The following is a 228,747-nucleotide window of genomic DNA, read 5'->3' as shown; positions in this document are numbered from 1 at the left end:
GCCACGGCCGGCAGCACGCCATGGACGCGATAGCCAACGGCAAGGTCCTGCGAGCGGGCGAAGGCGTCGTAATGCTCGACATCGAAGAACGAGAAGAGCTGCTTCTCGTAGATCCGGCGCATCGCGGCATCGTCCGCTCCGCTCCACCAGCCGGTGCGGGTGAACTCCGCGACGGCTTTCTCCTTGGCGGCGGGGTCGCGCAGGAAGAAGGCCTTCTCCTCCTGCTCGCCATGCGAGGACATCACCATCTCGCTCTGGGCATCGACCTTGAGCAGCGCGGCCTTCTGATTGCGCAGATAGGCTTCCGGGTCGGCGGTGTAGCTCTTGTCGGCCTCGCGGCGCAGGCTGAACGCGACCTTGCGGATCTCGCGCTGATCGGGAACGCGGATCTTGAGGTCGCGGTTGCGGGTGCGGAAGATCGAGGGGCAGCCGACCACCTCGACATTGCGGATGCCGTTCTGCCGGAGCGTCTCGGCGCTGAAGGCGCCGCGCACGCCGATGGCGGCCGAGCGCTCGGCCACGATCGACCAGAAGCGCTTCGAGGCGTCCGGGAGTTCGATCCTGCGATTCTGGCTCGCCTGCGCGCCGACGCCGATGGCGTAGACCGGCAGCTTGACCTTCTCCAGTACCTCGACGGCGCGGAACCACTCCATGCTCTCATGGATGAAGTTCGAGCCGCGCACGAAGACGAAATCGAAATCGCTGGCATAGCGCGCGATATCGGCATCCGTCGGCGACATGATCTTCATCGGCTCCAGATGGGCGTAATCGAGGAGCTTCAGCGTCGAGTCGTAGACGATCATGTCGCCGATATTGAAGTAATCGCTGAGCAGCTTCTCCATCGGCGCGCGATACCAGCGCACCTTGTCATGGTCGTAGACCTCGCCGGCCGGGTAGATCACCAACGCTCGCAGGGCCTTGGTCTTCGAAACCGGGCGCAACTCCGAGCCGGGGGCAAGCGCCCCGGTACGGGCATCCGCAACCGCGATGGAACGCAATCGCGTCTCCGGCAAGGCCGGCAGCGGAATCGCGATCTCGGCCACGGCCGCATCACCGGTGACGAGCGCGCCCGGGTTGATCGTGGCGTAGTCCTGACCGTCGAGAATGAGGCGCAGCGACGGCCAGCTTCCGCCGGGCTCACGCGCGACGAGGACGACGACCTCCTGCGTGGTCGCGCGCAGGATTTTCATGGTCTGCACGGCCTGGCTGGCCGGAAGCGGATGAGCGGGCGCATTCATGGCGTGTCCTTCACGATGCGGATTTTGATGCGGACGAGATCGCGCTGCGGGCCGATCTTGCAGTCGGCGACACGCATCTTGGTCATGAACAGAAAGGGCTGATCGCCCGTGGTCTCGAAATTGCGCGAGGGCGAGGCCGGGTCGGCGACGGCGCCGTAGGCATAGCGGTCGCGGTCACTGCAATCCTTGCTCCACATCGTCGGATGCGTGACGAGCGTCTGCAGCGGAGACCAGGTCAACAGGTCCTTCGACCAGCTATAGGCGACGCGCCCGCCGACGATGCCCTGCCCGGGATCGGGGCCGAGATGGAAGATCGCGAGCCATTGCCCGCTCGCCTCATGCCGGGTGACCGAGCCGACCGTGGTCGGCAGGTACCTGAGCGGCTGGCATGGGCGCGCCTGGCTCACATCGTCGCGATAGGGATCGACCGCCGGAATCGTGAAATCCTGCCCGTCGAAGGCGCGCCACGCCGTCGCGTCCTTGATATCCGTGGAGCGAAACAGGCAGACGCCGTTCTTCTGGCCCTCGCCGCCGGTGGTCGCGATCAGCGCATACCAGGCGCCGTCCTTCTGGACGATGTTCGAGGGGTTGAAGAAGCCGCGATGTCGCCCCTGCCCGACATCCTGCTTGTAGGGCGGCGCCGCCACGAGGGGGCGCGGCTCGCTGGTCCTGAAGCTGCGCCCGCCATCATCGGACTGGGCGGCGGTGACGACATTGTACCAGCAGCTCATCGCCTCCTTGAAGCGGCAGGCACCGGGATGCTTGTCGGCATGGTACTCGGCATGGATCAGCGCCTGGACATGGCGCCCGTCATCGGTCCAGGTGGCAGCGATCCAGCTCTTGTCGCTGAACTGGCTCGGGTCGGCGCTGTTCTTCGCCTGGAAAGAGACCGCGCAGCTCTTGCGGATCGAGGTGAGGTCGCGGCCGATCAGCGGGCGGCTGCGGTAATGGCTGGCAAAGGCGACGACCTCGCCCTTGTCGTCGCGGAAGGCGCGCAAAGGCGCGTCCGGCAGATCCCATTCCTCGCAGCGCTCGCGCGCCCAGGAAACCACCGTCTCCTCCTGCGCGCCGGGCGCGAGTTCGAGCCGGTAGCCCTGCGCGATCGCGGGCAATGCCAGCAGCAAGCATGCAGCCGACAGCGCCCCGCGCAGGGCAAGGGCGCGCCTCATGCCACCTTCCGTTCCTGCGCGGGCACCTCCTGCGCAGCCGCAGCCGGCTTGACCATCTTGTGGTCGATCCTGTTCTCGCTGAGGAAGCCGCTCATCGCGCGGTAGACCTGCCCGTAGGCTGCGTTGAAGCGATCGAAGCGCGCCTGGTCCCAATGCTCTTCCAGCTTGAAGTCCTGGCCGGCGAAGACGTCGATGCTCGGGATCTTGAACGTATCCGCAAACTCGACCGTGCGGCTGTCATAGGTGAAGTAGATCGAGGGCGTGCCGTTCGCGAGCGCCATCAGGTTGCCGTGCAGGCGATAGCCGAGCACGAGGTCAAGCCCGCGCACCAGCCGCTCGTACTCCGCGACGATGTCGGAATAGAACATCCGGCTCTGGTAGAGCCCGGTGACCTGCTCATCGAGATACCAGTTATTGGCCCACTCGTTCTCTTTCAGCGCGGCGAGCGCCTGCGCCTTCTGCTCGGGCGTGCCGAGCGCGAGCTTCTTCTCCTCGACCTCGCCCTGCGCCATCAGCGTGACCTCGAAGCGATCGGCCATCGCCTTCACCAGCGAGCGGTGGAAGGTGAGGTAGCGCTTGATGTCCTGCGCATAGGTCTTCGAGACCTCGCGCCGCAGCGTGACGCCGACCGTCTTGATCTGTTCGAGCGGCGGCAGACGGATGGCGAGGTTGGGATCGTTGTTCCGGAACGCCGTCGGACAGCCGATGATGCGGACATTCCTGATGCCGAGATCGTTCAGCACCTCCGCGGAGTAGGTGCCGCGCACGCCGAGCGAGGCGGTCGAATCCGAAATGAGCTTGAGCACCGTCTTGGTGTCCTCGCTCAATTCCAGCTTGCCGCTGACCGGGGCCTGGGCGCCGATGCCGAAGGCGATCACCGGCAGCTTGAGCCGGCGCAGCACCTCGGCGGCCTTGGCCCAGTTCATCTGCGCATGGACATAGTTGGAGCCGCGCAGGAAGACGTAATCGTATTCGGCGTTGAGCCGGTCGATCATCGCGGCATCGACGCGGTCGATCGGCAGTTCGTCGAGCTTCTCGAAATTGAGCAGCTTCAGCGAGGAATCGAAGACGAAGGCGTCGCCGATATTGTGGTAGTGCTCGATATGGCTCTGCAGATCGGCATGGCGATACCAGCGGACATTGTCGTGGTCATAGACCTCCCCGGAGGGACTGATGACGAGGATGCGGGCCATGGACAGGTCTCCCCTGTTGTCTCGTTATGGTTTCAGGCGATCATCGCGGCGGCGTCCTGCCGCGCGGGAACGGGCTTGCTGCGCTCGGCGAGGAGGCGGCGATAGAGGTCGAGATGCGTGCCGGCGCATTCGCGATGGCTCATCGGCCGCTTGATGCCGCCGCGCAGGCGATCCCACAGGCCGGGCTCGGTCAGCGCGCGCGTCATGCAGTCGACGAGATCCTCCGGGCTGCCGGGCCGGAAATGCAGGCCGTCGACCTCGTCGGTGATCTTCTCGGCCATGCCGCCGAGATTGCTCGCCAGGATCGGCCGGCCGTGGAAAAACGCCTCCTGGATCACGATCGGCGAGTTTTCCCACCAGACCGAAGGCATCACCATCCAGTCGACCGAGCGCATCAGGTTCGGCATCTCGCGGTTCTGGAAGGCACCGCAGAAGCGCACGCGCCGCCCGGCGGCCTCGACCAGCTTGGCGAACTTGTCCTGATAGGCTTGCGGCTGGCGCTCCAGATTGCCGCCATAGACCAGCAGGATCGAATCCTCGCCCCAGACGTCCTCGGGGATGCGCGTTACCGCGTCGATCAGCACGTCGGCCCCCTTGTAGGGCGTGAGCTGCCCGAAATAGGCGAAGCGCGAGCGCCGCCCCTTGCCCTCGGGCAGAGGCCGCGGCGGCGCGACACCGGCCACGTCGATGCCGTTCTCGATCACCGAGAAACGCTCCTCGGCGAGGCCCCAGTCGAGATAGCGGTCGACGAGGAAACGGCTCGGCGAGACGAAATGATCGGCGAGCCCCAGCATGCCCTTGATGAAGGTCTCGCGGGCGAGGAAGCGGGCCGGCGAGATGTCAGGGAAGCAGGCGTTGCAATCGGTCGGCGAGGACCGGTAGCAGAGCTTGAAGGCGCCGGTCTTCACCATCTGGCCGTGATGGTGGCAGATCGAGAGATATTCGTGGAAGGTCACCACGATCAGCGCGTCCGGCAGCGCATCGCGCACCGCGAACAGACATTCGAGCCCGAGCCCGATGAAATGGTGGAAATGCACCACGTCGGGCTTCAGGTCGTTCAGCACGCGCACGAAATCGCGCTCGATCTCCTCCGTCGCCCGGTTCGAGATCAGGAAGTGGTCGTAATCCTCGGCGTAGTAGAGCAGTTCGCCGCCGCGCTGGCGCAGGCTCATCAAGGCCGTGCCGGCATGGCGCGGCGTCGGCGCGCCGACACGGGCGAGGAAATGGGAATCGACGCCCTCGCCGGCCTGCAAGCCCTTGTGCAGGTTGTAGGACGCCACCTCAGCGCCCCCCAGGGACATCGAGGGATGGCCGTGCGATATCACGAGAACCCGCATCCTCAGCCTTTCATGTTGGAGATGGCGAGCGCCCAGCGCCGGTCGAAGCTGGTGCGGTCGGCGAGCTGCGCGAGCGCGCCGGCATGGGGCGCAGCCGTTTCGCCGTCATCGACCGCATAGACCTCGACATCGGGCACCCAGAGCGAGGGCGAGCCCGCCATCCGGAGCTTGAGGCAGAGATCGAGCCCCTTCTCCGCCGTGGTGAAATAGTTGCGCGCGAAGCCGCCGACCTCGATGAAGGCGGCGCGCGACAGGACGCAGCATTCGCTGGCGCCGGCCGCGACCTCCATCGGGCCGAGATTGCCGACCGCCTCCAAGGGATAACCGACGAAACGGTTGGCGATCCGCCGGCTCGTCCCCTCGCCTTCCAGCCAGGCGCCGGCCCAGCGGATGGAATCGTCCTCGAAGAGCAGGGTCGGGCTCGCGACGCATTGGCCGCCCCGCGCCCGATAGGCCCGTTCCAATCGCCCGAGCCAGCCGGGCATGCGGATTTGCGCGGCGCCGGAAAGCAGGGCGACCGTGTTGAAGCGGCAGGCACGCACGCCCGCCTCCAGCGCATCGCAGGCATCTTCGACACCCTCCACCGCGACGAGGCGCATGGAGAGCCCATAGAAGCGGGCCAGCCGCCATGCTTCCGCGCCGACGCGGTCGAAGCTTTCTGAGGGTGCCGCGAGCACGATCGGCAGGGGCCGCGCTTCCGGGTCCATCGCGAGCAATGCGAACAGCGCCGACAATTCGCGATGGCGGTGATCGAGCCCGATCACGAGGCCGAGTGGTGCCTCGGGATCGAAAGTACCGACATCGAGCGTCTCCGCGGCACGCGGCGGCGCGATCTCGGCCGCCTGCAAGGCCGGCGCGATCTGGCGCTCGACCACTGCACTGGCGGTCGAGGACCGCGCGTCGAGCAGGCCGAGCACGCGCTCCAGCGCCCGCCGCGCCGGAGCCCGGTTCGGTTCGAGCGGCAGGAAGGCGGGGCCGGTCCCCTGAACCTCGAAGGCGAGATGCAGCGGCTGGCCGGCTTCCGGCAGAAGCTTCGGCGCGAAGACGATGAAGCCGTGATTGTTGCGGCGCGAGGCAAGCGCCGGCCCGAAACGCGGATCTTCCATGAAGGCCGCCGTCACGTCGGCGCGCTGCACGCGGGTCCAAAGGCGATCGACGGCGCAGGACTGGCTGCCGCTGCGCAGCGTGACGCCGCCGACCCGGCGCTCGGGATCGAACAGCCAGCCGATGATCAGCACGCCGGTGCCCTCGACCACCGTCACCGAGTCGATGCCGGCGCGCACCGGCTCCTCCAGCAGGCAGACCGTGTCGCGCCCGTCGAAGCGCTGCGAGGCGCGCTTGAGCTTGTCGGCTGTCGCCTGCGGAGCGGTGCCGCGCTGCAGGCCGTCGCGCAGATGGCCGGGCACGGTTATCGGCTCGATCAGGACGTAGCGCTCATAGACCTCAAGCGCGCGCCAGCCATCGTTGCCGCGGAAATAGAGCCGCTCGATCTCGCCGGGATGCTGGGCGTGGCAATCCTCCAGCAGGCCGAAGAAGCCGCGCGCGCCCTCGCCGAGATCGTCGCGCTCGAAGGTCCCGGTTTCGAGATGGGCCGGCGACAGTCCGCCATGCGAGATCAGGAGCTTCACGCGGCCGGCCGCGAAATGGGAAGTCCAGCCCTGCAGGAAGATGCCGTCGCCCGCACCCGTCGTTTCGCCGAGCTTGCCCATCACCTCGACGAAGCCGCCCGGCCGCGCGACCGTCTGAAGCAGCATCGCCACCGCCCGCAGGCGGCGCGGATTCGGCGCCCCGGTCAGCAGCACTTCGAGCAGGCCATCGACCACGCTCGGGAAGGCCTGGCCGGCATCGTCGGCGAGCTCGGAGAGGAAGGTCTGCAGGGGCTGCGGCTTCGGCGCCAGGATCAGCCGCAGCGGCCGGCCGGGGCGGCCGATCAGCAAGGCGCCGGTACCGCTATTGTCGACGCTGGGCGCCGGTGCCAGGCAGAGGAAGCCGGTAGCCGACGCGGGCTCGGCGCCGGGCCGGCGCCAGCTCAGCACCATCGTCTGGGCGCGGTTGCGCGGATTGCCGTCGACCGCGACCGGCACCTTCGCCGGAATCGCGTCGCAGGTGCTGCGGACGAGGATCGCGTTCTCGCCGAGCGGCGTCCAGGCGACAGTCGGCGCCTGCGCGATCGCTGTCCTCTCGGGAACGATGACCTCGCTCATCGGTCAGCCTCCCCACAAGGTGACGGCGAGCGTGACGAAGGACATCACCGCGGCGAGCGTCGAGAGAAAACCGAGAATGACGGTGACCTGCCGGAGTGGCGCTTGCGCCTCCTTGCGGATGGCGGCCAGCCGATCATCGAAGGCGCGCAGCGTGCCGTCGAAGCGAAGCTGGAAGACGTCGAGTTCGCCGAGCCGGCGGACGATCTCGCTCTGGCTCTCGGTCTCGGCCTTGGTCGCCTCGGCCAGCGCGTGGTTCTCTTCGAGCCGCGCCGCGATGCGGTCGAGCTTCTCGTTGAGTTCCTTCTGGGCGAGCTGCGCGCGCCGGTTGAGCACGATCAGCATCTCGACCTTGTCGAAGAAGCGCGCCAGCGGCACCGCGATCGCCGCCTCCGCCGCGAGTTCGTCCGCTGCCGGCAGGCGCAGTTCCAGCTCCACGCCGGTCGCCGCGGAGACACCGACGACCGTCAGGCGGGCGCGGGCCGCGACCAGCGCCTCGTCGAGATCGATCGAGAAGGCATGCTTGCCGTCGCCGATGCCGTTGCGGCGCAGGTCGATCCGGCTCTGGTCGGCCTTGGTCTCGGCGACGACCTTGCCATCCAGGGAAATCCTGACCGTGATCGCCTCGTCGGGACGGGCCTCATCCCAGATCCAGCCATGCAGGCGGCTGCCGTCGAGGGCGTCGACCCGTCCGTTCAGGCGAGCGGGATTGACGTTGGGAAGGCGGACCTCGTTGTCCTGATCGGGGCGACGGACCTCCTGGTCCTGATACTGAGCCGTTGTCATGCGGCCTCCGCGAGCTTGAGATCATCGAAGAGGGCGAGGTGGCGGCCGGCGCAGCCGGCGAGCGTCGGCTGCTCGGCGATGCCGTGGACGAGGCGCTGCCAGAGGCCGGCCTCCTCCATCGCCCGGCGAAGGGTGCGGGCCAGTGCGGCCGGGTCGCCCGGCCGGACATGCAGCCCGTCGATCTCGTCGCGCACCATCTCGGCCATGCCGCCGATCGAGCTGACGATCGGCGGGCGGCGATGCTGGAACGCTTCCTGGATGACGAGCGGCGCGTTCTCCCACCAGATCGAGGGCATCACCACCCAGTCGACCTCGGCCATCAGGCCCGGCACCTCGTCGCGGGAATAAGGTCCGCAAGGGGTCACGACCCCCTCGGTGCCGGCGAGCGCGGTGTCGAGCGCGGTCGTGAAGGCCTCGCTCTGGAACGGCGCGCCGCCATGGATGCGCAAGGAGAATTCGGTTTCGCCGGAAGCGCGCAGCAATTGCGCCGCCTGCAATAGCGGCAACACGCCCTTCCAGGGATTGAGATTGCCGAAATAGCCGAAGCTGGTGCGCCGGCCCTGGCCAGGCCGGTGCGGCGCGGCCTCCTGGGCCGGGCGGGCATTGGCGATGACCTCGATCCGCTCGCCGGCTAAGCCCCAGTCGACATAGCGCTGGCGCAGGAAGCGGCTCGGCGCGACGAAGCGGTCGACAGCCGCCAGATGCGTCTTGATGAAGCGCTCGCGCAGCAAGAAGCGGTCGGAGCCGATCTCGGGGAAGCAGCCATGGCAGGCCGAGGGCGAAGAGCCCTTGCAGCGCTGGCGGTCGCCGGGCCGTACCATCAGCCCGTCATGATGGCAGATCGGATAATAGTCGTGCAGCGTCATCACGATCGCCGCCTGCGGCAGGAGACGGCGCGCCAGCGTCAGGAACTCGGCGCCGATCAGCACGAGATGATGGACGTGGATCACGTCCGGCCGGAACTCCTCCAGCAGCGTCGCAAGGTCCTGCAACGTACCGTAATGGTCGATCTGGCTCATGTGGAAGCGGTCGTAATGCTGGCTCCACAGCACCACGTCCTCGCCGATCGCCTGCAGCGCCGTGCCGGGATGCGGCCCGCGATGCATCGCGTTGGTCGCGCCGAGGAACAGCACCTCGCAGCCCTGCTCGCGATAGGCCTGCGACAGGTCATGCGCGAAGATCTCGGTCCCACCCGGATGAAGCGAGGGATGGTTATGCGCGACGACGAGGATGCGCCGGCTCATGCCACGCCTCCCGGACCTTTGCTCCCCGGTTTCGTCGCGATCAGCAGGTCCTGGTAATGCGCCGCGCTGATGCCGCGCCAATGCCCGGGCCTGAGCGCCTCGACAGTCAGCCCCGCCTGCGTCGCCTGTTCCAGCAGGAAACGGCTGTCGATACCGGCGGCCGCGAGCGGCGCCTCGTCGATCGCGTACCAGCCCGGCCCGTCCTGCCAGCGCTTGAACGAGAGGCGCTCCTGCCCCGTCGAGGTGCCGTCGATCGCGAAGGCGGTGAGGAAGAGGCGCCCGCCCGGCGCCAGCAGGCGCGCGGCCTCCTGCAGGTAAACCACCAGTTCGTCGGGCGGCAGATGCGTCGCGACCGAGGTCATCGTCACGAAATCGAAGCTGCCATTGGCGAAGCCGAAGCGGACCTCGATGCCCGGCAGCGAACCGGCCGGATTATAGAGCGGATGGGCGATGTCGAGCCGCTGGAAGCGGAAGCGCGGATAGGCCGGCGTGATCGTCTGGGCGCACCACAGGATACCCTCCATCACCGGATCGACACCGTCATAGCTGCCACGCTCGGGGTCGAGATATTGCGTCAAAGGCACAGCCATGCGCCCGATGCCGCAGCCGATATCGAAGACGCGCTCATGCGGCTTGAGCCGGCCGATGCGGATGAAATGGCCGAGGAACTCGGCACCGATGGCGCGATAATCGCCATCGCCGACGAAGATTGAATCCGGCGGCGGATGCGGCATGAAGCGGTTGCTCTGCAGCGAGGCCTGAAGCCAGTCGAGCTCCGGCCCGGCGGAAACCTCCGTCGAAACGGGCTCCGATGCGATCTGTCTCAGGGCGGTCATGCTGCGGTCGCTCTCCTGAAGCCGAAGCGGGGAACAAGGTCGGGTTCGCTGGGAACGGCGGGCGCCGGCAGGGCAAGCTCCGGCGCGGAGGTCGCGAAAGCCTGCATCAGCGCCTCGATCTGGGCGCCCCACCGCTGGCTTTGCAGCCAGGCATTGTGCTGGGAGGCGGCGCCGCGCGTGTAGTCGACGCTGCGCGCGATCGACTGCCGTTCGAGATGGTAGAGCGCGACATCCGGGACATAGAGGATGCCGAAGCCGGCGCGCCTGATCTTGAGGCAGAGATCGCTGTCCTCGTAATCGCCGATGACATAGCTCTCGTCGAAGCCGCCGAGCTCCTCGTAGAGCCCCCGCGCCATCACGATGCAGGCGCCGGTGACGCCCGGCACCGGCCGTTCGATATTGGCCGGCGCATAGCTTCCGGGCATGCCCTTGAAGTAATGATGGTTGAGCCAGGTGCCTCTGCTGTCGCGCTTGAAGAAGAGGCCTGCGTGTTGCAGCGAGCCGTCATCGTAGAGCAGCTTCGGACCGACGGCGCCGACCCGCGCGCCACGGTCGAGCCTGGCGATCAGCGCCGGGAGCCAGCCATTGCCCGACGGGATCACGTCGGAATTGACGAGGGCGAGTACCTCGCCACGCGCCTGCGCGGCGCCGGCATTGCAGGCGGCCGAGAAGCCGCCATTGCGCCGCATCGCCACGAGCCGCATCGGCAGGCCATAGGCGAGATGAAGGCCACCGAGCAGATGCGCGACCTCGGCCTCGTGCTCGGGTGAATCGAGCACATAGATCAGCTCGGCATGTTCCGCGAACCACCGGTCGCCGGCGAAGGCTGCGACCTGCACGCGCAGGAAATCATAGACCCGGTAGAGCGGAATCACGACCGAGGCCTTCGGCCGCCCCGGTGGCTGGCCGAACGTTTTGACCACGGGTTCCGGCCGGCCGTCGCGCAAATCCTCCTGACAGGCGGCGAGCACCGGCGCGAGCGTCGTCTCCAGCATCTCGGCGGTCAGGTATTGCGGCGGGATCGCCGCCAGCGCCCGCGCCCGGATCGTCACGGCGTCGGCCGGCTGTACCGGAGGGCGCAGCGTCAGCGTCGTCCCGGATTTCAGCTTGATTTCGCAGCGGGGCTGCAGCACCGGCGCTCCGCCGGCATAATCGGCCGCGAAACCGGCAAAGCCCGTGGCGGCGCGCGTCTCGCCATCGGCCCCGGTCGGCAGGCGCACGGGAAAGCGCTGCAAGCGCGGCAGCATCGCGATCGGCTCGCCATTGCCGCGATGGAGCAGCATCTCTTCCAAGAGATCGTCGGGATCGCGCAACCAGCCGCCGATCAGCAGCCCGGCCCGATTGCAGATGGCGAGATCGAGTTCGGCGGCGGGCAGGTCATCGCTGCGGCGGACATGCTGCACGGCGAGCGGCACGCGCCGCTGCATCTCGATGGCGAGCAGGCGGCCCTGCTCGGACAATCCGGCAAGCTGCTCGACCACCCAGTTGCGCAGGCCGTCGCGGCTCGCGGCCTTCCCCGCCCACCAGCGGCCGAGAGAGGGCGCGGATTGCCGGCCGGGCAGCGCACGCAGGACGAGCGAGCGCTCGCCCTGCAGGACGAGCAGCCCGCCGCCACGGCTCAGCGGCGCATCGAGCACGAGATGAACCTCGCGCTTGCCACTGCGGTCGGCCGCGCCAAGGCGGGATTTGAGATCGAGGCGCGTCAGACCCGCGCCGTCGAGGCGCACGACGCCCTGCATGGCGCCGAAATCGGCCGGCACGGCCGTCTCGAACAGCCACTGGCCGTCGACCAGCGCTGCGGTCGGCTGCATCGCCACCGGCTTGGGGAAGAGCGTCAGCAGGAACTGGCGCAGAAAGGACAGGTAGTTCGGGATCGCGGTGAGGCCGAACAGCGGTGGCCAGGCGCGAACCAGCGCATTGGCGAGCGTCAGGCGCGCCTGCGGAGCAAGCTCCTTGAGCAGCTCGGCCGGGTCGGCAAGGCCATGGACGAGCGTCGGATCGAAGCCGGCCGTCACCTCGCCCTGCAGGCCGTGATCGCTGAGGGTCGCGACGACATTATCATGCCCGGAGGAGCGGAAGGCTACGGCAAGCCGCTCGCGCCCGTCGCGCAGGCCAAGCGAGATCGAAGCCGCGGGCAGGCGCCGGCCGCCACCTGCGAGCGCGATCGCAGGCTTGCCGAAGGGCGAGGCCTCGAGCGTCCAGCAGAGCAGGAAGACCGAGCCGCCGAGGCGGTGGAGTTCGAGCTGGGCAGGCGGTGTGGTCGCCATCGCGACGGGCGCGAGAGAAAGCATTGGGGCGTTCCTGCGGCATGGAGAATCCCGGAGCGCTTGCGGAAAGCGGGGGGACACTTTCCGGGGGCGTATGCGCTCCGGGAGCTGCAAGCCCCTCGTCCGGCCGCTGCGGCCGGACGAGGGGCAGCATCAGGATCAGGCGACCGTGAAGTAGGAGTTCGGATCGGCCTGAACGTCGTCGGCGTTGACGCCGACCAGGGTCAGCGTGTCGCCATTGCCGAGGTCGACAACGGTGTTGCCGTTGACCGTGGTGGCACGCGCGGCCACGTCTTCCGCCGAGCCGATGCCCGTGCCGTTGATGTCGGACGCGATCTGCAGCATGTCCGTGCCGGCATTGAAGTCGAGCACGACGTCGTTGCCGCCGCCACCGGCGAACACGAAGGTATCGGCGCCGCCGCCGCCATGCAGCATGTCGTTGCCGGCACCGCCGAACAGCATGTCGTCGCCAGCGCCACCTTGCAGGATGTCGTTGCCTTCGCCACCGTTGAGGATGTCGGCACCTTCGCCGCCCTGCAGGATGTCATTGCCGGCGCCGCCCTGGAGGATGTCGTCGCCTGGACCACCTTGCAGGATGTCGTTGCCTTCGCCGCCGACCAGGACGTCGTCGCCGTTATTGCCGCGCAGGATGTCGTCGCCGGCGCCGCCGGAGAGGATGTCGTTGCCCTCGCCGCCGAACAGGGCGTCATTGCCCTCGTCGCCGGACAGGACATCGTCGTCGAGCCCGCCGAACAGGGTGTCGTTACCCTCGCCGCCGAACAGGGCATCGTTGCCGCGCTCGCCGAACAGGGTGTCGTCGCCCTCCTCGCCGAACAGCGAATCGACCTGGTCTCCGCCCTTGACGATGTCGTCGCCGGCTCCGGCGAGAATCACGTCACTGAACCGACTCCCAATCAAAAAGTCGTCGAATGCACTTCCTTCGATCGTCGCCATACGGCACCTCCTTAGCGATCTGATGGGCCTGGACTGTTCGCAACACGCCGCGAAGCAAAGAGCCAGGAACGTTTCCGACAGCTATCGATAGATCACGCTGCCGCTCGACAGCGGGAAGATTGCTCAATGATCGCGACGCAGCAAGAGATTTATTATGATCATTTTGCGACGCAACATGATTTGACCTTTATTTTACAATCAATAATTTATCTGTATTCTGGAAAATATACTTCCAAATTTGAAGTATTACCCAAACGCGCGAGCCATGCGGCTGACACGCAGCCGACGACCGCTCAATCCTCGCGGAACGCCCGGTTGAAGCTGTCGGTGATCGGCGAGAGCAGATAGTCGACCGCCCGGCGCGCGCCGTTGACGATCATGACCTCCGCGGTCATGCCGGCATGCAGCGTGACCTTGTAGTCCTTGAGGCTCTCCGGATCGATCTCCGCCCGCACCACGAAATAGGGAGCGCCCGTCTTCTCGTCGACGAGCTGATCCGGCGCGACATAGTTCACCTTGGCCTGCAAAGGCGGCAGCAGGCGCGAGTTGAACGCCGTCAGGCGCACGCGGGTGCCAGCCCCGATCTTCACCGCATCGATATCGCGCGGGTCGACCTTGGCCTCGACGATCAACGGCTCGTTCTCCGGCACGATATCGAGGATCGCCTCGCCCGCCGCGATCACGCTGCCGGCGGTCCGCATCCGGATATTGGCGACGATGCCTTCCTGCGGCGCGGTCACCACCAGCCGGCGCAAAACATCCTCGGCCTGCACGATGCGCTCGGTCACTTCCGAGAGCATGAGCTGGGATTCCTGTATCTCCCCGCCGATGTCGTTCTGCCGTTCGAGGCTGATCGAGAGGATTTCGAGATTGGCGCCCGCCATCGCCTGCTCGGCCTTGGCCTTGCGCGCCGCGAGCTCGCCGGCTTTGCCCGACAATTCGCTTTGCTTGGTCTGGAGCTCGACGAGCTGGCTGCGCTTGGCGTAGCGCTTCTCGTAGAGGTCGGCCATGATCTTGACCTCCTCGTCGATCAGCGAACGCTGCTGCGTGGTGGCATCGATCTGGGCCTTCAGCGCATCCGATTCGGCCTGGTGCTGCTCGATGACACGCTGCTGGATATGGACCTTGCCGTCATGGACCTGGGCACGGGACTTGAACAGGCCCTGCTCGGCCCGCAGCACCTCGCGCGCGATCGGCGACTCCATCTGTACGATATCGGCGGGAAAGACGATGGAAGCGGCGCCGGTCTGTTCCGCCCGCAGGCGTGCGAGCTTGGCTTCCAGGCCGATGCGCTTGGCCTGCAATTGCTGCAGCTCCGCACGCTGGCGCGCATCTTCCAATCGCAAGAGCGGCTCTCCCTTGGCGACCCGCTCGCCTTCGGCCTTGAGCAGGGTCTTGAGGATGCCACCTTCGAGATGGCTCACGGTCTTGCGCTTGCTGTCGACCGCAACGAGGCCCGGCGCCACGGCGGCATTGTCGAGCCGGGCCGTCACCGCCCAGGCGCCGAAGCCGCCGAAGCCGACGCCGATCGCGGCGACACCGGCCAGCACAAGATTGCGCAGGCTCGGCGTGCGCTCTTCATGGACATCGGTGACGTCGGCCTGAATCGTGAGCGAATGCTCGGGGCGCTTGATCAGGGACCGTCCGGTCATGCCTTCACCTCGCGAACCTGTGGGGGCGCGGCCGGAGCCTTGGCCGCCGGATCGATCTCGACCCGCCCGCCGGGCGTGATCATGCCGGCGATCTCGCCGCGCGGGCCGAATTGCTGGACGCGGCCTTCACGCAGCACGAGCAGCTTGTCGACGACCTGCATCACCGAGGGGCGATGCGCGATCAGCACGACGATCGCGCCGCTCTCGCGCGCCGCCGCGATGGCCCGGATCAGACTCTGCTCGCCTTCGGCGTCGAGATTGGCGTTGGGTTCGTCGAGCACGATGAGCCGCGGCGCGCCGTAGAGCGCCCGGGCCAGGCCGATGCGCTGGCGCTGGCCGCCGGAGAGGTTGAAATCGCTGTCGGCGACATTGGTGTCGTAGCCGAGCGGCAGGCGGCCGATCAATTCGTGTACGCCGGCGACACGCGCCGCTTCCAGGATGGCATGAGGATCGGGCTCGCGCATGCGGGCAATGTTCTCGGCGATCGTGCCGTTGAGCAGCGAGACCGATTGCGGGAGATAGCCGACCATCGCGCCGAAGGAGCCGCGCTCCCACAGATAGGTGCTGTGCCCGTCGAGATAGACGCCTCCGACATTCGGCCGGAGCACGCCGACGAGCAGGCGCGCCAGCGTCGATTTACCCGCGCCGGACGGACCGACGACGCCGAGCACCTCGCCGGGCTGCAGCGAGAACGAGATGCCCTTGATCACCGTCTGCTCCTGGCCGGAGGGCGCATAGATCACGCGGTCGACCACGAGCTCGCCCTCGCAGGGCGGCGTCGGCACGGTCTGGCGCTGCGAGCTGCGGCCGAGCATGAGCTCGCGCACGCGCTTCCAGGCGGCGGCGGCGAGCACCCATTGCCGCCAGTCGGTGATCATCGAATCGAACGGCGCCAGCAATCGGCCGAGCAGGATGCTCGCCGCCATCAGCGTGCCCGCCGTGACCTCGTTGCGGATGATCAGGATGGCGCCGGTCGCATAGACCGCGAGCTGCATCGTCATCCGCGACGAGCGCGTCACGGCGGCGATGAACTTGCCGCGCCGCGTTCCCATGTCGAGCTGCTCGATCATCGCGAGCTGCTGCCCGCGCCAGCGCTTGGCCAGAGCCGGCAGCATGCCCATCGCCTCGATCGTCTCGGCATGGCGCAGGCTGGCGCCGACCTCGTTGATGCTGGCGACCCCGGCCTCGTTCGCCTCCTTCATGACCCGGCGGGTCAGCATGTCCGAGAGCGCGCCGAGCAGGAGCAGGATGATCAGCGAGGCGAGGCCGACCAGCCCGTAGACCGGGTGAAGGGCGAAGAGCACGGCGAGGAAGATCGGCGACCAGGCCGCCTCCAGCGGCGTCGCGATCGCCGAACTCGCGATGAAGAAGCGGATATCGTTGAGATCGCGGATCGCCTGTGTCGCCTGGCCCGAGCCCTTTTCCAGCGATGAGCTCACCGCCGCCTGCAAGGCCGGCAGATTGAGCTTGCGCGCGAAAATGCTCGCCATCGCCTGGAAGGTCAGGGAGCGGATGAACTCGATCGTGCCGTAGAGCACCAGCGCTCCGACTGCGATCACCAGGAGCATCGTCAGCGTGTCATGGCTGCGGCTGACGATCACGCGGTCCTGCACCTGCATCATGAACAGCGGGACGGTCAGCAGCAGCAGGTTCACGCACAGGCTGAGGAAGCCCGCGTAGCTGAGGCCGCCGACGAACGAGCGTTGGAGATTCCGGATCAGGGCGTCGGGCGCCGGCGTCACAGCCTTCATGCAAGGCTCCGAGAATGAGGGTGCGTTGAGTCCGAGAAGGCTGGGGGTGAAAACCCGTCGTCGGCCCGGCAACGAGACATGGAAGGAGTGTCAAGATTATGACAGATTAGAAGCGTAGCTCATCGACTCAGAGCGAAGCAAATAAGGCCGTAATATGAGAAACTTTGAATTTCGAAACAGTTTATGCCTATCACAAGAATACTACAATCTTATCTATTGGCTCACGTAGATGGCATGTGCTTTGCCTATAGGCTTTTTGAAAACAAATGGAGGCTAACCGAATGGATTGTTTAATTTTCAATCAGGTGGGGTAAGGAATGCACTTCAAATTGCACGGCGGCGAGCAATTCACAGGCAGTTCCATGAACGGCCACCATCCGGCGAATGGTTCCGCGGCCCTCCACGAGGTCCCCGATCGCCGAATTTCCCCTTTTGACCTGGCGCGGGTGATCGAACGGGTCAGCCGGCGCTTCCTCGACTATCTCCGGCTCGAACTGGCCAAGCTCGGCATCGACGACATCTCGCCTTCGCAGGTGATGGTGCTGATGACGATCGGACAGGGCGAGATCGCGGTCCGCGATCTGCTTGACCGCGGGCATTACGGCGGCTCGAACGCATCCTATAATCTCAAGCAACTGGTCGAGAACGGCTATCTCGACCGTGGGGCATCACCGCGTGATCGCCGGCAGGCCCGTATCTCGCTCTCGCTCAAGGGCCAGATGCTGTGCGAGCGGCTGCGCCTGCTCGACGAGGCCAGCCAGTTCGGCCAGCGGCTCGAAAGCAACCGCGAGACCGACCTGAACACCACGCACGAAACCCTGCGCCAACTCGAACAGTGGTGGAACGACGCGCTCCGCTACGGCGGAGTCCTGCTCGCATCATGCATGTCCTATTCGTTCATCGCGCAGGATCTGGTCAATTCGCTGCTCTGATCGGCAGCCTCGTCGCCGAGGGCGTCGAGGTCACGCTGATCACCGAACGCCCGGCGCAGGAGGCGCCGGGCGTGCACCAGCTCGTCTATTCCGTCGACGAGACCGCGACCCAGCATCCAGCCCTGGCGGCCACCGAATATCACCTGCGCACCGGCGAGGCGGTGGCGCGCCTGATGGAGCGCCTGAAGCGCAGCGACCCGCCGGATGTCGTCCTCGGTCATATCGGCTGGGGCGGTATGCTCTTCGCCCGTGACGCGCTGCCCGATGCGGCGCTGATCGGCTATTGCGAATATTATTACCGCAGCAGCGGCTCGGACCTCGATTTCGGCGTCGACGAGCCGGTTCCCGCGGCCGACCGGCAGCGTGTGCGCATGCGCAACGCCGCCCAGCATCTGGCGCTCGATACGCTCGATGCCGCCTATGCGCCGACGCAATGGCAGCGGCGGCAATATCCCGCCGCCTATCGCCAGCGCATCGCCGTTTGCCATGACGGCATCGACACCAGCTTCTGCCGGCCCGATCCGGGGGCTCCCTTCATCCTCCCCGATGGTCGCGCTCTGATGCCGGGCATGCCAGTGGTGACCTTCGTCGCGCGCGATCTCGACCCCTATCGCGGCTATCCCGAGTTCATGCGGGCGGCGGCGCTTGTTGCGGAACGCGTTCCCAACGCTCTCTTCGTCGTGGTCGGCGGCGACGGCTCTGGCTATGGCCGCCCCCGTTCCGACGGCAATAGCTGGCGCGAGGCGATGTGCGCGGAGACCGGGCTCGGCGATCGGATCGTCCATATCCCCTGGCTGCCCTATGAGAACCTGATCCGGCTGTTCCAGGTCTCGGCCGTCCATGTCTATCTCACCGTGCCCTTCGTGCTGTCCTGGTCGCTGCTGGAAGCCATGGCCTGCGGCTGCCTCGTCATCGGCTCCGATACCGAGCCGGTGAAGGAGGTGATCCGCGACGGAAGCAACGGCCTGCTCGTCCCCTTCCATGACGGCGAAGTGCTGGCGGAACGCATCGCGGAAGCGCTGGCGAACACGCGACTGATGCGGCCTCTTCGCCGCGCCGCGCGGGAAACCGTGATCGCCGGTTACGAGCGCGAGCGCTGCATCGCCCGCCAGACCGGCTGGATCCATCAGTTCGGAGATTAGACCCGGTCTCTGCGCAGCCCTGTCACGCAACCGCGGTGCCGGCGAAATCGAGCGCCGCCGTCCGGACCGTCTCCGCGAAATCCTGCGCGACGGCGGAGCGGAATCGACCAGCACCCCAGATAATGGCGATGTCGTAGGTGACAGACGGCCTGAGCGGGCGCACCTCGACGCCCTTGCCGCGATACTCCTCGGCCGTGAACGGATCGACCACCGAAAGCCCTGCCCCGGCCGCCACGAGCCCGCAGGCGATCATCGACAGCGGCGTCTCGACGCGAGTCTGACGCGCAACCCGATGAGCCGAGAACAGGGCGTCGATGCGGTAGCGCAATTGCGTCGATTGCTCGAGCGAGATGAAGGGCTCGTCGACGAAATCCTCCGGCGCCAGCACGGCCTTGGCCGCGAGCCGATGCCCGGTCGGCAGCACGGCGACCGGCGCCATCGCCGGCAGGATCTCGATGTCGATGCCGGGGAAATCCAGCGGCAATTGCGCAAAGCCCAGTTCACAGAAGCCTGACGTCACCCAGTCCACCACCTGCGACGAGATGCTGCCGTAGATCGCGATCTCCAGGTCAGGCTTCTGCTTGAGATAGCTGCCGACGACCCGCGGGAGAAAGCCGACATTGAAGGCCGGCAGCGCCGCGACGCGCAATGAACCCGCCCGTCCGTCGCGCAGGTTGCGCGCGGCATTCTCGATGCGCTCCAGCCCGACGAACTGGCGCTCGACCTCACGATAGAGCGACAGCGCCTCGCTCGTGGGCACCAGCCGCGCCCCGCGCTTCACGAAAAGCGGCAGGCCGAGCGCATATTGCAGGTCCTGGATCAGGCGTGTCACGGCCGGCTGCGTGACGTTGAGCGCCTGCGCGGCCGCAGTGATGCCGCCGGTGACGATCACCGTCCGGAAAGCCTCGATCTGGCGTGGATTCAGCATGATCGGCCCCCTCAAGCCGGACATAACATTTCGGCATGGCTCGCACGAAACATTCGATTTGACCAGTTCCAGATCAGCCCCGAACCTAACGGCATCACTCGAAAACGAGGAGGGGATCCCATGAAACTCGCCATCACATTTGCTCTTGTCGCCGGAACTGCGCTCGCCGGCTCCACCGCCTTCGCCCAGCAGAAGACAATCTACGTCGCCGGTTACGGCGGCTCCTACGAGCAGACCATGCGCAAGGAGGTCATTCCGGCCTTCGAGAAGCAGGCCAACGTCAAGATCGAATACGTCGCCGGCAATTCGACCGACACGCTCGCCAAGCTGCAGGCGCAGAAAGGCAACCAGCAGATCGACGTTGCGATCGTCGATGACGGCCCGGCCTATCAGGCCGTGGCGCTCGGCTTCTGCGGCACGCTGACCGACGGGCCCGTCTACAAGGACGTCGCGCCGGTGATGAAGTTCAAGTCGAACAAGGGCGTGGGACTCGGCCTCGTCGGCACCGGCCTGTTCTACAACAAGAAGGTCTTCGACGAGAACAAATGGCCGGCCCCGACCTCGTGGAACGACCTGAAATCGAAGACCTACGGCAAGAAGATCGTCAGCCCGCCGATCAACAACACCTATGGCCTGCACGCGCTGATCGCCTTCGCCCAGATCGGCGGCGGCGGGGAGAACAATATCGAGCCGGGCTTCGAGGCCTTCAAGAAGGACATCAATCCGAACATCGTCGCGTATGAGCCCTCGCCGGCGAAGATGACCGAGCTTTTCCAGAGCGGTCAGGCCGTGCTCGGCGTCTGGGGTTCGGGCCGCGTCAAGGCCTTCGCCGATACCGGCTTCCCGGTCGAGTTCGTCTATCCGAAGGAGGGCGGTTTCGCGCTCGGCTCGGCTGCCTGCCCCGTCGAGGGCTCGAAGAATGCGGCCGAGGCCAATGCCTTCATCCAGTTCATGCTCTCGCCCGCCATCCAGAAGATCATGGCGACCGGCGCCGGCTTCGGCCCCGCCAACATGACCGTGACGCTCACCCCGGAAGAGCGGAAGGGCCTGCCCTATGGCGACGAGGTCAAGGCGCTCAAGGCGGTCGATTGGGACATCGCCAACGCCAAGCGCGAGGAATGGACCCGCCGCTGGAATCGCGAGGTCGAGCGGTAAGGCATTCCGCCTTCCGCAAGAACCTTCTCGTCATCCCGGCCGCAGCGCCGGGATCCATCGTAGAGTGCAACGCCCTTCGATGGATCCCGGGTCAAGCCCGGGATTACGGAGGCGTCTCCGCGCCCTCAAACGAGACCAGCAAACAACCCATGTCCCATCTCGTTCTCGAAGGCCTCGGCAAGTCCTACGGCACGGCGGTTGCCGTCGAGGGGCTCGACCTCTCGGTCGCGCGCGGCGAGTTCATCTCGCTGCTCGGCCCGTCCGGCTGCGGCAAGACCACGACATTGCAGATGATCGCCGGCTTCGTGCCGGTCGATCGCGGCCGCATCCTGCTCGATGGCGGCGATCTCGGCGGCGTCGCCCCCAACAAGCGCGGCCTCGGCATCGTCTTCCAGAGCTATGCGCTCTTTCCGCATATGACCGTGGCGCAGAACATCGCCTTCGGCCTCGAAATGCGCGGCATCGAGAAGGCCGAGCGCGAAAAGCGCACGCTGGAGGCCATGGCGCTGGTCGGGCTCAAGGGCTTCGAGGAGCGCTATCCCCGCCGCATGTCGGGCGGGCAGCAGCAGCGTGTCGCGCTGGCTCGTGCGTTGGTGATCAGGCCGTCCCTGCTCCTGCTCGACGAGCCCCTCTCCAATCTCGACGCCAAATTGCGCGAGGAGATGCAGGGCGAGTTGCGCCAGATCCAGCGCTCGATCGGCACGACCACGATCCTCGTCACCCATGACCAGCACGAGGCGATGGCGCTGTCCGACCGGATCGTCGTGATGAACAAGGGCCGCGTCGAGCAGATCGGCGCGCCCGATGCTGTCTATGGCGCGCCCGATACCGCCTTCGTCGCGAATTTCCTCGGCAAGACCAATGTCCTCAACGCGACCGGCGACGGAAGCGGTCAGGTCAAGATCGAGACCCTGTCCGTGCCGCTCGCCGGCGCCCCCTCGGGCGCGTTGCGCATCGCGGTCCGTCCCGAACGCCTCGGCTTCGCGACGGAAGGCGCACCGGGCTTCGCCGCGCTCATCACCTCGCGCGTCTTCCAGGGCGCGCATTGGCTGCTGACGGCCGAAAGCGCCGCCGGCCCGGTCACCCTGATCCGACACAATGACGGCAGGCCTGTTCCCGGCGAAGGTGAAAGCGTGATGCTGAGCTTCGGCGCCGGCGACGCCGCGCTTTTGGCAGAAGGTTCGGGCTCATGAATCCGGACGCCTCCGCCCGCGCGACGCCCTACTGGCTGACCGGCCCGGCGCTCGCCGTCTTCCTCGCCCTCGTCATCATCCCGCTCGGCATGACCGTGCTTCTCGCCTTCTACGATTGGGGCCAGTACAAGGGCATCGTCGCCGAGTTCACGCTGAAGAATTTCCGCGAAATCTTCAGTGACAGCTATTTTCTCGAAGTCTTCCTGCGTACGCTCCGCATCTCCGTGCTGGTGACGCTTTTCGCCATCCTGATCGGCGTGCCCGAGGCCTATATCCTGAACCGCATGTCTCCGGCCTGGCGCGGCATTTGCCTGCTCGCGATCCTCGGGCCGCTGCTGGTCTCGGTTGTCGCCCGCACGCTCGGTTGGGCGCTACTCCTGGGCTCGAACGGCCTCGTCAACCGGGGGCTGATGGCGCTCGGCCTGATCGGCCAACCGCTCGAATTCATGTTCACCGAGACCGGCGTGGTGATCGCGCTCGTCCATGTGCTGATCCCCTTCATGATCCTCGCGGTCTGGGCCTCGCTGCAGCGGCTCGATCCGCAGATCGAGAATGCCGCGCTCTCGCTCGGCGCCTCGCGCCTGACCATCTGGCGCCGCGTGATCCTGCCGCAGATCGTGCCGGGCATCCTCTCGGGCTCGATCATCGTCTTCGCGCTGGCGGCGAGCGCCTTCGCCTCCCCCGCGATCATCGGCGGCCGGCGGCTCAAGGTCGCGGCGACGCTCGCCTATGACGAGTTCCTGAATACGCTGAACTGGCCGCTCGGCGCCGCCGTCGCCGTGCTCCTGCTCGCCGCCCTGGTCATCCTCACCGTCGGCACAAACCGGCTGGTCGAGCGCCGCTATTCGCAGGTGTTCGAATGAGCCGCAACGGTCCCTTCGCCATCCTGTTCCACACGCTCTTCGTCGTCTTCATGCTGGCGCCGCTGGTCGTGGTCTGCCTCGTCGCCTTCACGCCGGAAGGCTATCTCTCCTTGCCGGGACGGGTCTGGAGCCTGCGCTGGTTCAAGGCGATTCTGGATTATCCCGAGTTCCTGCGCGCCTTCCGCGACTCGCTCTGGCTCGCAGCACTCTCCTCCACCGTCGCGATCGGGCTCGCCGTTCCCGCCGCACTCGCCATCGCCCGCTACCGCTTCCCCGGGCGCGAGGCGATGACCGCCTTGTTCATGTCGCCGCTGATGGTCCCCCATGTCGTGCTAGGCATCGCCTTCCTGCGCTTCTTCACGCAGATCGGCCTCTCCGGGACCTTCCTCGGGCTGGTGCTGAGCCATATCATCGTGATCTTTCCCTTCGCGCTCCGGCTCGTGCTCGCCGCCTCCTACGGCATCGACCGGCGCATCGAGCACGCCGCGATCTCGCTCGGCGCAAGCCCGGCCGTCGTCTTCCGGCGCGTGACGCTGCCGCTGATCCTGCCCGGCGTCGTCTCGGGCTGGCTGCTCGCCGCGATCAACTCCTTCGACGAAGTGACGATGACCGTCTTCATCGCCTCGCCCGCCACCACCACGCTCCCGGTCCGGATGTTCCTCTACATCCAGGACAATATCGACCCGCTCATCGCAGCCGTCTCCGCCTGCCTGATTGCCCTGACCGCCATCCTGCTGATGGCGCTGGACAGGCTGTTCGGGCTCGACCGGCTGTTCGTCGGAACCGGAAAAGGCTGACGCCAGTGTCCACCACCATCAGAGAACCCGATGTCGCCGTGATCGGCGGCGGCGTGGTCGGCGGCGCCATCGCGCTCGGCCTCGCCCGCAACGGCGCCAAGGTCGCGATCCTCGACGAGGGCGACACCGCGTTGCGGGCCTCGCGCGGCAATTTCGCGCTGGTCTGGGTGCAGTCCAAGGGCTTCGGCATGCCCGACTACGCGCTCTGGTCGCGCCGCTCCGCCGATGCCTGGCACGAGTTGGCCGCGTCGCTGGCAGGCGAGACCGGCATCGACGTCGCCCATAGCCAGCCCGGCGGCTTCATGCTCTGCCTCTCGCAGGACGAGCTCGACAAGCGCGTCGACGCGATGCGCCGCCTCCATAACAGCCGGCCGCTCACCGATTTCCCCTATGAGGTGCTCGACCATGCCGAAACGAAGCGGCGCCTGCCCGCGATCGGCAAGGACGTGGTCGGCTCGCTCTATTCCCCGCTCGACGGCCATGTGAATTCGTTGAAGCTGTTCCGGGCTTTGCGCGAGGCGACGGTACGGCGCGGCGTCGACTACCGCCCGAACAGCCCGGTCGAGAGCATCGTCCCCCGGGATGGCGGCTTCGCCATCACCGGCCCCTGGGGCGAGATGCGCGCCGGCAAAATCGTGCTCTGCGCCGGTCTCGGCAATGCGCGGCTCGCGCCCATGGTCGGGCTCGACGCGCCGGTGAAGCCCAGCAAGGGCCAGATCATCGTCACCGAGAAGACCGAGCCTTTCCTGCACAACCCGATGGTCACGGTCCGCCAGACCGACGAGGGCGGCGTGATGATCGGCGACAGCCAGGAGGATCGGGGCTTCGACACCGTCGTTGGCCAGCCAATCCTCACGACCATGGCGGAACGGGCGGTGAGGATGTTCCCGCGCCTCGCCGGCCTCAACGTCGTCCGCACCTGGTCGGCCTTGCGCGTGATGAGCCCCGACGGCTTCCCGATCTACGACCAGTCCGTGACCCATCCCGGCGCCTTCGTCGTCACCTGCCATTCCGGTGTGACGCTCGCCGCCAATCATGCCCTGACGCTCGCTCCGGCGATCCTTGCCGGCGTCTTGCCCGACAGCGTCGCCAGCTTCACCGCGCGGAGGTTCCATGTTCCGGCCCATAGCTGACCTTGCTGCGAGCGGGGAGCTGAGCTTCACCTTCGACGGCCGGCCGATGACGGCGCGGGCGGGCGACACGGTCGCCGCCGCCCTGCTGACCAACGGCATCACCGCCTGCCGCGAGACCCCGGTCTCGGATACGCCGCGCGCGCCCTATTGCCTGATGGGCGTCTGCTTCGACTGCCTCGTCGTCATCGACGGCATCGGCAACCGGCAGGGCTGCCTCGTTCCGCTCGCGGAGGGCATGCGCATCGAGACCCAGCATGGCCGCCGCCATCTGACGGAGGCCGCGGAATGACTCCGATCGCCAGCATCGAACAACTCGCCGAGAGCTATGACCTCGTTATCGTTGGCGCCGGCCCGGCCGGCCTCTCGGCCGCTGCTCGCGCCGCCGAGCTCGGCCTCTCCGTCCTGCTCGCCGACGAGAACCCGGCACCGGGCGGCCAGATCTACCGCGCGGTGACCACGACGCCGGTGAGGAACCGCGCCATCCTCGGCGATGACTACTGGCGTGGCGCCGACATCGTCGGACGCTTCGAGCGCTCGCAAGCCACTTACGCGCCGCGTTGCACCGTCTGGTCGATCGGTCCGGACGAGACCGCGCCCGGCACATTCGAACTCGGCCTCTCGCTCGACGGCAAGGCCCGCATTATCAGCGCGCGACAGGTCATCCTCGCCACCGGCGCGCAGGAGCGTCCCTTCCCCATTCCGGGCTGGACGCTGCCCGGCGTGATGACGGCGGGCGCCGCCCAGATCGCGCTGAAATCCGCCGGCGCGATTCCCTCGGGGCGCACCGTTATCGCCGGCTGCGGCCCCCTGCTCTACCTGCTCGCAGGTCAGCTCGCGGCCGCCGGCTGCCAGATCGCTGCCGTGCTCGACACGACCCAGAAAGGCAACTGGTCGAAGGCGCTCGGCGCCATCCCCGATTTCCTGCGCTCGCCCTATTTCGCCAAGGGCCTCAAGCTGATGCTGGCCGCGCGGCGCAAGCTGCGCTTCGTCGCCGGCGTGACAAGCCTGACCGCGACCGGCGGCGGAAAGCTGGCGACGGTGCAATTCGAGCAGAACGGCCGCACCGGCACCATCGCCTGCGACACCCTCCTGCTGCATCAAGGCGTGATACCCAGCGTCAACTTCTCCAACGCGGCCGGCTGCGCCCATGATTTCGATGCTGAGCAACACGCCTGGGTGCCACGCGTCGATGCCTGGTTCGCCTCGACCGTACCGGGCATCGCGATCGCCGGCGACGGCGCCGGCATCGGCGGCGCGGAAAGCGCGGCTCTGCGCGGCGAGATCGCAGCCTTCGGCGCGGCATCGCGGCTCGGCAAGCTGAACGAAGCCGAGCGCGACCGGCAGGCGGGGCCGGTCCGCGCCGAACTGGAGAAGAAGCTGCGCGGCCGGCGCTTCCTCGACCTGCTCTACAAGCCGGCACCGCAGTTCCTGGCGCCACCGAAGGACGAGACCATCGTCTGCCGCTGCGAGGAGGTCACCGCCGGCCAGATCCGCGATGCCGCCAAGCGCCTCGGCGTCACCGGCCCCAACCAGATGAAGGCCTTCCTGCGCTGCGGGATGGGGCCATGCCAGGGCCGCCTCTGCGGCCCGACCGTGGTCGAGCTGATCGCCGAGACACGCGGCGCGACCCCGGCTGAGACCGGCTATTACCGCCTGCGCCCGCCGATCAAGCCGGTGACGCTCGCCGAACTCGCCGCGCTGCCACAGACCGAAGCCTCGGTGACGGCGGTCGTGCGATGACGAGGGACCGTCGCAATGCCGATGTCATCGTCATCGGCGGCGGCATCCATGGCTGTTCGACCGCCCTGCATTGTGCGATGCGCGGGCTCTCGGTCATCCTGATCGAGAAGGATCATGCCGGCCGCCACGCTTCCGGCGTCAATGCCGGCGGCGTGCGCCAGCTTGCCCGTCATGTTGCGGAGATCCCGCTGTCCAACGCCTCGATGGCGCTCTGGCACGATATCGCCGAACTTGTCGACGACGATTGCGGCTTCACCAGCGACGGGCAGGTGCTGGTCGCCGAGGACGAGGCCGATCTGGAAGGCTGCCGCGCCCGCGTCGCCGACCTGACGCTCCGCGGCTTCCATCATGAGGAAATGATCGACGCGAGGGAACTGCGCGCGATCGTCCCGGCCGTCTCCGAGACCTGCCCAGGCGGCGTGATCTCGCGCCGCGACGGCGCCGCGATTCCCTTGCGCGCGACGCAGGCCTTCAAGCGCAAGGCCGAGAGCCTCGGTGCGACCATCCGCGAAGGCGTTCGCGTCACGAAGGTCGAGAAGGACGGCTCGAACTGGCGCGTCACCACCGATGCCGGCGCCTTCCTCGCACCCCGCATCGTCAATGCCGCCGGCGCCTGGGCCGACCGCATCGCCAGCGATCTCGGCGAGCCCGTGCCGCTGGAGGTCATCGCCCCGATGCTGATGATCACAGCGCCATTGCCGGCCTTCATCAAGCCGGTGGTAATCCTGCGCGGGCGAAAGCTCTCGTTCAAGCAGTTCGACAACGGCACGGTGCTGATCGGCGGCGGCCATCTCGGCACCCCCCTGCGCGACGAGAACGTCACCCTGCTCGACTGGCGCAAGCTCGCGATCAGCGCGGGCACGGTCTGGGACCTCTTCCCGATCATGCGCGGCGCGCCCGTCGTACGCGCCTGGGCGGGCATCGAGGCCCGCATGCCGGACGACCTGCCCGTCTTCGGCAAAAGCGCCAGACATGAGGGCGCCTACCACCAGTTCGGGTTCTCGGCGCATGGCTTCCAGCTCGGCCCCGGCGCCGGCGCCGTGATGGCCGAGATCATTGCGACCGGCCGCTCGAACGTGCCGATCGACGGCCTCGACATCGCCCGCTTCACCACCACCCACTGACTTTCAACCGAAGGAGAAGACCCATGGCCATCAAGCGCTCCATCCGCACGCCGATCCAGAACCGCGTCGTCGAGACCGGAAACCTCGCCTTCGTCGGCGGCGTCGTCGCCGACGACACCACGCAGGGCATGGGCCCGCAGACCCAGAACATCCTCGGCAAGATCGAGGGCTATCTCGGCGAGGTCGGGCTCGACCGCAAGGCGATCGTCGCAGCCCAGATCTTCGTGACCGACCTCAAGCTGAAGAAGGAGATGGATGCCGTCTGGACCAGCTTCTTCGGCGAGGATATGCCGACCCGTGCCACGGTCGGCGTCGCCGATCTCGGCGGCCCCCTGATCGAGATCGTGGTCACCGCCTCGCGCTAATCTGTTTCAGCGCACGACAGGGCCGCAGGCGCATAGTCGCGCCTGCGGCCATCCGGGAAGGCGGGAACATGGGTGCCCAACCTCCCAACGCTGGCATAGGGTCATCGCCTGACGACAGCCTTGAGACCAGCATGCAGCACGCTTCCGACCACTCCGAAATCCGCGACGCCGTCGCCAGGCTCTGCGCGGATTTTCCCGGCGAGTACTGGCGCAAGCTCGACCGCGAGATGACCTACCCCGCCGAATTCGTGGCGGCGCTGACCGAAAGCGGCTTCCTCTCGGCGCTGATCCCCGAGGACTATGGCGGGGCCGGCCTCGCGCTCTCGGCGGCGGCCGTCATCATGGAGGAGATCCAGCGTCAGGGCTGCAACGGCGCGGCCTGCCACGCCCAGATGTATGTGATGGGCACCGTACTGCGCCACGGCACCGAGGACCAGAAGCAACGCTACCTGCCGAAGATCGCCTCCGGCGAACTACGCCTTCAGGCCTTCGGCGTCACCGAGCCGACCAGCGGCACCGATACCACCGCGCTCAGGACCACCGCCCGCCGCGAGGGCGACCATTACGTCGTCAATGGCCAGAAGATCTGGACGAGCCGCGCCGCCCAGTCGGACCTGATGCTGCTGCTCGCGCGCACCACGCCGCGCGATCAGGTCGCCAAGCGCACCGACGGGCTTTCGGTCTTCATCCTCGACATGCGCGATGCACTGAAGGACGGCCTGACCATCCGGCCGATCCGCACGATGATGAACCACGCCACCACCGAGGTCTTCTTCGACAATGTGAAGGTCCCTGCCGAAAACCTCGTCGGCGAGGAGGGCAAGGGCTTCCGCTACATCCTCTCCGGCATGAATGCCGAGCGCATCCTGATCGCCGCCGAATGCGTCGGCGACGCCAAGTGGTTCATCGACAAGGCCTCGACCTACGCGAAGGAACGCCATGTCTTCGGTCGCCCGATCGGCCAGAACCAGGGCATCCAGTTCCCGATCGCCAAGGCCTACGCCAACATGCGCGCAGCCGAACTGATGGTGCGCGAGGCGATCCGCCTATACGAGGCCGGCGCCAATCCCGGCGCCGAGGCCAACATGGCCAAGATGCTGGCGGCGGATGCCTCCTTCGAGGCGGCCAATGCCTGCGTGCAGACCCATGGCGGCTTCGGCTTTGCCGAGGAATACGATGTCGAGCGCAAGTTCAGGGAGACGCGGCTCTATCAGGTCGCACCGATCTCCACGAACCTGATCCTGTCCTATCTCGCCGAGCATGTACTGGGCATGCCGCGCTCGTACTGACGGCGGCCCGACGCGCTTACTCGGAGATTGACGCTTCCGGCGTGAGGCTCACGCGATCGAGCTTCGGCGTCATCGTGTCGAGCAGTGGCAGCGCCGCGGCGCCGAGTGCCGCCGTCAGGCGCCCGGTCCCGCCGCGCTGGACGCGCGGGATCGCCCGCCCCGGCCGGTTCGCCACCGAAATCGGCAGCGGCGCCATCGCCGCGATCAGCGCGTCGATCACCGTATCCGGCATCTCACCGCCGAGGATGACGGTTTCGGGATCGAACAGGTTCTCCAGCATCGTCACGACCGGCGCCAGCAGTCCGGCCGCCTCCGCGATCCAGCCGGAAAGGGCGGGATGGCCCTGCGCGTGCAGGCTCGCGATCTCCTCGGGCTCGGCGCCTCCGATCCCGGCCTCGCGCAACGTCTCCGCCAGCGCATGGAAGGAAGCGTAGCGTTCGAGGCAACCATGCCCGCCGCAGGCGCAGGCGCGGCCGTCGCGCACGACCGGAATATGGCCGATCTCACCGGCATTTCCGAAGGCGCCGCGATAAGGCTGGCCGGCGACAATGACGCCGAGGCCCAGGCCCGCGCCGAAATAGATCTGGCAGAAATGGCGCAGGTTGCGGCCGAGCCCGTGGAGATGCTCGCCCACCGCCGCCGCATTGGCGTCGTTCTCGATCACCACAGGCGTGTTCAGGGCGTCCTGCAGCAACTGCGCCGCATCCTGCCCGGCCCAGCCCGGCAAGGGTGAGTTGCCGACCGAATTCATGCCCTCGATCTCGAACGGGCCGGGCATTACCACGCCGCAGCCGAGCAGGCGCTTGGGCAGGCCGGCCTCGCGCCTGACCGCTGCCAGCTCAGCCGCGGCTGTCTTCTGCACGCCCGCGACAGTCGTATCCGCAAGAGGCGCGATGCGCTGCGCCCTGATCCGCCCGGCGAGGTCGACGAGGACGGTGGTGACGTGATCGGCCGCGATTTCCATGCCCGCCGTCATCCCGCCCTCGGGATTGACGGCGAATTCGACCGGCGGCTGGCCCCGCGCCGTCCGGCGCCGGCCGAGTTCGATGAGGAAGCCCTCCTCGACCAGTTCGGCGACGATGTTGGAGACCGCCTGCGCCGTAAGCTTGGTCAACACCGCGATGTCGGAGCGGCCCAACCTCCCATGCTGGCGCACGGTTTCCAGCACCACCCGGCGGTTATGGCTGCGCGTCCGCTCGGGATTGGTGCCGACGGCGACGCTGCGGGACGGGGGGATGGGACGGTTCGGCATAGGCTGTCGCGAAGGAACGGGCGGACAGCCTGCTCCGGCAATTAATCCAACTCAAGTGAATTAATAGATTGACAGTTGCGGGCCGGCGAGATGACGATGCGTGCAAGCCTCCCGAATGCCGTTCACCGACAGGGATGGGGGACAACGAAATCAGGGGAGAGGGTCATGCGCGGCTTACGCGGGATGCTGTTGGGTCTGATGGTCTCGGTCGGCGCGGTCGCCGGCGCGAAGGCGCAGACCGTCGAAATCGAATACTGGCAGTATGTCTTCGACGCGCGCGTCAAGGCGATGACCGAGTTGATCAAGCGCTTCGAGGCCGCCAACCCGAACATCAAGGTCAAGCAGACGACCTTCCCCTATGCCGACTACCAGACCAAGATCGCCGCGGCGATGCCGGCCGGCCAGGGCCCGGATGTCGTGCAGCTCTTCTATGGCTGGCTCGACAATTTTGTCGGCGCCAAGTTCATCCAGCCGCTGCCGCGCGACGCCTTCCCACCCGCCATGATCGAGAAGGAATTCTACCCGATCGTCTCGGCGATGAAGCGCGACGGCGAGTATTACGCGCTGCCGACGGCGGTGCGCTCGCTCGCGCTGTTCTACAACAAGAAGCTCTTCCAGGAGGCCGGGCTCGACCCGAACAAGCCGCCGAAGACCGTGGACGAACTGCTCGACTTCGCCAAGAAGACGACCAAGCGCGACGGCGCCGGCAACATGCTCTCCGCCGGTATCACGCTCGACTTCCCCGGCCAGGACTATCACTGGTGGCGCGAGACGCTTCTGCGCCAGAACGGCGGCGCGCCCTATAGCGACGACAACAAGACCGTGACCTATAACAGCGAGGCGGGCGCCAAGTCGCTGAACTGGTATGCCGATCTCCAGCGGACCCACAAGGTCGGCCAGGTCGGCTTCATGGACGAGGGCCAGGCAGCCTTCCGCGCCGGCCGCGCCGCGATGACGATCGACGGCTCCTTCCGCCTCGGCGCCTTCGGCGGCATCAAGGCCTTCGAATGGGGCGTTGCCGAGCTCCCCGCCTCGGCCGATGGCAAGACGGCGAATTTCGCCAGCTACTGGGTCAACGCCATCACCACCAAGCCGACCGGCCCGAAGCTGGAGGCGGCCAAGAAGTTCCTCGCCTTCGTCACCACGCCCGAGGCGATGCAGCTCTGGCTCGAGACTGTCGGCGAATTGCCGGCGCGCAAGGAAGCGGCCGAGACCGAGAAGAACCTGAACCACCCGGTCTACGGGCCCTTCCTCAAGGCGCTGAACTATTCGCACGCCACGGTCTTCGTCGACGAGTTGGCCCAGCGCCAGGTCTCGCTCGACATGATCAACCGCGTGCTGCTGCAGAACCAGGACGCCAAGGCCGCGCTCGACGAGGCCGCCAAGGCCGAGCAGCCCATCCTCGACCGCTTCTACAAGAAGTGATGTGGACCGGGCGCCGGATCGGATTGTCGCGATGAACGCCTCTTCGTCTCGTGTCGATGCACGGTCCGGCGCCCACCTCCCGTCGGGCCTCGGCATGCGCCAGAAGCAGGTCCTCTGGGCCTGGTCCTTCCTGGCCGTGCCGGTGCTGTTCTATGCGGTGGTGCGCTTCTATCCGACGCTGGAAGCCTTCTGGATCGCCACAACCAACTGGAACCTGCTGACCAAGCCCTCCTTCATCGGACTGGCCAATTTCAAACGACTGATGGCAGATCCCGTGTTCTGGCAGGTCTTCCGCAACACCGCACTCTACCTGCTGCTGGGCACGCCGATCAGCCTGCTGCTCGCCTTCACCATCGCCTATCATCTCGACCGGGTGCGCTTCCTGCACGGCTTGATCCGGGCGCTGTATTTCCTGCCCTTCCTGACGACCGCCGCGGCGATGGCCTGGGTCTGGCGCTGGTTCTACCAGCCGGTCCCGATCGGCCTGTTCAACAACCTGCTCGCCGGGCTCGGCATCGCCCAGCAGCCTTTCCTGCGCTCGACCACGCAATCGCTGCCCGCCGTGCTCGCGCCGGCGATCTGGGCCGGGCTCGGCTTCCAGGTCGTGATCTTCATGGCGGGTCTGCGCGCGATTCCGACGACCTATTACGAGGCGGCCCGTATCGACGGCGTCTCGAACGGGACGATCCTGCGGCGCATCACCCTGCCGCTGCTCAAGCCGACGATCGTCTTCCTCGTCGTCTTCTCCTCGATCGGGTTCCTGCGGATCTTCGATCAGGTCTACAACATGACCAGCCAGACGAGCAGCGACCCCGGCGGGCCACTGAACGCGACCAAGCCGCTCGTGCTGATGATCTACCAGACGGCGTTCTCCTCCTTCGACATGGGCTATGCCGCGGCCCAGACCGTCGTGCTCTTCCTCGTGCTGCTCGTGGTCTCGCTGCTGCAGCTCCGGCTGCTGAAGGACCGCTGATGAGCGCCGTCGCCTCCCCTCTGGCCCTGCGTATCGAGCCCGGCCGCATCATCGCCTGGCTGCTGCTCTTCGGCGGCGGCCTGCTGATGGTGACGCCGCTCGCCTTCATGTTCGCGACCTCATTGAAGGATTCCTCCGAGATCTACGATCTCGCCTTCTTCCCGGCCCATCCGACGCTCGCCAACTACGTGACCGTGCTTTCGGACGGCCGCTTCCTGCGCTGGTTCGCCAATTCCTTCGGCATCGCGGTCGCAGTCACGCTCTCGAACGTCTTCTTCGACAGCCTCGTCGGCTACACCCTGGCGAAATTCCAGTTCCGCGGCCGCTACCTCGTCTTTATCGCCATCCTCTCGACGCTGATGATCCCGACCGAGATGCTGGTCATCCCCTGGTATGTCATGGCCAAGAACTTCGGTTGGCTCGACAGCTACTGGGGCATCATGTTCCCCGGCATGATGACGGCCTTCGGCACCTTCCTCATGAAGCAGTTCTTCGAGACCGTGCCGAACGACTTTCTCGAAGCCGCACGCATCGACGGCCTCAACGAGTTCGCGATCTTCTGGCGCATCGCCATGCCGCTGGTGACGCCGGCCCTCTCGGCGCTGGCGATCTTCACCTTCCTCAGCAACTGGACTGCCTTCATCTGGCCGCTGATCGTGACGACATCGAAGGAGCTCTACACCTTGCCGGTCGGCCTCACGAGCTTCGCGGTGGAATCGCAGGTCCAGTGGGAATTGATCATGACGGGCGCGGCGCTCGCGACCCTGCCGACGCTGACCGTCTTCCTGCTGCTCCAGCGCTATATCGTGCGCGGCGTGGTCCTCGCCGGCCTCAAGGGCTGATTGCCATGACGAAAACCGATCCCCGCGCGAACGACACGTCCGTTTTCCCCGATCCCGTCTACAAGGAGACCGTGCTGCGCCCGCTCTTCGACGGGGCGAAGACGCATCACGTCCAGAGCTTCCGCGCCATCGACCGCGCCCATCTCGTCATGCTCGCGGAGACCGGAATCCTGCCCCGCGCGACTGCCGGCCGCATCGCCCGGGCGCTCGACGCGATCGATGCCGAGATCGACCCGGCCAAGCTGAGCTATGACGGCACGGTCGAGGACTATTTCTTCCTGATCGAGGCCGAGCTGAAGAAGCGCCTGCCGGCCGACGATGCCGGGCGCCTCCATACCGGCCGCTCGCGCAACGATATCGACCACACCCTGTTCAAGCTCGCGCTCAAGCCGCGGCTCGACCATATGGCCGGCCTGCTGCGAGCACTGATCACCGCGACCCTTGACCTCGCCGAGCACGAGAAGGCAACGCTGATCGTCGCCTATACCCATGGGCAGCCGGCCCAGCCGACCACCTTCGGCCATTACCTCTCTGCCGCGGTCGAGGTGATGCTGCGCGACCATGAGCGCCTGGTGCAGGCCCGTGCCCTGCTCGACCTGTCGCCGATGGGTGCCGCCGCGATCACCACCTCGGGCTTCCCGCTGGACCGTACTCGCGTCGCGCATCTGCTCGGCTTCGCGGCGCCCCTCCAGAATTCCTATGGCTGCATCGCCGCCATCGACTACCTCACCGCGACCTATAGCGCGGTCGAGCTCGTCTTCCTGCATCTCGGCCGTCTGATCCAGGATCTGCAGGTCTGGACCGCTTTCGAGGTCGGCCAGCTCTATGTGCCCAATGCCTTCGTGCAGATCTCTTCGATCATGCCGCAGAAGCGCAATCCGGTGCCGATCGAGCATCTGCGCCACCTGTCATCGCAGGCGATGGCACGCGCGCGGATGGTCAGGGACATCGTCCACAACACGCCCTTCACAGACATGAACGACGCCGAGAGTGAAACCAACGAAGCCGGCTATCAGGCCTTCGCGACGGGCGAGCGCGTGCTGAGCCTGCTCGCCGCCCTGCTGCCGGCATTGCAGGTCGACGGGCGCCGCGTCGCCGAGAACATCCGCCGCTCCTGCATCACCATCACCGAGCTGGCCGATACGCTGGTCCGTTCGGAAGGCCTCTCCTTCCGCACCGCCCATGAGATCGCGGCCGATGTCGCGCGCGCCGTGGTCGCCGCCGATGGCGACCTGCCGCGCGACGGCTACGCCCCCTTCCGCAAGGCATTCCGCCAGCATGCCGGCCGCGAACCGCAATTGAACGAAGCCGCCTTTGCCGAGGCCGTCTCGCCCGAGCATTTCGTCGCGGTGCGCGAGCGCTTCGGCGGTCCGGGGCCGCAGGCCCTTGCCGCCGCCTTCGCCGGTTACCGCGGCGTACTGGTGGCCGCCGGCCTCGCCGCGACTGCCACCGCTGCCCGCGAGGCTTCCGCGCGCCATGAACTCGACGCCGCCTTCGCGGATCTGATGGGAGCGGCCTGATGGCGGGTATCGAGCTTCAGGGGCTGGTCAAGCGCTACGGCAAGACGCAGGTCGTCCATGGCATCGACCTCGCGATCGCAGACGGCGAATTCGTCGTCTTCGTCGGCCCTTCCGGCTGCGGCAAGTCGACGACGCTACGCATGATCGCGGGGCTGGAGGAGATCGACGGCGGCACCATCACCATCGCCGACCGGCCGGTGAACCGGCTGGAGCCGAAGGAGCGGAACATCGCGATGGTGTTCCAGAACTACGCAATCTACCCGCATATGAGCGTCGCGGAGAATATCGGCTTCGGCCTCTATACGGCGAAGCTCGACAAGGCCGAGAAGCGCCGCCGGATCGAGGAGACCGCTCGCATCCTCGGCTTGGAACCGCTGCTCGAACGCAAGCCCTCGGCATTGTCGGGTGGCCAGCGCCAGCGCGTCGCCATCGGCCGCGCCATGGTGCGCGACCCCGCCGCCTTCCTGTTCGACGAGCCGCTCTCCAATCTCGACGCGCAATTGCGCGCCCAGATGCGCCTGGAAATCAAGCGCCTGCACCAGCGCCTCCGCCGCACGATCGTCTTCGTCACGCATGACCAGGTCGAGGCGATGACGCTGGCCGACCGCATCGTGGTGATGCGCGACGGCCGCATCCTCCAGGTCGGCGCGCCGATGGAGCTCTACGAGAAGCCGGCCGACGTCTTCACCGCCCGCTTCATCGGCTCTCCGACGATGAACATCCTGCCGGCCAAGACGAGCATTGTCGATGGAAAGCCGACGCTGGAGCTGGCAGGCAATGCCATCGCCCTGCCGTCCCGCCCGGCCCCGCTTCCCATGGAGGTTCTGGTCGGCGTCCGCCCGCAGGAGCTGCGCGTGCTCGCGTCCGGCGAAAACGCCGATCTCGTCCTCACCGGCAAGGTCGCGGTTGTCGAGCCGCTGGGGTCCGAAACCTTCGTCCATGTCGAGCATGGCGATGGATTGATCCTCGCCTCGGCCTCGGCCAAGGCGCCGCCGGTCGTTAGCCACGAGGTCCGCCTTGGCGCCGGCATCGACGCTCTTCGCCTGTTCGATGCGGCGACCGAGCGCGCCCTATGAGCGCCGGGCGCGACCTCGTCCTCAGCATCGGCCGGCTCTACTGCGACATCGTCTTCCGAGGGCTCGACGCGATGCCATGCCTCGGCGAGGAACGTTTCGCCGAAACCGTCGCGATCGTGCCGGGTGGCGGCGGCTTCATCACGGCCGCCCATCTCGCTGCGCTCGGCACGCGAGCCGGCCTGCTCGCCCGCATCGGCACGGACCCGCTTTCCGGCACGCTGGCGTCTGCGCTGGCGGAAAGCGGCGTCGATCTTCGCTGGCTCGAACATGCGCCTGAGGCCGGCCCGCAGCCAACCGTCGTCATGGTGCAGGACGGCGAGCGCGCCTTCCTGTCGCGGCGCGCCGGCAGCGCCCGCCCGGCCACGCTCGACGCGGCCCTCGCCGACCCCGCCGCGCGCCATCTCCACATCGCCGAATTCGCGACGCTTGCCGAGGTTCCTGACCTGATCGGCAGGGCAAAGCGCGCCGGCCTCACCGTCTCGCTCGATCCGAGTTGGGACGACGACTGGATCCGCCGGCCAGACCTGATCGAGCGTGCTGCCGGTGCCGATATCTTCCTGCCCAACGCCGCCGAGGCGATCGCCATAGCGCGTAGCGACGATCTCGATGAAGCCGGCAGCCGCCTCGCCGGCCACTTCCCTGTCGTGGTGGTCAAGGACGGCGGCAACGGCGCGCGCCTGTTCCGGCGCAACACCGCCTTTTCCATACCGGCGCCCGAAGGCGGACCGGTGATCGATACGACCGGAGCCGGCGATGCCTTCAATGCCGGATTCCTCGCCGCCTGGCTTGCAGCGCGCTCGCCCGAACAGGCCTTGGCGGAAGGCGTCGTCTGCGGCACTCTCTCCGTGCGTTCGGTCGGCGGAGCCGGAACGCGGCTCGACCGTGCCGATGTCGATGCCATGAGCCGGGACCTGCTGTGCAGCCATGACCGGATCGATGCCTGAAGCCCTTCTCACCCGCGAGGCGGCGGAAGCTGCCGACGTCGCCGCCCGCCAGATCTCGGCCAATGCCGGCGCGATGGTCGAGCTCGGCGAACGCTTGCGCCGGCGCAGGCCCGCCTTCATCGCGACCTGTGCCCGCGGCTCCTCCGACCACGCCATGACCTATGGCAAATATCTGCTGGAGCGGACGCTCGGCCTGCCAGTCGCCTCGCTCGGCCCCAGCCTCGCCTCGGTCTATCGCGAGGAGCTCGACCTCTCCGGAGCCGTCTTCATCGCTGCCTCGCAATCCGGCCTCAGCCCCGATGCGCTGCAACTGACCGAAACGGCCAAGCGCGGCGGCGCGCTGACAATCGGCCTGATCAACGACATGCAATCGCCGCTGGCCGAACTGGTGGATGTTGCCTTGCCGCTCGGTGCCGGTCCCGAGACCAGCGTCGCCGCGACCAAGAGCTTCCTCGCCACCGGCATCGCGCTCCTCCATCTCGCCGCGGTCTGGAGCAGCGAGCGAGGCCTTGCGGATACGCTGGTGAGGTCGCCCGAGCTCCTCAGGCAGGCCGGGCTCTGCGACTGGTCGCCCTTCCTGCTGCGCCTCAAGGACGCGACGAGCCTCTATGTCATCGGCCGTGGGCTGGGCCTCGGCATCGCCCAGGAGATGGCGCTGAAGTTCAAGGAGACCTGCCGCATCCATGCCGAAGCCTTCAGCGCCGCCGAGGTGCTGCATGGGCCCATGGCACTGGTCGGGCCGGGCTTTCCGGCGCTGGTGCTCGATCCGGCCGATGAAGGCAGCGAGAGCACGCTCTCGGTTGCGCGCAGCTTCGCCGCGCTCGGCGTGGAGGTCGCCTATGCCGGTTCCGGCGCTGCTCCCGGTATCGCCCTGCCTGTGCCGGCCGAGAGCCCGGCCGCACTGATGCCCCTGCTGCAGGCCCGCGCCTTCTACGGTGGCATCGCTGCGCTCGCGGCCGCACGTGGGCTCGACCCCGACCGCCCACCGCATCTGCGCAAGGTCACGCAGACGCTCTGAAGCGCTGCGCCGCTCCCGCCCGAAGCAGAGCGCCCCCGGCGCCTGCATGGCTTCCGCAGGGCCGTGGCGGACGCTAGGTTCCGCCTGGGCTTGCCGGCCCGGAAGGAACGCCCCCGATGTATCAGGGCCTTGATCCGAATATCGATGTCCGCCTGCTGCGCGCGACCTATCTCCTGCTGAAGGAGCGCAACGTCTCGCGGGTGGCGGCGCTGCTCGGCCACAGCCAGCCGGCGGTGAGCCTCAACCTCAAGCGGGCGCGCGCCGTGTTCAGCGACCCGCTCCTCGTCCGCTCCGGCCAGCGCTGGGTCACGACCGAGCGCGGCCGCGAAATCCAGGCATTGCTGGAAGCCGTGCTCGGCCAGCTCACCGAAGCCACGGAAGCCGGCCGGGATTTCGACCCCGCGAGCGCGGAACTGCGCCTGCGCGTCGCCACCATGAATTGTTTCGGCGCCTTCCTGATTCCGGCGGTGGTTGCCAGCATCCGTGCCGAGGCGCCCGGCATCTCGGTCGACTTCTTCGCACCGACCGAGCGCACGGACCTTGCCGGCGAACTCGGCGAACGGACCGACCTCGTCATCGGGAGCTGGCTCGCCCCACCCGGCAATCTGCGCTCCAGCACTCTGCTCCATTGCAGCATCGCCTGCGTGATGCGGAAGGACCATCCGCTCGCCCGCCTGTCCCGGATCGATCTCGGCGAATACATGAAGCACGACCATGTCTCGCCGACACCTATCGCCAATGCCGCCTACAGCCCGATCGACGCGCCGCTGGCGCAACTGGGCCTGCGCCGGCGCGTCGGCGTCACCGTGCCCGAATACGCCCAGATTCCACAATTGCTGCGCCGGACCGATCTCGTCTTCAGCACCGCCAAGCCCTATGCCGACTACATCGCCGAGACAGCGGGTTTCGGCGAACTCACGGTCGTGCCTGCACCACGCGAGTTCGGCGAGATGCAGCTCTACATGCAATGGCACGAGCGCGCTCACGCCAGCCGGCCCAACCAATGGCTGCGCAACCTGATCCGGCAGGAGGCGAGGCGCTTCGACCACGCCTTGCACGGCATCGCCTATGAGGTGCCGCGCCGCGAGGCGATGCCCGCAGGATAAGCCTGGCGATATACCGACCATAATCCGCCATAAGCTTCCTGTTGTGCCGGCTACGCTCCATAGTGGCTGGATCTGGACATCCAGATGGCCACGGACGGGACGGGGACCATGCCGAGCCAACTGCTGATCGAAACCGGCCGTGACGAGGCAGGCCGATGACGGCCGCTTCCGGCTACCTCACACTCGATTCCCTCAGCGCCAGCTATGGCGGCGCGCTCGCGGTCGACCGGCTCTCGCTTGAGATCGGCAAGGGCGAGCTTCTCTCCCTGCTCGGCCCCTCCGGCTGCGGCAAGTCGACGACACTGCGCATGATCGCCGGCTTCGTGCCGACGACGGGCGGTCGCGTGCTGCTGGCCGGCCGCGACATCACGCATCGCAAGCCCTACCAGCGCAATATCGGCGTGGTCTTCCAGTCCTATGCGCTGTTCCCTCACCTGACCGTGCTCGACAATATCGGCTTCGGCCTCAGGATGCGCCGCCTGCCGAAGCAGGTTTGGCGCGAGCGGGCACGGGCTGCGATGGAGACGGTCGGGCTCGGTGGCTTCGCCGAGCGCTATCCCTCCCAGCTCTCCGGCGGCCAGCAGCAGCGCGTCGCGCTCGCCCGCGCACTCGTGGTAGAGCCCGAGGTATTGCTGCTCGACGAACCTCTCTCCAATCTCGACGCCAACCTGCGCGCCGACATGCGCAACGAGATCCGCTCGCTGCAGCAGCGCCTGGGTATCACCACCATCTTCGTCACCCATGACCAGCAGGAGGCGCTGGCCATGTCGGACCGCGTCGCGGTAATGGAGAAAGGCGTCATCCGCGAGCTCGGCACGCCGCGCCAGCTCTGCGACGCACCGACCTCGGAATTCTCGGCCAGCTTCCTCGGTGCCCGCACCGTGATTGCGGGAAGCACGAAGAACGGCCTGTTCCATGCGCCGGGGCTGACCTGCGAGCTCGCCCCGAACGGCGTCGGGCGCCTCGTCCTGCGCGCCTCGCGCCTGCGCCTCTCGGACAAGCCGCAAGGCCCCTTGCGCGTCTCCGGCACGATCGCGTCGGTCGCCTATCTCGGCGAGAGCTTCGAGGTCGACCTCGCGAGCGAGGCCGGCACCATCCGCCTGATCCTGCCTTCCGATATCCCGCCCCCGCCCGTGGGCGCTCCCGGCAGCGTCATCGCGCTGCCCGGCGGCGCCACCTTCATCTGACAGGAGTGCCAGCCGTGACGCCTTCCCGCAGGACCTTCAACAAGCTGGTGCTCGGCGCCGGCCTCGCCGCGCCCGTGCATTTCATTACGCCGGTCCGCGCCCAGCCCAAGAAGGGCGACGAGCTCGTCGTCGGCATCTGGGGCGGCGCGCAGGAGCGCATCGTGCGCGAGCATGTCGAGAAGCCGCTTGTCGAAAAATACGGCTGCAAGGTCAGCTATGTCCTCGGCAACACGCTGGAGCGGCGCGCCCGTGCCTATGCCGAACGCGGCCGGCCGAGCTTCGACGTGATCTATCTCAACATCTACGAAAGCCGCGAGGCGCTGCAGGCCAAGGTCACGCAGGCCCCGAGCAAGGCCGTGCCGCAATACGAGCATCTCTACGAACCCGCCAAGATCGGCGGCTACGGCGTGGCCTTCAATCCCTGCACCATCGTCTATGACGGCCGCAAGGCGAAGAAGCCGGTCACCTCCTGGAAGGATATCTGGAACGACGAGTGGAAAGGCCGCGTGAGCTGGCCCGAAGGTCTCGGCACCGAAGGCATCGCCGCGCTGATGATGACGGCGCGGACCTTCGGCGGCACCGAGAAGGATTTCGACATGGTGATCCAGAAGGTGAAGCAGCTCAAACCTTTCGCCGCGATCCATTCGAGCCAAGTCCAGCTCTACGACATGTTCGACCAGGGTATCTGCGATATCGGCGTCGAATTCGCGTCCTTCACCCGCAAATATGCCGAGACCAAGAACCCCAACATCGTCATCGCCGACCCCGTCGAGGGCCAGGCCATCTCGATGAATGTCGGCTGCATCACCGAGGGCACCCGCAACCAGGTCCTGGCCGAGGAGTGGATCAACCTCCACCTGTCCGAGCCCTGCATGCTCGCCTTCGCCCGCGAGATCTACTACTCGCCGACCGTGCGAAACATCACCATTCCCGCCGACCTCAAGGGCAAGGTGCTCGCCGGCGACGACATCGCCAAGATGGTCGATTTCGACTGGGCCTATATCAACGCCAATCGCGCGGCCTGGCAGCGCAAGATCGACCGCGAGATCGCCGGATGACCGGCTGGAAAGGACCGGCGCTCTCCGCGCCGGTCACGCTCTGGTTGCTGCTCGCCTTCGCCGCTCCGCTGGCGGTGGTGATCCTGCTCTCGCTCCAGGCCGGTGGCGACCCGTTCGCGCCGTTGATCCAGCCGCTGTCGCTGGCGCAGTTCACCGAGATCGCCGGGGACGGCTTCTACTTCCAGGTTCTCAGCGAAACCATCCTGATCGGCCTCGCCACCACGGCGATCTCGGCAGTGCTCGGCTATCCCCTCGCCTACTGGCTGGCGCGGATGCCGGTGCAGTGGCGCGCCCTCGCCTTCGCCGTCATCCTCATTCCGCTCCTGACCAATGTCGTGGTGCGCTCGCTCGGCGTCATGCTGCTGCTCTCGCCGGACGGGCTGATCAACAGCGCGCTCCGGCTCGTCGGCCTGCCGACCGCCACCCGGATGCTGTTCACCCATGGCGCGGTCGTCGTCGGACTGGCACAGGTCTTCATGCCCTTCATGGTGATTGCGCTCTACGACACCATGCAGAGTACCTCGCCGCGCGTCCACGAGGCCGCCGAGAGCCTCGGCGCCGGTCCAGCCATACGCTTCCTCACCGTCGACCTGCCGCTCTCCCTGCCCGGCCTGCGTTCGGGCACCGTCATCGTCTTCCTGATGTCGACCACGGCCTATGTCTCGGCGACGCTGCTCGGCGGCAAGAAGGTCATGACCATCGGCATGCTGGTGATGCAGGAGGCAGTCGCCAATCTCAATGCTCCGCTCGCCTCGGCGCTGGCGATCGTCGTCACCCTGACCGGCCTGATCTTCGCCGGGCTCTGCACATGGGGACTCAACCGTGCAATGCCCTGGCGCGCTGGCAAGCCGGGCGAGCCCGTCTCCCTGCCCGGCTGGTTCGTCACGCTGGCCGAAACGCTCGGCCCCACCCTGTCGCGGCTGCTGCTGACGGCGAGCATCGGTCTGCTGCTGCTGCCGCTCGGCCTCGTCGTCGTCCAAAGCGTCAACGACGTGCCCCTGGCGACAGCCGCCGGCTTCCGCGGCTTCACCTGGAAATGGTACGAGCAGGTTCTGTTCGGCGGCTCCTATACCGCCTCCTTCCTGGTCTCGCTCCAGCTCGCCGTGGTCTCGGTGCTGGTCGCGCTGGCGCTGGCGACGCCGGCCGCCTTCGCGCTTGCCCGTTATCCTTTCGCGGGGCGCAGCGCGCTGCTCGCCTTCTGGCTCCTGCCGCTTTCGCTGCCGCAGATCGTCATCGGCGTCGGCATGCTCAAGCTGCTGCAGGTCTATGTCGCGATCCCCGCCTTCCTCGGCCTCGTCGGCATCCATGTCGTCATCGTCCTGCCCTTCGTCATCGCGCTGCTCACCACCTCGGTGCAGGCGCTCGACCGGGCGCAGGAGGAGGCGGCGGACAGCCTCGGTGCCGGCCCGGTCCGGCGCTTCCTGATGGTGACGCTGCCCGCGCTGGCGCCCGGCCTGTTCGCGGCCGGCGTCATCGGCTTCCTGATGAGCTTCGGCGAGGTCACCGTCACGAGCTTCCTGACCACCGCGCGCATGACCACGCTGCCGGTCCGGATCTATTCGGAAGCGACCACGCTCGAACCCACCGCCCATGCCATCTCGGCCCTGCTGATCGTCGCGACCGTCGTGACGCTCTGGCTGGTCGGGCGCGTGGTGCGGCTCGACAAGCTCTACGCCCGCTGAGGAGAAAGCCGTGAAACGCTACTGGTCCGACTATACCAGCGAGGCCTTCTCGCAGCTCGACCACGGCAAGCTGATCGCCGTCCTGCCGGTCGGCGCCACCGAGCAGCACGGTCCGCATCTGCCGCTCTCGGTCGATGCCGCCGTGGTCGGCGGCGTCGTCGAGCGCCTCGCCCGCAAGCTGCCGGAGGAGAGCCCGGTTCTGTTCCTGCCGCGCCAGTCGATCGGCAAGAGCAACGAGCATGCGCGCTATCCGGGCACGCTGACCCATTCGGCCGCGACGCTGATTACCATGTGGTGCGAGATCGGCGCCTGCGTTGCGGCATCCGGCGTGCGCAAGATGGTGCTGCTCAACAGCCATGGCGGCAATATCAGCACGATGGACATCGTCGCCCGCGAACTGCGCGTGCGGCACAACATGCTGGTCTTCAGCGTGAGCTGGTTCGGTCTCGGCATGCCAGAGGGGCTCTATTCCGACCATGAGATGCGTCATGGCATCCATGCCGGTGACATGGAGACCTCGGTCATGCTGGCGCTGGACGCTCCCAATGTCGTGATGGAGAAGGCCCAGGATTTCCGCCCGGCAACCACGGAATGGGACGATCGGTTCCGCCATATCGCTCTCGGCGGCGGCGCCAAGCCGGGCTGGCAGGCGCAGGATCTCAACCCAGCCGGTGCCTGCGGCGACGCCACGCTTGCAACCGCGGCGAAGGGCGAGGCGACGCTGGATTTCGCCGTCGACCGGCTGGTCGAGCTTCTCGGCGAGGTCGAGCGCTTCCCGCTCACCTCGCTTAATACCCGGCCCGCATGGTAACTAGCCGCCCGATATGCCTCTGGATCAACAGCTCATGAAACAGCCGCTCACGCCCGCTTCGCTCGCCCCGCCCTTCGGGCAGTATTCCCACGGCATGAAGGCGGCGGCGCAGGGCGTTCTCGTCACCTCCGGCCAGCTCGGCGTGGCCGCGGACGGCAGCGTCCCCGAGGATGCTGGCGAGCAGGCTCGCATCTGCTTCGAGAGCATCGCCGCGATCCTGCGCGAGGGCGGCTTGTCGATGGCGAATGTCGTGCGCCTCAACGCCTTCGTCACCGACCGCCGGTACATGCCGGCTTACATGAAGGCACGCGACGAGGCTCTGGCCGATTGCCCGGTCAAGCCCGCCTCGACGCTGCTCGTCGTCGCCGGTTTCAGCCGGCCGGAATTCGTGGTCGAGGTCGAGGCGACGGCCGTCTACTGACCGGGCGAGCCGTGTCAGTAACGGGCGCTCAGTGAGCGCCCGCCTTGACGAAATTGGCGAGCTCCGGCGTCTGCGGATTGGCGAAGAGCTCCTTGGACGGTCCGCTCTCCCAGATCAGCCCCTGATGCATGAAGACGGTGGTGTCCGCCACGGTACGTGCGAAATTCATCTCGTGCGTCACCAGCAGCATGGTCATGCCGCCCTTGGCGAGCTTCTCCATCACCAGCAGCACTTCGCCGGTCAGTTCCGGATCGAGCGCCGAGGTCACCTCGTCGAACAGCATCACCTTGGGCTGCATCGCCAGTGAACGGGCGATCGCGACGCGCTGCTGCTGGCCGCCGGAGAGGTTGTCCGGGTAGCTGTCGAACTTCTCGGAGAGGCCGACCTGCGCCAGCACCTCCTTGGCGAGCGTCAGGGCCTGCGCCTGCGGCACGTTCTTGGTGATGCGCGGCGAGAGCATGATGTTCTGCCCCACCGTCAGATGCGGGAACAGGTTGTAGCTCTGGAAGACGATGCCGACATCCTTGCGCAATTCGCGCAGCTTCGTCGGGTCCTGGGTCATCGTGTGGCCGGCGACCTCGATCTTCCCGGCATGGAAGCTCTCGAGACCGTTGATGCAGCGCAGGAGCGTCGATTTGCCCGAGCCCGAGCGACCGATGATCGCCACGACCTGCCCGGCATCCACGCTGAGCGAGACGCCTTTCAGCACCTCCAGCGAGCCGAAGCGCTTGTGGATGCCTTCAATGAGAACGGCTGGCATTCATCACCTTTTCGAGATGGCGGCTGAGCCGGGAGAGCGGGAAGCAGATCGCGAAATAGATCGCCCCGACCAGCGTGAAGATCTGGAAGGCCTGGTAGGTCGCGTTGTTGACCAGCATGCCGGCGCGCATCAGGTCGACGAAGCCCACGACCTGCACGATCGAGGTATTCTTCACGAGCTGGACGAGGAAGCCGACCGTCGGCGGCAGCGAGATGCGCACCGCCTGCGGCAGGATGACATGGCGATAGGTCTGCGCCGTCGTATGCGCCAGCGAGGCCGAGCCCTCCCATTGCTGGCGCGGCACGGATTCGATCGAACCGCGCCAGATCTCGGCGAGATAGGCCGAGACATAGATCGAGAGCGAGGCCGAAGCCGCGAGGAAGGGCGGCAGTTCAATGCCGAGCGCCGAGAGCCCGTAATAGCTCATGAACAGCACCATGAGCACCGGGATCGACTGGATCACCAGAATGTAGCCGGATGCGAAGCGGCGCAACCAGCGCAGCCGCGACAGGCGCATGATCGCGAAGGCGCCCCCGATGATGCTCCCGATGAAGAAGGCGATCGCAGTCAGCGCCAGCGTCCAGCCGGCGGAGCGCAGGATGAAGAGGGCCTCTGGCCAACCGAAGGTCTGCATCAGGCGGCCTCCCCATGCGCTTCGGTGAGGCGGGCGAGGCCCGAGACCTGCGGGAAGAGCTTCCGGCCGAGCCAGTTCAGGAAGAGTTTGAACGAGAGCGCCATCACCAGATAGAGCACGGTGACGACGATGTAGGTCTCGAACGAGCGGAACGTATCCTGCTCGATGATCGCCGCCGTGCCCGACAATTCTTGCACCGAGACGAAGGAGCAGATGCTGGAAGCCAGCATCATCAGCACGAACTGGCTCGACAGCGCCGGCCAGACCCGGGCGAAGGCCGGCTGCAGCACGACGTGCTTCAGTACCTGCCACCGGGTCATGGCGAGCGCGAGCCCGGCCTCGATCTGCGATTTATGGATGGAGTCGACGCCGGCGCGGATGATCTCGGTGGCATAGGCCGCGAGATTGAGCGTCATCGCCAGCAGGGAGGCTTCGAGCCCGTTGAGGCGGATGCCGATCTGGGGAAGCCCGAAGAAGATCATGAAGAGCTGCACCAGGAACGGCGTGTTGCGCATCAGCTCGACATAGGCGTCGACGATATAGCCAGCCCATGCGCCCGCGAGGCTGCGTAGCGCGGTCAGCGCGGTCGCCAGCACGAGGCCGAGCGCGATCGCGACGAAGGACAGCACGATCGTGAGCCAGACCCCGTTCAGGATCATCGGCCATTTGGAAAAGACGTCTTGGAAGAGCAAAGGCGCGCTCCTTCGTCCGGGAAGGTCGACGAGGGGTCTCCGGCGCGCTCAGCTTGCGCGCCGGGACATCAGCGGATCCGATCGGAAAATCCGATCGCGACGTCGGATCAGAAGGTCGGGAGCGGCGGCAGCGGGCTGCCGACCCACTTCTGGGCGATGGCGTCGAGCTCGCCGTTCTGCTTGACGTAGTAGATGAAGTTGTTGAGCCACTGGCGCAGCTCATAGGCGTCCTTGCGCATGGTCATCGAGTTCGGCTGCACGCCGAAGACGAACTTGAGCTCGGTCTCGGTCTCGCCGCGCGCCTTCATGGCAGCGTTGGCCTGCGCGTCCGGGCCGGCGATGGCCTCGACCTGGCCGGAGAACAGCGCCTGCATCGTGGTGGCGTCGTCCTCGAAGCGCAGGATCGTGAGGTTCAGTTCCTTCTCGCGATTGGTGAACTCGCGCTCGACGCTGGAGCCGCGGTTGACGCCGACCTTCTTGCCCTTGAGATCGGCCCAGGTCTTGATGGCGACGCCCTTCTTGGCATAGACGCCGGTCTGGAAGGCGCTGTACGGGATCGAGAACATCACCGCCTTGGCGCGTTCCGGGGTCGGCGCCAGCGTGGCGACGAGGAAGTCGACCTTGTTGGCTTCCAGCGCCGGGATGCGGGCCGGCGGGGTGAGCTGAACCATCTCGACCTTGACGCCGAGATACTTGCCGATGAGCGCGATGACGTCTGCATCGTAGCCGATGGCATTGCCCTGAGAATCGACCGAGCCGTAGGGCGGCGCGCCGATCAGCACGCCGATCTTCACCGAGCCGCGCTTGATGATGTCGGTCACCGACTGGGCCGAGGCCTGGCCGGCGGCGAGCATGCCGGCGCCGAGCGCGAGAGCCATGCCGGCAATCTTGAGATGCTTGAGCAGTTTCACCTGATGTCTCCTCTGATGCGGCGGCGCCGCTTGTCTTGGCCCGGCTTCTTGTGGCCGGTTGTTGAAGAACCTGATTGCCCCGGGCGCGTCAGGCGCTGGCGCGCACGACGTTGACGAGCGGTTCGCCGGCGAAGCGGCGCTTGATGTTCTCGGCAATGACCCCCTGCCGGCGGCTGATCGTGCCGCTGGTCCACCCGGACATGTGCGGCGTCATTAAAACGTTTGAAAGCTCATGGAAAGGCAGATTTGCGGGCAGCGGATTGCTGTCCCCAACGCTGGGGTAGCGGTACCAGGTGTCGATGATCGCCCCGCCGATCCGGCCGGCCTTCAGGGCGTCGAACAGGGCCTGCTCGTCGATGGTCGGGCCGCGCCCGACATTGATCACCACGGCGCCCGGCCGCATCGCGGCGAAGGCGGCGGTGCCGACAATCCCCTTGGTCTCCGCGGTGAACGGCACGGAAACGACCACGGCATCGACCGAAGCGCAGAATTCCGCGAGCGCATCGAGCGTGAAGGCGCGGTCGACCAGCGCAGAAGACGGCACCGCGCTGCGATTGGCGACATGAACCTTCATCTCGAAGGCCTTGGCCCGCGCCGCGATCGCCTTGCCGATATGGCCGAAGCCGAGGAGGCCGATAGTCTGGCCGGCGATCTCGCCATGAACGCGTTCCGGCGCACCGGCCCAATAAGCCCAGTCGCCCTGCCGCAGGCGCCGGTCGGCATCGGCGAGCGGGATGTTGCGCGTCAGCAGCGCCGCCATCACGTATTCGGCGATCGCCTGCTCGTGCCCGAAGCAGTTGCAGACGGCGGCCGATGCCGGGAGCGCCACAAGATCGACCATGTCGTAGCCGGCGCCGGGCACATGGAACAGCTTGAGCCCGGCGGGCTGCGGCAGATCGGCACCGAACTTCACGCCGACGATCACTTCGGCCTCGGCATAGGCTTGCTGATCCGCCCCGGCTTCGAGATGGTCGGGCAGGAGGCTGATCTCGGCCTTGTCGCCGACCAGCTCAGCGAAACCGTGGCTGAAAGAAGCGGCGTTCTCGCCGTGGAAGACAATGCGCATGGTCCGGTGGTTCCTTCCGTCAGGTCTTCAGCAGCGGCTCGACCCGGCAATCCAGCAGGGACGGGTCGATCGCCGCTTCCAGTTCGTCGAACATGCCGTCCACGAAGCCGATCAGCGCGTCCGAGGCCGCGACGGCCTCATCCGCGCGCCGCGCCGCAATGGCGTTCAGGACCGCGATATGATGGTCGATCGACACCGCCAGGCTCACCCGCTGCGGCATCGCGCTGTGATAGATGAAGCCGATGCGCCGGAAGATCGTGTGCAGCGGGCGCAGCGTATGCTGGAGGAAGGGCTCTGCCGCGGCCGCCAGGACCGTTTCATCGATCCGGCGATCCAGCGTGTTGAAATCGGCGAGGCTCAGGCTGTCCCGGCGCTCGCGCAACAGGCGCTCGATATGCAGGAGCTGGTTACGATGGGAAGGCCCGGCCCTCTCCGCCGCGAGCCCGATGACGAAGCGCTCGAGATCGCGCCGCAGGCGCAGCAACACACGCTCCCGCGCCAGATCGATCGGCGCGATCTGAAGGCCATGGCGCGGACGGACGACGATCAGGGTGTCCGTCGCCAGCCGGTTGACGGCGTGATGGACCGGCGTGCGGCCATAGCCGGTCATATCCTGCAGGTCCTGAAGCGACAGCAGGCGGCCTGGCGGAAGCTCGCAGGTGATCAGCAGCGCCTCGATGCGCTCATAGGCGAGTTCGAACAGGTTGACGCGATTGCGCCGCTTCGGCGCCGGCGCCTCGCCCGTCTCGGCCTGTTGGGGCTGGGCCGCGTTGCGCGCCATTCCCGGTTTCCTCCACGAAGGCGCTCTTGATCGGCGCCCGTTGAGGGGAAGCGTAGACATGTTGTGAAATTTTACAAGAGGATGGTTTCTCTGACTGACGTGGAGAATTTGCGATGCGGAAGCAGCGCGCGCCACGCGCTTTCATGCGAACGGCGTCAACCCGATCGACGTCCGCGTGTTCGGATCAGCCCCAGGCGAACCAGGACAGGCCGTAGCGCGGCTGCAGGCCCTCGCGCGTGAACAGCCGGCGGCAGCTCTCGGGATCAACCTCGCCGTCTCCGCTCCAGTCGAGATCGCCGCGATGGATGCCGCCTGCGATGAAGGCCACATCGATACCAGCCCCCGCCGCGCCCGCGACATCATGCTCCAGCGAATCCCCTATGGCGAGCAGGCGCTCGGCCGGGAGATCGAGATAGCGCAGGCAGCTCCGGTAGATCCGCGGATGCGGCTTGCCGTGGTAATGCACCGTGCCGCCCATCTCCTCGTAGATCAGCGCGGCCAGCCCCGGCGCTTCGTGAAGCGTGCCGTCGGCATGGACACGGTAGCGGTCGGGATTGCCGCAGACCATCGGCAGGCCGCGCCGCAAGGCCTGCTCCAGCACCGGTTTCCATCCTGCGACCGACTGTGTGTCGGGGTCCATGCTCATCACGAACAGGAAATCGGCCGCCTCCGGCGCCTCCACCAGCGTCAGGCCGAGCCCGGCCGCCAGACGATCCTCGCCCGGCCGCGCCAGCAGCAGGCAGCGCGAGCCGAGAGCGCGATAGGCCGACTCGGAACGCTCCAGCAGCGCCTCGCGCGCATCGTCACCCGCCGAAGCGACGCGATCATAGAGATCGCGGGGAAAGCCCATGCTGGCGAGCACGGCCTCGTTGTCGCGGCCGCTCCGGCCGGAATTGGACAGGATGATCACGGCCTTGCCCGCAGCCCGCAGGCGTTCGAGGCAGGCGACCGCATCGGGATAGGGCCGCGTGCCGTCATGCAGCACGCCCCATTGGTCGAGCAGGAAGCCGTCATAGCGGTCGACGAGCGCGGAGAGGCCGCCGGGAAAGGCGGTCTCGCCCCGCGGTTCAGACAATGCGGGAGCGGACATAGGCCGAGAGCGCCTCGCTGATGATGACGATGCCGAGGATGGCGATCAGGATCACGATCGCCTGCGACCAGGCGAACTGGTTGATCGAGGCGTAGAGCAGGAGCCCGATGCCGCCCGCGCCGACGAAGCCGAGCACGCTCGACTCGCGCACGTTGATGTCCCAGCGATAGATCGAGGTGCCGATCAGCACAGGCAGGATCTGCGGGAGGATGGCGACACCATAGACCTGCAAGGTGCTGGCTCCGGTCGATTCCACCGCCTCGATCTGGCCGGCATCGACCTCCTCGATCGCCTCGGCGACGAGCTTGGCGATGAAGCCGATGGAACGGGCGGCAACCGCGCAGATGCCGGCGACCGGTCCCGGCCCGAAGATCGCGACGAAGAGCAGCCCCCAGATCACCGTATTGATCGAGCGCGACAAGACCAGCATGGCCCGGCCGATCAGCCAAGTCGCCTGGTTGTAGGTGGTGTTGCGCGCGGCGAGGAAGGCGACCGGCAGCGCGAAGACGATGGCGATCATCGTGCCGAGCGTCGCGATATGCAGCGTCTCGATCAGCGGCTGGACGATGCGCGGCAGATAGGACCAGCGCGGTGGCCACATCCGCGAGATCAGGTCGGCCGCCTGCTCATGCGCGTCGGCGAAGAAGGCCCATTCGATGTCGAGCGCCGAGACCGACCAGGCCGCAGCGATGGCGATACCGCCGAGCCAGATCCACTGCACGATGCGCTCGCGCAGCGAATAGCGTTCCCACTGGTCGGGATAGCGGCGCATCGGCGCGCGGTCCTGCGGGAGCGGGTGCGCGGTCATCTCAGCCTCCGCCGGGCCCAGTCGCTGAACCATTCGCCGAAGGCGACCATCACCGCGATCGTCAGCAGGATCGCGCTGGCGAAGTCGAAATCATAGCGCGAGAACGAGGCTGAGAGCGTCTGTCCGATGCCGCCGGCACCGACGATGCCGATCACGGTCGAGTGCCGGAGATTGGAATCGAGCCGGTAGATCAGCACGCCCAGCGTCTTGACCAAGACCTGCGGCACGACCGCGTAGAAGAAGGTCTGGCCGAAGCTCGCGCCGGTGGCACGGATCGCCTCGACCGGGCCGGGTTTCATGTTCTCGATATCCTCGGCCAGCATCTTGCCGAGGAAGATCGCCGAGGAGAAGGCGAGCGTCAGCAGCCCGGCGACCGGGCCGAAACCGAACAGTTTCACGAAGAAGATCGCAATGATGACCTCGTGGAAGGTCCGGCCGGTGACGATGAAGCCGCGCGCCAGCAGATAGAGCGGGCGCGGCGAGAGGTTTGCCGAAGCCGCGATGCCGATCGGGATCGACAGCACCGCGCCGATGATCGTCGCGGCAATGGCGATCTGCACGCTCTCGACCATGCCGGTCAGCAGCAGCTCCCAGCGGCCGAAATCCGGCGGGACCATCCGCGCCAGGATCGTCCAGGCGCGCGGCAGGCCGGCGAGGATGCGGGCCGTGTCGACATTGAGCGTCGAGAGCGACCAGACCAGATAGGCGGCAACAAGAGCCCAGAAGGCGAGCCGCCGGCCGGGGCTGCCGAAGATGCTCGGCGCCCGCCAGCGAGTGGGATAAGCTGCGGCAGCCGTCGTCATGACAGCGCGCCGACCTGTGCTGTCGCGGCGGCCGGCACGGCGGGAGCCTCGTCGTCATCGTCCTGCGGGGTCGACCAGTCTTCCTCGCCATAGATCCGGGTCAGCGCCGCATCGGTCAGGGCCGCGGCCTCGGCGTCGAACACGATCAGCCCGTCCTTCATGCCGATGATGCGGTCGGCATGGGCGCGGGCGAGCGCGACGTCGTGGATATTGATGATTGCCGGAGTCTGGCGCTCCGCCACGAGCTCGCGCACGAGGCGCATGATCTGGCGCGAGGTCTTGGGGTCGAGGCTCGCTGTCGGCTCGTCGAGCAGCAAGAGGTCCGGCCGCTGCATCAGGGCGCGCGCGATGCCGACGCGCTGGCGCTGGCCGCCGGAGAGCGCATCCGCGCGCTGGTTGTGATAGCCGTCGAGCCCGACACGGTCGAGGAGCGCGAAGGCGGCCTGGATATCCTCGGGCGGGAAGCGGTAGCGCAACGAGGCGAAGAGCCCAGTATAGCCGAGCCGCCCCGAGAGCACGTTCTGCATGACGCTGAGCCGCTCGACCAGGTTGTATTCCTGGAAGATCATGCCGATCCGGCGCCGCGCCGCGCGCAGGCCCTTGCGGTCGAGCGCGACGATATCCTCACCGTTGAGCCTGACGCTGCCAGCCGTCGGCTCGACCAGCCGGTTGATGCAGCGGATGAAAGTGCTCTTGCCGGCGCCGGACGAGCCGATCACCGCGACGAGCTGCGGCCGGTCGATCACGACATCGACGCCGCCCAATGCCTTCTTGCCGGTCGGATAGACCTTGGTCAGCCCCGCGACGGCCAGCAGCGGAGCGCCACCGGCCGCAGCCCCAGAAACAGCCGACATCAATCGCCCTTCAGCTTCGAGAGGCCGTCCTGGGTATAGGTGATGCCGCTATCCCTCTGGATCAGGATGATGTCGCCCCAGGCGTCCTTGTAGCTCAGTTCCTTGAAGCCCTTGGTGTCCTTGAACTCCTTGGCGAGCGCCGAATTCAGGAAGTCGAAGCTCAGGAAGGCCTGCTTGATCTTGGCCTGCAGCTCGGGCTTGAGGTCATGGGCGAGGCCGAAAGCCGTGCGCGGGAACGGGCTGGATTCATAGACGATACGGATGTCATCACGCTTGAACATGCCGCGATCGGCCATGCGCTCGACCACGCTGGAGGCGACCGGCGCGGCGTCATAATCCTTGTTGACCACGCCCATGATCGAGTTGTCGTGCTTGCCGGAATAGAGGACCTCGTAGTCCTTGCCGGGCACGACACCCTTCTCCTTGAACAGGATGCGTGGCGCGGTGTCGCCCGAATTCGAGGACGGCGCGACGTGGGCGACGCGCTTGCCCTTGAGATCGGCGATGCTCTTGATCGGCGAATCCTTAGGCACGATCAATTGCAGCGTATAGCCGATCGAATCGTCCTTCTTGGCCATCGCGACGATCGGCACGAAGCCGGCGAGATTGACCGCGAAGGGCGTCGGCCCGCTGGCGACACCGGCGATATGGAGGCGGCCGGAGCGCATCGCCTCGACCTGCGCGGCATAGGATTCAGCGCCGAACCATTTGATCTTCTTGCCCGTCGCCTTGCTGAGATGGGCGAGGAAATCGGCGAAGACGTTCTCGTAGACCGACGGGTCCTCCACCGGCGTGTAGGAGAAGATCAGCGTGTCCGGGTCCTTCTGCTTCGCCGCATCGGCAGGCGTATCGGCGAGCAGGTCGCGATTGGCGTCGCAATAGCGGGCATCGAGCGTCCCGCGATTGGCGCAATCCTGCGCCTGGACGGGACCGGCAAGCCCGACCCCGAAAGCAAGCAGGCAAAGGGACGCGATCTTGGCGCGCAGCATGGCAACCTCCCTGGAAGCGGCGGCGCCCTGACGGCGCTCGTGTAAGATTTCTTCCATCCTGATCAAAAGCGATCACGGGCGCAAGGGTGCCGGCTAAAGATTTGGCGGGCGAACGGCAGTGTCAGGCGACAAGCCAGCGCGTGCCGCTGCGCTCCCAGCTTTCGCGCAGGCGCAAGCCGGGCTCGGCGTCGACGACGACGAGGCTGAGCGCCTCGGGCGGCGCGACGCGGGCCGTGCCGGTCTGGTCGAACTTGGTATGGTCGGCGAGCGCCAGGCTCTGCCGCGCGCGGCTCATCGCGGCCTGCCGGACGGCGATCTTCTCGAGATCGAAATCCATCGGCGCGCCGTCATCGTCGAAGCCGCCGAGGCCGATGATCGCGTAGTCGAAGCGGAAGCCCGTGATACTGGCGATCGCCGCCTGCCCGACCAGCGAACCGTTGGCGCCGCGCGTCGTGCCGCCGGTCACCACCACGTCGAAGACGCCATGGCTGCAGAAGATCTGGGCGACGGAGACGCTCGCCGTCACCACCCTGAGGCCTGGCTTGTTGATCAGCGCCCGCGCGGCGGCCTCGACCGTGGTGCCGACATCGAGGAAGACCGAGGCTCCGGGTGGCACGATCCGCGCCACCGCTGCGCCGATCCGCTCCTTGCCGCGCGGCGAGACGGTGAGTTTCTGGGCATAGGCCGAGCGGATGCCCCCGGAGGCGAGCCCCGCCCCGCCATGGAAGCGCTGCAGGAAATTGCCGGCCTGGAGGCGGATGATCTCGCGCCGGACCGTCTGGGCCGACACCCCGAAGCGCTCCGCCAATGTCTCGATCGTGGTGAAGCCGAGATCCTGCACGAGGTCGAGGATCTGCCGCTGGCGCGGGGTCAGGGTCTCGGTATCGGGAGCGGAAGAGCTCATCGCATGTCCGTGCCAGACTGCCGGGCGCAGGAAGGCCGCCCGGCCACGCGCGTATGATAGCCGCCCGGCCTGAAATGCAAGCGGCCGGCACGCGCCCTAGCTGGCGCTTCCCCACAACGCATGGACCGATTGCACGATGGCGAAGCCGCTGACCGCGAGCAGGATCACGATCGCAACGATGCGGTAATGGCGCTGCAACGCCGAGTGGAACAGCCGCGTCCCGATCACCTGTCCGACGAAGAGCGCGGGGATGGTCACCGCCGCCAGCAGCGCCGTCGAGGCGCCCAGCAACCCGGATGCACCCGCAAAGCCGATCGCAACCGTGTCCGACAGCAGGAAATACAGGACGATCGAGGCGCGTCCGACATGCATCGCCGTCTGGGCGTTGAGATAGAACAGCACGACGGGCGGGCCGCTCATCGCGGCGGCGCCGTTGAGCAGGCCGGAAAGGATGCCGACGCCGAAGGTCGCGGGCACGCCCGGCTCGTGGTTCGCCTTCAGCCCGGCGGCAAGCGCGCAGGTCGTCGCCAGCACGACGAGCGCGATGACGAGGCGCATCACGTCGGCCGGCAGCGCGGCGAGGCCATAAAGCCCGATCGGCGTCGCCAGCAGCGCTCCGGCGACGAGCAGCAGGACGGAGCGCAGATGCGCCGAGCGCCACAGGCCCGGCAGCAATTGCAGGCTGCCGGCCACTTCGAGCAGCAGCACCATCGGCACGGCCGTGACGGGATCCGCGATCAGGGCGAGCAGCGGCACGGCCACGAGCGCGAAGCCGAAGCCGGTATAGCCGCGCATGATCGCCGTCAGGAAGACGACGAGGATGCAGGCCGAAACCTGGTCCGTGCTGAACGGCTGCAGCAGCCCGGCGATCGTCATGAAGCCCCCGCGAATGGACCAGCGTCGTATGGGCGCGACCGAACCGCCTGCCTAGAGCAATTCCGGCAAAACTATTTGGCCGCTTTGCATGGGGTCGAAACGGTCCGGCAGCAGGTTCCACGCACGAGCCATGGAGGCTGGTTTCAGCGAGGAGCGCCGGCCTCCAACAACGCCACCATGGCGGCGTATCCGCGCGAACGGGCGTGCTGCAATGGCGTGGCGCCCTGCCTGTCGGCGAGATTACGATCGGCGCCGGCCGCGAGCAGGGCCCGCACGGTCTCGACATGGCGCTTGCCGCCATCGCCGAGGATCACCGCCTCGATCAGGGCGGTCCAGCCGAGATTGTTGACATGGTCGAGCGGCGCGCCGGCCTTGATCAATTCGCGGACGATGCCGTCATGGCCGAGATGCGCAGCGGCGATCAGCGCCGTGCCATCATAGCGGCTGGTGGTGAGCTTCGCCGAGGCGCCCGAGGCCAGCAGGGCCTTCAGCGCCGGAACGTCATCGGTTACGGAGACGATGGTCACCGCGTCATAGCGCTGGTTGTCGAACAGGCCGGAATCGGCTCCGGCCACGATCAGCGCGCGGATCGCCTCCGCCTGGCCGCGGAAGGCGGCGACATGCAGCGGCGTGCGGCCGTTGCTGTCGCGCTGATCGAGCTTTTCGCCGGCGTCCGCAAGGCGCCGGATCGTTGCGATATCGCCAACGGCGGCGGCGGCATGCAAGCCGCGATAGGCGGCGAGCTCGGTCGCGTCGGGCGGCGTCTGCGCAACGGCCCGGCCGAACAGGGCGGCCGCGACCAGGGCCACGGCGATCAGCAGCATCCTCGCCATCACGGCGCTCCTTCCTGTGAATAGGCGAAAGGCAGGCGGCCGCTTCCGCAACCGCCTGCCTCATTTCAGATCAGGCCCAGGCTCAGCGCAGCTTGGCCTTCACCTTCTCGATGCCGACATTGGCGCATTCCTCGTCGAGATGGCCGCCCGGCGCGCCGCCGACGCCGACGGCGCCGATCACCTCGTCGCCGACCTTGACCGGGACACCGCCGCCGAGCAGCAGGAAGCCCTCGATCGCGGCCATGTTGCGCGCGGCCGGGTTCTTCTCGACGCCCTCGGCGATCGCGCCGGTGGCGTTGCGGGCCGAGGCCGCGGTGAAGGCCTTGTCACGGCTGGCCGCGACGGTGTGCGGGCCGGCCTTGTCGGTGCGGAGGACGGCGCGGGTGACGCCGGCACGATCGACGACCGTCGCGGTGACGTTGAAGTTCTTGGCGGCGCAGGCCTCGACGGTCGCCTGGGCGATTTCCTGGGCGATGGCGAGCGGCATGTTGCGCTCCTGCAGGACCTGGGCGCCGGCAGCGGCCGGAACGAGCGCGAGCCCGAGGGCGGCGGCGGCGAAACGGATCTTGGTCATGATCTCTCCGGGACTTGAGCGGGGCGAGCCATAAGCTCGATGGCCGCAAGTTAGCCGGTCCCGTCAGGCGTTTTGATCGGTGCGGCGCCGGAGCCGCCTCCGTAGTCCTACGGAGAGACCCGCGCCTATCCCTCCAGCGCGAAGCGCACCATCTCGGCGACGGAGCCCGCCCCGAGCTTCCCGGCGATATTGGCACGGTGGGTCTCGACGGTGCGCGGCGAAACGTCGAGCGCCCGCGCGATCTCCTTGGTCGACAGGCCCTCGGCCACGAGATCGAGGATTTCACGCTCGCGCTGCGTCAGCTTCGCCTTGAGTGCGTCGCGGCCGGCGCGGGCGGTCTCGGCCCGGTTGCGCTGATCGAGCGCCGCGAAAGCCGCCTCGACCGCCTCCAGAAGCACCTGCTCGTCGATCGGTTTGGTCAGGAAATCGACCGCACCGGCCTTGAAGGCGCGCCGGCAGGCGGCGACGTCGCCATGGCCGGTGATCATCACCGTCGGCATGCCGCCGACCTCCTTGGCCATGCGCTCCAGCAATTGCAGGCCGGAGGTGCCGGGCATGCGGATATCCACGACGAGGCAGCCGTCCTGGCGCGGGTCGGGCCTGTCGAGGAACGGCTGCACGCCGGAGAAGGGCCGCGGCGCGAAGCCCATGGTGCGCAGCAGCAGGACGAGCGCGTCGCGCACATCGGCATCGTCGTCGATCAGATAGACGATCCGCGCTGCCGGCCTCATTCCGCCGCCATCCCGAGTTCGTTCGCCAGCGCCGTAAAGCGCACGCTGAAGACCGCCCCGCGTTCAGGCCCGTTGCGCGCAGCGATCCGCCCGCCGGCCGCCTCCACCAGTCGCTCGCAAAGCGGCAGGCCGAGCCCCATGCCGCTGCTCTTGGTGGTGAAGAACGGCTCGAACACGCGAGCCATATCGGTCTCGGCGATGCCCGGCCCGTCATCGGTCACGGCGATCTCCGCCTCGCCGTCGACGAGACGCGTGGCCAAGACGATCTCGCGCCGTCCGGCCGGCATGGCCTCGACCGCCTCGGCGGCATTGCGGACGAGATTATGCACGACCTGCTCAATCGAGACCCGGTCGAGCAGCGCCTGCGGCCCGGGCTCGCTCAGCTCCAGCCGGAGCGTGACCTCCCGCTCCTGCAGGTCGCGCTGGCTGAGCTCGACCACATTGCGGACGATCCGGTTGAGGTCATGCGGCTGCCGCTGCGGCTCGCGCCGCGTCACATAGGTCCGCAATCGTTCGAGAATCTCGCCGGCTCGGCGTGCGTGCCGGACATTCGCCTCAAGCACCCCGACAAGATCGCCGGGTGCCGCATCGCCTGATCGTGCGAGCCGCAGGCCGGCCTGGCTCTGGCTCAGGATCGCAGTCAGTGGCTGCGTGATCTCATGGGCGATGCCGGAGGCCATCTCGCCGACCGTGTTGACCCGCATCGCATGGGCGAGCCGGGCATCGTGCTCGTGCAGGCGCACCGCCTCGCGTGCCCGCCGGCTGGCGCGCCGCTCACGCAGCACCGCCAGCAGCAGGAACAGGCCGAGGCCCGCAGCGACCGGCCAGCCGAACAGCAGACCCGGCGGCAGCAGTTCGGCCAGGGCCGGCCGCCGCGTCAATTCCAGCAGCAGCGGCTGCGACCGGCTGCCCAGGGCCTTCGTGAAGGAGAGTTCCGGGATCGGCGTGGCTTGCGCCAGTGGCGAGCCATGCTGGACGATCGCCGTCCCGGAGGCATCGCTCAGCTTCAACGCGGCATTGTCGCTCAAGCCGCCTTCCGGCTCGGTCAGAAGCCGGGCATCGATGACGAGGACCAGCGCCCGTGGCCCATGGCCGATATCGGGCACGCGCTTCACCAGGGCGTAGAACGGGCTCCCCGAGCGACTGGCGAGCGTGACGGCCTGGCCCGGCGCCAGCGCGGCGACACGGGCGGACAGCGCCGCCGGATCGAAATCGCCCAGGCTCGGAGGCACGCCGCCCACGGAGACGGTCTCGATCAATTCGACGGCGACGATGCGCGGATAGAAGCGCCGCATCGCCTCGATCACCGCGCGGAAGCTCGCCGATTCCGCGTTCGAGCTGGCGAGCACGGCCGCCAGGCTGGTCAGATGCGCGTCATGCTGCTCGACGCGCTGCGAGACGACGCGGTGCAGCGTCGTCCCCTCGCGCTGGAGCGCATCGCCCGCGCGCACGAACTCGACGGCAGCGCCAAGCCCCAGCCCGGCCAGTGCCAGCGGAACCCACAACAGCAGGAAAGGGGCGAGGCGCGGTGTCAAGGATTTCATCCGGTTTCAAGCCAAGCCTAGCGCGAAGGGCGCAAGCCGTCACTGCCGGACGAAGCGCAGGTGTTGTGACGCGAGGAATGGAAAATCCCGCGTGGCGGACGCGCGCAACGCTCTTGCGGACGCCATCACGCCCCAATAGGCTCGCTTTCGACGCGCCGATGACAGGCGCGCACAAGGGGAAACGCCTATGTCCAAGATGTTCAGTAAACTGGTCGCATTCGGCCTCGCCGCTGCGGCCTTGTCCGTCTATGCCGCGCCGGCCTCGGCGCAGGCCACGCTCGAAGCCGTCAGGAAGCGCGGCAAGGTGCTCTGCGGCGTCTCCCCGACGGCCCCGGGCTTCTCCTATGCCGACGACAAGGGCGTCCGCCAGGGCTTCGACGCCGACGTTTGCCGCGCCGTCTCCTCCGCCGTCTTCGGCGCGCCGGACAAGGTCGATTTCGTCCCGCTCAACACCAATGTCCGCTTCCAGGGCCTGCAGTCGGGCGAGGTCGACCTGCTCTCGCGCCAGACCACGGCGACCTTCTCGCGCGATACCTCGCTCGGCCTCGATTTCGCGCCGGTCGTCTTTTATGACGGTCAGGGCCTGATGGTCTCGACCAAGCTCGGCGTGAAGAGCGCGTCGGAGCTCTCGCAATCGGCCGTCTGCATCCTGCCGGGCACGACGACGCTGCAGAACCTCGAGGACTACTTCAAGCCGCGCAACATCAAGTACGAGGCAGTCGTCTTCGAGAACCCGGACGAGTGGCGCAACGCCTTCTTCTCCGGCCGCTGCGACGTCATCACCACCGACCGCTCGGATCTGGCCTCGGTGCGCGCCATCGCCAACGATCCCAAGCAATACGTCATCCTGCCCGAGACCATCTCGAAGGAGCCGCTCGCTCCCGTCGTCCGCCAGAACGACAGCAACTGGCGCGACATCGTCTCCTGGACGGTCAACGCCCTGATCGCGGCCGAGGAGTACGGGGTCACCAAGGGCAATATCGACGAGCAGCTCAAGAGCAAGGACCCCGAGGTCCAGCGCCTGCTCGGCGTCAACGGCGACCTCGGCAAGATGCTGAATCTCGACAACAAATGGGCCTATAACGCGATCAAGCAGCTCGGCAATTACGGCGAACTCTTCGAGCGTCATCTCGGCGAGAAGACCCCGCTTGGCCTGACCCGCGGCCCCAACCAGCTCTGGAACAAGGGCGGCCTGATCTACTCCCCGCCTTTCCGGTGATCCCGGCCTTCGCCTCGGGCGGGAAGGCGGCCTCCGCTTTCCCGCTCCGATGCGACAATAACCACATGGATCGCTGTTGCCGCGTCCGGCGGGACGTGAGGGCGATCTGCCATGCGTTCCCTCGATTGACCTGAGACCATCGGCCGCCCCTGTGCGGCCGGTGCGTCCCCAGCCCGGAACAGCCCGATGGCCACCTCCGATTCCAGCCCGGTGCGGCTGCTCTACGACGTGCGCGTCCGCGCCGTGCTCTATCAGGTCGTCGCGGTCGCGCTCGTCGTCGGCATCGGCCTCTATCTCTTCGGCACCGTCTCGCGGAAGCTGGCGGCGCAGAACATCGCGACCGGCTTCGATTATCTCTCCCGGCCCGCCGGCTTCGTCATCAGCCAGTCCTTCATCTCCTACGATTCCGGCAACACCTATGGCCGCGCGATCCTGGTCGGTCTGCTCAACACGATCTGGGTCTCGGTCTTCGCCGTCATCCTCTCGAGCGTGCTCGGCCTCGCCGTCGGCATCGCCCGGCTGTCGCGCAATCCGCTGCTCTCGACGCTCGCGCTGGTCTATGTCGAGGCGCTGCGCAACGTGCCGCTGCTGCTCTATCTCTTCCTCTGGTACGCGCTGATCGTCGCGGTCTTCCCGCCGGTGCGCGAGGCCTGGCAGATCCTGCCCGATGTCTTCCTCAGCAATGGCGGCCTGATCGTGCCCTCGCTGCGCTGGTCATCAGCCCATACCGGCGTGCTGGCCGGCGTCGTGCTCGGCATCGTGCTGGCCTGCCTCGTCGCCTCGTCCTTCCGCCGCAAGCGCGTCGCCACCGGCCAGAGCCGCATGGCCTGGCCCTATGTCCTTGCCGCGCTCGTCGTCCCGGTCCTCCTCGCCATGCTGATCTTTCAGCCCGAGATGGCGGTGAACTGGCCGGAGAAAGGTCGCTTCCGCATCACCGGAGGCCTGCAGGTCACGCCGGAATTCACGGCGCTTCTGGTCGGGCTCGGCCTTTCGGCTTCCGCCGGCATCGCCGAGATCGTGCGCGCCGGCATCCTCTCGGTCGGACGCGGCCAATGGGAGGCGGCGCGCGCGGTCGGGCTGCACGACCGCCAGACCATGCGGCTCGTCGTGCTGCCGCAGGCTTTGCGCGTGATCATCCCGCCGTTGACCAGCTCCTATCTCTCGACCTTCAAGAACTCGTCGCTCGCCATCGCCATCGGCTATCCCGACCTCGTCATGGTCTCGAACACGACGATGAACCAGACCGGGCAGGCGATCGAGGGCATCGCCATCTTCATGCTGGTCTATCTCGGCATGTCGATCACGATCTCCATGCTGATGAACTGGTACAACGCCCGCGTCGCGCTGGTGGAGCGTTGAGATGACCGACACCGCCCAGCTCAGCACCCTGGCATCCGTCGCCGACGAGCGGCCGAAACGGCCCGCGAGCAGTTGGTATGCACTGCTCAAGCCCTATATCGGTACGCCCTTCAACGCCGTCGTCACCTTCGCCTGCCTCTGGCTGATCTACCGCCTCGTCACCGGTGCCTGGGGCTGGCTCGTCACCCGCGCCATCGTCGAGGGCGGACCGCAGACCTGCAAGGCCGCCGCCGGCGCCGGCGCCTGCTGGCCGTTCCTGGCGGCGAAGCTGCGCTTCATGATCTTCGGCTTCTTCCCCTATGACGAGCACTGGCGGCCGGCTCTGGCGGTGCTGCTTTTCCTCGGCGCGATGATCTATTCGATGATTCCGCGCTTCTGGTCTCGCCGGCTGCTCTGGCTCTGGCTCGCCGTCGTCGTCATCTGCGGCGTGCTGATGTATGGCGGGGTCTTCGGTCTCAGCGTGGTCAGCACCACGAACTGGGGCGGCCTGCCGCTCTCCTTCATGCTCTCCTCGGTCGGGCTCGCCTTCGGCTTCGTCCTCGGCGTGCTGCTGGCGCTGGCGCGCTCCTCGAAGCTGCCGGCGATCCAGGTCATCGCCGTCGTCTTCATCGAGATGGTGCGCGGCGTGCCGCTGGTCTCGATCCTGTTCATGGCCTCGGTCATGCTGCCGCTGTTCATGCCGGATGGCGTGACCATCGACAAATTGTTGCGGGCGCAAGTCGCGATCATCATCTTCGCCGGCGCCTATATCGCCGAGACCGTCCGCGGCGGCCTGCAGGCGGTGCCGAAGGGCCAGCATGAGGCGGCGGCATCGCTCGGCCTCGGCTACTGGCTGTCGATGCGCAAGATCGTGCTGCCGCAGGCGCTGAAGATCGTGATCCCGCCGCTGGTCAACATCTTCATCGGCTTCTTCCAGGACACGACGCTGGTCACCATCATCGGCCTGCTCGACTTCCTCGACACGGTGCGCTCGGCGATGCGCGATCCGGTCTGGCAGGGCATCGCCGTGCTGGAGGGTTATATCTTCGCGGCGCTGGTCTATGCCGTGTTCAGCTACGGCATGGGCTCCTATAGCCGCTTCATCGAAAGGCGCCTGAAGACCGACCACAGCCACGGCCGGCACTGACAAGGGCGGCTTTCCGGGCCACTTCGTGGGCGCTGTCGCGCCCGCGCAATGTTCCAGCAAACCGCCGCGCCGACCACTCCCGATGATTCTCATCGCGGAGATCGGACGATGCTCTTCAGCCCAGACCGGTCGGCAGCGCTCGCCGGCCGCGCCCTGCATGCCTATCTCGACCTGGTCCGGCGGACGACGCGCTTCAAGCCGGTCATCCCCGGCGCCCGGCCCTGGGAGCGCAACTGCGAACCCTTCATCGCCCTGACCTGGCACGGCCAGCAGATGCTGAGCCTCGCAGCGCTGGAGGGCGCCTCGCGCGTTGCGGTCCTGACCTCGCTGCATTTCGACGGATCGGTCGTAAGCTCGGTCGTCGAACGCGCCGGCTTCCGCAGCATCCGTGGATCGGGCACGCAGACCCCGGCCAAGATCGCGGCGAAGCGCTCCGTCCCGGCCTTCTTCGAGATGCGCGACGCCCTGCGTCAGGGCACGAGCCTGATGCTCACGGCCGATGTCCCCAAGCTGTCGCGCATCGCCGGCAAAGGGGCTGTGCAGCTTGCCCGCGCAACCGGCCGCCCGATCTATCTCTTCGCTGCCGTCACCAGCGCGCGGGTCGATCTCGACAACTGGGACCATGCCAGCATCGCCCTGCCCTTCGGGCGCGGCTGTGTCCTCTGGTCCGAGCCTCTCTATGTGCGCAAGGCCGCCGACGACCGCGAGATCGGCCTGATCGCACTGGACATCTCGGCCCGCCTCGACGAGCTCCATGTCACTGCGCAGCGCAATATCGGCCGGGAGCGCTAGCCTGAGCCTTCCTTCAGCGCCGGCCGGGCGGGGCGCAGCCGCCGGGCGCGCCGCAGATATCGGCGGGCGGGCGCAGCGTCTCCGGCTCGCCGCCGGGCTCGATCCGAATCCGGCTAAGGTCTCCCGAGAGCCTGAGGCCCAGGCCGGACGAGATCAGCACGATCCGGGCCCGGCTGGAGGCGAGGATCGTCGCATTCGCTCCGGCGAGGAAATGGGCGCTGCCGCCGAGGCTGGCATAGGTGCCGAAAACATCCTCCTGCCGGTCGAGCCCGTAGACCAGCATGATCACCCGCCCGTAATCGGCGCCGAGCCCGATGCCGACCGAGAGCGCCGTCCAGATCACCGGCATCGGCACCCCGTCCGAGAACCGCAATTCGCCGCTGCCATGCCGCCCGCCGACCACGAAGGAGCCGCTGAGCTCGCCGCCGACGATATAGGCGTTCGGCTCGCCGAAGAGCGCGAGCGAGCGCTCGATCGGCACGCTGACCGTTTTGGAAGCGGCATTGAACACGCCATCGACCAGCCGGGCGATGTCATGGCGCGAAGCGGTCGGCAACTGGCCGGGCCGGATATCGTCTCGCGACGGAACGCCCTGCGCGGCAGCCGGCTCTTGCGCCTGTCCAATCGCGAGCAGGACCGCCACCGCCAGATCGCGCAGCCGCAACCCTCCCGCCATGGCGCGCAGCGCTTGCATCAGGCCAGGCGATCCATGAGGGGATTGAACGACAAGGGTGATACGGTCCATGCGGAGCCCGGCAGGGCGACGCCCCCGGCCCGAGAAGCCATACCCGCACAGAGGCTCCGTGACGACCCGCAACGTTGAAACCGTTTCGATATCCCCTGCGTCGAAACGCTCATGGCCGCGGACGGATGCCCGGCGATGACCTCGCTCTCGCGTGCCCTGACCATCCGGCTGACGCTGCTCGGCACCGTCCTGTTCGTCGCCTTCATCGCGGCCGTGCTCGCCTTCACCTTCATCACCGAGGACCCGGGCGTCCTGCGCAACGATGTCACCTCCCAGATCATTCGGCAAAGCGTGCGCCCCGCCGGCACCGCCGCATTGCAGGTCCAGAAATCGCCTGGCCTCGCCAAGATCGAGCAGGCCAGCCCGCTGCTCTGGTATCTGGTCTCGGATGGACGTTCGGTCGTCGAGTATGCGCCAGAGTTGCGGCCGGGCCTGCCGATCGACATCCGGCTGGACGGCCCGACCATCGCCGCGCAGATGCGGGTCGGCGGCGATAATGCGCTCTCGGTCGAGGTTGCCGAGCAGGATGGCAGCCGCATCCTCGTCGCCACCGGCGGCGGGCGGCCGGGCTGGGGCGTGATCCTCGGCTATTTCCTGCGCGCCATCGCAGGTTCCGCGGCGGCGATCTCGGTCGTGTTCGGGATCATGATCGCAGCCGCCATCGCCATGTCGGTCTCCTATATCTCAAGCCGCCTGCGCAGCGCGGCCGAAGCCGCCGCCCGGATCGATCCCCGCGCGCCGCGCGGCCTGCTGCCGACGGAGGAGACGCCCGTCGAATTGATGCCGCTGACCACGGCCCTGAACTCGGCGCTCGACCAGATCGCGGGCAACATGGAGGTGCAGCGGCGCTTCATGAACAATGTCGCGCATGAATTGCGCACGCCGCTCGCGGTCATGCGCACAAAGGTGGATTCGCTGCCCGACGAGGCGGCGCGCCTTGCGCTGACGATCGATGTCACCCGCCTCACCACCATCGTTTCCTCGATGCTGCAGCTCGCCCGCCTGCACAATACCGAGCTGCCTTTCGAGCCGCTGCGCCTCAACGCCCTGGCCCGCGACGTACTCGCCGATCTCGCCCCGCTGGTGCTCAGCAACGGCATCGACATCGCGCTGGAGGAAGAAGGCTCGCAGGACGTCCTGATCGCGGCCAACGAAGCCACGGCCCGCGCCGCGCTCGCCAACCTCATCGACAATGCGCTGCGCCACGCGCAGGCGCGCTCCTCCATCCTGGTCAAGGTCATCGATGGGAGCGTGCTGGAGGTGAGCGACGACGGCATCGGGATCGCCGCCGCGAAGCGCGCGCAGGTGACCGAGCCGTTCAACCGGATGTCGCCGCACTCGACCGGGGCCGGGCTCGGCCTGACGATCGTGCGCGACATCATGGCCGCGCATGGCGGCGCGCTCGATCTCAGCGATACCGAAGGCGGCGGCACGACGATCCGCCTGACCTTTCGGACGGTGTAGCTGGCATAAGCAGGTCGCTTCGAACCACGCTTGTCATTCCGGGGCGCGCCGCGGGCGCGAACCCGGAACCCACGACCAGGTGAGAAGCCAAGAGTTCGGTTGCGAGCCACCAACCCAGTCGTGGGTTCCGGGTTCTTCGCTACGCGAAGCCCCGGAATGACAAGGGTGGGCAAACCCAGCGCTACAGCGCCGGCTCCGCCTTCTTCAGGATGTAGCCGATGCCGCGCAGCGAGGTGATCTCCACATCGGCGCCGGCATCGCGGAGCTTGCGCCGGAGCCGCGAGATCTGCGCTTCCAGCGTGTTCGACTCGATCAGGTCGTCGAAGCCGTAGACCGCCTCGATCAGCACGTCGCGGGTGACGACACGGCCGGTCCGCTGCACCAGCGCTTCCAGGATCAGCCCCTCGCGCCGGCGCAGATCGAGCATCTCCGCCCCGACCGAGGCATTGCGGCCTTCGAGGTCGAGCGAAAGATTGCCGGCGCTGAGAACGAGGGAGCGCTTCGGATGGCGGCGCCGCGCCAGAACGCGCACCCGCGCGATCAACTCGCCCGGCTCGAACGGCTTGACCAGATAATCGTCGGCACCGCCGTTCAGGCCCTCGATCACGTCGGGCTTGGCGTCGCGCGCCGTCAGCATCAGGAACGCCGGGCGATTCTCGGCCGTGGCCATGGCTTTCACGATCGACAGACCATCGCCATCAGGCAGGCGCCGGTCGACCACGGCGATGTCGAACGGCGCCGTCCGCAGGGCGGCGAGCGCGGTCTCCACGCTATCCGTGCGGTCCACGACCATCCCCGCATTGCCGAGCAGGAGCGAGAGATAGGACATGAGCTCCGGCTCGTCCTCGACAATCAAAGCGCGCATGTCACGTCCGTAGTGATGCATGGATGGAACGTCATGTCGGAGAAGGGGCGACAAATCCAGACATGACGCTCCACCCATGACCGGTTGCGGCCGGCGCGACAGCGACGCGCGCGCGAGACCGCAACCCGAACCGGGCCGGCTGACGGGCCGGCCCGAAACTTCACGATCAGAACCGGTAGTTCAGGCCGGCCTTGACCAGATGCTCGGTGACGCCGACCCGCGTGCGGCTGTTGCCGAGCTGGAAGTTGTCCTTGCCGAGTGAGACATAGTTGTACTCGACCTTGGCGGAGAGATTGTCGGTGATGCCGTATTCGGCGCCGGCGCCGACGACATAGCCGGTCTTGCCGCGCGTCTTGGAGACGAGGCCGTCGCTGGCCTTGACACTGCCATAGGCAAGACCGCCGGTGCCGTAGACCAGCAGGCGGTCGAAGGTGACGCCGGCGCGGGCCTTCAGCGTCCCGACATAGCGCATGTCGGCGCTGGTGCCGCCGCCACGCTTCGAGCCCTTGCCGAAGCCGTTCATCGAGAGGTCGCTTTCGACACCGAACAGCATCGTGCCCATCTGGACGTTGTAGCCGACCTGCCCGCCGAGCAGCATTTCGTTGCGGCTCTTCTTGCTGACGCCGTTGAAGCGGTCGAAGCCGCCGCCGGCATGCGCGCCGGCGTAGAAGCCGTTCCAGTTATAGGCGCGCGGCGCCGAATAGGCCGGCCATTCCTGGGACAGTGGCCGGGCGCGGTCGGCCGCCTGCGCCGGCAGCGCGAACAGGGCCATCAGGCCGAGGCCGGCCAGAGGAAGGATACGAGACATCGATTGCTCCTTGCGGGGGCTCCTCGCCGCCGACACATCTGCCAGCCGATTCGGCTCCGTGGATCGGAGCGGGCCGGCATGCGCAGATTGCGGGCGAAGATTACGGCAAGGTTGCCCATTCCAGCGGCAGAGACGGCCGGAGCGGAGCGACGTCGAAAAAGGCCCCGCCCCAGTTGGGCGAGGCCGGCTCGAGGCTTGTCAGAGAACCGGGGCGGCCTGCTTGCCGAGTTCCTCGGCCGGCGGAATCCGGCGGCCCTCGAACCAGTAGGATGCAGCGGCGCGCGACATCGCCGCGCCGTCATGGCCGATGCCGGCAACCGTGAGCAGTTGCCAGTTGCAGGGCGCGCCGAGGCGAGCCGCTTCCGCTTTGCCGAAATCGAGCATGAAATGCGCGCGGCCATAGCGATGTGGCCCTTGTGCCAAAGCTTCGGGCTGGGCCGGCAGGTTCGGGTCATCGGTGACGATATCGCGGTCACCCGCGAAAAGGATCATCGGATAGGCGAGCCAGCGCGTCAGCGCCGCCTTGTCGAGCCCGAGCCCACCGAGCCCTTCCGGAAAATTCCGCTCCGGTGTCGGCAGGGTGTACCAGCCGGGATTGGAAGCCATCGCCGCCTCGAACAGCGCGCCGCCTTCGGTCGCCAGCATGCGGTGGACGAACTGGCCGCCGGCCGAATGGCCGAAGATGCGGATGACCGGCTTGTCGATCACGCCGGCGGTACGGAGCGCATCGAGCACGCGCCCGGGCACGGCATAGAGCCACTCGGCGCGCGGTGCGATCGTGCCCTCACCGGAGATGACAAAGCCATTGTTGTAGCCCTCGGCCTTCGGGAAAGGCTCGTTCGGGAAGGTCGGTGCGACGATGAGCAGGTTGTGCTTCTCGGCCGCATCGATCCAGAAATCGCGGTAGTCGTCGCCGTTGCGCAGCATGCCATGCTGCACGACGATCACTGGATCATTCGGCTGGTGCCGCGCCGGGCGGTAGAAATTCACCTCCAGCGGCTTGTCCGGATGGCTGACGTCGATGAAGGGCAGCGCGCTGCGCCCGACCGGCGGGTTCAGGGTTTTCGTGATCATGCGGCCTCCGGAGCCTAGATCATCGCGCGTCCGATCGGACGCGACAACGATGGCCTATTCTATTGGAATCGCATCGGATTTTTCCGAAAAGTGGATTCCACTTTTCGGTCCGATGCTGGTGTGCAGATGGCAGGCGGCGCTGCGCCCCGGCGCGATCTCGGTGAGAACAGGCCGAACCTCGCGACAGACCGGCATCGCCTGCTCGCAGCGCGGATGGAACGGGCAGCCGGGCGGCGGCGCCAATGGCGAGGGCAATTCGCCCTTGAGCGGCTGGAAGGCGCGCTTGCGCCGTGCTGCCGAGGGAATCGCCGCGATCAGCGCCGCGCTATAGGGATGCGCCGGCTCGGCAAAAATCTCCGCCGCCGTGCCGACCTCGACGATACGGCCGAGATACATGATCGCGACGCGGTCGCTGATATGGCGGACGAGACCGAGATCGTGGCTGACGAAGAGATAGGTCAGGCCATGGCGCGCGCGCACATCCATGAACAGGTTGATGACCTGCGCCTGGATCGAGACGTCGAGCGCCGAGACCGGCTCGTCGCAGACCAGGAAGTCCGGCTTCACGGCAAGCGCCCGGGCAATGCCGATGCGCTGGCGCTGACCGCCCGAGAACTGGTGCGGATAGCGCTCGCGATAGGCGAGATCGAGCCCGACCTCGCTCAGCGCCTGGTCGACCGCACCATCGATCTCCGCCTTGGGCAGGAGCTTGTGGACGCTGAGCGCCTCACCGACGATACGGCTGACCTTCATGCGAGGGTCGAGTGAGGCGTAGGGGTCCTGGAAGATCATCTGGACCTTCAGCAGGAAATCGAGCCGTTCCTTGCCCTTCAGACCCGCGACCGGCCGCTGCTCGTAAACCACCTCGCCGGTCGTCGGCTTCAGGATGCCGGTGACGACGCGGGCGAGCGTGGACTTGCCGCAACCGGATTCGCCGACGAGGCCGAGCACTTCCCCGCGCTTGACGCTGAGATCGATGCCGTCGACGGCGCGCAGCACCGGCGGCGCCTTGCCCCGCCCGGTCGCCATCAGGATGCGTTCCGCCAGCGTCGGCTTGCGGCGGAAATGCTTGGTGATGCCCTTGAGCTCGATGATCGGGGCACCGGTATGGGCGGTCGTCGAAGCACTCATGCCGCTTCTCCCACCGGCACCGGATTATGGCAGCGGAAGCTGCGGGCGCCCTCGTCCACCGTCTCGGGGTCGCGCTCGGCGCAGACCGGCTGGACGCGCGGGCAGCGCGGGCGGAACGGGCAGCCGCTCGGGCGGGCGTCGATGCGCGGGGCGACGCCGTCGATCTGGTTCAGGCGTTCGCCAGGCAGAACATTGGCCGCCGAGGAATTGAGCAGGCCGAGCGTATAGGGATGGCGCGGTGCATCGAGCACGGCGTCGACCGGCCCGATCTCGACGACGCGGCCGGCATACATCACCGCCACCCGGTCGGCGAGCTCGGCCACGACAGCGAGATCATGCGTGATCCAGAGCACCGCGGTGCCGGTCTCGCGGGCGAGCTTCTGCACCTCGAACAGGATCTGGCTCTGGATGGTGACGTCGAGCGCCGTCGTCGGCTCGTCCGCGATGATCAGATCGGGTGCGTTGAGCAGCGCGGTCGCGATCGCGACGCGCTGGCGCATGCCGCCGGAGAACTCGTGCGGGAACTGCTTGAGCCGCGCTTCGGGGGAGGAAATGCCGACGCGGGCGAGCGCCTTGGCGGCTTCACTGAGCGCTTCCGCGCGGCTGCAGTCGCGATGCTCCAGGATCGCTTCGCTCATCTGCTCGCCGATGCTGAGCACCGGGTTCAGCGTCATCAGCGGGTCCTGAAAGATCATGGCGATGCGGTCGCCGCGCAGGTCGCGCAGGCGCTCCTCCGAAGCGGCGCGCAGGTCTTCGCCGCCGAAGCTGATCGTGCCCGCCACGATCTCGCCTGGCGGATCGATCAGGCGCACCAGCGAGAAGCCGGTCACGGACTTGCCGGAGCCGGACTCGCCGACCAGCCCCAGAACCTCGCCGCGCGAGACACTGAGATCGACGCCATCGACGGCAGGCCAGGCGCCGTCGAGCGCGTGGAAGACGGTCCGCAGACCGCGGACTTCAAGCAGGGGATCACTCATGAGCGCACGTTGAAGCTGCGGCGCAGCCGGTCGCCGACGAGGTTGAGCGAGCCGATCAGCAGCACCAGCGCGATGCCGGGGAAGACCGCGATCCAGTATTCGCCGGAAAGCAGGAACTCGAAGCCGTTGGCGATGAGCAGGCCGAGCGAGGGTTGCGTCACCGGCACGCCGACGCCGAGGAAGGACAGCGTCGCCTCCAGCGTGATCGCGCCGGCGATGCTGATCGAGGCCACGACCAGCACCGAACCAACCGAATTCGGCAGCAGATGCGCGATCATGATGTGCCGGGTCGGCAGGCCGAAATTCAGGGCCGCCTCGATATATTCCTTGCGCCGCTCGACCAGCGCGGAAGCACGCATCAGCCGGGCATATTGCGCCCATTGCACGAGGATGATGGCGAGGATGACCTTGTCGACGCCGCGCCCGATCGAAGCGAGCAGCACGAGCGCGATCAGGATCGAGGGAAAGCCGAGCATGAAGTCGACGACGCGCATGATCACCGCGTCAACAACGCCACCGAACTGCGCCGCCACTAGCCCGGCCGAGATGCCGATGAACAGCGCGCCCAGCGTCGCGGTGAGACCCACCATCAGGCTGGTGCGCAACCCGTAGAGGATCGCGCTCAACATGTCGCGGCCTTGCGAATCCGTGCCGAGCCAGTAGGTCAGGCCGTTCATGCCGGCCTCGCCCGGCGGCAGGCGGTTGTCCATTACGCTAAGCGCGGCGAGGTCATGCGGATTCTGCGGTGCGATGACGGGCGCAAGCAGGGCGAGCGCGACCATGATGCCGAGCAGGATCGCGGCCCCGCGTGTCGTCGGCCGGTTGCGGATGCGGCGCAGCACCTTTTCGCGCAGCGGTGTGTCGGCATAGGCCGGGACAGCCGGGGCTTTCGCGGGAGCGCTCATGCCATCTCTCCCGTCAGCTTCACGCGCGGGTCGAGCGCGGCATAGAGGATGTCGACGAGGAAATTGACGGTGACGAAGAGCAGCGTCGCCAACAGCACATAGGCGACGACCACCGGCCGATCGAGCTGGTAGACCGAGTCGATCAGGAGCTTGCCCATGCCCGGCCAGGCGAACACCGTCTCGGTAATTGTCGAGAAGGCGACGAGGCTGCCGAATTCGATGCCGACCACGGTGACGACCGGGATCAGGATGTTGCGCAGCACATGCCGGCCGACGACGCGGCGCGGCTTCACGCCCTTGGCGCGGGCGTATTTGACATAATCCTGCGTCATCGCCTCGCTCGTACCGGCCGCGACGAGGCGGATCATCAGCGCGATCTGGGGAATGGCGAGGTTGATCGCCGGCAGGGCGAGATGGGTGAGCCCGTCCCAGGTCAGCAGGCTGGTCTGGATGCCGAAGAGCGAAACGGTTTCACCGCGCCCCGCCGTCGGCAGCCAGCGCAGGACCACCGCGAAGAGCAGGATCAGCATCATGCCCTTCCAGAAGCTCGGCAGCGAAAAGCCGAGGATGGTTCCGCCCATGATGATGCGCGAAGGCCGGCTGTCCGGATCGAGCCCGGCATAGAGGCCAATCGGCACGCCGGTGACGATGGCGAGCGTCATCGAGAGCAGGACGAGCTCGAAGGTCGCCGGCAGGCGGCCGAGGATGAGCTCGATCGCCGGCACGCCATGGACGAAGGAGCGGCCGAGATCGCCCTTGAGCGCATTGCCCATGAAAACGAAATATTGCTGCCAGACAGGCAGGTCGAGGCCGAGCCTCCGGACCAGCGCCTCGCGCTCGGCCGCGCTGGCCGAGGGCGAGACGAGCAATTCGACGGGATCGCCGATGCCGTAGACGGCGAAGAACACCACGACCGAGACCGCGAGCAGCACGAGCACGCTCTGGATCAGTCGCTGCAGGACATAGGCGGTCATGATGCTCGACCGGCTCCGCTCGATGGTTCGCGGGCCGCCTTGCGAGAGGCGGCCCGGCTTGTCGATGGCCTGTCGGCCGGCGGCTTACTTGGCTTTCGGCTTCACCGACATCGCCAGCATGAACTGGTCGGCGCGGCCCTTGACGTCGAGCTCGGACTTGAAGGCCCAGATGCCGCTCTCGAAGTGCAGCGGGATGAAGGCGTAATCGTCGACGACGATCTTGCCGGCTTCCTGCAGGAGCTGCGAACGCTTGTTGTCGTCGAGCGTCGAGATCGCCTCGCGGATCACCTTGTCGAACTGGTCGTTCTTGTAGCCGCCATAGTTCGAGCCGCCGATCGTCTTGGCCTCGTTCGGGGTCGGCGGCCACTGGCGCAGGAAGGAAGCCGCCTCGCCGGTGCCGGAGCCCCAGCCGCCGATCGCGACGGAGAATTCCTTCTTGGCGCGGCGCGGGAAATAGATCGCGCGGGTCATCGCATCGACCTCGGCCTTGATGCCGACCTGGGTCAGGTACTGCGCGACGGCCTGGGTGATCTGGCTGTCGTTGATATAGCGGTCATTGGTGGTCGAGAGCGTGACCTGGAAGCCCTTGCCATAGCCGGCCTCGGCCAGCAGCTTCTTCGCCTGCGCCGGATCATAGGCCAGCTTCGGTGGATTGGGCTGCGTGCCGAACATGCCGGTCGGCAGGTACTGGTAGGCCGGCTCCGCCGCGCCGTCCATGATGCGCTTGACGATGGCATCGCGGTCGATGGCGAGCGACATCGCCTTGCGGACGCGCAGGTCCTTCAGCGGGTTCTTGCCATCCTCGGACTTGACGAAGGGGCTCTGGTCGCGGGCGACGTCGAGCTGGAAATAGACGACGCGGGTCGAGGGGGTGATGACATGGCCGAAGCGCTTGTCGTCCTTGATCCGGCCGAGATCGCGCGCGGCCGGGTTCTCGATCACGTCGTAATCGCCGGCGAGCAGCCCGGCGAGGCGCGGGCCGGCATTGGTCACCGGCAGGAAGCGCACGGTCGCCCAAGGCTCTGCCTTGCCCCAATAGGTCGGGTTGCGCTCGAGCTCGATCGCGGAGCCCCGCACATAGGACTTGAGCTTGTAGGGGCCGGTACCGACGGCGAGGGTGCCGTCATTGAAGCCGGTTACGGTCGGCCAGGGGCCGGTGACGCCGCAATTCTTGGCGATGTCGTAGCTGATCGGGCCATGCTCGACGACCGAGGCCGAGAGAATGCTGAGCCCCGAGAGCAGGTTCGGCAGCAGAGGCTCTGGCTCCTTCGTGTTGATCACCAGCGTCTGCGCATCCGGCGTCTCGACCGAGGCGAAATTGCCGGTGATGTCGGCGAAGGAATCCGAGACCTTGGTCTCGTTCTTCAGCGTGCGGCAGAAGGTGAAGACCACGTCCTCGGCGGTGAAGGGCTTGCCGTTGGTGAACTTCACGCCGTCGCGCAGCTTGAAGGTCCAGCGGTTCTTGCCGTCGTTCTCCCAGGACATGGCGAGGTTCGGATGCAGCTTCTGCTGCTCGTCCTGGCGCACCAGAGAGTCGAAGATATGCTGGGCCAGCGCATTGTTGGGGGTGAGGTCGTGGTAATGCGGATCGACGGCGGTCGGCTCGGATGACAGAGCGATGCGCAGCGTCTGCGCCGAGACGGCCGTGCCGGCAAGGCAGGCGGCCGCGAAAGCCGCGAGGAATAGGGGTTTACGCATGATCAGGTCCGCTCCCGGTTGAAACCGCTTTTGACAGTTTTATTTTCGTCTAGTAGCAAACATGAAAATTTTCGAACGTCAATCGGGTAGCCGCGCATGTCACAGGGCCTGAAGCCGACGACGGATCTTTCCAATCGGATCGCCCAGATCTACCCGTCGCTGAGCAACGGCCATCGCCGCGCCGCCGATTTCGTGCTGCAGCACCCGCTTGACGTGGCCACCATGACGATCGAGGGATTGGCGGAGGGTAGCGGTACCTCCAACGCGACGGTCACGCGCTTCGTCCGGGCACTCGGCTACGGCGGCTATGGCGAGTTCCGCGGAGCGCTTTCCGCCGCCCTGAAGTTCGCCCATGACCCGGTCGACAGCTTCGCCGGCGCCCGCTCCGCCGCCGGCTCGACCTTCGCGACCTTCACCGCCGCGCTCGCCGACCAGAACGCCAATCTCCAGGCTGCCCGCGACGGGCTCGACGAAGCCTCCGTGACCAAGGCCGTCGAATTGCTGCTGAAGGCACCGCGCGTCTTCATCGCCGCTTCCGGCGCGTGCCACCACGTCGCCTCCTTCCTGGAGGATGGGCTCGCGCTCTATCTCGATGCCGACGTGACCTTCGCCTCCTCGCGCACCGGTCCGGAGCGCGCCATCCGCCACATGATGTCGGCAAGGCCCGACGATCTCATCGTCGCGATCTCGGTGCCGCGCTATTCCCGCGCCACGCTCGACCTCGCGAGTTTCGCCAAAAAGCGGGGCGCCTCGCTGCTCGCCCTAACCGACAGCCCGACCTCGCCGCTCGCCCCCGTCGCCGATGTCACGTTGTTCGCCCCGGCCCGCAGCCGGCTGCTGCCAAACTCGCCGACCGCGGTCTTCGCGCTGGCGGATGCCCTGATCGCCGCCGTCGCGCGCGAGCGGCCGGACGCGGTGGAAGCCCTCAAGGAACTCAGCGAAAGCCTGCTCTGGACCTTCCACCAGTAGGCCGGCCCGACTGATTTGCGGAACAAGTCACCGCGGCCATGGACATTCCCCGGCGATCGTATTCTGATCGCGCCGGAACAACCGGGCTGCCTACCTCGTCCCGGCGAGAACGCATGTCGCGGCAGCGGGCCGCGCCCTGGAGGAATGATGACAGGAAAGATCTATGACGGCCCGGCGGCCGCGCTCGAAGGGCTGCTCTTCGACGGGATGACGATCATGTCCGGCGGCTTCGGCCTGTCGGGCAACCCCGAGAGCCTGATCCCGCAGATCCGCGATTCCGGCGTGAAGAACATCACGGTGATCTCGAACAATGCCGGCGCCGACGGCTTCGGCCTGTGGATGCTGCTGCAGAGCCGCCAGATCAAGAAGATGATCGCGTCCTATGTCGGCGAGAACAAGCTGTTCGAGCAGCAATACCTAGCCGGCGAGCTGGAGCTGGAACTGAACCCGCAGGGCACGCTGGCCGAGCGCATCCGCGCCGGCGGCGCGGGCATCCCGGCTTTCTACACCAAGACTGGCGTCGGCACGGTCGTCGCCGAGGGCAAGCCGGTCGAGGAATTCGAGGGCCAGCTTTATGTCCGCGAGACCTGGCTGCGCGCCGATGTCGCCATCGTCAAGGCCTGGAAGGCCGATACCGCCGGCAATCTCGTCTATCGGAAGACCGCGCGGAACTTCAATCCGAACATGGCGACCGCCGGCAAGGTGACCGTGGCCGAGGTCGAGGAGATCGTCCCGGTCGGCTCGCTCGATCCCGAGGCGATCCATACCCCCGGCATCTATGTCGACCGCATCATCAAGAGCACGATCAACGAGAAGAAGATCGAGAAGCTGACCGAGCGCAAGAGGGAGGCAGCCTGATGCCGCTCAGCGGCGGCGCCGTCTCGATGGCCGGTTTATAGGCGGGACCCCTTTCTCCTGTCAACGCGCTTTTTGAAAGTTTTTCGACAAAAATGAGTTCTGCAATAAATCCAGAGGCTTAAGACGAAAGGATAAGTCCGAGGCTTCGAATGGGCTGCTGTCGGAGCAATTTCCGGGGCCCTTTCACATGCTCCCCAAAACCACCCTGCTCCAAGGCCGGAAGAAAAGCCCCGAAACGCGGCCTCAGGGCAGAGGCACGGCGTCGCTCAAGGCTTCCGCCAGGAAGGTGCTCAGCGCCGCGACAGCAGCCGATGCACGCCCCGGCGCCAGATGCAGCGCGATCTCGGAGGACGGCAGCGCCGGCAAGCCATGCTCGGCGCCCAGCAACTGAAGGCCGGGGCGGGCCGTCCCAGCCTTCACCACCGTCAGCGCAACTCCGGATGCCGCCATCGCCTCGACGGCACCGATGCTCGACGACGAGAACAGGATGCGCCAGCGCAGGCCCGCTTCGTTCAATGACTCGAGTGCCCATTCGCGAAACATGTTGGGCGCCTTCAGCAATGCGAGCTGCAACGGCTCCTCCACAGAGAAGGCGGTGCGATCCGAGCAGGCCCAGGCTGTCTGCTCCTTGCGCAGGACCTCGCCGCGCCCGTCCCCGGCCTTCTGGGTCGCGAGCACGAGGTCGAACTCCTCGCCGAGGCTGTTCAGGAGATCGCGGGTGAAGCCGGTCGTCACTTCCAGCTCGACATCCGGGTGCGAGCGGGCGAAGCGCGCCAGCGTCTCCGGCAGGACGATGGTGGCATAGTCGTCCATCACCGCGAGCCGGACCCGGCCACTGACGCTTTGCGCATTGATGACGTCGAGCGCCTCGTCATGCAGCGCGACAATGCGGCGGGCATAGCCCAAGAATTGTTCGCCCGCGCGCGTGAGAAGAACCTCGTGGGGTGAGCGTTGCAGCAGGGTCTGGCCGGCCAGTTCCTCCAGTCGGCGGATCTGGGTGCTGACCGTCGACTGGCTGCGGAACAGCGCGGCGGCCGCGCGCGTGAAGCTCCTGAGCTCCGCGACCGTGACGAAGCTGCGCAGCAGATCCACGTCGATATTGCGCAGCATGGCGCGGCGTCCTCACCTCATAACCATCGAGCAGGAGCCGTTATGGCAATTCGGAAACCATCTGTCCTCTAGGCAGGGCCAGGAGCCGCCATGCGTGGCGCCGATCATGGAAATCGAAGAATTCAATTTTGTCGCAGGGCGCGTGGGCGATAGCGTATCGCCAACGGGACATTTCGAGCCCGAGACCGGAGACGCTTAGCAATGCCTCGCTTGAGATCCGCCACCTCCACCCATGGCCGCAACATGGCCGGCGCCCGCGGCCTGTGGCGCGCCACCGGCATGAAGGACAGCGATTTCGGCAAGCCGATCATCGCGGTGGTGAACTCCTTCACCCAGTTCGTGCCGGGCCATGTCCATCTCCAGGATCTTGGCCAGCTCGTAGCGCGCGAGATCGAGAAGGCCGGCGGCGTCGCCAAGGAGTTCAACACGATCGCGGTCGATGACGGCATCGCGATGGGCCATGACGGCATGCTCTACAGCCTGCCCTCGCGCGAGCTTATCGCCGACAGCGTCGAATACATGGTCAACGCGCATTGCGCCGACGCGATGGTCTGCATCTCGAATTGCGACAAGATCACGCCGGGCATGCTGATGGCCTCGATGCGCCTGAACATCCCGACCGTCTTTGTCTCGGGTGGGCCGATGGAGGCCGGCAAGTACATCGCCGAAGGCGTGCTGAAGAAGGTCGACCTCGTCGACGCGATGATCGCCGCCGCCGACGACAAATATACGGATGAGCAGGTCGACGTGATCGAGCGCTCCGCCTGCCCGACCTGCGGCTCCTGCTCGGGCATGTTCACGGCAAATTCGATGAACTGCCTGACAGAGGCGCTCGGCCTCGCGCTGCCGGGCAACGGCTCGACGCTCGCCACCCATGCAGACCGCAAGCGCCTCTTCGTAGAGGCCGGCCACCTGATCGTCGATCTCGCCCGCCGCTATTACGAGCAGGACGACGAGAGCGTGCTCCCGCGCCAAGTCGGCTCGTTCAAGGCCTTCGAGAACGCGATGACGCTCGATATCGCCATGGGCGGCTCGACCAACACGGTGCTGCACCTGCTGGCGGCGGCGCATGAGGCCGAGATCGACTTCACCATGGCCGATATCGACCGGCTGTCGCGCCGCGTGCCGGTGCTGTGCAAGGTCGCGCCGGCCGTCGCCGACGTGCATATGGAGGACGTCCATCGCGCCGGCGGCATCATGGCGATCCTCGGCGAACTCGACCGCGCCGGGCTGATCGACACCTCATTGCCGACCGTTCACAGCGCGACGATGGCGGACGCCTTGGCGCGCTGGGACATCACCCAGACCCAGAGCGAGGCGGTGCGCTCCTTCTATAGCGCAGCGCCGGGCGGCGTGCCGACGCAGACCGCCTTCAGCCAGGACCGGCGCTTCGCCGAACTCGATGCCGATCGCGAGAAGGGCGTGATCCGCAGCGCCGAGCATGCTTACTCGAAAGACGGCGGCCTCGCCGTGCTGTTCGGCAACATCGCGCTCGACGGCTGCATCGTGAAGACGGCGGGCGTCGATGCCTCGATCCTCAAGTTCTCGGGTCCGGCCGTGATCTTCGAGAGCCAGGACGCGGCGGTCGAGGGCATCCTCAATCGCAAGGTCGCGCCAGGCGATATCGTGCTGATCCGGTATGAGGGGCCGCGCGGCGGGCCGGGCATGCAGGAAATGCTCTATCCGACGAGCTACCTGAAGTCGAAGGGCCTCGGCAAAGCCTGCGCGCTCATCACGGACGGGCGCTTCTCGGGCGGCTCGTCGGGCCTCTCGATCGGCCATGTCTCGCCGGAAGCGGCGGAAGGCGGCACGATCGGCCTGGTCGAAAGCGGCGACGTCATCGCGATCGACATCCCCAATCGCAGCATCACGCTCGAGGTTTCCGACGAGGAGCTGGCGCGTCGCCGCGCCGCGATGGAAGCGAAGGGCAAGGATGCGTGGAAGCCGGCCGCGCCGCGCAAGCGCAAGGTCACGACCGCGCTGAAGGCCTATGCCGCGACGACGACGAGCGCCGCCAAGGGCGCCGTGCGCGTCGTCGATTGATTTCACTCAAGGTCGCCCGGCCGTTCAGGCCGGGCGACTTCGCTAGATCGAAATTCCCCAATTGCACTGCTCGAAAAGACGTTTCTGCCTTCTGCAGAAAAGCGGCCGGTTTCCCAGCAGAATAGCGTTGCCCCGCCAAGTGCGATCCGCCTATTGAGCCTGCCATAGAGTTGAGCAGCCCAATCGGCCGTGATGAGTTCCGTTTCTCCTCCTTCTCCGGCAAGTCGCCGTTCGCGCTTCCGGCTCTTCGTGCCCATCCTGGCCGGCGCGACCTGGCGCGATCGTTTGGTTGCGTGCCTCGGCGCGCTCGTCTGCGTCGGCGCGACCGGGCTGATCTGCGGCCTGATGCTCGGCAACGATCCGCATCTGCCGCTTCTCGTGGCACCGATGGGTGCGTCAGCCCTGCTGCTCTTCGCGATCCCGTCGAGCCCGCTGGCGCAGCCCTGGCCGATCGTCGGCGGCAACACCGTCTCCGCCCTGATCGGCCTCCTCGTCAGCCGCTACGTGCCGGAGCCCGCGGTCGCGGCCGGATGCGCGGTCGCACTCGCGATCGCGGCGATGTCGCTCTTGCGCTGCCTGCATCCGCCGGGCGGGGCCGCGGCGCTGACCGCCGCGCTCGGCGGGCCGGCCGTCGCGACCTATGGGCTCGGCTTCGCCTTCGTTCCGGTCGGGCTCAATGCGCTGGTGCTGACCCTGCTCGGCATCGCCTTCCATCGTTTTTCCAGCCACAGCTATCCGCATCGCGCGCAGATCCCGGCGAACAGCCATGGCACGAAGGACCCGCCTTCGGCGCAGCGCGTCGGTTTCACCGAAGCCGATATCGACGCCGCGCTGCGCGATGTCGGCGAGGCCTTCGACATCGATCGCGAGGATCTCGACCGGCTGCTGCGGCGCGTCGAGTTGCACGCGCTCGCCCGCAAGCGATCTGCCGCGCTGCGCCGACATCATGTCGCGCGACCTCATCCGGGTCGATCAGCACGACGATATCGAGACCGCCCGCCGCCTGCTGCTGGACCATGGCGTGCGGACCCTGCCCGTGGTCGACCGCGAGAACCGGCTGCTCGGCACGGTCGGCCTGCGCGAACTGACCCTGCCCGGACTGCGTGTCCGCGACGTGATGTCTCCGGCTGTGATCGCGCGCCCCGAGGAGCCTGCGGTCGACCTCATCGCCGCCCTCACCGACGGTCGCCATCACGCCGTCATCGTAGTCGATGACAAGGAGCGGCTGGTCGGGCTCGTCAGCCAGAGCGACCTGCTCGCGATGCTGTTGCGCCCACTCCGGCCCGAGACGGCCTGAAAAAAGCGGGTTTCCCCCGGCTGCCATCCTGATCTAGCCTTGGGGTGGGATATCAACGGAGGAAATTGGATGCGGGCCGCGATCGTCGCCCTGAGCTGTCTTCTGTCGCTGCCGGCCGCTGCCGCCGGCCCTTTCGGCAAGATCGTCGTCGGCAACTGGTCGGGCGGAACCTTCACCAACGACCAGAGCGGCGCCTTCTCGCATTGCGCCGTCAGCGCCCGCTATAAAAGCGGCGTCACGATGCTGACCTCTGTCACCGCGCAATTCTCCTGGCTGCTCGGCTTCTCGAAGCCGGACTGGAAACTCAGGACCGGCGAGACGCTGAAGCTCCGGCTCGTGTTCGACCGCAGCTCGACCATCGACGTCACCGCCAACATCAAGTCGCCGACGCTCGTCACCATTGCCATGCCGGCGCAATCCACCTTGATCAACGCCTTCCGGCAAGGGCGCTATCTGGAGCTGGTCGCCAATGACGCGCGCTACACCTTCGCGCTGACCTCGACCGGCGAGATGCTGCCGGCGCTCGTCGAATGCGTGAAGCAGAGCGCCAATGTGCGCGGCCCCGTCACGCCCGGCGCACCCGCCCAGGCGCAGACTCCCCAGCCGACGGAGCAGGAGCGCGCGGCGCGGGCAGAGAAGAAGGCGCTGCTGGAGAAGACCCGCGACCTGATCCGAAACAAGATGCTGGCCTGCATCGGCCGCGAGGGCGCGCCGATGCTGCTGACCGACGAGAAGGCCGAGGTCGTCGCCAAGGCCGCGATGCTGTTCTGCAAGAGCGATGTCGACGCGCTGACCAATGCCACGATCGAGATCATCGAGACCGAGGACGGCCGGCCGGCCAACCGCAACGTCGTGCGCGACGCGGCGGAAAGGCGCGTTCAGGAGGTGGTGACCGCCCATGTCATCCGCACCCGCGGCGAGATGATCGGCAAGGGGCAAAGGCAGACGACGCCATCGCCGTCGCGGCCGGCGGACCCCGGATCGCGCCCGTCGCAGTCGCTATAGGTGGTGTTGACGGGTGGCCTTAGCCGTTTCGGGCCCCACGCTTGTCATTCCGGGGCTGCGCGTAGCGAAGAACCCGGAACCCACGACCGGGTGAGCCGTCGGCAACGCGGCATGGATGCCTCACCCAGTCGTGGGTTCCGGATCTGCGCCGCTACGCGGCTTGTCCGGAATGACAATGGGCTTTCAGCGAGCCTGAAACAGGCTCCCAAAACATGAAACGCCGCGCCTTTCAGCGCGGCGTTTCCAAAACAGAAACCTGCTGAAGATCAGCTCTTCAGCTTGGTGTTGCACTGGCTCCAGTAGCCGCCGCCCTTCTCGATCCACTTGAGCTCGCCATTGGCATTGGCCGCCTTGTTGGCATTGTACTGATCGGCGCAGGTTTTCAGGCGCGCCTTGCCGGCGCTCTCGTTCGAATATTTCTGCGAAACGGCCTTCGGGAAGACGGCGGCCTTGGCCTTGCCGGCCGGCTTGGCGGCAGGAGCGGCAGCGGTCGTCGTCGCGGGAGCGGCGGTCTCCGGCACTGCAGCCGCGGCATCGGCATCGTTGGCGTCGTCATCGCCGCACTGGGCCTTGCGGAAATCATTCCACTTCTGGCCCTTCAGCGTGTTGGCCTTCTTGGCGTCCTGATACTTGGCGCTGCATTCCTTCATCGTCAGCGCCGAGGCTGGCGCCACGGAGAAAGAGGCGAAAGCGAGGGCCGATGCGGATGCGAGAATGAAAGTCCTGAACATGGCGTTCTCCATGGCAAAGCGTGCTGCCGCCGGTCGGCATGCCACTCCGATTTGCGCTCCGAGGCAAGTCCCCTCCGGCGCGCGAAACAATGCTTCGGACGACAAGATGTCCCTTTTCGGGCGCGTTTTTTCTCCATCGCTGCGCGGCAACAGCGATGCGGTCCCTTGTGGAGCAGCCGCATTTCCCTGCTATATGACGGCCCGCCAGATCACCGGAGACGACATGGCACGGCCGTCCGACGCCGCGAAGGACCGCGAGCTCATCCGCATTCTCACAGAGAATGCCCGCCTGCCCCTGTCCGAGATCGCCAAGCAGCTCGGCGTCTCGCGGGCGACAGCGCAGGGGCGGCTGAGCCGGCTTGAACGCGACGGGGTGATCGCCGGCTACACCACGATCCTTGGCAAGGCGAGCCGGCCGGCGACCACGATCTCGGCGCTGATCATGATCGAGCTGGAGATGAAGCAGCAGGGTGGCGTGGTCGCAGCGCTGAAGAAGCGACCGGAAATCGTGCAATGCCACACGCTGAGCGGGCATTTCGACCTCTGCGTCAAGATCGAGTGCGAGACCTCCAGCGACCTCGACACGATCATCGACTGGATCGCCGAAATGGAAGGCGTGCGCCGAACCACCTCCTCGGTGATTCTGGCCCGCAAGTTCGAGCGCTGACGGCGGCGCTGCCGAGACCTTCGGCGTTCCCCATCGCCTTCATTCATTTCCCATCGAATTGAAGCGTCATACCGCGATCTCCCGACGATCTGCCCGTTAAAGCCCGCGCGGCTTGCGGCGATAATCCGCGTCGAGGGGGAGGCTCCTGGCCGACCCGACACCCACCAGGAGATCGCGACATGACCATCCAGAAGCGCATTGCCGTGCTCGGCGCCGGCCAGATCGGCGTCATCATCGCCGGCATGCTGGCCGAGCAGGGCCATCAGGTGACCCTGGCCGACGCCTCCGCCACCCAGCTCAAGCACGCGGCCGGTGGCCGTTTCGCCACCGAGACCGTCGATGCTTCCAATCTCGACGCGCTGCGCGTCTTCCTGAAGGACCGCGACATCGTCGTCAGCGCCTGCCCGTATTTCCTGAACAAGGGCATCGCCAAGGTCGCGGCCGAGACCAAGACCCATTATTTCGACCTCACCGAGGACGTCGCCACCACCGCCTATATCAAGGAGCTCGGCGAGACCTCCGACGTCGCGCTCGTCCCGCAATGCGGCCTGGCGCCCGGCTTCATCTGCATTCTCGGCGCCGACATGGCCGCGCGCTTCGAGAGCGTCCGCGCGATCAAGATGCGCGTCGGCGCGCTGCCGCTCTATCCGACCAATGCGCTACGCTACAACGTGACCTGGTCGGTCGACGGCCTGATCAACGAATACTGCAACCCCTGCGAGATCGTCTTCGACGGCCAGCCGACCCTGGTGCCGGCGCTGGAAGGCATTGAGAGCGTGATGATCGACGGCGTCGCCTACGAGGCCTTCAACACCTCGGGCGGGCTCGGCACCCTGACCGAGACGCTCGCCGGCAAGGTGCGCAACATGAGCTACAAGACGCTGCGCTATCCCGGCCATGCCGAGATCATGAAGCTGCTGCTGCGCGATCTCGACCTCGCCGACGACCGCGAGACGCTGCGCCGCATCCTGACGCATTCTGCGCCCTTCACCCGCAAGGACGTGGTCGTGATCTTCGTGACCGGTGTCGGCGAGCGAAACGGCCGCCTGGAGGAAGAGAGCGTCGTGCTGCGCTATGACGGCAATGACGATCTGGGCGCGATCCAGCTCACCACCGCCGCCGGCTGCGTCGCCATGGTCGAGCTCTTCCTTGCCGGCAAGCTGCCCGCGAAGGGCTTCGTGCGTCAGGAAGACGCCGTCCTCGCCGATTTCCTGGCGACCAAGGCGGGCGCCAGGCTGGTCGGCGAGGCCCGCGGCGTCGATGCCGCCGGTCTCGTGCCGAGCGTCGCGATCAAGAACGCAGCCTGAATCCAGGCGCGCTCGTCAGTCAGGCTCTGCCCGTCAGAGCCTGACGCCCAGGCCGCGCAGTTCGGCGCGCAGGTCGATGGGCTCGACGAAATGGACGGCCCGCATGCCAGCGGCGCGGGCCCCCACGACGTTCTTCTCGCTATCGTCGACGAAGATGCAATCGCCGGCCGTCAGACCGTAACGGTCCAGCAGCACCTCGTAGATCGCGCGCTCCGGCTTCAGCATCCGCTCATGGGCGGAGACGACGACGCCGTCAAAGCTCTGCAGGAACGGGAAGCGGATCAGGCATTCCGCCCATTTCTCGCGCGAGAAATTGGTGATGGCGTAGACTTGCTCGCCCTGCCCCTTCAGTTCCTCCAGCACCGCGACGCTGTCGGCGATGGCATGGGGCACGCTGTCGTGCCAGCTCTCGTCGAAGGCGCGGATTTCGCGCTCCCATTCCGGATGCTGCTTGACCAACAGCGCCACGCCCTCCTCCCAGGAGCGGCCGCGATCCTGCTCCAGGTTCCAGTCGCCTGTGCAGATGTTCTGCATGAACCAGTCGAGCCGCTCGGATTCTGGGATCAGCGAGCGGTAGATCAGCCGCGCATCCCAGCGCAGCAGGACGTTGCCGACGTCGAAGACGACGATGGGAGTGCTGGAAGCCATGATCGGACCCGGTTGAAAGGGCCGGCAGGACACCGCATTCACGCCCTTGTGTCCAGATGTGCAGGACAGCGGTGGACCCCATCGTTTATGCCGGGGTCATGAGCACCCGCCCCGCAAATACCGGCTTAAAAACCTGGCTGCCCTGGACAGACCGGCAGGGGCGGTTCTCGGCCCTGCGTGGGCTGGCCTTCGCGCTGCTGCTCGTGCCGGCACTCATGCTGCTCTACGCCGCCTGGATGCATCAGCTCGGCTCGAAGCCCTGGACGGAGGCGATCCACCAGACCGGGACCTGGGCAGTCAGGATCTTCATCGCCACGCTCGCGGTGTCGCCGTTCCGGCGCCTGTTCGACTGGGGCAAGCTGATCGGCATACGCCGCATGCTCGGCCTCGGCGTCATGGCCTATGCGCTCGGGCATCTGGCGCTCTACTGCATCGACATGGCCTTCGACTGGGGGCTGATCGTCTCGGAGATCGTCAAGCGCTTCTACCTGACGATCGGCTTCGTCGCGCTGATCGGCCTCGTCGCGCAGGGCGTGACCTCGACCGACGGCATGATCCGCCGCCTCGGCAAGAACTGGCAGCGCCTGCACAATCTCGTCTATCCGATCGCGATTTTGGCGCTGCTGCATTTCGCGCTGCAATCGAAGATCGACGTCACCGAACCCGTGCTGATGAGCGGTCTGTTCCTGCTATTGATGCTCTACCGCGGCCTGTATCGCTGGAAGCTGCCGGTTTCCTTAGCCGTGCTCGCGGGCTTGGCGCTTCTCGCAGGGCTGCTCACCGCCTGCCTGGAGGCCGGCTGGTATGCGGCGACCTCGGGCGTCTCGGCCTGGCTGGTCTTCCAGGCCAATGCCGACATCCTGATCTATCAGGATTATGCCTCGATCCGCCCGGCGCATTGGGTTGCACTCGCCGGTCTCGTGGTGGCACTCGGCCATGGCCTGCGCGCCCGCAAAGCCCGTCCGCCACGACAAGCGCGCGAGACGGCGACCGCTCGCGCGGCGTGAGAGAGTGTTCGGGGGCTCCAGCCCTCATCCTGAGGAGCCGCGGAACGCAGCGTCTCGAAGGATGCTCCAGATGGTTCCGGAGCCTCCTGAANGAGACGGCGACCGCTCGCGCGGCGTGAGAGAGTGTTCGGGGGCTCCAGCCCTCATCCTGAGGAGCCGCGGAACGCAGCGTCTCGAAGGATGCTCCAGATGGTTCCGGAGCCTCCTGAACATCCTTCGAGACGCGCCTGCGGCGCTCCTCAGGATGAGGGCTCAGGGAATGCCGAAACAGGCCGAGAGAAAAACTTTCCAAGTTTCGACATCTTCCAGATGGAAAGGGTTTCCCCCTCCAGCACTCATGCTCTAACCCTATGACATGCCTGACGACCAGCACGCCCAGCCCACGGCCGATGTCGTAGAAGCCGAGCTCGCCTCGGAGGGCATCAAGCCTACGCAGGCGCGGGTTTCGCCCTTCGTCCCGCTGCAACAGCCGATCTTCCGCGCCGTCTGGTTCGCCAGCCTCGTCTCGAATTTCGGCGGCCTCGTCCAGGCCGTCGGCGCCTCCTGGATGATGGCCTCGATCTCGCCCTCGGCCGAGATGGTGGCGCTGGTCCAGGCCTCGACGACCTTGCCGGTGATGCTGTTCTCGCTGGCGGCCGGGGCCATCGCCGACAATTATGACCGGCGCAAGATCCTGCTGATTGCGCAAGGCTTCATGCTGACGGTCTCGATCGGCCTCGCGGTCTTCGCCTGGTTCGGCCTGATCACGCCCTGGCTGCTTCTGACCTTCACCTTCCTGATCGGCTGCGGCACGGCGCTGAACAACCCGGCCTGGCAGTCCTCGGTCGGCGACATGGTCCCGCGCCGCGACGTGCCGGCGGCGGTGACGCTGAACAGCGTCGCCTTCAACATCGCCCGCAGCGTCGGCCCGGCGATCGGCGGCGCGATCGTCGCGGCGGCCGGCGCGGTCGCGGCCTTCATCATCAACGCCTTCAGCTATATCCCGCTGCTGATCGTGCTGGCGCGCTGGTCGCCGCCCAAGGTCGAGAGGCTGCTGCCGCGCGAGACCCTGTTCATCGCAATGAGCGCCGGCATCCGTTATGTCGCGATGTCCCCGAACATCCGCACGGTCACGCTACGCGCCTTCATCTACGGCTTCGGCGCCATCGTGGGCCTGGCGCTCTTGCCGCTTATCGCGCGCGACCTCGTGCGCGGCGGCCCGCTGACCTACGGCGTGCTGCTCGGCGCCTTCGGGGCAGGTGCGGTGGCCGGCGCCTTCATGAGCGCGCGCCTGCGCCGGGCGATGAGCACGGAAGCGCTCGTGCGCTCGACCTTCATCGCCTATGCCTGCGGTGTCACGCTGATCGCCTTCAGCAAGACGATCTGGCTGGCGATGGCGGGCCTGTGCGTCTGCGGCGCCTGCTGGGTCCTGGCGCTCTCGACCTTCAACGCCACGGTGCAGCTCTCAGCGCCGCGCTGGGTCGTCGGCCGGGCGCTGGCGATGTACCAGATGGCGACCTTCGGCGGCATGGCGATGGGAAGCTGGGCCTGGGGTCGCTCGGCGCTGCATTTCGGCGTCGAGAAAGCTCTGTTGATGTCTGCGGCCGTCCTTCTGGTCGGCGCCGCGCTCGGACTGCGCTACCGCCTGCCGCCGCTCGAGCAGCTCAATCTCGACCCGCTCAGCCGCTGGCGCGAGCCCAAGGTCGCGGTCGATATCGAGCCGCGCTCCGGCCCGGTCATCGTCACCATCGAATACATCATCAAACCCGAGGACGTCGTCGCCTTCCTGACGGTGATGGCGGAGCGCCGGCGCATCCGGCGCCGCGACGGCGCCCGGCACTGGACCCTGCTGCGCGACCTGACCGACCCGACGCTGTGGATCGAGCGCTATGACAGCCCGACCTGGGTCGAATACGTCCGGCAGAACCAGCGCGTCACCCAGGCCGATGCCGAGATCGGCGAGCAGGTCCGCGCGCTGCATAGCGGCCCGAACCCGCCGGTGGTCCATCGCATGATCGAGCGGCAGACGGCCTCGCTGCCGCAATTTGCGGCGAGCCGGACACCGACGCTCGCCGATTCGCTCAACGATCCGGCGCGGCCAGCGTAGGGATCAGACCCTCAGCCGACGATCCAGAGGCCGGCGAGACCGACCATGCCGACGATGATCCGCCACCAGGCGAAGAGCGCGAAGCCGCGCCTGGCGACGAAATCGAGGAAGCTGCGCACCACGATCAGGGCGGAAACGAAGGCAGCGACGAAGCCGACGCCGATCAGGACGCCGTCGTCGAAGGTGAGGAACTTGTAGCTCCTGAACAGGTCGTAGGCGAAAGCGCCGGCCATGGTCGGCATCGCCAGGAAGAAGGAGAACTCGGCCGCGGCGCGCTTGCTGGCGCCGAGCAGCATCGCGCCGACGATGGTCGAACCCGAGCGCGAGACGCCGGGAATCATCGCCACGCACTGGATCAGGCCGATCTTGAAATACATCGGCAGCGGAAAGGTGGTGGCGTCGGTGTGCTTCTCCTGCAGTTCCAGCTCGTCGACGACGAGCAGGATCAGGCCACCGGCGATCAGCGTGATGCAGACGATGAAGGGGTTGAACAGCACGGTCTTGATGAAGCTGTGCAGCAACGCACCGATCACTGCCGCCGGCAGGAAGGCGATGAGCACGCCGATGACGAAGCGGCGGGCCGAGGGGTCGCTGGGAATGCGCAGGACGATATCGAGCAGGCGGCGGAAATAGACCAGCGTGATCGCGAGGATCGCGCCGAGCTGAACCAGGACCTCAAAGGTCTTGCCGTTGGATTCGAAGCCGAGGAAATGGCCGAGGAGCAGAAGATGCCCGGTCGAGGAGACCGGCAGGAATTCGGTGAGCCCCTCGACGATCCCGAGGATGAAGGCTTCGATCAGGTTCTGCATGGAAGGCTATCCTCGTGCGAATCAGCCGGCCCGGTTGTCCGCCCGCTGCCGGCTTACGCCCAGCTCTTTGCAAATTGGTTACCACTTCGCGAAGCAGCATCGGCAAATTGCCGGCTTCGGCATCGCGGCGGGTTGTGGCGTTTTTCCGGCATGATTATAGCAAGCCACTGTCGCCTATCGGGTCGCTGCAAGCCCGGCGGCCCTGCTTCCGTCGCATTTTGCCTGCTTCACAGTCCTCATGAGTGCCATGGCGACCCTTTATCATTACCCGCTATGCCCGCATTCGCGTTTCATCCGCCTCGCGCTCAGCGAGTTCGGCATGGAGGCCGAACTGGTCGAGGAACGCGTCTGGGAGCGCCGGCGGGAGTTCATCGAGCTCAACACCGCGGGAACGACGCCGGTCTTTCAGGAGCAGAACGGGCTTGCCGTGCCCGGGGCCGGGCCGATCTCCGAGTATCTGGACGAGACGCGGGGCCTCGCGCTCGGCGATCGCCGCCTGCTGCCGGAAGGACCGGGCGAGCGCGTCGAGGTGCGCCGTCTGCTCGACTGGTTCAACCTCAAGTTCCATGAGGAAATCACCGGCCCGCTCGTGCTGGAGAAGGTGATGAAGCGCTTCATGAGCCGCGACGAGGGCGGCGGCTCGCCCGATATGAGCACGATCCGCGCGGCGCGCGCCAATGTGCGCTATCATCTGCGTTATATCTCCTGGCTGCTGGCCAAGAGGAACTGGCTCGCGGGCGCCGAGCTGAGCTATGCCGATCTCGCGGCGGCGGCGCATCTGTCCTGCGTCGACTATCTCGGCGACGTGCCCTGGGAAGAGGATGAGGCGGCCCGCGCATGGTATGCGAGGATCAAGTCGAGGCCGAGCTTCCGGCCGCTCCTGAGCGACCGCATACCCGGCATGGCTCCGAGCGCTCATTACGACAATCTGGATTTTTGAACGCCGGGAAGCTCAAGCGCGCCGTTGCTGAACGCGCGCTCACCGAGGGCTTCGCGGTGATGCGCGTCGCCGGGGCCGATGCGATCCCGCAGGCGCCGGAGCGGCTCGAAGCCTGGCTCGCCCATGGCTATCAGGGCGAGATGGGCTGGATGGCGGAGCGCCAGGCGCAGCGCGCCGATCCGCGCCAACTCTGGAGCGAGGTCCGCTCCGTCGTCATGCTCGGCATGAACTATGCCGGCGAGGGCGATCCGCTCGCCATGCTCGCCCAGCCCGACAAGGCGGCGATCTCGCTCTATGCGAGACGGCGCGACTACCACGACGTCATCAAGGGCAAGCTGAAGAGCGTCGCGGGGCTGCTTGCGGCGCGCGGCGGCGCCGACGTCAAGGTTTTCGTCGACACGGCGCCCGTCATGGAGAAGCCCCTGGCGCAGGCGGCCGGGCTCGGCTGGCAGGGCAAGCACACCGTCCTGGTCTCGCGCGAGCACGGCTCCTGGCTCTTGCTCGGCGCGATCTACACCACTGCCGAACTGCCGGCCGATGCGGCCGAGCGCGACCATTGCGGCTCCTGCCGGCGCTGCCTCGACATCTGCCCGACCGATGCCTTCCCGGCTCCCTATCAGCTCGATGCGCGCCGCTGCATCGCCTATCTCACCATCGAGCATGCCGGCCATATCGACGCCGCCTTGCGACCCGGCATCGGCAACCGCGTCTTCGGCTGCGACGATTGCCTGGCGGTCTGCCCCTGGAACAAGTTCGCCGCGACCGCGCAGGAAACGCGGCTGGCGCTCAAGGACGAGCTCGACGGGCTCGATCTCGCGGCGCTCGCCCGGCTCGACGATCCCGCCTTCCGCACACTCTTCGCGGGCACGCCGGTGAAACGCACCGGGCGCGACCGCTTCCTGCGCAACGTACTGATCGCAATCGGCAATAGCGGGCGGCCCGCGCTGATCGACAGCGCCCTGCCCCATCTCGCCGATCCCTCGACTCTCGTCCGCGCCATGGCGGTCTGGGCGCTGGGGCGGCTCGACGCCGAACGCGCGCGAGCGCTCGCCGCCGCGGCGCTCCGGGATGAACCCGACCCGCAAGTGCGCGCCGAGTGGCACGCGCTCATGCCCCAGACGGAAGACGCCGCATGAACATCCTGATCCTCGGCCTCGGCTATTCGGCCGGGTTCTTCGCGCGCGCCGCACTGGTGCGAGGCTGGGAGGTGACCGGCACCGTCCGTTCGGCCGAGAAGGCCGCCGAACTCAGCCGCGAGGGCATCCGGACGCTGGTCTTCGGCGGCTTCGCGGTCTCGTCGGCGCTCGCCAAGGTGGCGGCGGAGGCCGATGCCGTGCTGGTCTCGGTGCAACCCACGGAGGATGGCGACCCAGCGCTCGGGCCCTTGCGCGCGGCGCTGATGGCGGCGCCGAACCTGCGCTGGATCGGCTATCTCTCGACGATCGGCGTCTATGGCGACCAGGGCGGCACCTGGATCGACGAGGCCACGCCTGCGGCCCCGACCAATGCGCGGACCCGCCAGCGCGTCGAGATCGAGGAGGCCTGGCTTCAGCTCGGCCGCGACAGCGGCAAGCCCGTGCAGATCTTCCGCCTGTCCGGCATCTACGGCCCCGGCCGCAACGCCTTCACCAAGCTGCGCAGCGGCACGGCCAACCGGCTGATCAAGCCGGGACAGGTGTTCAACCGCATCCATGTCGACGATATCGCCGGCGTCCTGATGGCCTCGCTGGCAAAGCCGCGGCAGGGCGCGATCTACAACGTCACCGATGACGAGCCCGGCCCGCCGCAGGATGTGATCACCTTCGCGGCGGAACTGACCGGCCTCGAGCCGCCGCCGGAAATCCCGTTCGAGCAGGCCAGGCTCTCGCCGATGGCGGCGAGCTTCTATGGCGAGAGCAAGCGCGTCTCGAACGCGCTGGTGAAGCGTGAATTCGGCTATACCTTCCGCTATCCAACCTATCGCGAGGCGCTGCGCGCCCTGGCCGCAGCCGGCGAATAGTCAGGCGGCGTGGCGCGGGCCTTCGCCGCCATAATAATCGGCGTAGCGCTTGTCGATCGCGGAGACCGGCAGCACGACCAGAACATCGGTCGTGCCGAACTGCCTGTCGATGACCGCGCCGGTGCCGAAACGGGCGCCGAGCCGCAGATAGCCTTTGATCAGCGGCGGCAATTGCTTGAGCGCGAGCTTGGCATCAATCATCTCCGGCGGCAGCCGGTCCATGCCGACGAATTGCTGGGCATGGGCGGTCGCCGCCCATGCGCCTTCCGAGCGGGCGTGGTGATGCAGGAAGCTCAGGGGCAGCGCCAGCGCATCGGGATCGGTGCCATCGAAGGAGGCACAGCCGAACATCGCGTCGATGCGGTGATGCTGGAGATAGGCCCAGATGCCGGACCAGAGCAATTCGACCGTCCGCTTGGTGCGATAGGGCTTCAGCACGCAGGAGCGGCCGAGCTCGAGGAAGCGGCTGCCGGGATGAAGCGCCAGCATAGGGCCGAGATCGAACTCGCCCTGGGTGTAGAAGCCGCCGAGCCGCTCGGCCGCACTCTGGCGCATCAGGCGGTAGGTGCCGACGACCTTGGGCTTGATGCCGCCGAAACGGCCGCGCGCAGCGTGATCGATGACGAGGAGGTGGTCGCAGGCCTTGTCGAAGCGATCGGCATCGCGGCGGAACATGCGCGAGACCACGTCGGGCTTGGCCGACATTTCCTGGTAGAAGACGCGATAGCGCAGGCGCTGCGCCCGCCAGATCTCGCGCGGACCGCGCGCAAGGCGAACCTCCAGCGAGCCGATTCGGCCCAACGTACCCGATAGCGGGGGCGTTTCATCGATCTCGGCGCCCGGCCGGCGCATGGCTCCACCCTTCATCAATATCAACGGGGCGAAGCGCGAGAACGGATTGCCGGCTGAAAATCGGCTGGGCAGCGCGTTCTTGGTTCCAGAAACGTGCAGTGCCATCGCTTCTCTTATCTCCTGCCGCTACCGGCATGAGGTAGGCTTGCTCCGTTGATCTTACAACTTCGCGACGAAACTGCGTCGGAGCAATGACGGTCGTCAAGCCGTCAGGCTGCCGGCGGGGTCCTGCGACAGGCGCTCCAGCCAGCGCAGCAGGGCCTCGCGCTCCAGCGGCTTCGCCAGGCAATCGTCCATTCCGGCGGCGAAAGCCGCGGCCCGGTCGGCGGCGGAGACATTGGCGGTGACCGCCACCAGCGGCAGCGTGGCGGCACGGCCCAGCCGGCGCTCCAGCGCGCGAACCGCACGGGCGCAATCGAGCCCCGTCATCTTGGGCATGCGGACGTCGAGCAAAGCGAGTGCCAGCGGCGGCGCCGTGCCGGCAAAGCTGGCCTCGACCCGCTTCAGCGCCTCGCGCCCGTCACGCGCCCAGATCGCCGTGCAGCCGAAACGCTCCAGCGTCCGCGTCGCGAGCAGGGCGTTGATCTCGTTGTCTTCCGCGACCAGCACCGTCAGGCCGGCGCCGGGCTGACGCAGCGGCGTCGCGGCAAGCTCGCCAGGGCTGCCGACAGACGTTGGACCCGGCGGCAAACCGTTGCCCAGGCGCTCATAGAGCGAGCGCGTCCTCACCGGCTTGATCAGGAAACCGGAGAAGCCGGCCTCCTGTGGTGATCCGAACTGCCGACGAGCATGGGGCGACAGCAGGATGAGGCAATCGCGAATGCCGACCGCGCCCGCAGCCGCCGCCAATTCCTTTGCCGGCGCATCACCCAGCGCATGGTCGATCAGAACGGCCGTCACCGGATGATCCCCGACGAGCTTCGCCCGCGCCGCCTCGATCGTGCCGGCGATGGAGACCGAGGCCCCCGTCGCGCGGATCGTCTCCGCCAGGAAGCGCACCGCGAAGGGCGCCGGCGAAACGAGCAGCACATGGTGCTGTGGCCAATGCGGAATGCGGGCCGCTGGCGCATCGCGCGCGACCACGCGCGGCAAGGAGACGCGAAAGGTCGCGCCCTCGCCAAACCGGCTTTCGGCGCGTACTTCGCCGCCCATCAGGCGTGCGAGGCGGCGGACGATGGCAAGGCCGAGGCCGGTGCCCGCCTGCCCCGCGGCAGCGCTGTGATCGAGCTGCTCGAATTCGCCGAAGATGATGTCGAGCCGATCAACCGGGATGCCCGGACCGGTATCGGCAACCGTGATCTCAAGACGGTCGTCCACCTGTCCGAGACTGAGGCCGACGCCACCGGCTTCCGTGAATTTCACGGCATTACCAACCAGATTCAGCAGAATCTGGCGCAGGCGATCGCGGTCACCAAGCAGCCGCGCCGGCAGGTCGGGCGCGATATGGGCCGCAAGCTCGATGCCCTTGGCCTGCGCGCGCGGCGCCATCAGTTCCGCGACGGTTTCGAGGAGCTGAACCGGATCAAAAGGCTCCTCGACCAGCTCCAGCTTGCCGGCCTCGACCTTGGCAAAGTCGAGGATATCGTCGACCAAGGCCAGCAGAGCCTCGCCGGAGGTACGCAAGGCCGCGACATAGGTCGCCTGCTCGGCATCGGGGCCGGTATCGGTCAGGAGATCGGCCATGCCGAGGATGCCGTTGAGCGGCGTGCGGAACTCGTGGCTGACGGTCGCCAGGAAGCGCGATTTGGCCTCGTTGGCGGCCTCGGCACGCGCACGCGCCTCGACCAGCGCGTCTTCCCCGGCGATGCGCGCCGAGATATCGCGGCCGACGCGCTGGATCAGCGTGCGCCCGCCGGCGCCGGGGACGGCGGTCTCGACCCAGGAGATCCAGCGCTCGCCTTCATATGTGGCCAGGCATTCGTCGAAACTGCGGGCCCCGCCCTCCAGCAGAGCAACCGGCCGGCTCGCGAGCTGCGGCAGCAGCATCTCGCTGCCCACGAGGTCCTGCTCCCCGGCGCCGAACAACGCGGCATAGGCCCGGTTGGCATAGACGACGCGCGCTCCATCGCGCCGGACGATCAGGTCGCCCTGAGCCTCGATCAGACTGCGATAGCGCTCCTCGCTATCGGCGAGGTTCCAAAGCCGGTCGTTGAGCGCCTCGACCTCATGGGCCAGCCCGGCCACCTGCCCGCGCAAGCCGCTACGCTGACGCAGCAGCCACAGCAAAGCGCCTCCCGCCGGGAGAAGAAGCGCCGCAAAGCCAAGAGCGAACCATGACCAGATCGAAAAAGCCATGCCCTTCGATCTACGCAGACCGCCTTGAAAAACCGGCCGGAGAAAGCCGCAAATTCGACCAGTCCAACGCGAGGATCGGTTAACCCTGCAGCGCTCAGGCGGCCTGGACGAGGTCCTCCCCGCGCGCCCGATAGGACAGCGCTTCTGCGAGATGGCGCCGGCCGACCTTCGCCTCCCCGTCGAGATCGGCGAGGGTGCGCGCGACCTTGAGCACCCGGTGATAGGCGCGCGCCGTCAGGCGCAGGGCCTCTGCCGCATCGCGCAACAATGCCAGCCCGGCATTGTCCGGCCGCGCGACGTCCTCGATCACCGGGACCGGGCAGGCGGCATTGGTCATGACGTGGCCGAGGCCGAGACTCTCGAAGCGCGATGCCTGGATCTGGCGGGCCTCAGCGACACGGGCGGCGACCGTCGCCGAACTCTCGCCGGCAGCGGGCAGGATGAGGTCTGCCGCCGTCACCGCGGGCACGTCAATCGCGATGTCGATCCGGTCAAGCAGCGGGCCGGAAACGCGCGCCTGATATTGCGCCATGCAGCGATCGTTCGGCTGGCGACGGCAGGCATAGCCGGGCTCGGTCGCCCGGCCGCAGCGGCACGGGTTCATCGCGGCGACGAGCTGGAAGCGAGCGGGATAGACGACGCGGTGATTGGCCCGGGAGATCAGGACGTCGCCGGTCTCCATCGGCTGGCGTAGGGCATCGAGCGCCTGCGGCTGAAACTCCGGCATTTCATCGAGGAAGAGCACGCCGTGATGGGCGAGCGAGACTTCGCCCGGCCGCGCCTGCAAGCCGCCGCCGACCAGCGCGGCCATCGAGGCCGAATGATGCGGCGCACGGAAGGGCCGCCGGTCGGTCAGGGCGCCTTCGGCGAGCTGGCCGGCGACGGACAGCACCATCGAGACTTCGAGAAGTTCGCGCGGCGAGAGCGGCGGCAGGATCGAGGGCAACCGGCTCGCCAGCATCGATTTGCCGGCGCCGGGCGGGCCGTTCATCAGTATGTCGTGACCTATTTTGAGTCGCGCCACCGAAAACACCTAACTCACGGCTACAACAGAGCTTTTCGTTCGCGGCGGATCCGGCACTCTCTCTCGATGCAGCAATAGCCTTCGATCGGCTGCATCGCTCCAAGAGGCCGCACCATGAGCGCCTCCCGGCAGCGGGTCCCCGCCGCTGGGATACCGCTCGACCCGATCGTGAAGCAGGTAACGGATAACGGGTAGCGTTACCCGACTCGCGCTACCCGGCAATAGGAATCCTGTCAGATGAAGGCGCAGATCTAAGCCGCAGGCCGGAGCCGATACACCCCATCTTTCTTCGTGAAGAACTTCCCGCGCAGGACGCGTTCGTCCAGCCGCTTCGACAGGTTCGCCACCCCCAGATCCTCACCCGTGGCGGTCGCCTCTTCGCGCAGATCCCGCGACAGCTTCTTGAAGATCTGGTCCCGCGTCAGGCCGCCTCCGGCGGCGTGGATGCGGGCCAACGCCGCCTGCGCCTCGCCCATCACCTTCTCCCAGAACGCCCGGGAGCGGGCTCGCTCGGCCCGGCGCCTTTCCTCCGCGTCCGCTCCGGTCGGCCTCACCGCGCTCATCTTCCGCCGCAGGCCGCGCGCCTCCTCGCGCGCCGCGGCGAGCTCGGCGGCAAGCCGTTCGGCCTTGGCTTCTGCGGCGGCGATCCGGCCCTCCGCCGCGTCGGCGCCGGCCAGGGCCTCGTCGCGCAGCTTCTGGTCGTGAAGGCGAAGCCCCTCCAGCCGATCTCGATCCGCCTCGAACTGGCGGGTCGCCTCGCGCATGGACGCCTCCCAGACCCTTTTCCCGAAGCTGGCCAGTTCCTCCAGGAGCGCCTCCGGCAGTTGCGCGAGTTCGAGCCGCGGCTGGTAATGCCGCTCTGCCTTCCAAGCGGCCAGGTGCTCGCCGATGACGCGGTAGGAGCCGCCGCGGGGCAAGGCGTCGCGAACGCTGCGTATCGATACGCGCTCGGGCTTCGCCCGCAACCTGTCGGCGATCGCCCAGACTTCAGATCTCGTTGGCATTCCAGCACCCCGTTCCCGGGCGGAGGATGCCGCGGAATGGTGAATGGCGCCTTGATGGGCATGGCCGGCTCGAACACCTCCGATAAGGCCCATCTTCATATCGTCGGGCCATGCTTCGTCCATGGCCATGCCCCTCCCAGACCTCGCTGACGTCGCAGCCAACGCGGAAGCCCTCCGCGCGGCCTATCGCCCGGATCGGATCTCCGTCCTTTTCGTCGGGGAGTCGGCGCCCGCCGGCGGGAGGTTCTTCTACGCCGGCGACAGCCAGGTCCATCGGTATCTGTCGAAGGCGCTGTCGCCGTATCTGCCCGGGCCGCGCCCCTTCCTGGATCGCTTTCGGGACGCAGGCCTCTATCTCGACGACCTCGTCCTGACGCCTGTGAACCGATTGGCGCCGCGGGAGCGAGCGGAGCGGAACCTCGCCGCCGTCCCTTGCCTCTCCTCGCGGCTTGCAGCCTGCCGACCGCTTGCGATCGTCGGGATCGCGAAGACCATCGCCACTCCTCTGGCGCAGGCGCGAGCCCGGGCGGGCCTGACGTGCCCGCTGCACGTGGTCAGTTTCCCCGGCACTGGCCAGCAAGCCAATTTCCAACGCGAGATCGGCGAGATCCTGCCGACGATCCCGACGTTCGCTCGCTAGGTCACGCGCCGGCCGATGGCTGGGTGGCCGCCTCCAGCTGAACGGCCCGAACCGCCTCCAACGCCGTCAGGGCCGCCGCGACCTTGGCACGGGCCTCCTCGATGTCCGCCATGACGAGACAGTCGTTCCGGTGGATCGCCGCGAGGAATGCCGCGAGCACGCCGGGGCAGTTCGCGGCGAGGCCGAGGAAATGATCCCCGCTGGGGGCGCGGTCGCCGGCGAGCCAGTTCTTGACCGTGCGCTCGTTCGCGCCGGTCCACCTCGCGATTGTCTTGACCGCCGATGCTTGGCCGCGAAGCGACGCTCGCAGGGCGGTCGCCACCAGCTTGGCGAACGACGCCTCGGCGCCGGCGTTTCGCGTCCCGTTGGGAAAGACGTTGCCCGATTTCGGAAAGGACATTCCATCGCCTCCGCGCTGTAGTGCCGGCGACCGGTCGCCGGCTTCTCACGGCGAGGAGTAGGAGTTGCATCGTGTGAGGAGCGCTTACGGATCGTCTAGGATTGCCAGGATCGGCCCGGAGCGTTCGAAGCGCGCGGCTGCCTACGTCCGGATGTCCACGGACCACCAGCGCTATTCCACCGAGAACCAGCTCGACAGCATCAAACGCTTCGCCGAGGCCCGCGAGATCGAGATCGTCCGCGTCTACGAGGACGCCGGGAAGAGCGGCCTGAACCTGGAAGGGCGCGACGCCTTCCAGCGGCTGCTGTCCGACGTCGAGCGGGGCGAGGCCGACTTCGGGGCGATCCTGGTCTACGACGTCAGTCGCTGGGGCCGCTTCCAGAACGCCGACCACGGCGCGCACCTGGAGTTCCTGTGCTCGCGCGCCGACATCGTCGTCCACTACTGCGCCGAGCAGTTCGAGAACGACGGCAGCATCGGCTCCAACCTGCTGAAGACCGTGAAGCGGGTCATGGCGGGCGAATACAGCCGCGAGCTCTCGGTCAAGGTCTTCGCGGGCCAATGCCGGCTCGTCGAGAAGGGCTTTCGCCAAGGCGGCATGGCGGGCTACGGCCTGCGCAGGCTGCTTATCGACGAGAACGGGGACCCGAAGTCCGAACTCTCGATCGGCGAGCGCAAGAGCCTCCAGACCGATCGCGTGATCCTCATCCCCGGCCCGCCCGAAGAGGTCGAGGTCGTCAGGCGCATCTATCGCCTGTTCGTCGACCTCGGCGTCCAAGAGGCTCAGATCGCGGCACGCCTGAACCTCGAAGGAACCGTCACGGACGTCGGACGCCCCTGGACGCGGGGCACGGTCCACCAGGTCCTGACCAACCCGAAATACATCGGCGACAACGTCTTCAACCGGGTCTCTTTCAAGCTCAAGCAGAAGCGGGTCGTCAACACGCCGGACCGATGGGTGCGCGCGCGTGGCGCCTTCGTGCCGCTCGTCGACCTCGCGGACTTCGATCGCGCGGCCAGGATCATCGAGGAGCGCACGCGGCGTCTCTCCGACGAGGAACTCCTGGAGCTCCTCAGGGCGCTCCTGACCGAGCAGGGAGCCCTGTCGAGCCTGGTCATCGACGAGACCGAGGGGATGCCGTCGAGCAGCGTGTATCGGAACCGGTTCGGCAGCCTACTGCGGGCCTACCGCCGCGTCGGATACAGCCCCGAGCGCGACTACCGCTACATCGACGTCAACAGGCGGCTCCGCGCCCTCCACCCGGACGTCGTCGCCACCGTGGTCGACGGGTTGCGCGACGCGGGGGGAGAGGTGGTCGTCGACCACGACACCGGACTGCTGCGCGTGAACGGAGAGTTCACCGCCTCGGTGGTCATCGCCCGCTGCGCCGAGACCGCGGCGGGCAGGCCACGCTGGCGTATTCGGCTGGATGCCGGGCTCGCGCCGGACATTACGGTGGCCGTTCGCATGGACCGAAGCAACGTCGGCCCGCTGGACTACTACCTGCTCCCTCGCCTCGACATGACCGAGCCCAACCTGAGGCTCGCCGAGAGCAACGGCCTGTCGCTGGACGGCTATCGGTTCGAGACGCTGGATTTCCTTTTCTCGTTAGCGGCGCGAGCCAGGTTCGAGGAGGCGGCATGACCCAAGCGGCGAATTCCAGGGTGCGGATGATCCCGATCGACCGCATCGTCGTCCTGAACCCCCGCGTCCGGAATCGGCGCAAGTTCCTGGACGTCGTCGAGAGCATCCGTGCGGTCGGCCTGAAGCGACCGATCAAGGTCAACACGATGGTCGGCCCGGACGGGCAGCCATCCTACGGCCTCGCCTGCGGCCAAGGCCGCATCGAGGCCTTCCGGGAGTTGGGCCACACCGAGATCCCGGCGATCGTCACCGACGCCTCCGAGCAGGACTGCCTGGTCATGAGCCTGGTGGAGAACTGCGCCCGTCGCCAGCACCGCTCGATCGACATGCTCCAGGACGTCGCGACCCTGCGCAAACGCGGTTACTCGGATCGGGAGATCGCCGACAAGATCGGCACGACGGCCGAGTGGGTGCACATGATGGCCCATCTCATCGAGAAGGGTGAGCAGCGGCTCGTCGAGGCCGTCGATACCGGACTGATCCCGATCACCGTCGCGATGGAGATCGCCAAGGCCGACGACGAGAACATCCAGCAGCTGCTCGCCGAGGCCTACACCGAGGGCAAGCTGACCGGACCGAAACTGATCAAGATGCGCCGCCTGATCGAGCAGCGGACCCGGCGCGGCAAGCACCTGTCCGAGACGCCGTTCGGGCGCAAGCTCAGCCGCGTCCGAACCTCCGAGGCCCTCATCCACATGTTCCAGCAGGAGGCCGATCGACAGCGGCTGCTGGTCAAGAAGGCGGCGGTCACCCAAACCCGCCTCCTATTCGTCGTCGAGGCGCTGAAGTCCCTTCGGGCGGACGAAAACTTCTTGACGCTGCTGCGGGCCGAGCGGCTCGACACCTTGCCGAAGGATCTCGAAGCCCGCATCGGGGGAGGCGCACCGTGACCGACCAAGCAACTCCGCCCATCATCGCCTTCGAGACCGACTGCGTCTCAGTGCCGATCGAGGCGCTGCTGCCGGTCCGACCGCCTCGGGCGACGGTGAAGGCGAGCCATAAATACCAGCAGATCCGTGCGTCCGTCATGGAGATCGGCTTGGTCGAGCCGCCGGTCATCTCGCGGATCTCCGGCGATCCCGATCGCTACCTGCTGCTCGACGGACACCTTCGCGTCGAGATCCTGAAGGACATGGGGAACTCCCACGTCGAATGCCTGGTCTCGACCGACGACGAGGCCTTCACGTTCAACAAACGGATCAGCCGTCTTTCCGCCGTCCAGGAGCACGCGATGATCCTGAAGGCGATCGCGCGGGGCGTGCCCGACGAGAAGATCGCCCGTGCGTTGAGCCTGCACGTCAACAGCGTCCAGCGGAAGGTCCGGCTCCTCGACGGCATCTGCCAGGAGGCTGTCTCGCTGCTGAAGGACAGGACATGCCCGATGGCCGTCTTCGAGATCCTCAAGCGGATGAAGCCGATGCGTCAGATCGAGGCCGCCGAGCTGCTGGTCGCCGCAAACAACCTGACCGTTGCCTACGCCACGGCGATCCTCGCCGGTACCCCCGCCAACGAACTGGTCGGCGACACGAAGCCGAAGAAGGTCAAGGGCGTCACCCCCGAGGCGATGGCCAGGATGGAGAGGGAGCTCGCCCGGCTTCAGGAATCGATCTCCGAGGTCCAGGACGACTATGGCCGCGAACACCTCCAGCTGACCGTCGTAAAAGGCTATCTCGCGAAGCTTCTCGGCAACCCGCGAGTAGTCCGCTACCTTCTGCAACACCGTCCGGAATACCTTGAGGAGTTCCAGGCCATTGCCGAAGCCTCTTCCTTCACCGAGCAGGCCGCGTGACTCATTTTTCCCGCGGCTGACATGGTTCGCGGCATGGCGAAATCGGCGGCGCGAGGCGGCGGCGCTTGTCGAACGGGACGCCGCCGAGCTGATCGAGGAGCACGGCGTCCAAGCATATGGCGTCGCGAAGTGGCGAGCCCACCAGGTCGATCGCGGCAAGCTCGTCGACGATTGCCGACCCGCCGGGCATTGGCGGGCCGTCAGCCGCCGAGTGGCGAAGCTGGTCGGCTATGAGACTGGGCTCAATAGCGCCACGCGGCGCGAGCTCTAGGCAGCGTCCGGTTGGTGCTGTGACGTCTGCACTTTCTTGGCGTGCGCTCTCCGCTTCGCGAGCCTCGGTGCGGCCGCCTTGGCCAGCGCCACGGCATCGTCAATCTGGTCGAACCCATATTTCGACCTGAGCTCGCAAAGCTTCCGGTGGGGAGCGGGTACCTTCGCGATCCGCCTGTTCAGCTCGGACCTGAGGCTCCTCAACCATGCGTATTCGCGGTCTAGCTCAGCGTTCCTCCGATAACGTTCCCCCAAGGCCGACAAGAGATGATCGTTGAGCTTTCCGTCCACGAGGAGCAAATCGGCGAAATCCGAGATCTGGACATGATGCAATATCGGAAGGGCGCCGAAATGACCCGCGTCTCGGTCCCATTCGATCAGTGGCGCGGAATCCCGGGGGGCCGACCGCAGCCGCGACACCAGTATCCCGGCCTCCTGCGACATCTGGCGGTCTTGGGCGCGTAGGTTCGCCTTCTCGATCATCTCCTCCACCTTCGCGAAGGTCGGGTTGTCATGATCGTTGTAGACCAGTCCTCCGAACGATTTTCCCATTGGGCCGAAGAGGCCGATCGCCGGCTGCAGCGTGCCCTGCGCCTCGACGTCGCGGAGGTAGTTCCTGAAATATGCCAAGGGCGCTTGCGCCCCGAGCAGATCGTCCCCGAAGCGTCTCAGGCGGATGGTGATCCCGGCGGCGTGAAGTATCTCGCCCGGATGCGTCAGCTTCCTGCCTTGCAACTCGTTCGCGAGTTCGTCGCGGGCCGACTGGTATTCCGCATGGCCCAAGTCGAACCATCCCCACAGCCTTCTCCAAGCTGGTAGCTTCTCGGGGCCGACGATGGCGGGGTGTGCCAGGAGATGTTTCTCGATCGCTTCGACGTCCACCGAACCGCTTGCGAAAAGCTCGGCCATGTGGCGAGGGTGAATGACGGGATCGTTCCAGGATACGTGAACGTAGGACTCGCGCAGCCTTCGCGAAAGCTTTTCTCGCTCGCTGGTCGACGAGCTGACGTTGGGGATGGCGTAACGGATCTGCATGACGGACTGGAGTTCGGCCAGAGATGCACGATCGAGACCGCCGGCCCGGTATTCGATCCCGGTCGCCAACATGTAGAGAAGAACGGCAAGCCTCACATCGTCGCTCGTCGTTCGTAGCGAAGCAACGACGTCCAGCAGGCGCTGAAAGTCCATCAGGATCGCCCTGACGCTCCTGAAGTTCGGCTTGCCGTTGGCAGATACGGTCGACAGGATCTGCGGCCCGTGCTCCTCGACCAGCTTTGTCAGATGCGCGGATTTCAACGTTTCCGCGAACTTCGCGATGACGTCGGCCGGATCGGACCCCACGCGGATGGTCTTCCCGATCGCCTTTTCCTTGCGGCGGAAGTATTCTTCTCGCTGCGCCTCTGGGATGTCGTCCTCGCTCGCCACGACGATGACGCGGAGCTTCCGATGCTCGACGAACTGGTTGATGTAACCCATCACTTCGACCAGCGGCAGCGGACAGCGCTCCAAGTCGTCGAAGACGATCACTCGGCCTTCCAGGTTCAAGGCCCAATCTTGGAGGAGGCCGGCGCTTTCCTTCGTGTCAATGCTCGCGCCGATAAGGCCGAACGCTTTCGATGCAACGAAGGTCGCCCCCTTCGCCCACTTTCCACCCAGCTTGGGATGGGCTTTCTCGAACATCTGCGTGGTGATGTCCGCGAGCTCCCGGATGCCGAACAGGGTCACGTGGACGAGCGGATCCTTGGCCTCGTCGTTCTCGGCTTTCGCGACCTTCAAGCGATCGCTGAAGTAGCTTTCGACGAAGTAGCTTTTGCCCGATCCCCACGCGCCCTCCAGGAGCACTGCGTATTCTGGGTCGCCGTCGCGACCGAGGTAATAGTCGAGGAAATCTTTGGCATCGGCATTGTCGGGCACGGCGAGCTTTCCGCTTTTGCAGGGGTGTTATCGGTTAGGCGTCAGCGTTTTCGGACAGCACGGGTATGTGCCGCTTCGCGAATAACCATGACGACGGCAGCCAGGAATAGGCCTTTACGAATCCAGAATACCTGAAAGGATGAATCGACCTATCACCCTATCGGAACATCGATGCCACGGCCTGACGACAAACTGCGGACACAAGTCGCGCCCGACGATCGGCGTCAGATCCTGCTGCACCTCGATGGCAACCTTATCAAGGATCTGAAGAAGGCGGCCGTCGATCTGGAGACATCGGCTTCCGCAATCACCAACGAGGCCGTCGCTGATTGGCTCGCGAAGCGGGGTCTCCGCAAACCCGATGGGAATAACTGAGTCATGGATTTGACCATGGATCAGATCGAAGCGGCTACGCTGTTCAAGACCCGCGTCGTCGTCGCGCGTCACGGCGAGATGGATCGCGCGAAATGGTGGAACACCAACAAGGCGCTGTCCTCTACGGGCACCATGGTGTTCAAGCGCGGCTTTCCGCGCACCCATTCCTTCGCTCAGGCGCGTGCCGTCTTCGCTGTCGCCAAGCATCGCTGCGACGAGCACTTCAACCCGCCAAAGTCCGCGACCCTATGGCGGCTGCCTCAGGACGTCGAGGAGCGGCTGGAGGCGGCTCGGGAGGGCTGGCTCGACGACGCATCCTCCTGGTCCGAGTTCTTCGATGCCGTAGCGGCTCCGCAGGAGCGTGACCTCGCCTCCCTGATGCAGCGGCTCGGCCTGGCCGACGCCGGCGACGTGGCCGCCGCCAAGGACCTGCGTCGGTCGATCGAGGGCCGTTCCATTCCGTTGCCCGGCACGTTCGCCTCGACCCGCAGGGATCTTGCGCTGCTCGCCCTGGGTTTCGACAAGGGTGGCGATGGGCTCGTCGTGCCTTACGCGAGGCTTGCCGACCTATGAGGCCGCCGAGAGTTTGGTCCCAGCGATTGTTGAGGAAGGGCCCGTTCGTCGCGGAGACGTTCGCCTTGTTCTCGCAGTGGGACTTCGAGGACACCGTCGATCGCAATCTCGCACGCGGCCTGGGCGGACAGTTCCGGACGGCCGGCTGGGAGAAGGAGGTTCGCTCGACGATCCGGGCCCGACTGGCCGACGTCGACGCCATCCGCCCGCTCATCCAGCTGTCGAAGAGCGGCATGTCGTTCCATGACTGGCGCGACTGCTACCGCCTGTGGATCACCCTCACCGAACAGCCCTACGGCATGTTCGTGTTGGAATGGCTGCACGACGAGCGGGAGCGCGGTCGCTATCAGATCCGCGCCGAGGAGGTTCGTCCGTTCGTCACCGCTGTCTGGCGCGGCGAGCGCAAGGAGACGATCTCGGAATATGGCGTCGTCCGAACGGCGCGGGACCTTCTTAAGACCGCCCACGACCTGGGGCTACTAACGGGCGCCTCGTCTTTGAAGACGCTCGCCCATCCCGGCCTGGGCGACAGCGCGTTCGTGTTCCATCTGCTCTTGATCGCCGAGATCGAAGGCAGCGCCGCGAAGGCGATCGAGAGCCGCTACTGGCGCTCGGCGTTCATGGCGCCGTCCGAGGTCCACAACACCCTTCTGAGGCTGCACCAGTATCGCAAGGTCGACTACCAGGTCGCCGGCAGCCTGATCCAGCTTTCCTTGCCCTACGCCAATAGCCTGGCGTTCGCCGAAGCGGTGGCCGCATGATCGAGTTCCAATCGCGCCTCAACCGGCTCCAGCCCATCCTGGAGGACCGCGATCCGCGCAAGCAGATCAGCGCCTATCACGACATGCCCTATGCCATCTTCCGCTACGATCCCGAGGAAGAATTCGCCCTGCGCAAGGCCGTAACGCTGCTGGCGACGCGGCTGGAAAACGGCGGCAAGCGCGTGACCCGCATCTCCCTCGGGGACTGCCTGAAGGAGGCGCTGGAATCCCAGAGGCCGGCCGAGGACTGGTTCCAGGTCGAAAGGGAGATCGGCCTGCCGGAGACGATCCAGACGATCGCCAACGTGCTGGAGGAATACCGCCCCCTTGTAGACATGGTCGCCGAGCGCCTGCCGGAAACCGCCGATCCGTCGAAGGACGTGGTCTTCATCACGCGCACCGGCGCGCTTTTCCCGGTCTACCGGACCTTCTCCTTGCTCGAACAGCTCAAGGGGAAGGTCTTCGTCCCGACCGTCCTGTTCTACCCCGGCAACCTCGACGGCGCAGCCGGCCTCCGTTTCATGGGCGTGCTCCAGGCCGAGCACAACTATCGCCCCAAGATCTTCTGACCGGATCGATCATGAGCACCATCGGCACGCTTTTCGCGAACGACATCAATCGGAAGATCGAGGAGGTCATCAAGGTCGACCAGGTCGACGCCGATATCATTCGCTCGGAGATCGACGAATACGTCGTCACGAACGCGATCCAGACTCATTACGTGGACATCCTGGAGCAATACCAGGCGGCGCCGCAGAAACCGACCGACAGCATCGGCATCTGGATCTCGGGCTTCTTCGGGTCCGGCAAGTCGAGCTTCGCCAAGAACCTGGGCCTCGCGATAGGCAACAGGGAGCTCGGGAACGCCCGCGCCGCGGATCTCTTCTCCAAGCGAGTGACCGACAACCGCCTCAAGGTGGTCCTGAAGACGATCAACGAGAAGATCCCGACGCACTCGGTCATCTTCGACGTCTCGACCGACCGCGGCATCCGGACCGGCAACCAGATGCTGACCGAGATCATGTATCGGCTGTTCCTGGAGAGCCTCGGATACGCCAAGGACCTCGATCTCGCCGAACTGGAAATCGGGCTGGAGGAGCAAGGCCGCCTCGCCGATTTCGAGGCCGCCTATCGCGAGAAATACGGGAAGGAATGGGCGAAGGCGAAGGGCATGCTCGCCTTCGCGATCAACGAGGCGAGCGCCGTGCTCCATGTCCTGGAGCCTGCCACCTATCCCGTCCCGGACAGCTGGGCGAAGTCGCGCGCCAAGGCCGACATCAACGCCGGCCTGTTCGCCAAGCGTGTCGTGGAGCTCATGAATCGGCGCAAGCCGGGGCACTCCATGATCTTCGTCGTCGACGAAGTCGGCCAGTTCGTCGCTCGCGACGTCCAGAAGATGCTCGATCTCCAGGCCATCGTTCAACAGCTTGGCGTTCACGGGCGCGGGAAGCATTGGATCGCCGTCACGTCGCAGGAGAAGCTCAGCGAACTGGTCGGCGGCCTCGACGACAAGCGCATCGAGCTTGCCCGACTGATGGACCGCTTCCCCTCCCAGGTTCACCTGGAGCCATCCGATATCTCCGAGGTCACCAGTCGGCGCGTGCTGTCCAAGAACGCAAATGCCGAGCAGGTCCTCGGAAAGCTCTTCGATGACCATCGCGGCCGGTTCGCCCAGGCCACGAAGGTCACCGCAGACATCAGCCTCCCGGAACTGACGCGGCAGCGGTTCGTCGACCTCTATCCGCTGCTGCCCTACCAGATCGATCTGATCATCCAGATCGTGTCGGGTCTGCGCACCCAAGGCGGCGCGAGCAAGCATGTCGGCGGCGCCAACCGCACGATCATCAAGTTGGCGCAGCAGCTGCTGATCCACCAATCCATCGATATCGCCAGCCAGCCCATCGGCAACCTGGTGCGCCTGGACCAGGTCTACGACCTCGTGGAGGGCAACATCGCGTCCGACATCCGGGCGAAGATCACGGCCGTCCCCGACCGCGTTCCCGGCGTCAGGTTGGCGCAGGCCGTCGCCAAGGTGATCTGCCTGCTCCAGTTCGTGAAGAGCGTCCATCGCACCGCTGAGAACATCGCGGCCGCGCTCCATCCCTCGATCACCGGCGACGCGGAACTGGCTGCCGTCAAGGAAGCCCTGAAGGCGTTGGAGACGGCGCTGGTGATCCGCATGGGGGATGGCGGCTACCGCATCCCCACGCCCGCCGAGGACGATTGGGAGCAGCGGAGAACCGCCATCGCGGGAAGCCGGTCCAGCGACAACAAGTGGATAGCGGACACGCTCGCGGGGTTCTGGGCGCCGGCGCCGAGCTTCAGTCTGTATGACACGAAGCCCTTCAAGGCGGGCTTGATCGTCGCCGGCAACGAGCTTGCCAAGGGCGACATCGCCTTCAATCTCCAGATCGCCGGCGACGCCGAGGAGTCGGCGAAGATGTCCGCCGAGGCCCGCATCCGAAGCCAGGCCGAAGCCGGCACGGTGTTCTGGGTCGCGACGCTGACGGGAGAGATCCGCAGGGAACTGTTGGAGGCCCATCGATCCTCCCAGATGGTGACCAACCACGGACATGGGCCGACGACCGTCGACGAGAGCAACCTGATCTCCGAGGAGAAAGCTCGTCTGAGGCGCCATACGGACCAGCTCAAGGCCTATCTCAAGATCGCCTGTCTCTCCGGCGCCATCTTCTTCCGCGGCAACGACCGGAGCCCCGGAACCGCCAGCGACGTGGCCAAGGCCGCGGTCGAGGTCATGAAGGCCGTGCTCCCCGACGTCTACGACCGCTTCCGCGAGGCATCCGCGAAACGGGCGGATCTCCAGAAGGGGCTGGAGGTCCTGCTGGCCGCCGATAACCTCAACGGGCTTCCCGCGGTGTTCAACGACCTGAAGCTGATCAAGACGGAGAACGGGCGGACTGTCTTCGAGGCGGATCGCTCGCCCCTCTCCGAGCTCCTCGGGCAGATCGAGGAAAAGGCCGGTTACGGCGAAAATGCCCTCGGGCGGCTGCTTGAGGAAGCGTTCGGGCGCGCGCCGTTCGGCTGGGATTTCGATGCCGTTCGCCTCTTCGCTCTATCGCTGCTGAGGGCCGGCAAGATCGAGGCCCAACACAAGGGCCAGAGCATCGACGACGCGACGAGCGTGGCCGCGCGCGATGCGTTCCAGAACGCATCGCATTTCCGGGCGACGACGTTCCGGCCGAAGAAGGGCGTCGACTTCGTCGAGATCGCGCACGCCGCCGAGAACTTCAAGTCGACGTTCGGCGAGGTCATCAAGGAACTCTCCGAAACCGTCGTCGCCAAGGCGATCCAGGCGGCGATCACGCAATCCGAGGACAAGGTCGTGGGCGTCCTTGGACGTCTCCGGGAATCCAGCCTGCCCGGTCGCGAGAAGATCGAGCAGGCTGCCGACCAGATGAAGGCGATCCGGCGCGGAAGCGAGACCAACGCGATCCTGGACTTCAACGCATCGCACGCAGCCATACGCGAGGCGATCCAGCACGCCGGCGAGGTCGACAAGGTGCTCGACGACGCTCGCGTCTCGATGCTCGCGAGGGCTCGGGAAAGCTTGCGCGTGCGTTGGCCGCTTCTGGTGCACGAAGCCGATCTCGGCGAAGAGTTGGCCGGCAAGGGCGACACGCTCCAGGACCTGATGGAGCGCGAGACATTCTACAGGGAGCTCCATCGGATCGAGCAGATCTCGGCCGAGATCGATGGCGAATACCGCAAACGCTACGATCAGGCGCTCGATGGCCGCGTGAAGGCCTATGTCGCGGCCATCGAGCGACTCGCGCACCGGGCCGAATGGCCGAGATTGTCGGAGGCGCAGCAGGATGAGGTCGCGAACCCCTTGCGCCTTCGGGCCGACCGCAACTTCAACAACCAGACGATCCATCATCTGCGGTCGGAGGCCGATGCGTGCGAAGGGCGGCTGCGGACGGCCATCACCCGCATGCATCAGATCCTCGAAGGTGAGCGCTTGGCAACCGTTCACGTCGCCGACTTCTTCCAGGACGGCATCGAGACCGTGGAGCAGCTCGATCAGACCCTCGAAGGCATCCGTGAGGAGGTCACCCGCCTCATCGGTGCCGGCAAGAAGGTCGTGGCGACCTGGAGCGTCTGATGGAGAAGGATACGCGGAGCCTTCTCCAGAGCGCCACGCAGCGGGCCAGGGCCCTGCTGACGGAGGACATCTACGAGCAGCTCCAAGGCACCTACGACGTCATGCCCGATGGAGCGATCGCGCCCGAACCCGGCATCCACCTGAACGAACGCCAGCGGCTGCTCCGCCCTCGTATCGTGGCCGCGATCCAGCACAAGCAGGCCGCCGGAATGAAGCCGGTGGATGCGGTGAAGGACTATGTCCGTGATGCGGCCTTCACGACGTTCAATCGATATGCCGCCCTCAAGCTCCTGGAGGCTCGCAACCTCGTTCTGGAGTGCGTGACGCGCGGCGACCAGTCCAGCGGCTATCTTGAGTTCACTGGCCTTCTCCCTGGTATTCGGCTGCTGCCGGACGGCGAGGGGTATCGTCTCTATCTCGAATCCGTCTTCGATGAGCTCTCCACCGAGGTGAAGGTCCTGTTCGACAGGCGTGATCCCGCGTCGGCGCTGTGGCCCAAGCGGGCGACTTTCGAGACCTTGCTCGACATCCTCAACGCGCCCGAGCTCGCGAGCGTCTGGTTCGAGGACGAGACGATCGGATGGGTCTACCAGTATTTCAACTCCACCGACGAGCGCCGGAAGATGCGCGATGAGTCCCCAGCGCCGCGCGATAGCCGCGAGCTTGCGATCCGGAACCAGTTCTTCACCCCTCGATACGTGGTCGAATTCCTGGTCGACAACACGTTGGGCAGGCTGTGGTTCAACTGGACGGGCGCTCAGACGGGCCTGCGCGATCGATGCCAGTATCTCTTGGCCAAGCCGGACGAAAAGCCCGAGCCGGCTGGCCGTCTGCGTGATCCGCGCACGATCAAGCTGCTCGATCCCGCGTGCGGCTCCATGCATTTCGGGCTCTACGCCTTCGACCTGTTCTACGAGATCTATCGAGAGGCATGGGACTGGGAACAGACCCATGGCGCCGGATCGCTCGACAGGGTGACTGGCGGGCACCCAGGTCTGATGCCGCTGACTGAGAGCTATGCCGACAGCGCCGCCTTCCTGCGTGACGTCCCCCGACTGATCATCGAGAACAACATCTACGGCGTCGATATCGATCCGCGCGCGGCTCAGATCGCTTCCCTGGCCCTTTGGCTGCGGGCGCAGCGGGCTTGGCATGACGCGAATGTCATCGCCCAGGATCGCCCGCGCATCGTGCATGGACATGTGGTCGCGGCGGTGCCTCCGCCAGCCGAGCTCGACCTCCGTAAGAGCTTCATGGATGGGCTTGACGAGCTGGATGCCGAATTGTTCGAGAAGACGCTGTCCCTGTTGAAGGGACTGCCCGAGCAGGGGGTGCTTCTCCGCACCGAGCAAGAATTGCCGAGGCTGATCCGACAAGTTTTCAAGGATCACGGCGAGATGTTCGCTAAGGAGGACATGGCGAATTGGCAGCAGGCCGAAATGCGTCTGACGGATGCATTGAAACTCTTCGCTAAGGAGGCGCGCTCGACCTACAAGGGCCGCCTGTTTGCTGAGGATGCGTTGCAGGGATTGCGGACGATCGATTTGGCTCGGGAGATCTTCGACGTCGTCGTTATGAACCCACCGTTTGGTGCCCTGGCGACGGGAGCTAAGGACCAACTCAGCAAGGCGTATCCGCGCAGCAAGAATGACTTAATGGCGATTTTCGTGGAACGCGGACTGGAACTCATGCGGCGCGGCGGGCAGCTCGGAGCTATTACATCGAGAACCTGCTTCTTCCTATCAAGCTTTCAGAAATGGCGAGAGGGCGTGGTGCTTGGACTAGGGCACCCGCAGGTCATGGCTGACTTGGGCCACGGCGTGATGGATGCCGCCGCCGTTGAAGCCGCTGCGTATGTGCTAGAGAAACGAGCATGACAACTTTTATACGTCTGCTGACGGAAAAAGATAAAGCCAGCCATCTATTGGCCAGCTGTGCCGCGCTCCGTTCCAATTTATCCGACGAACGGGCATTCGATGTGCCCCCAGAATCATTTCGCTCAGTACCAGGGGCACCGTTTGCATATTGGGTTAGCCAAGCAGTGCGCGATCTGTTCGAGCGGATGCCGGCACTGGAGTCAGATTATAGAACGGCGAAACAGGGTCTAGCCACTGCAGGCGACTTTAGATTTGTCCGCGTTTGGTGGGAGACACAAGGAAAATCTTGGTACGGATTTGCCAAAGGCGGTGCATACTCACCCATTTATGCAGACGTCTATCTTCTCGTTAATTGGTCAAAAGACGGAGATGAGATTAAGAGTAATCTTAACGAAAACGGCGGTGTTCGATCCAATATTTGGATGCTTCGAGATACGGCAGTGAATTTCTTCTGCCGTCCAGGCCTTACTTGGCCAAGGCGCACCAACGGCCTTAGCTTCCGGATTATGCCAAGAGGCTGCATATTTGCAGATAAAGGCCCGGCCGCGTTTGTTAAAGATGACAACCCTGACGCATTGCTCGCCCTGTGTGCGATCGCAACCAGTCAAGCTTTCAATATTTTAGTATCGGTGCAACTGGCGCGAGCGGAGCTGGCACAATCTTTTGAAGTTGGTCTGATCCAGCAAACTCCAGTTCCAGAACTCGACAGCGAGCAGCAGGCGTTGCTCGCTGAACTGGCGCTGGACGCTTGGTCGATCAAGCGCACTATCGATACTACCACCGAAATCTCACACGCCTTCGTGCTTCCCGCCGCCTTGCGGATCAAGGTCGAAGGACTGAATTTGCACGCACTGAACGAAGATTTGGCGCATATCCAAGCCAAAATCGACAGTGTTGCATTTGAACTGTATGGCATAGGAGAGATTGATCGAACTACACTTCAATCAATTACAGTATCAGACCAGAAAGATAATCTCGACGGCAATGAAATTGCGATCGACGACACAGATGATGAGGAAACAGATCCTGCCGTAGATCAAGATACTGAGTTGTTGAGTTGGGCCGTTGGCGTTGCCTTTGGTCGCTTCGATTTGCGTCTTGCGACAGGTGAACGTCCTATTCCTCCTCATCCTGCGCCGTTCGATCCGCTGCCCGAGAAAAGCCCGGGCATGCTCCCTGACGGGTCTGAACCGTTCTACCGGCATCCAGGCTTTCTGGTCGACGATCCCGGTCACCCTCATGACTTAGCTCAGCTGGTCGAGGACGTGCTTGTGAGCGTCGACAATCCAGTAATGCCGGATGTGCGTCGCCAGCTTCAGCGCGATTTTTTCCCTTTCCACCTGAAGCGTTACTCGAAGAGTCGTCGCAAGGCGCCGATTTATTGGCAGTTTGCGACCTCTTCGGGACGCTACAGCTTTTGGCTGTATGGGCCTGGAGTAAATATCGACACCTTCTTTAGGCTCCAGCAAGATGTCCTAGATCCCAAGATTGCGAAAGAGACGCGCGCGTTAGACGGGTTTTCTCAGCGCGGCCGCGACTTGTCGGCCAGCGAACGCCTTGAGATAGAGAACCAAGGAAAGCTCGTCGAGGAACTCACGCAACTGGCCGATGAGGTGAAACGGGTCGCTCCGTTGTGGAAGCCGAATCTCAATGATGGCACCGTCCTGGTGATGGCGCCGCTGTGGAGAATGGTCGGTCATCACAAGCAATGGCAGAAGGAGTTGCGGACGAGGTGGGAGGAGCTCCAGGCTGGGAAGCATGACTGGTCCCATCAGGCCATGCACCTGTGGCCCGAGCGCGTCATCCCTAAATGCGCTGAGGACCGGAGCCTCGCGATCGCGCACGGCCTGGAGGACGTGTTCTGGTTCGAGCCCGAATCCGGTAAATGGGCGAAGCGTGACGTGCCCAAGCGTCCGATCGCCGAGATCGTGCGGGAACGCACCAGCGACGCCGTCAAGGCTGCCCTGAAGGAGCTGCTTGAAGCTCCCGAGCCGGCGGCTGCCGGTGGCCGCTCGCGGCGCAAGGCTTGATCGGAGAAACCGTGCATCCCCTCCACGACTTCATCGCGAACCAGATAGCCCAGCACCTCAAGAGCAACACGGTCGTGGTGCTCTACGATCGCCATGGCGAACTGAAGCCCTTCTTCGCCGAGGCCGGCGCTGACCCTAGCGTCGGTGGACGACTGGAGCAGATCCGCTTCGGCGAGACCCCCGCCAATTTCACGGCTTTCGCAGGATCGTTCCTGGAGACGAGGCTGACCATCGAGGAGGCCACCGGTGGGGACGACCCCGCGCGCACCCTAATCTACGTCCCGGACACAGTCTGGGACGAGCAGGGCTCGCTGCTGATGGAGGTCGAGAAAGCGGGGTATCTCTATCGGCCGGCGTTGAAGCAGATGGCCAGGATCGTGCTGAAGCAGCGCTTCAACGACGTCCAGATCGACGAGATCGTCAAGTCCGACGCCGTCAGCTACGACGACCTGGCCAGGATCGCCTCGGCCAGCGCGGAAGGGGAGAGCGCCTCCATCCTTCGCGGCATCTTCGACAACACCTCCGACGCGATCGCCATCATCGTTCGATGGGTCCGCGGCGACCACGCCGATCAAGCCATCCAGGACAAGGGCGCCTTTCCGGAGCTTCGCAAGCTTCTGGCAGTGAAGGTCGGGCTGAGCCTCCCTGACGACGCCAGCCTGGCGCGGCTTCGGTCGGTCACGCAGCGCCACATCCTCGGCAGCGAATTCCTGCTCGACACTAAGTCGACCACGATCACGTTGCCGGGGGTGTCGGCGCCTACGTCGCGGGATCAGATTGATGCCGTGCGGGCAGTGGCCGAGAGGCTCCGGAAGGACAACGCCGACATTTACGAGGACATCGCTAACCTCGTCCAAGGCGAACTCGGGATCGACGACCTGGGTATCGAGGGTGACGCCTTCGGAGCCATCGACACCTTCAAGATCGAGGAGTTCCTGGTCGTCGCTCATTGCTTCAAGCTCATCGCCGCCCGTCGTTTTGCCGATGCTCGCGCCATCATCGACGAGCGCCGAGGCAGCTTCTGGATCGAGCGCTCCCAGGAGCGTAGCGCGGTCTGGCAGGCATGCCGCTTGATGACCGATCTGGGGCTCGTCGCGGGCGAGGTTCAAAGCACGATCGCCAAGGCCAACGGCACGGTGAAGATCTGGGTCGATCGCTATACCGACGCCAACGGCTGGCACCGGCTCGACAGGGCGCAGCGCGAACTCGAAACCGTCGTGCAGAGCTGCGAGGAGCACATCGACGAACAGGCGCTCGGAATCGTGCGACAGGTCTACGAGGAGACGGCCGCGCGCATGGCGGAGGGCTTCGTGAAGGCCCTGGCGAAATCAGACTGGGTGGTGCCGGGCGTCATCCCCCAGAGCCGGGTCTACGCGGACTGCGTCGCGGGGAGCCCCAAGCCGGTCGCCTACATCCTCGTCGATGCGATGCGCTACGAGATGGGCGTCGAGCTGTCGGCCCGGATCGCCAAGGTCGCGACCGAGCAGAAGCTGCGCCACGCCGTGGCCAGTCTTCCGAGCATCACCCCCGTCTGCATGGCGGCGCTTCAGCCCGGTGCGGCGGCGTCCTTCTCCGTCGTCGACAGGAACGGGAAGCTGGGCGCCGAAGTCGACGGCATCTTCCTGCCTGACCTGAAGGCCCGCCAACTCTTCGCTAAGGGCCGCCTGCCCGGCTCCGTCGACCTCACCCTCGACAACGTGCTTCAGGGGACGACGAAGGTCCTGGCGGGCAAGATCGCCGGCGCCTCGGTGATCCTGGTCCGCTCGCAGGAGATCGACGAGGCCGGCGAAGGTGCGACCTCGTTCGCGCGCCGCATGATGGCGGGCGTCATCGAGGACTTGGCGCGTTGCCTCACCAAGCTCGCAGGCGCCGGCGTGGAGCATGCCGTCATCGTGGCCGACCACGGTCACCTCTTCTTCGCCCATGACCGCGACGAGAGCATGCGCATCGACGCGCCCGGCGGCGCGCAGGTCGATCTCCATCGGCGCTGCTGGGTCGGGCGCGGGGGCGCCACGCCTCCCGGCACGGTCCGTATCCCCGCTTCGAAGCTAGGCTACCAGTCCGATCTCGATTTCGTCCTGCCGGTCGGCACGGGCGTCTTCCGATCCGGCGGCGACCTTGCCTATCACCATGGCGGCGCCAGCCTTCAGGAGTTGATCGTTCCGGTCCTGACCGTGCGCCTGAAGGCCGACAAGTCCGGCACCAACGCCAAGAACCAGGTCGACGTCCAGCACGACGCCGCGATCACCAATCGCATCTTCACGGTCAGGGTGTCGCTCGGAACGACCTTGTTCACCGCCGAGCGGCCCATCCGCGTCGTGGCCGTTCACGCCGGCCGGCAGGTCGCCACTATCGGCATGGCCGACATGCCGAAAGCCGCCGACGGCACGATCCGGCTGGAGCCTCGCAAGACGGTGTCGGTCGGCTTCTTGCTCACCGACGAGGAGGTCAAGACGTTGAACGTGCAGGTGCTTGACGGTGAGACCGACGCTGTCCTCTACCAGTCGAAGGACCTCCCGGTCCGGCTTGGAGTCTAGGCATGAACGCGTTCGCTGCCCCTATCCGCGACGAACTGGACAACAAGGCCAATCGGCTCTTCGCCGGCAAGGTCGTGCGCAAGGACCTCGTCCGTAAGGTCAAGGTCGGCGCCAACGTGCCGGTGTTCGTCCTGGAGTTCCTCCTCGGGAAATACTGCGCCTCGTCCGACGAGATGGCGATCCAGATGGGGCTCCAGGTCGTCAACGACACGCTCGCCAACAACTACATCCGTGACGACGAGGCCCAGAAGGCCCAAAGCCGCGTCAAGGAGAACGGCCGGCACGCCTTCATCGACAAGGTCAAGGTGCGGCTCGTCGATTCCGATTATTGGGCAGAGGCATCCAAGTTCGGGCACAAGTTCATCCACGTGCCGTCCGACTACGTGCGCAGCTACGAGCGGCTCCTGACAGGCGGCATCTGGGCGCAGCTCGACCTCAAATACCGCTACGACGAAGAGGGCAAGGGCAAGAACCCGTTCTGGATCGAGAAGCTCACCCCCATCCAGATCGCGGCCTTCGACCTGGAGGAGTATCGGTCGGTTCGCGGCGAGTTCACGACCGATGAGTGGATTGACCTCGTCCTTCGCAGCATGGGCTACGAGCCAGGCTCAATGGATCGCCGTCTGAAGATGCTGTTCCTGGTTCGCCTGATCCCCCTCGCGGAGCGGAACTACAACATGGTCGAGCTCGGCCCCCGCGGGACGGGCAAGAGCTACGTCATCCAGGAATTCTCGCCCTACTCGTCGTTGCTGACCGGCCCGACGACGGTGGCGAACCTCTTCGGTCACATGGGCGGGCGCCAGAAGGGCATGGTCCAGATCTGGGACGTCGTCGGGTTCGACGAGGTCGCCGACCTGGAGAAGATGCCCAAGGAGGTCATCACGACGATGAAGACCTTCTGCGAGTCCGGCAGCTTCCAGCGGGGTCAGGAGGCGGCGAGCGGCGATGCCAGCATCGCTATGTTCGGCAATACCAATCAGCCCGTCGAGGTGATGGTCCAGTCGGGGCATCTCTTCGAGCCGATGCCGACCGTCATCCGCGATGACATGGCCTTCATCGACCGGCTACACTTCTACCTTCCGGGCTGGGAGATCCCGAAGATGCGGGCCGACCTGTTCACGGACCACTACGGCTTCGTGGTCGACTACCTGGCCGAGGCGCTTCGCGAGCTCAGGAAGCACAATTTCACCGAGGTCGCGGAACGCCACTTTTCCTACGGCGGTCACCTGAACGCCCGCGACCGCAAGGCGGTGAACAAGACGGTCTCCGGGCTGATGAAGATCATCCATCCGCACGGCGCCGCGACGAAGGAGGAGATCGCCGAATTGCTCGATTTCGCGATGGAGGGACGTCGGCGGGTGAAGGAGCAGCTCAAGAAGATGGGCTCCTTCGAGTATTACCAGGTCTCCTTCAGCTACACGGATCGAGAGAGCGGCGAGGAACGCTTCGTCGGCGTTCCCGAGCAGGGCGGCCGCAACATGTTCTCTTCCGATCCGTTGGCGCCGGGCAGCGTCTACAGCGCCGGCGTGGCCGCGGACGGCACGGTCGGGATGTATCGCATCGAGGTCTCGACCTCAGTCGGGAACGCCCGGCTTCGACTTGCCGGAGGCGTCTCCGGTTCCATGAAGGAATCGGTGAACCGCGCCTTCAGCTACCTGATGACGAAGAAGGGAGAATTCGGGCTGGCTCGCGAGGTCGACGGCGCCGACTTCCATGTCGAGGTCATCGACCTGATCGGCAATCGTGTCGACGCCGAACTCGGCGTCGCCTTCTTCGTCGCCTGCATCTCGGCGCTCAAGAAGGTGCCGGTCACGGCTGCGATGCTGGTCATGGGAGACCTCAGCCTCCAGGGGAACATCAAGGGCGTCAGGTCGCTCGTAGAGCCCCTCCAGGTCGCCATGGACAATGGCGGCAAGCGCGCCCTCATCCCGATCGAAAACAAGCGCAGCTTCCTGGAGGTAACCGGTGACGTAGCCGAGCACGTGGACCCGGTGTTCTACGGCGACCCGAAAGCGGCGGCGTTCAAGGCGCTAGGCTTGAACTGAACGGATCGAGTGGAACGCACAGGCGATTTGGGCCGAGTTCGTATCGCCGGCTCAGGTTGCCGGCGATTGACCGAACGTCTATCTGACCTCCCATGACGATGGTCCGCACCCAGTCCTGGATGCCCGGCGCTCGCAATCTTCGCGGTTGCGGCGGGTTCCTGCATGCGGCGGTCCTCGCGGGGCGAATAGCGGGCTGACCTTGCGCCCAGCGGCGCATCCTAGCTCATCCAAGCATTTCCGATCGCCGAGCGACGTTGCCGGCGATCCATCCTCAAGGAGGTGCCCATGTCGCGCCCGGTGACGCCTGCCCCTGACTGGCAGGCCCAGATCTATCAGAAGCATGCCAGCTGGATCGCTGGCACCATGCCTCAAATGGCGGTCGGCGACGGCTGGGCGGATGTCCTCGCACGCCTATTCGACCGCATCGCCGACGCGCTCGCCGACGAGCCCGTTCCGGTCAAGTTGGCGATCGTCGACATCAAGGAGAAGTTTGGCGAGCTCCGCGCGGAATTCCTTTCTCCGGTCGGGTCGGCGACCCAGGCCGCAATCGAGCACGCGATCCTGCTGGCCGAGATGCGATCGGAATGCACCTGCGACGAGTGCGGGCGGGAAGGCCGCTTGAGGTCGACCCTCGGCCAGTCAGGATGGCTCGCAGTTAAGTGCGACGATCATCGATCCGGCTATCCCCGGCTTGTCGCGAAAGGCCCGCCGAGTCGTCGCATTACGGATCGCCGCGGGACGTTCGAGGTCGTGTACGATAGGGCAGCCGACACCGTGACAGAAGTCCCGGTCGACGATGAGGATTCCCGTTAACCATAAGACGGATCATGTCAGGAGTCGCGCCGAGGCGCCTTGACCGCTCCAACGTTTGTTCCCTATCTGTTTCGCGATGATCTTGATGCCGTCCATATGCGACCGGCTCGCGACGAAATCGCGGCCCCGTCTCCCGGCTCCCCCCGCCAGCGACTGACCCCGCCGGCGAGAGGGAGGCCGTGTTCAAGCCAAGGCCTCCCATGATGATCCTACCGATCCAGTCCATAACCCCCGCCGCGCCGACCAAACCGCCCACCCTGGGCGGCGTCGACGCGCGGCCCGAGGACACCCCTATGCATCCCTTCCATTCCCGGAGGACGGACGCCCGCTGATACGCGGCGACGGCCTCCGCTCGCGAGGCCGACATGCCCAACGAAGACTTCATCCCCGACTACTCGGATATCGAGGGCGACGAGCCCACCACCGCCCCCGCTCACCAGACCCTCGCCGAGGCGGCACTTTACGCTGCGATCCCGCCGGAACTCATGGAGCGCATCGACGACGAGGCGAGCCTGGCGCTGATCGTCACGGTCCCCTCCGCGGATTGGGTCGAGCCCACCGTCGAAGCCCTCGGTTCGCTGCGGGAATGGAACGAGATCCTCGTCCCTCATATCAACGCCAAGAAGCGCCCTGCATCCGACGTTTGCGCGCGGAAGCTCGCCAAGGGGGAGTCGGTGGTCGGCGTCGCGGTCGCGCCGGAGCGGCAGCTCCCGCCCTCGCTTATCACCGCCGCCGACGCCCGGGTCGTAGTTTCCGCGCCGAGCAACGAGGTGCTGGCGCGCGTGATCGCCACCGCGACCGGCGAACGGTCCATGGCGATGCCCCCGAGGCTTGCGACCGGGCTCGATTTCTACGACCTCGTCGCCGCCATCCGCGTTGGTTCGACGGCCGAGGACTGCATCCGTCGCCTCGAAGCCGCCGCCGCGAACCAGAGCGTGGTCGACCCGACCCTCGAAGACGTCCCAAGGCTAGAGGACATGCACGGCTACGGCGCCGCCGGCGAGTGGGGCCTGCGACTGGTCCGAGACATCGAGGAATGGAAGCGCGGCGCCATTCCATTCGAGGCGATCGACCGCAACGTCCTGCTGGCCAGCGAGCCTGGGTTGGGCAAGAGCACGTACGTCCGGGCCCTCGCCAAGTCGTGCGGGCTACCCTTGGTGGTAACGAGCGTGGCGTCGTGGTTCAGCTCCACCGACGGTTATCTCAATAGCGTTATCAAGGAGGCCGACCGGGTATTTTCCGCGGCGAATGCCTGCTCACCCGCCATCGTCTTCTTGGATGAAATCGACGCGCTGCCCAGCAGATCGCAGGTAGGAGATCGAAACAGGGATTTTTGGGTTCCACTGATCACGAATCTACTGACGATCCTGGACGGCGCGACGTCCGGCGCGGCCAGCCGGCTGATCGTGATCGCGGCCACGAACTACGGCGACAGGGTCGATCCGGCGCTCGTCCGACCCGGGCGGCTGAACAGGATCATCCACATCCATCCCCCCGGCCCGAAGGACTTGGCGGCGATCCTGCGGCAGCACCTGGGCTCCGACCTGCCTGGCGAGGACCTGCTGCCCATCGCCGAGCTCGCCGGCGAGGCGACGGGAGCGCAGGCGATGGGCTGGGCCAAGGATGCCCGGGCCGCGGCGAGGGCCGCCGGGAGGGACATGGTCATCGACGACCTCGTCGGCGTCATCGCCCCGCCCGACGAAGCTCCGCCGCACGAACGGCGGCTGCTCGCGGTCCATGAAGCGGGCCATGCCGTGCTCTCGCATCGGATCGCGCCGGGCTGCGTTCGCGCGGTCTCGATCGTCGGGCGGGGCGACGCGGCCGGGCACACTCTGACGCGTCGCCGCCTGGGTAAGTCGCCGACGAAGGCCGAGATCGAGCTCGACGTCGTCTGCACGCTCGCGGGGCGGGCCGCCGAGGTCGAGATCCTCGGCGAGGCAAGCGTCGGATGCGGGGGATCTATCGATAGCGACCTGGGTATCGCCACGCTCCAGATCGCCTCGATGCTGGTCTCCTTCGGCCTCGGACCCAACCTGATCTACGCGGGCGCGCCGGACCGGGCCATGGAGATGATGCAGTTCGATCCCGAGCTGCGCGCCACAGTCTCGCGGACGTTGGCGGCGCTGCACGAACGCGCCGTCCTGGCGGTGCGCCAGAACAGGAAGGCGATCGATGCCGTGGTGGAGGAGCTGCTCAGGCGGAGACATCTCGGCGGCGGCGCCTTCGCGGCCGTCGTCGAGGCCGCCGACGCGGCGCCCCGGCGTCGGAAGGGGGTGCGCCATGGATAGCATGGTCGTCTCCCTCGTCGCGCGTCTGATCTCGGTTCAGGCCGAGCTCGGGCCCGGCGCCTACAGGCGGGCGGTGTCGGCCGCGTATCAGGCGGTCGCCAGGATCGCCATGGACGAGGCCGAGAGCCAGGCGGGAGTCGTCAGGCTCGGCGCGTCGCCGGCGAAGGTGATTTCATTCCCGCTCGGCGCCCGTCTCGATCCGAGGAAAGGAGGCCAGGAGGGATGATCCCGAAACTTCGATCCATCCCGTAGAGCTGCCTTAAACCGCGTTGCCTAAGATTGCTGGCAGGACCGTGCCAAATCGCCCGGAACCCCCTTGTGCCGCGGCGAAATCCGTGGATCCTCGCGAGCATGAACCGCACCGCCACCATATCGTCTGCCGCCGAGCGGCTGGACGGCCTCCTCGGATAAACGGCCGGTTCGTGGCCGTGCGATCCGCCGGCCATCCTGACCTCCTCGTAGTGGACGAAGCTTCCGCCCCCGGCGCCATGAGTGCGCCTACGATCGAGGTCCGCCTTCCCATGGTCAAACGCTGCATATCCCAGACCGTGCGCTGAAGCCTCCCGCGTCCCATCGCGGTCGGGCTTGAGCCCACGCGTCGACGCCACCGCCCGCCATCCCGTTGCGGGCGACGAACCATCCCCAACCACACCCCCCGCAGGCCATCGGCCTCGCCGGCGGAGCCATGTCGGCTTCGTCGAACCCCGGCGCCCGCGGCGCGGCCTCGGCCGCGTCCGGGGCCAACCGAGAAGGAGAATACGATGTCAGCCCCTGCCCGCGTGCAGGCGCGTCCGGACCCCTCTGCCTGGGACATGGACGAACTCATGTCGCTGCCCGAAGCCGCCGCCCTGTTCTGGCCGGCGGGCCCCTTGAGCACCCACTCGCTCAGGGTCGCGGTTCGGGACGGCGCGCTGCCGGTGACGATTGTCGCCGGGAAGATCCTCACCACGCGCCGGTCGGTGCTGTCCCTGAGCGTCTGCCGCCCGATCCCGGGCAAGGCGACGCCCAGGGAGGCTACGGCCGAGCCGGCGAGGCCGCCGAGCGCATTCGACGCGCTCGTCGCGCAGGTTCGCGAAGGCGGATCTCGAACGACCCGCCCCGGACGTCGCTGACGCCCGGGGCCAAGGCCCGGCGCGAGCCGGGCCGACCTCGCCGGCGAGCGCCTTTCGGCGCCGCCACCTCGACGCCGGGCGCTGCCCATCTCGATAAGGATCGTTCCCATGATGCATCAGGATCGGCAACACCATCGCAAGACCCGTATCGCCGCCGCCTCGCGGGCGGAGGCCGCGCGCGCGAGCGTCGCAGCCGCCGCGTGCCAGCCGGTCAAGCTCGGTCGCCCGAGGACCGCGCCCTACTACCGCTTGCGCAAGGAACGCGGCAAGCACGGGACCTGGTACTTCCATCATCAGGACGGGAAGTGGCGGAGCTTGGGCATTCGAGGCGACGAACCGGAAGCCGTCGTAAAGGCCGCGGCCGAGATGGCCCGCGAGGCCGACGTCCGGCAGGCGGAGGCGGAACGCGACCCGTTGAAGATCCCCCTGGAGGAGATCTTCCTGGAGTATGCTGTCACCTCCGAGCCCGGGGATCGTGGCCGCCCCCATCGTCACAGCGACTACAAGACGATACTCCGCGACCTCCAGCTCATCCGCGCCCATTTCGGCCCGAACGCTACCATCGGTGACATCTCCGGCAAGTCCTGCAAGGACTACATGGAGAAGCGCCGGCAGCAGATCGGTCGGCATGGCAAGCCGGTCTCCAGGGTCACGGCTGCGCAGGAGATCCGCAAGATGGCCGCCGCCGTGAACCGCTACTGCACGGACAACGGCATCCAGGCTCGCGCGATCACCGGTCGGCTGCCACGGTCCGAAGCGCGGCAGGATTGCCTGACCGAGGAGGAGTTCACTCGCCTCCTGGTCGCGGCCCGCCGGGGGTGGATCTGGGACCCGCAAGGGGACGGACACCGCATCCGCGACTATCTGGACGCCTCGGGCCGCAAGCGGCGCGGATGGGTCTGGGTGGAGGGCGAGGGCGGCTGGCTCCGCGAGTCGTTCGTCGATCCGGCCACGGGCGAGACGCGCTTGCGCAACGTGGTCGATGCCAGCTTCTCGTACTTCGGGGAGACGGCGGCCGCGCGGGGCCTGAACCTCCAGCGGGCGATCGCGATCGGCTACTACACCGGCAGCCGGAACGGGGTGATCCGCAACCTCGGTTGGGTGCCCGACGACGAGCTCGGCTGGTTCGACGTCGAGCGCCGCCGCCTGCACCGGTCGGGCCGGCGTTCGATGCCCGTCGAGACACCGGGAGGCAAGCCGCTGAAGACGAACAAGGAAGGTCCGTCCGTCCTTCTTCCCGATCCGCTGCTGTCGCTCGCTCGCGTCTGGCGAAATGCCGATCGTCGGCGCCGTGCCCCGCACGTCGTCAAGGCCTTTTCCGAGGAGCGATCTGAGATCGGCTCCGTGAAGCTGGCGAGCAACGGCGCGCTGCAACGGCAGTTCGCCAGGGCCGCCAAGCGGATCGGCCGGAAGGGCATCACGATCCACACGCTGCGCCACACGACCGTGACGCAGCTGGCTCTCCGGGGCTGCTCGATCGACGACGCGGCGCTGTTCGTCGGTGTCTCCGTGTCGACGATCCGTCGCCACTACTGCCACCTGGGCGTCCACGGCACGGCGGTCGGGGCGGACTTCATGTCGCGGCGCGACAGCAAGGCCGGTCGGGAGCGGCCGACGCCATCGCCGGCGGAGGCCTTCGACCGTCAGCGCAAGTCGATGGCGGGCACGGACGAGGCGCCGCCCCGAGACCGGGCGGCATGATGGATCGGCTCCGAAGGGCCGGGGAGTTCGCTCCCCGGCCCTTTTTTCTTGCCTGCCGCTCGGTTCGGGGACAGCGTAGGGATGGTTCCGGCGAATCGATCCGCCGTATCGCGGGACCATTTCGTTACCGCACGCGACGCACCCCTCGAAAACCCCGATGGCGTCGGGGTTTTCGAGGGGTGCGTCCGAATGCACGATTCGGGTACACCCTTTAAAATACCTGGATCGCTGCGTTTTCGCACGTTTTCGTGGGTGGATTGCGGTTTCGTGCCGGCCGATAACGTCCCGTTTAGTCGACTTTTGTGACCATTGCGGATACCGCGCACCGCTTCGCCGCGGTGATATCAGCTCCGCTTCCAGCGCTCGGGAATGGTGCTCTCCGCGGCCTGCCTTTCCGCCACCGCCTCCGCATACAACTGCATCTCCACGATGTGGTCCGGGTGATCGTTGAATACCTCGATCGAGCGGGACGGCGCCGCCTTGCCGCCAAGGACCTTCGGCGTGCGCCGCGTCATCGTGATCGAATGGACGCCCAGCTTCACTACCTCGACGATCCCTCGGACCTCGGCGGCCAGGCGAGTTCTGAGCTCGCGGCTCTCCTCGCCGACCTCCTCCAGAGCGGCCATGATGCCTGCGAAAGCCTCCTGGCGCTGAGCCCAGGTCGGCTCGGAGGCGGTTCTGCGGTCATGACGCCGTAGCTCGGCGATCTGCTTGCGAAGCTCCTTGATGCGCTCTCCACATTGTCGGTAGCGCACCTTCGCTTCCTCGTCCTCCTCCTCGACCAAATCCAAAAGCGCCTTGCGAGCTTTCGTCTCTCGGGCGATCCGGGCTTCGAGATCCTGCTCTGTCGGACCCTCCGCGATCGGTTCCGGCTCTGCCACCTTCGCGAGCTCGCCGCTGCCGATCGCCTTCAGTACGATTTCCTCGACGTCTTCCAGATCCCAGTTTCGGTCGTTGAGACATTCGAGCCCGCGCCGCCTATCCGAGCAGGAGAGATATCGTCCGCCCTTTGGGCCGGGGCCCTTGTTCACGTGCAACATCCGCGCCCCGCAGACCTTGCACCGTACCAGCCCACGCAGGATGGGCACGCGTGTATCGCCGTGACGGCCGCCGCTATCGTTACGGCGTTCCCTGGCGGTGTTCGCGCGCTGCCAAGTCAGCTCGTCCACCGCAGCCGGATAGTAATCGGGGATCGCATCGCCAACGGGCCGGCGCTTGCCGTCCGAACCGAAGGACCAAGCCTGCATCTCGCCGATCGTCGCGCGGTTCGAGATGACCTTCGAAACATAAGATGGCTGCCACTTCTTCGCTCGGAAGGCCGGGACCTTCTCCTGGTTGAGATCGCGGCAGATCGCGTACTTCCCCTGTCCGGCGATGCTCCTCGCGAAAATCCTTTGGATGATCTCCACCCGCTCTGGAATCGGGACGATGCGCTTGCCGTCCTTATCCTTCACGACCTTGAGCCATGCCGGGACGCGGCTCGTAACCACCGCTTTCGTCGCCGCAGCCTGCGCCCGCTTGTTCGTCCAGGCCTCGGATAGCCGCTTCGCCTTCGTTCGGCTTTCCTCATGCGCGCGGGTCATGATGACCAGAGAGATGAAGAGCGGACTGGTGTCCTCCTTGAGCCGCTTGGAGGAATATTCCTGCCCGTCCATCAGCGTCACGACGACGACGCCACTCTTGATCAGCTCAAGGAACCTCGGAAGGACGTCGATCACCGCCTCACGGCTCAGGCGGTCGAGGCTCTCGACGAGCAAGAACGACCCCTTTGCCACTCGACCGCTCTCGACCAGCGCGAGGAAGCCGGCCAACGCCCCTTCGGTTCTGTTCTGGCCACGATATGCGCTGACGCCGAGGTCGCGGAGGCTGTCGTCGAGCACGACGCCCCGCTTCTCCGCCCAGTCTCGGGCGTTCTTGAGCTGGCGGCGAAGGCTGTCGCCTCGAAGTTGCTCGGGGCGAGAAAACCGGATGTAGGAATAGGCGATCGGCTGCATGCCCACATAATCGGACGCCGACATGGGCCTCGTCAACAAATCGGTCACAACCTAAGGAGATTGTGGCCGCCGGCTGCCGCGATCTCGAGCACGCGCCGGGCGCTTTCCTGGCCCTTGACGTCGGCAAGGTCCGGCAGCGGACCGGCCTGGCGCGCTACCGCCGGCTCGGGCCTCGCCATGACCTGCGTGCCCTTGAAATGGTTCGCGAGCTGGATCAGCGAGCGCGGCGCCAGGATATCGATATCGGCTGCCGCCCAGGCGGCTTCCGGCCCCGACGCCGCCGGGCAGATCAGCCCCTGCCCTTTCGCATAGGCAGCGATCGCAGCCGGCAGGACACCGGCCACCGGCGCGATCGAACCATCGAGCGCAAGTTCGCCGAGGACGGCATAGCCGGAGAGGGCGTCCGCAGGGATAGCCCCGATCGCAGCCATGACGGCGAGCGCGATCGGCAGATCGTAATGGCTGCCTTCCTTGGGCAGATCGGCCGGGGCGAGATTGACGGTGACACGCTTGGCAGGCAGCGCGAGCCCTGAAGCAAGGAGCGCGGCGCGGACGCGCTCGCGGCTTTCGGCGACGGCCTTGTCGGGCAACCCGACCAAGACGAAGGCGACGCCGCCCGGCGCGATCTGGACCTGCACGTCGACGGCGCGCGCCTCGATGCCCTCGAACGCCACCGTCGCGACTCGCGCCACCATGTCGGCCCCGCTCCCCTACCCCATGGGAAAGCTAGCGAAGCTTTGGCAGCAACGCAAGAACATATCAGGAACCAGTTAGGCAAAAAGAAGGGGAGGCGCTGCCTCCCCTGTTGCGTCAGGCCTCGACGCCGAGGCCGATCTGACAGGCGACGCCGGTGCCGCCCAACCCGCAATAACCAGCCGGGTTCTTGGCCAGGTACTGCTGATGGTAATCCTCGGCGAAATAGAGCGTCGGCGCCTCGCGGATCTCGGTCGTGATCGGGCCGTAGCCGCCGGCCGCCAGCGCCTTGCCATACTCTTCGCGCGAATGCTCGGCGGCGGCCTGCTGCTCGGCGTCATAGGTATAGATCGCCGAGCGGTATTGCGTGCCGATATCGCCGCCCTGCCGCATGCCCTGGGTCGGGTCGTGGTTCTCCCAGAAGATCTTCAGCAGATCCTCATAGGCGATCCTGGCGGGATCGAAGACGACCAGAACGATTTCGGTATGCCCGGTCAGGCCGCTGCAGACCTCCTCGTAGGTCGGATTCGGCGTCGAGCCGCCGGCATAGCCCACGGCGGTCACCCAGATGCCTTCGCCGCTCTGCCAGAACTTGCGCTCGGCACCCCAGAAGCAACCGAGGCCGAAAACGGCCTTGCGGGTTCCCTCGGGATAGGGGCCGGCCAGGGCGCGACCATTGACGAAATGGGACTCGGCCGTCGGGATCGCCGCGGCACGGCCGGGCAGTGCCTCGGCGGCGGACGGAATCTCGGTCTTCTTGCGCAGGGAGAACATCATTGGCTCCGTTTCGTTCGAGCTCGACGCCTATGTAAGCGTCCAGGCCCGGTTCGGACAGGGGCGGAAACGCGGGCGTGCCATCACCGACGCGTGACGATGCCGATAATCTCGTCGGGTCGCCGCCCCAGCCAGAGCAACGCGAAGCCGAGCAGGAGCGCAGCGGCGGCGGCCGGGGCACGCATCAGGCTCAGCAACAGCGGGTCCCAAAGCCAGGGATGGAGATTACGCTCGATCGCCGGCTGGATAAGCTGATAGCGCTCATGGATGACGGCGCTCAGCACCTCGCCGACCGGCGTGAAGCGCAACCCGGCATTGGCGATCGATCGGGCGCCGTCGATCACGAGTGCGACGAAGCCGGCCGCGACGAAGAGGTAACCGATCAACCGGAGAAGAAACCGCACCATCCAGCTCCCGCCGCCATCCACCGGTCTGCGCAACCGTCCCGGCGTCCAGATGTGGCCTTGCCGGCCGCAGATCGCAACCGATCGCACGCGATTTACCGGGATTGTGCAAAACACTGCATCTCGGCCCTTGAAAGATGGTGGGCCGGCAGTCATAAGCAGCGCGCCGGACAGGTGGCCGAGTGGTTGAAGGCGCACGCCTGGAAAGTGTGTATACGGGAAACCGTATCGCGGGTTCGAATCCCGCCCTGTCCGCCACTCTACCCTCGCTAAGCAGATGATTTGATTAGAAATCGAACCTGTCTGACGGCCGGCACCCCAACAATCACCCCAACGTTCGCTCCTGCACGGCAACGTCTTGGATGGTGATGCTCCCGTCCTTCGCTAGCAATGCACCTCCGATTCGCGCCGATGTCGTTGAAAAAGCCGGCCTGCGAGCGAGGCGATCAGGGGGCGGCGATTTGCCGGCGAGCGTCTTCTCCCGTCACGCGGCCCTGATCTGTGGCCCGTTCGGCAGAACCAGCGATAGGCCAGATTCAGATACACGTCATCGCACAGGCGCCGTTCGGAGCGGATGCCGAAACAATAGCCGATGAGCAGTATCCGGATCGATCGAGGGCCGGCCGATCTCGCTGTAGAAGGGGCGCAGATGCGCGCGGATCTCCGAAAGATCGACGAAACGATCGATGGCGCGCACCCAATGATCGGCCGGGACGTGGCGCTCCAGGCTGAACTCGCAGAACAGAGCCTCTTGCGCCACCTGTCGTTCGCCCATCATCGCGCCGCCTCCACGAGGGCAACTGAATCAGGACTTCAAACCCGCAGCAATGGCGTCTTTTTCAATGGTACCCGCCAATTGCGGATATTCGGCACCGTTCGGAAAGCAGACATTTCGTGTTGACGCGATCGTGAGGCGGCCTTGATCGGAATTTGTCCAATGACGGTCTAGCTCCCGCGGGGCGCTTCTGAGACTCTGCGACCGATGTCGAAGCAGACCGCCCCCGACTGCTACGGTGCGCATGCCGCAGGCAGGTATGGCCTGCCGAACGCGTGCCGTAGCTTGCGCATCCTTGCGCTGGCAGGCGTGACGCTGGTGCTCGGATGGGGGCCGGCTGAAGCGGCCGGGAACGAGGTGCTCGGGCGCTATCTTTCGGCTGAATGCACAGCCTGCCATCAGCTTTCGGGAAAGAGCGTCGGCGGCATTCCCGCCATTATCGGCTGGCCGGAAGACCAATTCGCTGCCGTGCTGGCCTCATATGGCCGCAAGGAGCGCGGCGGCCAGGTTATGCAGGCCATCGCCGCGAAACTCAGCCCTGACGATATGACCGCGCTCGCCGCCTATTTCGGCGCGCTTTCGCCGAAGCCATGAACGTGCGGAGGCTGCGGATGAGACCGACACGCCGTGATCTGGTTGCTGGCTCCGGGGCCGTTCTAGCCGCAGCGACATTGGGTATCACTGCCGTTCTCGGCCAAGCGAAAGCCCGCGTGGTCGTGGTCGGCGGCGGGCCGGGCGGTGCGACGGCCGCCAAATACATTGCCCGCGACAGCGGCGGCGCCATCGCTGTAACCCTCGTCGAAGAGCGCGAGGTTTATCAAAGCTGCTTTCACTCCAACCTCTATGTCGGCGGCTTGAAGAGCTATGAGCAGCTTCTGCATCGCTATGACGCGCTGACGGCGACCTATGGCATTACGCTCGCACGCCAGCGCGCCGTCCAGATTGACCGCGACACGAAGGCGGTCTTGCTCGCCGACGGCACGCGGCTGCCTTACGATCGCCTCGTACTCTCGCCGGGCATCGACCTGAAATACGATTCCGTCCCGGGCTGGTCTCAGGCTGCCGAGGAGGTCATGCCGCATGGCTGGAAGCCGGGCCGGCAAACGCAACTGATCCGCGAGAAGCTCGATGCGGTGCCCGATGGCGGAACGATCGTGATGATCGCCCCGCCGAATCCCTATCGGTGCCCGCCCGGCCCCTATGAGCGCGCATCGATGTTCGCCCACGTGCTCAAGACGACCGGTCGAACCAAGGCGCGAATCGTGATCCTCGACCCGAAGGACAGCTTCTCCAAGCAGGGTGTCTTCATGCCCGATTGGGAGAAGCGCTATGGGTCGATGATCGAGTGGCTTGGCCCGCGTGTGCATGACGGCATCAAGTCGGTCGACCCGGCGAAAGGCACCGTAGTCACCGGCTTCGAGACCTATGAGAACTGCGCTTTCGTCAACGTCATACCCGCCCAGATGGCAGGCGCGATCGCACGCGAGGCGGGTCTGGCACCTGCCGGCGGCTATTGCTCGATCGATCCGGCGACGATGAAATCGACTGTCGACCCAGCGATTTTCGTACTCGGCGACGCCTGCATAGCCGGCGACATGCCCAAATCCGCCTTCTCGGCCAACAACCAGGCCAAGGTGGCGGCGATGATCGTCTGCTCGGAGCTAGTCGGCGGCCCGGCCTTTCCGGCGCGCTATTTCAATACCTGCTGGAGCCTCGTCGCCCCGGACGACGCCATCAAGGTCGGCGGTCGCTACGAGCCCAAGGACGGGCGCATCGCCGCGGTGGAGACCTTCATCTCCCAGCCTGGCGAAGGCGACGAGGTCCGCCGCCAGACGCAGGCCGAGAACGTCGCCTGGTACGAGGCGATCAGCGCCGACATCTTCACCTGAGAACCTGCCATCGCCGCATGCCGCGCAAGCCCGGCCGGTCCAAATCCTCGAATTATTGGAATTGGAGACGAGAGAGATGATGAAGACCATCGCTGCAACCACCGCGCTGCTGGCTGCGACATGGCTCGGCGCGACATCGGTCAGCGCCCAGGATGCCGCCGCGGGTGAGAAATCCTTCGCCAAATGCCGGGCCTGCCATCAGGTCGGTGAGGCTGCAAAGAATGTGATCGGCCCGGCGTTGAACGGGGTTTTCGGGCGCCAGTCCGGCACCGTCGAGGGCTATAGTTATTCGCCAGCCAACAAGAACGCCGGCATCACCTGGGACGATGCCAGCTTCGCCGAGTACATCAAGGACCCGAAGGCGAAGATGCCCGGCACGAAGATGGTCTTCGCCGGCATCAAGAACGACAAGGAAATCGCTGACCTGACCGCCTATCTCAAGCAGTTCGGCTCGGACGGCAAGAAGCTCTAGAACATAGGGCTGAATACGATATTCAGCCCTATGTTCTAAGATTTTGATTTTGCATCGGCTTTCTCCGAAAACCGCAACCCACTTCTCGGGCCGATGCTCTAGGCAAGCTTACCGCCGCATGGCGGGTGTCTCGACCGGCAGCCCGCTGGCCCTGCCGGCGAGATAGAGTTCGAGCGCGAGATATTCGGGCGAGCCGTAGTCGAACTGCGTCGCCCGGACACCCAGGGAGCAGGCCCGCAGCCGGCGGTGCAGCGAGCCGACGTTGTTCCACTCCAGGCGATAGGCCGGATAGCCCGTGCCGGCACCATGGCTGATCGTGTCGCCGCGCAGCTTCTGCCCGACCAACCCGTCATGGCACTGCTTGCAGGAGAGATTGAGCTGCCCCTGCCGGCGCTCGTAGAAGGCCTGGCCGGCCTCGTAGAAAGGACGTGCAGGCCCGTCGGTCCGCACGCTCATCGGCTGCCCCCGCGAGAGCGAGGCGACATAGGCGGTGAGCGACAGCAGTTCTGCGCTCTCATAGCCGAAAGCGGGCTGCTGCTGGCGCTCGACCCGGCATTGCTCGATCCGCCCTTCCAGGTTGAGCAGCTTGCCGCTTGACCCGTCGACCTGGGGGTAGCTTGTTGCGGCGCCGCGCAGGCTCGCCGCAGGATCTGCATGGCAGCCCAGGCAGGCTTGCCCGGTCGCTGGCTTTTCAGCGAAAAGCTCTTTGCCCTGATCGACCCAGAACCAGGCTGGATTGCGGTTTGGATCGTCCTGCTGGCGCCGCAGGTCCGGTGACAGGAACGTGCTGCCGGACACGATCTCATCGGCGCTTGCCGAGGCCAGAACGCTCAGCAGACCGAGAAGGAGGACCGGAAGACGCAAGGCGCTCGCTCAGACCACCGTGAGGCGCGCGGTTCGCGTATAGATCGCGCCCCCATCCTCGCGCCATTCGAAAACGATGTCGCCGGTCTCGACCGCGCGCGTCCTGAAGGAGACGAACGGATTGGCGGCGACCCCGGTATGCATGTCGAAGCGGAAGATCTCCGCCCCAGCATAGGTCGCGGTCATGCGGTTCAGGATTTTGCGCGGCACGGTGCCGCCCTTGCCGTCGGACTGGCCGCCGCGATCCATCGGATGGCGCATCAGCACCTTGATCTCGACGGCCTCGCCAGCCTTGGCCTGTGGCGGCACGGTAATGCGGGCATTGAACATGGCTCAGCCTCCATCGATGCAGGCGCTCAGCGTCACCACCACCGGCGCCTTGGCGATGGCGTAGCGTCCATCGCTATGGGCGACGACGGCGGCCACCGTCTGCGACTGGGCGAGGCGCAAGGTCGTCGCGACCTCTGCCAGGCCCGAGCGCGGCGACAAATGGATGCGGGCCATGTCGGGGAACGGGTTCCTGTCGGCGATAAGGTGAATCCAGCGCACATGTGCGGCCTCCGTCATCGGGCTGTCGACCGCGATGCGGATATCGACAGAGTTGCCGTTCTCGACCAGTGCGGGAATCTCGAGCCTCACGCCTGTTTCGAGCGGCGCTGCCCCGTCCGTGACGCGCCGCACGAGTTCCTCCAGCGCCTCGCTCTCCGCTGCACCAGCTGGCGCAGGAAGCGCGGCCAGCGTCAGCCCGGCCGCAGCCAGGGCAACCATGTCCCGGCGGCTGAGCACCTCACTCGGTCTTGAGCGAGGTGAGATAGGAAACGACATCCTCGATCTCCTGTGCCGAGAGCGCGGGCTGGTCCCGATAGGCCGGCGCTACGTCTCGCATGTTGTCGATGCGGAAATAGGGCGGCATCACCGTCTCACTATTCAGCCGCGACATGTCGACCAGCCGCAAGCGTATCTGCCCGGCGGCCAGCCTCGCTCCCACGCCCCTTAGCGGCGGCCCGATCGAACCTTGGAAGGGTTCGGCCGGATCGTCGCCATTATGGCAGATCAGACAGTTGCCGCGCTCGCGATCCCTCACGAGCGCTGCGCCACGCGCCGCGTCCCCGACCCTCCCGCCCAGCGGGGCGGGGATCGTGTCTTCGACGATGCGAAAGGGCTCCAGAGCGCTGGCCTGCATTGCGAGTAGGGCGAAGACGAGCGTCCCCGCCCTTCGCGCAAAACGCTCACGCCTTCTTGAGGTCGGCATTCTTCAGCGGCAGCGAGCGTACGCGCTTGCCCGTCGCCGCGAAAATCGCGTTCAGCACAGCGGGCGCGGCAACCGCGATGGTCGGCTCTCCGACACCGCCCCAGAAGCCGCCGGACGGCACGATCACCGTCTCGACCTTCGGCATCGCCTCGAGGCGCATCACCTCGTACGTGTCGAAATTCTCCTGCTCCACGCGCCCGCCCTTGATCGTGATCTCGCCATAGAGCGCGGCCGAGAGGCCATAGACGAAGGAGCCTTCGACCTGCCGCTCGATCTGCGCCGGGTTGACGGCGTGGCCGGGATCCGTCGCTGCGACGATCCGGTGGATCGTGAGTTTTCCGTCATCGGCGACGGAGACTTCGGCCACTGCCGCGACATAGGAGCCGAAGCCCATGGTCTGACAGATGCCGCGGAACACCCCTGCCGGCAACGGCTTGCCCCAGCCGGCGCGCTCCGCCGCCGCATTGAGCACGGCGAGGTGCTTGGGGTGGTTCTTCATCAGCGAGCGGCGGAGTTCGAGCGGGTCCTTGCCCGTCTCATGCGCGATCTCGTCGATGAAGCTCTCCAGATAGACAGTGTTCTGGTTGAGATTGACCCCGCGCCAGAAACCCGGCGGCACATGCGGGTTGCGCATGGCATGGTCGATCAGCAGGTTCGGAAAGGAATAGCCGATCGAGGCTTCGGGGCCCGGAGCGTTCAGGCCCTGGAAGACGGCCGGATCGCGCCCGTTCTGGATATTCTGCGGGAAGATGCCCGCGACGATCGACTGGCCGGAAATGCGCATATGCACCCCGGTGACATTACCGTCCTTGTCGAGCGCCGCCTTCATCTTGCACTGGGTGATCGGGTGGAAGCGCCCGTGCAGCATATCCTCCTCGCGCGACCAGATCAGCTTCACCGGCGTCCCGGGAATCTGCTTGGCGATCTCGACGACCTGCCGGACCCAGTCATGCACCGCACCGCGCCGGCCGAACCCGCCGCCGAGGTCGATCTTGTAAGCCTCGCATTTGGCCAGCGGCAGACCGGAAGCCTCGGCTGTTGCGGCCAGCGCCGCCTCGCCATTCTGCGTCGGCGTCCAGACTTCGCATTTTTCCGGTGTGTAGAGAGCCGTCGCGTTCATCACCTCCATGCAGGCGTGGTTCTGGAACGGATAGCTATAGGTCGCCTCATAGATACGCGCGGCGCCCGCCAGCGCTGCCTTGGCGTCGCCGTTCTGATTGCCGACCACGGCCTCGGGCGCATCCAGCCCTTCCTTCAGCCACGCGGCGATGCTTTCGCTGGACACCTGGGCATGTGGCCCCTCGTCCCATTCGATCGGCAGGGCGTCGAGAGCGGTCTTGGCCTGCCACCAGGTCTCGGCCACCACCGTCACGGCGCTGTCGCCGACCGGCAGGACGTGCTTGACGCCCGGCATGCCCTTGACCTTGGCGGCATCGAAGCTCTTCACCTTGCCGCCGAAGACAGGACAATCCTTGATTGCGGCATTGAGCATCCCCGGCAGCTTGAAATCCATGCCGTAGATCTTCTTGCCATTGGTCTTGTCGGCGGTGTCGAGGCGCGGCAGCGCCTTGCCGGCGATCGTCCAGTCCTTCGGATCCTTGAGCGGGACGTCCTTCGGCGCGTCCAGCTTCGCAGCAGCGGCAGAGACCTCGCCATAGCGGACGGAGCGACCGGATGCCTTATGCGTGATAATGCTCTTCTCGGCGCTGCACTCGGCCGCCGGCACCTTCCATTCGTTCGCAGCCGCCTGGATCAGCATCATGCGCGCCGCAGCACCGCCCTTGCGGACGTAATCATGCGACTCGCGGATGCCGCGGCTGCCGCCGGTCGAGAAATTGCCCCAGACCCGGTTGCGAGCGACGTTCTGGCCCGGTGTCGGATATTCGGTGGCGACCTTCGCCCAGTCACAGTTCAATTCCTCGGCAACGAGCTGGGCGAGGCCGGTCAAGGTACCCTGCCCCATTTCCGAGCGCGCGATGCGGATCACCACCTTGTCGTCCGGATGGACGACGACCCAGGCGTTGATTTCCGGAACACCGCCCTGCTGCGCCAGGGCCGGTATCGAGAAGCCGAAGCTGAAGACGCCGGCGGCAGCAGCTGAACCGGCAAGGACATGGCGGCGTGAGGGACGGAAGTCGCGCGATTGCGTCGAAACAGTCATGATCGCCTCCTCCCTCAACCGCGGGTCAACTGGCCGCCGGCGGCGACATCGAGAATGGCCGCCTTGACGCGCACATAGGTGCCGCAGCGGCAGATATTGGTCATCTCGCTGGCGATATCGGCCTCGGTCGGCTTCGGATTGGCCTGCAGCAGCGCCGCCGCGGTCATGATCATGCCGCTCTGGCAGAAGCCGCATTGTGGCACGTCGTGCTTGATCCAGGCCTGCTGGATCGGATGCGTGCCGTCCGGGGACAGTCCCTCGATCGTGACGATCTTCTGCTCTTCCGTCACAGCGCTGACAGGCAATGCGCAGGAGCGCGTGGCGACGCCGTCGATATGCACCGTGCAGGCGCCACACTGTGCGACACCGCAACCATATTTCGTGCCTGTAAGACCGATCTGTTCGCGAATGACCCAGAGCAGAGGCGTGTCGCCGTCAACCGCGACGTCCAGCGCCCGGCCGTTCACATTCAGCTTCGTCACCGTAAACCCTCCCGGTTCGGTTCAATCAGGACGGCGAGAGAGCCAACGCGCCTCGCCGGAAGCTCCGGCTTGCCCGCATGGCGCGCCGGACCATTTTGAATTGGAACGGATTGAAACTCAGACGCGGCACGCCGCCAATGGGCTTGATCGGCCGATCACGTTTCGTCAGCAGCCGCAAAGATCGAACATATCCCATCGAAATCCGCCGATTCAGGCGAACTTCATGAATCTTGGCACGCAAAGCCGCTTGGGAAAGCGTCGGTCTGCCAATGAGCGATTCACGGATATGTGACCGCTTATGCTATGGCAAAGCCAGCGGCGCGAAGGGAGCGCCGGACGCTGGTCTGGATGCGATGCGTCATTAGCTGAACTTGAAGGCTCGCCTATAACCGGACATTGCGAATGATCGAATGCGCAGCCGCTACGGTTCCCAATCGACCATCGCGAGTGTGTTTCCGCCTAGCTTCTGGAAGGCGCGCTGCCTGCAGGAAAAGACGATGATCTGCTGGTCCCTCGACTGGCGATGCAGCGCGTCGAACATTTTCTCGATGCGATCGTCATCGGAATAGACGAGCGCATCGTCGAAGATGACCGGCGCCGGCCGGCCGTCGCGGGCGAGCAGCCGGGCGAAGGCGAGCCGGGTGAGCACCGAAAGCTGCTCGCGCATGCCGCCACTCAGGCGCTCGACGTCCTCCTCTTGACCGTTGCGGGAGATCCTCTGCGGCAACAGGGTGCGCTCGTCGAACGTGACCGAGACATCGTCGAACAACCCCGGCCGGATCTCACATGCCGGGGATGCCGATGTTCGAGCCACGCTCTACGCGGCCGGGAACGCCATGCTCATGCACTCGATCACCTGGTCGAGTTTGAAGGCCTGGGGCGTCAAACTCATGAAGACGAAGGGTCGCCCGCGCGCCATCGTCGCGGTCGCGCGCAAGATCGCTGCCGTGCTGAACCGCATGCGGGCCGGTGGTACCGAGTTCCGCCTGGGATCGGAGGCTGCGGCATGACCTGACCACAGCTCAACAATCCCGGGCCGGGATCGTGCCACGCGACGACGGGATGAATGAAGCCGAAATGTCTGCTGCTCTTCAAAGCGCGACCAATAGCAAGGCTCTCCAGACCTACTCCGATGCATGCGTACAGCGGCTTCGCTCGATAGAAGCCATCAGACTGCGAAGAGAAGCTGACCCGCGTGAACGAGATACCGGCCCAGACCTGCAATCCGGACTTGACCCATCTGCCCGATTAGAGAAGCAGGCATTCAAACATCGGACCCAAGCGGACGCCGATTATCCGATGCAATGTTCGCGGTAACGGATGCCGAGAGGACGGCTCCAGGACGCGAGCCCGTCTTCAGCAATTGATGCGCGCACGAATGCTATCCGCAATTTTCTCTGCCAGCATGATCGTGGGGATGTTGAGGTTCGCGCGGGGGATCGTCGGCATGATCGAGGCATCGACCACGCGCAAACCCTCCACTCCGTACACCGAGGCGTCGCTTGGGTCGGTCACCGCCTCCCGATCCTGCGGCGCGCCCATGCGGCAGGTGCCGCTGGGATGCCACTGCCCGAAGGCCTTTTCGACGAGATAGCCTTCAAGCGCCTCACTGTCGCCAACGAGCGCCTCCAGCGAGCGGCCGCCGCCGATCATCCTGTGGGCGAACGACTCTCGCAGGAAGGGCAGAGCATCGAGCAACAGGCCGGCTCCCGCTGTCATCGCGTAGTTGCGGGCATTGCGGTGGCCGAGCCGCTTGGCCCAGCCGCCATAGCTCGACGGCACGGGCGCGGTGAGCTGCCCGGCCAGCGGCTCCATCCCGGCGAGGCGCGCCATCAACTGTACCGCACCGGCGAGGCGGGCGCGGTCCGAGGCCTCTGCGAGGAAATCAAAATTCGCGACGGGGACGATCGCTTGGCCGCTTCGCTCCAGCATGACGCGTCCGCGCGAGGCCGGCTTGTTGATCCAGGCGATGAAGGTCCCGATGCGCTCGCCCAAGGGGTGCCAGGCGGACTTGGCGGCGGCCATCATGAACATGTCGGATGCTTGCGATCCCACGCCTGACGAATAGCGCAGCCCGAGATGGATATGGCGGCGCGTCGTGTTCTTCAGCCGCGCCGCCGGGTTCAGCATGGCGGAGACGGAAATGCCCGGATGCTCCTGCAGATTGCGCCCGACACCGGGCAGGTGGTGGCGCGGCTCGATACCAAGCGCACGCAGTTCGGCCGCATCGCCGATGCCCTCGCGCAACAGCAACGCCGGTGATTGCAGGGCGCCGGCGCTGAGGATCACCTGCCGCACGGCGATCTCCTGCACTTCCGGACCTCGCCGCACGCGCAGCCCGGAGACCTTGTTCGCGTCCCAGAGCAGGCCCTGGACGTCGGCCTCGGTAATGATCGTCAGGTTGGGGCGGCGGCGCACCTCGGCCGTGAGGTAGCCGCGGGCCGAAGAGACGCGGTGCTGGCCGTCATTCGAGAGCGTCATCGGAAACACGCCGTCGCCGAACTCGCCGTTCTGATCGCTCAGGCGAGGATAGCCCAGCGCTACGATCGCTTCTTCCGTCGCGGTCGAGAAGCCCGGCCAAAGCGCCCGCGGAATCCGGTGGATCGGGATCGGGCCGTCCTGCCCGTGCAAAGGTCCCGCACAGTCGAGATCGCGTTCGAGCTTGCGGAAATAGGGCAGGACATCGTTCCAGCCCCAGCCCGCTGCGCCCGACGCTTCCCATTCGTCGTAGTCCTCGGGCGTGCCGCGATTGGCGACCTGCCCGTTGATGCTCGACCCGCCGCCCATGATCCGGGCCTGCTCATAGAGGCGGGGCGCGGGGCGGGGTTCCGGCGCGTTGTGGCTCAGCGGGCGGGTGCGCGCCATCAGCGCCGGCCAGTGATTGCGCGGATCGAAGGCGGCGAGGCCCGGATACATGTCCAGGATCGCCGCCGGCTCCTTGCCCGGCTCCACGTCCCGCCCAGCTTCCACCAGCAGTACCTTCGTCCCCGGATCCTCCGAGAGCCGGCTCGCCAGCACGCACCCGGCGCTGCCGGCGCCGACGATGGCGAAGTCGAAGCTCATTCGGCAGCAGTTCCGGCAACATGCTCCAGAAACGCGGCGAGGCCGGCCTCGGCGACCTCGGCGTCCTGCACCGTCGAGCCGGAGCTGACGCCAATCGCGCCGACCACTTCACCACTCTCGGGCAGGGCGAGCGGCAATCCGCCGGCGAGGATCGTCACCCGGCCGTGATGCTGGGTGTTGACGCCGAAACCCGGCGAGCCCGGCTGCGCGGCCTCCCACATGGCTGCAGTCGGGCGACGGGCGCCCGCTGCCGTGAACGCCTTGTTGATCGCGATCTCGATCGCCATGAACTTGGCGCCGTCCATGCGCCGGAAGGCGACGAGATGGCCGGCACCATCCACCACCGCGATGTTCTGCGGCACGCCCATGGCTTCGGCCTTCGCGGCGGCCGCCTCGATCAGGATATGCGCCTCGGCCGCGCCGATATGTCGGGTCAGGTGCATCTCAGCCGATCCAGAAGCCGCCATTGACGTCGAGGGTCGCCCCGGTGAGGTAGGACGCATCGTCCGAGACCAGGAAGGCGACAGCGCGGCCGATCTCGGCGGGGTCGGCGAGCCGGCCCATCGGGATCGCCTGCGTGACCTTCTCACGCATCTCCTGTTTCATATGTGTGCGGATGAGGTCGGTATCGACGACGCCCGGCGCGATCGCATTCACGGTGACACCTGTCTTCGCCATCTGGCGGGCGAGCGTGCGCGCGAAGCCGAGCATCCCCGCCTTTGTCGTCGCGTAGTGGATGCCGCCATTCATCGCGCCCTGATGGGCGACGATCGACGACATGCAGACGATGCGGCCGTGCCCTCGCTCGATCATCCCCGGCAGCACGGCCTTCGAGAACAGGAAGGCGCTCTTCAGATTCACCGCCATGAAGCGGTCCCACTCCTCCTCCTCGAGCTCAAGGATCGGGACGGCGCGGTCCTGCCCGGCATTGTTGACGAGGATGTCGATCCGCCCGAAGGCGGCGATGCCCGCCTCGACGACGTGGCGGACATCGGCAGCGGAAGATGCATCGCCCGGCGCAGCAAGCACGCGATCACCCAGCGCTGCCGCGCGCTGCCGGGCGAGCGTCTCGTCGATGTCGTTCACGACGACAGCGGCACCGCGCGCGGCCAGCGCATCGGCGATGGCGCCGCCAATCCCGCGCCCGGCGCCGGTGACGAGGGCGACGCGCCCGGCGAGCAGGCTCGCGATAGAAGATTCCGGCATGCGGCTTTAGCCTTTCACGGAGCCCTTGGTCAGGCCGGAGACGATCAGGCGGCCGAGCAGGGCGAAGACGACGAGGATGGGCAGGATGGCGAGGGTGGCGGCAGCCGTGAGCGGCCCCCATTCGCGGCCGAAGAAGCCGATGAAGCCATAGATCAATGGCTGGATCGGCCTCAGCCAGGGCGCATCGACCATCACGGAGCCGGCGACGAATTCGTTCCAGGAGCCGACGAAGGCGAGCGTGCCGGCCGCGCCCAAGGCCGGCCGGGCCAGCGGCAGCATGACATGGCGCAGGATGCCGAAGCGGCTGGCGCCGTCGATCACGGCGGCTTCGTCGAGTTCGCGCGGGATGCCCTCGATCGTGCCCTTCACCACCCAGATCGCCATCGGCAACTGATGGGCGGCGTAGATCAGCGGCAGGGCGAAGGGCGTGTTCACCAGCCCGAGCCGAACGAAATAGACATAGTTCGGGATCAGCAGGGCCGCGGCGCCGAGCGAAAGCGGGATGCTCGCGACGATCAGCAGGAACAGGCTCTGCCGGAACGGGAACTCGAAACGGTCGAAGGCATAGGCGGCCGGCAGCGCAAGCGCGAGCGCCAGCACCACCGCGGCGCCTGAATAGGCCAGGCTGATCGTGAAGCTCTGGACGAATCCGGCGGCGAAGACGCGCTCGTAATGCGCGTTTGTCGGCGTGAAGCCGGCGAATTGCGGCGGCGTCGCGAAGATGACGGCTTCCGGCTTTATCGAGGTCAGCACGCCCCAGAACAGAGGCAGCAGATTGACCAGCATCAGTGCCGCGACGGGGAGCAGCACCAGCAGCGCCCAGAACCGATCGATCGGCGGCCGGCCCGGGGCGGCGACCTCTCGCCTGGCTGCCGTGGGAATGGCGAGCGTGCTCATCACGCCTTCCACTTGGTAAAGCGGACATAGGCGATGACCAGCGCGATATTGCCGGCGAACATCAGCAGCGCCAGCGCAGTGGCACCCCCCAGGTCGAAATTGACGAAAGCGCGCTCATAGACCTCGATCGCCAGCACGCGCGTGGCGTCGCCCGGCCCGCCGCCGGTGGTGACGAGCGGCGTCTCGACCGTGTTGATGTTCGACAGCGTCAGCACGATCGCGACGAGGAGCAATGGCGTCTTCAGGAGCGGCAGCGTGATGCGGCGGAAGATCTGCCAGCCATTGGCCCCGTCGATGCGGGCAGCCTCGGTATAGTCGTCAGGGATACCCTTGAGGCCAGCTAGCAGGATGATGACGGCGTAGCCGATGCGCTTCCAGACCGAGATCGCGACGAGCAGCGCCATGGCGCCGGTCGGTGTCGTCAGCGGCTGGAACTCGGTGACGCCAACGGCTTTCAGCGCCCAGGCGGCAAGCCCGATATCGTTGAGGAAGACCCAGCGGAAAAGCAGCGCGGCGACGACGGTCGAGATGATCCAGGGCACGATCACGATCATCTGCGCGACGAAGGCGAAGCGCGGCGCGAGCCGGTTGATCCAGACCGAGAGCGCCAGCGCGATGACGATCGTCACGACGACCGACGCGCCGGTGTGGACGAAGGTGCGGCCTAGCGTCGCCAGCAGTTCCGGCTCGTCGAAAAGCTTCGCGTAGTTGTCGAAGCCGGAGAAACCTGTCGGCGCGCCGTACTGGATGCGTTGCAGGCTGAACCAGCCGCCGTAGAAGACCGGCGCGAACAGGACGAGGCCGAGCAACGCGAAAGCCGGCGCGATATAGCCATAGCTGTTGAGGGAACTGCGCATCTCGCCCCGGTCGGTTGATACGAGCCTGCGGGAGCGGCGGCCTGCGCCGCCCCCGAGCAGCCGGCTAGCGGCCGTTGCGGCGGTTGAAGTCGCGCTCGGCGCGCTCCAGCGCGGCCTGCGGCGTCGCGCCGTTGGTCACGACCTCCTGCGCCGCCTTGTTCAGCGCCTGGCGATAGCCGCCGACGCCGAAATCGATCGGCGCCAGCCAGCCCGCGCTCGCGGAGCCCTTGCCGGCGATGGCGAGGTACTCGTTGGCCGGATCGGCGAAGAAGCTCGCGAGCGCCTTCGGTGTCGAGGCCAGCGCCGGCGTCTGGCCGCCCTTCTCGACCCAGAGCTTGTCGGCCTGCGGTCCGTTCATGAAATCCATGAACTTGCCGGCCAGATCGAGATTCTTGCCCTTCGACCAGGCGGCGACCGCCCAGCCGGCCATGACGGCGGGCGAGTGCGGCTTGCCGTCGACGCCAGGGACCAGCATGAAGCCGATCTTGTCGGCACCCATGCGGGCCTGAAGCGTCGAGAAGCGGACGCTCGCACCGGTGATCATCGCGGCCCGGCCGGCGCTGAACTGTTCATAGACGTCGTCGCTGGTCCAGGTCGTCGCCTGCTTCGACGAGGCTTCCTGCTTCGTCACGAGATCGGTCTGGATCGTCAGCCCCTCGATGCCGGCAGGCGTCGCGAAGCGGGCGCGTCCCTTCTCGTCGAAGAGCGTGCCCTGCTTGGCCAGGAGATAGGAGGTGACGATCTGCGGATCGGGCTGGCTCTCGCTCCAGCCCTGGCCGAAGCCATAGCGGGTGACCGCACCGCTGGAATCCTTGACGGTCAGCTTCTTGGCCGCCTCAGTGAAGGCCGGCCATGTCGTCAGGCTGGCGGCGTCGATGCCGGCTTCCTTGAACAGGTCGCGGCGGTAGAACAGGCCGATATAGTTGCGCGAGGTGAAGAGGCAGTACTGCTTGCCGCCGACATTGCAGAGGTCCCAATAGGGCCCGGCATTGTCCTTGAGCTGGTCGGACGACCATTTGTCGACGAAGACCGACTTGAGATCGGCGAGCGCGCCGGACTTGATCGCCTCGCCGAGCAGGTCGGTGATCACCCAGACGATGTCCGGTGCCGTGCCCTGCTGCGCAGCCGCCATGAATTTCGGCGTCATCTGGTCCCAGACCTGCGTCTCGACCACGACCTTGGCGCCGGGATTGGCCGCCTCGAACGCCGTGATGATCTCGGCCAGTGCCTTTTCGCGGGGCGCATTGCCGGTCGGGTTCAGGAAGGTCCACATCCGGATCGTCTGCGCCTGTGCGCTGGCGATGCCGGCAGTGAGCGAGGCCAGCGCAAGGCCTCCGAGCAGCGTCATGCGCCTCGTCCAACGGCTTACCATGGTCGTTCTCCCCTGTTTGGTTCTTATGATTTGTCCGTTTCGGCGATCGCTTCGCCCTGGGCCGCGATATCGCGCAGCGCCCCGTCCAGCGAGCGGCCGAGATGGAGCCTGATCGCGGTGGCGAGCGCCGTGGCGTCGCGCCCGATCAGGGCATTGATGATGGCGGTGTGCTCGGCGCTCTCGCTGGCGAGGCGAGCCCGCCAGCCATCCAGTCCGCGCTGCACCCAGGCGCCGAGAAGCTGCATCTGGATGCCATGATAGATCGTGGCGAGCAGGCGATTACCGGAGGCCTCGACCAGCGTCTGATGAAACAGGGCGTTGAGTTCGATATGCCGGCGATGCGTCAGGTCGCCCGGCGCATCGAGCGCGCGCTGGATCTCCTCGAGCCGACGCAGGAACGGGCCAGCTTCGCCCCGCATCACCGCCGCGATCGCAAGCTCTCCCGCGTTGAGTTCGAGCCCGAGCCGAACCTGCCAAAGTTCGGCGACATGCCGCGGCGAGGGCGTGCGGATGCGGTAGCCGCGCCTTGGCGTCGCCTCGATGAAGCCCTCGGCTGCAAGCCGCTGCAGGGCCTCGCGCACCGGCGTCAGGCTGACCTCGAAGCGATCGGCCAGCTCCTGCAGGATCAACCGGCGACTGGCGGCGAGATCGCCGAACAGGATGGCCTCGATCAAGCGACGATAGATGCCATCGGCGACGGTTTCGCCCGGGCCTTCCGGCGGATCGACGAGGAAGACGTTGCTGTCACTCGGCTGCATGGCGCGCTCCCCCTGAAGCCGGGCCGAGCGCATAAGCTTCGAGCTGGTCGCGTTTCGGAACGGCACCGTGGCCCGGCAGATCCAGCGCCGTGAAGACCCCGTCCGCATAGCGCAGCGGCTCCTGCGTCAGCTCGTCCCGCAGCGGGTTGAGCAAGCGGTTCGCCTCATACCGCGTGAAGCTTTTGGCAGCGCGGCAGGCATGCAACGCCGCCGAGACGCCGATGGCGGAACCGACACCGTGCGGCGCCAGTGCGAGCCCGTGCTTCGTACACAGCGCATCGACCGCCAGCATGCCGGTGATGCCGCCGGCCCGCGTGATGTTGGGTTGCACGATATCGAGGGCGCCAGCCTCGACGAAGCGGGTGAACTGGGTAATGTCGAACTCGTTCTCGCCGGCCGCGATCGGCACCGGCGAGGCCTTGCGCACCCTGGCCAGCGCATGCGGGTCATCGGGCGCGATCGGCTCCTCCAGCCATGCCACGCCATGCGGCGCGACCGCGCGTGCGACCGCGATGGCCTCGTCGACATCGTACGCCGCGTTGGCGTCCAGCATGATCGGCATGTCGCCGCCGAGCGCCTGCCGCAGCGCGGCGACATGTGCCGCATCGGTCTGCGCGCCACGGCCGACCTTGAGCTTGACGCCATCGAAGCCCTGTTCGGCGAAGGCAGCCGCCCGTTCGGCGGATTCGCCCGGATTCGGCAAGAAGGGCACCGAGCCGACATAGGCGGTGACCGGGCCGGGCTCGGCTCCAAGCAGTCGGCACAGGGGGCGGCCGGCAGCGCGTGCCTTGAGGTCCCAGAGCGCGATATCAACCCCGCTCAACGCTTCCATGGCGGGACCGCGCGTCTGGCCGAGCGCGAAGAAATAGGTCTTGAGGTCGTGCAGTGCGGCCGCCGGCTCGTCGAACTCGATGCCGGCAAGGGCCGGCGCGATCACCGCCTCGATCAGCGAAGAGGCCATGCCGGGATGCGGCAAGCCGAAAGCCTCGCCCCAGCCGCTCTCGCCGTTCTCGCCGACCGCTTCGATCAGCGTCGAGTACTGGCCGCTGCGTTCGATGCGCTGGAAATGGGCGGCCGGCCGCCGCAGGCTCGGCGGCACATGCTCGATGCCGCCATAGATGGCGGCAAACGACGCATGCAGCACGTGGATGCGAATTCCAGCCAGCCTCATCTGGGGGTCTCCATTTTTCATATTTTATAAATTTTGGACTTGGCGCGTGTCAAGAGTCTCCCTTCCTTGACCAGACTAGCTTGGCTGGCGATGAAAGTTAGGCGCGGGGTTGCGATTTTTTGTAAAAACTAATGTCATTCGAGTCGGAAACTCGCGTAACACGAGTGGGGACGCTGGGCGCCATGAGCAGGCGCAAGAGGGCCGCCGAGAAGCAGACCTAAAATCGCCCGCGTCGTGGCACCGTGAAGGGACGGTCTGGCACACTACGTCTGTCGCGCAGGAACGGCCCATCGGACTGGCTGCATTGAAGTCTTTCAACAAGAAGCGACGAGCCGCCAGCGCATGGCCTGGCGTCATGGCAAATTCTCCCGCAACACGATCTCGATGTTCGGCCTTGCCGTGCCCTCGCTGGGCTGGCGGCCCGCCCTGATATTGGCGAAGATGGCAACGCAATCCATCAGCGCAGCCTGCGGATCCTGATTGATCACCGCATCCATGATGCCGTCGATGAGCAGCGCACGTGTTTCCGGCGTCAGCCCATGGCCGATGAAAACGACCTCGCCCTGCCGCCCCGCCTCTTTCAGCGCCCGCGCGATACCCTCCGGGCCTCCTCCGATATTGTAGATCCCGGCGAGATCGGGGTGCTTCGCTAAGAGCATTTTGGTTTGCCGATAATTGCGCGCTTCCTCGTCATGACCTTCGCGCAGACCGACCACTTCGATCCCCGGGTGGAGCTCGTGGAAGAGGTGAAGGAAACCCATCTCGCGCTCCTCATGGGCGCGGTAACTCAGGCTGCCCGCGATCATGCCGACCTTGGCCGGCTTTTGCCCGATAAAGCGGGCCATGAGTTGCCCGGCGGTTCGGCCGGCAGCGCGGTTGTCGAGACCGACATAGGCGACGCGCTTGGTGTTGGCGATATCCGAGATCAGCGTGACGGCGGGAATGCCGCGCCCGGCCAGCCAATCCACCGCCTCGCGAACCGTCGGGTGCTCCAGCGCCATGAAGGCGACCCCTTCGACATCCCGCCCGACATGCCGCAGGTGCTGCGCGAGCAGTTCAGGCTTGAAGCTGTCGATATGGTCGACCCTTGCCCGCATATTGAAAGAGGCGAAGCGTTCCTGTGAATCGATGACCAGCCGGCCCAGACGCGTCAGAAAGCGATTGTTGCCCGAGGGCAGCAGGAAGACGAGGCGCAGAGGCCTGAGCGCCCCGACCGGCAAGGCGGCGTCGAGTACATAGCCGAGTTCGGCCGCCGCCTTCATCACATGCTCGGCCGTTACCTGCCGGACACCCGGTCTGCGGTTTAGCACCCTGTCTACGGTGGCGGTCGAGACTCCGGCGAGGCGAGCGACGTCCGTAACCGTCGCAAGCTCACGACGACGGGACTGCTCGCCGCGCTCCACACTCAGCTCAGCCGCCGGAAAGGTCTGATCAGAAACCATCAAAAGCCATCAAATATTGAGTTTGACGGCCATCATCCGTGGTTTCTATCGTCGGCGCAACAAGACCAAGAGAGATCAATCGATCCCAGCTTCCCAGGGAGGGAATCATGAGTGTTCTCACACGCCGCACGATCCTGCGCAGCTTTGCCGCCGCATCAGCATTGCCCGTTATCGGCGCGCCCATGGTCGCGCGTGCGGCCGAGATCGAGCTCAAATACGGCAACAACCTGCCACTGAGCCATCCGCTCAACATCCGCGCCCAGGAAGCGGCCGAGCGCGTGGCGAAGGAGACGAACGGGAGGGTCGAGATCAAGATCTTCCCGAATAACCAGCTCGGCGGCGATACCGACATGCTGAGCCAGGTCCGCAACGGCGGCATCACCTTCTTCACGCCGTCTGCGCTGGTGATCGCGACGCTGGTTCCGGTCGCCGCGATCAATGCGGTCGGCTTCGCCTTCGCCGATTACGATCAGGTCTGGAAGGCGATGGACGGCAAGCTCGGCGCGCATGTCCGCGAGGCCATCTCGAAGGTTAACCTCTTTGCCTTCGAGAAGATGTGGGACAATGGCTTCCGCCAGATGACCACCTCGGGCAAGGCGATCGAGTCGGCGAAGGAAATGGCCGGCCTCAAGATCCGCGTGCCGGTCAGCCCGCTCTCGATCTCGATGTTCAAGGCGCTCGATGCCGCGCCCGCGAGCCTGCAGTTCTCGGAGGTCTATACCGCGCTGCAGACCAAGGTCGTCGACGCGCAGGAAAACCCGCTGCCGATCATCCAGGTCGCCAAGCTCTTCGAGGTGCAGAAGAGCTGCGCCGTCTCAAACCATATCTGGGACGGGTTCTGGTTCATCGCCAACGGGCGCGCCTGGCGCGGCCTGCCGCCCGACATCCAGTCGATCGTCTCCAATGCGATCAACGATGCCGGCGTCGCCCAGCGCGGCGACATCAAGAAGCTCAACGAGACCGTTCAGGCCGACCTGCAATCGAAGGGCCTCGCCTTCAACAAGACGGACCCGGATTCCTTCCGTGCCAAGCTGCGCGAGGCCGGCTTCTACAAGGAGTGGCAGGAGCGCTTCGGCAAGGACGCCTGGAGCCTGCTCGAAGACGCCGTCGGCAAGCTGGCCTGAGGAATGCGGGCGGGCCTATAAGGCGCCCAACGCATAAGACAGGAAACGCCCCGATGGATGCCCATAGCGCGACCATTCCCGCTGCAGCCATGCCCGCCAACGGGCTTGGCCGCATCGCCGGCCATCTCGACCGCGCCCTCGGGGGCCTGGTCGAGACGATTGCGGCGGTGCTGGTGCTGGTCGAGATCATCATCCTCGGGGCCGGCGTGACCGCGCGCTATGTCTTCCATGCGCCGCTGGTGTGGTCGGACGAGCTCGCCTCGATCCTGTTCCTCTGGCTCTCGATGCTCGGCGCCGTCGTCGCGCTCCGGCGCGGCGAGCATATGCGGATGACCGGCCTGGTCTCCCGCGTCTCACCGCAGACGCGGGCGCTCCTGGAAGCGCTCGCGATCACGGCCTCCATCGCCTTCCTCCTTATGATCATGCCGCATGCGGTCGAATATGCGGAGGAAGAAAACTTCATCGTCACGCCGGCGCTGGAGATCAGCAATGCCTGGCGTGCGGCGGCGATCCCTGTCGGCGTCGGGCTGATGCTGGTTGCGGCCGGCTGCCGCCTGCTGCGCTTTTCGTCGCTAAAACCCGCCCTGCTCGCGATCGGGCTCACCGCGCTGTTCGTGCTGCTGTTCTGGCTCGTCGGCCCGGCGCTGAAGCCGCTCGGCAAGCTCAACCTGATCGTCTTCTTCGTCGGCGTCGTCGCGCTCAACGTCTTCTCCGGCGTGCCGATCGCCTTCTCCTTCGCGCTCGCCACCTTCGGCTATCTCGCCTGCACCACCTCGACGCCGATGCTGGTCATGGTCGGGCGGCTCGACGAAGGCATGAGCCATCTCATCCTGCTCGCAGTGCCGCTCTTCATCTTCCTCGGCGCGCTGATCGAGATGACCGGCATGGCCAAGGCGATGATCCAGTTCCTGGCGAGCCTTCTCGGCCATGTCCGCGGCGGCCTGTCCTATGTGCTGGTCGGTGCGATGTATCTGGTCTCCGGTATCTCGGGCTCGAAGATCGCCGACATGGCCGCGATCGCGCCCGTGCTCTTCCCGGAGATGCAGAAGCGCGGCGCCAAGCCCGGCGACCTCGTCGCCCTGCTCTCGGCGACAGGTGCGCAGACCGAGACAATCCCGCCCTCGATCGTGCTGATCACCATCGGCTCGGTGACGGGCGTCTCGATTGCGGCGCTGTTCACCGGCGGCATGCTGCCGGCCGTGGTGCTGGGCGTGGCGCTCTGTTTCGTCGTCTGGTGGCGCTGCCGGGGCGAGGACCTCAGCAACGTCAAGCGCTTCTCCCGGCGGGAGATCGGCAAGCTCGCACTGATCGCGGCGCCAGCGATCGCCCTTCCCTTCGTCATCCGCGCCGCGGTGGTCGAGGGTGTGGCAACCGCTACGGAAGTCTCGACGATCGGCATCGCCTATGCGGTGCTGGCCGGCATCCTGCTCTATCGCCAGTTCGACTGGCGGCGCCTGCCGAAGATGCTGGTCGAGACGGCCTCGCTAACCGGCGCGATCATCTTCATCATAGGCTGCGCCACGGCCATGGCCTGGGGTCTGACGCAATCCGGCTTCTCGCGCGACCTGGCGCAGGCGATGGCTGCCGTGCCCGGCGGAACCTGGGGCTTCCTCGGCATCTCGATCGTCGCCTTCACGATCCTCGGCAGCGTGCTCGAGGGCATCCCGGCCATCGTGCTCTTCGGGCCGCTGGTGTTCCCGATCGCCAAGCAGGTCGGCGTGCATGAGGTCCATTACGCGATGGTCGTGATCTTCGCGATGGGCATCGGGCTCTTCGCCCCGCCTTTCGGCGTCGGTTATTACGGCGCTTGCGCGATCAGCAAGATCAACCCCGACGAGGGCCTGAAATACATCTGGGGCTACATCCTCGCCCTGCTCCTCGGCCTTCTCGTCGTCGCTGCCGTGCCGTGGATCTCCATCGGCTTCCTTTGATCCCGATAATCAGAAAGCAACGCCCATGAGCCGCTTCTTTGGCCAGATCCGTCAGGCCGGCTATGTCGTCCCGGATATCGAGGCGGCGATGGATTACTGGAGCCGCGTGCTGGGCGTCGGGCCGTTCTTCTACAACCCGAAGGTTCCGATCCGGAACTACCGCTACAAGGGCGAGGCCTACGAGCCGCATAATTCGGTGGCGCTGGCCAATTCCGGCCCGCTCCAGATCGAACTGATCCAGTGCCGCAACACGGTGCCGTCCATGTACAAGGACTTCACCGATGCAGGGCTGACCGGCCTGCAGCATGTCGCCTACTGGACCTCGGATTACGACGCCGACCTGGAGCGGCTCGTCACTGAGGGCTTCAAGCCGGTGATGTCAGGCGAGGTCGGCGAGCGCGGGCGCTTCGTCTATTTCGACACGCACTACCACCCCGGCACGGTGATCGAGCTCTCCGAGGTCGCCGGCCCCAAGGGTGAGATGTTCCGCCTGATCCGCGAGGCTTCCGAGACTTGGGACGGCAAGGACCCGGTGCGGCCCTTCCCGGACCTGAACAAGCTCGCCGCCGCGGCCGGCTGAAGCCACAGGGGTGAAGCGCGTTTTGGTCGGGTTTGACCCGGCCATCTCACATATCAGCGCCTCTGGTCCTGAAATGCTCGGGTTGAGCCGGAGCACGACGTCCTGAAAGACACGCCGATGACCGACGACCGTTTTGAAGCGACCTATCTCGTCGAGACCCCGCTCGATCCGGCGAAGGTCGCCGAGGTCATGGCGGGTGAGCAATCGAGCGGCACCTTCACGCGGGTCGCCGGCGAGACCGACGAGTTGCGCTCGCGCACCCGCGCCGTCGTCACCCGCATCGAGGAACTGGAGAGCGCCGCCGAGCCTTCGCTGCCGAACGCATGGCTCGCCCGCAAGGGCGTGCAGGGGCCATGGCGCCGCGCCCGGATCGCCATCTCCTTCCCTGTCGCCAATGTCGGGGCCAATATTTCGACGCTGGCTTCGATCGTCGCCGGAAATCTCTTCGATCTCGGCGAGGTGACCGGGCTGCGCCTCGAAAACATTGCCATGCCCGCCGGCTACCGCACCCGCTTCCCGCTACCGAAGCAGGGCATCGCGGGCACGCGCGCCCTGACGGGCGTCGCCGCCGGCCCGATGGTCGGCTCGATCATCAAGCCAAATGTCGGCCTTAGCCCGGCGCAAACCGCTGAACTCGTGACCAGGCTCTGCGAGGCGGGACTCGACTTCATCAAGGACGACGAGATTTCGGCCGATCCCGACCATGCCCCGCTGGCGCAGCGCGTGCCGGCGGTGATGAACGCGATCCGCCGCCATCGAGACCGTACCGGAAAGCATGTCATGGTCGCGTTCAACATTACTGACGAGACCGATGCGATGCGCCGCCATGCTGACCTGGTGGCCCGCGAGGGCGGCTCCTGCGTCATGGCGAGCCTGAACTGGTGCGGCTTCTCAGCCATCGAAACCCTGCGCCGCGCGACCGATCTCGCCCTGCACGGCCACCGCAACGGCTACGGCGCCTTCTCGCGCCATCCTCTCCTCGGAATCTCGTTTCAGGCCTATCAGGTGCTATGGCGGCTGGCGGGGGTCGACCACATGCATGTCCATGGCGTGCAGGGAAAGTTCGCCCAGGAGGATGCGGAGGTCGTCGCCTCGGCACGTGACTGCGTGACGCCGCTGGCGGAGAGCATCGACGACCGTGTGCTGCCTGCCTTCTCCTCCGGCCAATGGGCTGGGACCGCTCAGCCGACCTGGGATGCGATCGGTCATGACGACCTGCTTTTCATGGCGGGTGGCGGCATCCTGGCTCATCCCGGTGGACCGGCGGCTGGCGTCACCAGCATTCGTCAGGCCTGGGAGGCCATCGCTAACGGTGTGCCGCTCTCGGAGGCCGCGCGAAGGCTGCCCGAGTTGCAGCAGGCGCTCGATTTCTTCGGCGCCAAGACGGCCTGAGACGCCATGACAAGGCCAAGGCCGCATTACGGCTGGTTCGCAGATGACTTCACCGGCGCGACCGACACGCTCGCGACGCTCGCCGAGCGTGGCTTCCGTGCCCTGCTCTTCCTTGGCGTGCCGACGCCGGCACAGCTCGCAGCGGCCGGGCCGCTCGACGCGGTCGGCATTGCCGGTGCGACACGATCGATGCCATCGACCGAGATAGCGTCGATTCTGGACGAGGCCGGGCGTTTCTTTGCCGAGCTCGGCGTGCAGTTGATGCATTACAAATGCTGTTCGACCTTCGACAGCGCGCCCTATGTCGGAAGCATCGGCGCGGCAGTTGCGGCGCTCAAGCCGCATTTCCCGAATGAACTGGTGCCGATCATCGGTGGCCAGCCGAATCTCGGGCGCTATTGCCTGTTTGGCCATCTCTTCGCTGCGGCGGGCGCCGGCGGCGAGATTCATCGGATCGACCGCCATCCGACGATGAGCCGCCATCCGGTGACGCCGATGGCGGAGGCGGATCTGCGCCGCCATCTCGCAGAGCAGGGGCTAGCGCCAGTCGGTCTCATCGACTACCGCGCGCATGAAATGCAGGGCGAGGCCGCCTCCACTCTCGCGCACCTGCGCGGACAGGGCTCGCGCATCGTGCTCTTTGACGTGTCGCGAGCCGAGGACCTCGTCTCTATCGCCCAAATCTGCCGCGCCCCGCTCGCCGAAGCGCCGATGCTGTTCGTTGGCGCGAGTTCCGTCGCCCATGTGGCGGCCGAACTCGAGAATCAACTTGCCGTTGCGACGCCTGCGCCAGCCATCCGGCAACCCGGGCCGGCCCTGGCGCTTGCCGGTTCTCTCTCGCCCGTGACGCGGGCGCAGGTCGAGGCGGCGAACGGCTTCGCGCGGTTGACGATCGATCCCGCCAGGCTGCTCTCCGAACCGAGCCACGCCGAGAATTTGCGAAAGCAAGCGCTATCGCTGCTCGCAGCCGGCGACACGATGCTGCTTACAGCGGCGCCGGACGGCGTGCCGAAAAGCCCGCGCGCTGTGGCCGAGGCGACGGGTATGTTGCTGCGCGAGGTTATGCGTGAAGCGCGCATCGCCCGGCTTCTCGTCGCCGGCGGCGACACCTCGACGCTGGCGATCGAGGCGCTCGACATCTGGGGCCTGTCCTATCGCGCACCTATGGTGGCAGGCGCACCGCTCTGCCGGGCTCACAGCACGGCGCAGCATCTCGACGGGCTAGAGATCGTACTAAAAGGCGGCCAGATGGGGCCTACCAATTTTTTCGACATGGCGGCCAGCTAAGTCGTTACGGGATCTTGCCCGCCTTTCCCTTGGGCGGATAGCTCCACCCGCAGTCAAGATGTTCGCCCTGCGCCAAGTTCTGCCCTGAGGTCAGACGGCGAACAGATATGCCGGAAAGCGGAGGTTCCGAACGGCAACTGTGGATCGATCGTGTTGAAGAAGTCTGTGCGGTGTCGGCTGTTGATCGAGGCTGAGTGGATCGCTTAGAGGGCGTTCGCCCTCATCCCGCCAGGCCAGGTTCTCGGCCGAGCCGTAGGCGCCGTCTGCGACCAGCTCCTCGGGCCGGGTGGCGAACCTGTCTTGCTTACGCTCGATCATAATGCGCACGGCGCCGACCTCGGCCTGCCGCACGGCCGTGGGCGCCTCGACGTCCATCTTGATTTTCCCACGACATCGCTGGCCTTCGAGAGCCGTGCATGGCGACGGCCTTTAGCCTTTCACGTCGGCGGCCGGATCGAAGTGCTCCCCGCAGGCCTACACGGCAGGGCACGCCTTGCCCGCCGAGGGGCGCGTGCAATCGATCAACGTCCTGTGACGAGCCGCCTGCCCGGCATAATGGGCCGGGTTGCCGCGCAGGAAGGCGAGCTCCGCGGGCTTGATCGTACGCATCTCGCGCGCCGGGCAGCCGGCCCACAGCATCCCCGACCCAACCACCTTTCCCGGAGCCACGACGGCGCCGGCGGCGACGATGGCGCCTGGCTCCACCACGGCGCCGTCCAGCACGATCGCGCCGATCCCGACCATCGCTCCATCGCCGATCCGGCAGCCATGCAACACGGCGCGATGCCCGATCGTGACATCCGACCCGATGATGACCGGTCCCTGCCCGCAGGTGCTGTGGACCACCACGCCGTCCTGGATGTTGCTGCGGTCGCCGATCCGGATCTCCTCCTCGTCGCCCCGCAGCACCGCACCGTACCAGATCGAGCTCTCGGCGCCGATAGAAACACGACCGATCACAACCGCGCCGGGAGCGATGAAGCTCGAACCATGAAGCTCCGGCGCGACGCCATCGAGCGGCGCAATCAGCCCGTGTCGCCCGGCAGCGCTCACCCTCGCCGCCTCAGCCCGAGGATCTCGCGGGTCTCGGCCGGCGTAGCGATCGCATAGCCCATGTTCTCCAGGATGCAGCGCGCCTTTTCCACCAGTTGCCCGTTGGTCGCGAACACGCCGCGCGAGAGATAGAGGTTGTCCTCGAGGCCGACGCGGACATTGCCACCCATCAGGGCGGCCTGCGCCACGATCGGCATCTGGTTGCGCCCGATGCCGAAGGCGGCCCAGACGGCGCCCGGCGGCAGTAGGCCGCGCTGGTAGAGGATCGTCTCGGGATTGCTCGGAGCGCCCCATCTGACGCCGGTGACCATCTGGAACAGCGGCGTCCCTTCGATCAGCCCTTCCGCGATCAATTGCTTGCCGAATTCGATATCGCCGGAGGAGAACACCTCCAGCTCCGGCTTGACCCCGAGCGCTGCGAAGCGCTTCGCCATCGCCCGCAAGGTGCGCGTGGTGTTGAGATAGACGAACTCGGTCTGCCCCTCGATCTGGTTGCCGGTGGTGATGTCGAGCGAGGCGAGCTCCGGCAGGTTGTCGAGGTGCAGCATCCGGTCCGCAGCCGAGGCGACATCGCTCTCGGGCAGCGCCCGGCCTTCATCCTCGGGATCGGGCAGGAAGACCGCGCCCATGCCGCAGGACAGGTTGAGGACGATATCCGTCCCGGTCGCGCGGATGCGGTCGACCACCTCCTTGAACAGGGCCGGATCGCGGCTGCCCTCGCCGGTCTGCGGATTGCGGACATGGATATGGGTAACGCTCGCGCCGGCGGCGGCGGCCTCCAGAGCTGCTGCCGCGATCTGCGCGGGCGTCACCGGCATGGCGGGGTGCTTCCGGTTGAACGGCGCGCCGCCGGTGACGGCGCAGGTCAGGATGATCTTGCGGGAGGTATCCATCTTGGCTCTCTGTCTGACAGGGCGGCGCTCGGTGTCTCTTCACAGCCGGTGGCGGGCGAAAGGCGCGGAAATCCGGGTTCAGGCCGGCGACCACCGCGTGCGTTTCTCGGCGGCCCTGAGACTTGCGACGAGATCCATCAGGCGTCTGTCGCGCCAGCGCTGGCGTTCGCCGATCCGGCCGCGGTCGAGCCGGGCCATGCGATCGGCCTCGATCACGTCGAGGGCGCGGCCGGTCCAGAGCGCCTCGGCATGCTCCACGCCGATGATGCGGCGATAGAGCCCGCCATAGCGCTCGACATAGTCGCGGATGCCGGCCGGCGCGTTGAGCTCCATGGTCTCGAACGGCCCCATGAAGGACCAGCGCAGGCCGAGCCCCTTGGCGATCGCCAGATCGATCTCGCCGGGGCCGGCGACGCCTTCCTCGACGATGCGCAGCGCCTCATGGATCAGCGCGCCCTGCAGGCGGTTGACCACGAATCCGTCCGCCTCGCGCTTCAGCACGATCGGCGACTGGCCGGCCGCGACCATCAGCCCCTCCGTCCGCGCGACGACGGCCGGGTCGGTCCAGGGCGCCGGCACGAGTTGCACCAGCGGGACGAGATAGGGCGGGTTGATCGGGTGCGCGACGAGGCAGCGCTCGCGATGGCGCACGCCGCTGGTGAAGAGCGAGGGCACGAAGGCGGAGGTGGAGCTTGCCAGCACGGTCTCAGGCCCGGTCAGTTCGCCCATGCGCTCGAACAGCGCGGATTTGTCGGGAATCGTCTCCGGCGCGCATTCCTGGACATGGGCGACGCCGGCCAAGGCATTCGCGAGATCGGCGCTCGGCCGGATATGGGCCAGAACCTGCTTTGGAGCGCGGCCCGAAAGCAGGTCGAACTCGGCCATGTCGTCGAGCGCGGCCGCGATCACCTCCAGAGCGGCAGCGAGGATTTCGTCATTGCGGTCGTTGAGATGCACGGGATGGCCGGCCCGGGCGAAGCAGATCGCCCAGGCGACGCCGATGAGCCCGGCTCCCACCACGGCGACGGGAGGACGCTCGGCTGAAGCGCTCGTCATGTCAGCGGCCCTTTCGCGGTTCGATGCCGCACCAGTCGGCGACGAAGAGCGCGACGGTCTTCGTGACCCGGCGCAGGCTTTCCAGATCGACGCATTCGTCGATGCCATGCAGGTTTTCCGAGGTCGGCCCGTAGACCAGCGAGGGGATGCCGGCATTCAGGCCGAGCACGCGGGCATCGGAGCCGAAGGCGATGACGGTCTCGCGCAGCGGCCGGCCGAAGGCCTGCTGATGGGCGTTCTCCAGCGCCGGTCGCACGACCTCGATTCCCCGCGCCAGGAAGCCGGGGAAGCGGTTGCCGCGGAAGCTGATCTGCGGGGGATTGGCCTTGAGAAACGGGTCAGCGGCCGTCGCGGCCTCGATGGCTTCGGTCAGCGCCGCCATCACCTCGGCGGGATCCTGATCTGGATAGGCGGCGAGCCGGCCCGAGAAGGTGCAGAAGCCCGGCGCACTCGACGGCCAGTTGCCGCCCTCGATCTGGCCGATATTCAGCCGGATCGGATGGGGATGGTCGGCATAGGCCGGATGCCGGTTCTCCGGAGCGTTGCAGCGGTCTTCGACCTTCCGCAGCGCTTCCATCAGGATGAAAGCCTTTTCGATGACGTTCGGCGTCCGGCCCTGGAAGCCGGAGGCGTGCGCCGGCGTACCGCGCAGGCGGACATGAAACCAGACGATGCCGATCTGCGTGGTGATCAGGTCCTCCGCGGTCGGCTCCAGCACGAGGGCTGCATCGGCGGTGTAGCCTCTGGCGACGCAGGCTAGCGTGCCGTTGCCGGAGGATTCCTCGTCGACCACGGACTGGACATGGATGCGCCCGAGCGGATCGAAGCCGGCCTTGCGGATGGCCTCGACCCCGAACAAGCCGGCCAGCAGGCCGGCCTTCATGTCGCCGCTGCCGCGGCCATAGAGCTTGCCGTTCGCGATGCGCGGCTCGAAGGGCGGGGTGGTCCAGTCCTCGGGATCGCCGGTCGGGACGACGTCGACATGCCCGTTGAGGATCAGCGACCGGCCGCGGCTGCTATCGGCGTTCAGTGTGCCGACGACGTTGAAGGTCTGGTCGTAGTCGAGCACGGCGGGGCCATAGCCCGGCATGTTCTCAAGCTCGGCGGCGGCAAAGGTCCAACTGTCGACATCGTAGCCGCGGGCACCGAGCTCGGCCGCCATGACCTCCTGGGCCGGCGCCTCGCGGCAGCAGAAGGAGGGCGCGGCGACGAGGCGCTGCGTGACCTTGACCTGTTCGTCGAAACCCGCGTCGACCGCAGCGAGAATGGCCGTCCGTATATCCGCGTTCATGACCGGTTGTCCTGCTGTTGAAGGATGGGATCGGGGGCGCGGCGCCATTGCCGGACACGGTCCGCCAGCGAAGCCAGGCCATTGGGGAAATAGAGGACGGACAGCACGATCAGGCCGCCATAGACCAGCATCCGGTACTGCCCGAGGTCGCGCATCAGCTCGACCGAGACGACAAGAAGGACCGCGCCGACGATCGGCCCGGCAACCGTGCCGATGCCGCCGACGAGTGCCATCGCGATGACCAGCACCATGATGTCGACGCCGAGTACCGAGGAGGGCGTCAGCACGATGATGTAATGGGCATAGAACGCGCCGATCAGGCCGACGATGAAGGCGCTGATGAAGAACAGGGCGATCTTGTAGGCGGCGATGTTGACGCCCAGGCTCTCGGCCGCGTCCTGGCCGTCGCGCATCGCGATCACGCGCATGCCATGGGCCGAGTTGCGGGCGAGAAGTATGCCCGCCGTCACCACGAAGAAGACCAGCCAGGCGAGGTAGAAATAGCCGAGCTTGTAGGCCGGCGTGAACCTGACGAGGCCGATCACCGGCAGGTTCAGCGGATCGAAGCCGGGAATGCCGATCAGGCCGAGTTCGCCGCGTGTGATGCCGCGCAGGTTCGAGACGATGATCCGGACGATCTCGGCGAAGGCCAGCGTGATGATCGCGATATGCGGCACCGACCTGATCCGGAGCACCGGCAGGGCGATCAGCACGCCGGCGACGCTGGTCAGGAGCGCGGCGATCCAGATTGTGATCCAGGGGCTGAGCCCGGCATGGATGGAGAGCAGCGCGGAGCCATAGGCGCCCATGCCGAAGAAGGCGTGGTGGCCGAAGGTCTTCATGCCGCCGAAGCCGGTGACGAGATTCCAGGCCTGCGCGAAGATCGCATAGATCAGCGCGAGGATCATGACGTGCAGCGCATAGCCATTGCGGAAGACGAGCGGCAGCAGGGCGATCGCCAGCATCGCGCTCAGGAAGACGGGCCAGTTCGGGACACGCATCGGGCCGCTCCTAACTCTTGCCCAGAAGGCCGGACGGCCGCAGCCAGATCACCAGGATCACGGTCGCGAAGGCGATCACGTCGCGCCATTCCGACGAGGTCAGCGTGATGCCGATGGCCTCGACGATCCCCAGCACGAAGCCGGCGAGGATGGCGCCCGGAAAGCTGCCGATGCCGCCCATGATGACCACCACGAAACCCTTGAGCAGATGCGGCACGCCGATCCAGGGATTGACCGCGAAGATCGGTGCGAGCACGACTGCGGCGATCGCGGCCAGCCCGCAGCCGATGGCGAAGGTCAGCATGCGGATGCGCTGGACCGGGACGCCGACGACCGCGGCCGCGTCCGGCTGCTGGGCCGTCGCCCGGATCGCCCAGCCGGTGCGGGAGTATTTCAGGAAGAGCGTCATCGAGACGATGACGCTGACGCAGGTCAGGAAGACCAGCACGCGCTGCAATGGCATGGTGATGCCGGCAAAGCCGATGCTGCCGTCGAGGTAATACGGAACCGTCTGGTATTTCTCGCCCCAGAGCAGGAAGGCGATGTTCTGCAGCAGGACGGAGATGCCGAGCGTCACCGCGATGGTCGAGAACTCCCAGCCCTCGCGGTTCATCAGCGGCTGGATCGCAGCGCGGTAGACCAGCGCCGAGAAAGCCGTGACGAGTACGACCGCGCAGATGGCGGCCACCACCAGCGGCAGGCCAAACTGCGTCGAGAAGACGAAGAGCCCGAAGGCCGCGAGCATGAAGAACTCGCCCTGCGCGAAATTCAGGATGCGCTGCGTGCCGTAGATCAGCGCGACGCCGGCGCCGATCAGGGCGTACATCGAGCCGGAGACGAGGCCGTTCAGGATCTGGGTGACGAACAGTTCAGACGACATGGCCATCTCCAGCCTGCCCCGCCGTCTCCATCCCCAGATAGACCTGCCGGATGGTCTCGTTCTCGAGCATGCCCAGCCCCGAGCCTTCGATGACGATGCGGCCGCTTTCGAGCAGGTAGCCCCGGTCGGCCAGCGAGAAGGACAGATGTGCGTTCTGCTCGTTGAAGATCACAGCGATTCCGCGATCCCTCACGGCGCTCATCACATCGGCGATCTGGTCGACGATCTTCGGCGAGAGGCCGAGGAAGGGCTCGTCCATCATCAGGTAGCGCGGCGCGCCCATCAGCCCGCGCGCGATGGCCACCATCTGCTGCTGGCCGCCGGAGAGCTGACCGGCCGCCGCGTTCGCCTTCTCGTCGATCAGCGGGAAGAGCTGCCGGACCCAGGCGAGATTCGCGTCGAACTGGGCGGCCGCCACGGGATGGAAGGCGCCCATGCGCACGTTCTCCATCACGCTCATCGCCGGGAAAAGGCAGCGCCGCTCCATGATCAGGCCGACGCGGCGGGCGAGCATTTCGTGCGTGGGCACGCCGAGCAGCGTCTCGCCATCGAGGGTCACCGCGCCGGAACTCGCCTTCACCAGGCCGATGATCGCCTTCAGAATCGTGCTCTTGCCCGACCCGTTCGGACCCATGATCGCGGCGATCTCGCCCGGCGCAACCTGCAGCGAGACGTTCCAGAGGATCTGGGTGCTGCCGTAATGGACGTTGAGGTTCTCGACCTTAAGCATGCTTGCGCCCCAGATAGAGCGACTGCACCGTAGGATGGCCGACGACCTCCGCCGGCGCACCGGTCACGATCGTCCTGCCGTTGTCGAGGAACATCAGCCGGTCAGCGAGCTGCGAGATCACGCGCATGTTGTGCTCGATGATGACGATCGTCATGCCCTCGCGCTTCAGCCGCACGACAAGCTCGACGAGGCCGGGGATCGCGCTCTGATCGACACCGCCGGTGACCTCGTCCATCAGGAGCAGCTTGGGCTGGGTGGCCAGCGCGCGGGCGAGTTCCAGGCGCTTGCGCTGCCCGGTGCTCAACTGCTTGCCCAGCGTCGTGCGCTTGGCTTCCAGTCCGACGAAGCCGATGTACTGCTGCGCCAGTTCGCGCGCCGTGGCGATCCGGTTGCAGCGGGCGAGCGTGCCGACCATGACGTTCTCCTCGACGGTCAGCTCGGCGAAAGGCTGCGTGATCTGGAAGGTCCGGGCCAGGCCGAGCGCGGCGCGGCGATGTGGCTTGCTGCGGCTGATGTCCCGCCCGAGGAACTCGATGCGGCCGGCGGTCGGCTGGTAGAGCCCGGCGACGGTATTGAACAGGGTGGTCTTGCCGGCGCCGTTGGGGCCGAGCAGGCCCAGGATCTCGCCTGCGGACACCTCGAAACTCGCGTCGCTGACGGCGACCAACCCACCGAATCTCTTGGTCAGGTTGGCGACGCGCAGGATGGTCGTCATCGCTTGAGCTCACCTGTTTCACGTGCGGGGTCCGTGCCGCGCGGAGAACCGCGCGGCTTGTCACTGCGGTGATGCCTCTGTCGGGCCTATTGCGGCTGGTAAGCCGCCGTAGCAGCCGCCGCCGGCCAGATGGCGCGGTGTTCGCCGCCCTGGATCTGGCTGGCCGGAAGGGCGAGATACTCGGAGCCCATCATCGGCGAATGGGTCTTGGGATCGAAGACCCAGCGGCCGAGCATGCATTTGTAGTCGGTCGCCGCCATCGCCGCGTTGAGCTTGTCGAAATCGAGCGTCTTGGCCCGCTTCATGGCGTCGATCATGACGTTGCCGATGCAATAGCCCAGCGCATGGTCCTGGCTGATCTTGACGTTGAGCTCGGTCTGCAACCGTTCGGCAAAAGCCCGGTGTGACGGGTTGTTGGCGGGGTCGTAGATCAGCGGCACGGACAGGAGGCCGTTCTTCTCGTTGCCGGACCCGGCCATGAATTCGGTATAATTGCCGTAGGGCACGGCGATATGCAGGGATTTCAGCCCGCGCTCCTTCAGTTGCTTGACCAGCGCGATGCCGGAATTGGCAGCCGTGAACACGGAAACCACGACATCGGGCTTGCTGGCGGAGAGCTTCGCGAGCTGCGGATAGAAATCCGAATTGCCGACGGGCACGACCTCGGTGCCGCCGCTCTTCCAGCCGGCCGCCGTCAGCAGCTTCAGGATGTCGTCCTGGTTCGAGGCGCCGTAATCGGTATCCTCGACGATGAAGGCGACGGTCTTGCCGCCGAGATTGACTTTGGCGTCCTTTTCGAGCGAGGCGAGCAGGCCCGCGACGGTCGCGGCATAGGCATCCGAATTCCAGCCGGGCTTCCAGACATTGGCGTATTTCTTGGGCTCGGCAGCGATCTTCCGTGCGATCTGGATCGAGACGTTCTGCCCGCTCAGAAAGAGCTTGTCGGGGAAGCTCGGTGCCAGCTCCATCACGGCCAGAGCGACCGAAGAGGCGACGAGGCTGTGGAAGAGCGCATCGACATTGTCGCGCGTCAGCAGCTTCTGGGCTGCCGCGAGCCCGAGCTCCGGCTTGCCCTGGCTGTCCTCGAACAGGAAGGAGATATTGCGCTTCTTTCCGTCGATCTCGACGCCGCCGGCAGCATTGGCTTCCTTTGCGACGATCTCGAAAGCCTGCTTCATCGAAATGCCAAGATTTGCAGCGGGTCCCGATAGCGGTGCGATTGCACCGATACGGACGAGATCTTGCTGGGCGAAAGCCGCCCCTGCCATGGACAAGGCAAAACCTGTGGCCAGCGCCACCTTGCGCAGACTGAACATCGTGCTCCCCTCGTGATTGCGTTCCTCGACGTCTTTTCTTGGATCGCGACTATAGGGGTGCTCGGCACGTTGTCAATCGATCATCGATCATATATGAAAATTGAAAAGAAGGTTGGATCCAGATGCCGTTGAAGACTCCGATCGTCGCCGTGAGCTTGCGCGAGCAGGTCTATAACCAGCTCTGCGAAGCGATCATGCGGGGCGAATACGCGCCGGGAGACGTGCTGAAGATCAGCGCTATCGCGGAGGTCAGCCAGACCAGCCTGGTGCCGGTGCGCGAAGCCATGCAGAATCTCGCCGCCGAAGGCGCCATCGAGATGCTGCATAATCGCTCGGCGCGGATTCCGAAGACGAGCCGCGAGGATTATCGGCAGCTCACGGCGATCCGCATGAACCTCGAAGGCATGGCCGCCGAGGAGGCCGCGGCCAACCTGACCGATGCCGATATCGACTATCTCGTCCATACCAACGCGGGGATGGCCGAAGCCGTCATGGCCCGCGACACCGAGAAGATCCTGCCCTGGAACCGGGAGTTCCATTTCACGATCTATGACCGGGCCCAGTCACCGATTCTGTCGCGGCTCATCAAGACGCTCTGGCTGCGCGCGGGTCCGATCCTCAATGCCAGCCTGACCGGAACGGTGGACGGCATGTCGCTGCATCACACCGGCCTCGCCGAGCACGAGGCGATCATCGAAGCCGCCCGCAACCGCGACGCCGCCGCGCTGAAGGCGAAGATCATGGAAGACATCTTCTGCGCCAGCACCTGGTACGTGAAGTACTACGACTTCGAGCGCATCTGAGGCCGGCCCGATGTAGACGCACGCGCCTTGGCGACGGCACCTGCCGACCGCCACGCAAGGCACCTGTTCGTCCGTGAACGCTTCTCAAGCCGAGAGCTTGCTCCTACGGTCACCGCAGGACAGACGCGGACCCGGCTCAGGAAGGCTTCCATGGCGCGCCATCACTTCGTTCCGACAAGCTACTCGAACGTGCTCGCCACCTTGCCGCCGGTGCTGGAGATCGCCAGCGGCGACAGCGTCGTCACCACCACGCTCGATGCGGCAGGCTTCGGCGGCGATGGTGAGCAGCACGCCCCTCGCGGCAACCCGATGACCGGTCCGTTCTTCGTCACCGGCGCGGAGCCGGGCGACGCGCTGCTCGTCACGATCGAGCGGATGACGCCGAACCGGAAGACCGGCTGGACCTATTCGCCCTTGGCGCCCGGCGTGCTCGACCCCGCAATGCTGCACGAACTGCCGAAGCGCGAGCGCTACGAATGGGCTGTTGATGCGCAGGCCGGCACGGTGAAGCTGCTGGAACCCTCCGCCCGCATCAAGGACTGGAGCTTCCCGCTCGCGCCGATGATGGGCTGCTTCGGCGTCGCGCCTGAGCGCGGCCAGGCGATCTCGACCGCGACCAGCGGCGCCAATGGCGGCAACATGGATTACCGGCTTTTCGGGCCGGGCGCGACCATCGCCTTCCCGGTCTTCGTCGACGGCGCGCTGTTCTTCCTCGGCGACGGCCATGCCTGCCAGGGCGATGGCGAAATCGCCGGCACCGGCGTCGAGACCTCGTTCGAGGTCGAATTCTCCGTGAAGCTCGTCAAGAAGCAGAACCTGCGCTGGCCGCGCTGCGAGACCGAAACCGACCTCCTGGTGATCGCGAGCGGGCGTCCGCTCGACCAGCCCCTGCAATTCGCCACGACGGAACTGCTGCGCTGGGTCGGCGATGCCCTGGGCGTCGACCCGATCGAGGCGAGCCATCTGCTCGGACAGGCGGTGCGCTACGACATCGCCAATGTCTTCAACCCCGCCTATTGCGTCGCCGCCCGGCTGGAGAAAACCGAACTCACCCACGCGATGTCGTTCCGCTCCCGGACCTGAGCGCCTTTCATCGTCCTTCGAAACGCCGACCCAGAAGACCGACCATGCCCACGGATAAAGCTGCCCTGAAAGCCGAACTGCTTCAGGCGATCGATGCACGCCGCGACGAGATCGTCGCATTGCTCAGACGCTTTCTACGTATCAGGAGCGTCAACCCGCCGGGCGATACGCGCGAGGCTGCCGCCTTCGTGCGCGAGTTGCTCGACGCGGCCGGCGTCTCGCATCGCACCGAGGCCTTTGTGCCGGAGATGCCGAACATCATCAGCCGCTGGGAGGCGGGCCAGCCCGGCCGCCATCTCATGCTCAACGGTCATATGGATATCTTCCCGGTCACCAACGAGAAGCTCTGGGACGCCGATATCGTCGACGGCAAGATCATGGGCCGCGGCGCCTCCGACATGAAGACCGGGACGCTCGCCTCGATCCTGGCCTTCTGCCAGCTCTATCCGCATCGCGAAAAGCTCAACGGCGCGCTGTCGCTGACCGTGGTGTCGGACGAGCAGTCTGGCGGGCGCTACGGCACGAAGTACCTGTTCGACGAATTCGGCGACGAGATGGAGGCTGATTGCTGCCTCAATGGCGAACCCAGCGGCCTCGCCAACCTGCGCTTCACCGAGAAGGGCACGCTGCGCTTCTCGCTTTCGGCGAAGAGCATCGGCGGCCATGGCGGCTATGCCCACCGCGCGCGCAACCCGATCGCGGATGTGAGCCGGCTCGTGACCGCGATCTATGACCGCTATCATCTCAAGCTCGCGGAACTGCCGCCCGAGATCGACGCGGTGCTGACCTCGGCCGAGACGACCGCGGCGGCCGATCTCAATCTGGGCAAGGGCGCGGGCGATGTCGCAAGGCGCATCACCGTCAATATCGGCATCCTGCAGGGCGGCCAGAAGGCGACGCAGATCCCGACGCATTGCATCGCCCATCTGGACATGCGCATCCCGATCGGCTCCGACCGCGACGCGATCCGTGCCGATCTCGAAGCGCTCGCCCGTGAGGCCGATTGCGAGATGGTCGTGAACGAGGACCACAGCTATCCGGCGAGTCTGACCGATCCGTTCAGCGAGATGGCCAATATCCTGCGCGGCAATATCCGCGAGTTGCTCGGCCATGACGCGCCGCCGGTGTCGAGCCTCGGCGGCACCGATACGCGCTACTGGCGCTGGCGCGGCGTCCCCGCCCTGATCTGCGGGCCATCGCCGATCAGCATGGGCACCGACGAGGAGCATGTCACCATCGACGAGGCGATCGCGGTGATGAAGCTGCATGTCGCCTGCGCGGTCGACTATCTCGGCTCGACCGGCGCGGCGACGAAGTAGGCTCAGGCTTCGGGGACAGGCGCTTCGGCCGCGAGCAGGCCTTCAGCCTTCAGATCACGCCAGAGCGCGGCCGGCACCGGCCGCGCGACGAGGTCGAGATTGCGCGCGACCTCCTGCGGCGTCACCGCGCCGAGCACGATCGCCGCCACAGCCGGATGAGCTGCACAGAAGGCGAGCGCGGCTTGCGGCAGGGCGACGCCATGGCTGGCGCAGACCGCCTCGATCCGGGCGACACGCGCCAGCACCTTGGGCGGCGCCGGCTTGTAGTTGTAGAAGGCGCCGGGCCTGGCACCCGTCGCGAGGATGCCGGAATTGAAGACGCCGGCGAGCATCACCGCGATCTTCTTCTCCAGTGCCAGCGGCAGGAATTCCGTTAGCGCGCCTTGCTCCAGCAGCGAATAGCGGCCGGCCAGCATCATCACGTCGAAATCCCCTGCGCGGGCGAAGCGCACGCACATCTCGGCTTCGTTGACGCCGACGCCGATCGCCTTGACCGCGCCGGATGCGCGCAGCTTCTCCAGTGCGCGATAGGCACCGTCCATGGCTTCGGTGAAGCGCTGCTCCATCCGGTCGCCATGGGTCCAGACATCGACGTCGTGGATCAGCAGGATATCGATATGATCGGTGCCGAGCCGGAGCAGCGACTGCTCGAAGGAGCGCATCGCGCCGTCATAGGAATAGTCGATCACCGCCGGATGCGGCAGGCCGCCGGCATAGCCCGAGCCGTCGCGCTTCGACTTGCCGGCCTGCATCCAGCGACCGACCTTGGTCGAGACGATGACGCTTTCACGCGGCACGCTGCGCAGCGCGGCCCCGATGCGGTGTTCGGATAGGCCGTGTCCGTAGAGCGGCGAGGTGTCGACGAGATTGATACCGGCCGCGAGCGCGGTGCGGACCGTGTCCTGCGCCGTGACCTCGTCAAGGTGACCATAGAGATCGCCGAGCGGCGCGCCGCCGAAGCCGATCAGGCTGGGGGTGAGGCCCGCGAAAGGACGCCCGCGCGGAACGGGACCCGGTTTCGTCCCGGACCGGGAGGGTTCAGCAGCGTTCGTCATCACAGGTCCGCAAGGCAGGAGGGAGCGGCAGAGTTGCGGATCGCCCGAGGGCGCGCAAGCCCGCCCTCGCCTCAGGCCCCGACCTTGGCGAGCACATCGGCCCGCAGGAAGCGCTCGATGAACAGCATGAACAGCACCGAGGGCACGAGCAGGATCAGCGCCGTGATCGAGGCGACCTGATAATTTCCGCCCATCGCCGCATTGTAGAGCAGCAGCGGCAGGGTCGTGACCTGCGGCACGCCGACGAAGAAGGTGCCGGTGAACTCGTCGAGCGATTCCAGGAAGACGAAGATGCCGCTGGCGATGATGCCCGGCGCCGCCAAGGGCAGCGTCACCGAGAAGAAGGTCTTCAGCGGCGAGGCCCCGATATTACGCGCGGCGAGCTCCAGGTCCTTGTCCACGGCGGCGAAGGCGGCTGCCGCGATCCAGACGGAGTAGACGAGGCCATGCGCGGCATGGACGAGGACGACGGCGAAGACCGTGCCGTTGATGCCGATATTGTAGAAGACGCGGGCGACGTTGATGTAGATCGCGACGGAGGGGAAGGCCTGCGGCAGCAGGAAGAGCACCATGAAGAAGGCGCGCGCCGGCAGCTTGAGCCGCGCCAGCGCGTAGCCTGCGGGGATCGAGAGCGCGAGGGCGAGGAGCACCGTCAGCACCGCAATCCAGACCGAGGTCGCGAGCGAAGCCATGGCGTCGCCCGTCGGGCGGAAGACCTGCTCCCAGTAGCGCGTGCCGTAGACGACCGGCAGCTTGTAGGGCGTGTACCAGCGCTCGGCGACCGACCAGAGCGCCAGGTTGACCAGCGGCCCGATCAGGAAGAAGGCGAAGGCCGCGAGCGCGAAGGCCGCAAGGACCATGCGCAGGCCGGAGGCAACGCGGATCATGGCGTGTTCTCCTTGGCCATGCCGCGCTTGAGATAGATGATCGCAGCGCCAGCCGAGATCAGATAGGTGATGACGCCGAGCGCATTGGCCGTAGCGTAGTCGCCATAGGCGTTGATGCGGAAGGCCATGTCGACGGTCAGCATGGTCGGCTGCGAGCCCGCGACCATCATCGGCACGGAGAGCACCGAGAGCATCGTCACGAAGGAGAGGACGAGCGCGACGAGGAGCTGCGGCATCACCTGCGGCAAGGCGAGCTCGACGAGGACGCGCATCCGCGATGCCCCGAGATTGCGGCCGGCTTCCAGCGTGGCGCGGTCGAGTGAGGCGAGCGCGCCGGCCAAGAGCAGCGCGACGAAGGGCGTCTGCTTCCAGACGAAGGTCGCGATGATGCCGCGCCAGTCCAGATAGCTCACGGCCTGCAGCGGCTCGATCAGGCCGAGCGAGACGAAGCTGTTGTTCATCAAGCCGTTCTTGGCCAGGAAGGTGCGCATGCACTGCGCCGCGACGATGAAAGGGATGAAGAGCGGCCAGCGATAGAGCGCCTTCAGCGTGCCGACGATCCAGCGGTTCTCGCCGAGCGTCAGCGTGCCGGCGATGATGATGGCGGCAAGCCCGGTGAAGAAGCAGGAAGCGAGCACGATGACGACGGTGAAGACGACGTCGCCGGAGTAGAGCTCCCAGGCCTTGCCGAAGGCCTGCAGCGAGAAGCCGCCTTGCGGGCCGGTGAAGGCCGAGATCAGCGAGAAGCAGAGCGGATAGAGGAACAGCGCCGCGACGAGCGCGAGGCCGGGCGCGATCAGCAGCAGGGCGAGATTGCGTTGGGAAAGGGACATTCTGCGCGACCGCTCCTGAAGCTCTGCGCCGTCATCCCGGACAAGCCGCGAAGCGGCGCCGATCCGGGATCCATCGAAGGACTGCGGAGCTCCAGGATGGATCCCGGATCTCCGCTTCACTGCGTCTGGGATGACGGGGAGATTCCCGCATCATCCCGGAAGCGAATGGCTCAGTTCGCGACCTTCTTCTCGTAGCCCTCGAGGATGTCGTTGAAGTAGGGCGCGATCGGGAAGGGCTTGCCGTTCTGGGCGAGCTCGGCCGGGGTGACGTCGGTGAAGAGCTTGTCCCAGGCGGCCTTGTCGAGCTTGCCTTCGAGGTTCTTGGCGTCGATGCCCGGATACCAGTTGAACTTCTTGACGATGCCGTCGGCCTGCACCTGCGGCGAGGTCGCGAGCGCGATGAAGGCCTCGGCCAGCTTCTTCTGGGCCGATTTCTCCGGTACGGCATAGTACATCGGTTGGCCGGGCATGCCGGGCGAGACGAGCTTGAGCTTCATGTTCGGGGGCAGCTTGCCGTCGGCCTGCCAGGAATAGAACATGTCGACCCAGACCGGGCCGATCGCGATCTCGCCCCGGTTCAGCATGTCGAGCGTGCCGGCATTGCCGGGGGTGATGACGGCGTTCTTGTTGAACTCCTTGAGGTCGGCGAAGGCCTTGTCCCAGCTCGTCTTGGTGGCCGCGTCATAGGGGCCCTTCATCAGCTTCTCGGCGTCGCCGCCGAAGGCATAGACCCAACCCGCGACGAAGGAGACACCGGACATGCCGCCCTTGATGCCGTTATAGCCGAACTGCTTCGGGTTCTTCCTGGCCCAGTCGGCGAGTTCCGCGAAGGTCGCCGGCGGCGTCTTGACCATGTCGGCATTGTAGGCGAGCGCGGTCTGCGACTGGAACATCGGGATGACGAAGCCCCCGACATCGGTGCCGAGAGAATTCTTCGCCGCGTCGCCGGTGGCGAGCTTCGCCGTCTCGACATTGCCCGTGTACTTGTTGAGCAGGCCTTCCTTGACCATCTGGCCTGCGGCCTTCTGGTGGATGACGACGACGTCGAAATCGGTCGTGGCCGCGCCCTTCTGGGCGTCGAGCTTCTCGTAGATCTTCTGCGAGCCGGAATCGCCCGGGCCGGTGCCGACCGAGACGACCTTCACGCCGGGATTGGCCTTCTCGAACATCGGCCCGAGATAATCCTTGACGTAGTCGACCATGTTCTGGTCGCCGGCGGAGGCGACGTTGAGTGTCTGCGCGGATAGCGGCGATGCCACGATCAGCGCGGCGAGCGAGCAGGCAAGCGTGAGGATGCGCATGTGTCTGACTCCCTGTCAGGCGGCAATCCCGGCCTCGGTCGCCGGGAAGATGTGGAGGCGCTGCAGCGGAATGCGCAGCCCGACCTTCGTTCCGAGTTCGTGACGGGCGACATCGTCGACCGTAATCTGGCGGCCGGCGGCTTCGACCTTGTAGCGGTAGATGCCACCGGGATAGGCGCGCGCGGCGATGGTGCCGGGCACGACGAGATCGCCGTCGCCAGCCGCCGCGTCATGCGCGTCGAGGCTCGCGACATCGTCGCGGAAATAGGCAAGCGCCTCGCCGTTCGGCAGGGCGGCGGCGGCTTCGCCGGCAAGTGTCGCGCGGGCTGCGCCGGAGGTGACGGACGCCTGGCCCTCGCCGCGATTTACGCTGAGCGGCAGCACGTTCTCGGCACCCATGAAATTGGCGACGAAAGCACTGGCCGGGCGGTCATAGACCTCCTCGGGCGTGCCGACCTGGGCGATGTGGCCGGCCTGCATGATGACCAGCCGGTCGGCCATGGTCATGGCCTCCTCACGGTCATGGGTGACATGGACGGCGGTGAGGCCGAGCCGCTGCTGAATGGCGCGGATCTCGTGACGCATCACCATGCGGATCTTGGCGTCGAGATTGGAGAGCGGCTCATCGAGCAGCAGGATGCCGGGATCGATGGCGAGCGCCCGGCCGAGCGCGACACGCTGGCGCTGGCCGCCGGAGAGCGCCGTGACCTTGCGATCCTCATAGCCGGCAAGGCCGAGGAAATTCAGCATCTCGCCGACCTTGGCGACGATCTCGGCCTTGGACCTGCCGCGCAGCTTGAGGCCGTAGCCGATGTTCTGGAGAACGGTCATATGCGGCCAGAGCGCATAGGACTGGAAGACCATGGCCATGCCGCGCTTTTCCGGCGGCAAGCCAGCGACATCCTTGCCGCCGACGACGATCGAGCCGTCCTCGACCGGAACGAAGCCGGAGAGCGAGCGCAGCAGCGTAGTCTTGCCGCAGCCGGACGAACCGAGAAGCGCGGTGAAACTGCCGGGCGTGAAGTCGAGATCGATGCCGTGCAGCACACGGGTGCCGCCATAGGCGACCTTGAGACCGCGCACGCCGATGGCCGCGCCGCTCCCCGCTCTGGCTTGCGTTTCCGGCTGCAAGGCGCCTACTCCCCCAGTTCTGCTCTTATCGCCTGACAATGGAATATTTCTTCCACAATCGGCTCAGTTGAAATAAACGTTACGCACGGGGCGCAGTCTATGCAAGACCTTTGTGAAAGGCGGATGACAGTGCGGATTCATTCTCTCTGGCTGATGCCGGCGCCTGCCGACGAAGCGCTGCTGGTCGGGATCGTCGGAGATCTGTCCGGCCGTTTCCGCACCCCTCTCTTCGCCCCGCATCTGACATTGCAGGGCGACACCGAGACGACGCCTGCAGAACTCCAACGCGCCATCGCGGCGACCGCCGGAGCAGTCGAAGCGTTTGCGGAACCGGTCTCCGTCGTTGAAGGGAGCGATGCCTATTTCCGCTCGTTCTATGCCCGTTTCGCGGTCTCGCCGGCCCTGGCGAAGCTGAAGCAGGCGCTCGATCCCGAGGGCTTCGCCAGCTTCATGCCGCATGTCTCGCTGCTCTACGGGGAGGTCGAGGCTGCGGCGAAGGCCGCGGCCATCGCCGAGATCAACACCCGCCTCGCCGGCCGCGCCATCCGCTTCGACCGCGTGGGCATCGTGACATCGGGGCAGGACGTGCCGATCGCGGACTGGCGTGTCGTCGCGAGCATCGCGCTGCGTTCGGACTGAGCCTTCGGACTACTCCCCCGTCAGCTCGCGATTCCGGCGGCTGACCTCATCGCTGTAGCGCTTGATCGCGTGCGCCTCGCTGAGGATGCCGACGATGCGGCGGGTCTCGCGATCCGCCACGACCGGCAAGGCCTCGCTTTCGGCCTCCTCGAACAGCTTCAGCGTGTCACGCACCGACATGTCGGCGAGCAGCATCCGGTTCGGGTTGCGCAGGAGATGGCGCACGGTGCGCGGCGCGGGCTCGGCCGCAGCCTCCTCGTCCAGAGCCGGGTCCGGCTCGTAGAGCGCGCCGGGCGGCACCATGCCGGCATAGGCGTCGCCGGGGCCGATCGCGACGAGATAGCTGGTCGAACCCGGCGGGTATTTCAGCCGCGCCTCGGCAATGGAGGCGTCGGCGGCAATCTTCGGCACCTCGAGGCGCATCATGCTGCCGGCCGTGAGATCACGCATCCAGCCGACGTCATGGGCGCCGCGGATGCTCTCGCCGCGCAGATGGAAGCGCCAGGTCGCGAAGGAGAAGCCGAAGAGGCGGCGCGTGACGAGCGAGGCCGCGCCGGCGGCCCCGACCACGGCCAGCGTCAGCTTGAGATCGCCGGTCATCTCGAGCGCCAGCAGCGTCATCGTCATCGGGCCGCCGACGATCGAGACCGCGAGCGAGCTCATCCCCACCAATGCAAACAGCGTCTCGTGTCCGGCGAGGTTCGGGAAGACGAGCGTCAGCACGCCGATGAAGAGGCGCCCGGTCAGCACGCCAAGCAGCAGCGAGGCGAAGAACAGGCCGCCGCGGAAGCCGGAGCCAATCGAGACCGAGGAGGCCAAAGCCTTGGCGATGAGCACCAGCGCGAAGAGCAGCAGGCTGGCTTCCATGCTGAGATAGAGATTGATCGCGCCATGGCCAGCGGAAAACACCGAGGGGTTCCAGACCGCGAGCGCGCCGACGACGAGGCCGCCGAAGGCCGGCCGCAGCCAGGTCGGAATTTGCGAGCGCCTGAAGCCGGCCTCCACGAAGGCGGCGGCGCGCATCACGACGATGCCGACGAGCCCGCAGGCGGCGCCAAGCAGGACGACCAGCGGCAGGTTGGCCATGGTGATCGTGCCGATCGACGGCACCTCGACCGCGAGCAGCGAGGGCGCGAGCAGGCTGTGCGTGACGGTCGCCATGAAGGTCGCGGCCATCACCGGCACGAAGGCGGCGATCGAGTAGCTGCCGAGGATCAGTTCGAAAGCGTAGAAGGCGCCGGTCAGGGGCGCATCGAAGGCCGCGCCGATCGCGCCGCCGGCCGCACAGCCGACCATGAGGCGCATGTCCGCCCGGCGCAGACGCAGGCGTCGGCCGATATGCGAGGCGAGCCCGCTCGCGGCCTGCGTATAGCCGGCTTCGAGTCCGACAGAGGCGCCGGCACCACTGGACCCCATGGTCTGGAGCGCGACGAAGACGCTGTCGCGGAAGGACATGCGCCCGCCATGCAGCGCATTGGCCTCGATCGGATCGATCGGCTGCTTGCGGCGACGGAAGAACAGCCAGGAGGCAAAGCCGATGGCGAGGCCGCCGAGCACCGGGCCGGCGATGGCCCGCCAGGCGGGGATCGTCGTCGTGATCGAGAGGTGCTGGCCACGGGCGAGGCCGAAGATAATTTCATGCAGGAGCTGCGTCGTGAAGGACATCGCCAGCACGACGAGCCCGGCCAGCACACCGACCAGGCAAGCGAGAACCACGATGCCGATCTCGCTGGAGCGGACGAGCGCGCGCCAGCCCTGCGGCGCATCGCCTGTCCCGGCCGGCGGTTCTGTGGCTTTCACGGTGATCACGGCAAGGCCCGTCAGGCTCGTTCGTCACGTCCGTCCGCGGTCGCATATCGAAGCGGCCGGAACAAGACGGCCCGGCCATGGCGGCCCCGCCCCTGCCGCAGGGCGGCTAGGCGATCGGCACGCCAAGCCCGGTCTTGACCCGGTCCATCGCGACGAAGGAGCGGAACTTGCGGATGTTGGGATTGGCGAAGAACAGGCGCCGCGTCAGCGCCTCATAGGCCGCCATGCTCGGCACCAGCACGACCAGCATGAAATCGACTTCGCCGGTGACGTAGTAGCATTGCTGTACTTCGGGCGCGGCGAGGAAGGCGCTCTTGGCCGCGTCGATATCGGGCGCCGTCTCGCTGACCAATTCGACCTCGACGAAAACAGTGATCGGATGGCCGAGCGCGGTGGGATCGACCACCGCGACATTCGCCTTGATCACACCGGTCGCCTCCATCCGGCGAATGCGGCGCTGCACGGCCGGCGCCGACAGGTTGACGCGCTCGCCAATCACCCGCTGCGGTGTGGTGTTGTCCTGCTGGAGGATGGCGAGGATCGCCCGGTCGAAAGCGTCGAGGTCGTGAGCGGTCGGCTCGGCCATGCCTCATCCTGAGAAAGAAACTTGCAAGCGCAGCGGTCAAATCCAGCGCCTTTTTCGCCCGCGATGCAATATCCATTCGGACAACCCAGCCAGACGAGGCCGCCATGTTCCTGCTCAATCATCATCCGGATTACCGCACCGCCCTGCACCCGGAGGATATCGAGACGCTCGGGCCGGCCGGAGCCGATGCGATCGCGGCACATCTGGCCCAGCGGCCGAACCATGTGCCGACGCCGCTGCACAGCCTGCCGGGGCTTGCCGCCGCGCTCGGCATCGGCGCGCTCTTCATCAAGGACGAGGGCCAGCGACTCGGGCTGGGCAGCTTCAAGGCGCTCGGCGGCGCCTATGCAGTAATCCGGCTGGCGCTGGAAGCCGCGTCCGACAAGCTCGGGCGTAAGCTCAGCGATGCCGACATGAACGACCCCTCCGTCCGCGAGGCCGCCGCCGGGATGACCTTCGCCTGCGCGACGGACGGCAACCATGGCCGCTCGGTGGCGCAGGGGGCGCAACTGCTCGGCGCCCAGGCCGTGATCTTCGTGCATAGCGGCGTCAGCGACGAGCGGGTCGCGGCCATCGCCCGCTTCGGCGCCGAGATGGTCCGCGTCGACGGCACCTACGACGATTCCGTGGTCGAGGCGGCGCGCGTCGCGACCGAGCGCGGCTGGACCATCGTCTCCGACACCTCCTGGGAGGGCTATGAGCGTATCCCCGGCCTGGTCATGCAGGGCTATACCGCCATTGCCCGCGAAGGGCTGGCGCAGATGCCGGAGCGGCCGACGCATGTCTTCGTGCAGGCCGGCGTCGGCGGCATCGCCGCCGCGCTCGCCGCGCAGATGCAGACCAGCTTCGGCACCGAGCGGCCGTTCTTCACGGTGGTCGAGCCGTCGCGCGCCGCCTGCATCTTCGAGGCGGCGAAGCGTGGCAAGCCCGGCAAGATTCCGCATGGCGCGCCGACCGTGATGGCGATGCTCGAATGTTACGATCCCTCGCCGCTGGCGCTGCGCGTGCTCTACCGCGCCGCCGATGCCTTCATGACCGCCGAGGATTCCGATGCCGTCGAGGCGATGAACCGCCTGGCACGGCCGACCGCCGGAGACCCCGCCATCGTCGCAGGCGAAAGCGGCGCGGCCGGGCTCGCCGGGCTGCTCGCGGCCCTGCGCGACCCGCAGACCCGTGCGGCGCTGAAGCTCGACGGCAACTCGCGCGTCTTCCTGGTCAATACCGAGGGAGCGACCGACCCGGCGCGTTATGCCGAGCTCGTCGGGCTCAAGCCGGAGGAGGTCGCGTGAGCACGTCGTCCAGCGAGCGCCTGGCGCTCCATTCGCAGAGCCACTCTCCCTACGCTCGCAAGACCATCGTCTTCGCGCATGAGGCCGGCATCGCCGACCGGCTCGCGATCATCGATCAGGAGACGAGCCCGACCAACCGCAACCCCGAAATCTTCGCGGTCAATCCGCTTGGCAAGGTGCCGGTGCTGATCACGCCGGAAGCCGGGGCGATCTTCGATTCGCTGGTGATCTGCGATTATCTCGACGGGCTCCATGGCGGGCGCCGATTGATTCCGGCCGAGGGCAAGGCACGCTGGCAGGCTCTGCGCCTGCATGCCATCGCGCAGGGGCTCTGCGATGCCGGCATCGCCTTGCGCTGGGAGACGCTGCGTCGGCCGGAACACCTGCGCTACCCGCCTCTTCAGGACGGTCAGACGGCCAAGCTCGTGGAGAGCTTCGACGTGCTGGAGCGCAGCGAAAACTTCGACGAGCCTGCTCATATCGGTCATATCGGGCTGGCCACGGCGCTCGCCTGGCTCGAATTCCGCAACCTCCCGGATTTCCGCAACGGGCGGCCACGACTGACACGCTGGTACGAGGCGTTCTCGGAGCGTCCCTCGATGCGGGCGACGGCCTATCACGGCGAAACGCAGGACCGGCCGGCTGCACGGGCCATTGCCGGATGACGCGGTGACGTCGTAGCAGGGCCATGCAGCGCGGCCCTTCCGGCTGCGCGGAGGCCCTGCATGAAGCTTCGTCCCGATACGCTGGCGATGACCGCCGTCCTCGCCATGCTGACGGCGCTGGGGCCCCTCTCGACCGATTTCTACCTGCCATCCCTCCCCGAGATCGCGCGGGTGATGGAGACCGATGTCGCCGGCGCGCAGGCGACGCTCTCCTCCTTCCTGTTCGGCTTCGCCGCCGGACAGATCTTCTGGGGGCCGCTCTCAGACCGGCTGGGTCGCAAACCGATCCTGCTGGCAGGCCTCACCCTGTTCGGACTGGCGACGCTGGCCTGCGCCTTCGCGCCCTCGATCGGCGCGCTGACGCTGGCGCGGGCCTTCCAGGCGCTCGGGGCGTCCGGGCCGATCGTGCTCGGCCGCGCCATGGTGCGCGACCTCTATGACGGCCCGCGCGCCGGGCGCGAGCTCGCGCGCATGGGCATGATCATGGGGCTGGTGCCGGCGATCGCGCCGGTGATCGGCGGCGTGCTGCAGGTCGCCTTCGGCTGGCGCTCGACCTTCCTCGCCTCGCTCGTCTTCGGGCTGGCGCTGGCCGTGGTCATCGTCACCGTGATGCCGGAGACCCTGCGGGTGCGCTCGCCGCAGCCGCTTTCCGTCGTCAGTATCTTCCGGGGCTTCGGGACGCTGCTGCACAACCGCGCCTTCCGTGTCTATGTCGCGCTGACGGCGCTGGCCTATGCCGGGCTCTTCGCCTTCATTTCCGGCTCGTCCTTCGTTCTGATCGGCGTCTACGGGCTGACGCCGATCGCATACGGCTTCTCCTTCGGCTTCGGCGTGCTCGGCTATATCGCCGGCACGATCATCGCGCAGCGGCTGGTCGGGCGGCGCGGCATGGACGGGGTCATCGCCATAGGCGTCGCCTGCCTGGCCGGCGGCGGGCTCGCGATGCTGGTCGGCGTGCTGACAGGCTTCGGCGGGGCGGCCGCGGTCGTCGTGCCGATGGCGCTCTATGCCTGCGGCGTCGGGCTGACCATGCCGCAGGCCCAGGCCTCGGCGATGATGCCCTTCCCGGACCGCGCCGGCGCAGCCTCGTCCTTCAACGGGCTCTGCCAGATGTTGCTCTCGGCCTGCGTCGGGCTGCTGGTCGGCCACCTCTTGAAGAACGCCGCACTGCCCCTGCCGCTGGTGATGTCGGCATTGGGTGTGACCGCGCTCGTCCTGTTCCGCGCATCGCGCGGCATCCGGACGGCGAAGAGCTGATCAGCCGCCGAAGAGCCGCTTTGACGCATCGCGGCTACTCAGCGGGCCACCACCCGATCGAGCACGGGCTTCAAGACCCGGGCAGCGACGAGACAGGCCAGGACCGCGACACCGGCGGAAACGACCGCACCGGCCGTCGCCAACCAGCCTGTCTTGGCATGGGGCAGGCGTGCGAAGACGAGCACGACATAGAAATGCAGCCCGAAGATCGTCAGCGTATCGAGAGAGATCGCCGTCGCAAGACGGCTTGCCGGCAGCAGCGCCGAAACGAGGACGAGAAGCGCTATGCCGGTGAAGGCCGCGAGGTAGAAGCGCCCCGGACCATCGCCGAATTCCGCGCCATTGAGGTTCACCAGGCCGGTCACTCCCGTCAGCCAGACGAGGAGCGCCAGCAGGACCGGAACCGCGATCCAGTTCACGGGAGCGCTGAGCCGGGCCGCAAACCGGGACTCGGGTCCTCCATAGACCCGCCGGAAGAGATAGCCCGCAAGGACGAACGTCGCGCCGATGCCCGCCATTTCCAGGTTCCAGGGCAGCCGTGGCCCGGAATAGAGAAAGCCGAAGGCTGCACAGGCGAGAGCAAGGACCGCACCTAGAGCCAGCGGGATTCGGGTCAGAAGGAAGGCCAGGACCATCGATGTGACGAGGAAGGTGAAATACCAGAGCGGCGCGTTATGGTGGACGAGCCAGCTACCCGTTCCCGCGACGCCATAGAGCGAGCCCGCGATCGCGGGCCAGGGGCTGGGGAGGCTGCCGATGCTGGCGGCGTGCGCCGCCCACCAGATGCCGATGGCGATCACCGAGAAGAAGGCGTATCCGCGCAGATAAAGACCAATGTAGCGGGAGAAGAACCGCTTCGGCGACATCTCGGGAAAGCTCGCAGGGAGGAGAAACCCCGTGACGAAGAGGAAAGCCGGCATGTGAAATGTGTAGATCAGGTCCTTGAACGGCAATCGCGCATAATCATAATGGAAATGCCCCAGAACGACGAGATAGATCGCAATCGCCTTCGCATTGTCGACCCAGATTATCCGCGTCATCCGACAACCCCATCCGCTCTTCACAAAAGGAGCTGCGCTCGCGGGAACCACTCCATACAGAAATCTTCCTAGCGGCTCAGACGAGCTCAAGATAGAGGCTTTTTCTCTCTGAGACCGTATTAGCAAAGCAGGGTCTCAAAAGCCCGATTTCAGGGCCACTACTTACGAGCCGCTTTGGACACCCTTTCCAGGTCGCGGCCCTGACCCGCGACCTCCTCAGGTCTTGCTCCGGCAATCAATTTTGGGATGGCCAGACAGAAATGCCGATTCAACGCTCAGATCTCTGCAAGGTCGAGCCCGGCGCGTCAGCCGAACTCACGCTAGGCCTTGCCGGATCGGCGTAAGATGAAGCGACATAGTCACCGGCTCCCCGGAGCCGGCGCGGACGGCATCGGACCGTCAGGGACCTTGTCGAGAACGCGTGCCATTTCGAGGACGTAGGCGCCCCGGCCGGCGCCAAAGCCGAAGGCTGCGAAGCGCCATCCCGTCTTCTGCATGATGCTGCTGTCCGCGATCGGATGCTTCGCGCAGCGAAGATCTAAGCCTCAGCCGCCGAAGAGCCGCTCGAAGAAATTCTTCTCCTGCGGCGCCGGGCGAACCCAGCCGCTATCGCCCTGGGGCTGGGCCGGCGCGGCCGGGATGCGCGCATCGGCCATCGGCGCACCGTCACCAATCGTCTTCGGCGCGCCCTGCCAGAGGCCGCCCGGCAGCGGAATCGGCTGGGCACCGGCATGGGCCGTCTTCATGTACTTGCCCCAGATTTCGCCGGGCAGGCCCGCGCCGGTGACGCGCTTCATCTTCGAGGCGTCGTCGTTGCCGACCCAGACGGCGGTGACGAGCCTGGCGGTGAAGCCGACGAACCAGGCGTCGCCGTAATCCTGCGTCGTGCCGGACTTGCCGCCGACCTGCCAGCCCGGGATGTTGAACTTGCTGCCGGTGCCGCCGTTCATCACGCCATTGAACATGGTGTTGATCATGGCGAGATATTGCGGCTGGATGACCGGGCCGAGGTTCGCGGCCTTGCGGGCGTAGACGACCTTGCCATTGGTCTGGCGCACCTCGCGGATGACATAGGGCAGTACCGACTGGCCGCCATTGGCGAAGGTCGCATAGGCGGCCGTCAACTCCAGCGGCGTCACCTCCGATGTGCCGAGCGCCAGCGACAGGTTCGGCTGGAGGGCCGAGTTGATGCCGAGGCGCTGAGCCGTGCGGATGACCTCCCTGGGCGTCACCTCCTGGATCAGCCGGGCGGCGACCGTGTTGAGCGAATTCTGCATCGCCGTCGCGAGCGTCACCGGACCGCGATAGTTGCGCGAATAGTTCTCCGGCTCCCAGCCCTTGATCGAGACGGGCGCATCGTCGCGGATGGTGTCGGGCGTCATGCCCTTCTCGAGCGCGGTCAGATAGACGAAGGGCTTGAAGGACGAGCCCGGCTGTCGCCGCGCCGCCGTGGCGCGGTTGAACTGGCTCTTGGTATAATCACGGCCGCCGATCAGCGCGCGGATGGCGCCGTCGGGCGCGAGCGAAACGACCGCGCCCTGCGACGCGTTCAGCTTGGCGCCTTGCGCCGACAGCGCATCGACGAGCGTCGTCTCGGCCGAGGACTGCAGCTTCGAATCGATCGTGGTCAGGACGGTAACGTCACCCTCGACCGCGCCGATGAAATCGTCGAGCACGTCCATGACATAGTCGGCGGCATAGTTGACCGAACCGGCGCCGACCCGCTCCGGCACCTCGGCCGGCGCCGTCAGCGCGGTCTTGGCGGCGGCCTGCGTGATGAAGCCCTGATCGGCCATCGCGGCGATGACGAGCTGGGCGCGCTTCTCGGCCAGATCGGGGTTGCGGTTGGGCGCGAGCCGGGACGGGGCCTGAACGAGACCGGCGAGCATCGCCGCTTCCGCGATCGTCACCGAGCGCGCCGACTTGTTGAAATAGCGCTGCGCAGCAGCCTCGACGCCATAGGCGCCCGAGCCGAAATAGACGCGGTTCAGGTAAAGTTCGAGGATCTGGTCCTTGGTGTAGGTGCGCTCCAGCCAGAGCGCCAGGATCGCCTCCTGGATCTTGCGGGCTGCCGTGCGCTCCTGCGTCAGGAAGAGGTTCTTGGCGAGCTGCTGGGTCAGCGTCGAGCCGCCCTGCGCCACGCCGCGCCCACGCAGATTGGTGACGAGCGCGCGGGTGATGCCGATCGGGTCGATGCCGAAATGCTCGTAGAAGCGCCGGTCCTCGATCGCGACGAAGGCGCGCGGCAGATAGGGCGGTATCTCGCCGATGGTGACGGTGCGCCCACCGGTCTCGCCGCGATTGGCGAGCAGCGAGCCGTCGGCGGCGAGGATCGCGATGTTCGGCGGCCGCTTCGGCACGGTAAGCTGGTCGATCGGCGGCAATTGCGAGGCGTGATAGGCGACGACACCGCCGACGCCGATGAGGCACCAGAGGCCGAACACCATCGTCCAGTAGAACAGGCCGCCCATAAATGTGCGGCGGCCGCGCCGGCCGCGGCGCTTGCCCCCACCTCCTCCGCCACCGCCGCGCTTGTCGCGCTTCGGCGGATTGCGGAGCTGCCGGCTCGGCTCGGGCTGGGCCGGGGCGTTACGGAAGCGGGTCGGGCGATCGTCTGGAGAAAGGCGCATCTCACCGTCCACGTGACGCTCGTCACGCTCATAACCAAAGGAGGGCTCGCGCCGCTCGCCTCGTGCAATCCGGTCGTTCATCCTGCCCCGTTTTCGGCCGCCAAGCCGCCTCGCAATGCGGTCAGGTCACACAGGATTCAAACATGGCGCTTTTAAGGGTTCGTAAAGCGTGCAATGCGGCGAAGGGCCTCGACCCGTCGCGCAAACGTGATCTAACTTGCAAACACGCAAACGGAATCGTCAACAACCGGGATATTGCGCAAACTCGGATCGCTCGCCTAGAACCCGCAAGGACACCAATCCATCCTTCCGGCATCTGAATCAAGGATACCTGCATGCAGTCTCTGTCCCGCTACGCGCCGTACACGCTCGGTCTGCTCCGCATCTTCACCGCGCTGACCTTCATCTCGCACGGCACGCAGAAGCTACTGGGCTTCCCGGCTCCGCCGTCCTGGGGCATGCCGGCCGCGATGTCGCTGCCCTGGATCGCCGGCGTGCTGGAGATCGTCGGCGGCACGCTCGTCCTCGTCGGCTTCCTGACACGCCCGGCCGCCTTCGTCCTCTCGGGCCTGATGGCCGTCGCCTACTGGATGGCGCATGGCTCGAAGGGCTTCTATCCGCTGCTGAACGGCGGCGAGGCTGCGATGCTGTTCAGCTTCATCTTCCTCTACATCGCCACCGCCGGCCCCGGCGCCTTCGCCATCGAGTCCCGCAAGGGCTGAGACTCAGACCTGGCTTGAACAGAAAAGGCCCGCTCCCTCATCGGAAGCGGGCCTTTTTTCATGCCTGGAGCCAAGCGAATCAGACCGCGGCGGAAATCCAGCGCGAGAGATCGCTCTTGGGAGCGGCGCCGACCTTCTGCGAGGCGAGCTTGCCGTCCTTGAACAGCATCAGGGTCGGGATCGAGCGGATGCCGAACTGGGCTGGGATCTGCTGATTCTCGTCGACATTCATCTTGACGATCTTGACCTTGCCGTTGAGCTCGGTCGCGATCTCCTCGAGCGCCGGGCCGATCATGCGGCAGGGGCCGCACCATTCCGCCCAGAAATCCACCACGACCGGCTCGGACGACTTGAGGACATCGGCCTCGAAGCTCGCGTCGGTTACCTTGCTCGTTGCCATGACTGGCCGCCTTTCGGTTTCAATGGGAGGCAATGCCACCCTTCGCCAGCGAAGCTATGAATGCCGCCCCCCTAGGTCAAGGCGCATGCGCCGCAGGGCAGAAGTGAATTCGGCGCCTCACGACCCGCCCGAGACCAGGCTCGCCCCGACATTGATCGCCATGGCCAGGATCGAGGTGTTGAAGATGAAGGTCAGCACCGAATGCGCGAGCACGATGCCCCGCGCCTGGCGCGTGCTCACACCGACATCGGAGGTCTGCGAGGTGCAGCCGATCGTGTAGGAGAAATACAGGAAATCGACATAATCGGGCTCGCCCTTGCCGGGGAAATCAAGGCAGGGCTCGGCCTTGCCGCCGCGATAGTAGATGCCGGCATAGTGCAGCGTGAAGAAGGCGTGCAGCAGTACCCAGGAACACAGGATCGTGACGCCGCCGAGCGCGAGATGAATGCCGCGTTCGCCGGCCGGAATGGTCCCGATGCCGGCAAGCTGGACCGCGATGGCGGCCAGACTTGCGCTCGCCGCAAGGCAGGAGATGACGAGGATGGCGACGGCCCCCTCGTCCTGCTGCTCCGCCCGCGCCCGGATCTCGTCGACCGTCTCGGTGAACATCGTCGTCGCCAGCAGAGCGAGATAGAGGATCGCACCGGCATCCCAGGCGACCAGCAGCCGCGTCGCCCAGCGCCATTCGCCGGGCAGCAGCAGGCTCAGCCCCGCCCCGGCAGACAGTGCGATCAACAGGCGCGGGCGCAGGGACAGGGAATGCGGCACGTATCTCATGGCGTGGGCGCTCCCGCGCTGGTGCCGGCAGCCTCATTGGCCGCCAGCCCGGCGAGCGCCGCATCAAGCCGGCTCGAATCCAGCTCGAAACAGGTCAGGCTTGCCGTATAGATCGCCAGAGCCCGCACCGTTCGTCCCGGATAGATCGCCCGCATCAGCGCGGCATAGGCGGCGAGCTGTGCGATGGTTGTGACCGGAATCGCATCGACCGCCCGCGGTGGCCGGGCCGTGGTCTTGAAGTCCGCGACGATGACACTGTCGGGGGTGACGGCGAGGCGGTCGATCCGCCCGGAGACGGTGCGGGCTTCACCGTCAGGCAAATGGATCGAGCCTGCAACAGGCACTTCCGCAAGCGCATCAGGGGCGAAGAGCCCGGCCAGCGCCGGGGCTGCCAGCAATTGCAGGGCATCAGTGACGATGGTCGCGCGCCGCTCGGTCCGCAGGGCACCACCGCGGGCTTCAGCAAGGGCTTCCGCCGTGGCGAGGCGGCGCATCTCAGGCACGCCCGGCAGGACCTGGAGGAGGAGATGCGCCAATCGGCCGGCCGCCGCGGCTTCGGCAAGGAAAGGACCATCGCCCGGCCGCTCGTCGCCATCGGCGGCCGTCAGCGCGCTCGACGGCTTCAGCGGCGGCAGAGGTTCGGCCTCGCGCACGACCCGTTTGCCCAGCCAATCCGGCACGGTACGGGGCGTGGTTTCACCCTCCGACCGGCCGGCTTCCTCTTCTGCCGATGACGGGGGCGAGACCATGAAGCGCAACGTGGTGTCTTCGCCCTCGCCGATCGGCTGCAGGCCAGCATCCGACTGCATCAGGCCCTGCTCGATCATCGCATACCAGCTTCCGGGCGGTGCCTCGCCTTTGACTTGAGCGCCGCAGACGATCAGTCGATCCTCCGCACGGGTCATCGCGACATAGAGCAGGCGATGATGCTCCTCGACCATCTGCGCGACCACCCCGGCCTTGGCCGCGGCAGTGGCCTGGACATCCTCTGCGGAGGCCGGAGGCCAGAGCGGCACGAGATCGCCTGACGGCGTCGGCACGGCCAGGATTTTCGGCAGGCGCCGCGCACCCGGCTCGACACCGAGATCGGCGAGGATCACGATCTTGGCCTCCAACCCTTTCGAGCCATGCACGGTCATGACGCGAACCTCGCCGGCACTGGCCGAGAGGTCACGCTTCACATCGGCAGCGCTGCCGGCGACATGCTGGAGGAAGCCGGCGAGCGACGGGCCGTAGCGACGCTCGTGGTCGAGCGCGGCATTGAGGAAGGCGTCGAGCGCGTCGCCCGCCTCGGCGCCGAGCCGGGCGAGCGCGAGATTGCGTCCGCCGCCGGGGCCGAGCAAATCGGCGATGAAGCGGAACGGCCCCTGCCGCCCGGCCTGCTGCGTCCAGCGCACGAGCTTCGCCTCGGCAACCGCATAGCGCGGTTCGGTTGCGGCGGCCTCCTGCAAGGCGGCACGCAGCGAGCCCTTGCGGGTGGGCGCGAGGCGCAGGAGGTCGTCGTCGTCGAGATCGATCAACGGCGTCTTGAGCGCGGTCGCCAGCGTCAGGTCGTCATCAGGCAGGAGCAGGGCGCGGCCGAGCACGACGAGATCCTCCACCGCCGGATGCTCGGCGAGCGTCAGCCTGTCGCGGCCGGCGACGGGGACGCCGGCATCCTTGAGCGCCTTGACGATCGCCTCGAACAGCGCGCCGCGCTGGCGCAGCAGGATCATGACGTCGCCGGCCGCGAAGGGATGACCGAGATCGTCGCGGCGGTCGCGATGCCAACGCTGCAAGGTCCCCGCGATGCGCTCGGCGAGCTTCACCGTGCCGCTGCGCCGCTCCGGCGCGTCGACCGGCGTGGTCCAGGCATCGGGCGGCTCGCCGGTGTCATCGGCGGCAAGCGGCCAGATATCGACGGTGCCGGGTGCGCTGCGGCGGACGGTGTCGTGGATTTCCGGGCGCGTCGCGCCGTCGAAGACGAGGCCGCGCGCATGCTCCGGCAGGGCGAAGACGGCATCGACCGCCCGCATGATGTCCGGCGCCGAGCGGAAGGAGGTGTTGAGGCTGATCGCCTCGAAATCCTGCTCCGCCGCCCGGATGCGATTGCCAAGCGCCCGGCGCTCCTCACCGAAGGCCGAGGGGGCAGCGCCCTGGAAGCCATAGATCGACTGCTTCTCGTCACCGACGACGAAGATGGTCCGCGGCTTCGCCCGGAGATCGCCTCCGCCCGTGAACTCCTCGGCGAGCTTGCGCAGGATCGCCCATTGCGCCTCGCCGGTATCCTGCGCCTCGTCGAGCAGGATGTGATCGATGCCGGCATCGAGCTTGTAGAGCACCCAGGCGGCCTCGACCCGCTCCAGCAGCGAACGCGTGCGCGCGATCAGGTCGTCATAATCGAGCAGCGAGCGCAGGCTCTTCTGGCGCTGGTAGGACGCGAGCATGCGCGTCACCAGAAGTGCGAGCGCGGCGCTGCGATCGCGAATCGCGACGGCGTTCAACTGCTCGGAGGCGCCGAGCAGGCAGGTGGCGAGGTTCTCCAACGTCGCCAGCAAGGCACCGTCGAATTCGGATTTGCCCTTGCCGCGGATATTGGCGTTGATGGTGCCGGCCTCGGTGATGAAACCACGGCGGCAGAAAGCGACGGGGTCGCCATCGTCCTGCCCGGCGAGCAGGGTGCGCAGGTTCGCCGCAAAATTCTGGCGGGTGGCGCTGCCGGCCTGAAGTGCCTCGATCAGGGCGTGCAATCCCGGCAGCGAGGCCAGATCATCGCGGAAGCGCGCCCTGATCGCATCGGCCGAGAGGTCGGGCGCGATGTCGAGGAAAGCGGCGATGCCGTCGGTCACCGCGCCGGCATCGCGGGCGCGGCCGTTCTCGTCGCTGAACAGGGCGCGCTGGCGCAAAGCCTCCTGGAACATGGTCTCGAACGAGTCCTGCGCCGCGAGCCTCGCGAGCAGGTCGAGTGCGCGTGCTTCCGGCCCGTTCGGCTCGGCCGCGACGAGGGCGAGCAGTTCGCGCCGCGCCGCGCGCAGCATCTCGGCCTGGGCCAGATCGTCGGCGACCTCGAAGCGCGGCGGCACATTGGCCTCGAAGGGTGCCGCCTGCAGCACGCGGGTGCAGAAGGCGTGGATCGTCTCGATGCGCAGGCCGCCCGGTGTCTCCAGCGCCTGCGCGAAAAGGCGGCGGGCCTTGGCCCGCTCGGCCAGAGTCGGGGAGCGGCCGGTCAGATCGGTCAACGCCTTGGCAAGAGCCTCGTCGGAGAGCGTCGCCCAGGCGCTCAGCGCCTTGAAGATGCGGTTCGCCATGTTGGCGGCCGCGGCCTTCGTATAGGTGATGCAGAGCATCCGGCCGGGCGCGACATCGTCGAGCAGCAGCCTGAGCACGCGGTTGACGAGCACATGGGTCTTGCCTGAGCCGGCATTGGCCGAGACCCAGGCGGAAAGGCCGGGATCGGCAGCCTGCGCCTGGCGCTGGTTGGTCAGTGGCGGGACGATCCAGCCCGGCTTCATGCCTCGCCCCCCTCGTCACCACCGGGCGCGGCCGACCATTCCTTGACGCGGGCCAGGTGATCATAGGGGCTGGCATAGCGGATATAGTCGGGCGCGCGGCGCGAAACGAAGGGCTCGCGGCCGGATCGCAGGCGGTCGAGATATTCCAGAAGGTACTGAAGATGCCGCGCGGCGACATCGGCCAGCGGCTCGTCGTCGTCGAACTTCAGCGGCGTGCTTGTCGCCCAGCCCTTCGGATCGTGATGCAGCTTGACATAAAGCACGTCGTCGACCGGTAGCGGGCCGGCGAGCCCCTTGAAGCCGGCGCGCGCCGCCAGATCGGCTTCCAGAGTCAATTGCGGGGCAAAGCCCTTCTCGACCTGCTTCTTGGAGGGCGGCGCGCCGGTCTTGAAGTCGACGATGCGCAACGACGGCTTGCGCGTCAGCTCGATGCGATCGGCCTTACCGCTCAGGCGGAATTCGCTGCCATCGGCGAGTGGGAAGCTCGCTGCCGTGAAGAGCTCGACGCCGATCTTGGCGATATCGCCGCGGCGCCGCTCGTCCCAGCGGATGAAATGGCCCGCGGTCAGCAGGAAGCGCGGCCACCAGAAGGCCCTGACCTCCGGCACGTCGTCATAGGCGCGGAAGAGCCGGGTGCCGAGCCCGACCAGTTGCCCCTGCGCGTCGGCCGGCAGGCCTTCGGGGTAGGTTTTCGTGAACTCCTCGACGATGCCGTGCAGGAGCTTGCCCCGATCCTGCGCAGTCGGGTCCGCCACGAGATCGTCGAGCGCGTCGAGCTTCAAGATCTTGCGGGCGTGGATCTGGTAGGGGTCGCGATAGAGCGTCTCGACCTCGGTGACGCTGAGCGCAAGCGGCTGGAGATCGCGGGGCGGGCGCGGTGCCGGGCGGCCGATCGGCTTCGCATCGGCGGGCGCGCTGAGCGCGCCGGCCAGGGCCCGCAGCTTCGCGCCTTCCTCCACGGCCTTCGCCCATACCGGCTGCGGCGTCACCGCCTGCAGCCGCTGCCAGAAGCGCGAGGCGATGGTTTCGGACTCGCCGGCCTTGCGCGGACGCGTCAGCGTGACCTCAGGTGCCAGCGCCGCCATGACGAAATCATGCGCGGTCTGGCCGATGCGGCGTTCCGGCGGCGACAAGCCGAGCTCGGCCCGCATCGGCCGGTTAATGAAGGAATCGGTCGTGGTCTGCGGCGGCCAGACGGTCTCGTTCAGGCCGCCGAGCACGACATGGTCGGCCTCCAGCAGGCGCGCTTCGAGCAGGCCCCAGATCGCGACGCGCGGATAGCCGGGCGCCGCACGCTTGACTACGGTCTCCGCCAGCAAGCCGTCGAGGATGGCGACGAAATCCCGCGCCGTGCCGTTCGGCGGCATGACGGCTTCAGCGCCGGCCAGGTCGTCGAAGAGTCCGGAGAGCGCCTCGCCATCCGGCCCGACGAAGGCGAGCGGCGTGCCCGCCTCGTTCGTGCTGAAGGCTGTAACGGCCATGCGTGCCGCCGTGACGACCGCCGCCAGCGTCGGCGTCTCGGCGGCGAAGGCTTCGCGCAAGGCGGCGCTGGCCGCTCCGAGCGCATGCAGCACCTTGGCGGCTGCGGCTTGGTCCTCCGTCGTCAAGCGCTTTCGCGGGCGCGGAACGTGGCCACTCTCGCGAATCGCTTCCCAGTTGCCGAGAGCAACCTCCAGCCCCGGCATTCCGCGGCCGACCGTCAGGCCACGCCATGTCCCGATGTCGAGCGCAGCGGCACCCCGTGCCAGCACATCCCGGCCGAGGCCCAGCCGGCAGAGCGGATGGGCCAGCAGCGGTACGAGCGCGACTGGCGCCATCTCCGCCAGCATCGCCTCCAGGATCAGGCGCAGCAGCGAACCGGCCGGCCAGCGGCCGAGCGGCAGGCCGGCGGAATCGTCGACCTCGACGCCCCAGCGTTTCAGTTCGACGGCGACGCGCTCGGCGAGACCGCGATCGGGCGTCACCAGCGCGGCATGGGCGCCAGGCCGTTCCAGCGTCTCGCGCAGGGCAATGGCGACGATCAGTGCCTCCTCGCGCTCGTCGGCGGCCTCGACGACGCGCAGGCCCTTGAAGCCCTCGGCCGCCATAGCTTCCGGAACACGCGTGCCGACATCGGACCAGAGTTCGGTGACCGAGGCCGGCAGCATCGCCTCGCGCAGCAGCGCCGCCCGCGCGCCGCTCGCAGCATCGGGCTGCGAGAGTTCGCGGACGTCGTCGCGGACGGCTTCGAGCACATCCATCAGATGATGCAAGGCCGCTTGAGGGTGGGAGGGGGCGGGCTCCCTTGCGATCGCATCCCAGGCGCGCTGCTCCAGCCCGAGGTCGATGGCGGGGAGGACCACGGCGCCGTTCGGCAAGCACGCGATGGCCGCGAGCAGGCGCGCCGTCGCAGGCACCGTGCCGGTCGAACCGGCGGCGATGATCGGCCCTATGGCACCGCCATCGAGCAGTCTGTCGCGCTCGGCCGCAAGCATGCGGTTGCGGAAGGCGGCCGGGTCGCAGGCGCCGCGCTCGGTCAGAATCTCGGGCCAGGCCTCGCCGAGGATGGCGAGAAAGCCGGCATTGAGCTGCCAGACGCGATCGAAACGGGCAGCATCGAGCGAAGCCAGCCGCTCGACCGAGACTCCCTCCGTCTGCATCTGGTCGAGCAAGGAGGCGAGGTCGCCGGCGAGCCCATAGGCTTCAGCCAGCGTCGCCGGGACCAGCGACGGCTCGCCGGGGTCGAGCCGGAGATGTTTGCGATTGGCGGTCCGGCCCCAGGCATCCACCAGGCGCGTCAGCAGCATGCGGCGTTCGAGCGGTGCGATCGGGGCGGCACGTTCCTGCGCCCAAGCTCCGGCACCGATCAGCGCCGTCTCGGCCTCGTCGACATCGCCGAGCGGGACGATGCGCGGCAGGAGGAGCGGCTTGCCGCCGAGCTTGCCGGCGAGGATCGCGGCGAAAGCGCGGGCGGCGCGGCGCGTCGGCAGGTAGAGCGTCGTCCGCGCCATCGCGGCGGGATCGGCGGGGTCATGGACCGGCCCCAACCGGCCATCCAGCATCGCCTGCGCCAGCACCTCCAGGAAGGGCGCGCCGGCCGGGATGCTGAACAGGTTGATCTCAGGCATCGACCGGCTGGGTGGCAGCGAAAGCGGCCTCGGCCGGCGCAATCGCCTCCGGCCGGTCGACATGCAGCCAGCGACCTTCGAGGACATGGCCGAAGAGCCGTCCGCGGGCGATGGCGCGGTCGAAGAGCAGGTTGAACGAGAACGAGGCCGGCGTATCCGCGAAGAAGTCCGGCGTCACGATCGCGATGCCGGCATAGACGTAAGGCGTGCTCGCCGCCGCGCCACGGCGCGTCAGGCGGCCGGCTTCGTCGCGCAAGAAATCGCCGGGGCCGTTGAAGCCGACGCTGCTCTCGCGCTCCGCCAGCAGCAACAGCATGTCCATCTTGTCGCCGTCCCAGGCTGCCGCCATCGCGCCGAAATTGGAGATGCCTCGCTCGCTCCAGAGCGAATCCGAGTTGACGCTGAAGAACGGCCCGTCGCCGAGCAACGGCAGGGCCTTCTTGGCGCCGCCGCCGGTCTCGAGCAGTTCACCCCGCTCGTCGGAGATCACGATGCGAGGCTGCGCCCGGCCGGCGAGATGCGCCTCGACCTGCCCGGCGAGGTGATGGACATTGACGACCGCCTCCTCAACGCCGGCCTCAGCGAGGCGGTCGAGCGCATGGTCGAGCATCGCCTTGCCGCCGATCTTCACCAGCGGCTTGGGCAATGTATCGGTGATCGGGCGCATGCGCTGCCCGAGGCCGGCCGCCAGCACGATCGCCCGGCGGATCGGCGGCGAAACGGTTGTGGTCACGCGAATCTCCGTGTCGATCTGTCTGAGCTTAATCTGCCGCTTCGGTCTCGAACAGCTTCGGCATATGCGCCTGATACCAGGCCTTCAGCTCTTCGAGGGCGGGGTGGTCGAGATTGCGGCGCAGATAGCCCTCGATCCGCGGCAGGTGCTTCAGGTAGTCCGGCTTGCCGTCGCGCTTGTCGAGGCGGGCGAAGATGCCGGCGATCTTGGTGTTGCGCTGCGCGCCGAGGATCGCATAGGCACGGGCGAAATCGGCCAGATCGAAATCCGGCGTGCCGGCCCGGCGCGCCGCGCCGTAGGCCGCAAGCAGCCTGAGTTCCAGCGAAGCCGGCACGTCGACGCGCGCATCCTGGCCGAGCGAGGCGAGGTCGTAGGCAGGGTGGCCGAGCACCGCGTCCTGGAAATCGATCAGGCCGAGCTTGGCATGGCCTTCGCGTCCTTCGAGCCAGATCAGGTTCGGCGAGTGGTAGTCGCGTAGTGTCCAGGTCACCGGCTGGGCCAGGATCTCGTCGAAAAGCTTGCTCCAGATCCGGGCGAACTCAGCCTGCGTCACGGCCGGCAACGTCACACCGGCGATATGCGGCGCATACCATTCCAGGATCAATTCGGTCTCGATCGCCATGGCCTGGCGGTCATATTCGGGGATCGCGTGGTCGCGCCCCTCTGCCACCGGCAGGATCGCGGGCAAGGTGTGGCGGTGGAGGTCGGCGAGCAGCCGTGCCGCAGCCTCGTAGCGCTCGGCGACCGGCCGGCGCTCGGCGTCGATCACGCCCTCGTTGCCGAGATTCTCGATCACCAACAGGCCGGTGTTGAGGTCCTCGGCGAGGATCTCCGGCGCCGAGTAGCCGAGCGAGCGCAGGCCGCGATCCATCGCGACGAAGGCCTCGACATTCTCGGCGAGATGGGCGAGCGCGCTATAGGGCTTGCCGAGACGGATCGGCGGGCCGTCCGGGCGCGGCGGCGAGATCATCAGCACCGCCGTCTCGCCGTTCGGCCGGGTCAGGCGCTCATAGGCGCGCGTCGAGGCGTCGCCGAGCATGAAGTCGCGGCGGGCCTCGCCCCATCCGGCGGCATCGACGAGCCGGCGCGACGCGACCGCGATGGCCACACGCTGCTTCCAGAGCACGCCGCCCGAGAGGTCGGCGATGCGGCCGGTCTCGGGATTGTCGGGGTCGACGTCGAGCACGATGTCGAGGCGGCGCCCGGCGGGCAGGCGCGAGCCCGCACGGTCCGGCCATTCGACCAGGAGGATCAGGCGATCGATATCCTCGACCAACCCGATATCGTCGAGCTCGTCGGGGGAGCGTACGCGATAGAGATCGGCATGCAGCACCGTGCCATGCCCGGTCTCGTAACTCTGGACCAGCGTGAAGGTCGGGCTCGGCGCTTCCAGGGCCGGATCATCAGCGAGCTCGCGCAAGATGGCGCGGGCCAGCAACGACTTGCCGGAGCCGAGATGGCCGGAGAGCGCGACGATGTCGCCGGGCTTCAGGATGGCAGCGATATCGGCGGCGAGGCGCAGCGTCGCCGCCTCGTCCGCCAGCAGAAGCCGGTGCGTGCCGGCCTTGCGGGCTTCTTCCGTCATTCGGCGGCATCCGAGAGCGGCACGCCCTGTGCCGGGAAGACGGCCGTCACCCGCGTGCCGCGGCCGGGCGCGGAATCGAGTTCGACATGGCCGCCATGGAGCTCGACGATCGAGCGGACGATGGAGAGGCCGAGGCCCACGCCGCGGTGGCTGGAGCCGAGCGAATGGCTCTCGAAGCGCTCGAATACCTTCTCCACGACCTCGGCCGGGATGCCGCGGCCCTGGTCGGCGACAGTGATGCGGATGTCGCCGCCGGTGCGCGTCGCATTCACCGTGACGGTCTGGCCGGGAGAGGAGAAGCCGATGGCGTTGGAGAGGAGGTTGAAGAGCACCTGGCGCAGGCGCTTGCCGTCGGCACGCAGCGGGCCGGTGCGGGCGTCGATCTCGACCTTGAGCTCGAGCTTGCTGTCGGTCAGCCGGTCCTGCAGCCCTGAAGCCGCCTGCGCGATGGCATCGGCGACATCGACATCCTGAATCTCCAGCGTCAGCGCGCCGTTATCGATCGTGGCGAGGTCGAGGATGTCGTTGATGATGGCGAGCAGCGCGCCCGACGAGCGCACGATATGGGAGGTGTAGTCGCGCTGCTTCTCATTGAGCGCGCCGACCGTCTCGGTGCCGAGCAGTTGCGCGAAACCGATGATGTTGGTCAGCGGCGAACGCAATTCGTAGGAGACGTGGTGGACGAAATCCTCGCGCAAACGCGAGATCGTCTCCAGCGCCTCGTTCTTCTCGGTCAGCGCCCGCTCGACATTCACGCTTGCCGTGACATCGGCGAAGGAGATCAGCGTCGCGCCGTCCGGCAAAGGCGCGGCAGCCATGTCGAGCACCGTGCCGTCGCGCCGCTCGATGCGGCTGCTGTAATCCTCGCGGGCATCGCGCACGCCGGTGACGACGCTGTGCAACTCGCTCCACACCTCGTCCTGCGGGAAGAGCGGCTTGCAGAGCCTGATGACCTCGTCGATATGCGGCGCGCTCGCCGCGAGATCGCCGCCCTGGATGCGCCATGACTGGGCGAAGGCCGGGTTGGAGAGCTTCAGCCGCCCGTCCGAGCCGAACACGGCGACGCCTTCGCGCAATGAATCCAGCGTCTCGCGCTGGGTGCGGGAGAGGGCATTGAAGCGCGATTCCAGCGTGAAGCGCTCGGTGACGTCGTCATAGAGATAGGTGACGCCGCCCTGCGGATTGGGGCTGGCGACGACATGGATCGTGCGGCCGTCCGGCAGGTACCACCAGTCCTCGCTGGCCCGCGTCGCGGTATAGGCCGCCTGCGCCGCCGCCTTCCAGCTCCGGTAGTCGCCGAGCTCGGGCAGGCGCCGCTCGGCGCGCAGCTTGTCGAGGATCTCGCCATCGGTCGGCTGGCCGTCGAGGAAGCCCGCCTCCAGCGACCAGAGCGCATCGAAGCCGGAATTGCGATAGACGAGGCGCTGGGCACCGTCGAAGACCGCGACCGCGGTTTTGAGGCGTTCGAGCGTGCGGACATGGGCGTCCATCTGGCGCTGGAGATCGGCGCGGATCGCCTCCAGCTCGCTCATGTCGATGGCGAAGCCGGCATAGCCGGTCGCGGTCGGCAATTCCATGATGTCGAGCGTGCGCCGCTGGCCCGAGACCACGGCTGGCGCCCGCAGGGCGAAGGTCGCGCCTTCGCGCCGTGCCCGCGCGGCGGCATCGCGCTCGGTGCGATCCAGCAGTTCGAGCCCGCCCTTCGTAACGACAGCCATGTCGGCCGCCTCGACGGCGCGGGCATAGGCGGCGTTGACCCAGGTCAGGCGGCCATCGGCATTGCGCATCCAGGCCGGATGCGGCAGCCCGGCAAGCAGGCTGGACAGGGCCGCATGGCCCGCCGTCACCCGCTCGAGCTCCCCGCGCAAGGTCATGACCTCGGCCCGCTCGCCCGTCACCTCGCGAAAGCGGATCACCGCTCGCCCGGCGACGGGGCGCCCCTCGATATCGATGAAGGGGCCTGCCTTGCTGCGCAGCGTCAGGTTGAATGCCTCGCCGCGCTGCTTCAGCGCATCGGTCGCCAGCTCCAGGCGCTTGGCATCGGCCGGCGGCGCCCAGCTTCCATAGGCCAGCGCAAGCGCCGCACCGGGCGCGCCGAGGAAGCCGCTGTCGCCCTCGAAGACGGGCTCGGCATCACGGCCCTTCCAGCTCACCACCACCTGCGGATCGGCCGCGAGCAGGATCGATAGCCGCTCCTGGTGGCTGCGTGCCGCCTCGAGGTCGGCTGCAAGCTTGGCCTCGCGCTTCTGCCAGCGCGTCCGCTCGCGCACATAGATCAACGAAGTCGTCGTGGCGAAGACGGTCAGGCCCGCCAGGATCAGCGACAAGCCGCCGGAACTCATGGTGTCGAAGGGGACGGGCCATTCGCTGCGGGCCATGGTCGGGACGGCAGCCGAGGCTGCCGCCAGCCCCGGCAACATCGCGCGCGGACGCCAGCCGCCATCTCGCCCCTGTCGCCTCGCCCGTGCCATTCCGCTTCCGTCGTCTCTCCGGCGGCAGGAGCCGCCTCGTTCATCGGGCCCGTCGGAATCAGCCGGGGGAGCTGGCAGGGCTGCCATCTCCGGAGGGGCCGATCCACGCTCGCCACCACGCCAATCACATCAGAGCTTTCGACCCGGCCCGCGCATCGCGGCAGCCGAATCAGTCCCACTCTAATCATCGGTGGAGTCCGTCAGGAAGTGCTTAATGACCGGTAAATCGTTCGATTTTCCGGACAATCCGGCCTAAAGCCAGAGAATATCAATCAGTAGACGCCCCACACCTTGTCGACACAAATTGTAGTGTCGTCAGCAGTGATTCCCGGAAGGCACAGCCATAAAAAAAGGCCCGGCGGATGCCGGGCCCTGTGATCGTCAGCGCCTGAGGGCGATGTCAGTAGCGGTAGTGCTCGGGCTTGAACGGGCCGGCCTGCGGCACGCCGATATATTTCGCCTGAGCGTCGTTGAGCTTGGTGAGCTTGGCGCCTACCTTGGCGAGGTGGAGCGCGGCGACCTTCTCGTCGAGATGCTTCGGCAGGGTGTAGACGTTGTTCTGGTAGTTCGCGTGGTGGTTCCAGAGCTCGATCTGGGCGAGCGTCTGGTTCGAGAACGAGCAGGACATCACGAAGGACGGGTGGCCCGTGGCGTTGCCGAGGTTCACGAGGCGGCCTTCCGAGAGCAGGATGATGCGCTTGCCATCGGGGAACTCGATCTCGTCGACCTGCGGCTTGACGTTGTCCCACTTGAAGTTCTTCAGGCCGGCGACCTGAATTTCCGAGTCGAAATGGCCGATATTGCAGACGATGGCGCGGTGCTTCATCGCGCGCATGTGGTCGACGGTGATGACGTCGAGATTGCCCGTCGCCGTGCAGAAGATGTCGCCGCGCGGGGCAGCGTCTTCCATGGTCACGACCTCGTAGCCTTCCATCGCCGCCTGCAGGGCGCAGATCGGGTCGATCTCGGTGACGAGCACGCGGCAGCCGGCCTGGCGCAGCGAGGCGGCCGAGCCCTTGCCGACGTCGCCATAGCCGGCGACGACCGCGACCTTGCCCGACATCATGACATCGGTACCGCGGCGGATGGCGTCGACCAGCGACTCGCGGCAGCCATAGAGGTTGTCGAATTTCGACTTGGTGACCGAGTCGTTGACGTTGATCGCCGGGAACGGCAGGCGGCTGGCCTTGGCCAGTTCGTAAAGGCGGTGAACGCCGGTGGTGGTCTCCTCGGAGACGCCCTTGATCGCGGCGCGGGTCTTGGTGAACCAGCCCGGATTGGCCTTGAGCTGGCGCTTGATCAGCGCGAAGAAGATCGTCTCTTCCTCGTTGCCCGGCTTGTCGAGGAACTCGGCCTTGCCGGCTTCAGCCTCGGCGCCGAGGATGATCAGCATGGTCAGGTCGCCGCCATCGTCGAGGATCATGTTCGGCGTGCCGCCGTCGCCCCAGGTCGCGGTCTTCAGCACGTACTCCCAGTACTCCTCCAGTGTCTCGCCCTTGATGGCAAAGACGGGAGTGCCGGACGCGGCGATCGCGGCGGCAGCGTGGTCCTGGGTCGAGAAGATGTTGCAGGACGACCAGCGCACGTCGGCGCCGAGATCCTTGAGCGTCTCGATCAGCACCGCGGTCTGGATGGTCATGTGCAGGCAGCCGGCGATGCGGGCGCCCTTGAGCGGGTTCTTGCCCTTGTGCTCGGCGCGGACAGCCATCAGGCCCGGCATCTCGTCCTGCGCCATGTTGATTTCCTTGCGGCCGTAATCCGCAAGCGAGATATCCTTGACGATGTAATCCGACACGGGGGGCTCCAATCGCTCAACCTGAATGATGGCGCGCTCTCTACCAGCGCCCGGAACGAAAGGCAATCAAAGATATAAAGATGTCTTTATATGCGAGTTGAGCCGACGCGAAACGCGGTCAAGCGGCAACCAGCTTCGACAAATCGGCCCCGCTCGCGAGGTGCTCGGTCGCATCCAGAATCTCGACCGCAATGATCCTGCCATCTGCGTCATAGTCGAAGATGATGCCGGGACGCACTTCCTCGCTGTCGCTCACCGGTCCATCGGCGAACCGGAGGTAGAGGGCGTCAATCTCGGTATCGTAGTGGGTCTTCATCGTCTCTCGATGCTGCGTTCGCGCAGCATCTCTTTGGCGTGCTCGGAATAAACAAATTGCTCCACCCGCTCGGCCATCGACACCCCTTCACTCGAACCGCCTTAGCTCGCACCCTGCACAGCAAAGGTTGAGGTATCGAATTTCAAGGTCAGAGCCGACCGGTAAACCGTATCAGGTTTACTCTCCCTCGCCGAACTTGTCGGCGATCAGCGCCGCGAGGGCGTCGAGCGCGGGTTTCGCTTCCGCGCCCTTGGCGACGATGGTGATGGTCGAGCCGATGCCGGCGCCGAGCGTCAGGACGCCCATGATCGAGGTCGCGCCCACCGTCTCGCCGCAGCGGCTGACCGTGATGTCGGCCTCGTAGCGGGCGGCGCATTGCACGAATTTCGCGGTGGCGCGGGCGTGCAAGCCCTTCTTGTTGACGATCTCGAACTCGCCGTAGAGGGCCCCGTTGGGAATTTCGATTTCGGGGCAGTCGCAGTCTTCGTCCATCCTGCCCCTCTCGCGGCGCGGTTACTTGCCGGCCAGCACGCGGCTGGCGACCGTGATGTACTTTCGCCCCGCATCCTGCGCGCTGGTGACGGCTTCGTCGAGGGTCTTTTCCTCGCGCACGCTGGCTAGCTTGATCAGCATCGGCAGGTTCACGCCGGCGACGACGTCGATGCGGCCGGGCTCCATCACCGAGATCGCCAGGTTCGATGGCGTGCCGCCGAACATGTCGGTGAGGATGATGACGCCGCCGTCCGCCTGGACCTGCTCGACGGCCGCGATGATGTCGCGGCGACGGCTCTCCATGTCGTCATCGGGAGCGATGGCGATGGTGGCGAGGTTCTTTTGGGGGCCGACGACGTGTTCGAGCGCAGCGCGGAACTCCGTCGCCAAATGCCCATGCGTCACGAGGACCAGTCCGATCATTCAATCCAGCACCGGAGAGCGCCACAAGCGCCCGGACAAGGTCGCGGTTTATGCGGCAGGAGCGCGGCCTGCGCAAGCCGTCAGCCGTCAAACTTGTCGAATTCGTGGTTAGCGCTCGGCCTCTGTGAATAAATCCAAGGCGTTCAACGCAAGCCTCTCGTCGCCGGCGCGTCCCGTCATGCGCAGGCGCGGGAGGTCGATGCCGGCGAGACTGTCGACGAGATCCTCGGGCTCGGGCATCCGCGCCGGCTCCTCGACTGCCAGATCGACGATGAGCCGGATCACGGCCGCGCCGGTATGAGGCTCCGGCGTGAGCCCCAGACCCCGCCGCTCGACGATCCCCTCCAAAGGCGCGACGGGGCGTGCCACCAGCCGCCCGCCGGCCGCCACAAGCTCTACCCGGTCGTCGGCGACGAGCCGGGCGAAGCGGCCCGTCTGCGAGGCCAGCGCGATCAGCGCGAGCGCAAGCGTCGACTTGCCGCTGCCGGAGGCACCGCGGATCAGAATTCCCGCCTCGCCGACGGCGATGACGGTCGCGTGGATACGGGTTCGTTCCCGCGCAGGCATCATGCCCGCCCCGGCGTCAGGTCGCATGGGTATAGGCCGCCGGCAGGCAGACGATGAAGCGGGCGCCGAGACGCGGCGCCTCGCCATCCGGACCGGCCGGGCCGAGCCTGTTCTCGGCGCGGATCGAGCCGCGATGCGCCTCGACGATCTGGCGCGAGATCGAGAGGCCGAGGCCGGAATTCTGGCCGAAGCCCTCATTCGGGCGGTCGGTGTAGAAGCGCTCGAAGATGCGCTCCAGCGCGTGCGGCTCGATGCCCGGACCTTCGTCCTCGACGGTGACGAGCACGTCGTTGGCGACGCGCGAGAGCATGACCTTCACCGGCTTGTCGGCCGGCGAGAAGGAGCGGGCGTTGTCGATCAGGTTGACCAGCACCTGGCCGATGCGCGAATCGTGGCCGAGCACGAGGAAGGCATCGTCGCCGAGCCGCTGGTTGCGGCGATCGCTGCTCAACTCGATCGGAGCCTGCCCCTCGCGCTGCGTCTCGTTCTGGATCGTCACCACGGCGCCGAGGACCTGGCCGACATCGACCGGCGCGGAATCGTTGCGGGCCAACTCGGCATCGAGCCGCGAGGCGTCGGAAATATCCGAGATCAGGCGGTCGAGCCGGCGGACATCGTGCTGGATCACCGCCATCAACCGGCCGCGGGCATCGTCGGTTCTGGCGCGCGGCAGGGTCTCGACGGCGCTGCGCAGCGAGGTCAGCGGATTCTTCAGCTCATGCGCGACATCGGCGGCGAAGCTCTCGATCGCCTCGATGCGGCTGTAAAGGGCCTTGGTCATGTCGCGCAGCGTGCCCGACAAATGGCCGATCTCGTCATGGCGGCTGCTGAAATCCGGGATCTGCTCGCGCGACTTGACGCCGCGCCGCACACGCTGGGCGGCATCCGCCAGCTTGCGGATCGGCTCGGCGATGGTGCCGGCGAGCAGGATCGAGAGCACGATCATCACGCCGGCGGCAACCGCGAAGACCTGGAAGATCGCGAAGCGCTCGGCCGCGATCACCGCGTCGATGTCACCACCTTGCGTCGAGAGCAGCAGCGCGCCCTTCACCGCGCGGAAGCGCTGCACGGGCACCGCGACGGAGACGATCGTCTGGCCGCGGGTGTTGACGCGCACGACGCTCGCCGGCGCGCCATTCAGGGCGCGCGCGACCTCCGGATAGGACTTGCCGTTGGCATTCTCGAAATCGTCATAGGTCGGGACATCGGCCTTGCCGAGCCGGTTGCGCAGCATGTTCCAGGTGCGCTCCAGCAGCGGCGGCTCGTCAGGCTCGCCGACGCGCGGCAGGTCGAGACGCAGCACGTCGCCGCGCGAATAGAGGCTGCGCGAGTCGATGGTGAGCATGCCGTCCTTGTCGTAGACCCGCGCGCGGGTCTTGGTCGGCGTCACCAGCCGGCGCAGCAGCGGCGCCACCTTCTCGGGATTGATCGAGAAATCGAGCGGGTCCTCGGCAATGCCGGCGCTCTCGCCCGCCTGGAGCTGGAGCAGCTTGTCGGGATCGATGGTGATCGTGTCGATCTCGACCGTGGCCGAGGAGGCGATCGCGCCGGCGATGATCTCGCCCTGGGTCAGGAGACTCTGGACACGCGCCTCGATCAGCCCCTCGCGGAACTGGTTGAGATAGAGAAAGCCTATCAGCAGCGCGACGAGGCCACCGAGATTGAGAACCAGGATGCGGCGCGTCAGGCTGGAGGCGGCGCGCAGCGAGATCGCGCGCGCCATGCGCTTCCAGCCAATGCCGATACGGCGACGCAGCACGGCGCGCCAGCCGGCGGGCGGCGCGGGCGTTCTGGCCTCGTTGTCGATGGTTGCCATGGCTGCGGCTTACTTCCGCTCGGGAGGGTGGTGGCGGCGAATCCGGCGCGCCTCCGCCCTCCTTGCCTCAGGTTTCCTTGAAGCGATAGCCCACGCCGTAAAGCGTCTCGATCATGTCGAAATCGGCATCGACCTGATTGAACTTCTTGCGCAGACGCTTGATGTGGCTGTCGATGGTGCGATCGTCGACATAGACCTCGTCATCATAGGCTGCGTCCATCAGGGCGTTGCGGCTCTTCACCACGCCGGGACGCTGCGCCAGCGACTGCAGGATCAGGAACTCGGTGACGGTGAGCGTCACCGGCTCGCCCTTCCAGGTGCAGGTATGGCGCTCCGGGTCCATGCGCAGCAGGCCGCGCTCAAGCGCCTTGGCATCCTCGGCACGGGGGGCGGCGGTAGCGTCCTTGGCGCCGGCCCGGCGCAGGATCGCCTTGACGCGCTCGACCAGCAGGCGCTGCGAGAACGGCTTCCGGATGAAATCGTCGGCGCCCATCTTCAGGCCGAAGAGCTCGTCGATCTCCTCGTCCTTCGAGGTCAGGAAGATCACCGGAAGATCGGATTTCTGACGCAGCCGCCGCAGCAGCTCCATGCCGTCCATGCGCGGCATCTTGATGTCGAAGATCGCCAGATCCGGCGGGTTCTGCTTCAGCCCATCGAGGGCCGAGGCACCGTCCGTATAGGTCATGATGCGATAGCCCTCGGCCTCGAGGGCGATCGAAACCGATGTCAGGATGTTGCGGTCGTCGTCGACCAGCGCAATCGTTGGCATAAGGCTTTCGTCTCTTGTTCTCGTTGCAATACGGGGTTCCCCTCCCGCGCGAGAGGGGCCAAAGCATGGCGGCAATCTAGCCGGGGCGTGGCGATTTGCCTATGACCCCGTATCACAAGCCGGAAATCGGAGTGGGGTTCCATGGCCAAAGCCACCAAGGACGTGATTCAGCCGATGGACGAGGACGTACGGGCGGAGGCCAGGAGCCTGCTGCGCGAGGCCCGCTCCGCCGCGCTGGCCACGCTCGGCCCCGACGGCCACCCCTCGGCTAGCCTCGTCGGGTTCGCCACCGACATCCAGGGCACGCCGATCATCCTGATCTCGGGACTGGCCGCCCATACCGGCAATCTCGCCGGCGATCCACGCGCCTCGCTGCTGATCTCGCCCGGCGGCAAGGGCGACCCGCTCGCCCATGCGCGGATCACCCTCAAGGTCCGCGCCCGCAGGATCGAGCGCGAGAGCGAGGACGGCGTGCGCATCCGCCGGCGCTATCTCGCGCGCCAGCCGAAATCGGCGCTCTATGCCGATTTTCCGGATTTCTCCTTCTTCGCGCTCGACATCGAGGGTGCCAGCCTGAATGGCGGTTTCGCCCGCGCCTTCGCGCCGACCCCGGCCGACCTCTTGAGCGACCCGGCTCATGCCGCCGCGCTGGCCGAGGTCGAGGCGGGCGCCGTCGCCCATATGAACGAGGACCATGCCGACGCGATCGGCCTCTACGCGACGCAACTGCTCGGTGCGAAACCCGGGGACTGGCGCGCCATCGGGCTCGATCCGGACGGGCTCGACCTGGCGCTCGGCAGCGCGACGCTGCGCCTGCCGTTCCCGGCCTCGGTGGACGGGCCCGGCAGCCTGAGGCGCGTCCTGGCGGAACTCGCCGGCAAAGCGCGCGCCCAGGCGGCGTGATCTCCCGCGAACGCTGGCTGGTGCGGCCGAATACAGGCACGCGGCCATTTACCACAGGTTGAAATTCAATCGATTTAGAAAACCGCAACGGGAGGCCGGGCGTTTTCAACGACTTGAGCGAAAGGCCGCATCGCCGTAAAGACCCATCGTGGCCTCCAAGGCCTCGCCTTCGACGCCTGGACCCTGCCACCGGCCCCGGCGCATTCGTGAAGACAACGGGCCGACGACAGCATGGCCGGCCTCCGGAGGAATTCAGTGGACAATATCGGTCAGTTCAACGCCGCCCATGGCGCCGAGGGTTTCGGCTTCCGCAAGCTCAAGGCTGTCCACTGGAACCTGGAGGCACCACAGCTCTACGAGGCGTCCCTGGACCGGAGCGAATCCCGGCTTGCCCGCGGCGGCGCGCTCTGCGCCGATACCGGCACCCATACCGGCCGCTCGCCCAAGGACAAGTTCACGGTGCGCGACGCGCTGACCGAGAACACCGTCTGGTGGGAGAACAACCAGGCGATGAGCCCTGAGCATTTCGAGACGCTGCTCGGCGATTTCCTGAAGCATGCCGAAGGCAAGGAGCTCTTCGCGCAGGACCTCTATGGCGGCGCCAACCCCGTCCACCGTGTCAAGGCCCGCGTCTTCACCGAAATGGCCTGGCACTCGCTCTTCATCCGCAACCTGCTGATCCGCCCGCCGCGCGACGAGATCAACGCCTATGTGCCGGAGATGACGATCATCGATCTGCCGAGCTTCAAGGCGGATCCGAAGCGCCATGGTTGCCGCAGCGAGACCGTCGTCGCCATCGACTTCACCCGCAAGATCGTCCTGATCGGCGGCTCGGCCTATGCCGGCGAGATGAAGAAATCGGTCTTCACCTATCTGAACTACGTCCTGCCGACCAAGGGCGTGGTGCCGATGCACTGCTCGGCCAATGTCGGCGCCAAGGACGATTCCGCGATCTTCTTCGGCCTCTCCGGCACCGGCAAGACCACGCTCTCGGCCGATCCCGAGCGCACCTTGATCGGCGATGACGAGCATGGCTGGTCGAAGGAAGGCATCTTCAATTTCGAGGGCGGCTGCTACGCCAAGACGATCCGCCTCTCCGCCGAGGCCGAGCCGATGATCCACGCAGCCTCGCTGCGCTTCGGCACGGTGCTCGAGAACATCGTCATGGACGAAATCACCCGCGAGGTCGATTTCGACGACCAGTCGAAGACCGAGAACACCCGCTCGGCCTATCCGCTCGACTTCATCCCGAACGCCTCGCGCACCGGCCGCGCCGGCATCCCGAAGAACATCGTGATGCTGACCGCCGACGCCTTCGGCGTGATGCCGCCGATCGCCAAGCTGACCCCGGCCGAGGCGATGTATCACTTCCTCTCCGGCTACACCGCCAAGGTCGCCGGCACCGAGCGCGGCCTCACCGGCGTCGAGCCGGAGTTCTCGACCTGCTTCGGCTCGCCCTTCCTGCCGCGGCACCCGTCGGAATATGCCAACCTGCTGCGCGACTTCATCGCCAAGCACCATGTCGATTGCTGGCTGGTCAACACCGGCTGGACCGGCGGCAAATACGGCACCGGCCGGCGCATGCCGATCCGCGTGACGCGCCGCCTGCTCTCGTCGGCGCTCGACGGTTCGTTGAACCGCGCCGATTTCCGCCGCGATCCCTATTTCGGTTTCGCCGTTCCCACTTCGGTGCCCGGCGTCGAGCCCCACATCCTGTATCCGGTGAAGACCTGGCAGGATAAGGCCGCCTTCGCCGAGACGGCCAAGAACCTCACGGAGATGTTCGCCAAGAACTTCGCCAAGTTCGAGGACCATGTCGACGATGCCGTGAAGGCGGCGGCGCCGACGAGCTCGCTCGCGGCCTGAGGCCAAGCTCTCCGGACTATGCTACGAGAGGCGGCCATGGGCCGCCTCTTTTTCATTGTGCTGAAACTGCTCCTCACCCTCATCATCCTTGGTGCCGCTATCTGGGGCACAGGCTTCCTGCTGTTCCGCCTCTCGGGCACGACGGCGACCGTCGCCGCGGTCGGCTTCGGCATCGCGGCCTTCGCCGGGCTCGTCGGCATCTGGACCAGCGATACGCGCCTCTCGCTCGGCTTCGCCATGGTCTTCGTCGGCCTGCTCGGCTGGTGGAATAGCCTCCAGCCCTCGCATGACCGCGACTGGATTCCGGAGCTTGCGCGGCTGCCGACCGTCGCGCGGGAGGGCGAGGCGATCACCGTCTCCAATCTCCGCGATTTCCGCTGGCGCACTGAGACTGATTACGACCAGCGCTGGGAGACCCGGCGCTACAACCTGACGAAGCTCAGCGGCGCCGATATCTTCCTGAGCTACTGGTCGGGCGAGGCGATCGCACATCTCCTGGTGAGCTTCACCTTCACCGATGCGGTCCCGTTGACCTTCTCGATCGAAGTCCGGCGCGAGAAGGGCGAGGAATGGTCGGCGCTCGGCGGCTTCTTCCGCAGCTACGAGATGGCCTATGTCGCCTCCGACGAGCGCGATATCGTGGCGCTGCGGACTCATGCGCGGGGGGAGGATGTCCGCCTTTACCGGCTCAGCGGCACGCCCGCCCAGGCGCGCGGCCTGTTGCTCGCCTATATCGCCGATATCAACGCGCTCGCCGCCAAGCCGCGCTGGTACAATACGCTGACGACCAATTGCACGACGGTGGTCTATCACCTCGCCGGGACAGTGACGCCGGGCTGGCGGTTTCCACTGCCGACCGACCCGCGCGTGCTGCTCTCCGGCTATCTGCCGGGCTATCTCCGGGACACCGGCGCGATCCGGCAGGATATCCCGCTGGCCGAGCTCACCCGCCTCGGCCGTATCAGCGAACGCGCGCGGAGCGTTTCACCGGACGACCCGCATTTCTCCGAGAAGGTCCGCGAGGGCGTGCCGGCCGGGCGGCCGTAAGTGTCATCGCTGCTTTACCGGAAGAACAGGAAAGTCTGGACGACGAACAGCGGGATCAGGATCGCGCCCGACCAGAGCATATAGCCGAAGAACGACGGCATCTTCACCTTCCGGTCCTTGGCGATGGCGTAGACCATGAAGTTCGGGGCGTTGCCGATATAGCTGTTGGCGCCCATGAAGACCGCGCCGGCCGAGATCGCTGTCAGCGTCAGTGCGCCCGTCGTCATCAGCGCCTTGGGATCGCCGCCCGCCAGCTCGAAGAAGACGAGATAAGTCGGGGCATTGTCGAGGAAGGAGGAAAGCGCGCCGGTCAGCCAGAAATAGGCCACCGTATTGGCGCTGCCATCGGCATTGGTGACGAGCCCGACCAACGGCGCGAAAGCGCCCGCCTTGCCCGCCTGCAGCATCGCCAGCACCGGGATGATGCAGATGAAGATGCCGGCGAAGAGCTTGGCGACCTCCTTGATCGGCCCCCAGGAGAATTCGTTGCCGGCCCGGACCGGACCGGGCGTCAGCTTGAGCGACAGGCCGGCGAGGACGAGCAGGATGACGTCGCGCAGCAGGTTCTGGCCCTCGACCGGAACGCCGTAAACAGTGAAGGCGACGCCCGGCTTCCAGTTCGCCGACATCAGGATCGCGGCGATGACGCCAGCGAGCAGCAGGATATTGACCTTGCCCCAGAGCCTGATGGCGCGGTCCGGCGTCGGGTCCTTCAGCTTCGGCGCGCCCTCTTCCCTGCGGAAGAACCAACTGTCGAGCGCATAGAACAGGGCGAGCAGTACGATAACGGCGAAGGCCGTCTCGGGCAGCAGATGGGTCGTGGTCCAGAAGAAATCGACGCCGCGCAGGAAGCCGAGGAAGAGCGGCGGGTCGCCAAGCGGGGTCAGCGATCCCCCGATATTCGAGACCAGGAAGATGAAGAAGACGACGACATGGACGTTGAAGCGACGGTCGTCGTTCGCGCGCAGGACCGGCCGGATCATGATGATCGAGGCGCCGGTCGTGCCGACGAAGCTCGCCAGCACCGTGCCGATCGCCAGCAGCACCGTATTGGTCGCCGGCGTGCCGTGCAGGTTGCCCGAGATCAGGATGCCGCCCGCGATGGTGAAGAGCGCGAAGAGCAGGATGATGAAGGGGATGTAGTCGAGCAGCCCGGTATGCAGCAGCGCGCCCAGCGCCGGATCGGCCCCGCGCAGCAGTACAAGCGGCACCAGCGTGAGCGCGGCCCAGAACGCGGCGAACTTGCCGTAGTGATGCTCCCAGAGATGCGGGAACAGCACGGGACCGAGCGCGATCGAGAGCAGCATGCCGGCGAAAGGCAGCGCCCAGCCGGCACCCATGCTCGCGCCGCCGATATCGCCCGCCGCGAAGGCAGCGCCGGGCGCCGCCATGAGCGCGAGCGATGCCATCGCGATCAGCCTGCCGGCGCGAACCCTCATGCCCCCGTCCGCCTTACGGCTTGGGCGGTGTGCCGATAACCGGCGGCGCGTTGAGGTCGAAGCCGCCCGGCAGGCCCGTACCGCCGAGGCCGGGGATCTGGATCGAGTCGAACTGTTTGTCGATCGCCTTCTGGTCGAGCTGAATGGCGGAGGCCTTGTAGTGCATCACCATGCTCGGGAAGATCACCACGAGCGCGACCATGATGCACTGGATCACCACGAAGGGCACGGCGCCCCAGTAGATCTGCCCGGTCGTGACCGGCTCCATCATCCTGCCGGTGACCTTGTCCCGATAGGCATTCTTCGGCGCGACCGAGCGCAAGAAGAACAGGGCGAAGCCGAAGGGCGGGTGCATGAAGGAGGTCTGCATGTTCACGCCGAGGATGACGCCGAACCAAATCAGGTCGATGCCGAGCTTCTCCGCCGCCGGGCCGAGGAGCGGCACGATGATGAAGGCGAGCTCGAAGAAGTCGAGGAAGAAGGCGAGCAGGAAGACCATCACGTTGACGACGATCAGGAAGCCCGTCGCGCCGCCAGGCAGGCCGACCAGCAGATGCTCGACCCAGAGATGGCCGTTGACGCCGTAGAAGGTCAGCGAGAACACGCGCGCGCCGACCAGGATGAAGAGCACGAAGGCCGAGAGCTTGGCGGTCGATTCCGTCGCCTGCTTCAGCAGCTCGAAGGTCATGCGCTTCTTGCCATAGGCGAGCAGGATCGCGCCGGCTGCCCCCATCGCGCCGCCTTCCGTCGGGGTCGCAACGCCGATGAAGATCGTGCCGAGCACCAGGAAGATCAGCGCCAGCGGCGGCACCATCACGAAGACGACCTGCTCGGCCATGCGCGAGAGCAGGTTGAGCTTCAGGAACTTGTTGACCAGCGCGATGACGAAGGAGATCGCCACCATCAGCGACATCGTCAGGATGACGAAATCGGCGCCGGCGGTCAGCTTGGTGAAGAGCTTCATGTAGCCATAGGCCAGCGCCAGCGAGATCAGCGCGACGACGAGCAGCGACAGGCGCCGCGTCTTGCCGTCGGCGTCGCGCAGGGTCTGCGCCTCCGGCGGCAGGCCGGGCGCACGGCCCGGCGCGATCAGGGTTATGATGAAGACGTAGCCGGCATACATCGCCGAAAGCACCAGGCCCGGGATGAAGGCGCCCTCGTACATGTCGCCGACCGAACGGCCGAGCTGGTCGGCCAGCACGATCAGGACGAGCGAGGGCGGGATGATCTGGGCGAGCGTGCCCGAGGCCGCGATGACGCCCGAGGCCAGGCGTCGGTCATAGCCGTAGCGCAGCATGATCGGCAGCGAGATCAGGCCCATCGAGATGACGGAAGCGGCGACGACGCCGGTCGTGGCGGCAAGCAGCGCGCCGACAAAGATCACCGCATAGGCGAGGCCGCCGCGGATCGGCCCGAAGAGCTGGCCGATGGTGTCGAGCAGGTCCTCGGCCATGCCGGAGCGTTCGAGGATCAGGCCCATGAAGGTGAAGAACGGCACGGCCAGCAGCACGTCGTTGTTCATCGTGCCGTAGATGCGCTCGGGCAGGGCCTGCAGGAAATTCTCCTGGAACAGGCCGAGTTCGATGCCGATCAGCGCGAAAAGCAGGCCGTTGGCAGCGAGCGCGAAGGCGACGGGGTAGCCGAGCAGCAGGAAGACGACGAGCGCCGCGAACATCACCGGCGCCATGTTGACGCGCAGGAAATCGCCGATGCCGCCGCCCGCCGCGAAGGCGTCGCCGGTATGGAGGCCGAAGAAGGCGAGGAGCGTGAGCGCGAGCAGCAGGCCGGCGACCCGCGGGAGGCGATGAGCGTGCATGGGACGGTTCCGGACTTCTTGCGGGCCGCTCACGAGGCGAGGCCCTGTTCCTTGGCTTGGTCGAGCAGGCGCTGGGCTTCCGCCTCGGCCGCCGCGGCATGGCCGAGCGCCGCCTCGTCGTCATCGAGATCGCCGCGCATGATCGCGACCTGCTTGATAATCTCGGAGACGCCCTGGAAGGTCAGCATCACGAAGCCGATGACGACGAGCCCCTTGGCCGGCCATTGCGGCAGGCCGCCGGCCGAGAGCGACTGCTCGTCGATCGCGTAGGAGCGCATGAAGAACGGCCAGGAATGGTAGACGATCAGCAGGCTGAACGGCATCAGGAAGAGCACATGGCCGATGAGCTCGATCCATTGCCGCACGCGCTTCGGCAACGTGGCGTTCACGATGTCGATGCGGATGTGCTCCTTCACCTGCATCGTCCAGGAGGCGCACATCAGGAAGACCGCGCCGAACAGCATCCACTGCAGTTCCAGCCAGGCATTCGACGAGACGTTGAAGATCTTGCGGATGATCGCGTTGACCGTCGCCACGATTACCGCCGCGAGGATCAGCCAGGCGACTTTCTTGCCGATCTGGCCGTTGACCGCGTCGATGACCCGGCTGATGGCAAGGAGACCCTTCACATTCCCGCTCCCGTCGAGAGGCGCCATAGACCGGATATGTCGAACCGGTTCGTGATTATGCGCGGTTTATGCGCTGGATCGGTATAGGAGCGATGCGCGCCACGCAAGACGGTGCGGGCCTTATCCATTGGACGAAAGGCGAAGGGTCGAGGCTGCCTGTTTTCGCGGCAGGAAGTTGCAGCCATGCGTCCGGCTCGCCGGCGCGCCGAAGAAACGTTATGTTCGCGTTCATCTTCGCAGAACATTATTCTCCAACCCGCTTCCAACCTCGATTCGAGGCGCCGATGTGCCGCTTCCTCGCCTATTCCGGCGTTCCCGTCTTCCTAGAGGATTTCGTCGCCTCGCCCTGCCATTCGCTGATCCATCAGTCGCTCCATGCCGAGGAGGCCAAGACCGGCACCAATGGCGACGGCTTCGGCGTCGGCTGGTATGGCGAGCGGCCGGAGCCCGGCCAGTACCGCGAGGTCAGGCCCGCCTGGTCCGACGAGAATCTGCTCTCGATCGCCAGGCAGGTGCGCTCGCATCTGTTCTTCGCCCATGTCCGCGCCGCGACCGGCACCGCGACGACGCGGGCGAACTGCCACCCCTTCGTCCATGGCCGCTATCTCTTCATGCATAACGGCCAGATCGGCGGCTACGGCACGATCCGCCGGCGGCTGGAGGCGCTGATCCCGGACGAGCTCTACAGCGTCCGCGCCGGCACGACCGATTCCGAAGCACTGTTCCTGCTCGCCCTGTCCCATCTGGCGGAAGGCATGGCGCCAGGCGACGCGCTCGCCGCCGCGATCGCCGATGCGCTCGCGCTGATGGAGCAGGCCGGCATTCGCGAGCCGCTACGCTGCGCCGCCGCGCTCGCCGATGGCGACAGCATCCATGCGATCCGCTGGTCCTCGGACAGCAAGCCGCCGAGCCTCTATGTCTGCGAGCGGCCCGACAGCGTCGTCGTCGCGTCCGAGCCGGTCGATGCCGCCCGCGAGTGCTGGCAGGCCCTGCCCTGCAATACGCTGGTCACGGTCCAGGGCGGCGCGGTGACGTTCTCACCCTTCGAGATCGCGCTGAAGCAGGCGGCCTGAACCGGCCTCGGCACATTCGCTTCAAGTCGCGGCCGGGCAGGACTGCCATGCGCCGCGCGCCCTGACACGCCCCCGGTTGCGTTCCTACGTCGAGAGCCTAGCCTTGCCGTCCGACGAGGCTCCCTCCGCGAAAGGCACGGGCGATGAAGAAGGGTTCCGATCTTCTGGTCGAGGCGCTTGAGAACGAGGGCGTCGACCGCGTCTTCGGCGTTCCCGGCGAGGAAAATCTCGACGTCGTCGAATCCCTGCGCAAATCGAAGATCGAGCTGGTGCTGACCCGGCACGAGCAGGCCGCCGCCTTCATGGCCGCGACGCATGGGCGCCTCACCGGCCGCCCCGGCGTCTGCATCGCGACGCTCGGCCCCGGCGCGCTCAATTTCTCGACCGGCGCGGCCTATGCCCATCTCGGTGCGATGCCGATGATCCTGCTCACCGGGCAGAAGGCGATCATGACCGCCAAGCAGGCGCGCTTCCAGATCGTCGACGTCGTCGCCTCGATGCGCCCGCTGACCAAGATGACCCGCCAGATCGTCAGCCCGGCCAGCATTCCCTCCGTGGTGCGGGACGCCTTCCGCGTCGCCATGGAGGAGCGGCCGGGTCCGGTCCATCTCGAACTACCCGAGGATATCGCGGCCGAGGAGGTCGAGGACATCCCGATGATTCCGGTCCATGCGCTCGACCGGCCGGTCGCACCGGCCGCGCCGCTCGACCACGCTGCCAAGATGATCCTCGCCGCGAAGCGCCCGCTGGTGATGATCGGCGCCGCCGGCAACCGGCCGCGGCTGGTCGAGCCGCTCTCGGCCGCGGTGCGCCGCATCGGCCTGCCCTTCTTCAACACGCAGATGGGCAAGGGCGCCGTCACCGGCGGCTCGAACCTCTATCTCGGCACCGCCGCGCTCTCCGAAGGCGACTATGTCCATGAGGCCGTCGCGGCCGCCGATCTGATCATCGCGGTCGGCCACGACACGATCGAGAAGCCGCCCTTCCTGATGCGCAATGCCGGCGGGCCGAAGGTGATTCATCTTGGCTTCCAGTCGGCCAATGTCGAGCAGGTCTACCACCCCGATGCCGAGGTGATCGGCGATATCGGCGTCACCATGACCGGGCTCGCCGACCGGCTGGAAAGCAAGCTGCCCGAGCAGAAGCAGACGCTGGAGCTGCGCCAGAAGATCCTGGCCAAGATCAATGCCCGCGCCGAGGAGGACCGCTTCCCGGTGACGCCGCAACGGCTCGTCCATGACGTGCGCGCGGTGATGCCCGAGGACGGCATGGTCTGCCTCGACAACGGCATGTACAAGATCTGGTTCGCGCGGAACTACCGCACCCATGTCGCCAACACGCTGCTGCTCGACAATGCGCTGGCGACGATGGGCGCAGGCCTGCCCTCGGCGATGATGGCGGCGATGCTGCATCCGGAGCGGCGCGTCATGGCCGTCTGCGGCGATGGCGGCTTCATGATGAACTCGCAGGAGATGGAGACGGCGGTCCGGCTCGGGCTCAATCTCGTCGTGCTCGTCCTCAATGACGGCGCCTATGGCATGATCCGCTGGAAGCAGGCCGTCGATAAATTCCCGGATTACGGCATGACCTTCGGCAACCCGGATTTCGTCCGTTATGCCGAGGCCTACGGCGCCAAGGGCTCGCGCGTGACCTCGGCCGAGGCGCTGGTGCCGACGCTGGAGGCCGCCTTCAAGGGCGGCGGCGTCCATCTCGTCGATTGCCCGATCGACTATTCCGAAAACACCCGCGTCCTCGTCGAGGAACTCCGGAACAAGGTGCCGGACGTCGATCTGGCGTAAGCCACGCCTCATCGCTCACCGCGGGTCATCTCGGGCGACCGAAGGGAGACCCGGGATCCATGCCGGAGCGTTTCCGAGAGAGGTTCAGGCATGGATCCCGGATCGGCGCCGCTACGCGGCTTGTCCGGGATGACCCGCGTCATTGCTAGGAGAAAGACCCATGCTCCAGGTTGTTCAGGCCTATGACCGCGCCCCGATCACCGAGATCGAGACCGATGACGAGGCCGCGCTCGAACGCAAGCTGCAGGCGGCGCAGGCCGTCTTCAAGGACCGCGACAACTGGTTGAAACCGCATCAGCGCATCGCGATCCTGCGCAAGCTCGCCGGCCTGCTCGAAGCGCGGCGCGACCATTTCGCCATGCAGATCGCGCGCGAAGGCGGCAAGCCGCTGCCGGACGCGATCGTCGAGGCGAACCGGGCGGTCGACGGCGTCTACAACGCGGCCGAAGAACTTCGGAACTTCGCCGGGCGCGAGATCCCGATGGGACTCTCGGCCGCCGCCGCCGATCGCTGGGCCTTCACCACCAAGGAGCCGATCGGCATCGTCGCGGCGATCTCGGCCTTCAACCACCCGCTCAACCTGATCGTGCATCAGGTCGCGCCGGCGATCGCGGTCGGCTGCCCGGTCATCGTCAAGCCGGCCGGCACGACGCCGCTCTCCTGCATCGATTTCGTCAAGCTGGTGCATGAGGCCGGGCTGCCGGAGGCCTGGTGCCAGACCTTCGTCCCACTCGAGACGGCGCTCGCGGAAAAATTCGCCACCGATCCGCGCATCGCCTTCCTCAGCTTCATCGGCTCGGCCAAGGTCGGCTGGTACCTGCATTCCAAGCTCGCCCATGGCGCCCGCTCGGCGCTGGAGCATGGCGGCGTCGCCCCGGCGATCGTCGACAAGAGCGCCGATCTCGACGGGATCATCGAGCCGATCGTGAAGGGCGGCTACTACCATGCCGGCCAGGTCTGCGTGTCGACGCAGCGGATCTATGTCCATGACGCGATCATCAACGACTTCACAGAGCGGCTCGTCGCCCGGGTGAAGAAGCTGCGCACCGGCGACCCCACGCTGAAGGACACCGAAGTCGGCCCGCTGATCATCCCGAAGGAGGCCGACCGCGTCGCTTCCTGGATCGACGAGGCGATCAAGGGCGGCGCCCGGCTCGCAACCGGCGGCGAGCGCCTGTCGGAGACGGTGCTGGAGCCGACCGTGCTGATCGATCCCGATCCGGAGGCTCGCATCTCCAGCGAGGAGGTCTTCGGGCCGGTCGTCGCGATCTACCGTTACAGCAAGCTCGACGACGCGATCGCGCGGGCGAACTCCCTGCCCGTCGCCTTCCAGGCCAGCATCTTCGCGCAGGACATCGATGTCGCGATGCGGGCTGCGAACCGGCTCGATGCCTCGGCCGTGATGGTCAACGACCCCACGACCTTCCGCACCGACTGGATGCCTTTCGCCGGCCGGCGCGTCTCCGGTTATGGCACCGGCGGCATCCCCTATACGATGCATGACATGACGCAGGAGAAGATGATCCTGCTCAAGCGACGCTGAGCGCATGGCGCGGCGGCGCCGTGACGCTTCGCCGCACTCCTTCGCCTGTCCATCGATCGCAGCAGCTTGCAAGCAAAACGACCTCGTCGATCGAGCCTTCTGCAAGTATCGGCTACGAATTCAATAGTTTACGATCATTCTAAACTACCAGGATTTGGTTGACCCCCGCGCTGCGGCTGCCTAGGCACGCACTGTCTGCGCCGCGAATAGCCTGATCGCGACGCGCAACCGGGCCGGGTTCGCCGTGATCGTACCGTTTCTCATCATGCTCCGCGAAGGCATCGAGGCCGCGCTGATCGTCGGCATCGTTGCGAGCTATCTGGTCCGGAGCGGGCGGCGCGAGTGGTTGCCGGCGCTCTGGATCGGCGTCGGCCTCGCCTTCGCGGCCAGTCTCGCGGCCGGCGCGGCGCTCGACATCTTCATCGGCGAATTGCCCCAGCGCGGGCAGGAACTGTTCGAGGCCGTGATCGGCCTGATCGCGGCGGCGATGCTGACCTCGATGGTGTTCTGGATGCGCAAAGCGGCGCGCTCGATCAAGGGCGAGTTGCAGGCCGGCGTCGATGCGGCGCTGGCCGGCGCCCATCAGGGGCTGGCGCTGGTCGGGCTCGCCTTCCTCGCCGTGGTCCGCGAGGGGCTGGAATCCGTCTTCTTCCTGCTCGCGATCTTCCAGCAAAACAACGGCTGGGCGCCTGCGGTTGGAGCGGGGCTCGGCGTCGGATTGGCTGCCATCATCGGCTACGCCATCTATGCGCTCGGCGTGAAGCTCAATCTGCGCAGCTTCTTCCGCTGGACCGGCATCCTCATCCTGTTCGTCGCCGCCGGGCTGGTGGCGAATGGCGTGCGCTCCCTGCACGAGGCCGGCCTCTGGAACCATCTCCAGCAGGGCGTCTACGATCTCGGCGCGGTGCTGCCGGCCGACGGTGCGCTCGGCGCGATTCTCTCCGGCTTCTTCGGCTATCAGGAGCGGGCGGCGCTCGGCGAGGTCATCGCCTATCTCGCCTTCCTCGTGCCGATGCTCGTTCTGTTCCTGGCTGGCGGCCGGCCGGAGCAAACGGCCGCAGCGCCCCGCCTCGAATCACGCAGCTCGCCGCGGCTGAAACTCGCCGGCATCGCCACGCTGCTGCTGGTCTGCGGCGGCGCCTCCGCCTTCATCTATGCCGCCGGCAGCGGCGCGCAGCGCGGCGCCGCCGCCGGTTCGACCGAGTTCGCCATCGCCATCACTGACCGAACCTGCCAGCCGGCGACCCTGACCGTCCCGGCAGGCAAGGCCAGCTTCGTCGTGAGCAACCGCAGCGAGCGCGTGCTGGAATGGGAAATCCTCGACGGCGTCATGGTGCTGGAGGAGCGCGAGAACATCGCGCCCGGCCAGTCCCGCCGACTGACGACGCAGCTCCACCCCGGCGAATACGCCATCACCTGCGGCCTGCTCAGCGCCCCGCGCGGCCGCCTGATCGTCCAGGCATCGACGACGCAGCCGCACCCGACCCTGACCCTGATGGACATGGTCGGCCCCGCCGCCGAATACCGTGCCGTCCTCAGCGAACGCTCGGCTGCGCTGGGAGCGGCGGTCGACGCGCTCGATCAGGCCCAGGGCGGAGGCGATGCGCAGGCTGCAGGCAAGGCCCGTCGCGAAGCCGCGGCGCTGCTCCCCGCCTTGCATCCGGCCACGGCCGGCGATGCCGAGCTAGACGGCCTTTTCGGCACGCTGCAGACGGCTCTCGCCGGCGATGGGGCCAACGCAGCATCCGGGATCAAGCGCGCCGCCGAGACCTTCCGCACCGCGCTCGCCCAGCGCACCATCCTGCCGGACACGATGCTCGCCGGCGCGATCAGCCTGCTGTCGCCCGACAGCGAGCCCGCCTCGCCCGAGGACATCGCCGCCGCGCGCGATATCGCAAAGCTGCTGCTGCCTTTGACGACGCGTGTCGATCCCGCGCTGGCAGGGCGCGTCCGGGCCGATCTCGTGGCCCTGCCTGCCGACGCCAAGCCGGGCGGAGCGCTGCGGGCGCTGGCCGAGGACCTCGTGGCCATGCGCAAGGCGCTCGCTTTGCCCGAAGCGGAGCGCAAGTCATGATGAAGCCGACCAATCCCTTCACACCCTCGCGGCGCTCGCTTCTTACCGGTGGCGCGGCGGCCCTCGGCGGAGCCTCGCTGGCCCAGGCGGCGGGCGAGCCGGTCCAGAACCCTGCGGCAGCACCCGAAAGCGACACGACCGCCCGGCGCCAGCCCTTCCACGGCACGCATCAATCCGGCATCGTCACGCCGCGCCCGGCGACCGGCCTCGTCGCCGCCTTCGACGTCACCGCGACCTCGCTCGACGAGTTGGAACGGCTCTTCCGCCTGCTCAGCGCGCGCATCGCCTTCCTGATGCGGGGCGGGCCGGCCCCCACCGCCGATCCCGGCTTCCCGCCACCCGACAGCGGTATCCTCGGCCCCGTCATCGCGCCCGACAACCTGACCGTCACCGTCGCGCTCGGCGCCTCGCTCTTCGACGAGCGTTTCGGGCTCGGGCCGCTCAAGCCCAAGCATCTCCAGCGGATGAAACGCTTCCGCAACGATGCGCTCGATGGCGCGCTCTGCCATGGCGACCTGCTGCTGCAGTTCTGCGCCAACACCGCCGATACCAGCATCCATGCGCTGCGCGACATCCTGAAGAACGCACCGGACCTGCTCCTGCTACGCTGGAAGCAGGAGGGCACGGTACCCGTCCTCAAGCCGAAACTGGGCGAGCCGGCCGAAAGCGCCCGCAACCTGCTCGGCTTTCGCGACGGCACCGCCAATCCCGACGCCGCCGATACCGCCCTGATGGATCATCTCGTCTGGGTGCAATCCAGCCCCAGTGAGCCGGGCTGGGCCACGAATGGCAGCTACCAGGTCGTCAGGATCATCCGGAATTTCGTCGAGCGCTGGGACCGCACGCCCCTCAGTGAGCAGGAAGCGATCATGGGCCGGGAGAAGGCGAGCGGCGCGCCCTTCGGGGGCAGCCAAGAATATGACGAGCCTGTCTATGCCGACGATCCAGAGGGCAAGCGCACCAGGCTCGACGCCCATATCCGGCTCGCCAATCCGCGCCGGCCGGAGACCGAAGGCAGCCGCATGCTGCGCCGGCCGTTCAACTATTCCAACGGCGTCACCCGCGCCGGCCAACTCGACATGGGCCTGCTCTTCATCTGCTTCCAGCAGGATCTCGAGCGCAGCTTCATCGCCGTGCAGAGGCGGCTCGATGGCGAACCGCTGGAGGAATACATCAAGCCCGTCGGCGGCGGCTATTTCTTCGCCCTGCCCGGCGTGCCCGAGGCCGGGAGCTATCTCGGCGCCGGCCTGATCCGGGCCGCGCGCGGCATCGCGCCCGCGGCAAACTCGACTTCCCCCCGCAAGACAGGAGATTGATATGCGCTTGCGTTTCGCAGGGCTGGCCGGTGCCAGCCTGATCGCCGTTATGACCGCCGGCTCGGCATGGGCCGCCTCGCCGCTCGACCTTGTGGCGCCGGTCGCCGAGTACAAGCTCTATGTCTCGCAAGGTGTCGACCAGCTCGTGAAGGACACCAAGACCTTCACCGATGCGGTCAAGGCCGGCGATCTCGCCAAGGCCAAGGCGCTCTACGCGCCGACCCGCGTCTCCTACGAGAAGATCGAGCCGGTCGCGGAACTGTTCAGCGATCTCGACGGCAAGATCGACTCGCGCGCCGACGACCACGAGAAAAAGGAAGAGGATCCGGAATTCACCGGCTTCCACCGCATCGAATACGGGCTTTTCGCCAAGAACAGCACCGAGGGGCTTAGCCCCTTCGCCGACGGGCTGCTTGCCGACGTCACCGAATTGCAGGGCCGCATCAAGGGCCTGACGGTTCCGCCGGACAAGATGGTCGGCGGCGCCGCCGCACTCATCGAGGAGGTCGCGGCGACCAAGATCTCCGGCGAGGAGGACCGCTACAGCCATACCGATCTCTGGGACTTCCAGGCCAATGCCGACGGCGCCAAGAAGATCGTCGATCTGCTGCGCCCGCTCGTCGTCAAGGAAGACAAGGCGCTGGCCGGGAAGATCGACGCCAATTTCGCGACCGTCGACAAGACGCTGGCCAAGTACAAGCTTGGGGATGGCGGCTTCGAGACCTATGACAAGCTGAGCGAGGCCGACCGCAAGGCGCTGGCCGCGATGATCACCACGCTGGCGGAGGACCTCTCCAAGCTGCGCGGCGTGCTCGGCCTCGGCTGACATCAACCGGTTACGTCAGCGCGCCACTCGACAGGGGGGAGCCGATGCGCCATGGACGGCGCATCGGCGCATGACGCCCACCGAAATCCCATGAACGGATCGCCAGCATGACCGCCTCCTCCGCGACCGCCCCCGCTTCCCAGGGCCGCATCGCCCTGCTGGGTTGCCCGATCGAGGTCGGCGCCTCGCGCCGCGGCGCGCTGATGGGCCCGGCCGGCCTGCGCACCGCCGGCCTCGTCGGCGTATTGGAAAGCCTCGGCTATGCGGTCGGCGATCATGGCGACATCCTCCCGCGCGACCTCGTCCCGGTCGACGGCCCGGCGCCAGCTAATGCCCGCTTCTACAACGAGATCGCCGCGTGGATGCGCGCGCTCAGCGCCCGCGCCTACGAACTCGCCCGCTCCGGCGACACCCCGATCTTCCTCGGCGGCGACCACAGCCTGTCGATGGGCTCGGTCAACGGCGTCGCGCGTCACTGGCAGGAGCAGGGCCGCAAGCTCTTCGTGCTCTGGCTCGACGCGCATGCCGATTTCAACATGCCGGCGATCTCGCCTTCCGGGAACATGCACGGCATGTCCTCGGCCTTCCTCTGCGGCGAGGCCGGCCTCGACGACCTGCTCGGCACGGAGCCGCGCGCCTCGATCGCCTATGAGCAGCTCAGCCTGTTCGGCATCCGCTCGATCGACCCGCTCGAGAAGGCGGCGGTGAAGGCCCGCGGCGTCGACATCGCCGACATGCGCGCCATCGACGAGCACGGCGTCGGCGTGCTGATCCGCCAGGTCATCGAGAAGGTGCGCGCTGCCAACGGCGTGCTGCATGTCTCCTTCGACGTCGACTTCCTCGATCCGCCGCTGGCGCCGGGCGTCGGCACCACCGTTCCGGGCGGCGCGACCTATCGCGAGGCGCATCTGGTGATGGAGCTGCTGCACGATTCCGGGCTGGTGCGCTCGATGGATATCGTCGAGCTCAACCCTTTCCTCGACGATCGCGGTCAGACCGCCCGTCTCGCGGTTGAACTGGCCGGCAGCCTGTTCGGCCAGCAGATCACCGACCGGCAGACGCCGTCGAACGCGATCGGCGCTGCTTAAGTCTCGCTTTCGCGAAAGCCGATCTTCACCCTTGCCTGATAGAGGCGATTCCATCGGCTTGCTGCCGATGGAATGGGACCGGGCATGAAGATCGCGCTCGTCGGCACGGGGTTCGTCGCCGACTACTACATGACGACGCTGGCGAACCATCCGGCGCTCGCGCTTGCCGGTGTCTGGGATCGGGATGCCGCGCGGCTGGAAGCATTCCGCGCCTTTCACAATGTCACGGCCTATCCCGACCTCGACGCCCTGCTCGCCGACCCGGCCGTGCAGATCGTCGTCAACCTGACGACGCCGGAGAGCCATTACGAGATCACCAGTCGCGCGCTCGCCGCCGGCAAGCATGTCTATTGCGAGAAGCCGCTGGCGATGGGCTTGGCGCAGGCCGAGCTGCTGGTCGCGCAGGCCGACGACGCCGGGCTGACGCTTGCCACAGCTCCCGCCAACGGGCTCAGCGACGCGCATCGCCTGGTCGAGGATGCCCTGCGCTCCGGCCGGATCGGTGCTCCACGGCTGGTCTATGCGGCGATGGAGGATGGCCCGGTCTTCCGCGACAAATGGGCAAGCTGGCGCTCGCGCTCGGGTGCGCCCTGGCCGGGACTGCACGAATTCGAGATCGGCTGCACGCTGGAACACGCCGGCTACGCACTCTCCTGGCTGGCGACGCTGTTCGGGCCGGTCGAGACCCTGACCGCCTTCTCGGCCGTGACCTTCCCCGACAAGGGGCCGGGCACCGAACAGATCACGATGGCGCCGGATTTCTCGGTGGCCTGCCTGACCTTCCGCTCCGGGGTCGTCGCGCGACTGACCAACGGACTCGCCGCCCCGCGCGACCGCTCACTGCAGGTCTTCGCCGAAAAGGGCTCGCTGACCGTGCGCGACCTCTGGGACAATCGTTCGGTAGTCCATGTCGAGGAGACAGATGCGCCCCGGCCCCTGCTCGGACGCATCCTGACGCGGGCGGAGGCGAAACTCGGGCGGGCACTGCCCTGGAAGCCCGCTCCGGGGCGCAAGCTGACCTATCCCGCAGCGCCATCGAGCAAGGCTCTGCCCGGCTACCCCTCGCAGATCGATTTCATGCGCGGCGTAGCGGATCAGGCCGAGGCGATCCGACGCGGCGAGGCCCCGCGTTTCTCGGGCGCGCTCGCCCTGCACATCACCGAGCTCGCGCTCGCCCTCAACAACGCGCGCGATCTCGCCCAGCCCTACCGGCCGCGCTCAAGCTTTTGATCGCAGGCCTCGGTCTCTCAGCTCACCGTCCGAAATAGCGCGCGCTGCGCGAAGAGTGAGGCCGTGCCGCCGGTGTGGATGATGCAGGCCGGCTCGTCCGGCGGAATCGTGCCATCCGCGACCAGGTCGAGGAAACCGGCACAGGTCTTCGCCGTATAGACGTGCTCGACCAGGATGCCCTCGGTGCGGGCGAAGGCGATGATGGCCGTCTCCGATTCGGGGGTCGGCACGCCCCAGCCGCCGCCGAGATGGGCCATGTGGTAGTGCAGCGGCGCTTCGCCGAGATCCCGGACCGCCAGTCCTGCCCGCTGACCGATACCCTCGTAGATCCGGCGGATGCGCGCTTCCAGCTCGGCCTGCTCGTATTCGACGCTGACGAGATGGATCTGGAAGGGGTGGCCAAGCATAGCATTGCCGAAGATGAAGCCGGCCTCGGTCGGCCCCATCGATCCCGCGAGGAAGACGTGGCGCAAAGGCGTCGCTTCGCGCTGCGACTGCTCGTGCAGTTCGCAGGCCGCCAGCACGTAACCGAACGCGCCGAGAACGGCGTCGCCGACGATGTAAGGCGCCCGCCCCTGCCGCGTCAGCTCCGTGGCCGCCGCCTTCATCGCCGCTCCGCGCTCCTCCTCGCCGACCGGGCCGATGAAACGGGTTTCCGCGCCGAACAACCGGTTCAGGAAGGAGCGCTCGCGATTCGCGGGGCTGTCCTCGGCATTGTGAATGATCAGGCAGTCCAGCCCCGCCATCGAAGCCGCCGCGGCTGTGAGGCGGCAGAGATTGGACATCGCCCCGCCGGCGACGATAACGATGTCGGCGCGCTCGCCAAGTGCGGCGCCGAGCCAGAATTCGAGGCTGCGCAGCTTGTTGCCGCCGAGCCCGATCTCCATCAGATCGTCGCGCTTCATGAAGAGGCCGGGCCGCCCGAGCTTCCGCTCGAAGCCGGAGAGCCGCTGCAGCGGGGTCGGCGCCTTGACGAGGTCGCAACGCGGCTCCCGCAGGATGGTGCTCAGGTCCGGCATCGCTTCAGTCATCCTCCCGATCGCGCCTCCTGCCCGGCGGCACGTTCCGCATGCCTGCCGATCCCTCCGGGAAATTCAAGCCCGGACGAGGAAGGAGGGCGAATCACGCGCACCGATCCGAATCAGGCTGCTGCCATGGGCTGCTGTTGTTCCGGATGTCGCGACAAGGAAAGAGCGACGAGGGGCAGGGCCAGAACGACAAAAGCCGACCTGTCACGGCCGGCTTCGAGCAAATCCGAACATCATAGGAAGAAATTTGGTGGAGCCAGGCGGAATCGAACCGCCGACCTCTTGAATGCCATTCAAGCGCTCTCCCAACTGAGCTATGGCCCCACACGCGACGACCGGCTTGGGGACCGATCATCAACCGAATTTTTGCCGCCTCGGCGGTTCCGTCCGGGCCGCCCTGTCGGCGACGAAGCGCTCTATAGGCGGCTCGGGCGGAAGACACAAGCGCTTAATGTCGCCGTGCCGTCATCTTTTTTCGAGGCAGTGGATCAGTTGTCCTCGTCGCCTTCGATGTCACCATCGATCAGGTCGGAGACGTCGTCGTCGCCTTCCTCATCCTCTTCGAGGAAGGTGTCGTCCTCGTCATCGCCGCCGACATCCTCGACCTCGATATCGTCCTCGCTGGTGACGACGGCGTCCTTCTCGGACGCCTCGGCATCGGCCTCGTCGAGCGAGACGAGCTCGACGGCGCCATCGGCGGCCTCGGTCTCGTCTTCCTCGTCGGCTTCAGGCTTCGCCGCCGCCGCAGCAGCCGCTGCTTTGGCCTGCGGTTCGAACATCGCCCGCGGATAAGCCTGGCCCGTATAGGGCGAGACGATCGGGTCCTTGTCCAGGTCATAGAATTTGCGGCCCGTGACCGGGCAAACGCGCTTCGTTCCGAGTTCCGGTTTCGCCACTGCGTCGGACCTTCAACTATCATGTTTTTAAAAGCAGGCGCGTCCGTTAGTCGGGGGAAGCGGCGCTGTCAAATGTTGATTTGCGCAAAGCGGCTCCGCGAGCCCCCATAGCGACGTTTCGGCGCGCCGCCACGCGCTCGCCTTGGCGTGCCGCGCGCCGGCATGCTACGGCCCTTCCTGCATCCCTTTCGGCCAGCCCGCAGAGACCGCTACCCGTGTCCCACGACCATGAACCCGTTCCCGTCACCGCCCGTGCCGGCGGCCCGCTCAAGGGCCGCGTCCGCGTGCCCGGCGACAAGTCGATCTCGCACCGGGCGATGATCTTCGGCCTGCTGGCGATCGGCGAGACCAAGGTCACCGGCCTGCTCGAAGGCGAGGACGTGATGCGCACCGCCGCCGCGGCCCGCGCGCTCGGCGCCATCGTCCATCATGACGGGGCGGGTGCCTGGCGCGTGCAGGGCGTCGGCGTCGGCGGCCTGCGCGAACCGGCCGATGTGCTGGATTTCGGCAATGCCGGCACCGGCTCGCGCCTGATGATGGGCGTCTGCGGCTCGCATCCGATCACCACGACCTTCGATGGCGATGCCTCGCTCCGCAAGCGGCCGATGCGTCGCATCCTCGATCCGCTCGAGCAGATGGGCACCACCGTCGTCTCGCAGCAGGAGGGCGGCCGCGTGCCATTGACCCTGCGCGGGCCGAAGGAGGCAATCCCGATCACCTATCGCCCGCCCGTCGCCTCGGCGCAGATCAAGTCGGCCGTGCTGCTGGCGGCGCTGGCTGCATCGGGCGAGACCACGGTGATCGAGGCGGAAGCGACACGCGATCATACCGAGAAGATGCTGGCGCATTTCGGCGCCGAGATCACGGTGACGCAAGAGGGCGAGCATGGCCGGCGCATCGTGCTGAAGGGCCAGCCGGAACTGAAAGCGGCGCCGATCGTCGTGCCGGCGGACCCGTCCTCGGCCGCCTTCCCGCTGGTGGCGGGGCTGATCGTGCCGGGCTCCGACATCCTGATCGAGAGCGTGATGACCAATCCGCTGCGCTCGGGGCTGCTGACCACGCTGCGCGAGATGGGCGCCGACATCACCGTCGAGCGCGAGGCCAACGAGGGCGGCGAGACGGTCTGCGACCTGCGCGTGCGCGCCTCCAGCCTCAAGGGCGTGACGGTGCCGCCGGAGCGGGCGCCGGCGATGATCGACGAATATCCGGTGCTGGCCGTGGCTGCCTCCTTCGCCACGGGCACGACGCGGATGCGCGGCCTGCAGGAATTGCGCGTCAAGGAATCCGACCGTCTCGCGGCGGTCGAGGCCGGGCTGAAGGCTGCCGGCGTGACCTGTTGGATCGAAGGCGATGACCTGATCGTCGAGGGCACGGGCGGCGGTCCGGTGCGCGGCGGCGGGCCGATCGCGACCCATCTCGACCACCGCATCGCGATGAGCTTCCTCGTCATGGGGTTGGCCACTCGAAATCCCGTCGTGGTCGATGACGGCGCGATGATCGCGACGAGCTTCCCGAGCTTTGTGCCCCTGATGAACAGTCTCGGAGGCCAGATCGGATGAGCGCGGCGGCGCGTAGCAGCCGGCTCGTCATCGCCGTGGACGGCCCGGCCGCGTCGGGCAAGGGCACGCTCGCGCGCCGGCTCGCCGCGCATTACGGCCTGCCCTATCTCGATACCGGCCTGCTCTACCGGATGGTGGCGCGCGCCATGCTCGATGCCGGCCATGACATCCACGACGCCGCGGCGGCCGAGGCGATCGTCGGCAGCTTCGACGAGACTACCTTTCCCGAGGAGCGCCTGCGCGGCCGCGAAATCGGCGAGGCGGCTTCCGTGGTCGCGGCCATGCCGGCCGTGCGCGCCGGCCTGCTGACCCGGCAGCGTCGCTTCGCGGCGCAAGCCGGCGGCGCCGTGCTCGACGGACGCGATATCGGCACGGTGATCTGCCCGGAGGCGCCGGCCAAGCTCTTCGTCACCGCGACGCCGGAGGTGCGGGCCGCACGGCGCCACAAGGAACTGATCGGACGCGGCGAAGCCGTCACGCTGGACGGCATTCTCGCCGATATCCGCCGGCGCGACGCCCGCGATTCCGGCCGCAGCGACGCCCCGCTCAAGGCGGCGGAGGATGCGATCGTGCTCGACACCTCGGCGCTCACCGTCGAAGAAGCGGCCGCCGCCGCGATCGGCATCGTCGAGGGCCGACGGGCGACTTAAGAAGGCCGCTCGCGAATTTGCTATCGAAACAGGCGCCCTTAGCCGGATTTTCCGGCTTGGCGCGCGTCCCGACCAGGCGCACACTTCCCTTCGCAAATCGGCGGCGGAGGTGGCGATGCGGCGTTGGCTGTACGGTCTCTCATGTCTGGCAGCGGCGGCGCTCTGGCAGCCCGCCCTGCCCCGCGCCCAGACGGCGGCAGCTCCGCCCGAGGAGGTCGATGTCGCGCTCGTGCTGGCGGTCGACGTCTCCTATTCGATGGATCTCGACGAGCTCGCCTTGCAGCGCAACGGCTATATCGAGGCCTTCCGCTCGAAGCAGCTTCACGACGCCATCAACAAGGGCGCGCTCGGCAAGATCGCCGTGACCTATTTCGAGTGGGCCGGAGGCGGCTTCCAGTACATCGTCCGGCCCTGGAAGGTGATCGACGGCCCGGCCGCGGCCATGGCCTTCGCCGAGGAGCTGGGCGAGGCGCCGACGCGGCGCGGCCGACGGACCTCGATCTCGGGCGCGATCGATCTCGGCGTGCAATTGCTCGAACAGTCGAACGTCGCGGCGATGCGCCGCGTGATCGACATCTCCGGAGACGGCGCCAATAATGACGGGCGCCCGGTCACCGCCGCGCGAGACGATGCCGGCGCCAAGGGCATCGCCATCAACGGCCTGCCGGTAATGCTGAAACAGGCCGGCTATTTCGACATCGACAATCTCGACACCTACTACACCGACTGCGTCATCACCGGCATCGGCGCCTTCGTCATCCCGATCCGCGACAAGAGCCAGTTCGTCGAGGCGACGAAGACGAAGCTGCTGCGCGAGATCGCCGAGGCCCCGGCCGACGCGACCTTCCACAAGGCACAGTCCGGCAATATCGCGACCTGCCTCGCCGGCGAGCGGCAATGGCGCGACCGGATGGGGAACTAGCTTCAGGTCCCTCTCGGCTTCGCCCGCGTCGTCGGAAGTGCCGCAGCGGGATCGTCCGGCCAGAGATGGCGGGGATAGCGGCCCTTCATCTCGGACTTCACGGCAGCCCAGGAGCCGCGCCAGAAGCCCGGCAGGTCGCGTGTGACCTGGATCGGCCGATGCGCCGGCGAGAGCAGCTCCAGCACGAGCGGCACGCGCCCGCCGGCCAAGGCCGGATGCGTCGCGAGGCCGTAGAGTTCCTGCACCCTGACGGAGATCGTCGGCCCCGCCTCGGCGGCATAGTCGACCGCGAGCGCAGAGCCGGTCGGCGCGGTGAAATGGGTCGGCGCCTCCTGATCGAGCCGGCGCTTCATCTCCCAGGGCAGAAGGCTCGCCAGCGCCGAATCGAGATCGAAAGGCTGGATGGCCGCAAGCGAGGCGCGGCCGAGGAGATGGGGCGCCAGCCAGAGTTCCGGGTCTTGCGACAGGCCTTTATCGGACAGGTCGGGCCAACCGGCCTCCGGCTCGGCCTTGCGCAGGAAAGCGGCGCGCTCGCGCAACTGGCTCTGTCCTTTGGTCCAGGGCAGGAGGTCGATGCCGAGAGCCGCTATCCCTTTGGCCAGCGTCTCGGCATTTTCGGACGTATCCGCGACCGATAGCGGCCGTTCCGACAGCGAAAGCGCGCCATAGCGGCGCACGGCCCGAACGCGCAGGGCGCGCGCCGTGCGGTCGAAGCTCGCTTCCTCGCGTTCCGCGATGCTGAAGGGTGCCAGGCCATGAGAGACGAGTGTCACGATCTCCGCTTCGCTGATCGTGGCGGCGGCCATGATGCGGGCCTGCTGGGCCGAACCGGTCATCTCCGCGACGACGATGTGGGGCTCGCGCGCCAGACGCTGCGACGGCTCAAGCGCGCCGCCCCTGCCATTGGCGAGGAGATACTGGCCGGAACCCGGCGCGCGGGCCTTCGCGATCCGGTCAGGGTATGCGAAGGCGAGCAAGAGGCCGGGAGAGAGGGTTTCGTCGGCCGTGGCCCGATCCTTGCCGATGCTGCGCTCGGCGGTGCGTGCCCAGCCTTCGGCGAGGCGGCGCATGTCGCCGGCCCGGCCGCCGCGCTCGCGGCCGTAGCGTTCCAACCGCTCAGCGAGATCGATAGCATCGCCGCCGAGACCGCGCTCGACCAGCACGGCGGCTAGGTCAGCGGCCGCATCCGCCTGTCCGAAGCGCGCGGCAGATACCACCATGCGGGCGAGCCGTGGCGGCAGCGGCAGCGCCTGCAGGGCGCGTCCATCAGGCGTGATCCGGCCATCGCCATCGAGCGCGCCGATATTGCTCAATAGCGCACGGGCCTCCTTGAGCGCAGGCGCGGGCGGTGGGTCCAGGAAGGACAGCGTCGTCGGATCGCCCACGCCCCACGCGGTGCAATCGAGCAGCAGCGGGCTGAGATCAGCCGAGAGGACTTCCGGTCGGGCAAAGGCTTCGAGCGCCCCGGTCGCGGCCTCCTCCCAGAGCCGGTAGCACACGCCCGGTTCAGTGCGGCCGGCGCGGCCCCGGCGCTGATCGGCGGCGGCGCGGCTGACGCGACGGGTCTCCAGTCGGGTCACGCCGATATCAGGCTCGTAGACCGGCACGCGGGCGAGGCCGGAATCGATCACGACGCGCACGCCCTCGATGGTCAGCGATGTCTCGGCGATCGCCGTCGCGAGCACGATCTTGCGCTTGCCCACTGGGGCCGGCAGCACGGCACGGTCCTGCTCGCGCTGGTCGAGTGCGCCGTAAAGCGGCGCGATCTCGACGGCCGGATCGCGCAATCTCTCGCGCAGGCGCTCCTCGACGCGGCGGATCTCGCCCTGGCCGGGCAGGAAGACGAGCTGCGAGCCCGGCTGTTCGTTCAGCGCCAGCAGGGCCGTCTCGGTGACCTGATCCTCGATGCGCTTCAGCGGGTCGCGGCCGCGATAGCGCGTCTCGATGGGATAGGCGCGGCCCTCGCTCTCGATCACCGGAGCATCGCCGAGCAGCTTTGCGACGCGGGCGCCGTCGAGCGTCGCGGACATCACGAGGATGCGGAGATCATCGCGCAGGCCGCCCTGCGCATCGAGCGCCAGCGCCAGGCCGAAATCGGCATCGAGCGAGCGCTCGTGGAACTCGTCGAAGAGCACGGCGGCGACGCCGTCCAGCGCGGGATCGTCGAGGATCATCCGAGCGAAGACGCCTTCGGTGACGACCTCGATGCGCGTCTTCGGGCCGATCTTCGAGCCGAGGCGGACGCGCAGGCCCACCGTCTCGCCGACCCGCTCGCCCAGCGTCTGCGCCATCCGGTTCGCCGCGCCGCGCGCCGCGAGACGGCGCGGTTCGAGCACGATCAGCTTGCGCGCCAGCGTCCAGGGCTCGTCGAGCAGGGCGAGCGGCACGCGCGTGGTCTTGCCGGCGCCGGGCGGGGCGACCAGAACGGCGTTCGGCCGCGCCCGCAGGGCGGCGGCGAGATCGCCGAGGACGGCGTCGATCGGAAGTGGCGTGTCGAAGGCGCGCATGCCCGGCCGATGTGGCGCAGGTGCGCCCTACGCGCAAGCCACTCGCCAGCCGGCGCTCATCATGCTAACCGCTGCGGCATGACTGAGACCGGCCAGACCCGCATCCAGAACCGCTTCCAGGCCTGCGCCCGCGAGGGCCGGGCGGCGCTCGTGACCTTCGTCACCGCCGGCGATCCCGATTTCGAGACCTCCAGCGCGATCCTCGCAGCCCTGCCCGGAGCCGGCGCCGATGTGATCGAGCTCGGCGTGCCCTTCACCGACCCGATGGCGGACGGCATCCCGGTCCAGCTTGCCGGCCAGCGCGCGCTCAAGGCCGGCCAGACCCTGCGCAAGACGCTCGCCATGGTCGAGAGCTTCCGCAAGGCCGGCCATGACACGCCGATCGTGCTGATGGGCTATTACAACCCGATCTGGGCCTATGGCGTCGAAGCCTTCCTGACGGATGCCCGCCGCGTCGGCATCGATGGCCTGATCGTCGTCGACCTGCCGCCGGAAGAGGACGAGGAACTCTGCCTGCCGGCGCTGAAGGCCGGCGTCTCCTTCATCCGCCTGGCGACGCCGACGACCGACGACAAGCGCCTGCCCAAGGTGCTGCAGAACACCTCCGGCTTCGTCTATTACGTCTCGGTCACCGGCGTGACCGGCGGCGCCATCGCCGATTACGGCGCGGTCGGCGATGCCGTCGCGCGGATCAAGCGTCATACCGACCTGCCGGTCGCGGTCGGCTTCGGCGTCAAGACGGCCGAGGATGCCGCCACCATCGCCAAGCGGGCGGACGGCGTCGTCGTCGGCTCGGCCCTTGTCGAGCGCGTCCGCCTTTCGCTCGATGATCAGGGCAAGGCCACGGAAAAGACGGTTTCGGCTGTCACCTCGCTGGTCAGCGAACTCGCCCAGGGCATCCGCTCCGTCGCCAAGGCGGCCTGAGCCCGGTTTCGTTAAATGGTCGCGCTGCTTGCCCGCCGGCAGGCGCGACCCCATTTTCGGCGTGACGGCGCGCAAGCGCCGCAAGCCCATCAGGGATTCATCCGATGAACTGGATTTCCGAAGTCGTCCGGCCGCGCATCAAGACGCTGTTCAAGCGCGAGAGCCCGGAGAACCTCTGGATCAAGTGCCCCGATTCCGGGCAGATGGTGTTCCACAAGGATGTCGAGGCCAATGGCTACGTCATCCCCGGCTCCGAGCACCATATGCGCGTCACCGCGCCGGAGCGTCTGCGCCTGACCTTCGACGACGGCAAGTGGCTCGACGTCGCCCTGCCGGAGGTCGCGGCCGACCCGCTGAAGTTCCGCGACGAGAAGCGCTATGTCGACCGGCTGAAGGACGCCCGCGCCAAGACCGGCATGCAGGACGCCTTCAAGATCGGCTATGGCCGGGTCAAGGGCCTGCCGATGACGCTGGCCGTGCAGGATTTCCACTTCATGGGCGGCTCGCTCGGCATGGCCGCCGGCGAAGCCTTCGTGAAGGGCGCCGAGACTGCGCTCGACAAGAAGACGCCCTATGTCGTCTTCGCGGCATCGGGCGGCGCGCGCATGCAGGAAGGCATCCTCTCGCTAATGCAGCTCCCGCGCACGACGGTCGCGGTTCGCCGCCTGCGCGCGGCCGGCCTGCCCTATCTCGTCGTGCTGACCAATCCGACGACCGGCGGCGTCACCGCGTCCTACGCGATGCTGGGCGACATCCATATCGCCGAGCCCGGCGCGCTGATCGGCTTCGCCGGCCCGCGCGTGATCGAGCAGACCATCCGCGAGAAGCTGCCCGACGGCTTCCAGCGCTCGGAATATCTCAAGGATCACGGCATGGTCGACATGGTCGTGCATCGCCGCGACCTGCCGGAAACGCTCGCCCGGCTCGGCCGCCTGCTGACCAAGCAGCCGTCCGTGAAGGAAGAGGCACCGGCAGCGGCACGTCCGGTCGCCGAAGCAGTCTAAGACGGCCTGAGTTAAAGCAGCTCCGCGTTTCTCCGAATCGCGGAACTGCTTTAATCTTCTAGTTTGACGCATTTTCTTCACGCGAACCGGTACCCACTTCGCTCGAAAATGCTTTCGTTCGCGGCTGGGGGCCGTCACGCCATGGGGTCTTCCGACGCCTTGCTCGCGCGCTTCATGGCGCTGCATCCCAAGCTGATCGATCTCTCGCTCGGCCGCATCCTCACGCTGCTCGAAAAGCTCGGCGACCCCCAGAAGAAGCTGCCGCCGGTGATCCATGTCGCCGGTACCAACGGCAAGGGCTCGACCATCGCCTTCATGCGGGCGATCCTCGAAGCGGCCGGCCTCTCCGTCCATGTCTATATCTCGCCGCATCTGGTGCGCTTCCATGAGCGCATCCGGCTGGGTGCGCCCGGCGGCGGGCGTTTCGTCGACGAGGACAAGCTGGTCGAGGCGCTGGAACGCTGCGAGGCGATCAATGCCGGCGATCCCATCACCTTCTTCGAGATGACCACGGCCGCCGGCCTGCTGCTCTTCTCCGAACACCCCGCCGATGTGCTGCTGCTGGAAGTCGGGCTCGGCGGGCGCTTCGACGCGACGAACGTGATCGCCCATCCCGCCTGCACGGTGGTGACACCGGTCTCGCTCGATCATTCCGAATATCTCGGCGACACCGTCACCAAGATCGCCGGCGAGAAGGCCGGCATCTTCAAGCGCGGCGCGCCGGCCGTGATCGCGCCGCAGGAGCCGGAGCCGACCGCGGTTCTGGAAGCCGCGGCCGAGCGCGCGGGCGCCTCGAGAATCCTGATCGGCGCGCAGGATTTCAACGTCCACGAGGCCGGCGGGCGGCTGGTCTACGAGGATCATGACGGTCTGCTCGACTTGCCGCTACCGCGCTTGTCCGGCCGGC

General features: G+C 66.6%; 199 protein-coding genes, 2 tRNA genes and 7 pseudogenes (2 of these 208 only partly in view). 97 read left to right on the top strand and 111 right to left on the bottom strand.

Translation table 11 applies throughout. From position 1 onward, the window contains the following. The 12 genes from Q9235_RS14275 to Q9235_RS14220 form a co-directional block, all read right to left on the bottom strand. Nucleotides 1–1,238 carry the 5' portion of a polysaccharide pyruvyl transferase family protein gene (locus Q9235_RS14275; protein WP_306222436.1) on the bottom strand. 220 nt of this gene lie to the left of the window's left edge, so the window shows 1,238 of its 1,458 coding nt (coding positions 1–1,238); the start codon lies at nt 1,236–1,238; its stop codon lies beyond the left edge, outside the window. Beyond that, the gene (locus Q9235_RS14270) at nt 1,235–2,407 is read right to left on the bottom strand and encodes a hypothetical protein (RefSeq protein ID WP_306222435.1); all 1,173 of its coding nucleotides are present in this window, start codon (nt 2,405–2,407) and stop codon (nt 1,235–1,237) included. The genes Q9235_RS14275 and Q9235_RS14270 overlap by 4 nt, the downstream gene beginning before the upstream one ends. After that, a complete protein-coding gene (locus Q9235_RS14265) occupies nt 2,404–3,600 on the bottom strand; it encodes a polysaccharide pyruvyl transferase family protein (protein ID WP_306222434.1) in 1,197 nt (398 codons plus the stop codon). The genes Q9235_RS14270 and Q9235_RS14265 overlap by 4 nt, the downstream gene beginning before the upstream one ends. 32 nt (nt 3,601–3,632) lie before the next feature. Beyond that, complete coding sequence (locus tag Q9235_RS14260; protein ID WP_306222433.1) at nt 3,633–4,901, bottom strand: glycosyltransferase family 4 protein; 1,269 nt, start codon at nt 4,899–4,901, stop codon at nt 3,633–3,635. A gap of 38 nt (nt 4,902–4,939) precedes the next feature. After that, nucleotides 4,940–7,141, bottom strand: a complete 2,202-nt coding sequence (locus Q9235_RS14255) for a glycosyltransferase family protein (RefSeq protein ID WP_306222432.1) — start codon at nt 7,139–7,141, stop codon at nt 4,940–4,942. A 3-nt stretch (nt 7,142–7,144) separates the two neighbouring features. After that, nucleotides 7,145–7,924, bottom strand: a complete 780-nt coding sequence (locus Q9235_RS14250; protein ID WP_306222431.1) for a hypothetical protein — start codon at nt 7,922–7,924, stop codon at nt 7,145–7,147. Continuing rightward, nucleotides 7,921–9,168, bottom strand: a complete 1,248-nt coding sequence (locus Q9235_RS14245) for a glycosyltransferase family 4 protein (RefSeq protein WP_306222430.1) — start codon at nt 9,166–9,168, stop codon at nt 7,921–7,923. Before Q9235_RS14245 ends, Q9235_RS14250 begins: the two co-directional genes overlap by 4 nt. Further along, the gene (locus Q9235_RS14240) at nt 9,165–10,004 is read right to left on the bottom strand and encodes a class I SAM-dependent methyltransferase (RefSeq protein WP_306222429.1); all 840 of its coding nucleotides are present in this window, start codon (nt 10,002–10,004) and stop codon (nt 9,165–9,167) included. The genes Q9235_RS14245 and Q9235_RS14240 overlap by 4 nt, the downstream gene beginning before the upstream one ends. Beyond that, nucleotides 10,001–12,295, bottom strand: coding sequence for a glycosyltransferase (locus tag Q9235_RS14235; protein ID WP_306222428.1), 2,295 nt, complete (start codon nt 12,293–12,295; stop codon nt 10,001–10,003). The genes Q9235_RS14240 and Q9235_RS14235 overlap by 4 nt, the downstream gene beginning before the upstream one ends. Before the next feature lie 135 nt (nt 12,296–12,430). Then, entirely contained in the window at nt 12,431–13,225 is a 795-nt protein-coding gene (locus Q9235_RS14230; protein ID WP_306222427.1) for a calcium-binding protein, read from the bottom strand. A gap of 293 nt (nt 13,226–13,518) precedes the next feature. Further along, the gene (locus Q9235_RS14225) at nt 13,519–14,877 is read right to left on the bottom strand and encodes an HlyD family type I secretion periplasmic adaptor subunit (RefSeq protein WP_306222426.1); all 1,359 of its coding nucleotides are present in this window, start codon (nt 14,875–14,877) and stop codon (nt 13,519–13,521) included. Further along, nucleotides 14,874–16,628 carry a type I secretion system permease/ATPase gene (locus Q9235_RS14220; RefSeq protein WP_306222425.1) on the bottom strand — a complete coding sequence of 585 codons (1,755 nt, stop codon included), beginning with the start codon at nt 16,626–16,628 and terminating at the stop codon, nt 14,874–14,876. Before Q9235_RS14220 ends, Q9235_RS14225 begins: the two co-directional genes overlap by 4 nt. A gap of 446 nt (nt 16,629–17,074) precedes the next feature. Here Q9235_RS14220 and Q9235_RS14215 point away from each other — a divergent pair, with 446 nt between their 5' ends. Then, nucleotides 17,075–17,560: a MarR family transcriptional regulator gene (locus Q9235_RS14215; protein WP_306222424.1), complete on the top strand. Its 486-nt coding sequence runs from the start codon at nt 17,075–17,077 to the stop codon at nt 17,558–17,560. Then, nucleotides 17,509–18,702, top strand: coding sequence for a glycosyltransferase (locus tag Q9235_RS14210; protein ID WP_306222423.1), 1,194 nt, complete (start codon nt 17,509–17,511; stop codon nt 18,700–18,702). The genes Q9235_RS14215 and Q9235_RS14210 overlap by 52 nt, the downstream gene beginning before the upstream one ends. A 22-nt stretch (nt 18,703–18,724) precedes the next feature. On the opposite strand, the gene Q9235_RS14205 is transcribed toward Q9235_RS14210, so the two are convergent. Continuing rightward, entirely contained in the window at nt 18,725–19,630 is a 906-nt protein-coding gene (locus Q9235_RS14205) for a LysR substrate-binding domain-containing protein (RefSeq protein WP_306222422.1), read from the bottom strand. 120 nt (nt 19,631–19,750) lie between these two features. Between Q9235_RS14205 and Q9235_RS14200 the strand changes: the two genes are divergently transcribed. The 10 genes from Q9235_RS14200 (at nt 19,751) to Q9235_RS14155 (ending at nt 29,289) form a co-directional block, all read left to right on the top strand. Continuing rightward, nucleotides 19,751–20,785, top strand: a complete 1,035-nt coding sequence (locus Q9235_RS14200) for an ABC transporter substrate-binding protein (RefSeq protein WP_306222421.1) — start codon at nt 19,751–19,753, stop codon at nt 20,783–20,785. Between the two features lie 149 nt (nt 20,786–20,934). Further along, the gene (locus tag Q9235_RS14195) at nt 20,935–21,978 is read left to right on the top strand and encodes an ABC transporter ATP-binding protein (protein ID WP_306222420.1); all 1,044 of its coding nucleotides are present in this window, start codon (nt 20,935–20,937) and stop codon (nt 21,976–21,978) included. After that, nucleotides 21,975–22,841 carry an ABC transporter permease gene (locus tag Q9235_RS14190; RefSeq protein WP_306222419.1) on the top strand — a complete coding sequence of 289 codons (867 nt, stop codon included), beginning with the start codon at nt 21,975–21,977 and terminating at the stop codon, nt 22,839–22,841. The genes Q9235_RS14195 and Q9235_RS14190 overlap by 4 nt, the downstream gene beginning before the upstream one ends. Then, nucleotides 22,838–23,638 (top strand): ABC transporter permease, encoded by an 801-nt coding sequence (locus Q9235_RS14185; protein ID WP_306222418.1) that lies wholly within the window; start codon nt 22,838–22,840, stop codon nt 23,636–23,638. The genes Q9235_RS14190 and Q9235_RS14185 overlap by 4 nt, the downstream gene beginning before the upstream one ends. Nucleotides 23,639–23,643: 5 nt before the next feature. Further along, the gene (locus Q9235_RS14180; protein WP_306222417.1) at nt 23,644–24,771 is read left to right on the top strand and encodes an NAD(P)/FAD-dependent oxidoreductase; all 1,128 of its coding nucleotides are present in this window, start codon (nt 23,644–23,646) and stop codon (nt 24,769–24,771) included. Next, on the top strand, nt 24,752–25,060 hold the full coding sequence (locus tag Q9235_RS14175) for a (2Fe-2S)-binding protein (protein WP_306222416.1): 309 nt from the start codon (nt 24,752–24,754) through the stop codon (nt 25,058–25,060). Before Q9235_RS14180 ends, Q9235_RS14175 begins: the two co-directional genes overlap by 20 nt. Next, nucleotides 25,057–26,511: an NAD(P)/FAD-dependent oxidoreductase gene (locus tag Q9235_RS14170; RefSeq protein WP_306222415.1), complete on the top strand. Its 1,455-nt coding sequence runs from the start codon at nt 25,057–25,059 to the stop codon at nt 26,509–26,511. Before Q9235_RS14175 ends, Q9235_RS14170 begins: the two co-directional genes overlap by 4 nt. Beyond that, nucleotides 26,508–27,635: an NAD(P)/FAD-dependent oxidoreductase gene (locus tag Q9235_RS14165; protein ID WP_306222414.1), complete on the top strand. Its 1,128-nt coding sequence runs from the start codon at nt 26,508–26,510 to the stop codon at nt 27,633–27,635. Before Q9235_RS14170 ends, Q9235_RS14165 begins: the two co-directional genes overlap by 4 nt. 23 nt (nt 27,636–27,658) lie before the next feature. Then, the gene (locus tag Q9235_RS14160; protein WP_306222413.1) at nt 27,659–28,000 is read left to right on the top strand and encodes a RidA family protein; all 342 of its coding nucleotides are present in this window, start codon (nt 27,659–27,661) and stop codon (nt 27,998–28,000) included. A gap of 131 nt (nt 28,001–28,131) precedes the next feature. Continuing rightward, nucleotides 28,132–29,289 carry an acyl-CoA dehydrogenase family protein gene (locus tag Q9235_RS14155; protein ID WP_306222412.1) on the top strand — a complete coding sequence of 386 codons (1,158 nt, stop codon included), beginning with the start codon at nt 28,132–28,134 and terminating at the stop codon, nt 29,287–29,289. Nucleotides 29,290–29,305: 16 nt separating this feature from the next. Here the strand turns inward: Q9235_RS14155 and Q9235_RS14150 are convergent, their stop codons facing one another. Next, nucleotides 29,306–30,541, bottom strand: coding sequence for an ROK family protein (locus Q9235_RS14150; RefSeq protein WP_306222411.1), 1,236 nt, complete (start codon nt 30,539–30,541; stop codon nt 29,306–29,308). A gap of 165 nt (nt 30,542–30,706) precedes the next feature. On the opposite strand from Q9235_RS14150, the gene Q9235_RS14145 reads away from it, so the two are divergent. The 13 genes from Q9235_RS14145 (at nt 30,707) to Q9235_RS14085 (ending at nt 44,604) form a co-directional block, all read left to right on the top strand. Further along, on the top strand, nt 30,707–31,966 hold the full coding sequence (locus Q9235_RS14145; RefSeq protein WP_306222410.1) for an extracellular solute-binding protein: 1,260 nt from the start codon (nt 30,707–30,709) through the stop codon (nt 31,964–31,966). Between the two features lie 31 nt (nt 31,967–31,997). Beyond that, entirely contained in the window at nt 31,998–32,939 is a 942-nt protein-coding gene (locus Q9235_RS14140; RefSeq protein ID WP_306222409.1) for a carbohydrate ABC transporter permease, read from the top strand. Beyond that, nucleotides 32,939–33,781, top strand: coding sequence for a carbohydrate ABC transporter permease (locus Q9235_RS14135; RefSeq protein ID WP_306222408.1), 843 nt, complete (start codon nt 32,939–32,941; stop codon nt 33,779–33,781). Before Q9235_RS14140 ends, Q9235_RS14135 begins: the two co-directional genes overlap by 1 nt. A gap of 5 nt (nt 33,782–33,786) precedes the next feature. Then, nucleotides 33,787–35,301: an argininosuccinate lyase gene (argH, locus tag Q9235_RS14130; protein WP_306222407.1), complete on the top strand. Its 1,515-nt coding sequence runs from the start codon at nt 33,787–33,789 to the stop codon at nt 35,299–35,301. Continuing rightward, complete coding sequence (locus tag Q9235_RS14125; protein WP_306222406.1) at nt 35,301–36,377, top strand: ABC transporter ATP-binding protein; 1,077 nt, start codon at nt 35,301–35,303, stop codon at nt 36,375–36,377. The genes argH and Q9235_RS14125 overlap by 1 nt, the downstream gene beginning before the upstream one ends. Further along, on the top strand, nt 36,374–37,321 hold the full coding sequence (locus tag Q9235_RS14120) for a carbohydrate kinase family protein (protein ID WP_306222405.1): 948 nt from the start codon (nt 36,374–36,376) through the stop codon (nt 37,319–37,321). The genes Q9235_RS14125 and Q9235_RS14120 overlap by 4 nt, the downstream gene beginning before the upstream one ends. Next, nucleotides 37,314–38,339 (top strand): SIS domain-containing protein, encoded by a 1,026-nt coding sequence (locus Q9235_RS14115; RefSeq protein WP_306222404.1) that lies wholly within the window; start codon nt 37,314–37,316, stop codon nt 38,337–38,339. The genes Q9235_RS14120 and Q9235_RS14115 overlap by 8 nt, the downstream gene beginning before the upstream one ends. A gap of 116 nt (nt 38,340–38,455) precedes the next feature. After that, the gene (locus Q9235_RS14110) at nt 38,456–39,445 is read left to right on the top strand and encodes a LysR family transcriptional regulator (RefSeq protein WP_306222403.1); all 990 of its coding nucleotides are present in this window, start codon (nt 38,456–38,458) and stop codon (nt 39,443–39,445) included. Between the two features lie 155 nt (nt 39,446–39,600). Next, nucleotides 39,601–40,632: an ABC transporter ATP-binding protein gene (locus Q9235_RS14105; RefSeq protein WP_306222402.1), complete on the top strand. Its 1,032-nt coding sequence runs from the start codon at nt 39,601–39,603 to the stop codon at nt 40,630–40,632. Between the two features lie 14 nt (nt 40,633–40,646). Further along, the gene (locus tag Q9235_RS14100) at nt 40,647–41,690 is read left to right on the top strand and encodes an ABC transporter substrate-binding protein (protein ID WP_306222401.1); all 1,044 of its coding nucleotides are present in this window, start codon (nt 40,647–40,649) and stop codon (nt 41,688–41,690) included. Beyond that, a complete protein-coding gene (locus Q9235_RS14095) occupies nt 41,687–43,372 on the top strand; it encodes an ABC transporter permease subunit (protein WP_306222400.1) in 1,686 nt (561 codons plus the stop codon). The genes Q9235_RS14100 and Q9235_RS14095 overlap by 4 nt, the downstream gene beginning before the upstream one ends. A 10-nt stretch (nt 43,373–43,382) precedes the next feature. Continuing rightward, nucleotides 43,383–44,183, top strand: a complete 801-nt coding sequence (locus tag Q9235_RS14090; RefSeq protein WP_306222399.1) for a creatininase family protein — start codon at nt 43,383–43,385, stop codon at nt 44,181–44,183. A gap of 34 nt (nt 44,184–44,217) precedes the next feature. Then, nucleotides 44,218–44,604, top strand: a complete 387-nt coding sequence (locus tag Q9235_RS14085) for a RidA family protein (protein WP_306222398.1) — start codon at nt 44,218–44,220, stop codon at nt 44,602–44,604. A 28-nt stretch (nt 44,605–44,632) separates the two neighbouring features. On the opposite strand, the gene Q9235_RS14080 is transcribed toward Q9235_RS14085, so the two are convergent. The 17 genes from Q9235_RS14080 to Q9235_RS14000 all read right to left on the bottom strand — a co-directional run bounded on the left by Q9235_RS14080 (nt 44,633) and on the right by Q9235_RS14000 (nt 59,445). Beyond that, complete coding sequence (locus tag Q9235_RS14080) at nt 44,633–45,364, bottom strand: amino acid ABC transporter ATP-binding protein (RefSeq protein ID WP_306222397.1); 732 nt, start codon at nt 45,362–45,364, stop codon at nt 44,633–44,635. After that, nucleotides 45,345–45,998, bottom strand: coding sequence for an amino acid ABC transporter permease (locus tag Q9235_RS14075; RefSeq protein WP_306222396.1), 654 nt, complete (start codon nt 45,996–45,998; stop codon nt 45,345–45,347). The genes Q9235_RS14080 and Q9235_RS14075 overlap by 20 nt, the downstream gene beginning before the upstream one ends. Further along, nucleotides 45,998–46,657: an amino acid ABC transporter permease gene (locus tag Q9235_RS14070; protein WP_422678375.1), complete on the bottom strand. Its 660-nt coding sequence runs from the start codon at nt 46,655–46,657 to the stop codon at nt 45,998–46,000. The genes Q9235_RS14075 and Q9235_RS14070 overlap by 1 nt, the downstream gene beginning before the upstream one ends. A gap of 140 nt (nt 46,658–46,797) precedes the next feature. Further along, entirely contained in the window at nt 46,798–47,601 is an 804-nt protein-coding gene (locus Q9235_RS14065; RefSeq protein WP_422678190.1) for a transporter substrate-binding domain-containing protein, read from the bottom strand. A gap of 88 nt (nt 47,602–47,689) precedes the next feature. Then, a complete protein-coding gene (locus Q9235_RS14060; RefSeq protein WP_306222394.1) occupies nt 47,690–48,667 on the bottom strand; it encodes a 2-hydroxyacid dehydrogenase in 978 nt (325 codons plus the stop codon). Between the two features lie 19 nt (nt 48,668–48,686). Beyond that, on the bottom strand, nt 48,687–49,448 hold the full coding sequence (locus Q9235_RS14055; RefSeq protein ID WP_306228269.1) for a GntR family transcriptional regulator: 762 nt from the start codon (nt 49,446–49,448) through the stop codon (nt 48,687–48,689). A 184-nt stretch (nt 49,449–49,632) separates the two neighbouring features. Continuing rightward, nucleotides 49,633–50,538: a TIGR01459 family HAD-type hydrolase gene (locus tag Q9235_RS14050; protein ID WP_306222393.1), complete on the bottom strand. Its 906-nt coding sequence runs from the start codon at nt 50,536–50,538 to the stop codon at nt 49,633–49,635. Further along, entirely contained in the window at nt 50,516–51,346 is an 831-nt protein-coding gene (gene phnE, locus Q9235_RS14045) for a phosphonate ABC transporter, permease protein PhnE (protein ID WP_306222392.1), read from the bottom strand. Before phnE (Q9235_RS14045) ends, Q9235_RS14050 begins: the two co-directional genes overlap by 23 nt. Further along, a complete protein-coding gene (phnE, locus tag Q9235_RS14040; RefSeq protein WP_306222391.1) occupies nt 51,343–52,149 on the bottom strand; it encodes a phosphonate ABC transporter, permease protein PhnE in 807 nt (268 codons plus the stop codon). Before phnE (Q9235_RS14040) ends, phnE (Q9235_RS14045) begins: the two co-directional genes overlap by 4 nt. Next, complete coding sequence (gene phnC / locus Q9235_RS14035; RefSeq protein ID WP_306228266.1) at nt 52,146–52,964, bottom strand: phosphonate ABC transporter ATP-binding protein; 819 nt, start codon at nt 52,962–52,964, stop codon at nt 52,146–52,148. The genes phnE (Q9235_RS14040) and phnC overlap by 4 nt, the downstream gene beginning before the upstream one ends. A gap of 38 nt (nt 52,965–53,002) precedes the next feature. Beyond that, a complete protein-coding gene (gene phnD / locus Q9235_RS14030) occupies nt 53,003–53,992 on the bottom strand; it encodes a phosphate/phosphite/phosphonate ABC transporter substrate-binding protein (protein WP_306222390.1) in 990 nt (329 codons plus the stop codon). A 121-nt stretch (nt 53,993–54,113) separates the two neighbouring features. After that, a complete protein-coding gene (locus Q9235_RS14025) occupies nt 54,114–54,896 on the bottom strand; it encodes a DeoR/GlpR family DNA-binding transcription regulator (RefSeq protein WP_306222389.1) in 783 nt (260 codons plus the stop codon). Between the two features lie 96 nt (nt 54,897–54,992). Next, nucleotides 54,993–55,772 (bottom strand): sulfite exporter TauE/SafE family protein, encoded by a 780-nt coding sequence (locus tag Q9235_RS14020; RefSeq protein ID WP_306222388.1) that lies wholly within the window; start codon nt 55,770–55,772, stop codon nt 54,993–54,995. A gap of 143 nt (nt 55,773–55,915) precedes the next feature. Next, nucleotides 55,916–56,605, bottom strand: a complete 690-nt coding sequence (locus tag Q9235_RS14015; RefSeq protein WP_306222387.1) for an ankyrin repeat domain-containing protein — start codon at nt 56,603–56,605, stop codon at nt 55,916–55,918. A gap of 82 nt (nt 56,606–56,687) precedes the next feature. Beyond that, nucleotides 56,688–57,179 (bottom strand): GlcG/HbpS family heme-binding protein, encoded by a 492-nt coding sequence (locus Q9235_RS14010; protein ID WP_306222386.1) that lies wholly within the window; start codon nt 57,177–57,179, stop codon nt 56,688–56,690. Between the two features lie 125 nt (nt 57,180–57,304). Continuing rightward, nucleotides 57,305–57,910: a response regulator transcription factor gene (locus Q9235_RS14005; RefSeq protein ID WP_306222385.1), complete on the bottom strand. Its 606-nt coding sequence runs from the start codon at nt 57,908–57,910 to the stop codon at nt 57,305–57,307. Next, nucleotides 57,907–59,445: a sensor histidine kinase gene (locus Q9235_RS14000; protein WP_306222384.1), complete on the bottom strand. Its 1,539-nt coding sequence runs from the start codon at nt 59,443–59,445 to the stop codon at nt 57,907–57,909. The genes Q9235_RS14005 and Q9235_RS14000 overlap by 4 nt, the downstream gene beginning before the upstream one ends. 205 nt (nt 59,446–59,650) lie before the next feature. Here Q9235_RS14000 and Q9235_RS13995 point away from each other — a divergent pair, with 205 nt between their 5' ends. The 4 genes from Q9235_RS13995 (at nt 59,651) to Q9235_RS13980 (ending at nt 63,950) form a co-directional block, all read left to right on the top strand. Further along, nucleotides 59,651–60,673 carry an amino acid ABC transporter substrate-binding protein gene (locus tag Q9235_RS13995; protein ID WP_306228265.1) on the top strand — a complete coding sequence of 341 codons (1,023 nt, stop codon included), beginning with the start codon at nt 59,651–59,653 and terminating at the stop codon, nt 60,671–60,673. Between the two features lie 186 nt (nt 60,674–60,859). Next, nucleotides 60,860–62,032 carry an amino acid ABC transporter permease gene (locus Q9235_RS13990; RefSeq protein ID WP_306222383.1) on the top strand — a complete coding sequence of 391 codons (1,173 nt, stop codon included), beginning with the start codon at nt 60,860–60,862 and terminating at the stop codon, nt 62,030–62,032. 1 nt (nt 62,033) lies between these two features. Further along, nucleotides 62,034–63,158 (top strand): amino acid ABC transporter permease, encoded by a 1,125-nt coding sequence (locus Q9235_RS13985; RefSeq protein WP_306222382.1) that lies wholly within the window; start codon nt 62,034–62,036, stop codon nt 63,156–63,158. Nucleotides 63,159–63,266: 108 nt separating this feature from the next. Next, nucleotides 63,267–63,950: a lysophospholipid acyltransferase family protein gene (locus Q9235_RS13980; RefSeq protein ID WP_306222381.1), complete on the top strand. Its 684-nt coding sequence runs from the start codon at nt 63,267–63,269 to the stop codon at nt 63,948–63,950. A 13-nt stretch (nt 63,951–63,963) separates the two neighbouring features. Here Q9235_RS13980 and Q9235_RS13975 read toward each other — a convergent pair whose 3' ends face one another. Next, the gene (locus Q9235_RS13975) at nt 63,964–64,644 is read right to left on the bottom strand and encodes an EipA family protein (RefSeq protein ID WP_306222380.1); all 681 of its coding nucleotides are present in this window, start codon (nt 64,642–64,644) and stop codon (nt 63,964–63,966) included. A gap of 162 nt (nt 64,645–64,806) precedes the next feature. On the opposite strand from Q9235_RS13975, the gene Q9235_RS13970 reads away from it, so the two are divergent. Next, entirely contained in the window at nt 64,807–66,159 is a 1,353-nt protein-coding gene (locus Q9235_RS13970) for a sensor histidine kinase (protein ID WP_306222379.1), read from the top strand. Between the two features lie 181 nt (nt 66,160–66,340). On the opposite strand, the gene Q9235_RS13965 is transcribed toward Q9235_RS13970, so the two are convergent. The 8 genes from Q9235_RS13965 to Q9235_RS13930 all read right to left on the bottom strand — a co-directional run bounded on the left by Q9235_RS13965 (nt 66,341) and on the right by Q9235_RS13930 (nt 74,591). Continuing rightward, a complete protein-coding gene (locus tag Q9235_RS13965) occupies nt 66,341–67,024 on the bottom strand; it encodes a response regulator transcription factor (RefSeq protein WP_306222378.1) in 684 nt (227 codons plus the stop codon). 166 nt (nt 67,025–67,190) lie between these two features. Beyond that, nucleotides 67,191–67,832, bottom strand: a complete 642-nt coding sequence (locus tag Q9235_RS13960; RefSeq protein WP_306222377.1) for an outer membrane protein — start codon at nt 67,830–67,832, stop codon at nt 67,191–67,193. 198 nt (nt 67,833–68,030) lie between these two features. Next, nucleotides 68,031–68,906, bottom strand: coding sequence for an alpha/beta hydrolase family protein (locus tag Q9235_RS13955; RefSeq protein WP_306222376.1), 876 nt, complete (start codon nt 68,904–68,906; stop codon nt 68,031–68,033). 54 nt (nt 68,907–68,960) lie between these two features. Then, on the bottom strand, nt 68,961–70,037 hold the full coding sequence (locus tag Q9235_RS13950; protein ID WP_306222375.1) for an ABC transporter ATP-binding protein: 1,077 nt from the start codon (nt 70,035–70,037) through the stop codon (nt 68,961–68,963). Then, nucleotides 70,034–71,014, bottom strand: a complete 981-nt coding sequence (locus Q9235_RS13945) for an ABC transporter ATP-binding protein (protein ID WP_306222374.1) — start codon at nt 71,012–71,014, stop codon at nt 70,034–70,036. Before Q9235_RS13945 ends, Q9235_RS13950 begins: the two co-directional genes overlap by 4 nt. Beyond that, nucleotides 71,011–71,919: an ABC transporter permease gene (locus tag Q9235_RS13940; protein ID WP_306222373.1), complete on the bottom strand. Its 909-nt coding sequence runs from the start codon at nt 71,917–71,919 to the stop codon at nt 71,011–71,013. The genes Q9235_RS13945 and Q9235_RS13940 overlap by 4 nt, the downstream gene beginning before the upstream one ends. Then, on the bottom strand, nt 71,916–72,893 hold the full coding sequence (locus Q9235_RS13935) for an ABC transporter permease (protein ID WP_306222372.1): 978 nt from the start codon (nt 72,891–72,893) through the stop codon (nt 71,916–71,918). Before Q9235_RS13935 ends, Q9235_RS13940 begins: the two co-directional genes overlap by 4 nt. An 84-nt stretch (nt 72,894–72,977) precedes the next feature. After that, entirely contained in the window at nt 72,978–74,591 is a 1,614-nt protein-coding gene (locus tag Q9235_RS13930; protein WP_306222371.1) for an ABC transporter substrate-binding protein, read from the bottom strand. Between the two features lie 96 nt (nt 74,592–74,687). Here Q9235_RS13930 and Q9235_RS13925 point away from each other — a divergent pair, with 96 nt between their 5' ends. Together Q9235_RS13925 and Q9235_RS13920 are read left to right on the top strand one after the other, a co-directional pair. After that, nucleotides 74,688–75,560, top strand: coding sequence for a MurR/RpiR family transcriptional regulator (locus tag Q9235_RS13925; RefSeq protein ID WP_306222370.1), 873 nt, complete (start codon nt 74,688–74,690; stop codon nt 75,558–75,560). A gap of 147 nt (nt 75,561–75,707) precedes the next feature. After that, the gene (locus Q9235_RS13920) at nt 75,708–76,418 is read left to right on the top strand and encodes a CoA transferase subunit A (RefSeq protein ID WP_306228264.1); all 711 of its coding nucleotides are present in this window, start codon (nt 75,708–75,710) and stop codon (nt 76,416–76,418) included. 243 nt (nt 76,419–76,661) lie between these two features. On the opposite strand, the gene Q9235_RS13915 is transcribed toward Q9235_RS13920, so the two are convergent. Beyond that, nucleotides 76,662–77,528, bottom strand: coding sequence for a LysR substrate-binding domain-containing protein (locus Q9235_RS13915; protein WP_306222369.1), 867 nt, complete (start codon nt 77,526–77,528; stop codon nt 76,662–76,664). 201 nt (nt 77,529–77,729) lie between these two features. Here Q9235_RS13915 and ilvD point away from each other — a divergent pair, with 201 nt between their 5' ends. The 3 genes and pseudogenes from ilvD (at nt 77,730) to Q9235_RS13900 (ending at nt 81,873) form a co-directional block, all read left to right on the top strand. Continuing rightward, entirely contained in the window at nt 77,730–79,571 is a 1,842-nt protein-coding gene (ilvD, locus tag Q9235_RS13910) for a dihydroxy-acid dehydratase (protein WP_306222368.1), read from the top strand. A gap of 189 nt (nt 79,572–79,760) precedes the next feature. Further along, nucleotides 79,761–80,868 (top strand): annotated as a pseudogene (locus Q9235_RS13905) (HPP family protein). A 69-nt stretch (nt 80,869–80,937) separates the two neighbouring features. Further along, complete coding sequence (locus Q9235_RS13900; protein ID WP_306222367.1) at nt 80,938–81,873, top strand: hypothetical protein; 936 nt, start codon at nt 80,938–80,940, stop codon at nt 81,871–81,873. Nucleotides 81,874–82,139: 266 nt separating this feature from the next. On the opposite strand, the gene Q9235_RS13895 is transcribed toward Q9235_RS13900, so the two are convergent. Beyond that, nucleotides 82,140–82,604, bottom strand: a complete 465-nt coding sequence (locus Q9235_RS13895; RefSeq protein WP_306222366.1) for a hypothetical protein — start codon at nt 82,602–82,604, stop codon at nt 82,140–82,142. A 223-nt stretch (nt 82,605–82,827) separates the two neighbouring features. On the opposite strand from Q9235_RS13895, the gene Q9235_RS13890 reads away from it, so the two are divergent. Further along, a complete protein-coding gene (locus tag Q9235_RS13890; RefSeq protein WP_306222365.1) occupies nt 82,828–83,271 on the top strand; it encodes an Lrp/AsnC family transcriptional regulator in 444 nt (147 codons plus the stop codon). A 179-nt stretch (nt 83,272–83,450) separates the two neighbouring features. Further along, nucleotides 83,451–84,578, top strand: a complete 1,128-nt coding sequence (locus Q9235_RS13885; RefSeq protein ID WP_306222364.1) for a saccharopine dehydrogenase family protein — start codon at nt 83,451–83,453, stop codon at nt 84,576–84,578. 33 nt (nt 84,579–84,611) lie between these two features. Here the strand turns inward: Q9235_RS13885 and Q9235_RS13880 are convergent, their stop codons facing one another. Next, nucleotides 84,612–85,226, bottom strand: a complete 615-nt coding sequence (locus tag Q9235_RS13880; RefSeq protein WP_306222363.1) for an HAD family hydrolase — start codon at nt 85,224–85,226, stop codon at nt 84,612–84,614. A gap of 71 nt (nt 85,227–85,297) precedes the next feature. On the opposite strand from Q9235_RS13880, the gene Q9235_RS13875 reads away from it, so the two are divergent. Continuing rightward, nucleotides 85,298–86,233, top strand: coding sequence for a protein-methionine-sulfoxide reductase heme-binding subunit MsrQ (locus Q9235_RS13875; protein WP_306222362.1), 936 nt, complete (start codon nt 85,298–85,300; stop codon nt 86,231–86,233). Between the two features lie 355 nt (nt 86,234–86,588). Beyond that, nucleotides 86,589–88,319: an MFS transporter gene (locus tag Q9235_RS13870; RefSeq protein WP_306222361.1), complete on the top strand. Its 1,731-nt coding sequence runs from the start codon at nt 86,589–86,591 to the stop codon at nt 88,317–88,319. An 11-nt stretch (nt 88,320–88,330) separates the two neighbouring features. On the opposite strand, the gene Q9235_RS13865 is transcribed toward Q9235_RS13870, so the two are convergent. After that, nucleotides 88,331–89,128 (bottom strand): undecaprenyl-diphosphate phosphatase, encoded by a 798-nt coding sequence (locus Q9235_RS13865; RefSeq protein ID WP_306222360.1) that lies wholly within the window; start codon nt 89,126–89,128, stop codon nt 88,331–88,333. Between the two features lie 247 nt (nt 89,129–89,375). Between Q9235_RS13865 and Q9235_RS13860 the strand changes: the two genes are divergently transcribed. From Q9235_RS13860 to Q9235_RS13850, 3 genes are read left to right on the top strand one after another with little or no spacing between them, the layout of a single operon-like run. Further along, nucleotides 89,376–90,068, top strand: a complete 693-nt coding sequence (locus Q9235_RS13860; protein WP_306222359.1) for a glutathione S-transferase family protein — start codon at nt 89,376–89,378, stop codon at nt 90,066–90,068. A 59-nt stretch (nt 90,069–90,127) separates the two neighbouring features. Next, nucleotides 90,128–91,204, top strand: a complete 1,077-nt coding sequence (gene queG, locus Q9235_RS13855; protein WP_422678374.1) for a tRNA epoxyqueuosine(34) reductase QueG — start codon at nt 90,128–90,130, stop codon at nt 91,202–91,204. Then, nucleotides 91,201–92,067 carry an SDR family oxidoreductase gene (locus Q9235_RS13850; RefSeq protein ID WP_306222357.1) on the top strand — a complete coding sequence of 289 codons (867 nt, stop codon included), beginning with the start codon at nt 91,201–91,203 and terminating at the stop codon, nt 92,065–92,067. Before queG ends, Q9235_RS13850 begins: the two co-directional genes overlap by 4 nt. Here the strand turns inward: Q9235_RS13850 and olsB are convergent, their stop codons facing one another. The 4 genes and pseudogenes from olsB to Q9235_RS13830 all read right to left on the bottom strand — a co-directional run bounded on the left by olsB (nt 92,068) and on the right by Q9235_RS13830 (nt 97,371). Next, nucleotides 92,068–93,024, bottom strand: coding sequence for a l-ornithine N(alpha)-acyltransferase (olsB, locus tag Q9235_RS13845; RefSeq protein ID WP_306222356.1), 957 nt, complete (start codon nt 93,022–93,024; stop codon nt 92,068–92,070). A gap of 96 nt (nt 93,025–93,120) precedes the next feature. Then, nucleotides 93,121–95,145: a hybrid sensor histidine kinase/response regulator gene (locus Q9235_RS13840; protein ID WP_306222355.1), complete on the bottom strand. Its 2,025-nt coding sequence runs from the start codon at nt 95,143–95,145 to the stop codon at nt 93,121–93,123. Nucleotides 95,146–95,308: 163 nt separating this feature from the next. Further along, nucleotides 95,309–96,220 (bottom strand): annotated as a pseudogene (locus Q9235_RS13835) (YifB family Mg chelatase-like AAA ATPase); the annotation flags it as partial. Nucleotides 96,221–96,489: 269 nt separating this feature from the next. Next, nucleotides 96,490–97,371 carry a DNA-binding protein gene (locus Q9235_RS13830; RefSeq protein ID WP_306222354.1) on the bottom strand — a complete coding sequence of 294 codons (882 nt, stop codon included), beginning with the start codon at nt 97,369–97,371 and terminating at the stop codon, nt 96,490–96,492. Here Q9235_RS13830 and Q9235_RS13825 point away from each other — a divergent pair. Next, complete coding sequence (locus tag Q9235_RS13825; protein WP_306222353.1) at nt 97,364–97,882, top strand: hypothetical protein; 519 nt, start codon at nt 97,364–97,366, stop codon at nt 97,880–97,882. The two genes, Q9235_RS13830 and Q9235_RS13825, sit on opposite strands and share 8 nt — an antisense overlap. 1 nt (nt 97,883) lies before the next feature. Here Q9235_RS13825 and Q9235_RS13820 read toward each other — a convergent pair whose 3' ends face one another. Then, nucleotides 97,884–98,282, bottom strand: a complete 399-nt coding sequence (locus Q9235_RS13820) for a hypothetical protein (protein WP_306222352.1) — start codon at nt 98,280–98,282, stop codon at nt 97,884–97,886. Between the two features lie 151 nt (nt 98,283–98,433). On the opposite strand from Q9235_RS13820, the gene Q9235_RS13815 reads away from it, so the two are divergent. The 4 genes from Q9235_RS13815 to Q9235_RS13800 are packed head-to-tail and all read left to right on the top strand — an operon-like array spanning nt 98,434 to nt 101,987. Continuing rightward, nucleotides 98,434–99,927, top strand: coding sequence for a recombinase family protein (locus Q9235_RS13815; protein WP_422678189.1), 1,494 nt, complete (start codon nt 98,434–98,436; stop codon nt 99,925–99,927). Then, nucleotides 99,924–100,817, top strand: coding sequence for a plasmid partitioning protein RepB C-terminal domain-containing protein (locus Q9235_RS13810; protein ID WP_306222351.1), 894 nt, complete (start codon nt 99,924–99,926; stop codon nt 100,815–100,817). The genes Q9235_RS13815 and Q9235_RS13810 overlap by 4 nt, the downstream gene beginning before the upstream one ends. Then, entirely contained in the window at nt 100,814–101,716 is a 903-nt protein-coding gene (locus Q9235_RS13805) for a plasmid partitioning protein RepB C-terminal domain-containing protein (RefSeq protein WP_306222350.1), read from the top strand. Before Q9235_RS13810 ends, Q9235_RS13805 begins: the two co-directional genes overlap by 4 nt. Continuing rightward, complete coding sequence (locus Q9235_RS13800) at nt 101,679–101,987, top strand: hypothetical protein (RefSeq protein ID WP_306228476.1); 309 nt, start codon at nt 101,679–101,681, stop codon at nt 101,985–101,987. Before Q9235_RS13805 ends, Q9235_RS13800 begins: the two co-directional genes overlap by 38 nt. Here Q9235_RS13800 and Q9235_RS13795 read toward each other — a convergent pair. Further along, entirely contained in the window at nt 101,984–103,900 is a 1,917-nt protein-coding gene (locus Q9235_RS13795) for a P-loop NTPase fold protein (RefSeq protein WP_306222349.1), read from the bottom strand. The genes Q9235_RS13800 and Q9235_RS13795 overlap by 4 nt on opposite strands. A 171-nt stretch (nt 103,901–104,071) precedes the next feature. Between Q9235_RS13795 and Q9235_RS13790 the strand changes: the two genes are divergently transcribed. From Q9235_RS13790 to Q9235_RS13725, 14 genes are all read left to right on the top strand, one after another. Then, nucleotides 104,072–104,275 (top strand): hypothetical protein, encoded by a 204-nt coding sequence (locus Q9235_RS13790; protein WP_306222348.1) that lies wholly within the window; start codon nt 104,072–104,074, stop codon nt 104,273–104,275. Between the two features lie 15 nt (nt 104,276–104,290). Next, nucleotides 104,291–104,848 (top strand): BrxE family protein, encoded by a 558-nt coding sequence (locus tag Q9235_RS13785; RefSeq protein WP_306222347.1) that lies wholly within the window; start codon nt 104,291–104,293, stop codon nt 104,846–104,848. Nucleotides 104,849–104,913: 65 nt separating this feature from the next. Then, on the top strand, nt 104,914–105,609 hold the full coding sequence (locus Q9235_RS13780) for a hypothetical protein (protein WP_306222346.1): 696 nt from the start codon (nt 104,914–104,916) through the stop codon (nt 105,607–105,609). Next, nucleotides 105,606–106,178: a BREX protein BrxB domain-containing protein gene (locus tag Q9235_RS13775; RefSeq protein ID WP_306222345.1), complete on the top strand. Its 573-nt coding sequence runs from the start codon at nt 105,606–105,608 to the stop codon at nt 106,176–106,178. The genes Q9235_RS13780 and Q9235_RS13775 overlap by 4 nt, the downstream gene beginning before the upstream one ends. A gap of 11 nt (nt 106,179–106,189) precedes the next feature. Then, nucleotides 106,190–109,732 (top strand): BREX system P-loop protein BrxC, encoded by a 3,543-nt coding sequence (gene brxC, locus Q9235_RS13770; protein WP_306222344.1) that lies wholly within the window; start codon nt 106,190–106,192, stop codon nt 109,730–109,732. After that, the gene (locus Q9235_RS13765) at nt 109,732–111,609 is read left to right on the top strand and encodes an Eco57I restriction-modification methylase domain-containing protein (protein WP_306222343.1); all 1,878 of its coding nucleotides are present in this window, start codon (nt 109,732–109,734) and stop codon (nt 111,607–111,609) included. Before brxC ends, Q9235_RS13765 begins: the two co-directional genes overlap by 1 nt. Further along, nucleotides 111,606–113,639 carry a BREX-1 system adenine-specific DNA-methyltransferase PglX gene (locus Q9235_RS13760; protein WP_306222342.1) on the top strand — a complete coding sequence of 678 codons (2,034 nt, stop codon included), beginning with the start codon at nt 111,606–111,608 and terminating at the stop codon, nt 113,637–113,639. The genes Q9235_RS13765 and Q9235_RS13760 overlap by 4 nt, the downstream gene beginning before the upstream one ends. Before the next feature lie 11 nt (nt 113,640–113,650). Further along, nucleotides 113,651–116,176 (top strand): PglZ domain-containing protein, encoded by a 2,526-nt coding sequence (locus Q9235_RS13755; RefSeq protein ID WP_306222341.1) that lies wholly within the window; start codon nt 113,651–113,653, stop codon nt 116,174–116,176. 2 nt (nt 116,177–116,178) lie between these two features. After that, nucleotides 116,179–118,221 carry a protease Lon-related BREX system protein BrxL gene (brxL, locus tag Q9235_RS13750; RefSeq protein WP_306222340.1) on the top strand — a complete coding sequence of 681 codons (2,043 nt, stop codon included), beginning with the start codon at nt 116,179–116,181 and terminating at the stop codon, nt 118,219–118,221. Nucleotides 118,222–118,506: 285 nt separating this feature from the next. Next, nucleotides 118,507–119,034: a hypothetical protein gene (locus Q9235_RS13745; RefSeq protein ID WP_306222339.1), complete on the top strand. Its 528-nt coding sequence runs from the start codon at nt 118,507–118,509 to the stop codon at nt 119,032–119,034. Nucleotides 119,035–119,399: 365 nt separating this feature from the next. After that, nucleotides 119,400–121,322 carry an AAA family ATPase gene (locus Q9235_RS13740; protein WP_306222338.1) on the top strand — a complete coding sequence of 641 codons (1,923 nt, stop codon included), beginning with the start codon at nt 119,400–119,402 and terminating at the stop codon, nt 121,320–121,322. Continuing rightward, complete coding sequence (locus Q9235_RS13735) at nt 121,315–121,548, top strand: hypothetical protein (protein ID WP_306222337.1); 234 nt, start codon at nt 121,315–121,317, stop codon at nt 121,546–121,548. Before Q9235_RS13740 ends, Q9235_RS13735 begins: the two co-directional genes overlap by 8 nt. Nucleotides 121,549–122,083: 535 nt before the next feature. Further along, nucleotides 122,084–122,434, top strand: coding sequence for a hypothetical protein (locus tag Q9235_RS13730; RefSeq protein WP_306222336.1), 351 nt, complete (start codon nt 122,084–122,086; stop codon nt 122,432–122,434). A gap of 108 nt (nt 122,435–122,542) precedes the next feature. Beyond that, nucleotides 122,543–124,135, top strand: coding sequence for a site-specific integrase (locus tag Q9235_RS13725; protein ID WP_306222335.1), 1,593 nt, complete (start codon nt 122,543–122,545; stop codon nt 124,133–124,135). 344 nt (nt 124,136–124,479) lie between these two features. Here Q9235_RS13725 and Q9235_RS13720 read toward each other — a convergent pair whose 3' ends face one another. The 4 genes and pseudogenes from Q9235_RS13720 to Q9235_RS13705 all read right to left on the bottom strand — a co-directional run bounded on the left by Q9235_RS13720 (nt 124,480) and on the right by Q9235_RS13705 (nt 128,003). Continuing rightward, nucleotides 124,480–126,153 carry a recombinase family protein gene (locus tag Q9235_RS13720; RefSeq protein WP_306222334.1) on the bottom strand — a complete coding sequence of 558 codons (1,674 nt, stop codon included), beginning with the start codon at nt 126,151–126,153 and terminating at the stop codon, nt 124,480–124,482. 29 nt (nt 126,154–126,182) lie between these two features. After that, nucleotides 126,183–126,824: pseudogene (locus Q9235_RS13715) on the bottom strand (magnesium chelatase domain-containing protein); the annotation flags it as partial. Nucleotides 126,825–126,939: 115 nt separating this feature from the next. After that, nucleotides 126,940–127,596 (bottom strand): peptide-methionine (S)-S-oxide reductase MsrA, encoded by a 657-nt coding sequence (gene msrA / locus Q9235_RS13710; protein ID WP_306228260.1) that lies wholly within the window; start codon nt 127,594–127,596, stop codon nt 126,940–126,942. A gap of 83 nt (nt 127,597–127,679) precedes the next feature. Beyond that, nucleotides 127,680–128,003: a hypothetical protein gene (locus Q9235_RS13705; RefSeq protein WP_306222333.1), complete on the bottom strand. Its 324-nt coding sequence runs from the start codon at nt 128,001–128,003 to the stop codon at nt 127,680–127,682. Between the two features lie 165 nt (nt 128,004–128,168). On the opposite strand from Q9235_RS13705, the gene Q9235_RS13700 reads away from it, so the two are divergent. Beyond that, nucleotides 128,169–128,258 (top strand) — tRNA-Ser (locus Q9235_RS13700). Nucleotides 128,259–128,504: 246 nt separating this feature from the next. On the opposite strand, the pseudogene Q9235_RS13695 reads toward Q9235_RS13700, so the two are convergent. Next, nucleotides 128,505–128,778 (bottom strand): annotated as a pseudogene (locus Q9235_RS13695) (transposase); the annotation flags it as partial. 204 nt (nt 128,779–128,982) lie between these two features. Between Q9235_RS13695 and Q9235_RS13690 the strand changes: the two are divergent. From Q9235_RS13690 to Q9235_RS13680, 3 genes are all read left to right on the top strand, one after another. Continuing rightward, nucleotides 128,983–129,369, top strand: coding sequence for a c-type cytochrome (locus tag Q9235_RS13690; RefSeq protein ID WP_306222332.1), 387 nt, complete (start codon nt 128,983–128,985; stop codon nt 129,367–129,369). Between the two features lie 17 nt (nt 129,370–129,386). Next, entirely contained in the window at nt 129,387–130,664 is a 1,278-nt protein-coding gene (locus Q9235_RS13685) for an NAD(P)/FAD-dependent oxidoreductase (protein ID WP_306222331.1), read from the top strand. Between the two features lie 79 nt (nt 130,665–130,743). Next, a complete protein-coding gene (locus Q9235_RS13680; protein ID WP_306228259.1) occupies nt 130,744–131,136 on the top strand; it encodes a c-type cytochrome in 393 nt (130 codons plus the stop codon). Between the two features lie 108 nt (nt 131,137–131,244). Here Q9235_RS13680 and soxA read toward each other — a convergent pair whose 3' ends face one another. The 7 genes and pseudogenes from soxA to Q9235_RS13645 form a co-directional block, all read right to left on the bottom strand. Continuing rightward, a complete protein-coding gene (gene soxA, locus Q9235_RS13675; protein ID WP_306222330.1) occupies nt 131,245–131,934 on the bottom strand; it encodes a sulfur oxidation c-type cytochrome SoxA in 690 nt (229 codons plus the stop codon). 75 nt (nt 131,935–132,009) lie between these two features. Further along, nucleotides 132,010–132,330, bottom strand: coding sequence for a thiosulfate oxidation carrier complex protein SoxZ (locus tag Q9235_RS13670; protein ID WP_306222329.1), 321 nt, complete (start codon nt 132,328–132,330; stop codon nt 132,010–132,012). A 3-nt stretch (nt 132,331–132,333) separates the two neighbouring features. Then, complete coding sequence (locus Q9235_RS13665) at nt 132,334–132,768, bottom strand: thiosulfate oxidation carrier protein SoxY (protein ID WP_306222328.1); 435 nt, start codon at nt 132,766–132,768, stop codon at nt 132,334–132,336. Between the two features lie 19 nt (nt 132,769–132,787). Next, nucleotides 132,788–133,183, bottom strand: a complete 396-nt coding sequence (gene soxX, locus Q9235_RS13660; protein WP_306222327.1) for a sulfur oxidation c-type cytochrome SoxX — start codon at nt 133,181–133,183, stop codon at nt 132,788–132,790. Nucleotides 133,184–133,229: 46 nt separating this feature from the next. Beyond that, nucleotides 133,230–135,413, bottom strand: coding sequence for a xanthine dehydrogenase family protein molybdopterin-binding subunit (locus Q9235_RS13655; protein ID WP_306222326.1), 2,184 nt, complete (start codon nt 135,411–135,413; stop codon nt 133,230–133,232). 14 nt (nt 135,414–135,427) lie between these two features. Beyond that, entirely contained in the window at nt 135,428–135,895 is a 468-nt protein-coding gene (locus tag Q9235_RS13650; RefSeq protein WP_306222325.1) for a (2Fe-2S)-binding protein, read from the bottom strand. Nucleotides 135,896–136,316: 421 nt separating this feature from the next. Then, nucleotides 136,317–136,664, bottom strand: a pseudogene (locus Q9235_RS13645) (ATP-binding protein); the annotation flags it as partial. A gap of 67 nt (nt 136,665–136,731) precedes the next feature. Between Q9235_RS13645 and Q9235_RS13640 the strand changes: the two are divergent. Further along, entirely contained in the window at nt 136,732–136,905 is a 174-nt protein-coding gene (locus tag Q9235_RS13640; RefSeq protein ID WP_306222324.1) for a hypothetical protein, read from the top strand. Nucleotides 136,906–137,251: 346 nt separating this feature from the next. On the opposite strand, the gene Q9235_RS13635 is transcribed toward Q9235_RS13640, so the two are convergent. The 9 genes from Q9235_RS13635 to Q9235_RS13595 form a co-directional block, all read right to left on the bottom strand. After that, on the bottom strand, nt 137,252–138,958 hold the full coding sequence (locus Q9235_RS13635) for a GMC family oxidoreductase (RefSeq protein WP_306222323.1): 1,707 nt from the start codon (nt 138,956–138,958) through the stop codon (nt 137,252–137,254). Continuing rightward, a complete protein-coding gene (locus Q9235_RS13630; RefSeq protein WP_306222322.1) occupies nt 138,955–139,401 on the bottom strand; it encodes a GlcG/HbpS family heme-binding protein in 447 nt (148 codons plus the stop codon). Before Q9235_RS13630 ends, Q9235_RS13635 begins: the two co-directional genes overlap by 4 nt. A gap of 1 nt (nt 139,402) precedes the next feature. After that, complete coding sequence (locus Q9235_RS13625; RefSeq protein WP_306222321.1) at nt 139,403–140,164, bottom strand: SDR family NAD(P)-dependent oxidoreductase; 762 nt, start codon at nt 140,162–140,164, stop codon at nt 139,403–139,405. A gap of 6 nt (nt 140,165–140,170) precedes the next feature. Continuing rightward, nucleotides 140,171–141,061, bottom strand: a complete 891-nt coding sequence (locus Q9235_RS13620; protein ID WP_306222320.1) for a carbohydrate ABC transporter permease — start codon at nt 141,059–141,061, stop codon at nt 140,171–140,173. Continuing rightward, complete coding sequence (locus Q9235_RS13615; RefSeq protein WP_306222319.1) at nt 141,061–141,918, bottom strand: carbohydrate ABC transporter permease; 858 nt, start codon at nt 141,916–141,918, stop codon at nt 141,061–141,063. Before Q9235_RS13615 ends, Q9235_RS13620 begins: the two co-directional genes overlap by 1 nt. 64 nt (nt 141,919–141,982) lie before the next feature. Beyond that, on the bottom strand, nt 141,983–143,266 hold the full coding sequence (locus Q9235_RS13610) for an ABC transporter substrate-binding protein (RefSeq protein WP_306222318.1): 1,284 nt from the start codon (nt 143,264–143,266) through the stop codon (nt 141,983–141,985). 47 nt (nt 143,267–143,313) lie between these two features. Then, entirely contained in the window at nt 143,314–144,048 is a 735-nt protein-coding gene (locus Q9235_RS13605) for a GntR family transcriptional regulator (RefSeq protein WP_306222317.1), read from the bottom strand. Further along, complete coding sequence (locus Q9235_RS13600) at nt 144,035–145,219, bottom strand: mandelate racemase/muconate lactonizing enzyme family protein (RefSeq protein WP_306222316.1); 1,185 nt, start codon at nt 145,217–145,219, stop codon at nt 144,035–144,037. The genes Q9235_RS13605 and Q9235_RS13600 overlap by 14 nt, the downstream gene beginning before the upstream one ends. A gap of 353 nt (nt 145,220–145,572) precedes the next feature. Further along, entirely contained in the window at nt 145,573–146,661 is a 1,089-nt protein-coding gene (locus Q9235_RS13595; RefSeq protein WP_306222315.1) for a LacI family DNA-binding transcriptional regulator, read from the bottom strand. 107 nt (nt 146,662–146,768) lie between these two features. Between Q9235_RS13595 and Q9235_RS13590 the strand changes: the two genes are divergently transcribed. From Q9235_RS13590 to Q9235_RS13570, 5 genes are all read left to right on the top strand, one after another. After that, entirely contained in the window at nt 146,769–147,785 is a 1,017-nt protein-coding gene (locus Q9235_RS13590) for a TRAP transporter substrate-binding protein (RefSeq protein ID WP_306222314.1), read from the top strand. Nucleotides 147,786–147,874: 89 nt separating this feature from the next. After that, on the top strand, nt 147,875–149,716 hold the full coding sequence (locus Q9235_RS13585; protein ID WP_306228257.1) for a TRAP transporter large permease: 1,842 nt from the start codon (nt 147,875–147,877) through the stop codon (nt 149,714–149,716). Nucleotides 149,717–149,741: 25 nt separating this feature from the next. Then, a complete protein-coding gene (locus Q9235_RS13580; RefSeq protein ID WP_306222313.1) occupies nt 149,742–150,296 on the top strand; it encodes a VOC family protein in 555 nt (184 codons plus the stop codon). Nucleotides 150,297–150,413: 117 nt separating this feature from the next. Beyond that, nucleotides 150,414–151,688, top strand: a complete 1,275-nt coding sequence (locus Q9235_RS13575; RefSeq protein ID WP_306222312.1) for a ribulose-bisphosphate carboxylase large subunit family protein — start codon at nt 150,414–150,416, stop codon at nt 151,686–151,688. A 6-nt stretch (nt 151,689–151,694) separates the two neighbouring features. Further along, nucleotides 151,695–152,975 carry a four-carbon acid sugar kinase family protein gene (locus tag Q9235_RS13570; RefSeq protein ID WP_306222311.1) on the top strand — a complete coding sequence of 427 codons (1,281 nt, stop codon included), beginning with the start codon at nt 151,695–151,697 and terminating at the stop codon, nt 152,973–152,975. Nucleotides 152,976–153,203: 228 nt separating this feature from the next. On the opposite strand, the pseudogene Q9235_RS13565 reads toward Q9235_RS13570, so the two are convergent. The 10 genes and pseudogenes from Q9235_RS13565 to Q9235_RS13520 form a co-directional block, all read right to left on the bottom strand. Further along, a pseudogene (locus Q9235_RS13565) lies at nt 153,204–153,353 on the bottom strand (IS5/IS1182 family transposase); the annotation flags it as partial. 96 nt (nt 153,354–153,449) lie between these two features. Further along, nucleotides 153,450–154,028, bottom strand: a complete 579-nt coding sequence (locus Q9235_RS13560) for a gamma carbonic anhydrase family protein (protein WP_306222310.1) — start codon at nt 154,026–154,028, stop codon at nt 153,450–153,452. Further along, nucleotides 154,025–154,921 carry a beta-keto acid cleavage family enzyme gene (locus tag Q9235_RS13555; RefSeq protein WP_306222309.1) on the bottom strand — a complete coding sequence of 299 codons (897 nt, stop codon included), beginning with the start codon at nt 154,919–154,921 and terminating at the stop codon, nt 154,025–154,027. The genes Q9235_RS13560 and Q9235_RS13555 overlap by 4 nt, the downstream gene beginning before the upstream one ends. A gap of 78 nt (nt 154,922–154,999) precedes the next feature. Beyond that, a complete protein-coding gene (locus Q9235_RS13550) occupies nt 155,000–155,977 on the bottom strand; it encodes a 3-hydroxyacyl-CoA dehydrogenase (protein WP_306222308.1) in 978 nt (325 codons plus the stop codon). A gap of 1 nt (nt 155,978) precedes the next feature. Further along, complete coding sequence (locus tag Q9235_RS13545) at nt 155,979–157,268, bottom strand: ArgE/DapE family deacylase (RefSeq protein WP_306222307.1); 1,290 nt, start codon at nt 157,266–157,268, stop codon at nt 155,979–155,981. Then, nucleotides 157,265–158,269 (bottom strand): branched-chain amino acid ABC transporter permease, encoded by a 1,005-nt coding sequence (locus Q9235_RS13540; RefSeq protein WP_306222306.1) that lies wholly within the window; start codon nt 158,267–158,269, stop codon nt 157,265–157,267. Before Q9235_RS13540 ends, Q9235_RS13545 begins: the two co-directional genes overlap by 4 nt. Nucleotides 158,270–158,279: 10 nt before the next feature. Further along, nucleotides 158,280–159,149 carry a branched-chain amino acid ABC transporter permease gene (locus Q9235_RS13535; RefSeq protein ID WP_306222305.1) on the bottom strand — a complete coding sequence of 290 codons (870 nt, stop codon included), beginning with the start codon at nt 159,147–159,149 and terminating at the stop codon, nt 158,280–158,282. Further along, the gene (locus Q9235_RS13530; protein ID WP_306222304.1) at nt 159,139–159,879 is read right to left on the bottom strand and encodes an ABC transporter ATP-binding protein; all 741 of its coding nucleotides are present in this window, start codon (nt 159,877–159,879) and stop codon (nt 159,139–159,141) included. Before Q9235_RS13530 ends, Q9235_RS13535 begins: the two co-directional genes overlap by 11 nt. Continuing rightward, the gene (locus tag Q9235_RS13525; RefSeq protein ID WP_306222303.1) at nt 159,872–160,594 is read right to left on the bottom strand and encodes an ABC transporter ATP-binding protein; all 723 of its coding nucleotides are present in this window, start codon (nt 160,592–160,594) and stop codon (nt 159,872–159,874) included. Before Q9235_RS13525 ends, Q9235_RS13530 begins: the two co-directional genes overlap by 8 nt. 86 nt (nt 160,595–160,680) lie before the next feature. After that, on the bottom strand, nt 160,681–161,772 hold the full coding sequence (locus tag Q9235_RS13520; RefSeq protein WP_422678188.1) for an ABC transporter substrate-binding protein: 1,092 nt from the start codon (nt 161,770–161,772) through the stop codon (nt 160,681–160,683). A 260-nt stretch (nt 161,773–162,032) separates the two neighbouring features. On the opposite strand from Q9235_RS13520, the gene Q9235_RS13515 reads away from it, so the two are divergent. From Q9235_RS13515 to Q9235_RS13505, 3 genes are all read left to right on the top strand, one after another. Continuing rightward, nucleotides 162,033–162,713 (top strand): GntR family transcriptional regulator, encoded by a 681-nt coding sequence (locus tag Q9235_RS13515; protein ID WP_306222302.1) that lies wholly within the window; start codon nt 162,033–162,035, stop codon nt 162,711–162,713. Between the two features lie 150 nt (nt 162,714–162,863). Continuing rightward, entirely contained in the window at nt 162,864–163,796 is a 933-nt protein-coding gene (locus Q9235_RS13510) for an acetamidase/formamidase family protein (RefSeq protein ID WP_306222301.1), read from the top strand. Between the two features lie 44 nt (nt 163,797–163,840). Next, the gene (locus Q9235_RS13505; protein ID WP_306222300.1) at nt 163,841–165,115 is read left to right on the top strand and encodes a M20/M25/M40 family metallo-hydrolase; all 1,275 of its coding nucleotides are present in this window, start codon (nt 163,841–163,843) and stop codon (nt 165,113–165,115) included. Nucleotides 165,116–165,117: 2 nt separating this feature from the next. Here Q9235_RS13505 and Q9235_RS13500 read toward each other — a convergent pair whose 3' ends face one another. The 5 genes from Q9235_RS13500 to Q9235_RS13480 all read right to left on the bottom strand — a co-directional run bounded on the left by Q9235_RS13500 (nt 165,118) and on the right by Q9235_RS13480 (nt 170,322). Further along, nucleotides 165,118–166,170 carry an aldo/keto reductase gene (locus tag Q9235_RS13500; protein ID WP_306222299.1) on the bottom strand — a complete coding sequence of 351 codons (1,053 nt, stop codon included), beginning with the start codon at nt 166,168–166,170 and terminating at the stop codon, nt 165,118–165,120. A gap of 71 nt (nt 166,171–166,241) precedes the next feature. Next, entirely contained in the window at nt 166,242–167,057 is an 816-nt protein-coding gene (locus tag Q9235_RS13495; RefSeq protein WP_306222298.1) for an ABC transporter permease, read from the bottom strand. Then, complete coding sequence (locus Q9235_RS13490; RefSeq protein ID WP_306222297.1) at nt 167,054–167,890, bottom strand: ABC transporter permease; 837 nt, start codon at nt 167,888–167,890, stop codon at nt 167,054–167,056. Before Q9235_RS13490 ends, Q9235_RS13495 begins: the two co-directional genes overlap by 4 nt. Before the next feature lie 170 nt (nt 167,891–168,060). Beyond that, complete coding sequence (locus tag Q9235_RS13485) at nt 168,061–169,191, bottom strand: ABC transporter substrate-binding protein (protein ID WP_306222296.1); 1,131 nt, start codon at nt 169,189–169,191, stop codon at nt 168,061–168,063. A 15-nt stretch (nt 169,192–169,206) separates the two neighbouring features. Continuing rightward, the gene (locus Q9235_RS13480; protein WP_306222295.1) at nt 169,207–170,322 is read right to left on the bottom strand and encodes an ABC transporter ATP-binding protein; all 1,116 of its coding nucleotides are present in this window, start codon (nt 170,320–170,322) and stop codon (nt 169,207–169,209) included. 123 nt (nt 170,323–170,445) lie between these two features. Between Q9235_RS13480 and Q9235_RS13475 the strand changes: the two genes are divergently transcribed. Further along, nucleotides 170,446–170,961, top strand: coding sequence for a 2'-5' RNA ligase family protein (locus Q9235_RS13475; protein ID WP_306222294.1), 516 nt, complete (start codon nt 170,446–170,448; stop codon nt 170,959–170,961). A gap of 9 nt (nt 170,962–170,970) precedes the next feature. Here the strand turns inward: Q9235_RS13475 and Q9235_RS13470 are convergent, their stop codons facing one another. After that, entirely contained in the window at nt 170,971–172,770 is a 1,800-nt protein-coding gene (locus Q9235_RS13470) for a chloride channel protein (RefSeq protein ID WP_306222293.1), read from the bottom strand. 106 nt (nt 172,771–172,876) lie between these two features. Next, nucleotides 172,877–173,356 (bottom strand): Lrp/AsnC family transcriptional regulator, encoded by a 480-nt coding sequence (locus tag Q9235_RS13465; protein WP_306222292.1) that lies wholly within the window; start codon nt 173,354–173,356, stop codon nt 172,877–172,879. A gap of 104 nt (nt 173,357–173,460) precedes the next feature. Here Q9235_RS13465 and Q9235_RS13460 point away from each other — a divergent pair, with 104 nt between their 5' ends. Genes Q9235_RS13460 through Q9235_RS13450 form a run of 3 tightly spaced genes read left to right on the top strand, consistent with a single transcriptional unit; the run spans nt 173,461 to nt 176,567 of the window. After that, nucleotides 173,461–174,645 (top strand): diaminopropionate ammonia-lyase, encoded by a 1,185-nt coding sequence (locus Q9235_RS13460; RefSeq protein WP_306222291.1) that lies wholly within the window; start codon nt 173,461–173,463, stop codon nt 174,643–174,645. Between the two features lie 20 nt (nt 174,646–174,665). Further along, nucleotides 174,666–175,310: a glutathione S-transferase family protein gene (locus tag Q9235_RS13455; protein WP_306228254.1), complete on the top strand. Its 645-nt coding sequence runs from the start codon at nt 174,666–174,668 to the stop codon at nt 175,308–175,310. A gap of 60 nt (nt 175,311–175,370) precedes the next feature. Continuing rightward, nucleotides 175,371–176,567, top strand: coding sequence for a multidrug effflux MFS transporter (locus tag Q9235_RS13450; protein WP_306222290.1), 1,197 nt, complete (start codon nt 175,371–175,373; stop codon nt 176,565–176,567). A 38-nt stretch (nt 176,568–176,605) separates the two neighbouring features. On the opposite strand, the gene Q9235_RS13445 is transcribed toward Q9235_RS13450, so the two are convergent. Together Q9235_RS13445 and Q9235_RS13440 are read right to left on the bottom strand one after the other, a co-directional pair. Further along, nucleotides 176,606–177,607, bottom strand: coding sequence for an acyltransferase family protein (locus Q9235_RS13445; protein ID WP_306222289.1), 1,002 nt, complete (start codon nt 177,605–177,607; stop codon nt 176,606–176,608). A 545-nt stretch (nt 177,608–178,152) separates the two neighbouring features. Then, nucleotides 178,153–180,318, bottom strand: coding sequence for a transglycosylase domain-containing protein (locus Q9235_RS13440; RefSeq protein ID WP_422678187.1), 2,166 nt, complete (start codon nt 180,316–180,318; stop codon nt 178,153–178,155). A 254-nt stretch (nt 180,319–180,572) separates the two neighbouring features. Between Q9235_RS13440 and Q9235_RS13435 the strand changes: the two genes are divergently transcribed. Beyond that, the gene (locus tag Q9235_RS13435) at nt 180,573–180,959 is read left to right on the top strand and encodes a DoxX family protein (protein WP_306222287.1); all 387 of its coding nucleotides are present in this window, start codon (nt 180,573–180,575) and stop codon (nt 180,957–180,959) included. Between the two features lie 79 nt (nt 180,960–181,038). Here the strand turns inward: Q9235_RS13435 and trxA are convergent, their stop codons facing one another. The 14 genes from trxA to Q9235_RS13365 all read right to left on the bottom strand — a co-directional run bounded on the left by trxA (nt 181,039) and on the right by Q9235_RS13365 (nt 199,701). Next, nucleotides 181,039–181,359, bottom strand: coding sequence for a thioredoxin (trxA, locus tag Q9235_RS13430; RefSeq protein ID WP_291656956.1), 321 nt, complete (start codon nt 181,357–181,359; stop codon nt 181,039–181,041). A 117-nt stretch (nt 181,360–181,476) separates the two neighbouring features. Continuing rightward, nucleotides 181,477–182,136 carry a DUF1345 domain-containing protein gene (locus Q9235_RS13425; RefSeq protein WP_306222286.1) on the bottom strand — a complete coding sequence of 220 codons (660 nt, stop codon included), beginning with the start codon at nt 182,134–182,136 and terminating at the stop codon, nt 181,477–181,479. Continuing rightward, nucleotides 182,133–185,627 (bottom strand): double-strand break repair helicase AddA, encoded by a 3,495-nt coding sequence (gene addA / locus Q9235_RS13420; RefSeq protein WP_306222285.1) that lies wholly within the window; start codon nt 185,625–185,627, stop codon nt 182,133–182,135. Before addA ends, Q9235_RS13425 begins: the two co-directional genes overlap by 4 nt. After that, the gene (gene addB, locus Q9235_RS13415; RefSeq protein WP_306222284.1) at nt 185,624–188,734 is read right to left on the bottom strand and encodes a double-strand break repair protein AddB; all 3,111 of its coding nucleotides are present in this window, start codon (nt 188,732–188,734) and stop codon (nt 185,624–185,626) included. The genes addA and addB overlap by 4 nt, the downstream gene beginning before the upstream one ends. Then, nucleotides 188,727–189,467 carry a nucleotidyltransferase family protein gene (locus Q9235_RS13410; protein ID WP_422678186.1) on the bottom strand — a complete coding sequence of 247 codons (741 nt, stop codon included), beginning with the start codon at nt 189,465–189,467 and terminating at the stop codon, nt 188,727–188,729. Before Q9235_RS13410 ends, addB begins: the two co-directional genes overlap by 8 nt. A gap of 28 nt (nt 189,468–189,495) precedes the next feature. Next, the gene (gene tsaE / locus Q9235_RS13405) at nt 189,496–191,052 is read right to left on the bottom strand and encodes a tRNA (adenosine(37)-N6)-threonylcarbamoyltransferase complex ATPase subunit type 1 TsaE (protein WP_306222283.1); all 1,557 of its coding nucleotides are present in this window, start codon (nt 191,050–191,052) and stop codon (nt 189,496–189,498) included. Then, entirely contained in the window at nt 191,049–193,523 is a 2,475-nt protein-coding gene (locus Q9235_RS13400; protein WP_306222282.1) for a sensor histidine kinase, read from the bottom strand. Before Q9235_RS13400 ends, tsaE begins: the two co-directional genes overlap by 4 nt. A 400-nt stretch (nt 193,524–193,923) precedes the next feature. Beyond that, on the bottom strand, nt 193,924–195,330 hold the full coding sequence (gene ahcY, locus Q9235_RS13395) for an adenosylhomocysteinase (RefSeq protein ID WP_422678185.1): 1,407 nt from the start codon (nt 195,328–195,330) through the stop codon (nt 193,924–193,926). Nucleotides 195,331–195,436: 106 nt separating this feature from the next. Next, nucleotides 195,437–195,634: a DUF2283 domain-containing protein gene (locus Q9235_RS13390; protein WP_306228053.1), complete on the bottom strand. Its 198-nt coding sequence runs from the start codon at nt 195,632–195,634 to the stop codon at nt 195,437–195,439. 177 nt (nt 195,635–195,811) lie between these two features. Then, a complete protein-coding gene (locus Q9235_RS13385) occupies nt 195,812–196,126 on the bottom strand; it encodes an HPr family phosphocarrier protein (RefSeq protein ID WP_306228052.1) in 315 nt (104 codons plus the stop codon). Between the two features lie 21 nt (nt 196,127–196,147). Further along, on the bottom strand, nt 196,148–196,549 hold the full coding sequence (locus Q9235_RS13380) for a PTS sugar transporter subunit IIA (protein WP_306228050.1): 402 nt from the start codon (nt 196,547–196,549) through the stop codon (nt 196,148–196,150). 108 nt (nt 196,550–196,657) lie between these two features. After that, entirely contained in the window at nt 196,658–197,143 is a 486-nt protein-coding gene (locus Q9235_RS13375; RefSeq protein ID WP_306228049.1) for an HPr kinase/phosphorylase, read from the bottom strand. Further along, nucleotides 197,133–198,932, bottom strand: coding sequence for a stimulus-sensing domain-containing protein (locus Q9235_RS13370; protein ID WP_422678335.1), 1,800 nt, complete (start codon nt 198,930–198,932; stop codon nt 197,133–197,135). The genes Q9235_RS13375 and Q9235_RS13370 overlap by 11 nt, the downstream gene beginning before the upstream one ends. A 67-nt stretch (nt 198,933–198,999) precedes the next feature. Then, entirely contained in the window at nt 199,000–199,701 is a 702-nt protein-coding gene (locus Q9235_RS13365) for a response regulator transcription factor (protein WP_306228047.1), read from the bottom strand. Nucleotides 199,702–199,842: 141 nt separating this feature from the next. On the opposite strand from Q9235_RS13365, the gene Q9235_RS13360 reads away from it, so the two are divergent. The 3 genes from Q9235_RS13360 (at nt 199,843) to Q9235_RS13350 (ending at nt 203,517) form a co-directional block, all read left to right on the top strand. Further along, a complete protein-coding gene (locus Q9235_RS13360) occupies nt 199,843–200,604 on the top strand; it encodes a HugZ family pyridoxamine 5'-phosphate oxidase (protein ID WP_306228045.1) in 762 nt (253 codons plus the stop codon). A gap of 255 nt (nt 200,605–200,859) precedes the next feature. Then, a complete protein-coding gene (locus Q9235_RS13355; RefSeq protein ID WP_306228043.1) occupies nt 200,860–202,470 on the top strand; it encodes a phosphoenolpyruvate carboxykinase in 1,611 nt (536 codons plus the stop codon). Nucleotides 202,471–202,506: 36 nt separating this feature from the next. After that, on the top strand, nt 202,507–203,517 hold the full coding sequence (locus tag Q9235_RS13350; RefSeq protein WP_306228041.1) for an Lnb N-terminal periplasmic domain-containing protein: 1,011 nt from the start codon (nt 202,507–202,509) through the stop codon (nt 203,515–203,517). 14 nt (nt 203,518–203,531) lie between these two features. Here Q9235_RS13350 and Q9235_RS13345 read toward each other — a convergent pair whose 3' ends face one another. The 3 genes from Q9235_RS13345 to Q9235_RS13335 form a co-directional block, all read right to left on the bottom strand. Next, complete coding sequence (locus tag Q9235_RS13345; protein WP_422678334.1) at nt 203,532–204,956, bottom strand: sodium:proton antiporter; 1,425 nt, start codon at nt 204,954–204,956, stop codon at nt 203,532–203,534. Between the two features lie 13 nt (nt 204,957–204,969). After that, complete coding sequence (locus tag Q9235_RS13340) at nt 204,970–206,667, bottom strand: TRAP transporter large permease (protein ID WP_306228250.1); 1,698 nt, start codon at nt 206,665–206,667, stop codon at nt 204,970–204,972. A gap of 134 nt (nt 206,668–206,801) precedes the next feature. Then, nucleotides 206,802–207,401, bottom strand: coding sequence for a TRAP transporter small permease subunit (locus Q9235_RS13335; protein ID WP_306228039.1), 600 nt, complete (start codon nt 207,399–207,401; stop codon nt 206,802–206,804). Between the two features lie 284 nt (nt 207,402–207,685). Between Q9235_RS13335 and Q9235_RS13330 the strand changes: the two genes are divergently transcribed. The 9 genes and pseudogenes from Q9235_RS13330 to Q9235_RS13290 all read left to right on the top strand — a co-directional run bounded on the left by Q9235_RS13330 (nt 207,686) and on the right by Q9235_RS13290 (nt 218,350). Beyond that, the gene (locus Q9235_RS13330; protein ID WP_306228037.1) at nt 207,686–208,474 is read left to right on the top strand and encodes a class II glutamine amidotransferase; all 789 of its coding nucleotides are present in this window, start codon (nt 207,686–207,688) and stop codon (nt 208,472–208,474) included. 143 nt (nt 208,475–208,617) lie between these two features. Continuing rightward, the gene (locus Q9235_RS13325; protein WP_306228035.1) at nt 208,618–210,273 is read left to right on the top strand and encodes an acetolactate synthase large subunit; all 1,656 of its coding nucleotides are present in this window, start codon (nt 208,618–208,620) and stop codon (nt 210,271–210,273) included. A gap of 160 nt (nt 210,274–210,433) precedes the next feature. Further along, the gene (locus tag Q9235_RS13320) at nt 210,434–211,816 is read left to right on the top strand and encodes an aldehyde dehydrogenase family protein (RefSeq protein ID WP_306228033.1); all 1,383 of its coding nucleotides are present in this window, start codon (nt 210,434–210,436) and stop codon (nt 211,814–211,816) included. Nucleotides 211,817–212,060: 244 nt separating this feature from the next. Further along, nucleotides 212,061–212,861, top strand: a pseudogene (gene efeU / locus Q9235_RS13315) (iron uptake transporter permease EfeU); the annotation flags it as partial. Next, entirely contained in the window at nt 212,838–213,890 is a 1,053-nt protein-coding gene (locus tag Q9235_RS13310; RefSeq protein ID WP_306228249.1) for a cupredoxin domain-containing protein, read from the top strand. The pseudogene efeU and the gene Q9235_RS13310, both read left to right, overlap by 24 nt. Next, nucleotides 213,887–215,206, top strand: a complete 1,320-nt coding sequence (gene efeB / locus Q9235_RS13305; protein ID WP_306228031.1) for an iron uptake transporter deferrochelatase/peroxidase subunit — start codon at nt 213,887–213,889, stop codon at nt 215,204–215,206. Before Q9235_RS13310 ends, efeB begins: the two co-directional genes overlap by 4 nt. A gap of 1 nt (nt 215,207) precedes the next feature. Then, nucleotides 215,208–216,032 (top strand): iron uptake system protein EfeO, encoded by an 825-nt coding sequence (gene efeO / locus Q9235_RS13300; RefSeq protein WP_306228028.1) that lies wholly within the window; start codon nt 215,208–215,210, stop codon nt 216,030–216,032. Between the two features lie 107 nt (nt 216,033–216,139). Beyond that, on the top strand, nt 216,140–217,120 hold the full coding sequence (rocF, locus tag Q9235_RS13295) for an arginase (RefSeq protein ID WP_306228026.1): 981 nt from the start codon (nt 216,140–216,142) through the stop codon (nt 217,118–217,120). 84 nt (nt 217,121–217,204) lie between these two features. Then, complete coding sequence (locus tag Q9235_RS13290; protein ID WP_306228024.1) at nt 217,205–218,350, top strand: Gfo/Idh/MocA family protein; 1,146 nt, start codon at nt 217,205–217,207, stop codon at nt 218,348–218,350. Nucleotides 218,351–218,367: 17 nt separating this feature from the next. Here the strand turns inward: Q9235_RS13290 and Q9235_RS13285 are convergent, their stop codons facing one another. From Q9235_RS13285 to Q9235_RS13275, 3 genes are all read right to left on the bottom strand, one after another. Continuing rightward, nucleotides 218,368–219,369 (bottom strand): pyridoxal-phosphate dependent enzyme, encoded by a 1,002-nt coding sequence (locus Q9235_RS13285; RefSeq protein WP_306228023.1) that lies wholly within the window; start codon nt 219,367–219,369, stop codon nt 218,368–218,370. A 257-nt stretch (nt 219,370–219,626) separates the two neighbouring features. Next, nucleotides 219,627–219,702 (bottom strand) — tRNA-Ala (locus tag Q9235_RS13280). A gap of 164 nt (nt 219,703–219,866) precedes the next feature. After that, complete coding sequence (locus tag Q9235_RS13275) at nt 219,867–220,274, bottom strand: TIGR02300 family protein (protein ID WP_306228021.1); 408 nt, start codon at nt 220,272–220,274, stop codon at nt 219,867–219,869. Between the two features lie 215 nt (nt 220,275–220,489). Between Q9235_RS13275 and aroA the strand changes: the two genes are divergently transcribed. The 3 genes from aroA (at nt 220,490) to Q9235_RS13260 (ending at nt 223,405) form a co-directional block, all read left to right on the top strand. Then, nucleotides 220,490–221,833, top strand: a complete 1,344-nt coding sequence (aroA, locus tag Q9235_RS13270) for a 3-phosphoshikimate 1-carboxyvinyltransferase (protein ID WP_306228018.1) — start codon at nt 220,490–220,492, stop codon at nt 221,831–221,833. Beyond that, nucleotides 221,830–222,483: a (d)CMP kinase gene (gene cmk, locus Q9235_RS13265; protein ID WP_306228016.1), complete on the top strand. Its 654-nt coding sequence runs from the start codon at nt 221,830–221,832 to the stop codon at nt 222,481–222,483. The genes aroA and cmk overlap by 4 nt, the downstream gene beginning before the upstream one ends. A gap of 115 nt (nt 222,484–222,598) precedes the next feature. After that, nucleotides 222,599–223,405, top strand: a complete 807-nt coding sequence (locus tag Q9235_RS13260) for a DUF1194 domain-containing protein (RefSeq protein ID WP_306228014.1) — start codon at nt 222,599–222,601, stop codon at nt 223,403–223,405. Nucleotides 223,406–223,407: 2 nt separating this feature from the next. Here the strand turns inward: Q9235_RS13260 and hrpB are convergent, their stop codons facing one another. Continuing rightward, entirely contained in the window at nt 223,408–225,912 is a 2,505-nt protein-coding gene (gene hrpB / locus Q9235_RS13255; RefSeq protein ID WP_306228012.1) for an ATP-dependent helicase HrpB, read from the bottom strand. Between the two features lie 78 nt (nt 225,913–225,990). On the opposite strand from hrpB, the gene trpA reads away from it, so the two are divergent. The 3 genes from trpA to Q9235_RS13240 all read left to right on the top strand — a co-directional run. Next, nucleotides 225,991–226,836 (top strand): tryptophan synthase subunit alpha, encoded by an 846-nt coding sequence (gene trpA / locus Q9235_RS13250; RefSeq protein ID WP_306228009.1) that lies wholly within the window; start codon nt 225,991–225,993, stop codon nt 226,834–226,836. A gap of 104 nt (nt 226,837–226,940) precedes the next feature. Then, the gene (gene accD / locus Q9235_RS13245; RefSeq protein ID WP_306228007.1) at nt 226,941–227,840 is read left to right on the top strand and encodes an acetyl-CoA carboxylase, carboxyltransferase subunit beta; all 900 of its coding nucleotides are present in this window, start codon (nt 226,941–226,943) and stop codon (nt 227,838–227,840) included. Nucleotides 227,841–227,981: 141 nt separating this feature from the next. Next, nucleotides 227,982–228,747, top strand: partial view of a bifunctional folylpolyglutamate synthase/dihydrofolate synthase gene (locus Q9235_RS13240; protein WP_306228005.1) — the 5' portion only. Its footprint extends 557 nt past the window's final position; only the first 766 of its 1,323 coding nucleotides appear in the window; the start codon lies at nt 227,982–227,984; the stop codon falls past the right edge of the window.

Source organism: Bosea beijingensis (genome assembly GCF_030758975.1).
GTDB classification, from domain to species: Bacteria; Pseudomonadota; Alphaproteobacteria; order Rhizobiales; family Beijerinckiaceae; genus Allobosea; species Allobosea beijingensis.
The sequence above is the reverse complement of the archived record's forward strand: the minus strand, read 5'-3'. Positions and strand labels throughout refer to the sequence as shown.

Excerpts from the sequence above, each read along its gene's own strand:
- Q9235_RS13690 (WP_306222332.1), top strand. The coding sequence starts at position 128,983 with ATGTCGAAGCAGACCGCCCCCGACTGCTACGGTGCGCATGCCGCAGGC.
- Q9235_RS14025 (WP_306222389.1), bottom strand. The coding sequence starts at position 54,896 with ATGAGCTCTTCCGCTCCCGATACCGAGACCCTGACCCCGCGCCAGCGG.
- Q9235_RS13685 (WP_306222331.1), top strand. The coding sequence starts at position 129,387 with ATGAGACCGACACGCCGTGATCTGGTTGCTGGCTCCGGGGCCGTTCTA.
- Q9235_RS13970 (WP_306222379.1), top strand. The coding sequence starts at position 64,807 with ATGGCCGCGGACGGATGCCCGGCGATGACCTCGCTCTCGCGTGCCCTG.
- Q9235_RS13900 (WP_306222367.1), top strand. The coding sequence starts at position 80,938 with ATGCGGGCCGCGATCGTCGCCCTGAGCTGTCTTCTGTCGCTGCCGGCC.
- Q9235_RS13810 (WP_306222351.1), top strand. The coding sequence starts at position 99,924 with ATGACCCAAGCGGCGAATTCCAGGGTGCGGATGATCCCGATCGACCGC.
- Q9235_RS13460 (WP_306222291.1), top strand. The coding sequence starts at position 173,461 with ATGTTCCTGCTCAATCATCATCCGGATTACCGCACCGCCCTGCACCCG.
- Q9235_RS14070 (WP_422678375.1), bottom strand. The coding sequence starts at position 46,657 with ATGATCCTGAACGGGGTCTGGCTCACGATCGTGCTGTCCTTCGTCGCG.
- Q9235_RS14055 (WP_306228269.1), bottom strand. The coding sequence starts at position 49,448 with ATGGCGCGCAACGCGGCCCAGCCCCAACAGGCCGAGACGGGCGAGGCG.
- Q9235_RS13525 (WP_306222303.1), bottom strand. The coding sequence starts at position 160,594 with ATGACGACCATCCTGCGCGTCGCCAACCTGACCAAGAGATTCGGTGGG.
- Q9235_RS13495 (WP_306222298.1), bottom strand. The coding sequence starts at position 167,057 with ATGATCCGCGTTGCCTCCGGCCTGCGCATGGTCCTTGCGGCCTTCGCG.
- Q9235_RS13345 (WP_422678334.1), bottom strand. The coding sequence starts at position 204,956 with ATGAGGGTTCGCGCCGGCAGGCTGATCGCGATGGCATCGCTCGCGCTC.
- Q9235_RS13735 (WP_306222337.1), top strand. The coding sequence starts at position 121,315 with ATGGATAGCATGGTCGTCTCCCTCGTCGCGCGTCTGATCTCGGTTCAG.
- Q9235_RS13990 (WP_306222383.1), top strand. The coding sequence starts at position 60,860 with ATGGCCACCTCCGATTCCAGCCCGGTGCGGCTGCTCTACGACGTGCGC.
- Q9235_RS13745 (WP_306222339.1), top strand. The coding sequence starts at position 118,507 with ATGTCGCGCCCGGTGACGCCTGCCCCTGACTGGCAGGCCCAGATCTAT.
- Q9235_RS13320 (WP_306228033.1), top strand. The coding sequence starts at position 210,434 with ATGCTCCAGGTTGTTCAGGCCTATGACCGCGCCCCGATCACCGAGATC.
- Q9235_RS14095 (WP_306222400.1), top strand. The coding sequence starts at position 41,687 with ATGACCGGCTGGAAAGGACCGGCGCTCTCCGCGCCGGTCACGCTCTGG.
- Q9235_RS14250 (WP_306222431.1), bottom strand. The coding sequence starts at position 7,924 with ATGACAACGGCTCAGTATCAGGACCAGGAGGTCCGTCGCCCCGATCAG.
- brxL (WP_306222340.1), top strand. The coding sequence starts at position 116,179 with ATGAACGCGTTCGCTGCCCCTATCCGCGACGAACTGGACAACAAGGCC.
- argH (WP_306222407.1), top strand. The coding sequence starts at position 33,787 with ATGACGAAAACCGATCCCCGCGCGAACGACACGTCCGTTTTCCCCGAT.
- Q9235_RS13895 (WP_306222366.1), bottom strand. The coding sequence starts at position 82,604 with ATGTTCAGGACTTTCATTCTCGCATCCGCATCGGCCCTCGCTTTCGCC.
- msrA (WP_306228260.1), bottom strand. The coding sequence starts at position 127,596 with ATGTTCTCCCTGCGCAAGAAGACCGAGATTCCGTCCGCCGCCGAGGCA.
- Q9235_RS13610 (WP_306222318.1), bottom strand. The coding sequence starts at position 143,266 with ATGACGCTGCTCGGAGGCCTTGCGCTGGCCTCGCTCACTGCCGGCATC.
- Q9235_RS14140 (WP_306222409.1), top strand. The coding sequence starts at position 31,998 with ATGAACGCCTCTTCGTCTCGTGTCGATGCACGGTCCGGCGCCCACCTC.
- Q9235_RS13635 (WP_306222323.1), bottom strand. The coding sequence starts at position 138,958 with ATGAGCTTCGACTTCGCCATCGTCGGCGCCGGCAGCGCCGGGTGCGTG.
- Q9235_RS13920 (WP_306228264.1), top strand. The coding sequence starts at position 75,708 with ATGACAGGAAAGATCTATGACGGCCCGGCGGCCGCGCTCGAAGGGCTG.
- Q9235_RS13940 (WP_306222373.1), bottom strand. The coding sequence starts at position 71,919 with ATGAGCGCTCCCGCGAAAGCCCCGGCTGTCCCGGCCTATGCCGACACA.
- Q9235_RS13520 (WP_422678188.1), bottom strand. The coding sequence starts at position 161,772 with ATGAAGCAGGCTTTCGAGATCGTCGCAAAGGAAGCCAATGCTGCCGGC.
- Q9235_RS13510 (WP_306222301.1), top strand. The coding sequence starts at position 162,864 with ATGGCGCGCCATCACTTCGTTCCGACAAGCTACTCGAACGTGCTCGCC.
- Q9235_RS13670 (WP_306222329.1), bottom strand. The coding sequence starts at position 132,330 with ATGTTCAATGCCCGCATTACCGTGCCGCCACAGGCCAAGGCTGGCGAG.
- tsaE (WP_306222283.1), bottom strand. The coding sequence starts at position 191,052 with ATGACGGAAGAAGCCCGCAAGGCCGGCACGCACCGGCTTCTGCTGGCG.
- Q9235_RS13830 (WP_306222354.1), bottom strand. The coding sequence starts at position 97,371 with ATGGCCATGGACGAAGCATGGCCCGACGATATGAAGATGGGCCTTATC.
- phnE (WP_306222391.1), bottom strand. The coding sequence starts at position 52,149 with ATGACGACGGCTGCCGCAGCTTATCCCACTCGCTGGCGGGCGCCGAGC.
- Q9235_RS13385 (WP_306228052.1), bottom strand. The coding sequence starts at position 196,126 with ATGGACGAAGACTGCGACTGCCCCGAAATCGAAATTCCCAACGGGGCC.
- Q9235_RS13515 (WP_306222302.1), top strand. The coding sequence starts at position 162,033 with ATGCCGTTGAAGACTCCGATCGTCGCCGTGAGCTTGCGCGAGCAGGTC.
- Q9235_RS13350 (WP_306228041.1), top strand. The coding sequence starts at position 202,507 with ATGGGCCGCCTCTTTTTCATTGTGCTGAAACTGCTCCTCACCCTCATC.
- Q9235_RS14245 (WP_306222430.1), bottom strand. The coding sequence starts at position 9,168 with ATGAGCCGGCGCATCCTCGTCGTCGCGCATAACCATCCCTCGCTTCAT.
- Q9235_RS13605 (WP_306222317.1), bottom strand. The coding sequence starts at position 144,048 with ATGCAGCCGAGTGACAGCAACGTCTTCCTCGTCGATCCGCCGGAAGGC.
- Q9235_RS14135 (WP_306222408.1), top strand. The coding sequence starts at position 32,939 with ATGAGCGCCGTCGCCTCCCCTCTGGCCCTGCGTATCGAGCCCGGCCGC.
- Q9235_RS13465 (WP_306222292.1), bottom strand. The coding sequence starts at position 173,356 with ATGGCCGAGCCGACCGCTCACGACCTCGACGCTTTCGACCGGGCGATC.
- phnE (WP_306222392.1), bottom strand. The coding sequence starts at position 51,346 with ATGACCGCGCACCCGCTCCCGCAGGACCGCGCGCCGATGCGCCGCTAT.
- Q9235_RS13955 (WP_306222376.1), bottom strand. The coding sequence starts at position 68,906 with ATGATCACGAAAACCCTGAACCCGCCGGTCGGGCGCAGCGCGCTGCCC.
- Q9235_RS13925 (WP_306222370.1), top strand. The coding sequence starts at position 74,688 with ATGTCACAGGGCCTGAAGCCGACGACGGATCTTTCCAATCGGATCGCC.
- Q9235_RS13820 (WP_306222352.1), bottom strand. The coding sequence starts at position 98,282 with ATGTCCTTTCCGAAATCGGGCAACGTCTTTCCCAACGGGACGCGAAAC.
- Q9235_RS13375 (WP_306228049.1), bottom strand. The coding sequence starts at position 197,143 with ATGCGACCTGACGCCGGGGCGGGCATGATGCCTGCGCGGGAACGAACC.
- Q9235_RS13890 (WP_306222365.1), top strand. The coding sequence starts at position 82,828 with ATGGCACGGCCGTCCGACGCCGCGAAGGACCGCGAGCTCATCCGCATT.
- Q9235_RS13475 (WP_306222294.1), top strand. The coding sequence starts at position 170,446 with ATGACAGTGCGGATTCATTCTCTCTGGCTGATGCCGGCGCCTGCCGAC.
- Q9235_RS13380 (WP_306228050.1), bottom strand. The coding sequence starts at position 196,549 with ATGATCGGACTGGTCCTCGTGACGCATGGGCATTTGGCGACGGAGTTC.
- Q9235_RS13540 (WP_306222306.1), bottom strand. The coding sequence starts at position 158,269 with ATGCGTGTCCCGAACTGGCCCGTCTTCCTGAGCGCGATGCTGGCGATC.
- Q9235_RS13590 (WP_306222314.1), top strand. The coding sequence starts at position 146,769 with ATGAGTGTTCTCACACGCCGCACGATCCTGCGCAGCTTTGCCGCCGCA.
- Q9235_RS13500 (WP_306222299.1), bottom strand. The coding sequence starts at position 166,170 with ATGACGAACGCTGCTGAACCCTCCCGGTCCGGGACGAAACCGGGTCCC.
- Q9235_RS13285 (WP_306228023.1), bottom strand. The coding sequence starts at position 219,369 with ATGCCGGACCTGAGCACCATCCTGCGGGAGCCGCGTTGCGACCTCGTC.
- Q9235_RS14010 (WP_306222386.1), bottom strand. The coding sequence starts at position 57,179 with ATGACCAAGATCCGTTTCGCCGCCGCCGCCCTCGGGCTCGCGCTCGTT.
- Q9235_RS13655 (WP_306222326.1), bottom strand. The coding sequence starts at position 135,413 with ATGACTGTTTCGACGCAATCGCGCGACTTCCGTCCCTCACGCCGCCAT.
- Q9235_RS14225 (WP_306222426.1), bottom strand. The coding sequence starts at position 14,877 with ATGACCGGACGGTCCCTGATCAAGCGCCCCGAGCATTCGCTCACGATT.
- Q9235_RS14195 (WP_306222420.1), top strand. The coding sequence starts at position 20,935 with ATGTCCCATCTCGTTCTCGAAGGCCTCGGCAAGTCCTACGGCACGGCG.
- Q9235_RS13725 (WP_306222335.1), top strand. The coding sequence starts at position 122,543 with ATGATGCATCAGGATCGGCAACACCATCGCAAGACCCGTATCGCCGCC.
- Q9235_RS13435 (WP_306222287.1), top strand. The coding sequence starts at position 180,573 with ATGCAGTCTCTGTCCCGCTACGCGCCGTACACGCTCGGTCTGCTCCGC.
- Q9235_RS13425 (WP_306222286.1), bottom strand. The coding sequence starts at position 182,136 with ATGAGATACGTGCCGCATTCCCTGTCCCTGCGCCCGCGCCTGTTGATC.
- phnD (WP_306222390.1), bottom strand. The coding sequence starts at position 53,992 with ATGCTGCGCGCCAAGATCGCGTCCCTTTGCCTGCTTGCTTTCGGGGTC.
- Q9235_RS13530 (WP_306222304.1), bottom strand. The coding sequence starts at position 159,879 with ATGCTTAAGGTCGAGAACCTCAACGTCCATTACGGCAGCACCCAGATC.
- Q9235_RS13575 (WP_306222312.1), top strand. The coding sequence starts at position 150,414 with ATGACCGACGACCGTTTTGAAGCGACCTATCTCGTCGAGACCCCGCTC.
- Q9235_RS13370 (WP_422678335.1), bottom strand. The coding sequence starts at position 198,932 with ATGGCAACCATCGACAACGAGGCCAGAACGCCCGCGCCGCCCGCCGGC.
- Q9235_RS13550 (WP_306222308.1), bottom strand. The coding sequence starts at position 155,977 with ATGACGAGCGCTTCAGCCGAGCGTCCTCCCGTCGCCGTGGTGGGAGCC.
- Q9235_RS14080 (WP_306222397.1), bottom strand. The coding sequence starts at position 45,364 with ATGCCAGCCGTTCTCATTGAAGGCATCCACAAGCGCTTCGGCTCGCTG.
- Q9235_RS13570 (WP_306222311.1), top strand. The coding sequence starts at position 151,695 with ATGACAAGGCCAAGGCCGCATTACGGCTGGTTCGCAGATGACTTCACC.
- Q9235_RS13600 (WP_306222316.1), bottom strand. The coding sequence starts at position 145,219 with ATGAGGCTGGCTGGAATTCGCATCCACGTGCTGCATGCGTCGTTTGCC.
- Q9235_RS14125 (WP_306222406.1), top strand. The coding sequence starts at position 35,301 with ATGGCGGGTATCGAGCTTCAGGGGCTGGTCAAGCGCTACGGCAAGACG.
- Q9235_RS13705 (WP_306222333.1), bottom strand. The coding sequence starts at position 128,003 with ATGGTGCGGTTTCTTCTCCGGTTGATCGGTTACCTCTTCGTCGCGGCC.
- Q9235_RS13985 (WP_306222382.1), top strand. The coding sequence starts at position 62,034 with ATGACCGACACCGCCCAGCTCAGCACCCTGGCATCCGTCGCCGACGAG.
- Q9235_RS14105 (WP_306222402.1), top strand. The coding sequence starts at position 39,601 with ATGACGGCCGCTTCCGGCTACCTCACACTCGATTCCCTCAGCGCCAGC.
- Q9235_RS13545 (WP_306222307.1), bottom strand. The coding sequence starts at position 157,268 with ATGAACGCGGATATACGGACGGCCATTCTCGCTGCGGTCGACGCGGGT.
- Q9235_RS14050 (WP_306222393.1), bottom strand. The coding sequence starts at position 50,538 with ATGTCCGCTCCCGCATTGTCTGAACCGCGGGGCGAGACCGCCTTTCCC.
- Q9235_RS13880 (WP_306222363.1), bottom strand. The coding sequence starts at position 85,226 with ATGGCTTCCAGCACTCCCATCGTCGTCTTCGACGTCGGCAACGTCCTG.
- Q9235_RS14165 (WP_306222414.1), top strand. The coding sequence starts at position 26,508 with ATGACGAGGGACCGTCGCAATGCCGATGTCATCGTCATCGGCGGCGGC.
- cmk (WP_306228016.1), top strand. The coding sequence starts at position 221,830 with ATGAGCGCGGCGGCGCGTAGCAGCCGGCTCGTCATCGCCGTGGACGGC.
- Q9235_RS14120 (WP_306222405.1), top strand. The coding sequence starts at position 36,374 with ATGAGCGCCGGGCGCGACCTCGTCCTCAGCATCGGCCGGCTCTACTGC.
- Q9235_RS13620 (WP_306222320.1), bottom strand. The coding sequence starts at position 141,061 with ATGAGCACGCTCGCCATTCCCACGGCAGCCAGGCGAGAGGTCGCCGCC.
- Q9235_RS14200 (WP_306222421.1), top strand. The coding sequence starts at position 19,751 with ATGAAACTCGCCATCACATTTGCTCTTGTCGCCGGAACTGCGCTCGCC.
- Q9235_RS13440 (WP_422678187.1), bottom strand. The coding sequence starts at position 180,318 with ATGAACGACCGGATTGCACGAGGCGAGCGGCGCGAGCCCTCCTTTGGT.
- Q9235_RS13325 (WP_306228035.1), top strand. The coding sequence starts at position 208,618 with ATGAAGAAGGGTTCCGATCTTCTGGTCGAGGCGCTTGAGAACGAGGGC.
- olsB (WP_306222356.1), bottom strand. The coding sequence starts at position 93,024 with ATGGCACTGCACGTTTCTGGAACCAAGAACGCGCTGCCCAGCCGATTT.
- accD (WP_306228007.1), top strand. The coding sequence starts at position 226,941 with ATGAACTGGATTTCCGAAGTCGTCCGGCCGCGCATCAAGACGCTGTTC.
- hrpB (WP_306228012.1), bottom strand. The coding sequence starts at position 225,912 with ATGCGCGCCTTCGACACGCCACTTCCGATCGACGCCGTCCTCGGCGAT.
- Q9235_RS13535 (WP_306222305.1), bottom strand. The coding sequence starts at position 159,149 with ATGTCGTCTGAACTGTTCGTCACCCAGATCCTGAACGGCCTCGTCTCC.
- Q9235_RS14210 (WP_306222423.1), top strand. The coding sequence starts at position 17,509 with ATGCATGTCCTATTCGTTCATCGCGCAGGATCTGGTCAATTCGCTGCT.
- Q9235_RS14255 (WP_306222432.1), bottom strand. The coding sequence starts at position 7,141 with ATGAGCGAGGTCATCGTTCCCGAGAGGACAGCGATCGCGCAGGCGCCG.
- Q9235_RS14155 (WP_306222412.1), top strand. The coding sequence starts at position 28,132 with ATGCAGCACGCTTCCGACCACTCCGAAATCCGCGACGCCGTCGCCAGG.
- addB (WP_306222284.1), bottom strand. The coding sequence starts at position 188,734 with ATGCCTGAGATCAACCTGTTCAGCATCCCGGCCGGCGCGCCCTTCCTG.
- Q9235_RS13960 (WP_306222377.1), bottom strand. The coding sequence starts at position 67,832 with ATGTCTCGTATCCTTCCTCTGGCCGGCCTCGGCCTGATGGCCCTGTTC.
- Q9235_RS13995 (WP_306228265.1), top strand. The coding sequence starts at position 59,651 with ATGTTCAGTAAACTGGTCGCATTCGGCCTCGCCGCTGCGGCCTTGTCC.
- Q9235_RS13825 (WP_306222353.1), top strand. The coding sequence starts at position 97,364 with ATGGCCATGCCCCTCCCAGACCTCGCTGACGTCGCAGCCAACGCGGAA.
- Q9235_RS13720 (WP_306222334.1), bottom strand. The coding sequence starts at position 126,153 with ATGTCGGCGTCCGATTATGTGGGCATGCAGCCGATCGCCTATTCCTAC.
- Q9235_RS13965 (WP_306222378.1), bottom strand. The coding sequence starts at position 67,024 with ATGCGCGCTTTGATTGTCGAGGACGAGCCGGAGCTCATGTCCTATCTC.
- Q9235_RS13330 (WP_306228037.1), top strand. The coding sequence starts at position 207,686 with ATGTGCCGCTTCCTCGCCTATTCCGGCGTTCCCGTCTTCCTAGAGGAT.
- Q9235_RS13445 (WP_306222289.1), bottom strand. The coding sequence starts at position 177,607 with ATGACGCGGATAATCTGGGTCGACAATGCGAAGGCGATTGCGATCTAT.
- addA (WP_306222285.1), bottom strand. The coding sequence starts at position 185,627 with ATGAAGCCGGGCTGGATCGTCCCGCCACTGACCAACCAGCGCCAGGCG.
- Q9235_RS13585 (WP_306228257.1), top strand. The coding sequence starts at position 147,875 with ATGCCCGCCAACGGGCTTGGCCGCATCGCCGGCCATCTCGACCGCGCC.
- queG (WP_422678374.1), top strand. The coding sequence starts at position 90,128 with ATGCGCGTCGCCGGGGCCGATGCGATCCCGCAGGCGCCGGAGCGGCTC.
- Q9235_RS13400 (WP_306222282.1), bottom strand. The coding sequence starts at position 193,523 with ATGGCACGGGCGAGGCGACAGGGGCGAGATGGCGGCTGGCGTCCGCGC.
- Q9235_RS14240 (WP_306222429.1), bottom strand. The coding sequence starts at position 10,004 with ATGACCGCCCTGAGACAGATCGCATCGGAGCCCGTTTCGACGGAGGTT.
- Q9235_RS13290 (WP_306228024.1), top strand. The coding sequence starts at position 217,205 with ATGAAGATCGCGCTCGTCGGCACGGGGTTCGTCGCCGACTACTACATG.
- Q9235_RS14160 (WP_306222413.1), top strand. The coding sequence starts at position 27,659 with ATGGCCATCAAGCGCTCCATCCGCACGCCGATCCAGAACCGCGTCGTC.
- ilvD (WP_306222368.1), top strand. The coding sequence starts at position 77,730 with ATGCCTCGCTTGAGATCCGCCACCTCCACCCATGGCCGCAACATGGCC.
- Q9235_RS13390 (WP_306228053.1), bottom strand. The coding sequence starts at position 195,634 with ATGAAGACCCACTACGATACCGAGATTGACGCCCTCTACCTCCGGTTC.
- Q9235_RS13555 (WP_306222309.1), bottom strand. The coding sequence starts at position 154,921 with ATGGATACCTCCCGCAAGATCATCCTGACCTGCGCCGTCACCGGCGGC.
- Q9235_RS14235 (WP_306222428.1), bottom strand. The coding sequence starts at position 12,295 with ATGCTTTCTCTCGCGCCCGTCGCGATGGCGACCACACCGCCTGCCCAG.
- Q9235_RS13790 (WP_306222348.1), top strand. The coding sequence starts at position 104,072 with ATGCCACGGCCTGACGACAAACTGCGGACACAAGTCGCGCCCGACGAT.
- Q9235_RS13630 (WP_306222322.1), bottom strand. The coding sequence starts at position 139,401 with ATGCACCTGACCCGACATATCGGCGCGGCCGAGGCGCATATCCTGATC.
- Q9235_RS14190 (WP_306222419.1), top strand. The coding sequence starts at position 21,975 with ATGAATCCGGACGCCTCCGCCCGCGCGACGCCCTACTGGCTGACCGGC.
- Q9235_RS13260 (WP_306228014.1), top strand. The coding sequence starts at position 222,599 with ATGCGGCGTTGGCTGTACGGTCTCTCATGTCTGGCAGCGGCGGCGCTC.
- soxX (WP_306222327.1), bottom strand. The coding sequence starts at position 133,183 with ATGCAGGCCAGCGCTCTGGAGCCCTTTCGCATCGTCGAAGACACGATC.
- Q9235_RS14150 (WP_306222411.1), bottom strand. The coding sequence starts at position 30,541 with ATGCCGAACCGTCCCATCCCCCCGTCCCGCAGCGTCGCCGTCGGCACC.
- Q9235_RS13945 (WP_306222374.1), bottom strand. The coding sequence starts at position 71,014 with ATGAGTGATCCCCTGCTTGAAGTCCGCGGTCTGCGGACCGTCTTCCAC.
- Q9235_RS13360 (WP_306228045.1), top strand. The coding sequence starts at position 199,843 with ATGGCCAAAGCCACCAAGGACGTGATTCAGCCGATGGACGAGGACGTA.
- Q9235_RS13865 (WP_306222360.1), bottom strand. The coding sequence starts at position 89,128 with ATGCAGAACCTGATCGAAGCCTTCATCCTCGGGATCGTCGAGGGGCTC.
- Q9235_RS14170 (WP_306222415.1), top strand. The coding sequence starts at position 25,057 with ATGACTCCGATCGCCAGCATCGAACAACTCGCCGAGAGCTATGACCTC.
- Q9235_RS14145 (WP_306222410.1), top strand. The coding sequence starts at position 30,707 with ATGCGCGGCTTACGCGGGATGCTGTTGGGTCTGATGGTCTCGGTCGGC.
- brxC (WP_306222344.1), top strand. The coding sequence starts at position 106,190 with ATGAGCACCATCGGCACGCTTTTCGCGAACGACATCAATCGGAAGATC.
- Q9235_RS14060 (WP_306222394.1), bottom strand. The coding sequence starts at position 48,667 with ATGCGCATTGTCTTCCACGGCGAGAACGCCGCTTCTTTCAGCCACGGT.
- Q9235_RS14015 (WP_306222387.1), bottom strand. The coding sequence starts at position 56,605 with ATGGCGAGGATGCTGCTGATCGCCGTGGCCCTGGTCGCGGCCGCCCTG.
- Q9235_RS14085 (WP_306222398.1), top strand. The coding sequence starts at position 44,218 with ATGAAACAGCCGCTCACGCCCGCTTCGCTCGCCCCGCCCTTCGGGCAG.
- Q9235_RS14020 (WP_306222388.1), bottom strand. The coding sequence starts at position 55,772 with ATGACGATCGCCGGGCTGCTGCAGCCGTTCAGCACGGACCAGGTTTCG.
- Q9235_RS13760 (WP_306222342.1), top strand. The coding sequence starts at position 111,606 with ATGACAACTTTTATACGTCTGCTGACGGAAAAAGATAAAGCCAGCCAT.
- Q9235_RS13680 (WP_306228259.1), top strand. The coding sequence starts at position 130,744 with ATGAAGACCATCGCTGCAACCACCGCGCTGCTGGCTGCGACATGGCTC.
- Q9235_RS13785 (WP_306222347.1), top strand. The coding sequence starts at position 104,291 with ATGGATCAGATCGAAGCGGCTACGCTGTTCAAGACCCGCGTCGTCGTC.
- Q9235_RS14115 (WP_306222404.1), top strand. The coding sequence starts at position 37,314 with ATGCCTGAAGCCCTTCTCACCCGCGAGGCGGCGGAAGCTGCCGACGTC.
- Q9235_RS13485 (WP_306222296.1), bottom strand. The coding sequence starts at position 169,191 with ATGCGCATCCTCACGCTTGCCTGCTCGCTCGCCGCGCTGATCGTGGCA.
- trpA (WP_306228009.1), top strand. The coding sequence starts at position 225,991 with ATGACTGAGACCGGCCAGACCCGCATCCAGAACCGCTTCCAGGCCTGC.
- Q9235_RS13915 (WP_306222369.1), bottom strand. The coding sequence starts at position 77,528 with ATGCTGCGCAATATCGACGTGGATCTGCTGCGCAGCTTCGTCACGGTC.
- rocF (WP_306228026.1), top strand. The coding sequence starts at position 216,140 with ATGACCGCCTCCTCCGCGACCGCCCCCGCTTCCCAGGGCCGCATCGCC.
- Q9235_RS13640 (WP_306222324.1), top strand. The coding sequence starts at position 136,732 with ATGCTCATGCACTCGATCACCTGGTCGAGTTTGAAGGCCTGGGGCGTC.
- Q9235_RS13815 (WP_422678189.1), top strand. The coding sequence starts at position 98,434 with ATGTCCACGGACCACCAGCGCTATTCCACCGAGAACCAGCTCGACAGC.
- Q9235_RS13980 (WP_306222381.1), top strand. The coding sequence starts at position 63,267 with ATGCTCTTCAGCCCAGACCGGTCGGCAGCGCTCGCCGGCCGCGCCCTG.
- Q9235_RS13975 (WP_306222380.1), bottom strand. The coding sequence starts at position 64,644 with ATGCAAGCGCTGCGCGCCATGGCGGGAGGGTTGCGGCTGCGCGATCTG.
- Q9235_RS14220 (WP_306222425.1), bottom strand. The coding sequence starts at position 16,628 with ATGAAGGCTGTGACGCCGGCGCCCGACGCCCTGATCCGGAATCTCCAA.
- Q9235_RS14260 (WP_306222433.1), bottom strand. The coding sequence starts at position 4,901 with ATGTCCCTGGGGGGCGCTGAGGTGGCGTCCTACAACCTGCACAAGGGC.
- trxA (WP_291656956.1), bottom strand. The coding sequence starts at position 181,359 with ATGGCAACGAGCAAGGTAACCGACGCGAGCTTCGAGGCCGATGTCCTC.
- Q9235_RS13505 (WP_306222300.1), top strand. The coding sequence starts at position 163,841 with ATGCCCACGGATAAAGCTGCCCTGAAAGCCGAACTGCTTCAGGCGATC.
- Q9235_RS14175 (WP_306222416.1), top strand. The coding sequence starts at position 24,752 with ATGTTCCGGCCCATAGCTGACCTTGCTGCGAGCGGGGAGCTGAGCTTC.
- Q9235_RS13775 (WP_306222345.1), top strand. The coding sequence starts at position 105,606 with ATGATCGAGTTCCAATCGCGCCTCAACCGGCTCCAGCCCATCCTGGAG.
- Q9235_RS13850 (WP_306222357.1), top strand. The coding sequence starts at position 91,201 with ATGAACATCCTGATCCTCGGCCTCGGCTATTCGGCCGGGTTCTTCGCG.
- Q9235_RS14230 (WP_306222427.1), bottom strand. The coding sequence starts at position 13,225 with ATGGCGACGATCGAAGGAAGTGCATTCGACGACTTTTTGATTGGGAGT.
- Q9235_RS14110 (WP_306222403.1), top strand. The coding sequence starts at position 38,456 with ATGTATCAGGGCCTTGATCCGAATATCGATGTCCGCCTGCTGCGCGCG.
- Q9235_RS13950 (WP_306222375.1), bottom strand. The coding sequence starts at position 70,037 with ATGAGTGCTTCGACGACCGCCCATACCGGTGCCCCGATCATCGAGCTC.
- Q9235_RS14205 (WP_306222422.1), bottom strand. The coding sequence starts at position 19,630 with ATGCTGAATCCACGCCAGATCGAGGCTTTCCGGACGGTGATCGTCACC.
- Q9235_RS13665 (WP_306222328.1), bottom strand. The coding sequence starts at position 132,768 with ATGGTTGCCCTGGCTGCGGCCGGGCTGACGCTGGCCGCGCTTCCTGCG.
- Q9235_RS13730 (WP_306222336.1), top strand. The coding sequence starts at position 122,084 with ATGTCAGCCCCTGCCCGCGTGCAGGCGCGTCCGGACCCCTCTGCCTGG.
- efeO (WP_306228028.1), top strand. The coding sequence starts at position 215,208 with ATGCGCTTGCGTTTCGCAGGGCTGGCCGGTGCCAGCCTGATCGCCGTT.
- Q9235_RS13595 (WP_306222315.1), bottom strand. The coding sequence starts at position 146,661 with ATGGTTTCTGATCAGACCTTTCCGGCGGCTGAGCTGAGTGTGGAGCGC.
- Q9235_RS13930 (WP_306222371.1), bottom strand. The coding sequence starts at position 74,591 with ATGCGTAAACCCCTATTCCTCGCGGCTTTCGCGGCCGCCTGCCTTGCC.
- Q9235_RS13450 (WP_306222290.1), top strand. The coding sequence starts at position 175,371 with ATGAAGCTTCGTCCCGATACGCTGGCGATGACCGCCGTCCTCGCCATG.
- Q9235_RS13740 (WP_306222338.1), top strand. The coding sequence starts at position 119,400 with ATGCCCAACGAAGACTTCATCCCCGACTACTCGGATATCGAGGGCGAC.
- Q9235_RS14270 (WP_306222435.1), bottom strand. The coding sequence starts at position 2,407 with ATGAGGCGCGCCCTTGCCCTGCGCGGGGCGCTGTCGGCTGCATGCTTG.
- Q9235_RS13935 (WP_306222372.1), bottom strand. The coding sequence starts at position 72,893 with ATGACCGCCTATGTCCTGCAGCGACTGATCCAGAGCGTGCTCGTGCTG.
- Q9235_RS13490 (WP_306222297.1), bottom strand. The coding sequence starts at position 167,890 with ATGTCCCTTTCCCAACGCAATCTCGCCCTGCTGCTGATCGCGCCCGGC.
- Q9235_RS13885 (WP_306222364.1), top strand. The coding sequence starts at position 83,451 with ATGACCATCCAGAAGCGCATTGCCGTGCTCGGCGCCGGCCAGATCGGC.
- Q9235_RS13365 (WP_306228047.1), bottom strand. The coding sequence starts at position 199,701 with ATGCCAACGATTGCGCTGGTCGACGACGACCGCAACATCCTGACATCG.
- Q9235_RS14265 (WP_306222434.1), bottom strand. The coding sequence starts at position 3,600 with ATGGCCCGCATCCTCGTCATCAGTCCCTCCGGGGAGGTCTATGACCAC.
- Q9235_RS13860 (WP_306222359.1), top strand. The coding sequence starts at position 89,376 with ATGGCGACCCTTTATCATTACCCGCTATGCCCGCATTCGCGTTTCATC.
- Q9235_RS14075 (WP_306222396.1), bottom strand. The coding sequence starts at position 45,998 with ATGCAGACCTTCGGTTGGCCAGAGGCCCTCTTCATCCTGCGCTCCGCC.
- Q9235_RS14005 (WP_306222385.1), bottom strand. The coding sequence starts at position 57,910 with ATGAGGCCGGCAGCGCGGATCGTCTATCTGATCGACGACGATGCCGAT.
- Q9235_RS13615 (WP_306222319.1), bottom strand. The coding sequence starts at position 141,918 with ATGCGCAGTTCCCTCAACAGCTATGGCTATATCGCGCCGGCTTTCGCG.
- Q9235_RS13580 (WP_306222313.1), top strand. The coding sequence starts at position 149,742 with ATGAGCCGCTTCTTTGGCCAGATCCGTCAGGCCGGCTATGTCGTCCCG.
- Q9235_RS13765 (WP_306222343.1), top strand. The coding sequence starts at position 109,732 with ATGGAGAAGGATACGCGGAGCCTTCTCCAGAGCGCCACGCAGCGGGCC.
- efeB (WP_306228031.1), top strand. The coding sequence starts at position 213,887 with ATGATGAAGCCGACCAATCCCTTCACACCCTCGCGGCGCTCGCTTCTT.
- Q9235_RS13625 (WP_306222321.1), bottom strand. The coding sequence starts at position 140,164 with ATGCCGGAATCTTCTATCGCGAGCCTGCTCGCCGGGCGCGTCGCCCTC.
- Q9235_RS14185 (WP_306222418.1), top strand. The coding sequence starts at position 22,838 with ATGAGCCGCAACGGTCCCTTCGCCATCCTGTTCCACACGCTCTTCGTC.
- Q9235_RS13870 (WP_306222361.1), top strand. The coding sequence starts at position 86,589 with ATGCCTGACGACCAGCACGCCCAGCCCACGGCCGATGTCGTAGAAGCC.